Source organism: Burkholderia pyrrocinia (assembly GCF_003330765.1).
GTDB classification, from domain to species: domain Bacteria; phylum Pseudomonadota; class Gammaproteobacteria; order Burkholderiales; family Burkholderiaceae; genus Burkholderia; species Burkholderia pyrrocinia_B.
The window spans coordinates 1,087,382-1,318,067 of record NZ_CP024903.1 but is presented as its reverse complement, the minus strand read 5'-3'; the positions used below and the strand labels follow the sequence as shown (position 1 = coordinate 1,318,067).

Below are 230,686 nucleotides of genomic sequence, written 5' to 3'. Positions count from 1 at the left end.
CGTGCTGATCCGGCACTTCGGCTGGCGCAGCATCTTCTTCGTGGTCGTGCCGCTCAGCATCGCCGCGATGCTGCTCGCGATCCCGGCGGTGCCCGAGTCGTCCGACCCGCACGGCCGGCACGTCGACGGCGGCGCGCAAGTCACGGGCGCCCTCGCGCTCGGCGCGCTCGCCTATGCGGCAATCGTGTTCCGCGATTCGCCGGCCGCGTGCGCGCTCGCGGGCTGCATCGCGATCGCGTCGTTCGCCGCATTCGTCGCGATCGAGCGGCGCCACGGCGCGGCCGCGCTGGTACCGCTCGACCTCTTCCGGATCGGCGCGTTTCGCGGCACGATCGCCGCGACCACCGGCATGACGTTCGGGATGTACGGCGTGCTGTTCCTGCTGCCGCTGACGTGGCAGAGCATCGGCCGCCTCGACTCGACCGGCGCGGGCCTCGCGCTGCTGCCGATGGCGCTCGTGTTCGTCGTGGTGTCGCCGTGGTCGGGGCCGCTGTCCGAACGCGTCGGCACGCGCGCGACGACGGCCGGCGGCGTCGCGGTGATCGCGGGCGGGCTTGCCGCGATCGGTGCGTCGGCCGGTTCATCGAGCCTGATCGGCGCCGAAATCGGGCTCGCGCTGACGGGGCTCGGAATGGGGATCGCGACGGGCCCGTTGATGACCGTCGCCGTCGGCGCGGTCGAGGCCGCGCGCTCGGGCACCGCGAGCGCGCTCGTCAATGTCGCGCGGATGACCGGCGCGACGCTCGGGATCGCGGTGCTCGGCACGCTGTTCGCGGCCGCGCACGGCGGCGCGGCTGGCTTGCGCGCGGCGATGTTCGCCGGCGCGGCCGTTCAGTTGACGGGCGCCGCGGTGTCGGCGGTCAGCGTGCCGCGCGCGCGGCAGGCGGCGTGACGCGTCGCGGCCGCGCTCATGCAATGCAGGCACCGCTTCACGCCGCCCCAACCGCGCGCCGCACTGCCTGTCAGCGATGCTTCCCGCCGTGTCGACGGTGCCGATGCGCTGCGCGCGCCTGCTGCAGCGCCGGCATCAGTTCCTCGATGTATTGCCGCGCCTGCCCGCGCGTGACGATCTCGCTGAAGCGCTGATGGGCCTTGTCGTGGCCAACCAGCGCCGCATGCGCTTTCTTCAGGATGTGCAGATAGGCGATCAGGCTCGTGCCGTCGCGCACGGGCAGCGCATCGCGCGGGTCCGGGGCCGGGGTCGTACTCATGTGCCGATCCTTTGCGGGCAGTCGGTGCGGCACGTGGCCGTCACGAGCCCCAGCAGGTTATTGGCGAGACGATCGCGGTCGGTCAGCGGCGCCAGGCCGAACAGCCGGCCGAGCGTCGCGGCGACCGACGCATGATCGTACGGCGTGTGGTCGACCTGCCCGGCCGCGACCCACGGCGAAATCACGATCGCCGGCACGCGCACGCCGTACACGTCGAACCCGAAGCCGCTCGCATTCAGCGTCGCGGCCGCGCCATCGTTCGGCGGCGGCGCGGCGCCCGGCCTGACCGAGTCGTAGAAACCGCCGTGCTCGTCGTAGACGATTACGAGCAGGCTGCTGTTCCACACCGGCGAATTGCGGATCGCGTTGTACACGCGCGCGGCAAGCTGGTCGCCGCCGGCCAGCCCGTCCATCGGGTGCTGCGAGCTGCCGTTCCGGTAAGTGCCGTGCACGATGTCGCCGTAGCCGGGCTCGATGAACGTATAGCGCGCCGTGTAGCCGGCCGCGAGATCGGCTTCGAAATGCGCGAGGTCGTCGACGTCGAAGAAGCTGATGCCCTTCAGCGACGCGACCTGCGGCACGTGGCCAAGCGGATCGCCCGACTGGTCCTGGTAGATGCGCCAGTTGTCGTCGCCGAGTGCGCCGAAGATCGAGCCCTTCGGATAGGGGAAGCCGTCGAACGCGTCCCACCCGGCCATTTCTTCCTTGGTCGGCGAGTGCTCGAGCCCGGCCGACGACGCGCCGTGCAGGAAGAAGCGGTTCGGCCAGGTCGGCCCCGGCATCGACGCATGCCACGCGTCGCACAGCACGAACGCGTTCGCGAGCGCGTACAGCGACGGCGCCTGCGTCCGGACGTCGGCGCCCTGCATGATCTTGCCCGCGTCGGCCGGCTGCGGCGGCGTGCCTTCGGAATGCGACATCGCGTAGTTCGACACGAACCCCGAATTGCCGACGGGCGGATAGGCCTGCCCTTTCACGAACGGCACGCCCGCGCCGCAGAGCTGCTCGAGCACGTCGGTGAATTCGTGGCATGGATCGGTCGGCATCCGGTCAGGCGCGCCGCCGCCGAACGGATAGACCGCGCCACCGTAGGCGTTGCTGTCGCCCGGCGACGCGGCGACGATGTCGGCGATGCCCGACAGCGCGAACAGGTGATCGAACGAGCGGTTCTCGAGCATCAGCACGAACACGTGCTGGATGCGGTCCTGAACCGCAGGGGATGCGGGGGCTGCGTCTGCACTCATGGCGCCTCCTGGCGTCGCGAGACGAATGTCCGGCTGGCATGATCGGCGGGCGCCGGGCGGGTGCGCTGAAAGCGACTGAAGGGATTGAAAGCCACGCCCGCGGGCCGCGAATTGCCGACGAGTGTACGGCCGCGCCGGCCCGCGCGTAAAGCCATATGCGAACCGCGTCGCCGCGCGTGCGTTCAGCCGCCGGCCGGTGCGGTTTTCAGCGCGACGGCCTCGGCTACCTGCAGCACGGCACGGGCCCCGAATGCGTGATGGTCATGCACGACTGGCTCCGCGACCATACGAACTACGCGGCGCTGCTGCCGTATCTCGACGAAACCGCATTCACGTACGTCTTCGTCGACCTGCGCGGCTACGGTGCATCTCGCCTCGTGACGATGCCGAATTGCGGGCATTACCCGATGCAGGAATGTCCGCCGTATTTCGCGATGGTCGTCGAGGATTTCCTGCGGGACGCGGCCGCTCGAGCGTTGTGCACGCACGGCGACCGGGAAGATGGTCTTGGCCGCCGCGGCGCGATGATGCCGCCGGCGACCGACGAACGGCACGCAACGTGCCGTCCATCCGGTTGGTCCGGCCGCATGGCCGGACGGGATTCGATCGGCGCGTGCTGCGCGCCGATCGTTGCCGCTCAGCGGCGCGGGCCGCCGTTGCGCTGCGGACGCGGGGAATTCGCGTCCTTGTGGCGGAAGTTGATGCGCCCCTTGGTGAGGTCGTACATCGACAGTTCCAGCGTCACGCGGTCACCCGCGAGAATGCGGATGTGGTTCTTGCGCATGCGGCCCGATGCATACGCGCCCACCACCACGCCGTTTTCCAGCGTGACACGGTATTTGCTGTCCGGCAGCACTTCGTCGACGATTCCGTCGAGTTCCAGCAGTTCTTCTTTTGCCAAACCAATTCCTCCAGACAAGGTGATTGACCGCGGCCGCGGCGATCTGCCGGGCGCCGTTTCCCGCAACGGGACGGCGGCAGGCAGGCTGCCGGGTATCGGTTCGTTCAGACGGGCCACGGGCCTGTCTTGTGATCGGAGCCCGGCGCGTTGCGGCGTTCAGGCGGTCGGTGGCGGCGGCGCAATGGGCGCCGCGCAAGTCGGGACCGCGCCAGCTACGGCATGGCGGCGGTCTGCTCGGGTTGATGCGTTAAAGCGGTGATGCACTGGCGAAGCGGCGGGCGCTTCGCGAGGGCGTTGCGTCACGACCGATGCATCTCGAATGCCGCGATGCATCGGTCGTGCGCATCGGATCGCGCAGGCCGCCGGAACAGCGGCGCCCCACGCGAAAATCCGTTCGATACCGGCCGCCGATTGGCGGCCGATGCCGATGCGGCTTACTGCGGCGTGATGTTCGACGCTTGCAGACCCTTCGGGCCGCGCTTCACTTCGAAGCTGACCTTCTGGCCTTCGGCCAGGGTCTTGAAGCCCGTGCCGCGAATTTCCGAGAAATGGGCGAACAGATCATCGCCGCCGTTGTCCGGGGAGATGAAACCAAAGCCCTTGGTTTCGTTGAACCACTTGACGGTACCGGTATCCACAAATACTTCCTTAATACGAATAATTGAACATGCGCCCACGACAGGCACAGAAAGAATCAAAGAGGGAGAGACCAACGACTGCCGCACGGAGTGCGGCCAATGATGAGCAATCGAACTTCTTGAATACTTCGGTCACGGAAACTACGCTGTCGCGACCATTCCGTCAAGTTCTTTCGATACGACGCCGGCGCACGGTCGTCGCGCGCCTTATGCGGCGGGTGTTGCCGGCCGACGGGGCGAATTCCGATGCTCCCCCTTTTTTCGGCCGGCGCGCCGGTTTTTACTGGGGCTCGAACACGTGATGCAGCGCCGGCGGCGCGTCGCCGTCGCGAATCCGCATCTCGAACGCCTTGCGCGCGACGCTCGTCGGCCGCACGTCGGCCACGTCCAGATAGAACTGCGAATACCAGTCGCGCATCTGGTACAGCGGCCCGTCGCCTTCGCACAGCAGCGGGTTGTCGATCCGCGTCTTGCTGTGCCAGATGTCGACGTCCTCGTAGAACGCGCGCTGCGCTTCCTTCACGTAAGCGTTCGCGATCTCCAGGTTCTGCTCGTCGCTGAGCCCGGCCACCTTCTTCACGATCACGCCGTAACGCAGCTCGAAGCTGTTCATGTCGATCGGCACGTGGCAGTTCAGCAGCACCGAATGGATCGGCTGCCCGTTGCTCTGCCCCGTCATCTGCGTGATGTGCACGGCCGGCCCGAAATACGTCGACAGCGCGGCCAGGCTATCGCCGCCGAGCTTCTCGCTGCGACCGACCAACAGCTGCGTCGCCTTGTGGTCTTCGAACAGGTTCGCGAAATAGTCGATCGGCGCGCGGTGCACGGTCGCGAAGTGCGCGACGTCCGAGATGTTGTCGACCAGTTCGCGGCAATTGGCCTGGATCACCATCTTGTCGACGACCCAGTCCGACCATTCGTCGGAGAAGCACACGTCGAGGCGCGGAATCGCGACGTCCGCCGACGGCGCGTTGCCTTCCGGGTCGTTCCAGACGAACAGCAGGTTGTTTTCCTCGCAGGTCGGCCAGGCGCCGATGCGCGCCTTCGGCGGAATCCGCTTGCAGTACGGGATCGATGCGCACTGCCCTTCGCCGCTCCAGGCCCAGCCGTGGAACGGGCACACGAGGTTGTCGCCCTGCACCGTGCCGAGACTCAGGTCGGCGCCCATGTGCGGGCAGTACGCGTCGACGACGCTGACCTTGCCGGTCGAATCGGCGAACGCGGCGAGCTTGCGGCCGAAGACGTTCAGCGTGTGCGGCTTGCCGTCCTGGTAGTCGCGGGCGAGCCCGAGGCAGTGCCAGCCGCGCGCATAGCGCTGCGCGAGCGGCTGGGCTTCGATCTTGTAAGGGCGTGCGGACATGTGGGTTGACTCCTCTTGTGGAGAGCGCGCGGCGGCCAGCCACGCGCGGGGGAAATGGGGCGCGCCGTTCAGCGCATCGGATTGCCGTGTTCGAGCGCGCGCGACGGTTTCAGCGGCGGCGCGGCCGCCGGCGACGGCTGCGACTCCGGCATGCGGCGCTCGGCGCGCTCGACGCCGAGCCACGCGGCGAGCGCGGGCAGCAGGAACACCGCGCCGAACAGGTTCACGAGGAACATGAACGCGAGCAGCACGCCCATGTCGACCTGGAACTTCAACGCGGAGAATGCCCAGGTGCCGACACCGATGAACATCGTGACGGCCGTGAACAGCGCCGCCGTGCCGCGCTGGCGCATCGCATCGGCAAACGCGTCCGGCAGCGTCGCGCCGTGGCGGATGTCGTGCTGCAGGCGCTCGTACAGGTAGATCCCGTAGTCGACGCCGACACCGACGCCGAGCGTGATCACCGGCAGCGTCGCGACCTTCAGCCCGATGCCGAGGCGCGCCATCACCGCATTGCACAGGATCGACACGAGCGTGAGCGGCACGACGATGCACAGCACCGCGCGCCACGAGCGGAACGTGACCGCACAGAGCAGCGCGATCGCGCCGAAGATCGACAGCAGCATCGCGATCTCCGCATCGCCGACGGCCTCGTTGGTCGCGGCCATCACGCCGACGTTGCCGCCCGCGAGCCGGAACGCGACGTTCGGCGTCGGGTTTTCGGCCGCGAAGCGCTTGATCTCGTCGACGATGTGCGCGATGGTCGTGCCCTCGTGGTTCTTCGTGTAGATCAGCACCTGGATCGCCTTGCAGTTCGCGGTATTCATCCCGTTGTCGGGGTCGAACGCGTTGGAACCCTGCGTGAGCCCGTCGCTGGAGCGCGGCAGCGCGGCCCAGCGCGGGTTGCCTTCGTTGAACGCGGCGATGAACACCTTGCCCTGCGACGACACGCTCGTCACCGACTGCACGCCGGCCACGCCGCGCATGTTCATCTCGAACTTCTCGATCGCGCTCATCACCGGGTAATGCAGGCACGCGTCGTCGAAGCCGGTCGTCTCGACGATCACCGACAGCACGTCCACGCCGATGTTGTACTGGTGCGTGATCGCCGCGTTGTCGATGTTGTAGCGCGAGTTCGTGCGCAGCTCCGGCGCGCCGGTGCCGATGTCGCCGATCTCGAGCTTGCGCGATTCGAGCGTGCCGTACGCGAGCAGCGCGAGCGCCACCGCGAACACGCCGAGCGCGGGCGCCGGCCGCGCGAAGGTCGCGAAGCGCGACCACATCCGGCCGCCGCCGGCCGCCGCCGTGCGCTGCGCGCGCGCCAGCGTGCCGCGTTCGAGACGCGTGTACGACAGCAGGATCGGCAGGAACACCTTGTTCGTGACAATCATCAGCAGCACGCCGAGGCAGGCGGTGATGCCGAGTTCGCGCACGATGTCGATCCTGATCCGCATGATCACCATGAACCCGAGCGCGTTGGTCAGCAGCGCGACGGTGCCCGGCACGAACAGCTTGCGGAACGCGTCGCGCGCGGCGTCGACCGACGACGCGCCGCGCACCAGCGCCTGCTTCCACGCATTGGTCATCTGCACCGCATGCGACACGCCGATCGAGAAGATCAGGAACGGCACGAGGATCGACATCGGGTCGATGCCGAGCCCGAGCAGCGGCAGCGCGCCGAGCAGCCAGACGACCGGCAGCAGCGCGACGACCAGCGCCAGCACGGCGGTCTTCAGCGAGCGCGTATAGCCGAACAGCAGCGCGGCCGTCACGACGAACGCAAGCGCGAAGAACGCCATCACGCCCGCGATGCCGTTCTCGACGTCGCCGACCAGCTTCGCGAAGCCGATGATGTTCACGTCGATGCCCTGCTTCGCGTACCTCGCGCGGATCTCCTCGAGCTGGCGCGCGACCGCGCTGTAGTCGAGCCGCTTGCCGGTCGCGGGATCGGTCTCGCGCAGCTCCGCGCGGATCAGCGCCGACTTCAGGTCGTTGCCGACGAGGCGGCCGATCTGCCCCGAGCGCGCGACGTTGCGGCGCACCTTCGCGAGATCGTCCGGGCTCGCGCTCGAGAACTGGCCGGGCACCACCACGTCGCCGCGAAAACCAGCCTCGGTCACCTCGGTGTAGTGGACGTTCGGCGTGAACAGCGAGAACACGCGCGAACGGTTCACGCCGGGGATGAAGAACACGTCGTCGGTCGCATGGCGCAGCGCGTCCATGAACGCCTGGTTGTAGATGTCGCCGTCACCCTTCCAGCGCAGGCTCACGAGGATCGTGTTCGCGCCGGGGAACGCACCCGCATAGCGCTCGAACACCTGCATGTACGGGTGCTGCATCGGGATCATCTTGTTGAAGCCCGGATCGAGCTTCAGGCGCGTCGCAGACAAGCCGAGCGCCAGCGTCACCGCGACGCAGAGCAGCATCAGCAGCCGGCGCTGGCGAATGATCGTGTTGGCGCAGCGCTCGACGAAGGTGGCGAGGCGCGACGCGGGAACGGCTTCAGGGGGGCGTGACAGGTCGTTCATGGAATTCTCTATCGGTACGGACGAGCGAAGCGAAACGAACGGAAGCGGACGGAAGCCGGCGGCCGACGCCGTTGCATCAGGACGGCGACGCAACGAGCGGCGCGACGCCCGCCTCGCCGCCGAGCAGCAGCGCGCCGTGGCCCATGTCGAGCACGGCCGCGAGGCTCTGCACACCGCCGAGCTTGCGCACGTCGAAGGTCAGCCCGCCGTCGCGCGACGCGACGATCGCGCCGCCCTGGCCGACCAGCACGAGTTCGCCGTCGGTGAGCTGGGTCGCGCCGAAGTACGACACCGGCACGCGGCTGTCGACATGCGTCCAGGTCGCGCCGCGATCGATGCTGCGCACCACGTTGCCGCGCATCCCGTACGCGACCCAGTCGCCGTTCGCGAGCATCAGCGCGCCAAACAGCGAGCCGGCGTACGGCGAAGGTAGCTTGTCCCACGTGGCGCCGTTGTCGGGCGAGCGCAGCAGCGTGCCGCTCTCGCCCGCGATCAGCAAGTTGCCGTGGCCGTCGCCGACGATCGCGTTCAGGTGACGGTCGCCCGCCGGCGTCTTCACAGCCTGCCAGTGGATGCCGGCGTCGTCCGAGCGCAGCAACTGGCCGAAGCTGCCGGCCGCGAACAGCGGGCCGTCCGCGGTGCCCCACACGGACAGCAGCGGATCCGAATGCGCGTGGTCCATGTGAACCTCGCGCCAGTGCACGCCGGCGTCGTCGCTGCGGACGATCCGGCCGTCATGGCCGACCGCGATCCCGAGCGTCGGCGTGATGAAGCGCACCTGCGTGAGCGTCGACGCCTCGTCGGGCGCGACCGACGCCGGCCGCCAGTGGCTACCCGCGTCGTCGCTCAGCAGGATCACGCCGCGTTCGCCGACCGCGACGATGCGCGCGCCGGCCCTGGCGAGCCCGTTGATCTGCAGCCGGTCCGCGTGGATCGCTGTGACCGGGAACGCCGGCAGCGGGCGCGGCGAAAACGCGAACAGCGCGGCGCCGAGCACGAGCGCCGACATCGCGAGTCCGGGCAAAGTTCGTTTCATTGCTTGTCTCCTGTGTCTGCGTTCGACGGCGGTTCGCGCCGAAGCGCCAATATCCGTCGCCTGCAAATCTCCGGGCCATCGGTCGTTGCCGCGGCCTCGAATGGTCCTGAATGGCTGGCCGCCGTCGCCGGCAGCCGATCCGGCGCCTGCTACGCGCCGACCTCGAACAGCGCGGCGGCACCCATCCCGCCGCCGATGCACATCGTCACGACCGCGTGCCGCACGCCGCGCCGCGCGCCTTCGAGCAGCGCGTGCATCGTCATCCGCGTGCCCGACATCCCGAACGGATGGCCGAGCGCGATCGCGCCGCCGTCCACGTTCAGGCGGTCGTCGGGGATGCCGAGCGTGTCGCGGCAGTACAGCGCCTGGCACGCGAACGCTTCGTTCAGCTCCCACAGCCCGACGTCGGCCACGGTCATCCCGAAGCGCTCCAGCAGCTTCGGAATCGCGAACACCGGGCCGATGCCCATCTCGTCCGGCTCGCAGCCGGCCACCGCGAGGCCGCGGAACGCGCCGAGCGGCGTCAGCCCGCGGCGCTTCGCCTCGCTGCGCGACATCACGACCACCGCCGCCGCGCCATCTGACAGTTGCGACGCGTTGCCGGCCGTCACGAACTCGCCCTGCTCGACGACCTTGCCGCCGCTCCACGACGGCTTCAACCCCGCGAGCCGCTCGGCCGTCGTGTCGGCGCGCACGCCTTCGTCGCGTGCCGCGCGCAGGTCCTCGTGGCCGGCCGGGTTGCCTTCCTTGTCGAACAGCGCGCGCCGCACGTCGAGCGGCGCGATTTCCGCGTCGAAGCGGCCGGCCGCCTGCGCGTCGGCCGTGCGCTGATGGCTCTGCAGCGCGAAGGCGTCCTGCGCCGCGCGCGAGATCCCGTAGCGGCGCGACACGATCTCGGCCGTTTCCATCATCGCGATGTACGCGGCCGGCTGGTGGTCGAGCACGGCCTGCGAACGCGCGCGATACGCGTTCTTGTGCTTGTTCTGCGTCAGCGAGATCGACTCGACGCCGCCCGCGACGACGATCCGCGCATCGCCCGCGCCGATGCTGCGTGCGGCACTCGCGATCGACATCAGGCCCGACGAGCACATGCGGTCGATCGCCATGCCCGGCACCGACGCCGGCAGCCCGGCCGCCGCGGCCGACAGGCGGCCGATGTTGTAGCCCTGCGTGCCTTGCTGCGCGGCGCAGCCGATCAGCACGTCGTCGACGTCGGCCGGCGCGACGCCCGCGCGTTCGAGCGCCGTGCGCACGACGTGGCCGCCCAGCGCGGGCGCCTCGGTGTCGTTGAAGATGCCGCGAAACGCCTTGCCGATCGGCGTGCGGGCGACGGAAACGATGACTGCGTCTTCCATGGGCTGGCTCTATCTAAAAGTAGTAACGGCTGATCGTGTCGGCAACGCAGCCGGGCTTGCCTTCGCCGTCGATCTCGACGGTCACGCGAATCCACGCCTGCACGCCGCCTTCGAGCGGCTCGACGCGCAGCAGCTCGCCGACGCCGCGTACGCGCGCGCCGACCTTCACCGGCGCGGGAAAGCGGATCTTGTCGCAGCCGTAGTTGACACCGAGCCGCGCGCCGTCGATGCGCACGATCTGCGGCAGGAAATGGTTGACGAGCGACAGCGTCAGGTAGCCGTGCGCGATGCACGCGCCGAACGGGCCGTCCTTCGCGCGCACCGGATCGACGTGCACCCACTGGTGGTCGCCCGTCGCATCGGCGAAGCCGTCGATGCGGATCTGGTCGATCGCGAGCCACGCGCTCGCGCCGAACGTGTCGCCGACGGCCGCCGCGAGTTCGCCGGGATGCGCGAACACGCGGGGCGTCGCGCGGGTGGGGTCGACGGTCGTGTCCATCATGCGTGCTGGCTGCTGACCGACAGCACTTCACCCGTCATGTACGACGCGTAATCGCTTGCAAGAAACACCATCACGTTCGCGACCTCCCAGACTTCGGCGGCGCGCCCGAAAGCTTCGCGCGACGCCAGTTGATTCAGCAAGTCGGCCGGCGCCGACTTCTTCAGAAAATCGTGCATCGCAATGCTCGGTGCGACCGCGTTGATGCGCACGCCGTACGGCGACGCCTCGAGCGCCGCGCAGCGCGTGAGCGCCATCACGCCGGCCTTCGCCGCCGCGTAGTGCGCCTGTTCCGCCTGCGCGCGCCAGCCGAGCACCGATGCGTTGTTGACGATCGCGCCGCGGCCGCGGGCCTGCATGTGCGGCAGCATCGCGCGCGTCATCCGGAACGTCCCGGTCAGGCTAATGTCGATCACGCGCGACCATTCGGCATCGTCCATATCGACGATGCGGGTCGACCCGCCGAGCCCGGCGTTGTTGATCAGCACGTCGACGCCGTCGAGCTTGTCCTGCGCATCGGCGACGAGCGCCTGCACGTCGGCCTCGACCGCGACGTTGCACAGGCGGCCGTAGATCCGTTGCAGCCCCGTTTCGGCGCGCAGTGTCTCCACGGCCTGTTCGAGACGCTTCTCGTGGATGTCGGAGATGAACAGCGCGCGGCAGCCTTCTTCGGCGCAGCGGCGCGCGGCCGCGAAGCCGATGCCGGCGCCGGCGGCGGCCGTGATCAGCACCGATTTGCCGGCGAGCAACTGGTGGCCCGGCACGTAGGTGGGCGCTTTGGCGATCTGGAATTCGGTCATGCGTTACCTCGAGGTTCCCTGGGCATGCCGAGCCCGCGCTCGGCCATGATGTTGAGCTGGATTTCGTTGGTGCCGGCGTAGATCGTGTCCGCACGGGAGAACAGGAATACGCGCTGCAGATGGGTGAGCTTTTCGTCGGCCGGATCGATCACGTTCGCGCGGGCCCCGAGCGCGTCCATCGCGAGCTGGCCGAGGTCGCGGTGCCAGTTCGACCAGTAGTACTTGTAGATCAGCGCCTCGCGGCGCAGCGGCGCGCCGGCCCCGCCGTCGGCCGCGTCCGCGCCCGACAGCATCCGCAGCGCGTTGTAGCGCATCACGCGCAGCCCGGCCCATGCGCGACCGATCCGCTGGCGCAGCACGGGGTCGCGGTCCGCGCCCGATTCGCGCGCGGCGTCGATCACCCATTCGAGCTCGCGGACGAACTGCATCTGTTGGCCGAGCGTCGACATCCCGCGTTCGAAGCCGAGCAGCGTCATCGCGATCCGCCAGCCATCACCGGGCGCACCGACGAGGTCGCGCGCTTGCGCACGCGCGCCGTCGAAGAACACCTCGTTGAATTCCGCGCCGCCGTTGAGCTGTCTGATCGGGCGAATCTCGATGCCCGGCTGGGCGAGCGGCATCAGCAGGAACGACAGCCCCTTGTTGCCCTTCGACGCCGGATCGGTGCGCGCGAGCACGAAGATCCAGTCGGAATCGTGCGCGAGCGAGGTCCAGACCTTCTGGCCAACCACGCGCCACGTGCCGTCCGCATCCGGTTCGGCGCGCGTGCGCACGTTGGCCAGATCCGAACCCGCACCCGGCTCCGAATAACCCTGGCACCAGAACTGCGTGCCGGCGAGGATGCCGGGCAGGAAGCGCGCGCGCTGGTCGTCGGTGCCGCACGCGACGAGCGTGGGCCCGAGCAGCCCTTCGCCGATATGGCCCATCCGCCCCGGGCCGCCCGCGCGCGCATATTCCTCGTGGAAGATCACCTGCTCGGCGACCGAGAAACCGCGCCCGCCGACGCCGCTCGGCCAGCCGAGCCCGGTCCAGCCGCCCCGGGCCAGTTCCCGTTCCCACGCCTTGCGCAGTTCGGGCCACGCTTCCTCGTCGCCGGGGCCGCCGCGGTATTTCAGGCAGGCGAATTCACCGGTCAGGTGCGACTGCACCCAGTCGGCCACTTCGTGCCGCAATTGCTGTTCGCGCGTTTCGCTGTTCATTGGAGTGCTCCTGCGCGCGCGGCCGACGGGCGGGCTGCGGCCGCAACCGGCACAACCCGGGCCGCGGGCGCTTCGTCGCGATACGCCGCGCCGCCGTCGATCGCATGGCATGCGATCCATTCGAGCAGTTGCGGCGTGCTGCCGAACTGCGCGCCCGATGCCTGTGCGCGCTTGAAGTAGAGATGCGGGTCGTATTCCCACGTGAAGCCGACGCCGCCGTGCAACTGGATCGCCTCCTGCGCGCAGAACGCATACGCGTCGTTCGCGGCGGCTTTCGCGGCCGCGATGTCCGCACGCAGCGCGGCACCCGGCGTTGCGCCGGCTTCCGCGTCCCATGCATGCGCCGCGCCGAGCACGGCCGAGCGTGCCGATTCGATCAGCACCATCATCTGTGCGCAGCGGTGCTTGACGGCCTGGAACGACGCGATCGCACGGCCGAACTGCACGCGCTGGCTCGTGTAGTCGAGCGTCAGGTCGAGGCATTGCTGGGCGCCGCCGAGCTGTTCGGCGGCCAGCGCGAGCGCCGCGAACCACGCGGCGCGCGCCAGCACCGGTGCGGCATTGCGGCCGGCCAGCAGCGCGTCGCGGCTCACGCGCGTGTCGTCGAACACCACCCGCGCGATCGGCCGCGTCGCATCGAGCGTGTCGAGCGGCGTGGCGGTCAGCCCCGACGCCGTTGCAACGTCGATCGCGAACAGGCCGATCGACTGCCCTTCGTTCGCGATCCGCGCGGGCATCAGCAACAGGTCGGCGCGCGCGCCGTCGATCACCTGCCCGATCGCGCCCGACAGCGCATAGCCGCCCGCCGTTTCCTCCACGACGACCGGCAGCGGCCAGGAACCTGCCCCCGCGCCGGCCGGCAGGTCGAGCGGCAGCGCCAGCGTCGCGCTGCACGCACCTTCGGCGATCTTCGCGAGCCAGCCGGTCGCCAGCGGCGTGTCGCAGCCGGACAGCGCGGTCGCCGCCAGGCACGCGGTCGAAAAATACGGCACGCACGCGATGCGCCGGCCAAGCTGTTCCATCAGCACCGTCTGCTCGACCGCGCCGAGCCCGAGCCCGCCCGCCGCCTCGGGCAGCGCCAGCGCATTCCAGCCGAGCTCGCCCGCGAGCGAGGCCCACAGCGCGTCGTCTCGGCCGGCCGACTGTTCGATTGCGCGGCGCACGTCGGCGGACGCGCTGCGCTCGGCGAGCACGTCGGCCGCCGCGTCGCGGATCATCGCCTGTTCGTCGGTGAGCGCCAGATCCATGGTTCAGCTCCCGTACACGCGCTGCGCGGGGCGCGCATCGGTGAGCAGTTGCGCGACTGCCGGGCCGACCTCGGCCGCCGCCCAGCGCGCGCCGCGATCGACGCGCGGGCCCGTGCGCCAGCCTTCCGCGACCGCGATCATCCCGCCCGCGACCTCGAACACCTGGCCCGTCACGTCGGCCGACAGCGCGCTGCCGAGCCACACGACCAGCGGCGCGACGTTGGCCGGATCGAAATAGTCGAAGCCGCCGTCCTCGGGCTTCTTCATCATGTCGGCGAACACGCCTTCGGTCATCGACGTGCGCGCGGCCGGCGCGAGCGCGTTCACGCGCACGCCGTAGCGCTGCAGCTCGGCCGACTGCATCAGCGTGAGCGCGGCAATCCCGGCCTTCGCCGCGCCGTAGTTCGACTGGCCGATCGAGCCTTGCAGCCCGGCCCCCGAACTCGTGTTGACGATCCGCGCGTCCACCGGCTGGCCGGCCTTTGCCGCATCGCGCCACACGCGCGCCAGCACGCTCGACAGGCAGAAGTGGCCGCGCAGGTGCACGCGCATCACGTCGTCCCAGTCGGCTTCGGTCATGCTGGTGAACATCTTGTCGCGGCAGATGCCCGCGTTGTTGACGAGCACGTGCACGTCGCCGAACGCTTCGCGCGCCGCATCGACGATCCGCTGTGCGGTGTCGCTCTGCGTGATGTCGTCCGAATTCGCGAGCGCGCGGCCGCCGCCGCTTCCACCTCGTTTGGCGATCTCGTCGCACACGGCCTGTGCCGCTTCGTGCCGGATGTCGTTGACGACGACCGCCGCGCCTTCGGCCGCGAACGCGAGCGCGTATTCGCGCCCGAGCCCGCCGCCCGCGCCAGTGATGATGACGGTGCGTCCGTTACAGATTCCCATGCTCATGCCTCGTGGATCGTGAAAGATGACGCGCTCACAGGCGCTCGATGATCGTGACGTTCGCGAGGCCGCCGCCTTCGCACATCGTCTGCAGCCCGTAACGGCCGCCCGTGCGTTCCAGCTCGTGCAGCAGCGTCGTCATCAGCCGCGCGCCGGTCGCGCCGAGCGGATGGCCGAGCGCGATGCCGCCGCCGTTCGGATTGGTCTTTTCGTGCGGGAAGCGCGTGTCGGCAAGCCACGCGAGCGCGACCGACGCGAACGCCTCGTTCATTTCGACGACGTCGATCTGCGACCCGTCGAGCCCGCTCTTCGCGAGCGCAGCCTTCGTCGCCGGAATCGGCGCGGTCAGCATCCACAGCGGATCGTCGCCGAGCACGCTCAGGTGGTGAATGCGCGCGCGCGGCGTGAGGCCGTAGCGCTTCAGCGCGTCCTCCGACACGATCAGCAACGCGGCTGCCGCGTCGCAGGTCTGGCTCGCGACGGCGGCCGTCAGCGAGCCGCCCGGCGCGAGCGGTTCGAGCGTCGCCATCTTTTCCAGCGACGTGTCGGGGCGCGGCGTCTCGTCGTGCATCACGCCTTCGAGCGGCACGATTTCCCGCTTGAAATGGCCGGCCTCGATCGCCGCGACCGCGCGGCGGTGGCTTTCGAGCGCATAACGCTCCATCGCATCGCGCGACAGGTTCCAGTGATCGGCGATCCGCTGCGCGGCGACGAATTGCGACACCGGCGCATCGCCGAAGCGCGCGCGCCAGCCGGTGCTGCCCGAGAACGGATCGGTGAAGCCGAGCGGCGTCGCGCAGGTCATCGCGGACGAGATCGGAATCTGCGTCATCGTCTGCACGCCGCCGGCGACGACGACATCCTGCACGCCGCTCATCACGGCCTGCGCGGCGAAGTGCACGGCCTGCTGCGACGAGCCGCACTGGCGGTCGACCGTCACGCCCGGCACCTGCAGCGGCAGCCCGGCCGCGAGCCAGCAGGTGCGCGCGATGTTGCCCGCGAGCGGGCCGATCGTGTCGACGCAGCCGAACACCACGTCGTCGTATTCGTCGGCCGGGATCGCATTGCGTTCGACGAGCGTCTTCAGCACGAAGCCGCCGAGGTCCGCCGCATGCACGTGCGCGAGCCCGCCCTTGCGGCGGCCGGTCGGCGTGCGCAGCGCGTCGACGATATAGGCTTGTTTCATCAGCATTCCTCGGTGAAATCGAAAGTCTGCGCGGGGCCGATCGGCAATGCGTCGCCGAGGATCGCGTCGGCCACGCGGGCCTTGTGGAACGCGCTGTCGCCCCAACTGCCGGAGAGCGCCCAGATGCGCTTCATGAAGATCTGCAGATCGAGCTCCCACGTGTAGCCGATCGCGCCGTGCACCTGCATCGTGTGGCGCGCGGCAAGCTGTGCGGCGGCCGTCGCCGCGAGCTTCGCGTGCGACACGAACACCGCGCGCTGCGGATGATCGTCGGCGATCGCCTGCGCGGCGCGCGCGACGACCGGCCGCGCGAACTCGTAGCGGATCGCGACATCCGCGAGCAGATGCTTGAGCGCCTGGTACGAGCCGATCGCCTTGCCGAACTGCTTGCGCTGAGCGCTGTAGTCGAGCGCGACGTCGAGCACGCGCTGCGTGAGGCCGAGCAACTGCGCGGCGACCGCGAACGCGCCGTGGTCGAGCGCGCGATCCAGCAGCGGCGCGGCCTCGGCGGCGCCCGCGATGCGCGTGGCCGGCGACGGCTCCCAGTCGAGCGTGAACAGGCGCCGCGACGGGTCGACGCTGTCGACCGCGCGCCACGCGCACTGCGCGGGATCGACGCGGTGCAGCTCGCCGTGGTGTTCGCACAGGAGCGTCTGCGCGACGTGCACGTCGGCCGCATACGGGTTCACCGGATGCATGAGCGCGACGCGCGCGCGCCCTTCGGCGATGTCGCGCAACAGCGCGTCGCGCCAGTCGCTCGCGGGCAGCCGCGCCAATACGCCGGCCGACACGAGCGCCGTGTCGAGCAGCGGCTCGGGGCTGCCGAAGTAGCCGTAGGTCTGCGCGAGCAGCGCCCATTCCGCTTCGGTCAGGCCGAGGCCGCCGTGCGCCTCGGGCACCGACACGGCGGTCAGCCCCTGCGACGCGAACAGCGCCCACAGCGCATCCGAGCGCCCGGTCGGCGTGGCCCAGAGCTCGCGGATCAGCTCGGGCGTCATCTCGGTCATCAGCAGGCGCTTCACGCTGTCCGCGAGCGCTTCCTGGTCTTCATCGAATACGAAATCCATACGATGTCCGTTCAGTGAGGGGGTCGCCGGCGCCGTTACGCGCGCGGCATGCCGAGCATCCGTTCGGCGACGATGTTGCGCTGGATCTCGTTGGTGCCCGCGTAGATCGTGCCGGCCTGTGCGAACAGGAAGCCGTCGAGCCAGTGGCCGAGCGTCGCGTGCTGCGCAGCCGTCTGCGGGACGACCTCGCCATGCGCGCCGAGGATGTCGAGCGCCGTCTGGTGCATGCGCAGGTCGAGCTCCGACCAGAACACCTTGTTGGTGCTCGACTCCGCGCCGATGTGGCCGCCCTTCAGCAGTCGGCTCGCGGTCGCGTAGGTCGACAGTGCATAGGCCTGCGCATCCATCCACGCCGACACCACGCGCTCGCGCAGCGTCGGGTCGCGGTCCGCGCTGTCGCGGTGCGCGAGATACAGGTCGCGCAGCGCCTGCGCGGTGCGCTGGAACCGCGCGGGCGAGCGCAGCATCAGCCCGCGCTCGAAGCCGGCCGTCGCCATCGCGACCTGCCAGCCCGCGCCTTCGGCCGCGAGCCGGTTCTCGACCGGCACGCGCACGTCGTCGAAGAAGATTTCCGCGAAGCCGGTCTGCCCGTTCAGTTGCCGGATCGGCCGGACCGTGATGCCCGGCGCGGACAGCGGCACCATCAGGAACGTGAGCCCGTGGTGGCGCGACGATTCGGGATCGCTGCGGAACAGCCCGAACAGCCAGTCGGCCCACACCGCGCGGGTCGACCAGATCTTCTGCCCGTTCAGCACGTACTCGTCGCCGATGCGGATCGCCGTCGTGCGGATCGCGGCCATGTCCGAGCCCGCGTTCGGCTCCGACCAGCCTTGCGCCCACACGTGCTCGCCGGCCGCCATCGCGGGCAGGAAGCGCGCCTTCTGCGCATCGGTGCCGAAATCCATCAGCGTCGGGCCGAGCAGGAAGATGCCGTTCTGGTTCACGCGCATCGGCGCGTCGGCACGCCAGTACTCTTCCTCGAAGATCAGCCACTCGATCAGGTCGCACCCGCGCCCGCCCAGTTCGCGCGGCCACGTGACCATGCTCCAGCGGCCCGAGTGCAGCGTGCGCTCCCATTCGCGGTGCGCGGCGAAGCCTTCCTCGGTGTCGAAGCTCGGCAGCCGCTCGCGCGGCACGTGCGCGGCGAGCCATTCGCGGATTTCCGCGCGGAACGCCTGCTGCTGCGGCGTATAGGTCAGTTTCATGCGCGCGCCTCCTCGTCCGGTGCGTCGAAGCGTGCGTCGCGCTTCTCGACGAATGCGGCGCGCGCTTCCGTCGAGTCGTTCGTCATGTACGCCTGCAGCGTGAAGCCCTGCTCCCAGCGGTACTTGTCCTCGAGATCGCCGTCCTCGACGCCGTTCAGCGCCTCCTTCGCGAGCCGCACCATCGCCGGGCTCTTCGCCGCGATCTTGCGGGCGATCGCGAGCGCCGCGTCACGCAGCGCGTCGCGCGCGACGACCTGCTCGACCGCGCCGAGCCGGTACGCCTCGACCGCGTCGATCATGTCGCCCGTGAAGTACATCGTGCGCACCTTCTGCACGCCGAACAGCCGCTGCAGGTGAGCGCCGCCGCCCATCGCGCCGCGGTCGATCTCGGGCACGCCGAAGCGCGCGCAGTCGGCCGCGACGACGATGTCCGCCGCGCCGCAGATGCCGATCCCGCCGCCGAGCACGAAACCGTGCACGGCCGCGATCACCGGCTTCGGGTTGCGGTGCACCGCGCGGAACGTCTCGTAGTTGCCCGCGTTGACGGACACGATCCGCTCCGGATGCGCGGCCAGTTCCTTGATGTCGACCCCCGCGCAGAAGCCGCGACCCTCGCCGCGCACGACGATCACGCGCACGTCGTCGTCCTCGCCGAGCGCGTCGAGCGCGCGGGCGAGCGCATGCCAGCCCTGCGCGTCGAGCGCGTTCACGGGCGGCTGGGCGATCACCAGTTCGGCGATGCCGTCGGCGCGGTCGATCCGGAACGGCATCGCGCCGGCCGGTTGATTGGATGCTGTCATCTCGATTGCCTCCCTGTGATGTTGTTCACGCGGCCTGCGCCGCTGCCGCGCCGCGCAGTGCGGCCAGCGCGTCGAGCCGCTCGCCGGCTTCCGCGACGATCCGCGCGATCAGCGCGTCGCACGATTCGATCGCGCCGATCATCGCCGCCGCCTGGCCGCTCGGCAGCACGCCTTCGTCGGGACGGCCCTCGACGATCGCGCGCTGGATCAGGAACGGCGCGTTCGCGGCCATCAGCGTCTGGCTAGCCGTGTAGTCGTGCTCGCGCAGCGCCTTGAACGCGAGGCCGAGCATCTGGCCCGCGCGCAGCCCGTTCTGGCGCCGCCATGCCTCGGCCGTCTTCAGCGCGAACAGCGTGCGGCGCAGCGGGCCGAAGCGTTCGAGCTTCAGCAGATATGGGTTGTCGATCATCCGTTGCGGCAGCCCGTCGAGTGCGTCCGACACGCGGATGCGCGCCGGGTCGCCGACCGCGACGTAGCGATCGAGCGTCTCCCGCGGCACCGGCGATTCGGCGCTCATCAGGAAGCGCGTGCCCATCGCGATGCCGGCCGCGCCATAGGCCAGCGCGGCAGCCAGCCCGCGCCCGTCGAAGAACCCGCCGGCCGCGACGACCGGCACCCGCACCGCGTCGAGCACCTTCGGCAGCAGCAGCGTGGTCGGCACCGAGCCCGTGTGGCCGCCGCCTTCCGCGCCCTGCACCGTCACGATGTCCGCGCCGAGCTCGACGGCCTTCGCCGCATGCTTCGGCGCGCCGACGGTCGGCATGCAGACGATGCCGGCATCCTTGAAGCGGCGGATCGTCTTCGCGTCGGGCCCGCGGCCGTAGCTCACCGCGCGCAGCCGGTGCTCGATCGCGAGATCGACCACCTGCGCGGCGTTCTTCTGGAACATGTGGAAGTTGATGCCGAACGGCTTGTCCGTCAGCGACTTCACCTTCAGGATCTCGGCCTCGACCTGCTCGGGCTCGAGCGTCGCGCCGGCCAGGAAGCCGAAACCGCCCGCGTTCGCGGTCGCCGCGACGAGCCGCGCGTCGGCCACCCAGCCCATCGCGGTCTGCACGATCGGGTAGCGGCAGCCGAGCAGGTCGCACAGCGGCGTATGCAGCGGGCTTTGCAGCGTCGTGCTCATGCGGCGGCTCCGTTGACGGCGGCCGGCGCCGCCGCGTCGCCGCGCTCCGCGCCGTTCGGCTGGCGCTGCGAGCTGGCCATGCTGCGCGCGTCGTAACCGCCGAGGCGGTCGCCGCTGACGAGCTCGTTGTGCGCATGCGCGAAGTGATGCCATGCGAACGCCGCGTCCATCGCCGCGCGCTTGCCCTGCAGCTCCTCGACGTGGTTCAGCGCCTGCTTGGTCAGTGTGAGCCCGAGGCGCGGCATCGTCGCGATCTTTGCGGCGATCGCGTAGGTCGCGTCGCGCAGCCGCTCGCGCGGCACCACGCGGTTGACCATCCCCATCTGGTACGCGCGCTCGGCCGGCATCCGCTCGCCGAGGAACAGGAATTCCTTCGCGATGCGCGGGTTCAGCTCGTACGCATGCGCGAAATACTCGACGCCCGGAATCCCCATCCGCACGACCGGATCGGCAAAGAACGCATCCTCCGACGCGACGATCAGGTCGCACACCCACGCGAGCATCAGCCCGCCCGCGATGCAGGCGCCCTGCACCATCGCGATCGTCGGCTTCGGCAAGTCGCGCCAGCGCCGGCACATCCCCAGGTACACCTCCTGCTCGCGGGCATAGAGGAATTCACCGCCTTCCTTGTCGACGTGGTCGTACCACAGCGACGCGCGATCGAACGACTCGTGGATGTCGCGGCCCGGCGTGCCGATGTCGTGGCCCGCCGAGAAATGCTTGCCGGCGCCCGCGAGCACGATCGCCTTCACCGTGTCGTCGTGCGCCGCGCGCCGGAACGCCGCGTCGAGCGCATAGGTCATCTTCGAGTTCTGCGCGTTGTGATACTCGGGGCGGTTCATCGTGATCGTCGCGATGCCGTCCTCGACCGCGTAGTCGACGACACCGTCGCCGAACGTCACCTGGGTCGCTTCCATGTCGGACCTCATCCCCGGCGCGGCGCCGGATTGTTGCGCACGATCGTCGCGCGCAGGTTGTGCGGATCGAGCGCGCGCACGATGCGCAAGTCTTCCGCATTCGGCGCGGCCGTCGTGCCGAGTTCCGGATGCGCGATCAGCGGGAAGCCCGTCGCGTCCTGCACCTCGTCGAAGCTCACGCCGGGATGCAGCGAGCGCACGCGGATCGCGTGGTCGGGCCCGCCGAAATCCATCACGCACAGGTCGGTGACGATGCTGCGCAGGTCGACGAAGGTCTTCATCCCGGGCAGCCGGCGCGCCGGGTTGTAGCCGACCGTGCACACCATGTCGACCTCGCCGGCAACGAACGTGCGCTTGCCGTGGCCGCTGACGAAGAACGAGTTCGCGTGGTTCGTCGAGTTGCCGGGGAAGCCGCGCGCGCCAAGCAGTTGAGTTTTCGGGCGCGCGTAGTCGTCGCCGAGCCACGAGATGTTGGCCTGACCGAAGCGGTCGATCTGCGTCGGCATCACGAGCGCGTGGCGGCGGCCGTGCCACAGACAGTCGAACACGCGTTCGTAGGTCATCCAGCCGCTCGCCTTCACGCGATAGCCGTCGGGACGCGGGCCGAGCGGCACCGGCTCCTCGACGAGATACGCTTCGCCGTCGGTCAGCATCAGCCCGTTGTTGTACGCGAGCCGCGCGAGGCCGGCCGCGAGCCGCGGGCCCGTGCCGATGCCGGTCGCCAGCACTTCGCCGTCGTCGCGCCAGAGTCGCGCGGACGCGACGATCATCAGTTCCGCGAGGGAATGGTCGAGAGATTCGCTCACAGGCGCTCCTTTACAGAATCGGCAACGGCAGCGTCGACACATGCGACAGGCCGCCGACGCTTTCTAGATACTGGCGTTCGTCCTGGCCGACCACGTCGCGCAGGTACGCCGCCGTCTTCGCGTCGTCTTCCGCGCTTGCGCAATACGCGCGCAGGTGCGGCAGGTCCCAGCCGTAGGCTGGCCCGCACGACGTCGGATGCGCACCGCCCGGCACGTGCACGACGCCGGTGACGAGCGAACGCTCGAACGGGTTGCGTCGCGCGGCGTCGAGGTCTTCGCTCGCGAGTGACGCGTCGACCGTTTCCGCCGACACGTAGCAGCGCTGCGCGGCGCGCGCCATCCAGGCGTCGAAGAACGGATCGGGGCCGTCGATGCGTGTGTTGCCCATCCGGTCGGCCGCGTTCACGTGCAGCAGCGCGACGTCGAGCTCGATCGCCGGCATCGCCAGCAGCGTCTCGCCGTCGTCGTACGGCGAGCGCACCGTGCGCAGTTCCGGCGCGTGATCGAGCAGCGCGGTGCCGAGCCCGGCGCGCGTCGGCAGGAACGGCAGGCGCGCGGCGGCCGCGCGCAGGCCGAGCTGCAGCATCCCTTCGTCGAGTTCGAGCACGTCGATGCGACCCTGCTCGCGCGCCCGGCGGAAATGCGGTTCGAGCGGAATCACGTCGAGCGACACGAAGCCGAACACCACCTTGCGCACCTTGCCCGCCGCGCACAGCAGGCCGACATCGGCGCCGCCATACGCAACGACCGTCAGGTCCTTCAGGTTCGAGCGCGCGATCTCGCGCACCAGCGCCATCGGCTTGCGCCGCGGCCCCCATCCGCCGACGCCGATCGTCATGCCGTCGGCGAGTTGCGCGACCACGTCGCGCGCGGACATCGTTTTATCGAGAGGTTTCATCGTCATCGTTGCTTGCTTACCGGTATCCGATGCTGAAATCGTGGCCCCACTGGCTCACCTTGGTGGCCTCGAACACCGCATGCTTCGACCAGTCGACCGTGAGGCCGCCGAAGCCGTATTCGAGATCGAAGCCGCCGGGGGTCTTCATGTAGAACGAGATCATCTGGTCGTTGCAGTGCCGGCCGAGCGTCGCGGACATCTTCACGTCGTGCGCGGCCACGCGATCCAGCGCGCGGCCGACCTCGTCCATCGAGTCGACTTCGGCCATCACGTGCACGCAGCCCGACGGCACGGCCATCTCGAACAGCGCGAGGCTGTGATGGCGCGCGTTGCGGCAGTGCATGAAATGGATGCGCTTCTCGGGTTCGGCCGGATCGGGCGTGAACTTCACGCGGAAGATGTCGGACAGCTCGAAGCCGAGCACGTCGCGCACGAACGCGTCGGTGGCATCGAACTGCGGCGCGGGCAGCACCGCGTGGCCGAGGCCCATGTCGCCCGTGACAAAGCGCGGCACGCCGAGCGGCGACACGAAGCGGCGGAAATCGCAGCGCGCGCCCCAATACAGCTCGTGGCGGTTGCCGGACGGGTCGGTGCACCACGCCATCGCCTGCACGCGACGCAGCCCGGCTTCGTCGCGGCTTGCACGTACCGGCTCGACGCCTGCGCGTTGCAGCGCCGCAAGCGCGGCGTCGAACGCGGCGCCGTCGGGCAGTTCCCAGCCCGACGCGAAATAGCGGTCGGTCGCACCGGGGACGATCACGTAACGGAAATCGCGCTCGTCCATCTTCAGGTACAACGCGCCGTCGGGCGCGTCGAGCGCCTGCATGCCCAGCACGTCTTCCGCGTAGCGGCGCCACGCATCGACGCGCGTCGCCTCGACGACGAGATAGCCAAGCGCACGGACATCGATCATGTCGGCCTCCTCCTGGTTCAGAATCCGTTGTTCGTGAAAGGATTCTGGCCGGTCGGGGGTGGTGTTACATCGTCTGTTGGGACGAGAGGCGGCGGGGAATCGTGACGGCGCGGGGAAGCACGGAAGCCCGGCGGAACGGGCTACGTGTGCCGGGAAAGACGGGAAGCGGGAGCAGGTTGCCGCGGTGCGGCAACCCGAATCAATCGAACGGGTTCAGAAGCCGGGCGCCGGTGCGAGCGAAATCGTCGACGTTGCGCGTGACGACCGTGAGATCGTTGATCAGCGCGGTGGCCGCGATCAGTTTGTCGAGTTCGTTCGCCGGATCGGGCACGCGCAAATGCCCCCACATCTGGCTGATCTCGATATCGACCGGCAGGATGTTCGGCGCATAGCCGGACAGGATCGTCGCCATCCATGCTTCGAGCGCCGATGCCTGCGGGTGATCGCCGCGATGACGGATCAGATCGACGCCGCGCCGAAGTTCTGCCACCGTCACGACGGACAGATAAAGCGGGCTTGCGTCGGCCTCTGCCTGCCTGAAGAACGCCCGCACGCCGCGGTTGGTTCGCTTGCCCTTCCTGATTTCGCTGATGACGTTCGTATCAATCAAAAACACGCCTGACCTCGCCGGAATCCTGAACACGTTGGAAATCCGTGTCTTCGCCAACATCGGGCATGCTCATCAGCACTTGCGCAAATGTCCTTCGCTTCGGCCGGCCGAGCGCATCGGCCAGAATGGCCCGATGTTCGGCCTCGGCACTCCTGCCGTTTGCCGCAGCCTGCTCGCGCAGGCTCTGAACGATACTGTCATCCACGTTACGCACCAGTAGATTTGCCATAGGTCCCTCCATCCAGATTGCTATCAATGATAGCGCCATGAGCGTGAAATGCAAGCATTGCTATCATCGTCATGAATGGACAGAAGACGGTGTGGTTGGCGTCGGCGAACGGCAACGGCCGGCATGAATCCATCCGGCTTCCGCCGCTCGCCCGACACGTCGAACTGCTGTCCGCAAGGTAAGCCGGATCGGAACGACGGAAAAGTCGGCTGACCGGCTATTCGCTGATGTGCGGCGCGCACAACGACAGCGCATCCGTCAGAACCGATACGAAATCCCGATCTGCAAAACCGGGTACCACCGATAGCGCGACATCACCTGCCGCAATTCGTCCAGCCCGCTGGCCACCAGAACCTGGCTCTTCGCCGGTCCGGCCGCGGCCGCCAGTTCCGGCGACAGCGTGTACGAACATTTCGGTATCCCGTACGCGACGCCGATGTCAGCGACGAATCCCAGCCCTTTCGACGCCGGGCGGTGCCCGTAGCCGATCCCGACATACGGCATCACGGTCGGATAGCGCGCGTCCGCCACCGCGTACATCCCCGGCATCGCCGGAAAGCGCTTGCCGCCGAATACATAGGTGCCGTTGGTCGGCACCGATACGCCGCGGAGTTCGTCGTCGTTGAAGCGCAGCCCGATCGTCGCCCGGAATCCGCTGCCTCGCCACGGAAAGATGTCCGCGTACAAGCCGCCCTGGCGCAGCTTCAGGTCGTCCTGATAGCGATTGCCGGCCACCGTGAAGTCATGCGAAAGATCGATCGCATTGAAATCCGCGTGCGCACCCAGCATCGAATTGAAGCTCACGGCGGCACCGATGCCGACGCCCTGCGTGCCGCCCTGCAGGTAGATCTCCTGCGCGTGCGCGCTCGCGGCGAACATCACCGCAACCGCAGCCCATTGGTTCACTGTCGTTTTCACGGGCGCCTCCCCCGACATGTGCCGGGCGCACCGCCCCGCCGCATGTGGCCTCCGTCGCCACGCGTGGTGCGAACCCCGGCACGACACCTTGCAAGCACGCTTGCTGTTCGACGGACCGGGAACGCGCTGCCCCGTGCGCATGGCCGATACGACATGCGCGGCGCGGACGCTGCAACAGGCGGCACCCGCGACCCGATCCGATTCCCCGTTTGTTTCGATGTCGTTGCATGCCGCCGATGCGCTCATCGTTCTGGCCAATTTCGTTTGCACCAGCGGCACCGGGTCAATCGCAAAGCGCGTGCCATGCGGCGCAAACCAAAGCGGGACAAGCGTCACCGCCGGACACGGGCGGTCACGCAGGGCGAAATCGGGGGAAATGTTTCAGGAACGTATCGATATTCGGCGGCCATGCCGGAACACGGGATTTGCCGTATCGCGCGTCGATGCCGCAATGCGTGCTGAACAAGGCCGGACGGCCGTCAGCGCACGCGAGTCGTCACTGCCGTCAATCGCGTGCGGCGGAATGCATCGAAGAAGCGTTGCAAAGATGTGACCTCGCACCGGGGGCAAGCGATGCGGACGCGCGATCGCGCATGGCGACGCAGGGTGAATACCGATGCGGACGCAAGCATCTCGTCCGTTAAAGGATCAATACACGAGTCGAAACGACGGCAGCGAGCTGATCGGTACTCCGCACTGCGTGGCGGTCGGAAGAAGGTGAATGACAATTTCATGTTCCACAACGCGCCCCACCGTCAATATCGTGCATACCGACGCGCCTGTCCGTGAAGTGAACACATTCACGATATGCTGATTTATTGGCTTGCTATAACGACACCCGAGCCAGACGTCTTGGTACAATCCGTCGACCAAGAGCAAGCCGATTTGGCAATCGACCCGGCCACCAGAAAATCACTGGTGGGGCAGCGCGTCTCTAATAATCCGGGCTAGCCATCGGCAATTAATAAGACCAATCGACTAGCGGGGGAATTGTGAATCGCATCGCACTTCTTTTATTGGCTGCAGCCGTGATGGCGGGTTGTAATTCAAAACAATCCGACAACGGTACTCAATCATCGGCGACGAGCTCCAGTGCGTCCAGCGATACCACCACGCCACAACAACCGCCACCGCCGGTAGTTACTGCGCCCCCGCCCCCTTCACACAGTTACGCGATGAGCCAGGATGGCACGTATGGTTACGAGCCAGCGCTCAGTGAAGACGACGTGAGAGCAGGAAAGGCAACGAAGGCGCTTGTCATGATGCGCTACGTTGGCTTGAGGGATGGTAGCTATATTCTGCTATTGGTCGACGAGGACAATCCGAATATTTCAAATCGCATCACTTGCCAGGCTCCGTGCAATTTTGCCAAGTCTCAAACCATGGCCGGCGACTCGATTCTAAAAACCGAAACAATCCGGGTTGTACCTAATTCACTAATCGGCGCGATGATCGAAGACGCGATGTCCGGGCAACTGACTCCCTATGGTCAACGCACGGCAGCGCTGAATCAATCGCAGCCGTCAGTGAACATCCCGCCCTCGACACAATCGAACTTACCTGTCGCTCAACCGATTGCCAACCAACCCGCAAGCGATGCGATGGCTTCCCCTTTGCAACAAACGAGCTTCGACTGTGCTAAAGCCAAGTCCATTCCTGAATTTCTGATCTGTCACGATGCGGATCTTGCAGCCGCCGACCGGGATCTCGCCGCGACATACCAACAAGCGAAAGATGCCGTCATCGACAAAACCGCGTTTGTTGAGCGGACACGCAAACAGTGGAATTTCCGAGAGAAAAATTGTCGCGACAAGGAATGCCTGACATCGTGGTACGCATACCAAAAGCGCATACTGACAAAGATTGCACAAACGGGTGATGTCACTGCCCAAGACAACTGATAGCGCCTCAAGCGACTCCGAAGCCCGCTCGTCCAAGCGGGCTTCTTCACACCCGCTACAACCCGTACCCGCCGGAAACATTCAACTGCTGCCCCGTCACGTAGTCAGCGCGGTCCGACGCCAGAAACACCGCCGCCCGCCCCACGTCGTGCGCCTTCCCCCAGCGCTTGAGCGCGAGCATCTTCTGCGTCTCGTCGATCCACGCCTGGTCGAACTGCCCCTGTTCGAGCAGCACCGGAAACATCCCGGCCTCGATCACGCCGACCAGGATCGAATTCGCGCGAATGTTGTAACGCCCCTCTTCGCGCGCGAGCCCCTTGACCAGCGCCTCGTTCGCCGCCTTCGGCGCGACCGACAGCCCGTCGCGATCGGGCCAGCGCAGGTGTCCGGCCGAGCCGAGCGTCACGAACGACCCGCCGCCCGATGCGCGGAAATGCGGCAGCGCGGCTTTCGCCGCCACGAAGAACCCGATCGTCTCGACCTCGATCGCACGGCGCCAGTCGTCGTGCGTCATGTCGCCGATATGGCGCTGGTTCACGAACGGCCCGGCCGCCCAGACGACCGTGTGCACGCGGCCATGCGCGTCGATCGCGGCCGCGAGCGCGGCGTCGACCTGCGCGGGATCGGTCACGTCCACGCAGTGCGTGGTGGCCGCGACGCCTTCGACACGAATGTCGCGCGCGACCCGCCCGGCCACGTCGGCTTTGCTGCGGTAGCCCACCGCGACCGGCACGCCGGCACGCGCAAACTCGAGCGCGACGCCCTGCCCGATCCCGCCGCTGCCGCCGAACACCAGCACCGCGCCCTGCGGAAATCCGTTGTCGTTCATGCATCCATCCTGTTCGTGTGTCGCGGCGGCAATCAAGCCGCCGCCTCGGTCCCCGCGCGCAGCCGGTACTTCAGCACCTTCCCCGCCGCGCTCGTCGGCAGTTGCTCGACGAACGTGAAATGCCGCGGCACCTTGTAGTTCGCCATGTTGCGGCGCGCCCAGTCGTTCAGTTCATCGGCGTCGGCATGCGCGCCCGGACGCAGCACGACATACGCGTGCCCGACCTCGCCCAGCCGCGTATCGGGCACGCCGACCAGCGCGACCTGCGCGATCGCAGGATGCGCCGCAAGCAGCCGCTCGATCTCCGCCGGATAGCAGTTGAAGCCGCCGACGATGAACATGTCCTTGATGCGATCGGTGATCTTCAGGTTGCCGTTTTCATCGACGCAGCCGAGATCGCCCGTATGCAACCAGCCCTCCGCATCGACGGTATCGCGCGTCGCGTCCGGCTGGTTGAAGTAGCCGCGCATCACGTTGTAGCCGCGCACCCAGATCTCGCCGGTCTCGTCCGGCCCGAGCGGCTCGCCGCCCGGCCCCGCGATGCGCAGCTCGACATCCGGCATCGGCCGGCCCGACGTATAGGCGACGGTCTCGGCATCGTCGCCGTGCCGGCACAGCGTCGCGAAGCCGCACGATTCGGTCAGCCCGTAGCCGGTCAGCACCGTCTCGAAGCCGAGCTCCGCGCGCATCCGCTCGATCAGGCTCGGCGCGATCGCCGCCGCGCCCGTCACCGCGATCCGCAGCGACGACAGGTCGCGCGTCGCGCGATCGGGCGCGTCGAGCAGCGCGTAGTACAGCGTCGGCGGGCCGGGCAGCACCGACACGCACTCGTCGGCGACACGCCGCAGCACGTCGGCCGGCTGGAACACGAGCTGCGGCAGCACGGTCGCGCCGCTCGACAGCGCGGCAAGCCAGCCGGCCTTGTAGCCGAACGTATGGAAGAACGGATTGACGATCAGGTAGCGGTCGTCGTGGCGCACGCCCGCGATCGTCGCCCACGCCTGCGCGGCGCGCAGGTTCTGGCCGTGCGCGGTCATCACGCCCTTCGGGCGGCCCGTCGTGCCGGACGTGAACATCAGGTCCATCACGGTGTCGGGCGTCACCCGCGCCTCGCGCTCGCGCACCGCGGACAGCGGCACCGCCGCGCCGCGCGCGAGGAACGCGTTCCAGGTCTCGTCGCGCGCGCCGGGCGGCGGTTCGCCGTCGAACACGACGACGCGCTCGAGCGTCGCGGGCCGGTGCGGCGCGAGCATCGCCGGATAGGATTCGCCGAGGAACGTGCCGGAGCAGAACAGCAGCCGCGCGCCGCCGTCGTGCAGGATGCCGCCGACCTCCATCCCCTTCATCCGTGTATTGACCGGCACGAGGATCGCGCCGACGGTGTGGATCGCAAGCGCCGCGACGATCCATTGCGGCAGGTTCGGCGCCCAGACCGCGATGCGGTCGCCGGCATCGATGCCGCTTGCCAGCAGCGCGCGGGCCGCGTCGAGACGCGCCGCGTCGAGTTCCGCGTAGGTCAGCCGGCCATGCTCCGACTCGATCGCCGGATGCGCGCCGTGGCGCGCAGCAGCCCGCGCGATCAGCGCGGGCGTGGTCAGGATTTCATTGTCCATCGTCGTATAGGCATCAGGGTTGCCGTGCGCGCCGGCGGCGCGGCACGGCTCAATCGGGAAACACCACGCGCAGCGCATCGCTCGCGGGCCGCGCGCAACAGGCGAGCGTCCAGCCGGCCGCGATCTCGTCGTCGTCGAGCACATGGTTGCTGTCGAGCGCGACCTCGCCGCGTTCGATCCGGCACATGCACGCGCCGCATTGCCCCATCCGGCAGGAATTCGGTGCGGGCACGCCCGCGCGCAGCATCGCGTCGAGCAGCGTTTCGCCGGGCGCGCTGTCGAACGCGAACGCGTCGCCGTCGAGCACCGTCTCGATCGCCGCGCCGTCGCCGGGCGCCGCCGTTGCCGCGGCTGACGCCGAAGCATCGGCCTGCGCCGGTGCATCGGGCAGCGACGCGAACCGCTCGACATGCACGCGCGCACGCGGCAGCCCGAGGCCGAGCATCGCGGCCAGCGCGTTCTCCATGAACAGCGCAGGCCCGCAGATGAATGTCTCCTGCTGGCTGAACGGCCGCGCGAGCTCCTCGAGATGGCGCTGGTGCGGTATGCCCTGCACGCTGTCGAGCCAGTGGATCACGCGCATGCGGCCCGGATGGCGCTGCGCGAGCTGCTGCAGCTCGTCGCGAAAAATCACCGAGCGCTCGTCGCGGTTCGCATAGATCAGCGTCAGCATTCCGCGCCCGTGCACGAGCGCCGATTTCAGGATCGACAGCACGGGCGTGATGCCGCTGCCGCCCGCGAACAGCAGCAGGTCGCCGTCGAGCGTGCGCGGCGTAAACACGCCTGCCGGCGGCAGCACGTCGAGCGCGTCGCCTGCCTGCACGCGGTCGCACAGCCAGTTCGACGCGCGGCCGTCGCGCACGCGCTTGACGGTGATCTTCGGTGCGGCGTCGATGCCGGGGGCGCTCGACAGCGAATAGCAGCGCGCGACGGTCGCGTCCGCGCACGGTACGTTCAGCGTCAGGAACTGCCCGGGCCGGTACGCGAATGCGTCACGCAACGCGGCGGGCACGTCGAACACGAACGAGAACGCGTCGTCGCTTTCGAAAATCACTTCCGCAACGGTCAGCCGGTGGAAGCGCGAATCGCTCATGGCCGGTTCCTCACGCTGTGCCGGCGATGTGCCGGGCACCCTCGCCGCGGCCGGCTTCACGGCCGGCGACGACCAGCGCTGCGTTCGACGCAAGCGCCGGCGCGACGCACGCGAACGCGTTCAGCACATGCGCTGCCGCACCGCCGAGCGTGCGCACGAACTCGCGCGCGGCCGACGCGCCGGCACCGGGCCGGGCATCGTCAACGTTCGCGGTGTTGCCGTTCAGTCTGCGTGTCATGAATCGTCTCTTGCGGATGCTGGAAAACCCGTGCGGCCGTCACGCGGCCACGCGGCTCACGGGCGCGCCGGGCGTCGTATAGGCGCCGTCGAGATAGACGAGCGGATCGACATCGCCGCTCATCAGCACCTCGTGGATACGCCCGATGAACACCGTATGCGTGCCGTATTCGAAGCGGCCGTCCTGCTCGCACACGAGGCTCGCCTGCGAGTCGCGCAGATACGGCACGCCGTGCGGCGACGTATGCCAGTCGCCGGTCGTGAAGCGCGCTTCGCCCTTCAGGCGGCCGCTGCAGTCGATAGCGATGCCTTCGTGGCGCGCCGACAGCACGTTCACGCAGAACGGCGCGCCCGCATCGAGCGGCGGATACAGCGACGATGTGCGGTTGATGCAGATCAGCAGCGAAGGCGGATCGGTCGACAGCGAATCGACCGCGGTCGCGGACATCGAGTAGCGCCGGCCGTCGTGCGCGCTGCTGATGACCGTGACGGAGCGCGCGAGGCGGCGCATCGCGAGCAGCATGTCGGTGCGCAGCGGATGGGTGGTGAGATCGCTCATGGTCGGACTCCGTCAAGTTCAGTCGTGGATGGCCGGGCTGGCCGGTCGCCGGCGTCGGCCGCCTGCGCGGCCAGGTGGTCGGCGGCGATATACCCGAAGGTCATCGCCGGACCGAGCGTCGAGCCCGCGCCGGGGTAGCTCGCGCCCATCATCGATGCGCTGGTGTTGCCGATCGCGTAGAGGCCGTCGATCGGCTCGCCGTCGGCGCGCAGCACGCGGGCCAGCGCGTCGGTGACGAGCCCGCCCTTCGTGCCGATGTCGCCCGCGTCGATCCGCACCGCGTAGAACGGCGCCTGGTCGACCGGCCCGAGGCACGGGTTCGGCGTGTTCTGCGGATCGCCGTAGTACGTATCGAACGCGTTGTCGCCCTTGCCGAACGCTTCGTCGATGCCGGTGACCGCGTAGCGCGCCATGTCGCGCAGCGTGTCGCGCAGGCCGGCCGCGTCGACGCCGATCCGCGCGGCGAGCGCGTCGATCGTGTCGGCCTTCACGAGCACGTCGCGAAACGCTGCCGGAATCCGCGAATCGGGCATCATCGACGCCGGCATGATCGGCCCGCACGGATACTTGCGGCGAAAGCGCGCGTCGAACACCATCCACGCGGGCACGCTCGCGCCGGTGCGCGCATGGTCGCGGTACATCGCCGGCACGAATTCGGAATACGGCGCGGCCTCGTTGACGAAACGCTTGCCGAGACGGTTGACGATCACGCAGCCCGGCAGGTTGCGTTCGACGAACAGCGCGCGCTGCTTCTCCTCGCCCGCCACACTAACCGTCGGCGCGCCCCACACGTGCTCCATCAGCGCGAGCGCGCCGCCGAGCCGGTGGCCTTCGGCGATCGCGTCGCCGGTGTTGGACGGCGGCGTCGCGCTCCACTGCGCCTGTGTCGGCTGCGGCAGGTAGCGCTCGCGCATCGGCTGGTTGCGCTCGAAGCCGCCCGCGCCGAGGATCACGCCGCACCGTGCGGCGATCGTCACGGGCTGCCCGAAGCGCTGCGCGCGCACGCCCGTCACGCGGCCGTCCGCCTCGAGCAGGTCGCGCATCGGCGTGTCGAGCCACACGGGCACGTTGCGGTCGAGCAGCGCGCGGCGCAGCCCGCCGATCAGCGCGTTGCCGAGCGTCAGGCGCCGGTCGCGCCGCGTGCGGCGGCGCATCCCGATGTCGAGCCAGTAGCGGCCGAACTGCGCGATCGCGAGCTTCATGAAGCCGGGCCCGCGCGAGAACAGCGTATGCGCTTCCTTCGACGTCACCGCGACGCGTCCGCCGATCAGCGTGCCGGGCGACGGTGGCCGCAGCCGGTCGAATTCGTCGCCGAGCAGCCCGCCGTCGAACGGCAGCGGATCGAGCGCGCGATAGCCCGGCATCGCGCCCGGCACTTTCTGGAAATAGTCCGCGTACTTCGGCAGCGACTGGTAACGCACGGGCGTCTTCGATTCCAGGTAGCGCAGCATCTCCGGTGCGCGGTCGAGATACGCGTCGATCTTGTCGGGCGTCGACGCACCGGCCACGCACACGTCGATATAGCGGCGCGCGGCCTCGCGCGAATCGGTCGCGCCCAGCTCCGCGATATGGTGGTTGCACGGCACCCAGATGCCGCCGCCCGACACGGCCGACGTACCGCCGTATAGCGCCGTCTTCTCGATCACGACGACGGACAGGCCGCGGTCGGCCGCGCGGCACGCGGCGAGCAGCGCGCCCGCGCCCGAACCCACGACCACCACGTCGAACACGTATTGCTGCGCTTGCGGGTCGTTCATCGCGGCCTCGTCAGATGAAGAAGTCGGTGTTCTCGCGGCCGAGCATCACGGCGCCGAGGTTCTGGCCGAAACGGTCCACGTTGTTCGCGTAGTGCGCGCGGGCCGCGTGCAGGTCGAGGAAACGGCGCACCAGCGGATTGCGGTGATAGATGCCGTTGCCGCCCGCGTAGCGCAGCAGCGCGTTCGCGGCCTGCGCGCAGCGCTCGGCGACCTGCGCGGACTGGTAGCGGAAATGCACGCGGCGCTCGATCGACACGGCCGGGCCGCCGGTGACCGACGCCATCAGTTCCGCGAAATTGCGCTTGAGCAGCACCTTCATCTCGTCGATCGCGACGGCCGCGTTCGCGCATGCGTTCTGCGCGCCCGGATCGTCGGTCGTCTTCGCGCCGCTGTTCGCGGACACCCGCGTCGTCGCATAGCCGGTGAAATCGTCGAGCGCGCCCTGCAGCGCGCCGATGCACGACGTGCACACCGCGCGCACGAAGATCTGCGCGAACGGCAGCTTGAACAGCGGCGCATCGTTCACGGCGAGGCCGGGACTCGTGCCCATCATCCCGTCGATCGCCTTGTGCGTGCGGTACGCCGGCACGAACACGTCATCGACGACGATGTCGTGGCTGCCCGTCGCGCGCAGGCCGAGCACGTCCCAGTCCTGCTGGATCCGGTAGTCGGATTTCGGCAGCAGGAAGGTCCGGTATTCGGGCGGCTGGCCGGCTTCGGCCGGCGGCACCAGCGCGCCGAGGAACACCCATTCGCACAGTTCGCTGCCGCTCGAGAATTTCCAGTGGCCCGACAGGCGGAAGCCGCCGTCGACCGGCGTCACGCGGCCGACCGGCATGTAGGTCGACGCGATCAGGGTCGCCGGGTCGTTGCCCCACACGTCCTGCTGCGCACGTTCGTCGAACAGCGCGAGCTGCCAGTTGTGCACGCCGACGACGCCGTACACCCACGCGGTCGACATGCAGCCGCGCGCGAGCGCCATCTGGATGTCGAAGAAGGCCTGCGGATCGAGCTCGTAGCCGCCGTAGCGCTTCGGCTGCAGCACCTTGAAGAAGCCGGCGGCCTGCATGTCGGCGATCGTCTCGGCCGGGATGCGGCCCTGCGCTTCCGCCTGCGCGGCGCGGCCGGCGAGCGTCTGCGCAAGCGCCTCGGCCCGGGCGATCAGCGTGGCGGCCAGTGCGTTCGAATCGTTGTCGCGATGCACGAATGTCTCCTGTGGAACGGAGCGCGCGCGGCGGCGCCTGCTCCCGTCTCTCTCAAAGTGGTTCGTCGCGGCGCGCGCCGCGAGCGATGGGTCCTGCTGCCGATGGTCGGCGTCGCACGGCCGCGCCGCATCGTCCGAAGGGACGACGGGCGCGGCCCGGCCCGCATTACGCGCAGGCGCGCTCCTGCTCCTTGTTGAAGAACGGGATCACGTGCTCGCCGATGTTGCGGATCGTCTCCATCTGCGCTTCATGCGGCACCGTGCCCATCTGGCACAGGAACAGCACTTCGTCGACGCCGGCTTCCTGCAGGCGGCCGACATAGCCGATGCAGTCGTCCACCGTGCCGTACGCGTGGTTCGGGTTCATCATCGCGAGCGCCGGATCGGCGAAGTTCACGACGACTTCCTCCGACGCGAAGCGCGAGCGGATCACCATCTCGCCCGTGTCGGCCTGCACGAGATCGTCGCCCCACTTCGCCGGATCCGGACGCTCGCCGCCCGTGTACCAGTACGCGAGCGATTCCATGAAATAGCGCTGGCCGCGGATGCCGATCTTGCGGGCGGCCTGGCCGTCGGCCATCACGACCGTCGGGCACAGCGCCGCGAGGTGCTGGGTCGGACGGAAGCCGACCTGGTCTTCCGGCTTGCGGTTCGCCCACGCTTCGCGGTACACCGCGTTCTTCTTCGCGACTTCGTCCGGGCCGCCGAAGCCGAGCACCAGCGCGCCCATCCCGCGCTGGCCGGCGCGCAGCAGCGCGTCGGTGTTCGTGCACGCGAGGTACATCGGCGGGTGCGGATCCTGGAACGGCTTCGGGTGGATCGGGCGCTTCGGGATCTTGATGTACGTGCCGTCGTGCTCGATCTCGTCCTGCACGAACATCTTCGGTACGAGGTACATCGATTCGTCGATCATCGGCTGCAGTTCGTTGAGGTCGTAGCCGAACGCGCCCGCTTCCTGCTGGCTGCCGCCCTTGCCGACGCCGAAATGCACGCGGCCGCCCGACAGGATGTCGAGCAGCGCGACGCGCTCGGCGACCTTGATCGGGTGGTTCATCGCCGGCGGCAGGCACACGACGCCGTGGCCGAGGCCGATGCGCGTCGTGCGGCCGGCCAGGTACGCAAGGAAGGTTTCCGGCGCGCTCATGTGCGCATAGTTGGTCAGCGACGTGTGCTCCACACACCAGATCGTGTCGAAGCCGACCTGCTCGGCGAGCAGCGCCTGTTCGACCGTCTCCTTGAACACCCGGTGGTCGCCCTCGCGCGTCGCGTCGGTGGTCTGGGCTTCATAGATAAGGGAAAACTTCATTGCGTGCGTCTCCATGTATGTTGGACGAGTCGGGGTCGTGCGGCCCGCCCGCACGATACGGACGAATAGCGACGGTCCACGAATGGGAGTGTCGGCGCGCGGGCGGGCGCGGGCATCGTCTGTTTGGAGTAACGGCACGCACACGGGGACAGAGGGGTTTCACGGTCATCCGATCGGACTGCGTGACGGCGCGAACGGCGCGCTAGCATCGAACGGCGGCGCGTTGCACGCCGCCCACATCAAGACAAGGAAGAGCCGGGATGAAGGTATCGATGCTGCTGTATCCGGTCGACAACATCGACACGGCGTTGCCGCTGTTCGTCGACGGACTGGGCCTGAACGTGAAATTCCGCGATGGCGACCGTTATTGCGCGCTCGACGGCGGCCCACTGACGATCGCGCTGGTCGCGGGCGACGAGCAGATCGTCGAGCGCGCGGCGCTCACGCTGCGCATCGACGAGGACGACGACCTGTATGCGGCGATGGCGCGGGTCGTGAAGGCCGGCGCGTCGGTGCGCGTGCCCGTGCAGGCCGGGCCGCACGAATACCGCGCGGTGCTGGAGGACAAGAACGGCGCGCTGCTCGTGATTTCGCAGAAGCGGTCTGCATGACGATGCGCGGCGCGGGCGCCGGATGCGGGCGCATCACGCGTATCGCGTGCGCTACGCGTCCGTGCCCGATGCGCGCAGGTCGCTGGTTTCCAGCAGTTCGAGCAGCGTGCCGGCCGGCTGGCTGAGCCGCTTCGCGGCCAGCGCGATGAATTCGATATCCGGCAGCGCAGGCAGCGCAGCGCCGTTGACGAGCGGCGCGAGCCCGCGCGTGGACAGGTAGTGCGACGTCGCGGTGAGGCCGAGCCCCGCGCGGGCGGCCGCGATGCAACCTGGCTGGCTGCTGCTCGAACACACGACTTCCCAGCCGATCCCCTTCTCCGCAAGCGCGTTCAGCACCACCGCGCGCGTGACGCTCGGCTCCGCGACCAGCACCAGCGGTAGCGGCCGTTCCAGGTCGACGACCGTGCCGGGTCGCGCAACCCATTCGAGCCGCGCGCGCAGCAGCGGCGTGCCGCGCCGCTCGCCGAGCCGCCGCTTGCCGATCATCAGGTCGAGCGCGCCCGCATCCAGCAGTTCGTAAAGCTGGCTCGTCATGCCGGTCGTGATCTCCAGCGCGACGTCGGGGTGCGCGGCGCGGAACCCGGCCAGCACGTCCGGCAACGCGACGAGCGCGAGGTCGTCGGGCGCGCCGAGCCGCACGCGGCCTTGCAGCCGCGGCTTGCGGAACTGCGATTCCGCGCGGTTCAGCGCCTGCAGGATCACGTTGGCATGCACGAGCAGCGCCTCGCCGTCGGCCGTCATCGCGATCGAATGCGTGTCGCGGACGAACAGCCGCCGGCCGACGCTCTCCTCGAGACGACGGATGTGTTCGCTGACGCTCGACTGGTTGAGCCCGAGCTGCCGCCCCGCTTCGGTGAAGCTGCGGCAGTTCGTGACGGTCGCGAACGTCTTGAGCCAGACGGGATTGAGCATGGCGCATTGTCATCGGCAATACCGATGGCAGTCAACGTCTTGAGGCAGCTTCCCGATGACCACCGGAATCGGTACCATCGAGCGCTTGAAGACCGGCAGGTGCCGGTCCGGCTGTCGCACCACGTATTTCGTCATGTCCCGGGAACCCACACACTCCGCGCTGCTCTGGATCGTCGCCGCTGCGTTCTTCATGCAGTCGCTCGACACGACGATCGTCAACACCGCGCTGCCTTCGATCGCGCAAAGCCTGCACGCGTCGCCGCTCGCGATGCAACCCGTCGTGGTCGTCTATACGCTGACGATGGCGATGCTCACGCCGGCGTCCGGCTGGCTCGCCGACCGGTTCGGCACGCGCCGCGTGTTCTCGGTCGCGATCCTCGTGTTCGTGCTCGCGTCGATCGGCTGCGCGGCGTCGCATACGCTCGGCCAGCTCGTCGTCGCGCGCGCCGTGCAGGGTATCGGCGGCTCGATGCTGCTGCCGATCGGGCGGCTCGCCGTGCTGCGCCGCGTGCCGGGCGAACAGTACGTGGCCGCGATCGCATTCGTGTCGATCGCCGGCCAACTCGGCCCGATCGTCGGGCCGACGCTCGGCGGCTGGCTCACGCAGGCGATTTCCTGGCACTGGGTGTTCATCGTCAACGTGCCGGTCGGCGTGGTCGGCTTCGTCGCCGTGCAGCGCTACCTGCCGCACGACCAGGCGACGCAGCCGCCGCCGTTCGACTTCGTCGGCTGTGCGCTGCTGTCGGTCGCGATGATCGCGCTGTCGCTCGCGATCGACCCGCCGATGCCCGCGCATCGCGCCGCCTGGGCGGCCGGGCTCGCCGCGCTCGGGCTGGCGAGCGCGCTCGCGTACCTGCCGCATGCGCGGCGGCGCGCGCAGCCGCTGTTCCGGCTCGGGCTGTTCCGCGAGCCCAACTTCGGTTCGGGGCTGCTCGGCAACCTGCTGTGCCGGATCGGCACAAGTTCGGTGCCGTTCATGCTGCCGCTGCTGATGCAGGTGCAGCTCGGCTATACGCCGCTGCAATCGGGGCTGATGATGCTGCCGGCCGCGATCGCGGGCGTGATCGCGAAACGCTGGATCGCGCCGCTCGTGAAGCGCTTCGGCTATGCGGCGTTTCTCGTCGTGAATACGGCGATCGTCGGTTGCGCGATCGCGGGGTTCGCGCTGGTGTCGGTGCGACCCGCGCCGGTGCTGGAGATCGTGCTGCTGATCGTGTTCGGCACCGCGAACTCGATGCAGTTCGCCGCGATGAACGGCGTGACGCTCAAGGGGCTGTCGCATGCCGACGCCGGCAGCGGCAACAGCCTGTTCACGATGATGCAGATGCTGGCGATGGGGCTCGGCGTGTCGATCGGCGGCGGCCTCGTCAACGTGTTCGCCGCCTATCAGGGCTCGATGGCGCACGGTTTCATGCTGTCGTTCGCGTGCATGGGCGCGGTCACGCTGATGTCGTCCGTCGTGTTCCGGCGGATCGATGCGGCTGCGCCGCCGCGTGCGGTGGCGTCGCGGCCGACCGCGTAAGCGCGGCCGTCAGTTCGCCTGGCGGCGCTCGACGACACGCTTGAGCACCCAGCGGATCGACGAACCGTCGGCCGGCGGCTGCGCGACGTGGTATTCGTCGACTTCGAGCGTATACAGATAACCGGGCTGGTACGCGAAACCCTCGATGCCCGCGTACCACAGGCTCCACGGCTCGCTGGGGCTGCTGCGCACCTGCAGGCATTCCATCGGCGCGACGCCCGTGCAGCGCGCGGATTGCGGCGCGACATAGACGGTCCTGGTCATCGGCCGGCCCTCGGCCGGGCGCGCTGCGTTCGGCGCCGTGGCGGCCGCGTCGGCCTGGCATCCGGCGAGGAGCGCGCTGCCGGCAATGATGGCCGCGCCGAGCAGCGTTCTGGATTGGCGAATCATCTGGGGTGCCTCTGGGAGCGTTGGAGGGCCAGTTAGACGACCGGTACGGCGAGAAAGTTCACAAATAGCTTACAGAAGGCGATCCGCCACCCTCATTCGGGCGATGTGGCACGCACGCCGACACGTTACCGTGTTCCGGTTCAGCCGCGCGCCTCGCCGCCGGCGGTCCGCACGTGCACGCCGGGCGCCTTGCGACCCGCCGGCCGCAACAGGAGACAACCCCAATGACCACGGCGCCCGCGGTCCTTCCGCCGCACCTTGCCCAATCGAAACTGACGCTCGAGCAGTTCGACGCGCTGCTTACGAAGATCTACGAAGGCCCGCTGGAAGACGTGCCGTGGGGCGGCGCGCTGGAGCAGATTCGCGCGCACCTGCACGCCAACTACGCGACGATGATCCTGCGCTGGCCCGCCAGCGGCCATGCGGGGCTGATGATCAATGCGTCCGACCACAGTGCGCCGCTGCCGGGTGTCGCGTCGTACAACAACTACTACTACGCGCTCGATCCGTTCGTAAACCTGCCGACCGATCGCGTCGTCACCGTCGACGAGCTGCTCGGCGTCGGCGTCTGGCGCAACAGCGCGATGTATGCGGAATTCCTGAAACCGCTCGACGTCGGCTATCTGATGGGTGCCGACCTGCGCACGCACGACGGCATCGAGTGCCGTTTCCGCGTGTGCCGTTCGCATCGCGGCGATGCGTTCTCGGCGACCGACAAGGCCGTCTGCAACGCGCTGCTGCCGCACCTGAAGCGCGCGGTGCGGCTGCACGCGAAGTTCGGGATGGTCGAATCCGAGCGCACGCTGTATGCGAGCACGATCGACCGCATGCTTGTCGGCACCGCGATTCTCGACGAGCGCGGCACGATCATGAAGACCAATTCCGTCGCGGATGAGATCTTCGCCGAATGCGACGGCCTGCGCGTGCGCGGCGGCACGCTCGAAGCGTCGTATCCGCTGGAGGACCGCAAGCTGCAGAAGCTGATCCGCCAGGTGCTCGCGGAACGCGCGGGCGGCGTGCCATCGGTCGTGCAGGCGATCGCGGTGCCGCGCCCGTCCGGCAAGCCGCGGCTCGGCGTGCTGATCCGCGCGGTCCCGCTCAGCGAATGGTCGGAGGACAATCCGCGCCGGCCGGCGTGCGCGGTGTTCATCCGCGATGCCGAACGCAAGTCGCAGGCGTCGCACGACATCGTGCGCAAGCTGTTCGACCTCACGCCAGCGGAAACCGCGCTGGCGCTCGCGCTCGTCAACGGGCAAACGCTCGAGGAAGCGGCCGACGAACTCGCGATCAGCAAGAACACCGCGCGCTCGCACCTGCGCGCGATCTTTTCGAAGACCGGCGTCACGCGGCAGGCAACGCTGGTGCGCACGCTGCTGAACAGCGTGCTGTCGCTGGGGTGATGCGTTCGTTGCGTGCGCATCACGCCCGATACCTTTGGACGTGTCGCGATACAGGACACGCTTCGGCATCGGGCTCGCCTTGCACGACTACTTCGCGCGTTTCGCGTCGTTCGGCAACACAAACTCGACACGGCGGTTCAGCGCACGGCCGTCCGGATTGTCCGCACCATTCTTGAGCGTATTGGACGCGACCGGCCGGCTATCCCCCAGCCCCTTGACCGACAGACGCGCCTTCTTCATGCCGTGCGACGTGAGCCAGTCGGCCACGGCATTCGCACGACGGAAAGACAGCGTCTTGTTATATGCGGCAGATCCTTTCGAATCGGTATGCCCCTCGATCACGATCGTCCCGGATGGAACGGACGCGGCGAGCCGCAAAATGTCGTCGAGTGTCGGCTCGGCAGACGGCCGGATGCTGGCCTTGTCGAAGTCGAACAGGATGTCGCCCAGCATCGCCACCCGCACCGTTGCCTTGTCCTCGCGCACGGACAGGCCGTCGTGCCGTGCCGCGAGCCCCGATGCCTTGGCCGACAGATCCGATACGGTGCTGTTCAGGTCGGACGAGAAGCCCTTCACGTCCAGCACGGTCGCCTTGAGATCCCGAATCTCGCGATGCGCCGGCGGTGCTTGCGCGAAGGCGCTGCCGACGGTGGTCGCCGACAGGATCAGCGCCAGAATCGATGTGATCGCTCCGGCCATGGTCAGCGATCGGTAATCTTGATGCCGTCGAGCGCCTCCACACCCGGAATCGCCAACGACACCTTGGTGACGTTCTTCGGCGGGGCAGGGAATCTTCCGTACCATGTGCCCGCGCTCGGCGAATCCTTCGATGTGCTAAGAACGACGCGGGGACTGGCCAGCGGCTGATTGTTGCTGTCGGTCAGCAGCAAGTGCTTCTTGTTGCCTGCGAGCACGTAGATGCCGTTCTCGTAGTCGCTCTTGCTGATCGAGCTATAGAGCACTTCCACCTTGTTTGCGACAAGCGGCTTGAACCGCAGCTTGATCGTCAGGATATCGCCTTCGCGGATCGCCTCGATTGCCTGCGCTTCAGCTACGCCGCTCGAAACGAGCCCGACAGCGAGCGGAGTAACGGAGGAAGCCCCCGCGGGCGTCTGTGCCGACGCGGTATCGGCAAGTGCCGCGGTTGCCAGGAGCGCACCTACGACGGTGCAAATGGTTGCTGCGTTTCTAATTGGTGTCACGGGAACCGTCCTTTTTTTAAGGTTATGGGTAGCGTGCGTCAATTACGAAACGAGTTCTCTCATTGCCATTCCGGCGCCGGAACCCTGACTGTGTCTCGGATTTGAATTTATGAATTTGTAGGGAGAATACACGTATTTAGTAAGGATCGACAACCAGCGTCAACGGACCCTGGTCCCGTTTCAACGTCGAAGCGCCGGCGTACGCCGCGTGACGATCGTGTACCATCGCCGCTTCCCGATACGCTTTGTCGCGCTGCGCGCCCCGCTTCGCATGACCTCACCCGTTCCGTCCGACACCGCGCTGCGCCCGCTGCCGATCGATGCGCTGACCGTGCCGGCCTCGCTCGACGGACGCGCGGGCACCAACCGCTCGGGCAGCGCGCATCCGCAGATCGCCGCGACCAACGATCTCGACGCCGTGCGCGCATGGCTCGCGCGCTTCGTCGATACGCCGACCACGTTCCAGAACTACCGCAAGGAAGCCGAGCGCCTGCTGCTGTGGGCCGTGATCGCATGCGGCAAGCCGCTGTCGTCGCTCACGCACGAGGATCTCGTCGTCTACCGGCAGTTCCTGCTCGCGCCCGCGCCGGCCGACCTGTGGTGCGCGAACGGCGGCCGCAAGCATCCGCGCGACGATCCGCGCTGGCGGCCGTTCTACGGGCCGCTGTCGGTGGCCAGCCAGCGGCAGGCGCTGGTGATCCTGAACGTGATGTTCTCGTGGCTCGTGCAGGCCGGCTATCTGGCCGGCAATCCGCTCGCGTTGTCGCGGCAGCGGCAGCGCCGGCCCGCACCGCGCGTCACGCGCCATCTCGGGCAACCGCTGTGGCAGTCGGTCAAGGACGCCATCGCGGCGATGCCGCGCGACGACGCGCGTGCGTGCTTCCATGCGGATCGCGCGCGCTGGCTGTTCACGCTGCTGTATCTCGGCGGGCTGCGCATCACCGAGGCGGCCGACACGACGATGGGCCAGTTCTTCAGCCGGCGCGATGCGAACGGACACGACCGCTGGTGGCTCGACGTGACGGGCAAAGGCGGCCGGCAGCGGCTCGTGCCGGCCACCGACGAGATGATGGCCGAACTGTCGCGCTACCGGCGCGCACACGGCCTGCCCGCGCTGCCGTCCGACCGCGAGCCCACGCCGCTCGTGCTGCCGGTCGGCCAGGCACGCAGGCCGCTCACGCGCGCGGCGCTGCACCGGATCGTGAAGCAGGTGTTCCGGCACGCGGCCGACCGGCTGCGCGCGAACGGCGCGGCCGGCGACGAACAGGCGCACGTGCTCGAACAGGCGTCCGCGCACTGGTTGCGCCACAGCGCGGGCTCGCACATGGCCGACGGTCGCGTCGACCTGCGGCTCGTGCGCGACAACCTCGGCCACGCGTCGCTCACGACGACGAGCCAGTATCTGCACGCGGACGACGACTGGCGGCATCGCGAGACGGAGGAGAAGCACCGGATCGGGTGGTAGACGCTCAGCGCGCCGCGGCGTGCCGCCGGTGTCGACATCGGCTTGCGCGTCGCACCGGCGCTCAGTGATCGAGTTCGAGCCCGCCGAGGCCACCGTTGCTGCGGCACTTCGCGCGGTCGCGCTGACGCGACAACGCCGGATTGCCGCAGATTTCGCGCTCCACGAACGTGGACACCTTCGCGCAGTCGAACCACACGGCACGTCTCGCCCGATCAATACACGGCCACCCAGTGCCCGGGCACCCACGCCCAGTGATTGCCGGCCCACCGGTAGTGCCCCTTCGCCCAGCGATAGCCGGGCGCCGGCGGCGGCGGCGCCACTTCGGCGACCGGCGCCGGCTGCGGCGGTCGCACGGGTTCGACCACGCAGGCGGACATCAGCACGGCACTCGCGCACACCAGCACGGCAAGCGAAACGGATCGGATCTTCATTGTCGATTCTCCCTGTTGTGTAATCGGTTGGCGGGGGCGAACGCGGCAACGCGCCGCGTCACGCGGCCCCGCGAATCAGGCCGGTCATCGGCCGCGTCACACCGCTTTCCGCGAACAGTGCGGATGCGGTGCGGCGGGGATCGAGCCGCAGACTTTCGGCAGCCGCGCCCGAGATCAGCGCGTCCAGCGACGCGGTCGGCTTCAGGTCGCGCCCTTCGTACAGGTCGCCCGGCCGCAGCCCCGGCCAGTCGGCGATCACGCGACCACCGGCGACCGCGCCGCCCGCGAGCATCGCGACCGACGCCTGTCCGTGATCGGTGCCGCCCGTGCCGTTCACGGCGGCCGTGCGGCCGAACTCGGTCGCAACCAGCACCGTGGTCTGCTGCCACGCGGGCCCGAGGCCGTCGCGCAGCGCGGCGAGCATCGTGTCGAGCGCTTTCAGCTGATTCGCGAGCCGTGCGTTCTGCGCGCTGTGCGTGTCCCAGCCGCCCGTCTCGATCATCGCGATCCGCGGGCCGTCGTCGCGTGCGAGGAACGTCGCGGCGAGTTTGCCGACGCCCGCCGGATCCTGCCGCGCATGCGCATCGCCGGCGAGGCCGCGCGCGGCCATCGCCGACTGCCACAACGGGCCGAGCTGCGCGTCGGCCTCGTAGAGCGCCGACACGCGCGCGAGCAGGTCGTCCGGCGCGGCCGGCAAACCGGACGGCGCATACGACGCGGCCTGCACGGTACCGCGCAACGCGAGCGGCACGGTCGGCGCGAACGCGATCGCGCTTTCGCGCGTCGCCGGCAGCAGCGCGGCGAGCCGGTTCAGCCACCCGTCCTTCACCTGGTACGGCGCGCGGCCGCCGGTCTCGAGCACGTTCTGGCCGTCGAAATGCGAGCGGTCGCGATACGGCGACGCGATCGCATGAACGAACAGCGCCTGCCCGTCGCGGTACAGCTGCGCGGTCTGCGCGAGCGACGGATGCAGCGCGAACGTGCCGTCGAGCCGCGTCGAGGCCGCCGTGTCGATCGCGAGCGCGCCGCGCAGCGACGCATACGCGGGTTCCGCATACGGGACGACGATGTTCAGGCCGTCGGCCGCACCGCGCTGGATCACGAACACGAAGCGCCGGTCGGTCTCGACATTCGCGAACACGATCCGCGGCGCGACAAGGATCGCGCCTGCGCCGGCAGCGGCAACGCTCAGGAATTGTCGGCGGGACAGTGCCATGGTCATCTCCGTTGGAAATCGGGCGATACGAGCAGCAGCGCGAGCGACGTGGTCGCGCTTTCGGCGCGCGACAGCGCGATCGCGGTCGGCGCGCTCATCGAACCGGCGAGCAGCGTGTTGCCGAGCGTGCGCGGGTCGAGCCGGTCGCCCGTGCGCGCGGCCAGGCGCTGCGCGATCTCGACGCGGCGCACGAGCGCGTCGGGCGCGGCCCAGCTCGCGGCGACGTCGTCATAGCCGGCCGGCGAGCCCGGCCGCCACACCGGCTGGCCGAGCTGCGCGAGCAGCGGCGCGGCCTTCAGGTCGCCGGTGTCGCGCCAACCGAGCCCGCGCAGCGACGACACGGCCCACTCCCATGGCGTCTTGAACTTGCGGTTGACCGGCGACCACGCATCGGGCGCATCGACGAGCGCGCGATAGACGGTCGGCAGGTCGCCGCCGCTGTCGTCGAACGCGCGGGCCAGCCGGTCGGTCAGCGCGGGCGGCGGATTGTCGGCGACGAAATGTCGGGCGAGCTGAAACGCGATGTGCCGACCGGTCGCATCCGAATGCGCGAGGTCGTGCAGGATCGCGCGCGCCTGCACTTCGCCCGGCTGATCGTAGGTGCGCCCCATCACCCTGCGCGTGCCCGGCTCGTGCAGCTTCGGGCGGAACACGAATGCACCGGGCGCGGCGTCGCCCGGCTGCGGCCCGCGTCCGCCGGCGATGCTCCAGCCGGTCAGCGCGCGTGCGAATTCCGTCACGTCGGCTTGCGTGTAGCCCGTGCGCACGCCGAGCGTGTGCAGCTCCATGATTTCGCGCGCGAGGTTCTCGTTGAGCCCGCGCTTCGCTGACGGGTTGCGCGCTTCAGCGCGCAGCGCGGCCGGGCTGTCGGGGCCGACCGAGCGCGCCTGGTCGAGAAAGACCTGCATCGCCGGATGCTGTTCGACGGCGACGAGCATGTCCTCGAAGCGGCCGAGCACGTGCGGGCGGATCGCATCGCGTTCGAACGCGCCCGCGTATGCGGCCACCTGCCCCTTGTCGACCGATACCGCGAAATGGTTCGCCCAGAAATGCACGAGACGCTCGACGAACGGCGCGGGCGTGTTCAGCGCGCTGTTCAGCCGTGCGGCGACGGCGCTGCGATACGCGTCGTAGCCGTCGCGCCGGATCGACTGCGCGGTCGCGCGTTTCGCGGCCGCGTCGTCGCCGGTCATCGCGTTGCGCGCGTTCGCGAAGCGCGTCGCAAGCGCCACCGCGTCCGGTTCGCCGGCCCACGCGGCAGGCCGCGCGTCGTAACGGTCGAATTGCGCGACGAGCGCCGCCTTCGGGTCGGCAGGCACCGCTTCGTCGGCGCGCGCGCCGAGACCGAAGCGGTTCAGCGCGATGGCGGCCGGCGTGGCGTCGTTCGGGTGGTCCATGACAGGCTCTCTTGCGATGCGTACCCACGTTTAACGCGAGCGCACCGGGAAATCCGTCGCGAGGATGGCAAATATTTTTTGGATCGCGGATTTCCTGGGAAGGCGCTTGCCGACCCGGAGCGGTCTTTTAGCATCTCGAAGCGTGAACGGCTCTTCACAAAGCGAAGCGGACCATCGGCGGGTGAAGTCCACGGACAAGCTATTGGCCTGAGTGGTCATGCACACTTCAACGTCGGTATGCCGGCTCTTCGCCTCAGACCAGCCGGTCGCAGGGGGTACTTGTCCCGGTCATCAGGCGAACTAGACTTAGGGCGAGTATGGCTGCCTCCCCGGGGAGAAACCATGAAACACGTGATGAAGGGTTTCCTGCTTGCCGTTGCCCTACTGACAGTGGTTGGCGGCACCGTCGGCACCTATGCGATCCTCTCCGCACCGTCGGCTCATGCTGAGCCGTGCGGTGGCCGTGGGTATCCGCAGGACAGTGGCGGCAATCCGCCCTAACCCAAGTACGGAGCGCGCCTCAGCACCACCGAGTGGGGCAAAAGTGGCGGACTAGGCGCAGCGATGGTCCGATGTCTGGTGCGGATTCAACCGGTCAAATGCCCATCACGGCGCGCGAGCGAATGGCAGGAGATGGCCGACCCAGTCCGACACCGAATCGCCTATGTAGCCGCCGTTGATCGTTCTGCATCCGGCAGAAGTCGACCCTGAGGCGACAGTCGCGATTTCCGACAAGCGACACTCAATTCTCCAAGAAGCGGTCATATGCCACGCGATCTGGGCAACGGTTCGGCGCGTGAAGCGACACAAGCCACTGGTCAGCGCGACGAGAATGACAAAGCCAATCAGCAATCAGGTATAACGGCCTAACCGATGGTTGAGGGCCGGTCTCAGCATGATGAGGCGCTTGCTGAGACCGGCGCGCTGCTTGGAGGAGTGTCAAACCTGCGGCGTCGATCTGCCTCGCAGGCGTTACGCACCCTAGTCAATTTGCTGGATCAAGGCGTTCTCCTTCGCGTCTCGGAGGACTTGAGGCACATAGCCTGCGCACACGACGTTAAGGGACTTTGTTGCGCGGCTACACGCGAGATAGACCGCCGTTAGCTCCCTCAGCCTTCCGAAAGCCGTCTGTGCGGACTGAAGGCCCGTCGCAACGACGATGACGTGACTAAATTGCGTCCCTCCGATGAACTGCCATGGTGCAACAATCACAGAGCGCTTGCGATAGGCAAGTTGCTCGACGTCATCAAAACTTGCCAAACGCGTGGCCGCTATCTTTTTAGCGTCTAGGCGACCGCAAATCTCTTCGTCCACATCACCAAGCGTTGCCACACAAATTCGATTGTTTGAGGAACCGGCACTCGACAGTTGTTCAATCAGCTTGACTGCCAAATCCACTGATTTATGGTCACCCTCACATAGATGCAACCGCGGGGCATCAGAGTCGTTCGATTTTGCTGTGTCAATCTTTAACGGCAATGAATTGAGTGGAAATTTTTGATAAATAAATCTTATTAAATCAAATATCTTTTTATCGAATCGATGCACAGTCTCCAGATAAACAGAAGTTTGACCTCCTAGCAAACCGCGACTGGAATGGAGGCTGGAGAAAACCCCCTGCGACGGATCTTCCGCCGTTACAAATGGAACGCCTTTTCGTGATCGCCCCAAAAGCTCCAATGCCGCGCGCTCTTGCGAATCGAATAATTGAAGCTCATCCACCAAGATGTAGTCGTACCCATCCGTTTCCTTTCGCATCCTCCACGTGAAGGTCTCAAGAACTCTGATCGAATCCAAAACGAACTGATCTGTCGTTATGGAAGAGCGATCTACAAGGGCACGAATAAACTCTCTATATACTCCAATTACAAAAACTCTATCTGCGAAAGCAACAAACGGCGGCATCCAATCTTCGCGTACGCCCTTCAAGTAGCTACGAACCGATTCCGGGTCGTCGAGAGCAACCGCCGAGGCAGTCAGCACGCCAGAGATCTCTTCGTAGATATTAAACAACAACTCCAATCTTGCCTTACTGTTTTCCGGCGCAGCCAATCCATCCTCAATCCACTTTGAGACATTCTTTGCCTCGATACGCCCCGCAGAAACGATGTCCTTTATAATGTCTATTGCCTTTATTCGCCCGCTTGTCGAGTCATCTCCGATTACCTCAATTCGCTGTTGACCGATATTTCCTGCATGCATCTGTAGCAACGAGAGCAGCGGAAATACCGTTATCCCTTCGACTGCGACTCCACCGTTGAGAATGGCGAGCACACCATCGATGCGTTCGGCCATCGCCCAACTGTGAGTCGCGATGAGGACTCGCTTTCCCGTCGACTGCACATCCACGTTACGTGCAATTTGTACAGCACGCAGGCAGAGCGCGAGCGTTTTACCTGACCCTGCCGGTCCAACAATTCGAACCGACGCATTAAGCTGCTGATCGAGAACCTTTTTCTGTGATTCTGAGAGGAACGTCGTCCATTCTTCATACGTACGGTTCCTCACTACGGATCCGCTTCCGATCGCTTGAAGGTCCACTTCCTCCGCCAGAACGCTCCGCCTCGTGCTTTCGTTGGAGGAGGGCACTTCGATGGCAGCAAGTTTCTCGATGGCAGTGGTAAATTCAGCAGGCCATGGTTTCGGGCGAAAATCCACTAAGTCCACCTGCGAAGATCGAGAACTCAGATCTTCGAATCTGATGCAGCGGTTTTCTCCGTCCGCTTCCGCGATCCATCGGTAGTCAGACGCGCTTTTGGGCAGCGCAAAAAATGCAATGAGGTTCTTGTGATGATACTCGGACCATTGGCGCGGCAAATGAATGGGCGGATTCTTCAACCCCTTAACAACACGCGCGATTCGTCTGTAAGCGTCCATGCGGTCGCCAGTCGCTTCGCCCAAAAGCGTATGCAGGGCGACTATATCGATCAGCGCCGAATATGAATTCTCAGTGTCGGACGCAGTGAAAAAGCCGCAAATAGTATCTCCGAGCGCAGCGGAAGCGATCCCTACGGTCACGTCGACCTTTGGCATACCGTCTTCGTCCTTGACGTTATGTATTAGCATCAAGTCCAGCGCGGCCTCGGTAATCAAAATTTGGGAAAAATTATTCATTGCCAATCACCCCATCAATGTCTTCTTTGAAGTTTCTCTGAATATCCGGCAGACCGATATCCGAGAATACCTGCGCCATGATTTGAGTAAGTCGATAGCGAAAAGGTGAATCCAGCCTCGCAACACGCTCGCCCGGATTATTTTTCACATCCGACGTCTTAATTGCAATTTTACCCAAGGGAATCTGCCAAATATGCCTGACCCAGGCGATATCACCCTCGACACCGAGCCTACTGGGGCTAGGTAAAATCATAATATCGCCCTTACCTTTTAGCTGGGATTCGAGAGCCGAAGCACCCTTTTCACCACCTTTTATGGCAATCATCAAAGCCTTATAATTCGACCACGTTAGAACCTCAAGCTGATTCAAAATAAAATCCGCCGCTATCTTTTTTATTTCGTCGGGGCCGACCTTCTCTTGGGTCTCGACTTTGTCGCGCAACTCCGCCGCCGCAAAATTCTCGTCGTCACGAAATTCGATCGAAAATTCATCGCATACATAGCGGAATATGTTTGCACGCTGCTTCTCACACGCCTCAATAAGCAGGTAGCGCTCCAAAATCACTCTTACAGGAACCACTGGTACCAGTGTAATGAGAAGACCATGCTTGCGCTTTTCGAGATCACAATCCGCAGTAACAACCAAGCCTGCTTTCCGGAGAGGATTCTCTTCCGCCGCGAACACTATCAAGTCGCCCTGATTAAGATTTTGCCCCGGCTTGACCTTTTCGTCGAGAATCCAACCAATAATTTCTTCCGCCATTCGCTCCATCCTTTTCTTTTATTGACGAAATGACGTTTTCCGTTCGCTTCAAAATAAGCCTCAGATCACGACACCCGCGGAAATTCGGCCCTTCACTTCCTCACAAGACAAGAGACTCTCCACAGAGTCAGATGGATAATACTTTGAAGAACGAAAATGAACACCCCTTCAGCCTACATAAACATACGACGTACACCGTTTCGTTCAGCACAGCGATCAGGACGAGGTGCTTGGGAACTTCGTTGCCCAAGAGGGACACTCGAACTTGCCCGTCCTGAGAATCCGTGAGCCGATAAATCGCCCTTTCCACCCAATTTGAGGGCGCTCATAGGGTATCACTGGTGAAAGCCACCTGACGGGGCTACGCAGCGTCTTGAAAGCAAGGGTGGCGTTATCAAGGAGGACTGTTCCGGTTGACTCGCCCGGCCCGCCCCGACGATCTTGATCTTTTGTTCGACAGTCCGTTCATGGCCGACTACGGCCTGTCCGCAAGTGGTCTCCCCGGAAATCCGCGAAGATCCAATATTTTTTTGATCGGGGAAACGCGGGGCAGGACGATCGGCGAGGGTCAAGCACGGCGACGACGCACGTCATCGACACGCAACGGCCCCGCGATTGGTCCGGCGCACGCATTGCGCGTGACCGAAGGCGAGTGTCGGCGACACGCGTACCGCGTGTCGCCCCGCCCGATGCTTACTGGCTCGCCGGCGCGTCCGGCTTCTTCTGCAGCTTCGGCGGCAAACGCCAGTTGCCGCTGTGCTGCAATCCGTCGACGAACTTCGCGCGCTCTTCGGGCGTCAGCGTCGCCGCGAAATCGACGACGCTGCGCTCGACCTGCGCACGCATCGCCGTGTCGGCCGCGCGCGTACGGTCGAGCGCGGCGTCGATCGCCGCGCGATCGAGTTGCGGCGCGGCAAGCAGGTCCAGCACGGTGATCCGGCCGTCACGCCCTTCCCGCGCAAAATCGCGGCCGTCCTTGCGCGCCGCCTTCAGCGCGGCGGCAAACTCGCGCTGGCGCGCATCGGGCAATTCGTCCGCCGCGAAACGCAACGCGGTGCGCTGCGCGGGCGCGCCCGCCGCGTGCAGGTCGCCATGCGTCGAGAACCACTGATACGCGCCGCCGCCGATCGCGCCGAGCATGAACACGTTCAGCACGACCGAGCCAACGAGGATGAATTTCCAGCCGCGTTCACTCATTGCTCACTCCAGTCGACGCTCGGGCCACCGAACGTCGTCGTCAGATAGCCCGGTTCGTACTGCGACGGCGGCGCGCTGCCGAGCATCAGTATCGACACGGCCACCGCGCCCGCGAGCGCGCCGGCGAGGCCAACGCCCGCGAACGCCGCGCCCGACCACCACACGGTACCGCGCCGGCGCGCGCGTTGCGGCGCCGGCGCGGGCGCCGTCGCGACGATGCGCTCGACGAGCGCCGGTGCGGGCGGCGCGACCATGTCGTACGCGAGCCATGCATCGAGGTCAGCGGCATCGTCCAGTGCCAGCAGCGCGTCGCGCGGGTTCGCGCGCGCCCACGCCTCGGCGGCCGCGCGCTCGCCGTCCGGCCAGCGCCGCGCGTCCGAGCCGTACGCGGCGACGATGGTACGAAATCGTTCGGGTGTCATCGCTTGTCCTCGCTAGGTGGGTCGCCGGCCAGTTGCGCGCGCAGGTTGCGCCGCGCCCGCGCGAGCAGGCTTTCCAGCGCATCGACGGTGATGCCCATCAGGTTGGCCGCTTCCACATTCGACATGTCCTGATAGTACTGGAGCACGAGCGCTTCCCGCTGCCGGGGCGGCAACGCGGCAAGCGCCTGCCGCACGCGCGCATCGCGCGAGCGCAGTTCCGCTTGCGCGGCCGGCTCCGGCTGCGTGTCCGGCACGTCGGGCAACGTATCGACGGGCTCCTCGCGCCGGCCGCGCAGCCGGTCGTAGCACAGGTTCAGCACGACGCGATGCAGCCACGTGTCGAAGCGCGCCTCGCCTTCGCGCCAGCGCGGCGCCTGGTTCCAGATTCGCAAGAACGTCTCCTGCGCGACGTCCTCGGCTTCGTTCCGGTCGCCGAGCATGCGCGTCGCCAATGCGAGCAGCCGCGGCAGCTTGCGCGCGACGAGCACGCGCACCGCCGACGAGTCGCGCGCGCCGACGCGCGCAACGAGTTCCGCGTCCGGATCGCGGTCGCCGCGATCGCTCAACGCCGCCTGCTCCGCAGCGAGGCGCGTGTGCGCCGCGGTGTGTCGGCAGGTGTGCCCGCCGCCCGGCTGAAGCTCATCGTCGTGCTCTCCTTGCATGCGTCGGGTCATCACCGGACGGCGCCACGCCGACCGTTCGACGGCGCCGTGCGCAACGCGCCCGGCGTCGCATACGGCGTCGGCCAGGTCCGTATCAACGACATCCGGTTCGCGCGACATATCGATCCTGTCGGCCGGACGCGCGACCGTCGGCCGGCGCGCTCAATATACGACGACCGGCGCCGGCCGGTAATACGCCGGACGCGCCGGCACCACGACGCAGCCGGCCAGCACGATGGCGGCCGCCGCCAGTATCACGATGGTTCGAAAAGGCATGGCTTCGACTCATGACGTTGCGTGAAGGGTCCGCCGCGCCGGCACCGCGTGCCGCGCGGCGGCGTGCGCGTCAGGCCCAGTGGCCCGGCACCCAGCGCCAGGCCGGGCCGCGCGCGGCCCAGTGCCCGGGCACCCAGTGGTAACCGACGCGAACCACTTGCCAGTGCCCCGGGATCCATACGTAGCGGCCCTGCCGCCAGTGCCAGTGGCCCTGGTCCCACACATAGCCCGCGCGCGGCGCCGGCATCACTTCGACGCGCGGCGCCGGCGGCGCGTAAGGCGCGACGATGACGGCCTGCGCGAATGCGGCGGACGCCGCCAGCGCGGCCACGCATCCGGCGGCAAACCGCAATAGAACAGAAAGTTTCATGAAAGACTCCGAGGTAACGGGCATCGACCGGAAGTGGCCGTTCATGCGTTAAACGGCGCGGGCGTAAAAAATCCGTCGCAGTACCGGCAAATAAATTTCGGTCGGGCCGAACGCGCTTCGGAGCGGGCTGGATGCCGCGATGCGCAAGCCCGCGCATGTCCCGCCGCTCACGCAGGGTTGCCGTGCTGTCACAACCCGGCAAAACTGCCCTTCGACAATGCGTGTCACCGGGATCCCGCTCGTTTCCGGCCCACGCCCCGGCCGCGCTCGCGCAAGGCCTGGCGGTTCCACATCTCGCGTCTCCATCAACGAAAACCACGACCATGTCGAACCAGGACAATCTCCCTGACCTGCCGAACGAGCCCGCCGCGTCCGTATCGCGTCGCGGCTTCCTGAAACTCGCCGGCGTGTCCGGCCTCGCCACCGCCGCCGGCGGCCTCGCGGCCGCCCGGGCCGCCGCGTCGAATCCGGACGGCACGCCCGAACAGGTCCACCTGACGTGGGGCAACGACCCGACGTCCGAGGTCGTGATCTCGTGGGCATCGCTCGCGCCGGCCGTCAATCCGCGCGCACGCATCGTCGCCGACGGCGAGCCGCCGCGCACCGTGCACGGCGTACAGCGCCTGTACACGGACGGCCTGAACGGCGAGACCGTGTTCGCCTACCACGCGCACGTGCACGGGCTGAAGCCGAATACGCACTATCGCTACGAACTCACGGCCGACAACGACAGCAACGCCGCGCAACCGTTCTCCGCGAATTTCTCGACCGCGCCGCGCGGCCGTGCGCCGTTCCGCTTCACCAGCTACGGCGATCTCGCGACGCCGAACGGCGCATGGGTGCTGTCGTCGCCGCAGAGCCGCTTTGCGGTGCAGGCCGTCGAGCAGTTCCAGCCGCTGTTCCACCTGCTGAACGGCGACCTCTGCTACGCGAACCTGAACCCCGCGCACCAGCCCGAGGTGTGGCGCGACTTCGGCAACAACAACCAGACGTCGGCCGCGAATCGTCCGTGGATGCCATGCCCCGGCAATCACGAGATCGAGTTCAACAACGGCCCGCAGGGGCTCGACTCGTATCTCGCGCGCTATACGCTGCCGGAGAACGGCACGCATTTCCCGGGCCGCTGGTACAGCTTCCGCGTGAGCTCGGTGCTGTTCGTGTCGCTCGACGCCGACGACGTCGTGTACCAGGACGCCGCCGCGTTCGTCGGCGGCCCCGCTCCGCTCGTGCCGGCCGCGAGCACCGGCCGCCCGCCGATCGAACCCGGCACGTCGTTCTACGTGCGCGGCTACAGCAACGGCGAGCAGACGCGCTGGCTCGAACACACGCTGCGTCACGCCGCACATGACGACGACATCGACTGGATCGTCGTGCAGATGCACCAGGACGCGCTCAGTTCGTCGAAGACGGGCAACGGTTCCGATAAAGGCATCCGCGAGGCATGGCTGCCGCTGTTCGACCGGTACGGTGTCGACCTCGTGCTGTGCGGCCACGATCACGACTACGAGCGCAGCTACCCGGTGCGCGGCTGCAATCACCGCGCGGGCGTCGACGCGTCGACCGGCGAAACCGTCGAGACGCTGCAGCCGCGTCCGGTCGGATCGAACGACCCGGACCGCATGAAGTTCGACACGAGCCACGGCACGATCCACCTGATCCTCGGCGGCGGCGGCACCAGCGCGCCGCTCGACGTGTACGGCGAGAATCCGGCGACCGGCTATGCGCGGGCGAAGGTGTTCACGAAGCCGAACCGGCCGGTGCCGGGCACGGCGCCGAACACGTTCGTGCGCCAGCCGGCCGATGCGCTCGAGGATGCGATCTGGTCCGCGCGCCGCGATACGGGCACCGGGTACGGGATTGCCGTGTTCGACCACGACCCGGGCAAGCCGGGCGGTCACACGACGATCACGATGCGGTACTACCACGCGCCGGGCGCCGACCAGCACCCGACCGCAGAGTACGAACTGTTCGAGACGATTGAGCTGAGCAAGCAGCGGCACGCGCGCTGATTGGGTAGGCGCCCGCTGCGGCGGGCGCCTGTTGCTTCGTCCGCACGGCTCGTTGCGTGCACTACGTTACGGGGCGATCAGGATGCCGCGGTTCGCGAAGTATCGATCGGCCCGTCGCTCGCGGCGGGCGGCTCCATCGTCGTGAAGCCGGCGAAGGAAACCACGCTCACTGCGCTGCGGGTGGCGGAACTCGCGCACGAAGCCGACGCAGTGCCAAGGCGACGCCCGTCCGGATCGGCAAGGATGCGCGGGGCAATTGCCCCGGGTGACGATGCCGGGTGCTTTCGACGGGATGCGGGGGCGCTGCCGGCCGTACTGCAAACCGTCAACCACCCGCTCTAGCTGCGCGATTCCAGCGCGATACGCACGGCCAGTCCGGCCAGCACCGTCCCCATCAACCAGCGCTGGACCGACGCCCAGACCGGCCGGCCCGCGAGAAAACCCGCGATGGAACCGGCCATGCAGGCAATCAGCGCGTTGACGCTGACGCTCACCGCGATCTGCACGCAGCCGAGCGCCAGCGATTGCGCGAGCACGCTGCCGTGTCCCGGCGAAATGAACTGCGGCAGCAGCGACAGATACATCACCGCGATCTTCGGATTCGCGAGGTTCGTGACGAAACCCATCGTGAAGAGCCTGACGCGGCTGTCGTGCGGCAACTGCCGGACCTGAAATGCCGAGCGACCGCCCGGCTTGAGCGCCTGCCACGCAAGGTACGACAGATACAGCGCACCGGAAAAGCGCAACGCGTCGTACGCATATGGCACGGTCAACAATAGCGCGGTGATGCCCAGCGCCGCGCAGACCATGTAGAAAACGAACCCCAGCGCGACGCCGCCGAGCGACACCAGCCCGGCACCGAGGCCCTGGCAGATCGAACGCGAAACCAGGTAGATCATGTTCGGTCCGGGCGTCAGCACCATGCCGAGCGACACGAGTCCGAAAGCAAACAGGGTAGGCATGGCCGGCACGGCGGTCTCCTTCGGGCAGACAAATCAGTGGGACGAGGTCCGAACAATGTATTGCATCCCGGTCGTCACCATCATGAATAAACTGCAAGCCGGCCATGAGCGCTTTTCATCGCACCTGCCGCTCGTTACCTGCCCTTTTTCGCGCGCGCCTGAATCGCCTTCGCTGCCTTGGCGCGTTGTGCGTCGACGAGCCTCACAAACTCGTCGGTGATCGCGTTGCCGGCCGCGTTCCACGACAAACGCACCGAACGATGCAGCCTGGGCGACAGTTCCAGCACGCGGCCGCCGAACGGCGTGTACGTGAGCGTGATGCGCGGAACGATCGATACGCCCATGCCGGCCTCCGCCATCGAAAGAATGGTGCGCATCTCGACCACGTTGAACGCGGCCCGAAGCGGCGCGCCGCCACGCGCGAAGTAATCCGCGATCACCGGCCCGCACCCTGCCTTCGAAAAAATGAACGGAGCAGCGGACAATTGCTTTGCCGACACGCGCTTGCGGCCGTCGAACATGCCGTCCGCCGCCACCGCGACAAAATCCTCGTCGAGCAGCGGCAGATTGTTCGCGAACGTCTTCGTGCCCGCCACCACGCCGACGTCGGCGGTACCATCGTCGATCCACCCTTCGACTTCGCTGTCCGTGCCTTCGAGCAGCACTGCCGACACGCCCTGGTGGCGCTCCTTCAACGCCTCGAGCGCGGGGACGACGAACGCCAGCGATACGCTCGGCAGCGACGCGACCACCAGTTTCCCTTCGAGCTTGCCGCGCGACAGGCTGAACTGCTGGCGCAGCATCTGCGCTTCCCGGACCACGTTCTGGACATACGGCCACAGGCGTTCGCCCGCCGCCGTCAAGACGACCGGTTGCCGGTCACGCCAGAGCAGCTTGACCTGGGTGATGTCCTCCAGTTCGGTCAACGCATGACTGATCGCGGATTGACTGCGGCTGAGCCGGTCGGCCGCGGCCGTGAGCGAGCCGAGTTCGACTACGGCAGCCAGTGCCTGCAACTGGGCAAGCGTCATCGGGTCTCCTTGTTCATGGGTATGTATGCCGCGCATGAGACGGCCGGTGATCGTGAATTATATTGAACCGAAGCGACGGTACGGCAAACGGCACCGCACCCGGCACCCGCGCTGCGCGGCGGTCGGGCCCAATGGCCTCGGCAACGCTCAGGTAAGATGCATCCCGGAACCGCCGCGTCGATTGCATGCGCACCCGACCGCTCAACAGTGCGGTGCCATGCGATCGAAAGACCGATTCCAGCCGATCCAGAACGAATGCGTGCAAAACGCACGCGACCGCAACAGGCTCCGTCGACAGCACTCGCTGCCGGCTATGCCGCGACATGCCACTCCATGATGCATTTCAATCTGACTGAAGGTGTGCTGGTCTCCAGCCTGCAGGGGCTCACCCCGTTCGATCTGGCCGGCATCGCCGTCGCGCTGCTGCTGGGCGGCATGGCCAAGGGGATCACGGGCATTGGCGTACCGCTGATCGCGATGCCGATACTCAGCCAGTTCCTGCCGATCCGGCACGCGGTGCTCCTGCTGTCGATGCCGATCATCCTCGGCAATATTCCGCAGGCGCTGGAAGGCGGCCAGGTGCTGGCGACGGCACGGAAGATCGCCGCGCCGATCGCGGGCACCGTGATCGGCAATATCGTCGGTGTGGCGATCCTGCTCTCCCTCAATCCGGGTCATGCACAGGCGGCATCCGGCGCACTGCTGATCGTTGCCGCGACGCTGATGCTCGCCGCGCCGAAGCTCAACCTGCCGCACGCATGGCAGAAGCCCGTCGGTTTCGCGCTCGGATTCGGCGCGGCGCTGATGGAAAGCATCGCGTCGGTTCCGGGCCCGCTGCTTGCCACCTACCTGATTTCGTCGGGCGCGACCGGACGCGTATTCACGAAGCAGATCGCGATCATCCTGGTGGTGTCGATCGTCACGCTGATCACGACGTTCAGCGGCACCGCACACGCCAGCGCCGCCGACCTGGCGATCTCGGCGGCAGCCAGCCTGCCGGCCATTGCCGGCATGTGGCTCGTTCGCCCGCTGCGCGACAAGATGTCGCCCAGGATCTTCAGGATGGTCGTCCTGCTGTTCGTGCTCGTCGCGGCATCGCAGATGATCTGGAAATCGGGCGTGTTCAGGCACGGCGAATCGCACGTGCCCCGGACGGACATCGGGCACGCAGCCACGAAGTAACGGTCGGCCGCGTCGCCATCGATCGCGCATGCGTTCTGAAAGCTGCCAAGCGTAGTATTCGCGAACCCGGCGTATCGCCCGGCCCGCCGGCACGGCACATCGTGAAACGGCGCGGACGATACGTTGCCGACTTTGCTGTTCGCACGCTGACGCCGACGTCAGCGCTGCCACGTTTTCAGAGGCACGAAATGGAAACCTATGTGTTGCTGGGCTGCGGATTCGGCCTTGGCCTGTTGATCGCCATGTGGGGTATCTGGTCGCTCAGGTAAGCCGCGCAAGCTCCGTCCATGCGCAAGCAATCCGTATGGCGACGGACGGGCAGTTGTAGTTTTCGGCGACACCTTCCACCCCATTGCTTCGCACTCCGATTCAGCCGGGTAGAAACGATACTTCCACGAAGAAAATACCGGGCGAATCCGGCAGGCAACATCGGTCACTTGTGCCGGCCCACGTTCGAAAGCAAGCGCGACCGAGCTTCATCGAAGCGCGCGCACTCCGCCTTGAGCCAGCCCGAAAAGGCCGCGGTACGAGGATCGTCCGGGTTGCGGGAAAGCAGCATGTAGCGTGCCGGCGCACGCACGTGCGTTCCGAAGACGTCGACAAGCCGTCCGCTCGCAATCTCGTCATGCACCAGCGCCGCGCGCCCCATCGCGACACCCTGATGGTTCAACGCCGCCGTGATCGCAAGGCTGGAGAAATTGAACTGGGGCCCGTCCAGATGCGTGATCCACGCCGGACTAACTTCTTCCAGCCACGTGCGCCACTCCACGAACTCGGGCGCGCCGACCCACGGCGCGGCATCGTGCAACAACACGACGCCGTCCAGCGATTCCCCGCTGGCGAAGGACGGATGCTGCGCCAGATATGCAGGCGTGGCGACCGGAAACAGGGTTTCGTCGAGGATGACATCGGCATGCAGCCGACTGTATTGCCCCGGGTCGTAGCGCACCGCCACGTCGATGTCGTCGGTATCCATGGCCTGGCGGTCCAGCACCTGAAACTCGGCTTTCACGCGGACCGACACGCTCGGCAGTTGCCGGTGAAATTCGGACAGGCGCGGCATCAGCCATTGCAGCGCAAGCGACGGCAGACAACTGACCTGCAGCGGCGCATCCGACATGCCGAGCGCCTGAAGCGTGCGATTGATGTCGCCGAACGCGCCCGACATCGTCCCGAGCAGGATCCCGCCCTTCCCGGTCAACTTCAGCCCGCGCGCCTGACGCACGAACAGCGGATAACCCAGCCGGTCCTCCAGGTGCCGAATCTGCTGGCTCACTGCGCTTTGCGTCAGGTTGAACGCGTGGGCCGTTTTCGTGAAGCTCAGCAACCGGCCGGCGGTTTCAAAGCAGAGCAACGCACCAAGGATCGAACCGTCCAGTCGCATAGATATAAATCAAGCTAATGCATTCATTAGAAATCGGCGCTTTTGCGCAGTCGTCGGGAATCGTAGCATTTCCATCCAGTACCCTGCTCAACGAACACAAGGCCGATCCGTGACCACCACGCTCCAACCTGCCGATCTATTAGCCAAACTGCAATCCCGCGATCCGCTGCTGTGGCTGAATCCCCATGCCGGCAGCCCGTTGCCGCAGGACGCGCCATCGTTCGACGCCATTGCGATGGCGGAAGCGAGGCTGGCGCGATGCGAGCCGCTGATGGCCGAGCTGTTTCCCGAGCTCGCGGCCAGTGCGGGAAAAATCGAGTCGCCGCTGATGCCGGCGGATAACCTGCAGCGCGCGCTGTCGCACCCGGCCGACGCGCACGGCGCCTGGTTCATCAAGCGCGACGACGCATTGCCGGTCGCCGGTTCGATCAAGGCGCGCGGCGGCTTTCATGAAGTGCTGGCGCTCGCGGAGTCGATCGCGATCGAACACGGGTTGCTCGACCCTGCGGGAGACCGGCGGATTCTCGCGTCGACCGCCGCACGTGCGCTGTTTGCCGGGCACACCGTCATCGTGGGCAGCACCGGCAATCTCGGCCTGAGCGTCGGTGTGATGGCCGCCGCGCTGGGCTTCGAGTCGGTCGTTCACATGTCGACCGACGCGAAGCCCTGGAAGAAGGCACGCCTGAGAAAACGCGGCGTTCGCGTGGTCGAGCACGACGGCGACTATGCGCAGGCCGTCGCGGCCGGACGATCGCAGGCGCGCAATCAACCGCGCTGCCATTTCGTCGACGACGAAGGCTCGCTGATGCTGTTCCTGGGCTACGCCGCAAGCGCCCGACATCTCGCCGCGCAACTCGCCGAATCGGGCCGCAGCGTGGACGCGGCACATCCGCTCTTCGTCCATATTCCCTGCGGGGTCGGCGGCGCGCCCGGCGGCATCACGTATGGCCTCAAGGCGCTTTTCGGCGAGCACGTGCATTGCTTTTTTGCCGAGCCCGTCGCTTCGCCATGCATGCTGGTCCAGCTTGCCGCCGGTCACCGCCAGCCGGTGTCCGTCTACGACGTGGGGCTCGACAACCGGACCGAGGCCGACGGCCTGGCGGTCGCGCAGGCGTCGCATCTTGTCAGCCCGCTGATGGCGTCGCTGCTGTCGGGCGTCTTCACCGTCAGCGACGAGCAGCTCTACGCGCAGTTGCTCGCGGTTCAGCACGCCACGGGGGTGGAACTGGAGCCGTCGGCCGCCGCTGCCGTCGGCGGGCCTGGCTGGCTGATACGGTCGGCGGCGGGCCGGGATTACGTGCGTCGCCACGCACTCGACATGCGCCGGTCGACGCACGTCATCTGGGCGACGGGCGGCTCGCTGGTCCCGCCGGAAGAACACCGCCGCTTCCAGTCGCATGCGCAAGCGCTCGCCGGTGCCGCGCCCGGCTCGTGATGCGTTCGGCCCCGCGGCCTGCCCCGTTCCCGAAGACGCGTTAGACTGTCCGGATGGAACAATGCCGTTATTGCCAGAGAATCCGCGATGAATGGGATTGCCACGGGGACGAATGCCGCCGGGCAATCGCAAAGGCGCTGCGCCGGCAGCGCGCGGGCCTGCCGATGGTGCCCGATCGCATCCGCAACGAGCTGCCGTCCGACGCGCCGACCCAGCAGGTGATCGCCGTCCTGTCGCGCCAGCGCCTGCGCGCGCGGCGCGGCAACGAGGAACGCCGCGAACGCAAGGAAATCGACGACGACGGCGTCTGATCCGGCAGCACCGCCACCCATCCGCGTCATCTCTGCCGGCCCCTTCGCCGCCGGGCGCCCGCCCGTGCGCGACATCCGCCGTCACCCGCCTCGCCGTTCCCTTGCAATCCCCGCAACACCGAATGGGGACGGACGACATTTATCGCGAAATTATTGCCTTGGTCGCAACGATCTTTCGCCAAAATCCACGTTTACCCTAGGTCGACCGAAGCCTACGATGTAATCAACCGCTTACGACATGGTGTCGAACGCGGAAAGCCAAATCAAACATCGGAGGTCATCATGAAGTCGCTCGTTTCCGCAGTCGTTGCCGCTGTCGCCCTGTCCGCCTCGTTCAGCGCATTCGCACAAAGCACCGTAACCCGCGCCCAAGTGCGCAACGAACTGGTCCAGCTCGAAAACGCCGGCTACAAGCCGGGCCTGTCGAGCCCGTACTACCCGGCCGACATCCAGGCCGCTCAAGCCCGCGTGCACGGCGCCGACAACAGCGGCTACGGTGCGCAACCGGCCGCGACCGTCCAGGGTGGCGCACCCGCCGCCAAGGCGCAGAGCCCGCGCGACTCGGTTTACTTCGGCCACTAAGCCTGCCGCGGCGCGCCCCGCGCGCGCAGTCCGCACATGCAACGAGCCCGTCCGTGACGGGTTCGTCGTGTTTGCATCGCGCGCTTACCGGCCGTCACCGGCGGCCGCCCGATGCGACACGGCCGGCCTCGTCCGTCCCGGTACCGCCGCCGACCAGTTCCTGATAGCGGACGCACACGCACTGCGCGGACGCCTTCGCCGCGTACATCGCCGCGTCGGCCTTGACGAGCAGTTCCTCGGCCGACGCGCCGTCGGCCGGAAACTCGCTGACGCCGATGCTCGCACCAACGGCCGCGCGCCGGTCGCCGAATTCCAGCTCCTCGGCCATCACGATCTGGATGCGCGACGCGACATCGTCGATCACCGTCGATGAACGTACGTCCGCAATCAGCACGATGAATTCGTCGCCGCCGAGCCGCGCGACCATGTCGCCGTTGCGCAGCACGAGGCTCAGGCGCTTCGCGACCGCGACCAGCGTGCGGTCGCCGGCCGAGTGCCCGTGCTGGTCGTTGATCTGCTTGAAGCGGTCGAGATCGACGAACATCACGGCCAGCCCTTCGCGCACCGCGGCCGCATGCCGGATCGCGGCATCGAGATGCTCCATGAACAGCAGGCGGTTCGGCAGCGCGGTCAGCGGATCGTGGCCGGCGAGGTGCGTCAGCTCCTGCTGCTTTGCGCGCAGCATCGCGACCTGCGTGCGGATCTCGACGCGCATGCTATCGAAACAGCGCGCGAGCACGCCGATCTCGTCGGCGCGCCCGATCGGCAGCCGTTCGGCAGCCGGATCGTCGAACACGTGCGTCGCGGCGCGCGCGAGCGTCTGCAGCGGCCGCGTGATCGCGCGCGCGAACAGGATCGCGAGGATCACCGCCATCAAGCTCGACACGAGCACCATCCTGACGATCCGTTCGCCGAGCATGGCGGCCGGCGCCAGCACGTCCGCGAGCGGACGCCCCATCCCGAGCACGACAAAGCGGTTGCCCTCGTCGTGCCCGAACGGCGTACGCACGAACGCGAACATCTGCCCCGGCGCCGCGCCGGGCTGCGCAAGGCCATTGAGCGTCACGTTCGTGCGCGCGCTGTCGAACAATTCCCGTGTGACGGCAAAGCGGTCCTGCATCAGCACGCGCCGGCCACGATCGAAGCCGAACGTCTGCGCCGGATCGGGATGCACGAGGAAATCGCCCCACTCGTTCGCGAGATACACCGCATAGTCTTCCGGCAGATCGCGTTCGAGCCGGTCGAATACGCGCGACAGCTCGACGTCGACGACGAGCGCACCGACCGTCCGGCCCGACGTGTCGACGACCGGCGTGCCCACGCGCAGGATCGGCAGCCCTTCCGCCGCGTTCGAGCCCGTCTCGTGATTGATCACGATCGGCGACAGGTAGATATGACCGGGCGCCGTCGCAAGCGTATCGAATACGTAGGAAAACTGTCCTTTCTCCTGAAACGCGCTTTCCGGCAGCACGACGATGCCGCTCGCATCGCGATCGACCCGGATGTGCTCGAGCCCGAAATGCCCGCTCGCGATCAGGCGGACCTGCAGGTATTCCGGATGATTTTTCATGAAGCTGTAATACACCTGCTCGAGCCGCGTGCGTCGCTCGCGGTCGGGGTTGTCGCTGCCCGCGACGAGCGCGGACGACGGCAACTGCGCGAGCACGAGTGCATCGTCGGCGACGTCGGACAGCACGGTCGTGAAGCGCTGCCCGAGCAGTTGCGTCGACATCAGCAGGCTGTGCTGCGCTTCCTGCACGAGCATCTCGCGGTTCGCGCGATACGTGTAGTAGCCGGTCGTGCCGGACGCGATCACGCCGATGCACGCGAACAGCACGGACAGCTTCGACGTAAGCCCGAGCCGGATCATTTTCCGAACCGCTCCGGCCGGTCGCCCGACACGATGCGGCTCCACAGCGATTCACGCCGCGCGATGTCCTCGACGGGCTGGAGCCACACGAGGTGCTGGTGCCCGGTGTCGAGGCCCGGCGGCGGCTCGAGCGTGTTCGCGAGCCCCTGGCGCTCGGTCAGCAGCGCGCCAATCGCCGGTTCGAGCATGTAGTTGATCCACGCGAATGCGAGTTCGGGATGTTGCGTGCCGCGCGTGACGGCCCAGCAGTCGAGCCACGCGAGCGCGCCTTCGTCCGGGATCACGTAGCCGACGTCCGCGCCGGCGCGACGCAACAGCTCGACCTGCTGCGTGCCGTAGTTGCCGAACATCAGCGCCGCGCGATGCTGGACGAACAGCGCGGTCGCTTCCTCGGGCAGCGTGTAATACGTCAGAAGATTGCGGCGCAGCTCGACCAGCTTGTGCGCGACGGCGAGCGTCTGCGCGGGCGACAGGCGAAACGGATCGGGGTAGCCGAGCGCCAGCGCCGTGAACGAGAAATTGTGCTGCGCGCTGTTGAAGTCGAGCACCTTGCCGCGGTAGCGCGGGTTCCACAGCTCCCGCATCGAGCGCGGCGCGGCCGGAACCTGCTTGCGGTCGTAGATCAGCCCCATCGACGAATACGTGAACGGAATCGCGTAGGTCGCGCCGTCCTGCACGAGCCCGCCGATCGTCGCGAGCTGCTGGAAGTTCGGCAACTGCCGTCGCCGGTTCGGGATGCGCGACAGGTCGATCGGCGCGAGCAAACGTTCGTGCACATAGCGCTGGATCTCGGCCGTGTTCGCGGCCAGTATGTCGAACGGCGGCGGCGCCGCGCTGTGCATGCGCGTCCACAGCGCTTCGTCGGAATCGACGAACGTCACTTCGACACGGGCATGGAATCGCGCTTCGAACGCGCTGACGACATCGCGATCCGCATAGCCGGGCCATGCGAGCACGCGCAGCACGTTGTCGTTGACGGTTTCGGGAGCGGCGGCGAAAGCCGCCAGACCGGGCGCAAGCAAGCCCAGTGTCAATATGATGAACAGCCGACGCACGGCGCCGCGTGCGCGCGCACGTGCGCCGATTCTTCCGATCAATCGGACCCCGTATGAATCGCCCGGCTGCATTCGACTTTCCTTTTTCGAGTCGATGCGATATCCCGCAACGAGACCATAAAACGTACGGTCGCGCAATCAGAAGAAGCCGCACTCGGCCGCACGCACGACGTGCCGGCGGGCGGCCCGCCTATGTTCAGTCGAAAGCGTGTCGTTGCCGCTTTACCGCGCCGCATCGCGACGAACCGGCGGGATGACGCAAGCCGCCCCGCCGCCGCCCATGCAACGCCTGCGACTGTCACACACGCGCGTCGCGCTGCCCGTCGATGCTGCGCGGCACGTTCAGCGGATTCGCGTCGCGCAACGCATCGGGCAGCAGCGCGTCGGGCAGGTCCTGATAACAAACCGGGCGCAGGAAACGGCCGATCGCGAGACTGCCCACCGACGTCGAGCGGCCGTCCGACGTCGCCGGATACGGGCCGCCGTGCACCATCGCATGCGCGACCTCGACACCCGTGCCGAAACCGTTCACGAGAATGCGTCCCGCGCGCCGCTCGAGCAGCGGCATGAACGCGCGCGCCGCGCCGTGATCGCCGTCGTCGACATGCAGCGCCGTCGTCAACTGTCCGTCGAGCCGCTCGACGAGCGCATGCATCGCGTCGAGATCTGGGCAGCGCACGACGAGCGCCGCGGGGCCGAACACTTCGTCGTGCAGTTCGGCCTGTCGCGCGAACGTGTCGGCGTGCGTCGCGAACAACGCCGCCCGGCCCGCGTGACGAATCTCGTCACCGGGCGCCGCGCCGCGCGCGAGCCGTTCGACGCCACCCTGCCCGCCGAGCCGCGCGAGCGCCGCGTCGTACGCGTGGTGAATGCCGGGCGTCAGCATCGCGGCCGCCGGCAGATCGGCCAGCGCGGCCGCCGCCGCGGCCTCGAAGCGCCGCAGCGCAGGGCCGTCGACACCGAGTATCAGGCCCGGATTCGTGCAGAACTGGCCGACGCCGAGCGTCAGCGACGCCGCGAACGCGCGACCGATCGCTTCCGCCCGTGCGTCGAGCGCATGCGGAAACAGCAGCACGGGATTCACGCTGCTCATTTCCGCGTAGACGGGAATCGGCTGCGGCCGCGCGGCCGCAAGCGCCATCAACGCGACGCCGCCGCTGCGCGACCCCGTGAATCCGGCCGCCTGGATGCGCGGATCGCGCACGAGCGCGGCGCCCACGTCATGACCGTCGTCGAATAGCAGCGAGAATGTGCCGTCCGGCATCCCGCATGCGTGCACGGCCTCCTGAATCGCGCGGCCGACGAGTGCGGACGTGCCGGGATGCGCGGGATGCGCCTTCACGATCACGGGGCAGCCGGCCGCCAGCGCCGACGCCGTGTCGCCGCCCGCGACAGAAAACGCCAGCGGGAAATTGCTCGCGCCGAATACGGCGACCGGGCCGAGCGCGACGTGCTGCAGGCGCAGGTCGGCGCGCGGCAGCGGCTGGCGCGCCGGCTGCGCGGGATCGATGCGCACACCGAGGAACGCGCCGTCCCGCACGACCTGCGCGAACATCCGAAGCTGCGCGACCGTACGCGCGCGCTCGCCTTCGATGCGTGCGCGCGGCAAACCGCTTTCCGCGACACAACGCTCGACCAGCACGTCGCCGAGTGCGAGCAGCCGCTCGGCAATCGTGTCGAGAAACGCTGCACGCGCGTGCAGCGGTGCATGTCGATAAGCGTCGAATGCGTGCGCGGCCAGCGCGCACGCGTCGTCGACGTCCCGCGCCGACGCGCGGGCGAACACGGGGTCGAGCGCCGCGCCGGTCGTCGGATCGATCGCCCGGAATCCCGCGGCGCCGGCAGCGCTGCGTTGGCCGATCAGGGAAGCACCGGAAATCTGCATGAATCGTCCTTGTCGAATCGTTGAATCGTTGAATCGTGTCGCAGCGTGCGAAGCTCAGCGGCCCCAGCGCAGCACGAGCGGATCGAGCGGCCGCGCGATCCGCAGCAGGCTCGCCCGCGTGTCCGGGTGCATCGACGGCAGCGGATGACGCACGGCGTCGGATGCGATCACGCCACCCGCCTTCATCAGCACCTTCGCGGTCGCGATGCCGCCCTGGCGGTTCTCGTGATTGATGAGCGGCAGCCAGCGCTGATACTCGCGCTCCGCTTCGCCGGCATGGCCGGCCGCCCACGCGTCGACGATCCGGCGGATGCCGTCCGGATACGCGCCGCCCGTCATCGCGCCCGTCGCGCCCGCTTCGAGATCGGCCATCAGCGTGATCGCTTCCTCGCCGTCCCACGGGCCGACGATCGCATCGCCGCCGAGCGCGATCAGCTCGCGCAGCTTCGCGGCCGCCTGCGGCACCTCGATCTTGAAGTACGACACGTTCGGAATCTCGATCGCCATTCGCGCGAGCAGCACGGCGGACAGGTGCGTGCCGCTCGCCGGCGCGTCCTGGATCATGATCGGGATGTCGATCGCGTCGGACACGGTGCGGAAGAACTCGACGATCGCCGCCTCGCCCGCGCGAAACGTCGCGCCGTGATACGGCGGCATCACCATCACCATCGAGGCGCCCGCGTCCTGCGCGCGTCGGCTGCGTTGCGCGCATACGGTCGTGCCGAAATGCGACGTCGTGACGATCACCGGCACGCGGCCCGCGACGTGCTCGAGCACGCAATGCATCACCGCATCGCGCTCGTCGTCGGCGAGCGAGAACTGCTCGGAGAAATTCGCGAGCACGCACAGCCCGTTCGATCCTGCGTCGATCATGAAATCGACGCAGCGACGCTGCCCGTCGAGGTCGAGACGGCCGTCATCGGTGAAAATCGTCGGCACGACGGGAAACACGCCGCGATAGCGTGGGGATGAAATGCTCGATTGCATCAGCAGGATTCCTTGTCGATTGAAGAAATATCAGGTGATCGCGCCGATCTGCCAGGGCACGAATTCGTTCTGCCCGTAGCCGTGCAGCTCGCTGCGCGTCGCATGGCCGGACGCTGCGTCGAGCATCATGCGGAACAGCGTCGCGCCGAGCGCGTCGATGCGCGCGCCGCTGTCGAGCACGTCGCCGCAGTTCAGGTCGATGTCGTCGGCCTGCCGGCGCCACAGCGCGCTGTTGGTCGCCAGCTTCAGCGACGGCGTCGGCGCGCAGCCATACGCGGAGCCGCGCCCCGTCGTAAAGCAGATCAGGTTCGCGCCGCCCGCGACCTGCCCGGTCGCGGAGATCGGATCGTAGCCGGGCGTGTCCATGAACACGAGCCCTGTCGCGCGAACCGGCATCGCGTATTCGTAGACGTCGACGAGATTCGTGCTGCCGGCCTTCGCAATGCCGCCGAGCGATTTCTCCAGCACGGTCGTGAGGCCGCCCGCCTTGTTGCCGGCCGACGGATTGTTGTTGATCGCCGCGTTGTGGCGTGCGCAATAGTCCTCCCACCAACGGATCCGCGCGACGAGTTTCTCGCCCACTTCGCGCGAGACCGCGCGCCGCGTGAGCAGGTGCTCGGCGCCGTAGATCTCGGGCGTCTCGGAGAGAATCGCCGTGCCGCCGTGCTTCACGAGCAGGTCGACCGCCGCGCCGAGCACGGGGTTCGCGGTGATGCCCGAATAACCGTCGGAGCCGCCGCATTGCAGGCCGACCGTCAGGTGGCTCGCGCTGACGGGTTCGCGCCGCACGTCGTTCGCGGCGGCCAGCATCGACTCGACGATCGCAATGCCCTTCTCGATCGTCTTGCGCGTGCCGCCGCTATCCTGGATCGTGAACGTGCGCAGCCGCGCGTGCTCCTTCAGCCCCTGGGTTTCGAGCAGGCGCGGAATCTGGTTGGTTTCGCAGCCGAGCCCGATCACGAGCACCGCCGCGAAATTCGGATGGCACGCATAGCCGCCGAGCGTGCGCTGCAGGATCGCGAGCCCGTCGCCGTCGGGGTCGACCGCGCAGCCGACACCGTGCGTCAGCGCGACCACACCGTCGACGTTCGGATACGCGCCGAGCGCGTCGGGATGGATGTCGCGACGGAAATGATCGGCGATCGCGCGTGCGACCGTCGCCGAGCAGTTCACCGACGTCAGGATGCCGATGTAGTTGCGCGTCGCGACGCGGCCGTCCTCGCGCACGATGCCGTCGAAGGTCGCGCGCTGCGCATCCGGCACGAAATCGGTGTCGTGCGTGCCTTCGCCGAACGCGTAATCGCGCGCGAACTCGCCCATGTCGAGGTTGTGCGTGTGAACGTGCTGGCCCGGACGGATCGGCTGGCTCGCGAAGCCGATGATCTGGCCGTAGCGGCGCACGGCCGCGCCGGCGTCGATCGCGCGCGTCGCGACCTTGTGGCCGGGCGGGATCAGCCCCGCGACGCTCACGCCTTCGTCGTCGAGGCGCATGCCGCTGACGAGCTGTTCGACGGCGACGACGACATCGTCGGAGGGATTGAGCCGGATCGTGCGGGCACGCGGCCCGGCCGGCGCCTGCGGGTTTTCGATGGAAAGTGACGACATGGTTCGGTTCCGGTTGAATCGGGCGACGGGCTTCAGTCGAGGCCCCGGTCGCGGTAATCGACGAGGCTCGCGCAGACCGCCAGGCCGAATGCCGCCACGACGAAGAACATCAGCGCGAGGAAATAGGTGCCCGTGAACTGCACGATGAGGCCGATCAGGATCGGCACGATCACGCCGACGATGTTGCCGGCGAAGTTCATCGAGCCTGCGAGCAGGCCCGCGCGCGACTGGCCGCCGAGCGTCGCCGGCACGCCCCAGAACATGCCGCACCAGCGGATGAAGAACAGCGCGACCGACAGCAGCACGACCACGCTGACGAGCCCCGTCGCGAAGCTCACCGCGAGGATCGCCGCGGCGGACGCGAGGCCCGCGACCGAGAACATCGAGCGCATCACGAGATTCGGCGCACCGCCGGCCGCGCGCCACTTGTCGGCGAGCCAGCCGCCGAACAGCTCGCCGACGAAGCCGCACATGAAGATGATGAAGGTCGCGCCGCCCATCTGCTTCAGGTCGAAGCCGTGCGCCTTGTGCAGGTAGCTCGGCATCCACGTCATCAACCCGTAGAACACGCTGTTGTAGCAGGCCCAGCTTGCGAACATGCACAGCACCGAGCGGTCGCGCAGCAGCTCGCGAAACGGCACGCTTGCCTTGGGTTCGCCGGCGCGGGCCGCGGCCGCATGCACGGTCACGTGCTCCAGCTCGGCTGCGTTCACGCCCGCATGCTCGGACGGATGGTTGCGGATGTAGCGCCACGCCAGGATGCCGACGACGATCGTGCCCACGCCCGCGACGACAAACGCGAGCCGCCACGAGCCGAGGCCCGTGATCAGCGCGGTGATGATGATCGCGCCGCACGCCGAGCCGAGCGGCGCACCGCCGTCGAGCAGCGCGGCACCACGGCCGCGCTCGGCCGGCGTAAGCCACGTGCCCGCGAGTTTCGCGCCGGCCGGCATGATCGGCGATTCGGCAATGCCGAGCCCGAGCCGCGTCAGCAGCAGCGGCACCCAGCTGAAGCACGCGGCCGCGACGGCCTGGCATGCGCCCCAGCCGATCGTCGCGAGGCCGACGATCGTGCGCGCCTTGAAGCGGTCGACCAGCAGCCCGCTCGGGATCTGCATCAGTGCGTACGTCCAGAAGAACGCGCTGAGCAGCACGCCTTCCATCGCGGGCGACAGGCTGAATTCGGTCGAGATGATCGGCAGCGCGACGGACAGCGACGCGCGGTCGATGTAATTGATCGACGACAACAACAGCAACAGCCAGAAAATCCGCCAGCGCACGGCGGTTGGCGCGGCGGTCGTGGCATGGGCCGTCTGGCGGGGCCTGGCTGAGTCTTCGAGGTGCATGCGTGTCTCCAGTGGGGATGAGCCGCCGGCCGCGTTTTCTTCGAGCGCTTGCCAACTAATATATTAGTTGGTGATTATAGAGATCCTTCCTGCTGCCGATACCGGCGTAAACCCGAGGCCGATCGCTCGCAAGCCGGCCGGATCCGCCGCCGATCCGCCGAATCGATACGCGTACTAATATACTGATCGCCCCGCGCCCGCTGGCGGACGCCGGCAGCCTGCAACCCCTCCAGCCCGATTTATGAAGTCAGAACGCACCGCCCAGGACACCTTCATCGCCCGCCTGATCCCCGCCGATTTCACGCTGGACCGCTCGCAGGCGCTGTCCGCGCAGGTTCACGCGCTGCTGCGCGACGCGATCGTGACGATGACGCTGCAGCCGAACGACGTGATCTACGAACGCGCGATCGCGGACGCGCTCGGCGTGTCGCGCACGCCGGTGCGCGAGGCGCTGCTGCAACTCGCGCGCGAGGAACTCGTGCTGATCGCCGCGCAGTCGGGCACCTTCGTCGCGCCCGTGAAGCGCGAGCAGTTCGTCGAAAGCGCGCTGATCCGCAAGGTGCTGGAAACGGCCGCGATCCGGCGCGCGGCCGAAGTCATCAGCCCGCGCGAGCTCGAGCAGCTTCACGACATCCAGGAAGCGCACCGGCGCGCGATCGCGCGCGGCAACGCGGTCGCGGCGATCGCATGCGACAACGCGTTTCATGCGACCGTCAGCGCGGCCGCGCGGCTGCCGCGCGTGCAGCAGCTGGTCGAGATCGTGCGTGCGCCGATCGACCGCGTGCGGCACGTGACCGTGCGCGATCCGATCGTCGGCGAGGTCACGCTCGCGCAACACCAGAAAGTGCTCGACGCGCTCGAGCGGCACGACGCGGACGCCGCCGAACGCGCGCTGCACGAGCATCTCGACGATGCGTACGCGCGGCAGCAGCGCGCGTACGACGAGCACGTCGCGTTGTTCGAAGGGCTTTGACGACGGGATGAAACGCTACGAAACCCTCGCCAACACGATCGCCGCCGACATCCGCAACGGCAACCTCGCGGTCGGCACGCGCCTGCCGTCGCTGCGGCAGATCATCGCGCAGCACGGCGTGAGCCAGTCGACGGTGTTTCGCGCGTATTACCTGCTCGAACAGTGGGGGCTGATCCGCGCACGCGAACGCTCGGGCTACTACGTCGCACCGGGCGCAAAACCGGAGGCATGCCCGGCCGCGAAGCGCCGCGCGAGCCGTGCCGGCGCATCACGCAAGGTCGACATCAGCAGCCTCGTGTTCTCCGTCCTCGACGCGGCCACGCAGCCCGGCATCGTGCCGCTCGGTTCCGCGTTCCCGTCGCCGCAACTGTTTCCGCTGCCGCGCCTCGCGAAGTCGCTCGCGCAGGCCACGCGGCTCGTCAGCCCGTGGAGCACGGTCGTCGACCTGCCGCCCGGCAACGAGGCGCTGCGCCAGCAGATCGCGCGGCGCTATCTCGCGACGGGCATATCGCAGCCCATCGACGAGATCGTCGTCACGAACGGCGCGCTCGAAGCGCTGAACCTGTGCCTGATGGCCGTCACGCGGCCCGGCGACGTCGTCGCCGTCGAAGCGCCCGGCTTCTATGCGGCGCTGCAGGCGATCGAGCGGCTCGACCTGCGCGCGGTGGAAATTCCTGTCGATCCGCGCACGGGCCTCGATCTCGATGCGCTCGCGAACGCGCTCGACCGGCACGATATCCGCGCGTGCTGGTTCATGACCAATTTCCAGAATCCGACCGGCGTCACGCTGTCCGCCGAAAAAAAGCACGCGCTCGTCGACTTGCTCGCGGCGCGCGAGGTACCGCTGATCGAGGACGACGTCTACGGCGAACTGCACTTCGGCCCCGACTATCCGCTGCCCGCGCGCGCGTTCGACCGGCACGGGCTCGTGATGCACTGCAGTTCATTTTCGAAGACGCTCGCGCCCGGCTACCGGATCGGCTGGGCCGCCGCCGGCCGGTTCGCGGAGAAGGTGCAGCGGCTCAAGCTGATGACGACGCTGTCGGCCAGCATTCCCGCGCAGGCCGGCATCGCGAACTATCTCGAGCACGGCGGCTACGACCGTCACCTGCGCAAGCTGCGCAGCGCGCTGCACACGCAGCTCGACCGGATGGACGACGCGCTGCGGCGCTGGCTGCCGGCCGGCGTCGAGTGGGTGCGGCCCGAAGGCGGGTATTTCCTGTGGCTCGCGTTTCCCGATGCGATCGACGCGATGGAACTGCATCGCCAGGCGATCGCACGCGGGATCAGTTTCGCGCCGGGGCCGCTGTTTTCGGCCGCGCACGGCTTCGAGCGCTGCGTACGGGTGAACTTCGGCCATCCGTGGAGCCGCGACATCGAGCACGCGATTCGCGTGCTCGGCGAACTCGTCACGCAGCCGCCGGTCCGCAAGGCAGGTTGATCGAACCCGGTGTGCACGGCCATGCAGGCAATCCGTGCGCGGGTTACATTGCGGGTCTCGTCGCCTCTTCACGATTGCTCATGAGCCCATTGCCCTATCTCGATCACGACGCGCTGTTGAAATTGACGGCCGAAGCAGCGAACGTCACGCAGCCATGCACGTGCACGAAGACGCCGCTTGCCGGATGGACGAGCCTGCCGCTGTCGCTGCAGGACGCGCAACTGACCGAAGTGGCCACGCTCGCACCGCCCGGCGACTCGGAACCGACCTACGACGAATATCATCCGGCCGGCACGCGCTACTGGTCGGACGACGCCCCGATCGCGCTGCGCCATTTCCCGTACAACCGCTGCAACGTCAGCCGCTGCCGCTCGTGCGGCCGCCTGTTCCTGCGCTATCAGGAAGGCGGCGGCTACTTCGTCGATCAGCGCATCCGCGCGCTCGATCCGGCGCTCGTCGTGGACGCCAGCGCGTAAATCCGCCACGGGCATGCACGCATGCCCGGCCTGCGCCGGCGTTCAGCGCGCCGCCACCGGCTTGCCGAACCCGTCGAGAATCTTCTTCTCGAGCGCGATGTAGTCGCGGCCGAAGTGATGATCGCCCTGCGTCTTGATCACGTCGGCACCCGTGTTCACGAGCGCCGGGCACATCGTGTCCTTCTCTTCAGCACCATAGAAGCACTGCACGAGCTGCGGCGGCACCTTCGCCATTTCCGGCGCAACCTTCATCGCGTTGTCGCTCGCGGGCATGCCGAGCCAGCCCGTCACGCGGATCTGGAAATCGGCGGCCGGCGCGAAGCCGAGCAGCGACATCACCGCGACCTTGTCGCGCAGGTCGGCCGGCAGCCGGTTATACGCGAACGGCATCACGTCGGCGCCGAACGAGTAGCCGACCAGCGCCACGCGGTTCGCATGCCAGCGCGCCATGTACGTGCGCATCACGCGCGCGAGGTCGCGGCTCACCTGCGCGGGCGGCTTCTCGCTCCAGAAATAGCGCAGGCTGTCGATGCCGACCACCGACACGCCGTCGCGCTGCAGCGCCTCGGCGATCGTCTTGTCGAGATCGCGCCAGCCGCCGTCGCCCGAGATCACGATCGCGAGCCGGTCGCTGCCGCCCTTGGCCGGCAGTTCGACGAGCGGCAGGTCCGACACGTCGAGCGCGTCGCTGCTGGTGGTGTCACGCAGGTGCGACGTGACGAGCGACACGAGCTTCGTGGAGTCGCCCGCGGCAGCCGTTTCGACAAAGCCCGGCATCGCGCGACGCACGATCGTCGGGTCGGGCGGGCACGGCTTGAAGCGCGGATCGAGCTTCGGCGCCGGATCGACCGAGACGACGCCGGCGATCGTGTTCTCCGGCGCCATCGACAGGATCTGCTTCGCGATCGCGCCGCCCTGGCCCACGCCCGCGACGATCGGCGTGAAATAGCGCGACGACTGCGCGAGGCGTTCGAGCTGGTGGCTGACCGCCTCGGCGTCGCCGTCGAGGTGGTGGCAGGTCTCCTGCTTCGCGGCGAGATTCGTCGCATAACGCTCCGAATCGACGCCGACCGTCATCGCACCGGCCTTCGCGAGCGCATCGGCGGCCTGTTGATCGGCGGCATGCCAGCCGGCCCCGCGCGAGAACAGCACGACGAAGCCGCGCAGCGGGCCGCCGGGTTTGGTCACGGTGACGGGCCCATAGCGGCCGCCCGACACGGTTTCGGCCTTAGCTGCGGCCGGCTGCGCGGCGCACGCAGCGCCGGCCAGCATCATTCCCGCGCAGGCGGCTGCCGCCCGCGCGAATCCCTTCTTCGACATCATGAACGCCGACCTCCAGCCAGCAATGACAGATCCGCAAGCGTGACGAACACGCCGACCGAGCCCGAGGCCGCGAGGTAACGCGGCTCCCAGTGCGGTTCGAACTTGCTCTTGAATGCGCGCAAGCCGCGGAAGTTGTAGAAGCGGCCGCCGAAGCGCCAGACCATCAATCCGAGCCGGTGCCACGGCGACGGCATTTTCGCCGCCCCCATGCCCGAGAACGGCGCGATGCCCAGGCTCAGCTTGCGGAAGCCCGCCTCCTTCAGATGCAGCGCGAGCTGCGTGAACAGATACTCCATCGCGTACGGCGATGCCTCCGGCAGATGGCGCATCACGCCGACCGTCGCCTCGGTGTTGAGATCGGTCGTCATGAACGTGACGAACGCGATCGGCTTGTCGGCCTGCCGCACGAGCATCACCGACTGCGTCGCGAGATAGCCGTCGTGGAACGCGGCAACCGAGAAGCTCTTCTCGCGTGCATCGCGGCTGTCGAGCCAGCCGTCGGAGATGTCGCGCAGCGCCGGCAGCGCGACCGGCACGTCGCACGGCGCGATCACCTCGACCGTCAGCGCGTCTTTGTCGCCGCGCCGCAGCGCGTAGCGCAGGTGCGACCGGTTCGAACCCTTCAGGTCGAACTGGTCGAGCGCGATATGCGCTTCCTCGCCGAGCTTCATCAGCGTGAGCCCCGCATCGAGATACAGCGGCAGCGCGTTCGCGCGCACCTGGTAGAACGCCGCGCGGCCGCTGTGTGCGTGCGCGAGCGCGATGAACTTGCCGATCAGCGCCGGCCATTCGTCGCGCGGCCCGACCGGATCGTGCAGCGCGGCCCACGTGCGCCCGTACTTCGCGTACATCAGGAACGCCTGGCGCGACTCGGAGAACAGGAACGACTTGTCGCCCATCAGCGCGAGGCCCGCATCGCTGCACTCCTGCGCGCGGATGATCCGTTCGGCGTCGAACAGATCCTGCGGCACGGGCTTCACGAAACGGCCGGGCGCCGGGCGCAGCAGTTGCCACAGCGCGAACATCGCGACGAACACGCCGGCCGCGAGCGTCGCGCGCAGCGCACGCGGCGCACGCGCGTCGAACGAGAAATGCGACCACAGGTCGCGCGTGTACGGCACGTCGCGGAACGCGAAGAACAGCACCCACACGGCCAGCATCAGCACCATCGTCACCGACACGAACCAGCTCACCGTGAAGCGCTCGGCGAGCAGCGACGAATGACGGTTGAAGCGGCGGCGGCTGACGAGCAGCAGCACGAGCAGCGTGCCGAGCACGCCGGCCTCGACGAACGCGAGGCCCTTCGCCAGCGACAGCGCGAGGCTCGCGAGCGTCAGCGCGAAGGTCATCCACCAGGCGCCGTCGAGGCGGCGCAGCAGCCCGCGCGCGACGAACAGCAGCGCGACGCCGAGCACGCTGCAGATCACCTGCGAGCCTTCGAGCACCCACAACGGCACGATGTGGCGCAGGATCGCGATCCGGTGCCAGAACGCGGGCGTCGCGCTCGAGATCACCAGCATGCCGCCGACCAGGAACGTCACGAGACTCAGGAACAGCGGCGCGAGCTGCGACACGCGCGCGGCCTGCCGCGACACCAGCCGGCGGCGCAGCGCGCGGCCCTCGAAGCCCGCCAGCAGGCCGGCCGACAGCACGAGCGGGACGCCGAAATAGATCGCGCGATACGCGATCAGCGCGGCGACCATCGCGTGCGCGGGCACTTCGCGGCCGAGCGTGAAGACCATCGCGGCTTCGAACACGCCGATCCCGCCCGGCGTATGACCGATCATCCCGAGCAGCAGCGCGGCCGCGTAGATGGTGATGAAAGTCGGGAAACCGACCGGCGCGGCCGGCAGCAGCACCCACAGCGTCAGGCCCGCGGCGACCACATCGAGCACCGCATAGGCGACCTGCGCGACGAGGTCGCGCCGCGCGGGCACATCGAACGCGAGCCACTTGAAGCGCGTGACGACCGGGCGAGCGGTCTTGCCGCACATCGCGACCAGCACGGCCAGCACCGCGAGCAGCGCAGCGCCGGCCCACGTGAGCACGCCGGGCGCGACGTGCAGCATCGCGGCGAGCGCCTGCGGCACGCAGACCATGCCGACCGCCGTCATCAGCACCATCGCGAGCGCCAGCGTGCCGCTCGTGAACACCGTCATCCGGCCGATCTGCGCGGGCGTCACGCCCGACACGCCGTAGACGCGCGCGCGGACCGCCCCGCCCGTCAGCGCGCCGAAGCCCGTCGCGTTGCCGAGGGCCGAGCCCGCGATCGCGCCGATCCACAACGCGACGCGCGGCACCTTCGCGGCAACGTAGCGCAGGCCGACCGCATCGCGGGCGACCAGCGCGAGATAGCTGAGCGCCGTCGCGGCCAGCGACGCGCCCCACTCGCCGAGCGACATGTGGCGCAACTGGCGGATCACCGACCGGTAGTCGACAGATTCCGACAAGTGCTGGAAAACCACGATCAGCAGCAGGCCGATGCCGAGCGCAAGCAGCGGCGACAGCACGCGCTCGTTGCGGATCAGCGCCCGGACACGGGCGATCACCGCCGCGGCACGGCCGGGCGAACCAGAGTGGCGGGAAGACATAGGTTATTCAGTGGCGGTGCATAGCGTGTCGCGGCGCAAGGTGGTCACGCGGCGACGAATCGGGTTGTTCTGCGTGGGCGGTCGGCCGAAGGAAAAGGCAGGCAGCGCCTGGATCAGAACTTACGAGTATACGAAATTTATATTACAGAATCTTTCAGGTTCGCACCGGGCGGTTGGGGAGCGCCAGGCGCGCCAAAATCGCATCGAAATCATGCGGCCGACGAACGCAAGCTGCGCATCATACCGGGAACCGGCGGGGATTTTTCATCGGGTGAATGGCGGGTGGTGTATTTGGGTGAAATTCCCCGGTCGGGCCGTGCGGAGGAGGACAAAAGCACAAGGTCGCCGGGCAATTCTGGAATGGGGACAGATGTGCCGTCGGGTCAGGCAGCACTGATGCGCGTTGCGTTTCGCCTGCTCCCGTCACCGGACCCTGACGGCACGCGCTCACAGCCGGACGTCGCCCCGCCCCTCATTTTCACCCGCTCATGCTCGGCCAGCCCGATCGCCTTATAGTCGTCAGTCGGATAGAACGCCGTCCGATAAGCGCCCCACGCCGTATGCAGGCGGCGAGACGAGGCCAGGCTAGGCCGACCCGGCCCGCTCGCGCAGCACGTCGATGAACGCCCGCAGCTTGGCCGGCACATGCTTGCGGTTTACGTAGTACAGCCACATCGGCGGCAGCGTCCGGCACGCGCCGGGCAACACCTCGACGAGCGTCCCGTCGCGCAGGTCCTGCTCGATTCGTTCGCGCATGATAGCGAACGCGATGCCGACGCCCTCGCGCGCCGCATCGATCACGGCATCCGCGTCGTTCGTCACGAACACGCCGTCCAGATCGAGATCGACATCGCGGCGCCCATCGCGCAGCAGCCACTTGTGCAGGCGCCCGCTTTCCGAAAAGCGGAAGCGGATGCAGGGATAATCGCCGAGGTCCGCCACCGCCCCGGGCACACCGTGCCGCGCCAGGTAATCCGGCGACGCGACGAGCGCGCACGACAACGCAGGGGCGATCCGCACGCCGATCATGCCCGGCTGCAGCCGGTCGGCGAGACGAATCCCCGCATCGAATCCGTCCTTCGCGATATCGACGAGTTCGTTCTCGTAACGGATCTCGAGCCGGACTTTCGGGTAGCGCCGGCGGAATTCCGCGAGCATCGGCGCGATCGCCAGCGTGCGCGCCAGCGGCAGCGCCGTGATGCGCAACAGGCCGCTCGGCTCGCTACGCGCGTCCTTCAGTTCGTCCCGCGCCTGCATGACCTGCCGGTACGCGGGCTCCGTCTGCCGCCGGTAACGCTGCCCCGCTTCCGTCAGGCTCACGCCGCGCGTGCTCCGGTTGAACAGCTTCACGTTCAGCTCGCCTTCGAGTTGCCCGATCGCCAGGCTGATGGCGGCGGGCGTCAGGCCGAGCGCAGCGGCCGCCCGGGTGAAGTTGCCGGACGTCGCGACACTCATGAAGACGTGCAGCCCGGCCATCGGATCGCGTCGGCTCATCATTAGAAAAACTTGAAACTCTTTCGAGCGGAATGGTGATTCTCCCATATACCCGGACTGCCTAAACTGGCCATGTCGTCCTACCGGAGCCCAGCATGAACCCGTTCAGCACCGCACTGCCGCTTGCAGCCGCCCAACGCACGATCGACGCAGGACTCGCGCATGCCGCTGCATCGCAGATCGCGGGTGTCGCCATCGCGGTCGTCGACGCCGGCGCCAACCTGCTCGCCTTCGCGCGCACCGACGACTGCTTTCTCGGCGCGATCGACCTCGCGCAGCGCAAGGCGTTGACCGCGATCCGCTTTCGCGCGTCGACCGCATCGCTCGGCGCGATGTCCGGCGTCGACGGACCGTTGCGCGGCATCGAGCACAGTCACGGCGGGCTCGTCACGTTCGGCGGCGGCGAGCCGCTCATCGACGGCGACTGGCGCTGCGTCGGCGCAATCGGCGTGTCGGGCGGCAGCGTCGAACAAGACGAAGCGATCGCGCGGGCCTGCAGCGACCATTTCCAGGCCACCCTCAACAGCAAGGAGTAAGCACATGGCACAGAAACGCATCCTCATCACCGGCGCAGGCTCGGGCTTCGGCCTCGAAGTCGCGCTGCGGCTCGCCGAACGCGGCCACGACGTGACGGCCGGCGTCCGCGCCGCCGCCGAGATCGACGTCGTGACGGCCGCCGCGGCCCAACGCGGCGCCTCGCTGCGCGTCGTCAAGCTCGACGTCACGTCCGCCTACGACCGCGCCCGCGCGGCCGAGCTCGACGTCGACGTGCTCGTCAACAACGCAGGCGTCGGCGAAGCCGGCGCGCTCGTCGACCTGCCGATCGAGATCGTGCGCGAACTGTTCGACGTCAACGTGCTCGGGCCGCTCGAGCTCACGCAACAGATCGCGCGCGGGATGCTTGCGCGCCGGCACGGCAAGATCGTGTTCGTATCGTCGATTGCCGGGCTGATCACCGGCCCGTTCACGGGCGCGTACTGTGCGTCGAAGCATGCGGTCGAATCGATCGCCGAGGCGATGCATGCGGAACTGGCGCCGCACGGCATCCGCGTCGCCGTCGTGAACCCCGGCCCGTACAGCACCGGCTTCAACGACCGGATGATGGAGACGCCGCAACGCTGGCGCGATCCGGCCGTCCACACCGTGACGCCCGAAAAGCTGACGTTCCCGCTCGAACAGCACGATCCCGAGGAAATGATCGCGAAGATGGTGGACGTGATCGACAGCGACGGCGGCGCGTTCCGCAACCTGCTGCCGGAGTCGGCCGAGGAATTCGTCCGCGCCGAGCAGGAGCATGCGTGGAGCCGGCAACAGTAACGCAAACCGGCGGCGGCAAGCGGTTCACGTGGGAACGCCACGTCCGCCGCCCGGCCCGTCACGCGCAGAGCGTTCGCCATCGACGGCTCCCGACGGCCCGGACCGTCGCGGGCCAACTCGCCGCCGAAGCCGGGCCCGCGTGCCGGCGCGGCCCCGTCACGCCGATCCGCACGCGATCAATACACGTCCCGCACGTACCGCCGCGCCTTCGCGAGCCGCGCGACGTAATCGTTCGCGTCGTCGTCCGACATCCCGCCGTGTTCGGCGACGACCGCCTTCAGCGCGGTGTCGACGTCCTTCGCCATCCGTGACGCGTCGCCGCACACGTAGAAGTGCGCGCCTTCCTCCAGCCAAGCGAACAGCTCGGCGCCCTGCTCGCGCATCCGGTCCTGCACGTAGATCTTGTCGGCCTGGTCGCGCGAGAACGCGAGATCGAGCCGCGTCAGGAAGCCGCTGTCGTGCATCGCGCCCAGCTCGTCGCCATAGTAGAAGTCGGTCTGCGCGTGCTGCTCGCCGAAGAACAGCCAGTTGCGCCCGCGCGCGCCGCGCGCCTGCCGCTCGTGCAGGAAGCCGCGGAACGGCGCGACGCCGGTGCCGGGGCCGACCATCACGATCGGCACGTCGCCGTTCACCGGCGGCCGGAAATGTGCGGACTTCTGCACGAACACGGGCACGCGGCCGTCGTCCGCGCGATCGGCGAGGAACGTCGACGCGACGCCTTTGCGCGCGCGCCGGCCGTTGTGATAGCGCACGGCCGACACGGTCAGGTGGATCTCGCCCTGGTGCGCGCTCGGGCTCGACGCGATCGAATAGAGGCGCGGCTGCAGCCGTTTCAGCATGCCGACCAGATCCGCGCCCGACAGATCGACCGGAAATTCGTGCAGCACGTCCGCGAGCTGCTGGCCCCACAGCCATTGCTTCAGGTCGGCCTTGCGATCGTCGCCGAGCAGCGCCTTCAGCGCGCCGTTCGCACTGCGCGACGCGATGAACGCCAGCGTATCGGGATGCGGACGCGTGATGTCGAGGTGGTGCGCCAGCGCGTCGCGAAGGCGCAGGTCACCGACGCCCGCCACCGCCACCGGCGCATCGGCCTTCAGCGCGGTGACGGCGAGCAGCTCGTCGACCAGCTCCGGGCAGTTGGCCGGCCACACGCCGAGCGCGTCGCCGGATTCGTATTCGAGGTTCGCGCCTTCGGTCGACAGCGACACATAGCGCGTGTCCTTCGCGGCGCCCGGACGGTTGAGCCGCAGGTTCGCGACGAGCTTCGACGGCGCCGGATGCGCCTTCGTCGGCAGCAGCCCCGACGGGCTCAACCCGCCGGACGGCACCGCATGCAGCGCGGCGTCCGCCTCCTTGATCCGCGCGACGACGCGCTCGAGCCACTGGTCGGCGTCGCGCTGGAATTCGACGTCGCAATCGACACGTGGGCACAGCCGCGCCGCGCCGAGTTCCGCGAGGCGCGCGTCGAGCCGGCGGCCGTGGCCGCAGAACTGGTCGTAGTTGCGATCGCCGAACGCGAGCACCGCGAAGTGCACGCCGTCGAGGCGCGCGGCGCTGCCGGCCTGCAGCGCGTCCCAGAATTCGCTGCCGTTGTCGGGCGCATCGCCGTCACCGAACGTGCTCGTCATCAGCAGCACGTATTGCGCGCCGGCGAGCGACGCGACCGGATAGTCGGACATGCACGTGGTGCGGATCTCGAAACCCGCATTCATCAACTGCGTCGCGTAATCCTCGGTCAGCGATTCGATGTTGCCGGTCTGCGATGCCCACAGCAGCACGACCTTCGGGCGCGTACGCACGATCCGCACGCCGCCGGACGCGGCGGCGGCGGCCGGCAGCGCCAGAGCCGGCGCCGCGCCATCCTGCGTGCGCGCGGGCGCCGAGCGGCTGAAGAGGCCCGCGAGCATCCCGTCGAGCCAGAACCGCACCGGCGGCGCGAGCGGCGCGCCGGCCGGCAACACGGGCACGCTGCCCTCGCGTCGGCCGGCGCTCGCCTTCAGCCCGCTGACGAGGCCGGCCACGTACAGCCGCTCCGTGTCGGTCAGCGGCGGCGGCGCGAGGTCGGCGATGCCGAACGCGGCCGCGAAAGTGTCGATGTCTGCCATGTCGGATTCCTGTGAAGCGGTGGCCTGCACCATCGCCGGCGCGGGCCGCGCGTCGTCGGCGCATGCATCGGCTTGCGCCGCCCCGTCGTCGGCGGACGCGAACGCATCCGTCTCGACGCGCCGCAGCGCGACCGCGCAATATTTCAGTTCGGGTTGCTGCGATTCGGGATCGATCGCGTCGTTCGTCACCGCGTTGATGCACAGGTCGTCGCCGTACACGTCGTTCCAGTGCATAGGCGCGAAGCAGTTGCCGCGCTGCACGCGCTCGGTCACGACGGCCGGCAGCACCGCGCGGCCACGCGCCGAACGGATCTCGACGCTGTCCTTCGCGGCGATGCCGAGCGCGCTCGCATCGTCCGGGTGAAGCTCGACGAACGGGCGCGGGTTGAGCTTGTTGAGCATCGCGACCTTGCCCGTCTTCGTCATCGTGTGCCATTGATGCTGCAGCCGCCCGGTGTTCAGCACGATCGGGAACGTGTCGTCGGGCAGCTCGGCCGGATCGACGTGCGGCCGCGCGAAGAAGCGTGCCTTGCCCGACGGCGTCGGGAACGCAATGCGCGGTGCATCGTTCGCGTCGGCGGCCGTGCGCAGCGTCTGGCTCACGCCGTCGTTCAGGTAGCGGATCGGGTGCCGCGCGCGCGCGGTGCCCGGTGCGACCGGCCACTGCACGGGCCCGTCGCGCAGCACCGCATGGCTCGCGCCGCGCAGGTCATAGCCCGTCGCCGGATTCGAGAAACGGACGATCTCGTCGAACACGTCGGCCGCCGACGCATAGTCGAACGCGTCGCCGAAGCCCATCGCGCGCGCGACTTCCGCAACGATGCGCCAGTCGGGCAGCGCGTCGCCGGGCGGCGCGACCGCGGCGCGCATCAGCGTCATGTTGCGCTCGGAGTTGATCATCACGCCGTCGCCCTCGGCCCACAGCGCGCCGGGCAGCAGGATATCCGCGTAGCGGTTGGTCTCGGTATCGAGGAACGCGTCCTGTGCGATCACGAGCTCCGCGGCCTGCAACCCGGCGATCACGTTCTGTCGGTTCGGCACGGTCGCGACCGGGTTCGTGCAGACGATCCAGCATGCCTTGATGTCGCCCGCCGCCATCCGCGAGAACAGGTCGACGGTGCCCTGGCCGGTTTCCTTGCGCAGCGTGCCGGCCGGCACGCGCCACAGGTTCTCGACGAAATGGCGGTCGTCGTCGGACAGCACCGAGCGCTGGCCCGGCAGCCCGGGCCCCATGTAGCCCATCTCGCGCCCGCCCATCGCGTTCGGCTGGCCCGTCAGCGAGAACGGCCCGCTGCCGGGGCGGCAGATGCGGCCGGTCGCGAGGTGCAGGTTGCAGATCGCGTTGGTGTTCCACACGCCGTGCGTGCTCTGGTTGAGCCCCATCGTCCAGCAGCTCATCCACTCCTGCGCGTCGCCGATCCATTGCGCGGCCGTGCGGAGATCGGCTTCCGCGAGCCCCGTGATTTGGGCGACACGCTCGGGCGTGTAGTCGGCGAGGAACGCGGGCATCGCGTCCCAGCCTTCGGTGTACGCGTCGATGAACGCGCCGTCGGTGCGGCCGTTCGCATGCAGCAGATGCAGCAGCCCGTTCGTCAGCGCGAGATCGGTGCCCGGCCGGATCTGCAGGAACAGGTCGGCCTTGTCGGCCGTGCCGGTACGGCGCGGATCGACGACGATCAGCTTCGCGCCGGCCTTCACGCGATCCATCATCCGCAGGAACAGGATCGGGTGGCAATCGGCCATGTTCGCGCCGATCACGAAGAACAGGTTCGCACGATCGAAATCCTGGTACGACCCGGGCGGCCCGTCCGCGCCGAGCGACTGCTTGTAGCCGGTGCTCGCGCTCGCCATGCAGAGGCGCGAGTTCGACTCGATGTTGTTGGTGCCGACAAAGCCCTTCGCGAGCTTGTTGACGAGGTATTGCGCCTCGATCGACATCTGCCCGGACACATAGAACGACAACGCATCGGGGCCGTGCGCATCGAGCACCGCGCGCAGGCGGCGCGCGGTCTCGGCGATCGCATCGCGGGCCGGCAGCGGCACGAGGTCGTCCTCGCGCGCACGGCGCACGAACGCGCGGTCGAGCCGCCCCGAGCGGCGCAGCGCGACGTGCGCCGACGAACCCTTGGTGCACAGCCGCCCGAAGTTGGTCGGATGGTCGGCGTCGCCGGATACCTTGACGACCTCGCCATCCTCGACGTGCAGCACCATCCCGCAGCCGACGCCGCAGTACGGGCACACACTCTTGACGGGGGTGGCGGTCATGCGCGCTCCGGGACGGTCAGGCCGCGATCCACACGAAGCCGTCCTTGACCCGCGACGGATACGCGCTCACCGACTGCTCGGGCGATTCGAGGCATTCGCCAGTGCGCAGGTCGAAATGCTGCTTGTACAGCGGCGACGCGACGACGACGCGCTCGCCGAGGCTGCCGATCAGCCCGCGCGACATCACGGCCGCCTGCGACACGGGGTCGACGTTGTCGATCGCGAACACGCCGCCGTCGGCATGCGCAACGTGAAACACCGCGACCTGCTCGCCGTTGACGAGCGCGCACACGCCGGTGTTCGGCACGATGTCGTCGAGCGGGCACACGCGGGTCCAGGACAGGGGAAGACGATCGTTCATGATGTTCTCCAATCAAGCGGTTGCGGATTCGGTGACGGCTTGCGTCGCGCCTTCGGCGACGACCGGGATCGATACGGGCTTGCCGCCCGCGCGTTCGCCGGGCGTCGCGGGCCGGATCTGGCCGCGCGTCTCGACGAATTCGATGGTCGCGTCCGACGCATCGCTGTTCACGAAGTGACGGAAGCGCTTGCGCGTGTCGGGATCGGTGACGGCCTTCTTCCATTCGCATTCGTAGGTGTCGACCACGTGCTGCATGTCGCCTTCGAGTTCGGCCGCGATCGCGAGCTTGTCGTGCACGACGACGTCGATCAGGTAGTCGAGCCCGCCTTCGAGGTTGTCGCGCCACACGCTCGTGCGCTGCAGCCGGTCGGCGGTGCGCACGTAGAACATCAGGAAGCGGTCGATGTAGCGGATCAGCGTGTCGCGGTCGAGATCGGCCGCGAGCAGCTCCGCATGGCGCGGCTTCATCCCGCCGTTGCCGCACACGTACAGGTTCCAGCCCTTCTCGGTCGCGATGATGCCGACGTCCTTGCCCTGCGCTTCCGCGCATTCGCGCGTGCAACCCGACACGCCGAACTTGATCTTGTGCGGCGCGCGCAGCCCCTTGTAGCGGTTCTCGATGTCGATCGCGAGGCCGACCGAATCGTCGACGCCGTAGCGGCACCACGTCGAGCCGACGCACGACTTCACGGTGCGCACCGACTTGCCGTACGCATGCCCCGACTCGAAGCCGGCCGCGATCAGCTCCTCCCAGATCGACGGCAATTGCTCGACGCGCGCGCCGAACAGGTCGACGCGCTGGCCGCCCGTGATCTTCGTATAGAGCCCGTATTTCTTCGCGACCTGGCCGACCGCGATCAGCCCTTCCGGCGTGACCTCGCCGCCCGCCATGCGCGGCACGACCGAATACGTGCCGTCGCGCTGGATGTTCGCGAGGTAGTAGTCGTTCGAATCCTGCAGCCCCGCATGCTCCTTCTTCAGCACGAACTCGTTGAAGCACGACGCGAGGATGCCCGCGACGGCCGGCTTGCACACGTCGCAGCCGAGCCCGTGGCCGTGCTTCGCGAGCAGTTCGTCGAAGGTCGTGATGCCCTCGACGCGGATCAGGTGGAACAGCTCCTGGCGCGAATGCGGGAAGTGCTCGCACAGATGGTTGTTGACCGCGAGGCCCTGCTTCTTCATCTCGGCCTTCATGATCTGCGTGACGAGCGGCACGCAGCCGCCGCACGACGTGCCGGCGCCCGTGCACGACTTCAGCGCGCCGAGGCTCGCCGCGCCATCCGCGACCGCCGCGCAGATCTGCGACTTCGACACGTTGTTGCACGAGCAGATCTGCGCGGCCGCAGGCAGCGCGTCGACGCCGATCGCCGGCTTCGCGACACCGTCCGACGACGGCAGGATCAGGAATTCGGGCGACTCGGGCAGCTCGATGCGGTTCAGCATCATCTGCAGCAGCGTGCCGTATTCGGCCGCGTCGCCGACCATTACCGCGCCGTGCAGGAACTTGCCGCAGTCTGACACCACGAGCTTCTTGTAGACCTGGCGGCGCTCGTCCGCGTACTGGTAGGTGCGGCTGCCGGCCGTCGCGCCGTGCGCGTCGCCGATGCTCGCGACATCGACGCCCATCAGCTTCAGCTTGGTGCTCATGTCGGCGCCCGCGAATGCGGCCTCGGCCGTGCCGTTCGCGTCGCCGCCGAGCTGCTTCGCGACCACGCGCGCCATGTCGTAGCCGGGTGCGACGAGGCCGTACACCATGCCGTTCCATGCCGCGCATTCGCCGATCGCGTAGATGTCGGCGTCGCTCGTCCGGCATGCGTCGTCGATCGCCACGCCGCCGCGCGGGCCGGTCTCGAGCCCGCAGGCGCGCGCCAGTTCGTCGCGCGCGCGGATGCCGGCGGAAAACACGATCATGTCGGCGTCGAGGTGCGTACCGTCGGCAAACGCCATCCGGTGCGTACCGTCTTCGCCGTCGACGATCTCGAGCGTGTTCTTGCCCGTATGCACGGTCACGCCGAGCGCCTCGATCTTCGCGCGCAGCATCCGGCCGCCGCCGTCGTCAACCTGCACGGCCATCAGCCGCGGCGCGAATTCGACGACGTGCGTGTCGAGCCCCATGTCGCGCAGCGCCTTCGCGCATTCGAGGCCGAGCAGCCCGCCGCCGATCACGACACCGCGCTTCGCGTGCGTGCCGCACGCCTGCATCGCTTCGAGATCCTCGATCGTGCGATACACGAAGCAGCCGGCGCGATCGCGGCCCGGCAGCGGCGGCACGAACGGGCGCGAGCCCGTCGCGAGCACCAGCTTGTCGTATCCGAGCGTTTCGCCCGACGCGAGCGTGACCGTATGCGCGGCGCGGTCGATCGACGCGACGCACGCGTTCAGGCGCAGGTCGAACTGCGGATGACGCTCGAAGAAGCCGGGTTCGACGAGCGACAGGTCGTCCGCCGACTTGCCCGCGAAGAATTCGGACAGGTGCACGCGATCGTAGGCCGGGCGCGGTTCCTCGCCGAGCACGGTGACCTGCAGCGCGCCCGTCGTGCCGGCTTCGGCCGCGACGCATTCGAGGAGCTTGTGGCCGACCATGCCGTGGCCGATGACGATGAGTTTCATAATGTGACGTTTCCTTCGGTCGATCAGTTGGCGGCGTTGCCGGCAGCCAGCGCGCGGTCGCGCAGCTCGGCCTCGCGTGCCTTGTGTTCTTCGCTGAAGCGCACGGCCATCGCGCACAGCGCGGTCGCGGTGACGGCGAGGCCGAGCAGGCTCAGCGTGTGCTGCACGTCGCCGACACCCTTCAGCAGGAAAGCCGCGGCGACCGCGCCGACGTTGCCGCCCGCGCCGATGATCCCCGCGACGCCGCCGAGCGCCTTGCGGTCGATGAACGGCACGAGCGCGTAGGTTGCACCGCAGGCCATGTGCGTGAAGAGGCCGAAGGTCAGCATCGCGACGAGCGCGATGCCGATGCTTTGCGCATGCGAGAACCAGATCAGCCCGAGCCCTTCGCCGATGATCAGCGCGCACAGCAGCGCAGCGCGCACGTCGAGGCTGCGGCGCGCAGCGATCTTGTCGGACAGCCAGCCGCCGAGCGCGCGGGCGAACAGCGCGAGCAGCCCGAACAGGCCGACCGCGAAGCCCGCGTCCTTCAGCGACAGGCTGAAGTGATCGACGTAGTACAGCGCGGCGATGTTGTGGATGAACACCTCGACGCCGAAGCACGCGCCATACGTAACGAACAGCATCCACACGCGATAGTTGCCGCATGCGGCGACGAAGCTCGCCCAGCCGCCCTTCTTGCCGCTGTCGACCGTCACGCCTTCCTTGCGCAGCGCGACGAAGTCGCCTTGCGGGCAATCCTGCGTGAAGCGCCAGTACGCCCAGGCCATCACGAGCATCGCGACGCCCGGCACGACGAGCGCGATGCGCCACGACGAGTCGTCACCGAAACCGAGCATCAGGCCGGCGGCGACGATCAGCGGCATCAGCGCCTGCGTCGCGCCCGCGCCGGCATTGCCCCAGCCAGCCGTCGTCGCGTTCGCGGTGCCGACCACGTTCGGCGCGAACATCACCGACGTGTGGTATTGCGTGATCACGAAGCCCGCGCCGATCGCACCGATGCCGAGCCGGCAGATCAGGAACGACAGGTAGTCGTGCGTGAACGACACGGCGAACACGGGGATCGCGCCGAGCAGCAGCAAGCCGACGTACACGCGGCGCGGGCCGAAGCGGTCGCACATCGGGCCGACGAGCAGCCGCACGGCGATCGTCGCGGCCACCGCGGCGATGTTGATGTTGGCGACCTGTGCCGCGGTCAGGTGGAATTCGCGCGCGATGAGCGGCATCAGCGGCGCGCAGGCGAACCACGCGAAGAAGCACACGAAGAACGCCATCCACGTCATGTGGAACGCGCGCATTGGCGCGGTGCGGAAGCTGAAGAGATCGATACGGGTAGCTTTGTCGGTCATGTCATCCGCCAAACGAAAAACGGCGTCCTGCGCACCCGGTCTCGTCGAGACCCGATGCGTAGGACGCCGTTGCCCATGAAGCCCGTTGCCGGGCACGTCTGTAATCGGTACTGCGGACGAATCGCCGTTGATTCGCCCGAACCAGCTTACGCAAGCACCGTGCCATGTCGGACCGAATCGGGACCGCAGCCCCGCCGCGCAAGGCTCGCCGGCCAGCGCAAGAGGCGGTCCGGCACGCGGTGCGCGATGCGCCACGATGCGGCGAAGCACAGATGTGGTGCGCTGCAGCACTGTCGCCATGCGACATCGCGGTGCGCGCTGGTGGGGCGCGATGCACGCCGATGCGGCATTGCGGCCGTGCGCAGTGCGTCGCGCCGCGCGAACGCCACGCGTCATGCCGGTTGGCCCGGATATTGCTCAACCTCATGCATCACACCGGCAACGGCGCCGGTGGGCAGTCCCCGCAAACCATGCCCGTCGTTCACGGCGGGCCGATCAGGACAACGGTGTCCCTCCGTGCGCGGCACGGCCGGATGCCGGTGCGGTTCGACCGCCCGCCACCGCCGCGCAGACCACGCGTACTCGACCGCCGCACGCACGCACGCGGCAAGGAACACGACATGACGACTGGCAAAGTCACGCTGCTGGGCGCCGGCCCCGGCGATCCCGATCTCCTCACGCTGAAGGCCGTGAAGGCGCTGGCCGCCGCCGACGTGCTGCTGCTCGACGATCTCGTCGCGCCCGGCATCGTCGAACTCGCGCCGCAGGCCCGCGTCATCCGCGTCGGCAAGCGCGGCGGCTGCCGTTCCACGCCGCAGGCGTTCATCGAGCGGCTGATGCGCCGCTACGCGCTGCGCGGCGCGCACGTGGTGCGCGTGAAAGGCGGCGACGCGCTGCTGTTCGGGCGCGCCGGCGAAGAACTCGCGACGCTGCGCGCCGCCGCGATTCCGGTCGAGATCGTCAACGGCATCTCGTCGGGATTCGCGGCCGCCGCGAGCCTCGGCATCTCGCTGACCCACCGCGAGCATTGCCAGGGCGTCACGTTCATCACCGCGCACCGCCAGGACCACGGCGAACCCGACTGGTCGCGACTCGCGGCGACCGGCACCACGCTCGCGATCTACATGGGGATGAGCCGCGTCGACAGCATTGCGGCGGGCCTGCTCGCCGCGCTGCCGGCGTCGACGCCGGCAGCGGCCGTACAATGGGCTGGCACGCCCGACGAACGCCGCTGGACCGGCACGCTAGGCGGTCTCGCGCGCGGCATCGACGCAGCGCGGCTCGGCAGCCCGGCCGTGATCCTCGTCGGCGGGGCGATCGGCGAAGCGTCCGTGCAGTGCGCGGACGCCGCCAGCGAAGCGGCGCTTTCCCGGGCCGCCTAGCATGCGCGGCATCGCGCGGCTTCGGCCGCACTCCCTTCCCGACAACGCGGGCTGCGCTTGCCGTCCGCATCCATCGTTCGCGCCTTGCACCACAGTTCCGCCGCCCCTGTTGCCCGCATCATGAGTTCGCCTCCCCCTTCCACCCGCCTGCGCGTGCTGCTCGTCACCGACACCGACAAGCCGATCGGCGAACTCGGCGACGCGCTCGCACGCCTCGGCTACGAGATGCTCAACGACGTGGCGACGCCCGCGCGCCTGCCGGCGGCCGTCGAGGAGCAGCGCCCCGACGTCGTGATCATCGATACCGATTCGCCGTCGCGCGACACGCTCGAGCAGCTCGCGGTGATGCACGCGACCGCGCCGCGCCCCGTGCTGATGTTCAGCCACGACGCCGACCAGTCGCTGATCCGCGCGGCGGTCGGCGCGGGCGTCAGCGCGTATCTCGTCGAAGGGCTGTCGGCCGAGCGCCTCGCGCCGATTCTCGAAGTCGCGCTCGCGCGCTTCTCGCACGACGATGCGCTGCGCCGCCGGCTTGCCGACGTCGAGCGCGAACTCACGGAGCGCAAGCTGATCGATCGCGCGAAACGCGTGCTGATGGACCAGCGCAAGCTGTCCGAACACGACGCGTATGCGGCGCTGCGCAAGCGCGCGATGGATCAGGGCCTGCGCATCGTCGACGTCGCACGGCAACTGCTCGACGCGTCACCCAAATGAACGCCATGAATACTTCCCCTCCCGCCGCGCCGGAACGCGCACATCTTCGCCTCGGGTTCGTCGCGCTGAGCGACGCGGCCCCGCTGATCGTCGCGCAGCGCCTGAACCTCGGCGCGCGGCACGGCCTCACGCTCGAATTGAGCCGCCAGCCGTCGTGGGCCGCCGTGCGCGACAAGCTGCTGAGCGGCGAGCTCGACGCCGCGCATGCGCTGTACGGGCTCGTCTGCGGGCTGCAGCTCGGCATCGGCGGCCCGCAGGCCGACATGGCCGCGCTGATGGTGCTGAACCGCAACGGCCAGGCGATCACGTTGTCGCGCGGCCTCGCCGACGCGTATCGCGACAACGGCAGCGTGCGCGCCACGTTCGCGACGCTCGGCCGCAAGCCGCTCCTCGCGCAGACATTCCCGACCGGCACGCACGCGATGTGGCTGAACCACTGGCTCGCGTCGCACGGCGTCGATCCGCTGCGCGACGTGCGCAGCGTCGTGATCCCGCCGCCCGAGATGGTCGCCGCGCTCGCGAACGGCGAGCTCGACGGCTTCTGCGCAGGCGAGCCGTGGCACGCGGTAGCCGACGCCTGCGGCGCGGGCCGGACCGTCGCCGTCACGAGCGAGATCTGGCCCGATCATCCGGAAAAGGTGCTCGCGGCCCGGCGCGACTTCGTCGCGCTGTATCCGGCCACCGCGCGCGCGCTGATCCGCACGCTCGTCGATGCGTGCGCGTGGCTCGACAGCGCCGCGCACCGCCGCGAGGCGGCCGACTGGCTCGCGTCGCCCGACGCGCTCGGCGTGCCGGCCCGGCTGATCGCGCCGCGCCTGCTCGGCGACTACGGCGCGGGGCCGTTCGCCGCGCCGCCGCTGCCGATCCGCTTCCACGACGACGGCGCCGTGAACCGGCCCGATCCGCGCGAAGGCGAGTGGTTCCTGTCCCAGTACCGGCGCTGGGGCATGCTCGACGGTCCGCGCGACGACGCGGGGATCGCCGCGGCGATCGCGCAAACCGCGTTGTATGATGCTGCGGTCGCCGAAGGCGGCGCACCGGGCCCGTCGCAGGCGTGATGCGCGCCGCGTGATGCATGCAGCGCGCGCTCCGGCGGCGCGCCACGCCGATCGGTCCATTCGGCGGCATCCGGCATGCGCCACCCGGACGACGCTGCCTGGCCACTCCGTCCCCGATCCGAATCGATGCCGAAACGAACGCGCGCGCCGCTCGACGTGCTGCTCACCGAAATCCGCGCGTGCCGTGCATGCGAAGCCGATCTGCCGCTCGGCCCGCGCCCCGTCGTGCGCGCCCATCGCGACGCGCGCATCCTGATCGTCGGGCAGGCGCCCGGCGCGCGCGTCCATGCGAGCGGTATCCCGTGGGACGACGCGAGCGGCAAGCGGCTGCGCGACTGGCTCGACGTCGACGCCGATACCTTTTACGACGAGACGCGCTTCGCGATCGTGCCGATGGGTTTCTGCTACCCGGGCCGCGGCGCGAGCGGCGACAATCCGCCGCGCCCCGAATGCGCGCAACTGTGGATCGACCGGCTGATCGCCGAGTTGCCGTCGATCCGGCTGACGCTGCTGATCGGCCAGTATGCGCAGCGGCATTTCCTGCGCGACACGCGCAAGCCGACGCTGACCGACACCGTGCACGCGTGGCGCGACTACGGCCCCGACGTGCTGCCGCTGCCGCATCCGTCGCCGCGCAACCAGGCGTGGTTCAAGCATCATCCGTGGTTCGACGCCGAAGTCGTGCCCGAGCTGCGCCGCCGGGTCGCGCCGCTGCTCGTCCGTTGAACGAAACCGCCGGCGGCGTCGCGATGCTTCGCGGCACGCCCGATACCCCAGCACACTACAAATGAACGATACCGCCGCTGCTACCCCCGCCGACATCGACTTCGCCTGCACCGGCTGCGGCGGATGCTGCCGCGACCTGCGCATTCCACTGACGATCGGCGAGGCGATCGCGTGGCTGCGGCGCGGCGGTCACGTGGAGCTCCTGTGCGACGCGATGCCATGGCTCGTCGAACCCGAGCCCGACAACGCGTTCGCCGCATACAAGCGCGCCCGTTCGACACCCGCGCTCAGTGGCTCGCTGCCCGTGCGCATCACGGTGGTGCTCACCGCCTCCCACGCCGGGCCATGCCCGAACCTGCAAGACGACCTGCGCTGCAGGATCTACGATGAACGCCCGCTCGTGTGCCGGATCTACCCGGCCGAGATCAATCCGTTCGTGCCGCTGACGCCCGGCGACAAGCAATGCCCGTCCGACGCGTGGCAGCAGGCGCCGCTCATCCGCGGCGGCGCGATCGTCGACGCGGTCACGCGCGAGAACATCGCGCGCTCTCGAGCGGCGAGCGAAGCCGAGACGCCGCTGCGCGCGCGGCTGTGCGCGGTCCTGGGGATCGACACGGCGGCCGTGGCCAATGAAGGGTTCGTGATTCATGCGCCACCCGCGCCCGCGCTGCTCGCCGCCTTGACGGATCTGCTCACGACGTCGACGGTTGCCGCCGGCGACGCCATCGCCTGGACGCTGGTATCGAACCGCGCGGCGACAACGGATGCGCTTGCATCGGTCGACGCGTCGAGCCGGCTTGCCGGTAGCGTTACTGACCCGCACGCCCGCTATCTCGGCTTCCATCCGGACGCTTGATCGCCACCGCGCGCCGCCGCCACACATTCCGGCCTCGCGCGGTTCGCTGTACCATCGCGGCTCCACCGCGTCACGAACCGCACAATCCTTCATGCCCTCCATCGCCCCGCCGCGCCTGTACGGGATGCCCGAACGCAGCGACCGGCTCGATTTCTACATCCGCGACCAAGCGTCGCGCCAGGCGATCACCGAGCCGCACCGGCACGCGTATTTCCAGATCCAGTTCAATCTCGGCGGCGATACGGAGCAGCGGATCGGCGGCGTCACGCGGCCGTTTCCGCGCGGCGCGCTCGCGTTCGTGCTGCCGCACCGCGAGCACCTGATCCCGCATCCGGAAGGCGCGCACTTCATCGTGATCAACTTCAGCCAGGCGTTCCTGCGCGCCGATCTCGACGTCGACCCGCTCGATCTCGAGGACGTGCCCGCGCACCGCTTTCCCGAGCTGACGCCGTTCCGCTTCCAGGAGCATCTCGACTTCATCCTGACCGGCGACACGTACGACGAAGCGCGCCGCCTCGCGCTGTGCATGCTCGACACCGATCGCGTGCGCACCTTCGGCTCGACCACGTTGCTGCGCGGCTACCTGCTGCAACTGATCGGGCTCGTCTGCACGCAGTACGCGGGCGCGCTCGACAAGCTCGCGCAGCGCGGCGCCCAGCGCGCGGGCCGGCGCGACGCGCTCGCGCGCGTGCTGCGGCACGTGCGCGCGAACCTGACCCGCGAGGACCTGACGCTCGCCGCGACCGCCGAGGCCGCGTTCCTGTCGCCCAACTACCTCGCGCACCTGGTCCGCAAGGAAACCGGCAGCACGTTCACCGATCTCGTGACCGAGCGCCGGATCGCGCTCGCGCAATCGCTGCTGGCCCATACGAGCCGGCGCATCGCGGACATCGCGCGCTCGGTCGGCTTTCGCGACGAAGGGTATTTCGCGCGGCGCTTCCGCGCGCGGGTCGGCGTGTCGCCGAAGGCCTACCGCGACGCGAACGCCGCGTTGCCGGACGGCGACGATGCGCCGGCGGCCGCCGACGCGTAGTTTTGTCCCGGTAAAACGCAATTGCGTCGCATCCGGCCGCACGCGCGTCGGGTATCGTTGCACGCATGCCGGCCCGTGCGCCGCACGGGCGCCGGCATCCGTCTATCTACCGAACGAGGCCATCCGATGTCCGCCTATGTCATCGACGCTGCCGAGCGTCCTTCCGTCGAAGTCGAACAGTCGTCCGCGCGCTTTCCGGTGCGCCGCGTATTCTGCGTCGGCCGCAACTACGCCGACCACGCACGCGAAATGGGCGCCGATCCCGACCGCGAGCCGCCGTTCTTCTTCACGAAGCCGGCCGATGCGATCGTCCCGGCAAGCGGCACCGTCCCCTATCCGCCGCTGACGAACGATCTCCATCATGAAATCGAGCTGGTCGTCGCGATCGGCAAGGACGGCCGGTCGATCGACCCGGCCGACGCGCTGTCGCACGTGTGGGGCTACGGCGTCGGCGTCGACCTCACGCGCCGCGACCTGCAGGCCGAAGCGAAGAAGCTGAGCCGTCCGTGGGACTGGGCGAAGGGCTTCGACGCGTCGGGCCCGGTGACCGCGCTGCGCGCGGCGACGGCCACCGGCCACCCGGCGACGGGCCGCATCTGGCTCGCGGTCAACGGCGAAACGCGCCAGCAAGGCGATCTGGCCGACATGATCTGGGCCGTGCCCGACGTCATCGCGTATGTGTCGCGCTCGGTCGAGCTGAAGGCCGGCGACCTGATCTTCACCGGCACGCCAGCCGGCGTCGGCGCGCTGCAGCCGGGCGACCGCGTGACGGGCGGCGTCGACGGCGTCGCGACGTTCGAGTTCGTGGTGGGCGCGAAGCCGTAACGAAGCAGGCAGGGCGGCCGCCCGTGCGGTGGCCGCAGCCGCTTCCGGTCAGTCGTAGCGGTGCAGGAAGGCTTCGACGACGGCCGGCGGATTCAGCGCTTTCGCCGAGTCGTTTTCCAGCGCCTCGGCCGCATCGTCGTCGCTGATCGACACGAACAGCGTGATGGCCGCCCTTGCTTCGCCCGTGCCGAACAGGCCGTCGCGATCGAGCAGCCGCAACGCCTCGATCATGTCGGCGTGAAGTTGCCGGGAAAATTCCGCGAATCTCGACCGGACAAACTGTGGGCTCAGCACTTCATCGGCCAGCTTGCCGCAGATCTCGTTGAACGGCGACGCTTCCGCCGCTGCATATGCCCATTCGGAAAAACCCCACGCACACCACGGGGCCCGATCGTCGTCTGCGATCGCCTGTTGCGCGCGGATCCGGCTCAGCCCTTCGACCGAATTGGCCGCCGGCACCACCGTCATCGCGCCGCTGTCCGTATAAAGCGCGAACGCGTAGAAATGTTCGTCCGGATGCAACGCCCGCAACGCCCTGAATGTCGCCCTCGCGGCATCGGCAATTTCCCGCTGGAAATCAGAAAAGTCGTTCATCGCGTCCTCGCCCATTCGCCCTTCGCGTTTGTCGGGGAATACGGCTCGCGGATGGTCCGTCGTCTCCCGGCATTCAACGGATTGTCCGCCAATCGCACACGACACGGTAGCGGGTCGCACCCGCGTTCACCGCCCGGCATCCCGCGCATCAAGCACCCGCACGCAGACGGCGGCCGCCAGCGCGATCGCAGCCGACAGCAACGTCATCGCGAGCGGCGCATAGCCCGCGTTGCCGGCGGTCAGCACCGCGCCCGTCAGCGACGAAAGCGCGGCGCCGCCGGCGATCGCCATCGCGCCGGCCAGCCCCGACGCGCTGCCCGCCAGTTCCGGCCGCACCGACACTGCGCCGGCATGCGCGCCGGGATGGGTCAGCCCGTTGCCGATGCCGACCAGCACGCCCGGCCCGAACCACGCGATCGCATGCGTCGCGCCGCCGAACCTCAGCGCGAGGCCGATCAGCGGCCCCGCGCACGCGACGACCCGCCCGCACAGGATCGTCGTGGCCAGCGCGTAGCGGCGCGCGTAACGCGCAGCCAGAAAGCTGCCGCACACGAAACCGGCCGTGATCGTTCCCATGTAGAAGCCGATCTCCGCCGGCGCGATGCCGAACACCGTTTTCGCGGCGAGCGGCGCGCCGGCCAGGAACGCGTAGAACGAGCCCGTCGAAAACGCCATGCAAAGCGCGTAGGCCCAGAAGCGGCGCGCGCGGAGCAGCGCCGGATACGCGCGAAGCTGCCGCCCGAGGCTCGACGACCGGTTCGTGTGCGTTTCGACGAGATCGAACGCGCACCAGCCGAACAGCGCGATGCCGGCTGCGCCGAGCAACCAGAAGCTTGCGCGCCAGCCCACCGTCTGATCGAGCACGCCGCCGAGCGTCGGGCCGAGCATCGGCGCGAACGCGGCCGCCATCGCCGCATAGCCGATCCGGCTCGCCGCGCGCGCGCCGCCGCCGGTGTCGCGGATCGTCGCCATCGACACCGGATAGACCGACGTGATCGCCGCCTGCCGCCGCCCGCGTCAACGCCCTAACGCGCGCGCACCGACACGAACTTCCGCGCGTTGTTGCGCTGGATCAGCACGGCGATCACGCTGCCGCCGTTCGCTTCGAGCGACTGCACGTCGTCCGGCGTCTCGAGCAGCGTGTCGTTGAGCTCCAGCACGACATCGCCCGGCTGAATGCCCGCGCGCGCTGCCGGGCCGTGCACTGCGTCCACCATCATCCCGACCGCGAGCCCCGTCGAGCGGCGCTCGTCGTCGCTCAGCGCGTGCATCGTCAGCCCGAGCCGGTCGCCGCCGTCGCCCGCCCCCGGCCCCGGCCCTGGCCTTGGCCTTGGCCGGACAGCGACCTTCGGCGCGGCCATGCCTGCCGCCGCGCCGGCGTTGCCGGCCGCCTCGTCGGCGGCGCCCGTGATCGTCAGCATCACCGGCGCGCGATTGCGGATCACCCGCAGCGACGCCTTCTCGCCGGGCGACAGCGCGGCGGCCAGGTCGTTCAGTTCAGCCGAGCGGCCGATCGCCTTGTCGCCCAGCTTCACGATCACGTCGCCGGGCTTCAGGCCGGCCACGGCGGCCGGCGAGCCGGGCGCGACGCCGTTGACGAGCGCGCCCGCCGGACGCGGCAGCCCGAACGCCGCGGCCAGCCCGGCGCCGACGTCCTGCACGTCGACACCGAACGCGTTGCCGGACGGCGCACCCTGCGCTTGAGCTTGAGCTTGAGCTTGAGCTTGAGCTTGAGCTTGAGCCTGCGCCTGCGCCTGCGCCTGAGCCTGAGCCTGAGCCTGAGCCTGCATCTGCGTCTGTAGCTGCGCGCGCACCTTTGCCGCGAACGCGATCGGGATCGCGAACGTCATGCTCGCGTAGCGGTCGGCGCCCGTATAGACCTGCACCGCAATGCCGATCACGTCGCCCGCGCGATTGAACACGGGGCCGCCGGAGTTGTCGGGATTCGGCGCGATGTCGGTCTCGAAGAACGGAAACGCGCTGCCGTCCGGCAGCCGGTGCGACGTCGCGCTGACGATGCCGGCCGTGACCGTATTGCCCGATCCGTCCGGCGCGCCGATCGTCATCACCGGTTCGCCCGCGCGTACCTTCGACGAATCGCCGACGCGCACGAACGGCAGTTTCTTTCCGTCGATTCGCAGCACGGCGACGTCGCTTTGCGGATCGACGACCAGCACCGTCGCCTTGAATTCGCGGCGATCGGTGAGCCGCACCGTCACGTCGGTCGCATCGTCGACCACATGCGCGGACGTGAGGATCAGGCCGTCGGCGCTGACAATGAAGCCCGAGCCGCTGCCCGACACCGCGCGCGGCGACGTATCGGGCGCCGGCGCCTGCGGGCCCTGCGCGGGCGACGGCGCGCCACGCCGGAAGAACGCGGCGAGCGGATCGTCGGGATCGAGGATCGCAAGGGACGGGCCGCCGGCCTGCTGGTCGGGCCCGGCGGTCATGATGGTCACGACCGCCGGGCCGTAGCGGTCGACGATCGCCGGAAAGTCGACCGGCATCGCGTAAGGCGCGGCATGTGGCCTTTCCTTCATGGCGGGTGGTGCAGCGGGCGGCGCGAGCGTCGCCGCAATGACGGCCGGCGACGGCAAAAATCCGGCAAATACCCCCCCGATCAACGCGGTGCGAAGCACGGCGCGAGCAAGCGTCTGGCGAACCAAGGTGCACCTCCCCCGGCAGTCGCGGCGCCGACATGCGCGAGACGCGCAGGCGCCCGACAAGCACCGGTACACCCATCCATTTATAGTCCACGCGGCCCGTCGGAACCTACGAATCGAAACCCGTACGCCAGGGGGTGTCGCGGCTGCGGAGCCGCGACGGCGTTCGTTTCGAACAAAGAGCGCGGTTCGTCAATCCGCACAAGTCCGGCGACCGTTCACTTCCCGCCGACCCGCTGCGCAATCGCCGATACCGTCCGCAACATCGGCTCGAACGCATCGGCCGATGTATTGCCGAAGCCGAGCACGAGCCCGTTGGCCGCCGATGCCGCATCGATCGAAAACCCCGACAGCGGGAACGGCCCGATGCCGCGCGCGCGCGCCGCGTCGACGATCGCGCGGTCGCGGTAGCGCGCCGGCAGCCGCAGCGCGAGATGCAATCCGCACGGCCCACCCTCGACCTGGTGCGGCACGCTCAGGCTGGCGTCGAGCGCCGCGAGCAGCAAACGCCGCCGGTCGCGATACAGCCGGCGCATCCGCCCGAGATGCCGGCCGTATTCGCCCGTCTCGATGAAATCGGCCAGCGCGAGCTGCACATGGCGCGTCCCGCCGCGCAGCATCTCCGGCAGTACCGTCCGCACGGCGGCCAGCAGCGCCTCGGGCAGCACGAGAAAGCCGATCCGCAGCGCCGGAAACATCGTCTTGCTGAACGAGCCGAGATACACGACGGGCGAATCGGGCGCGAGCCCGTGCATCGCGCCGATCGGCTCGCCGGTGTGACGGAATTCGCTGTCGTAGTCGTCCTCGATGATCCATGCGCGATGCCGGCGCGCGGCGTCGATCAGCGCGAGCCGGCGCGAGATCGACAGCACGGCGCCGGTCGGGAACTGGTTCGACGGCGTCGTATAGACGAGGCGCGGCGGCCGCTCGCGCCAGTCGCCCTCTTCCGCGCGCAACCCTTCTGCGTCGACCGGCATCGGCACGACGTCGAGGTCGGCCGCCTGCATCGCGGTGCGCGCGCCGCGATAGCCGGGCTCCTCGACCCACACCGTATCACCCGGGTTCGTCAGCAACTGCGCGCACAGCGAGATCGCGCCCTGTGCGCCTTCCGTGATCACGATCTGCTCGGGATCGCAGCGCACGCCGCGCGTCACTGCCAGGTGGCGCGCGATCGATTCGCGCAACGTGCGCTCGCCGAGCGGATCGCCATACGCGAGCAGGTCGCGGCCGGCGCGGCGCAGCGCGCGGTCGATCGCGTGCCGCCACGCGTCCACCGGGAAATGCGACAGCGCGGGCACGCCCGGCCGAAAACCCTCCGATTCGCCGGTGCCGACGAGGCTCGGGCGAATCCGGCCGAGCCGCTGCGCGACTGCCGGCGGCGCGGCACGCCGGCGCGGTGGCGCCGGCCGCGACAGCCCGACGACGCGCGTACCGCGGCGGTCGGACTGCAGGAAGCCTTCGGCGACCAGCTGCTCGTAGACGGCGGCCGTCGTGTTGCGCGACACGCCGAGCGTCTCGGCCAGCGCGCGCGTGCCGGGCAGCCGCGTGCCGGCCGGCATCGCGCCACCAAGGATCGCGTCGCGGACGCGGCGCAGCAACTGGCGCTGCAGCGAAGGCGCGCCCGGCGCGCGCGCCAGCGGCGCATCGAGCGGCAGCAACGGCGCGTCGCCGGCAGGAAAGACAGTCGTCATCGGAGCATCGCAGCGTGAAAGTGTCGGAACGTGACGCACGGTTAGTGGCGCACGGCTGGCGTGCGGATCGTGGCACCATAAATTTGTCTAACTCTGGCGCTTCTCATGGTACCTCGCCAGGACTACGATCGTCTGCATGCCGGCATGTCGCCGGCCGCCAACCGAAGCGAGATCGACCTTGTCCACGCTCACCAACGCCTTCCAACAGCCCATCGGCCACCCCGTTCCCGACTGGTCCGCGCGCCCGCGCCCGGAGCGCATCGTGCTTGAAGGCCGCTACTGCCGGCTCGAACCGCTCGACGCCGAGCGCCACGCGTCCGACCTGTACGCCGCCTACGCCCAAGCGCCCGACGGCAGCGACTGGACCTATCTCGCGCACGGCCCGTACACCGACGAGTCGAGCTACCGCGACTACGCACGCGGTGCGGCGGCGAGCGCCGATCCGCTGCACTACACGGTGATCGACCGCGCGACGGGTCGCGCGGTCGGCACGCTCGCGCTGATGCGCATCGATCCGGCCAACGGCGTGATCGAGGTCGGCTCCGTCACGTTCTCGCCGCTGCTCAAGCGCACGCCCGTGTCGACCGAAGCGCAGTACCTGCTGATGAAGTACGCGTTCGACACGCTCGGCTACCGGCGCTACGAATGGAAGTGCGACGACCTGAACGCGCCGTCGCGCAAGGCGGCCGCACGGCTCGGCTTCCGCTACGAAGGCACGTTCCGGCAGGCGATCATCTACCGGGGCCGCAATCGCGACACCGCGTGGTTCTCGATCATCGACGGCGAATGGCCGGCCGTGCGCGCCGCGTTCGACGCCTGGCTCGCGCCCGAGAACTTCGACGCGCAGGGCGAGCAGCGCCAGTCGCTCACCGCGATCCGCCACGCGCACGCGAGTGCGCGCGACGCGGCCAGCCGCGCGAACGACGCGACGCGCGTCACGGTGCGCGCGCTCGTCGCCACCGATGAAGCCGCTTGGCGCCCGCTGTGGCAGGGTTACCAGAAGTTCTACGACACCGCGCTGAGCGACGCGGTGTTCGCGACGACGTGGGCCCGCCTGATGGATCCCGCCGAACCGATGTTCGTGCTCGGCGCATTCGACGCGTCGGGCGCGCTGGTCGGGATCGTGCATTCGATCTACCACCGCTCGTGCTGGACCGAAGGGCCGTACTGCTACCTGCAGGACCTGTACACCTCACCCGACGCACGCGGGCAAGGCGCGGGCGGCGCGCTGATCGAGGCCGTGTACGAACGTGCCCGTGAAGCCGGCGCGAGCCGCGTGTACTGGCTCACGCACGAAACCAACACGACCGCGCGCGCGCTGTACGACAAGCTCGCGAACAACGCAGGGTTCATCCAGTACCGGAACGATCTGAAGAAGTAGTGCCGTGCGCGGCCGGCCGATGTTCAGTCGAGAACGTCGGCCGGATTCCGTGCATCGTCGTCCTCGGGCGCGACGTCCGCCCGCGTCGCGCCGGCCGCGCACGGCACCGACGCCGGGCAGATCATCTCGTCGCCGTTGGCGGGCAGGGGCCGCCGCACCGGCCGGAACACCGGCTCGCCCGGCTCGATCGGCCGCCCCGAGATCGCGCAGCGGCCCGGCTGCAACGCGACGCGCAAACGCCAGCGTTGCTCGCCGTAATGGCAACGGCCGCTCTCGACCCATCGAATCAGCAGGCCGTCGTCGCCAGCCTCCAGCACCGTGACGAACAGTTGCGGGCGCAACGGCGAGACCGCGGCCGCGGCGTGTTCCGAAACCGGCGCGCGGCCGATCGTCACGCGCGGATGCGTGATGCCGCCAACGCGCGGCGGCATCGCTTCGTATTCGCCCAATGCCGGCGCGTCGGACGACACGTCTTCTTCGCAGATCAGGCTGTCCATGGTGTTGAGCATGCTTGACGGACTTCCGTGCAGGTTGAACGGCACCGGCGCCGCGCTCAGCGCCGGCCCATCGGTTCGCGCAGCAGCAACAGGCCGATCGCCGCGCCGGCGACAGCGGCCGCGAGCATCAGCCCGATGCCGCCCGACCAGCCGAACGCGCCGACGATCGCGCCGATCGTCAGCGGCCCGATCACTTGCCCAAGGTAGTTGCCCTGCACGACCCAGCCGATGCTGAGCGGCGCCAGCGACGGCGACGGAGCGGAGCCCGGCGCGCAAGCAAGGATCGTCGCGGGCAGCATCCCCGCGATCGCCGAGAACGCGAAACCCAGCGCGACCGCGAGCGGCGCGGGCGTGGCCGCGCTGAAGAGCCCTGCGCCGGCCACGCCGATCGCCACCGACGTCGCGGCCATCACGATCCCCGGCCGCGCGCCGCGCGACAGCAGCCAGCCGGCGGTCAGGTTGCCGATCACGCACGCGGCGACGATCGCCGCGCTGATCAGCCCCGCCGCGCCGACCGCGACGCCGAGACGCTGCATCAGGAAGACCGGCAGGAACGTCATCACCGCGAAGAACTGCACGTTGTAGGTCGCGAAGCCCAGCGCGAGCAGCGTGGTCGAGCGCGACGCGAGCACGTCGCGCAGCGCGGGCCCGATGCGCGGCGCGGCGGCCTGCCGCGACGGAGCATCGGCGGATGTCGTGACGGGCACCGCAGCCGCCGCGACGAGCGTCAGCGCCGCGGCCGCGAGCCAGCCGTTGCGCCAGCCGCCGAGCAGCGGCCCGACGAGCATCGACAGCGCCATGCCGGCCGGCATGAACGTGCTCCACAGGCCGAATACGAGATTGCGCCGCTCGGGCGGCGTCACGCGATTCAGCACGGCCGGCGCAGCGACGACCACGATCACGAAACCGAGCCCTTCGGCGAAGCGCGTGGCCAGCAGCAGCGCGAAACTGCCTGCCCACGCACCGGCGACACTCGACAGGCCGAGGATGACGAGCCCCGTCATCAGCAGCAGCCGGTCGCCCCAGCGGCGCACCAGCAGGCCGGCCGCGATCCCGCCGAACACGCCGACGAACGGAAACACCGACATGATCCCGCTCAGCGATGCGAGCGAGCCGCCGAACTCGTGCTGGAGCGACGGCAATGCGATCGTCGCCTTGCCGACGTGCAACGCCGACACGATGCTCGCCAGCACGACGTTCGCGACGGCGGCCCGGTAACTGCGTGACGGCAGCGCGGCGGCATCGGCCGCGACAGGCGATTCGGTCATCTCCACCTCCGTTGAGGCCGCCGCGTGCAACGGGATGTTTCATGCGGCCGCGATCGGACTGGCGCACATGATACAAATTGAAGTTCACTTCAAGTAAAGGGGTAACGTGCGCAACGATCCGTTTCGCCGATCGCTGCAATGGGCCGGATTCACGTCGCGCGCACCGGTCGCGGTGGACGAAGTCGTCGCCCGAGCGCGCGATGAACCGCGCCGGCCGTCGCCGTTCGTCTCGCGATTCGTCTCATTGCACTGAGACGAACGTCCCAACGTCTCACCCGGTCCGCAACTTCGCAATCGCAGCAAAAACCACGCGCGACTCCCAGTGCATCACCATCTGTCAATGGATATCGCAATGGTGCATCGCACACCGAGCACCCTGTCCGATCGCCGCGTACCGCATCGATTCGCGCTGGCCCCGTTCCTGCATATCGGTCGATCGCGCAATCGCGCGACGGGCGCACCGGCAGCCACGCCTCCCGCCCGACGACAACCTGACGGAGACAGCAACGTGAGTACACCGGCACCGACCACCGCCCCCAGCATGAAGGCCGCCGTCTGGCGCGGCCGCCACGACATCCGCGTCGAAGAGGTTCCCGTTCCGGCGCGCCCGCCGGCAGGCTGGGTCACGATTCGCGTGCACTGGTGCGGGATCTGCGGCTCCGACCTGCACGAATACGTCGCGGGGCCCGTGTTCATCCCGGTCGATGCGCCGCATCCGCTGACGGGCCTGAAGGGCCAGTGCATCCTCGGCCACGAATTCAGCGGCGAGATCGCCGAACTCGGCGCGGACGTGACGGGATTCGCGGTCGGCGACCGCGTGACGGCCGACGCATGCCAGCATTGCGGCACCTGCTGGTATTGCAAGCACGGGCTGTACAACATCTGCGAGAACCTCGCGTTCACCGGGCTGATGAACAACGGCGCGTTCGCCGAATACGTGAACGTGCCGGCCGAACTGCTGTACAAGCTGCCCGACCACTTCCCGACCGAGGCCGGCGCACTGATCGAGCCGCTCGCGGTCGGGCTGCACGCGGTGAAGAAGGCCGGCAACATCGTCGGGCAGACCGTCGTCGTGGTCGGCGCGGGCACGATCGGCCTGTGCACGATCATGTGCGCGAAGGCCGCGGGCGCCGGGCGCGTGATCGCGCTGGAGATGTCGGCCGCGCGCAAGCAGAAGGCGCTGGAGGTCGGCGCGAGCGTCGTCATCGATCCGAAGACGTCCGACGCGATCGCGGAAGTCAAGGCGCTGACCGGCGGCTACGGCGCCGACGTGTCGTTCGAGTGCATCGGGCACACGACCACCGCGAAGCTCGCGATCGACGTGATCCGCAAGGCCGGCAAGTCGGTGATGGTCGGCATCTTCGAGGAACCCACGCCGTTCAACTTCTTCGACATCGTGTCGACCGAGAAGGAAGTGATCGGCTCGCTCGCGTACAACGGCGAATTCGCGGACGTGATCCGCTTCATCGCGGACGGTCGCATCGACGTGCAGCCGCTCATCACCGGACGCATCGCGCTCGGCGACATCGTCGCGCACGGCTTCGAGGAACTGGTCAACCACAAGGACCGCAACGTGAAGATCATCGTCCGGCCCGTCGTCTCCTGACGGCGCACGCGGCCGCGGCAACGATTCGTGCCGCGGCCGCGTGCTGCTTGCCTCCGTCAAGCGTCGCCCGTGCACGGGCGACATCCACGTGCATAGCGTCGTGCCGCAAGGCACCGCGGTCACGATCACGCTGCCGGCGGCGGCGAATGCGTGACGAACGCGCCGGCGGCCGGCCGCCGATGCGACGCCGCAACCCCGCGCGATTCTTCGATATACTGGACCGAACCCTTTTCGGGGCAACGCGGGGCAACCACGCCCGTCGCGCGTTCGCCCCAACCTGCGTGGAATTGCGCACCGTGAAACCGCGAGCCGGACTGATTCTCGAGCTGTTCGTCAACCTGCTGCTGCCCTGGGTTGCCTACCGGGTCGCACATCCGTATTTCGGCGAAACCGGCGCGCTGTACGCGTCGGCGGTTCCGCCCATCGTCTGGTCGATCGTCGAATTCGTCCGCTCGCGCCGCGTCGACGCGGTGGCGGCCGTCGTGCTGCTCGGCATCGCGCTGTCGATCATCGGGATGGCGCTCGGCGGCAGCCCGCGCACGCTGCTGATGCGCGAATCGCTCGCGTCGGGCACGATCGGCGTCGTGTTCCTGCTGTCGCTGTTCCGCGAACGCCCGCTGATCTTCTATCTCGCTCGCGCCACCGTGGCCCGCGAGATGGACGGCGGCGCCGCGCACTTCGAATCGGTCTGGGACGTGCAGCCGGGGCTGCGGCAGATGCTCCGGCGGATGACCTTCGTCTGGGGCGCCTTCATGACGCTGGAAATGCTGCTGCGGTGCTGGATGGTCATCACCTGGCCGGTCGAGCGCGTGCTGGTCGTGTCGCCGATCATCGGCTATACCGTGTTCGGCTGCCTGCTGACGTGGACGTTCTGGTACCGGCGGCGGATGCGCATGCGCAACAGCGTCGACATCCCGGGCCGCGACGGCGTCACCGAAACCGCCGGCCGCTGACGGTCGGCCCGCCACTACCGGCCTCAGCCGGCCCCGGAGCGGCGCGCCAGGACGGCTGCTGTATGATGCGCGGCGTATCGTCCGACCCATCCCCTCCTGTCATGTCCCTTTCGCTCCTTCCGTGCGCCACGATCTGGCTCGCCCTGTTCGCGGCCGCCGCATTCGCGTGGCATCGCCCGCTGCACGGCCTGAGCGTCGGCCTCGCCGCGCTCGGCTATGCAGGCGCACTGGCGTTCGGCCAGCTCGCGCCGGTCACGCTGGCGCCGCTCGCGCTGCTGGCCGCGGCCGCCTGGGGCGTGCTGCCCGAGCGCCCGCTCGCGGTGCGAATCACCGCGCACACCGTCTTTGCCGCACTCGCGATCGCACTGAGCCTGCACCTGATTCCCGGCTTCCACAATCCGCGCGTGATCGCCCCGACGCGCTTCACGCCGGACGCCGTGCCGTTCACGATGTACCTGAATTTCGACAAGCCGCTGGTCGGCCTGTGGCTGTTGTGGGCGCTGCCGTGGGTCGCCCCCGACGTCGCACTGTCGCGCGCGCTGCGCACCGGCGCGGTGGCGGCCGTCGCGACGGCCGCCGCGTGCCTGGCCGGCGCGCTCGTGTTCGGGATGGTCGGCTGGGCGCCCAAATGGCCGCCGTCGGGCTGGCTGTGGCTCGTGAACAACCTGCTGCTCGTGACGCTCGCCGAGGAGGCGCTGTTCCGCGGCTACGTGCAAGGCGGGCTGACGCGCGCGCTCCGCGCGTTCGCATGGGGCCCGTGGGCCGCACTGGCAATCGGCGCAGCGCTGTTCGGCGCCGCGCACGCGGCCGGCGGCTGGCAATGGATCGTGCTCGGCACGGTGGCCGGCGTCGGCTACGGCCTCGCGTGGCGGCGCGGCGGACTGCTCGCGTCCGCGCTCGCGCATGCGGGGCTGAACGTCGTCCACTTCGGCCTGTTCACCTACCCGATGCTCGCCGCCGCGCGCTGAGTGCGGCGCGCGGCGCCGCCCGGCGATGCCGCGCTCAGTTGAACCCGGCGACCGCGTGCGGCACGTACGGGCCTTCGAGCGTGGCGATTTCCTCGTCCGTCAGCGTCAGCTGGAGCGCGCCGAGCGCATCGTCCAGTTGATGCGGCTTCGAGATGCCGACGATCGGCGCGGTGACGCCGCGCTTTTGCGCAACCCACGCGAGCGCGACCTGCGCCCGCGGCACGTTGCGCGCGGCGGCGATCGCCGCGACAGCCTCGACGACCGCCTTGTCGGCATCGGCCGTCGCGTCGTACAGCCGCTGGCCGACGTCGTCCTTCTGCTGCCGTTCCGACGATGCGTCCCAGCTGCGCGTCAGGCGGCCGCGCGCGAGCGGGCTCCACGGAATCACCGCGATGCCCTCGGCTTCGCACAGCGGCAGCATTTCCCGCTCCTCCTCGCGATACAGCAGGTTCAGGTGGTCCTGCATGCTGACGAAACGGGTCCAGCCGTTCTGCTTCGACGTGTACAGCGCCTTCGCGAACTGCCACGCGAACATCGACGATGCGCCGATATAACGCGCCTTGCCGGCCTTCACGACGTCGTGCAGCGCCTCGAGCGTCTCCTCGATCGGCGTACCATAATCCCAGCGGTGAATCTGGTAGAGGTCGACGTAATCGGTGCCGAGCCGCTTCAGGCTCTGGTCGATGTCGGTCATGATCGCCTTGCGCGACAGGCCGGCGCCGTTCGGCCCCGGCCGCATCCGGTAGAACACCTTGGTGGCGATCACGACGTCGTCACGCATCGTGAAATCGCGCAGCGCGCGGCCGACGATCTCCTCCGACGTGCCGTCCGAATACATGTTCGCGGTATCGAAGAAGTTGATGCCGGCTTCGACCGCCCGCTGGATGATCGGGCGGCTCTCCGCTTCCGGCAGCGTCCACGGGTGCGTGCCGCGCGACGGCTCGCCGAACGTCATGCAACCCAGCACCAGCTTCGACACCTCCAGCCCGGTCGACCCGAATTTCACGTATTCCATCGCACGCCTCGTCATTGAAGTTGAGCTTGCGGCCGGATGCACGCCGCCGTTCGGCGCGCCAGGCGCGAACGGTGCGCTGCGCATCCGCCGGACGTCGCATGTTATCCCGCGCGGCGCAAACGCGTATGGCCGCGCGCGCCGGCACGCCGTGCGCATCGGCGCGCACAATCTGCCATTCGGAAGGATCGCCGCGGCGGCGCAGGCCGCGCTCGCGCGCTTCGGCCGCATCGACGTGTTCGTGAACAACGCGGGAATCGGCTATTTCGGTTCGTTCGACGAAAGCAAGCGCGACGAACGGCGGGCCGCTTACTTGATCTGGTCGGCGATCGGCTGCAGGAACGCGGAGAAGCCGGTCAGCATGATCTGCACGCCGATGCACAGCAGCAGGAACGCCGACACGCGCATCGCCACCTTGGTGCCTTCGGTGCCGAGGTAGCGCGACAGCAGCGCGGCGCGGCTGTAGGTCTGCCAGATCACGACCGCGACCAGCACGGAGACGGCGATCGACACGATGCTCGACAGCATGAACTCCGACAGCTTGTGCGTGCGGTTCGCGTTCAGCGCGATCGCGGTCGAGATCGAGCCGGGGCCGACCGTCAGCGGCACGGTCAGCGGGAAGAACGCGCGCGTCATGATCGCGTTCGCGTCGATCGGCTTGACCGGCGTGTCGCCGCCGCCCGGCACGTCGGGCTCGTTCAGCATCTGCCAGCCCGCCACCGCGACCGCGAAGCCGCCGCCGATCCGCAGCGCCTCCATCGAGATCCCGAAGAAATGCAGCACGGGCGTGCCGACGAAGAACGCGACCAGCAGCACGATGAACGCGTTGAACGCGACCTTCCTCGCAAGCAGGTCCCGCTCGTGCTCGGTGAGCGCCTCGGTCCGCTCGAGAAACAGGAACGCAATGCCGATCGGATTGATGATGCCGATCAGGCCGGTGAAGCCGAACAGGATCTCGGAGATAAGGCGGTTGACGATCATCGGGCGAAGAATCGGTCGGGGCTGGGCCGGCAGCGCGCCGGAGGTCACGCATTGTAGAGCAAGCGCCCGCGCGCGAAACGCAAAATGCGGCCGGGCCCGCTTCGCCGTCGAAGGTCGTCGTTGGTCTCGTCGTTTGCCCTTACTCGGCGCCCGCCTCCCACGCCGGCGGCCGCTTCGCGAAGAACGCGGCGAAGCCTTCCTTCGCTTCCGGCGTCGCCCGCACGCGGGAGATCGTCTGTGCGGTGAACGCCGCGCGCTCGTCCGACGGCGGATACTCGCCGATCCCGTCGAAAAAGCGCTTGATCTCCATCAGCGCGTTCGGGCCGTTGCGGCCCAGCTCGGCGAGCGTCCGGCCGAGCGCTTCGTCGAGCGCGTCGAGCGGCACGGCCTGGTGGATCAGGCCGATCGCGACGGCTTCGCCGGCGGCGAGCTGCGTCGCGGTCAGCGCGAGCCGGCGCGCCTGGCGCTGGCCGACCGCCTCGACCAGATACGGGCCGATCACGGACGGCAGGATCCCGAAGCGCGCCTCGCTGACCGAAAAACGCGCGTGCTCGCTCGCGATCACGATGTCGCAGGCCGCGCACAGGCCGACGCCGCCACCGAACGCGTGGCCCTGCACACGCGCCACCGTCGGCTTCGGACACTGCCGGATCGCGCGCATCATCGCGGCGAACCGTTCGGCGTCGCGCAGGTTCGCAGCCGCGTCGTTCGCGCTGGCGCGCTGCATCCACTGCAAGTCGGCGCCCGCGCAGAATGCACGTCCGTCCGAGCGCAGCACGATTGCCCGCACGTCGTCGCGCCGGCCGAGCGCCGTGAACGCATCGGTCAGCTCGGCGATCATCGTCTCGTCGAATGCGTTGAGCACGTCGCCGCGCTGCAGCGCGACGGTCGCGATACCGCGCGCATCGACCGCAACGGCCAGGGTCTTCAATCCATCCATCGAACAGGTTTCCTCGAATAAAACAGCCAACATCGGAATCAGGCAGCCTGGCGGCGGTCGATCACGCGCCGGGCCTTGCCGGTCGCGGTCGCGGGAATGCCGCCGGGCCCGAGCACCGTCACGCCGGACGACACGCCGACCAGCGTCTTGATCCGGTGCTGCAGCTCGCGAGCGAGCGCCGCGCGATCGCTTTCGGTGACGGACGCGGCAGCCTCGGAGCGCAGCTCGACCGCGAGGTCGAGCCGGTCCATGTGGCCGTCGCGCGACAGCGTGATCTGAAACTGGCCCGACAGCTGCGGCAGCGCGACGACGATCTCCTCGATCTGGCTCGGGAACACGTTCACGCCGCGCACGATCAGCATGTCGTCGGAGCGGCCCGTGATCTTCGCGAGACGGCGCATCGCGCGCGCGGTCGGCGGCAGCAGCGCGGTGAGGTCGCGCGTGCGGTAGCGGATCACCGGCATCGCCTCCTTGGTCAGCGACGTGAACACGAGCTCGCCCGGGCTGCCGTCCGGCAGCACTTCACCCGTGACGGGATCGATGATCTCCGGATAGAAATGGTCTTCCCAGATCACGGGGCCGTCCTTCGTCTCGACGCATTCGCACGCGACACCGGGGCCCATCACTTCCGACAACCCGTAGATGTCGAGCGCGTCGATGCCCACGCGCGTCTCGACTTCCTCGCGCAACGCCTGCGTCCACGGCTCGGCGCCGAAGATGCCGATCTTCAGCGACGACTCGGCCGGGTCCATCCCCTGCCGCACCATCTCGTCGATCAGGTTCAGCATGTACGACGGCGTGACCAGAATGATCTTCGGCTCGAAATCGCGGATCAGTTGCACCTGCTTCTCGGTCTGCCCGCCCGACATCGGCACGACCATGCAGCCGAGCCGCTCCGCGCCATAGTGAATCCCGAGGCCACCCGTGAAGAGCCCGTAGCCGAACGCGTTGTGCAGCGTGTCGCCCGGGCGGCCGCCGGCCGCGCGGATCGAGCGCGCGGTCACGTTCGCCCACGTGTCGATGTCGCGCGCCGTGTAGCCGACCACGGTCGGCTTGCCCGTCGTGCCGCTCGACGCGTGCACGCGCACGACCTGCTCGCGCGGCACCGCGAAGAGCCCGAACGGATAGTTGTCGCGCAGGTCGTTCTTCGTCGAGAACGGGAATCGGGCGAGATCGGCGAGCGTCGTGAGATCGTCCGGGTGCACGCCCGCCGCATCGAACGTGCGGCGATAGTGCGGGACGTTGTCGTACGCGTGGCGCAGCGACCACTTGAGGCGCTCGAGCTGCAGCGCCTGCAGTTCGTCGCGGCTGGCGGTCTCGATCGGCTCGAGAGTGGCGGCGGGATGCGTCGGGTGAGTCATCGGGGTGCTCCTCCAATGGAGTGATGTCGTTATCGTGATCGAAGTAACGGGGCCGGCGGCTACGACCGGAACGTGCGGCCGGCCGCATGCAGCGCGGCGATGCGCGGCGACACGCGATAGCGGTCCTCGCCGTAGCTCGCCGCCAGGTTCGACAGCACGCGATGCACGCGGCCGATGCCGATCGCATCGGCCCACGCGAGCGGGCCGCACGGGTAGTTCACGCCCTTCTCCATCGCGAGATCGAGATCGGCGGGCGAGCACACGCCCTGGTTCACCGTGTCGGCCGCCTCGTTCGCGAGCATCGCGACGGTGCGCATCGCGACCATCCCCGGCACGTCCGCGACGCCGACGACGCGAAAGCCCGCCTGCTGGAACAGGCCGACCGCGTCCGCATAGGCCGCATCGCCGCACTGGAGCGCGCGCGTCAGCGCGACGAGCCCGGCCTGCGCGTAATCGCGCGCGAGGTCGACGAGCACGAGATCGGCCACGCCCGTTTGCGCGGCGCGCGCGGTTGCCGTGCGGCCGTCGGTCAGCGCGATCGATGCGCGGCCGGCCGTCGCGAGCAGGTCGTCCGGATGCGCGCCGGCCTGCCGGGCGAGCGCGATGCGTTCGGCGAAGCGCGCGTGCAGCGCGGCGGCCGGGCCGTCCTGCGCATACAGCGCGACGTCGGACGGCGCGTCGCGCGGCGGTTCGAGATCGGGCGCGGGCGGCGTCGCGCCGTCCGTATACGAATAGAAGCCGCGCCCCGACTTGCGCCCGAGGAAGCCCGCGTTCACGAGTTCCTGCTGGATCAGCGACGGCGTGTAGCGCGGGTCGTTGAAGTACGCGCGGAACACCGACTCGGTCACCGCGAAATTCACGTCCTGACCGATCAGGTCCATCAGCTCGAACGGCCCCATCCGGAAACCGCCGGCCTCGCGCATCACCGCGTCGATCGACGCCGGCGCACCGCCCTGCTCGTTCAGCACGCGCAGCGCCTCCGCGTAATACGGACGCGCGACGCGGTTCACGATGAAGCCCGGCGTCGATTTCGCCATCACGGGTTTCTTGCCCCACGCGGCGGCAGTCGCATAGAGCACCTGCGCGACATCAGGCGCGGTCGCGAGCCCGCTGACCACCTCGACGAGCGCCATCAGCGGCGCCGGGTTGAAGAAATGCAGGCCGGCGACGCGCTGCGGCACGCGCAGCCCGGCCGCGATCGACGTGATCGAGATCGACGACGTGTTGGTCGTCAGCATGCATGCGTCGTCGACATGGCGTTCGAGGGTCGCGAAGATCTCGCGCTTCACGTCGAGCCGCTCGGCCGCCGCCTCGACGATCAGCGCGGCGCCCGCGAAGTCGGCCAGCGCGCGCACCGCGCGGATCCGGTTGCCGGCTGCGTCGGCCTGTGCCGGTTCGAGCCGGCCTTTCTCCGCGAGCCGCGCGAACTGCGCGCGGATGCCGGCCAGCGCCTTGTCGCAGGCTGCTTCGTTCAGGTCGTACAGCAGCACCGTATGGCCGGCCGCCGCCGCAACCTGCGCAATGCCCGCGCCCATCGCGCCGGCGCCGATCACGCCGACGACGGCCGACGGCGCCAGCGCGCCCGGGTTCACCGAATGTCCAGAGGAAACAGCCATCGCTTGCGATCCGTCATGAAGTGGAAGTGCGAGCGATTATAAACCGACCGGTCGGTAGATTTATGTCAGGGCGAGCCCGAATTTGTCGGGCAAGAGGCCGTTACGGAAACTGCAAAGACAAATAATTGAAAGATTGGGGCACTTTTTGTAAACCGAAAGGTCAACGTAAGCGTTCGAATATGGGATAGTGGCCCCCAAACGCCTGATAAAATTCGACAAACCGCCGGATTTCAGGGGGAAACCGCGTGTCGCGCCGCTACCGCTGTCCATCGCCGGCCGCCCTTCAGGGGTCGGAACCGAGCCTCCGGCCCGCGCGTCGTCACGTGTGCTCGCCTCGCCGTCGGCGGCCAACCGCATCGAACCGTTTCATCCAGCGACGGGCCTCGGCCCGCCCGCGCCCCTCGCCGCCCCGCCGCGGCGAACTCGAGGCAGCGCCTTTGCGCGCGGCCACCCTTCGGTTTCATCGTCCTCGTTCGGCGGATTGCCCGGCCGGGCTTCGTCAATCCGTGATGGCGCGTCGCGCGCCGCCACTCGCATAAGGAAACCCTTCATGCCGCTCTCGTCCAACCAGCTCCCGCGCTGGACCCTCTGGGCCCCGCTTGCCGCATGGCTGGTACTCGCGCTGTCGCGCGCCGTGCCGGCCGAAGGCCTCGTCATCGCGGTGTTCGCCGCCGCGCTCGCCGGCGCGGTGTTCGCCGCCGTCCACCATGCGGAAGTCGTCGCCCACCGGGTCGGCGAGCCGTTCGGCACGCTCGTGCTCGCGGTCGCCGTGACCGTCATCGAGGTCGCGCTGATCGTGTCGGTGATGCTCGGCGCGGGCCCCGAGAAATCGGGCCTCGCGCGCGACACCGTGTTCGCCGCCGTGATGATCATCTGCAACGGCATCGTCGGCATCTGCCTGCTGGTCGGCGCGTGGAAGCACGGCGAACAGGACTTCCAGGGGCGCGGCGCGAGCAAGGCGCTCGCGGTGCTCGCGTCGCTGTCGGTGCTATCGCTCGTGATGCCGAACTACCTGAGCGCCGTGCCGGGCCCGCAGTTCTCGAAATCGCAGCTCGCGTTCGCCGGCGTGTCGTCGCTCGTGCTGTACGGCGTGTTCGTGTTCGTGCAGACCGTGCGCCACCGCGACTACTTCCTCGCCGATCACGGCAGCGAGAACGAAGCAGTGCACGCGGCGCCGCCGAGCGGCCGCACCGCGCTGATCAGCCTGCTGCTGCTGTTCGTGAGCCTCATCGCGGTCGTGCTGCTCGCGAAGCTGCTGTCACCGGCCGTCGAGCACGCGGTGATGAAGCTCGGCGCACCCGAAGCCGCGGTCGGCATCGTGATTGCGGCGCTCGTGCTGCTGCCCGAAGCGCTCGCGGCCGTCACGGCTGCGCGCGCGAACCGGCTGCAGACCAGCATGAACCTCGCGCTCGGTTCGGCGCTCGCGAGCATCGGGCTCACGATCCCGACCGTCGCCGCAGTGTTCATCTGGGTCGGCCAGCCGCTCACGCTCGGCATCGGCGCGATGGAAACCGTGCTGCTGGCGCTGACGCTGCTCGTCAGCACGCTGACGCTCAGCCAGGGGCGCACGACGGTGCTGCACGGCGTCGTGCACCTGTCGCTGTTCGCCGCGTACCTGTTCCTGTCGTTTACCCACTGACCACTGACGCCCATACGCGCACGGCACGGCGAATCACCGCCGTGCCGCGCGCTTCCTTTCACGTCCCTTCACACGCCTTCACTTCACGCGACCGCTACCGCACCGGAATCACCAGATGCTGGCCGGCCAGGATCAGGTTCGGATTGGCAAGGTTGTTGCGGCGCTGGATCTCGCGATAGCGCTGGCCGCTGCCGAGCTTGCTGGCCGCGATCATGTTCAGCGTGTCGCCCGTCTTCACCACATACGTGTGTTCGCCCGACGCGGCCGCGGTCGTCACCGCCTGGTCGCTGACGAAGTACTTGCGCAGCAGGTCGAGATACTGCGGCGACTGCTTGAGCTTTGCGATCGCGGCGTTCAGGTAGATCAGCAGATCCTGGTCGTCGGCGCGCACGCCGATCTTGTACGCGATGTTCGAGCCGTCGAGCTTGGTCACCGCGAACTTCAGGTCGGTGTCCTTGATCGAGCTGACCGCGAACGGATAGTCGTAGATGAACGCGTCGACCGTATGGCCGTCGATGCTCTTCGCGATGAACGCCGGATCGGAATCGTCGACCTCGACGAACCGCACGTTCGGATACTGGCGCGTGACGAACGCGCGCACGTCGGGGTCGCCCTTCAGGATGCCGACCGTCTTGCCTGCGAGATCGTCGGTCGAGCGGATCGCGGACCCTTGCCGCACGATCAGCGAATAGCCGAAATCGTCGACATACGGCACCGAATAGACAACCCCCGCCGGCGTGTTGTCCGGGAACGTCAGCCCGTCCATCGCCACATCGACGACGTGGTTCCCCTTTGCGTCCGTATCGAGCAGTTGCTTCGGCACGCCCGGGTACGTGTCGACCTCGTGACGCGTATCGACGGCGACCGGCTTGCCGCCGTGCGAGAACGACGGATCCGCGAACAGCAGCCGCGCGAATTCGACGTTGAAGCCGTGCGGTGCGCCCTTGGCCTCGCCGAAGAACGGTTCGCTCGGGTTCTGCACCGAGATCCGCACGATGCCGTTTTCGGCAATCGATTTCAGCGCGCTGGCCTGCGGCGTGAAGCCGGCCGGCAGCACGTTGGCCGACGGCGACGGCTGCGCGGGCTGGCCCGTGTCGCCCGCCTGCGCGGACGTCGCGGCCGGGGCCGGGGCCGGGGCCGCGTCATGCGCGGGAATCAGCGTCGACAGGCCGCCCTGATGCACGATCCATACGCCGACGAGCACCACCAGAAACGCGACTGCGCCGAGAAGTTTTTTCATGGTTGCGTGCCTGCGGGAAGTTATTGTTGTTTCGACGGCAACACAGCGGGATTCGCCGCATCGGGCCCGGGCACATGGCTGCCGTTCATCACCGCCTGCTGCTGCGCCTGCTTGACCTCGGGGTTATCCATCAGCGACGTCTCCATTTCGGAGAACGCCTTGTTGACCGAGCGCATCACCGAATCGACGGCCACGTCGGTCTTGATCTGCTCGAACGTGTCGGCCGCCTGCCGGCCCGCGAGCTTGTTCATCTGCTGCGCCGCCTGCGACATGTCCCACATCGCCTTCGCGCGGTCGATCGCCAGGGCGAAATTCTTCAGTTCGGCCTGCACCTGCTTGTAGCGGCCCTCGCGAAACGCGAGGAGCTGCTTCATCGTATCGAGCTGCGACCGGAAACGCGGCGCATCGTCCGGATACTGCTTCTCGAACAGTTCCGTCTTGCCCTCGAAGTTCTTCACCTCGGTGCGGAACGCGGTGATGCTGTCCGCGAATTTCTGTGCCGCCTGGCGCTTTTCCGCGAGCTGGTTGATCAGCGTCTCGATCGGATTCGCCTGCGCCTCCTCGACGATCATCTTCACCTTCTGGTTCGCGAACTTCATCGCGACGACCGGCGCGAAATAGATCGCGCCGAGGCCGATGACGCCCGCCGTGACCAGCGCGATCATCCCCTTCAGGATGAACAGCGCGGCCGGCGCCGCGATGGCGACGCCGGCGATGATGATCGCCCACTTGATCAGCTTTACCTTGCCATTCCCCGAACTGCCGTTTGCTTCATTCGAAAGCTGCGACATGAGTTTTTCTCCTTGAACCTCGAACCGAACTGCGTGCGTTTGCTGCGTCAAGCTCAATCGAAATGCTTCGGACTCCGGTGCCGCCGGACGGTCGGGAAAGCCGGCGGCGCAATACAAAGGACGGGCGCCGGCGGGCGTCACGAGACGCCGGTGTAGGCGCCGTTCGGGATGCGGAAATCGGGGGCGGCAGGCTGCGGCGCGATGCGGCGGCGCAGAACAACGCCGGACATCGTCGCGACCTTCGCGCGGACGGGAAAGTGTACCGATGCACGGTACGAAACGGGATGACGGATACGTGACGCGACGGGCGTCGGGAGAATCGTTGCTCCGGCAGGCCGACAGATGCGGGGCCGGGATTCCGGTACGAGTGCGTAAAGGCTCATCGTTGTTCTTTTGCGTATCGCGGGTGCAGGAACCGCGCGGCCGGCGCGTCCCGCTCCAAATGCACGGACGTATCGTGCGCCGACCGGCATGCAGCGTCAAGCGGTTGTCGCAGTGCAGCGAACCGCCGCGTTCCGCCGTTGAAACGCAGGCATCTCGGCAGCTTTCATGACGGTAAGGATTCGCACGACGCCCGGCTGCCGCGCTCGATCAGGATTGCTTGTCATTGCATGCGGCAAGCTTCCGGATTGAAAGCTTGTCACACGACATGGGCGCATTACGCCGCCGCGTCATCCGGCTCCTGCGCGAGAAACCGCTCGACCATCGCGTTGAACACCGGCAGCGCCGGATTGTCGTTGTCCGCGCGCCACGCGAGATACAGCTCGGCCGCCACGTTGACGCTCGTCAGCGGCCGGAACACCACGCCGTCCACATGCAGCTCGCGCGCCGAAGCCGGCACGAGCGCCGCGCCGAGCCCTGCGCGCACGAGGCCAAGGATCGTATGCGTCTGCCCGACGTAATGCAGGTAGTTCGGCAGCCGCCCGGCGCCAGCGAACATCCCCGAGATCATGTCGTGGAAGTACTTCCCCTCGTTCGGCGAATACGCGATGAACGGCTGCCGGTCGAGCTCGTCGGGGCCGATCCGCGCGTACGCGGCGAGCGGCGCGCCTTCCGCGACCGCGACCAGCATCGGTTCGCGCTGCACGAGCCGGTATTCGAGCGGCTGACGCGCGGCGCGCTGGCGCACGAAACCCGCGTCGAGCATCCGCGATGCGAGCGCGTCGATCTGCACGGTCGACACCATCTCGCGCAATTCGACATCGACGTCCGGCAGCGCATGCGCCGCATGCGCGAGCAACACCGGAATCATCCGGTACGCGCTGACGGCCGTGAAGCCAAGCGTGATGCGGCCGGCCCCGCCGTGCGCGACGCGCTGCGCGGCCTGTTCGGCCCGTGCGGAGAATTCGAGGATGTGCCGCGCGTCGCGCAGGAAGCGCTCGCCGGCCGCGGTCAGCCTGACCTGCCGGCTGCTGCGCTCGAGCAGCGCGATGCCGAGCGCGTGCTCGAGCAGCTGTATCTGCCGGCTGAGCGGCGGCTGGGTCATGAAAAGCCGCCTGGCCGCGCGGCCGAAATGCAGTTCCTCGGCGACCGCGACGAAGCAGCGAAGCTGGTGCAGTTCAATCATCCAAATCTTGAATCAATCGATAGTCTTTTGATGTTAGACCGATATCGATACGATTTCTATACTCGGTTGCACCTGATGCGCGGCCCACGCCGCGCACGACGACCGAGACCTTCATGACCATCGACATCCTGCTCACCCAGCCGCTTCCCGACGCCATCGACGCCGAACTGTCCGCCCGCTACGCGGTGCACCGGCTGTATGCGGCCGAGCAACCGGACGCGCTGCTCGATCGCGTTGCGTCGCGCATTCGCGGTGTCGTGACCGGCGGTGCGAACGGCCTGTCCGCCACGCTGATGGACCGGCTGAGCGCGCTCGAGATCGTCGCGATCAGCGGCATCGGCACCGACGCCGTCGATCTCGACCGCGCCCGGGCGCGCGGCATCCACGTGACGACCACGCCCGACGTGCTGACCGACGACGTCGCCGACATGGCGCTGGGGCTGATCCTGATGACCCTGCGCGACCTCGGGGCCGGCGAGCGGATCGTGCGCGCCGGCCGCTGGGGCAAGGCGGCGCAGCCGCTCGCGACGCAGGTGACGGGCAAGCGGCTCGGCATCGTCGGGCTCGGCCGCGTCGGACGCGCGATCGCGCAGCGCGCGCAGGCGTTCCGGATGCCCGTCAGCTACTTCGGCCCGCGCGAGCATCGCGACAGCGGCTATCGCTTCGTGCCCGACCTCGCCGCGCTCGCGCGCGACAGCGACGTGCTCGTGATCGCGGCATCGGCCGATCACGGCAACGTGCTCGTGACGGCCGACGTGCTCGCCGCGCTCGGTCCAGCAGGATTCCTGATCAATGTCGCGCGCGGCAAGCTGATCGACGAAGCGGCGCTCGTGCGCGCGCTTGCCGACGGCACGATCGCCGGCGCGGGCCTCGACGTGTTCGCGAACGAGCCGCACGTGCCGGCCGCGCTGCTCGAGCTCGACCGCGTCGTCGTGCAGCCGCACCGTGCGAGCGCAACGCGCGAAACGCGCGACGAAATGGGCCGGATCGTGCTCGCCAACCTTGCCGCGTGCTTCGCGGGCCAGCGCCCGCCGACCAGCATCACGAGTTGACCGCCGCACGGCCGCCGCCCCCGTTACAACACCAGATGGCTCCGCACGACGGAGCCCAGGAGACACGCATGTCCAATCGATCCAGCGGCGCCGCCCTCGCCGCGTCGCCCGCCGCCTCCCGCGCGATCGGCCGCGTCCGCTATGCGGTCCTCGCGCTGATTTTCGCGGTCACCGTCATCAACTATGCGGACCGCGCGACGATGTCGATCGCCGGCACCGGCGTCGCGCACGACCTCGGGCTGACGCCCGTGCAGCTCGGCATCGTCTTTTCGGCATTCGCATGGGCCTATGCGATCGGCCAGATCTCGGGCGGCTGGCTGCTCGACCGCTTCGGCGCGCGGCGCGTATACGGCCTGAGCCTGCTGCTGTGGTCGGTATTCACGATGCTGCAGGGTACGGTCGGCTGGCTCGCCGTGCAGGGCGCGGCCGCGACGCTCACGCTGTTCGCGATGCGCTTCATGCTCGGCCTCGTCGAATCGCCGGCGTTCCCGGCCAATTCGCGGATCGTCGCGTGCTGGTTCCCGACCGCCGAACGCGGTACGGCGTCGGCCTTGTTCAATTCCGCGCAATACATGGCGGTCGTGCTGTTCACGCCCGCGATGGCATGGCTCACGCATGCGCTCGGCTGGGCGCACGTGTTCCTGTGGATGGGGATGCTCGGCATCGCGCTCGCGGCGCTGTGGTTCGCGTGGTATCGCGAGCCGCATGGCCATCCGCGCGTGAGCGACGCGGAGCGCGACTACCTGCGCGCACACGGCGCGCTCGTCGACCTCGAGGCGAACCGCGTGCGCCATCGGGCGCGCGTGTCGTGGCACGACGTATCGCAACTGTTCCGCCACCGGAACCTGTGGGCGATCTACATCGGCCAGTACTGCATCACGGCGCTCACCTACTTCTTCATCACGTGGTTTCCGATCTACCTGATCAAGGGGCGCGGGATGACGATCATGGAGGCCGGCTGGGTCGCCGCACTGCCGGCGATCTGCGGGTTCACGGGCGGCGTGCTCGGCGGCGTGCTGTCGGACTGGCTGATCCGGCGCGGCATGCATCCGTCAAGGGCGCGCAAGACGCCGTTCGTCGTGGGGATGGCGATGGCGACGCTGCTGGTGCTCGCGAACGGCGCATCGTCGAACGCGGTCGTGATCGCGCTGATGACGATCGCGTTCTTCGGCAAGGGGCTCGCGGCAGTCGGCTGGGCCGTGCTCGCCGACACGGCGCCGGAAGGGATGGTCGGCCTGAGCGGCGGCGTGTTCAACGGCCTCGGCAACATCGCCGGGATCGTCACGCCGCTCGTGATCGGCTATTTCGTCGCCAGCACGGGCTCGTTCGCCGGCGCCTTGTGGTTCGTCGCCGCACACGGGTTGATCGGCATCGTCGCGTACGCATGGCTCGCGGGCCGCTTCGAGCGGATTCGCATCACGCCGGGCGCATGAACATCGCCGCGGCGCCCGCCCGCAGGTGCGCTCAAGCGCGCTTGCGGCCGCCCGGCGTCTGCTCGGTCGTCAGCCGGTCGAGTTCGCGCAGGTCGTTCTCCAGCGCGGGCGTAAGCGTCGTGCGCAGGTGGTCGAGGAACGTGCGGATCTTCGCGTCGAGATAGCGTCGCGTCGCGTAGACGGCATACACGCTCACCGTCTGCAGACGGTACTCGGGCAGCACGCGGATCAGCCTTCCTTCGCGGATGTCGTCGAGCACCGTATACAGCGCGACGCACGCGATCCCGCGCCCGGCGCGCACCGCGACGCACAGCGCGTCCGGCACGTTGACCTGGAACGGCGCCGGCTGCAGCGCGTAGATGGCCTCCTCGCCGTCGCTGCGCTCGAGCCGCCATTCGCTGGCCGGCGATGCGGGCGTGTCGAGGCGCAGGCACACATGGTTCGGCAATGCGTCGGGCGACTGCGGCGTGCCGTGTCGCGCCAGGTATTCGCGCGACGCGACGAGCACGCTGCAGCTCGTGCCGCAGGTCTGCGCGACGTAGCCCGAGTCGGGTAGCTGCGACGCCGTCACGATCGACACGTCGTAGCCCTCCTCGACCAGATTCGGCATCCGCTGCGCAAGTGTCAGCTCGACCGACACATCGGGGTTGTCCTCCTGGTAACGGACGATCGACGACACGACATGACTCTGCCCGAGCCCCGTCATCGCGTGGATGCGCATCTTGCCGCTCGGCCGCAGCAGCGCGTTGCGCGCCTCCGCGTTCGCATAGTCGATTTCCGCGAGGATCGATTTCGCGCGCTCGAAATAGCGTTCACCGCTTTCGGTCAGGCCGAGATGGCGCGTCGTGCGATGCAGCAGGCGCGTCTGTACGTGCGCTTCGAGGTTCGATACCGCGCGCGACACCTGCGCGGTGGTCGCGTCGATTTCCTTCGCGACCGCAGTAAAACTGCCGGCTTCGACAACGCGCACGAACAGGCGCATGTTTTCGAGCATGTCCATTGAATTGGCTTGGGGAGAGTCAGTGGGGAGGCGTCGGCAGCGCTCGCGTCAGGGGGAACGGAACGCAGCCGCGAACCACGTCGAATCGATCACCGTGCCGGGGGAAAGGCGGGAGAGCGGGCATCGCGTACGTGGTTCTGGCATAACGGGGAGATTCAGTGGCCGGAATTGTACGCCGCTGCAGACAAATTTGCGCTATTGCCCGGCGTCCGGGTTCTCATCAGACGAAAGGTTTTTGCAAGGCTCGCGCGTCGCGCGCGTGCAACGGCATGATGCGATGCGGCAATTTGTATCACAACGCGATATAATTCCGCTTTTGTCGCTGCGCGCCCGCGCCGTCATCCTTACCGCTTACCGTCCATGTCGTCAGGCTCCTCTTCGTCGCGCCGCACGTTGCGGCAATGGCTGCACAGCTTCATTCCCCATCCGATGTCGCTTGGCTGGCGCGAGCGCCTGCGTTCGTGCACGGGCGCGCTCGTCGGCATCGCGACGGTCGGCGCCACGATGCGGCTGCTGCCCGGCGTGCCGGGCCTCGTGCCGCTGCTCGTCGCGCCGATGGGGGCGTCGGCCGTGCTGCTGTTCGCGGTGCCGGCGAGTCCGCTCGCGCAGCCGTGGTCGATCATCGGCGGCAATCTCGTCGCGGCGACGGTCGGTGTCGCGTGCGCGCAATGGATCGCCGATCCGATTACGGCCGCCGCGGTCGCGATCGCCTGTGCGATCGGCGGCATGTTCGTGCTGCGCTGCGTGCACCCGCCATCGGGCGCCGTCGCGCTCACGGCCGTGGTCGGCGGCCCGGCGATCCATGCGCTCGGGTTCAGTTTCGTGCTGGAGCCGATCGCGCTGCAATCGGCGATCCTGCTGTCGGCCGCGCTCGCGTATCACGCGCTGACCGGGCACCGCTACCCGCACGGCGGCGTGCGCCCCGAAGCGAAACCACACGCCGGCGGCGCCGCACCGGCGCGCGGCGGCTTCACGCGCAGCGACCTCGACGCGGTGCTGAAGCGCCGCAGCGAATGGCTCGACGTCGATCCGGACGATCTCGAAACGCTGCTGCGCGAAACCGAGATGCAGGCCTATACGCGCACGTTCGGCCAGCTCACGTGCGCCGACCTGATGACGAAGAATGCGATCGAGGCCGCGCCGTCGACGTCGGTCACGGCCGCGCTCACGCTGCTCGACCGCCACCGCGTGAAAGCGCTGCCCGTCGTCGACGGCGACGGCCGCCTGACCGGCATCGTCACGCGCGCCGACCTCACGCGCCAGTTGCGCCGCCCGACCCCGCTGTGGCAACGCCTGTCCGCACGGCTGCCGCAATCGTTCGGCGGCCAGCCGGCCAGCGTCGCGTCCGTGATGACGCGCGACGTCGCGTTCGTGCCGGAAACGATGCCGATCACGGCGCTCGTGCCGCTATTCACGCATTCGGGCCACCACCACATTCCGGTCGTCGATGCATCGCGCCGGCTCGTCGGGATCATTACGCAGACGGATCTCGTCACGGGCCTTTACCAGCAGACGCAGATGCTCGAGGCCGCTTAACGCCGGCGTCGCATCGACGTCACGCCGACGCAACGAAGAATGCATTCATTCCGCGAAAACCCGGTCATTTATATCATATTGTGATATATTTCCCGCTACCGAAACCGACTGCCCGACCGACCTCGATGAACGATACCCGACGCGCGCTGGCCAAAAGCGATTTCCAGCAACTGTCCGAGTTCCGCTACCAGATGCGCTGCTTCGAGCGCTTCTCCGAACGCGCCGCGCAAAGCGAAGGCGTGACGCCGCTGCAATACCTGCTGCTGCTGCACATCAAGGGTTATCCGCATCGCGAATGGGCGACCATCGGCGAAATCGCGGAACGCCTGCAGGCGCAGCATCACGGCGTCGTCGCATTGGTGACGCGCTGCGAAGCGCTCGGGCTCGTGAAGCGCAAGACCAGCGAAGCGGACCGCCGGCAGGTCGAGGTCCACCTCGAGCAAGCCGGCGAGACGCTGCTCGCACGCCTCGCGGCCATGCATCGCGCCGAGCTGAAGTCGCTCAAGGACGCGTTCCAGGTTCCGCAGATCGATTACTGACCCTTGTCTTTTCCACTCAGATGAACGCACCACACAAACGCGATTTCTCGACCAACGAACGCCTGCCCAGGATCGCGTTGCTTGCCGCCGGGATCGGCCTGCTCAGCACGCTTGGCGCGTTCGTGCTGTTGAGCCTGATCCACCTGTTCACGAACCTGTTCTTCTTCCAGCAGTTCTCGTTCGCCGACCACTCTCCCGCGAACAACACGCTCGGCGCGTGGGTGATCGCCGTGCCGGTGATCGGCGGGCTGATCGTCGGGATGATGGCGCGCTTCGGTTCGGAAAAGATCCGCGGCCACGGCATTCCGGAAGCGATCGAGGCGATCCTGTTCGGCAAGAGCCGCATGTCGCCGAAGGTCGCGATCCTCAAGCCGCTGTCGTCCGGCGTCGTGATCGGCAGCGGCGGCCCGTTCGGCGCCGAAGGCCCGATCATCATGACGGGCGGCGCGCTCGGCTCGCTGATCGCGCAATGCGTGCACGTGACCGCCGCCGAGCGCAAGACGCTGCTCGTCGCGGGTGCGGCCGCCGGCATGACGGCCGTGTTCGGCACGCCGGTCGCCGCCGTGCTGCTCGCGGTCGAACTGTTGCTGTTCGAATGGCGTCCGCGCAGTTTCCTGCCGGTCGCGCTCTCATGCGCGGTGGCAGGTTTTGCACGCGCGCTGTTCTTCGGCGTCGATCCGCTGTTTCCGCTGACCACGGCCGCGCCGACCCCCGTCGCGCTGCTGTCGTGCATCGTCGCGGGCCTGCTGTCGGGCATGCTCGCATGCGGGCTGTCGGCTGCGCTGTACCGCGTCGAGGACACCTTCGCGAAGCTGCCGGTGCACTGGATGTGGTGGCCCGCGCTCGGCGCGATCGTGATCGGCATCGGCGGCTGGCTCGAACCGCGCGCGCTCGGCGTCGGCTACGACGTGATCGGCGACCTGCTGCACCAGCACATCGCGCTGAAGATCGCGCTCGCGCTGCTGATCGTGAAGGCCGTGATGTGGGTGATCGCGCTCGGCTCGGGCACGTCGGGCGGTGTGCTCGCCCCGCTGCTGATGCTCGGCGCCGGCCTCGGCACCGTGCTGTCGCCGATGCTGCCGGGCGGCGATCCGGCGCTGTGGCCGCTCGTGTGCATGGCCGCGACGCTCGGCGCGACGCTCGGCGCCCCGCTGACCGCGATCGTGTTCGCGTTCGGCCTCACGCACGACGCCAACGCGCTGCTGCCGCTGCTCGCGGCGACGCTCGTCGCGCACGGCTTCGCGACCATCGTGATGAAGCGCTCGATCATGACGGAAAAGATCGCGCGCCGCGGCTATCACATCTATCGCGAATACGGCGTCGATCCGCTCGAGCGGCATGACATCGGCGAAGTGATGACGTCCGCCGATCGGCTCGTCGCGATCGACGGCGCATCGACGCTCGATACCGTCGATTCGCAGTACTTCGGCGCGAAGCAGACGCACCGCGCGTACCCGGTCGTGCAGAACGGCCGCCTGCTCGGTCTCGTCGATCGCGCGACGCTCGACGCGCAGCGCGCGCAAGCCGCGGCCGACACGCCCATCTCCGGCGCGTTCGCCAACCGCGCGCCGGCCGTCGCGCTTGCGCACGAAACGTGCCGCGTCGTCGCGTCGCGACTCGCGATGCTCGGCCTCGAACGCCTGCCGGTCGTCGACGACGAGCAATCGCTGCGCATCACGGGCATCGTGTCGCGCAGCGACCTCATCAAGCCCGCGCTCCAGCACTTCGACGACGAACAGAAGCGCGAGCGCTTCCGCCCGGTCGTGCCGGTCAACCTGCGCGACGCCGGCACGCGCAAGGTCGGCTGACGCAACCAGCCGGCGCGGCACCCCGGCCGCGCACGGCGCCCTCACCTCGCTGCACGATGCGGCGCGCCCCTCGCGCGCCGCATCGCATTTCGGCGCTCCGGGTTTAAAGTTGGTTAACAATTCGACCGGCGAAAGTTTGTCATCATGGTGCTCATGCGACGGGGCCACCAATCAGCCATTCCACTTCGCCATCAGATAAAGAGTCGCGGCGCGGCATGCACACACATGCCGCTCGCCGTGGCCGTCACCTCACCACACGACCGGGCAGCGCGCCGACCGGGCAACGCATGACGTCGTTGCCGCGTCACCCGTCCACGGACGGGCCGCACACGATGCATGCCGCGCCGCAGCAGAACTGCAAAGCACCGGAGCCGCCGTTTGGCAAGCGCGTTAACAACTTGTTTCGGAATAGCCGGAACCGTGCTTGTCCGATGCGATCTCACTTGTACGCAGTACTGCTGCGCATCCCACTCAATCAATCACGACTCGAGGGAGATAACGTGAACGCGAAATACTTACCGCTCATCGCATTGACCGTGGCATTTTCTGCTCATGCAGCCGATCCTGCCGTGCAAAACGTGGGACAAAGCCAGAAACCGGCCGACCAAGTGGCGCAGTGCATCGCCAAGACCTGGGCCGACAAGTCGCAGCAACAGGTGACGTCACAGTATGAAATGGCGAACGGCCTCGCAATGGCCGTTTATGCGCCGGGCCAGCAGCCGCCGAATGGGGCCGCCGCCGTAGTGCGCCCGGCCAACACCGCGAACGCGAAGACCTGGGTCGGTTTCCGCGGCGGCAACGCCGCTTCCGCCGGCGACATCAACGCCTGCCTGTAACGAGAACAGGCGCTCCGGATGGCCTTGCGCCATCCGCTTGCTATAAGCCCCGCTTCGGCGGGGCTTTTCTTTTGTTGCGCGAGCGGGTCTTACAGGTAGCTACAGACGTAATCGAGCGTCTCGAGCACTTCGATGTCGAAGCGGCTCTTGCCCGGCACCGAGAACGATTCGCCAGCGCCGTAGGCCTGCCATTCGCTGCTGCCGTCGAGCTTCACGCGGCACTTGCCGGCTTGCACTTCCATCAATTCGGGCGCGTCCGTGCCGAAGTTGAGCGCGCACGGCAGAATCACGCCGAGCGTCTTGCGCGTGCCGTCCGGGAAGAGCACGGTATGCGACACGCACTTGCCGTCGAAATAGACGTTCGCGCGCTTGACGACCGATACGTTGTCGAATTGGGTTGCACTGGTCATGTGATGCCTCTGCTTGCTGGATGCCGGATGGCGATGTTGTTGGAAGCCGGCCGGAGCGGCGGGCCGGCCGCTATGATACCGGCTCGCGCGACGTGCGCCGGAACTGCATGCCGCAGCCCGGATGTCGAGCCTGCAATCTTCAGGATGACTACGTGACTATTGCAGGGCGGCACCGGCTCACCGCAGCCCCTTGCGTCGCGCGGAATCGCGCAGGCAATCGAGCAGCATCGCCGCGGCCGGCGTCAACGGGCTGTCGCGACGTGTGATGACCTGCACCGACACGCCCGGCAGCCGCTCGCGGATCGGCAGCACCGCCAGCTGATCGCGCGCCCACTCGCCCTGGAGCAGTTGCTCGGGCATCGACGCGACCAGGTCGCAGCCCGTCATCAGGCTGTGCGCGAGCCCGAAGCTCGGACATTCGACAACGCGCGCCGGCACCGGCAGCCCGTACGCGACGAATGAATTGAACAGCACCTGCGTCGAGCTTTCCGGTGACGGGTTCATCAGCCAGTCGGCTTCGACGAGATCCGCAAGCGACGTAGCCGACGCGAGCGGATGCCCCTTGCGCGCGACGATCAGCGAGCGGCTCGCATAGAGTTCCGCATGATCGAACTCGGCCGCCAGCAATTCGGGCACGACGACGACCACCGCGAAATCGAGCGAGCCGTCGTGCAGACGCGGCAGCGCGACGCCCGGAAATCCTTCGATCAGATTGACGCGCGCCACCGGAAAGCGGCGCCGGAACGCGCGAAACGCATCGGGCAGGATCGTCACCGCGGCGGCCGGCGTAATCGCCGCCGCGACGGAGCCCGTCATCGCGCCCTGCGCCTGCTCGATGTCGTCGCGGGCGCGCTGCATTTCGGCGACGATCAGCCGTGCGCGCACCTGCAACTGCTGGCCGAACGCGGTGAGCTGCACGCCGCGCGCGGTGCGTACGACGAGCGACACGCCGAGCGCGATCTCCAGCTCCTTGACCGCCTTCGTCAGCGCCGCCGGCGACACGTTCAGGCGCCGTGCGGCCGCGCGAATGCTCCCTTCTTCCGCGACGGTGACGAACGCTTTCAGCTGATGGTATTTCATGGCGGCAATGCGTGATCCGTGGAAACCCTGCGCCCGGCCACGCACGCCGGATCAGGGTATTCCCGGGCGGCAACCGGTGGTGTGCACCAAAGCAATTTATCAGCTTATGGTGCACAAAAGAAATTTATATCCTTGCTCGTCATATGCGCGTCAAACGCCCTATCGGCCCCACAGGAGACACCATGCTGCAAGCCGTGAACCCCGTCATCCCCGGCATCGCCGCGATCGCCCCCGAGCTGGTCGAGGTGCGCCGCCGCATCCACGCTCATCCCGAACTCGCGTTCGAAGAAACGCTCACCAGCGATCTCGTCGCCGAGCTGCTCGCCGGCTGGGGTTATGAAGTGCATCGCGGCATCGGCAAGACGGGCGTCGTGGGCGTGTTGCGCGAAGGGCAAGGCACGCGCACGGTCGGGCTGCGCGCCGACATGGACGCGCTGCCGCTCGCGGAAGCCACGGGCCTGCCGTACGCGAGCCGCCATGCGAACAAGATGCATGCGTGCGGCCACGACGGCCACACGGCGATGCTGCTGTGCGCGGCGCGCCACCTCGCGGCGACGCGCCAGTTCTCCGGCACGCTGAACCTGATCTTCCAGCCGGCCGAGGAAAACTTCGGCGGCGCGAAGGCGATGATGGACGACGGCCTGTTCGACCGCTTCCCGTGCGACGCGATCTTCGCGATTCACAACATGCCGGGCCGCGCGGCCGGCGACATGGCCTTCCGCACCGGCGCCGCGATGGCGTCGGCCGACCGCGTGACGATCACGTTGCGCGGCGTCGGTGGCCACGGCGCGATGCCGCACTTCGCGCGCGATCCGATGTCGGCCGCGGGCAGCATCATGGTCGCACTGCAGACGATCGTCGCGCGCGAGGTCGATGCGCAGCATGCGGCCGTCATCACGGTCGGCAGCGTGCAGGCCGGCGAGACCTTCAACATCATTCCTGAAACCGTCGTGATGAAGCTGTCGGTGCGCGCGCTGAACGCCGACGTGCGAGCGCTGCTCGCGCGCCGCATCGAAGCGCTCGTGAAAGGCCAGGCGGAAAGCTTCGGCATCACGGCGGAAGTCGATTACGACTACGGCTACCCGGTACTCGTCAATCACGCGGAACCGACCGCATTCGCGGCCGACATCGCGCGCCAGATGCTCGGCGGCGAGCGGGTCGAAACAGAAGCCGCGCCGTTGATGGGCAGCGAGGATTTCGCGTTCATGCTGGAAGCGCGCCCCGGCTGCTATGCATTCATCGGCAACGGGATCGGCAGCAAGGGCGGCTGCATGGTGCACAACCCCGGCTACGACTTCAACGACGACATCCTCGCGATCGGCGCGAGCTACTGGGTTCGCGTCGCCGAAGCCTGGCTCGCGGCCTGAAGGCCCTTCACCACGCAGTTTCGCGCTTACCGGGGAATCCCATGGAAACGTCTGCCCTTTCGTTCGCCGGCACGCCGGCCGATTCACGCGCCGCCGCGAAGAAACGCCGGCTGATCGCGGCCGCCGCCGTCGGCAACGCGCTCGAGTTCTACGACTTCACGGTCTACAGTTTCTTCGCAATCCTGATCGGCAAGCTGTTCTTTCCCGTGCATTCGTCGTTCGGGCAGCTGATGCTCGCGGTCGCGAGCTTCGGCGTCGGCTTCGTCACGCGCCCGCTCGGCGGGCTCGTGATCGGCATGTACGCCGACCGCGCCGGCCGCAAGAAGGCCATGATCCTGACGCTGCTGCTGATGGCGCTCGGCACCGCGACGATCGCGGTCGCGCCGACCTTCGCGCAGGTCGGTCTCGCCGCCCCGCTGCTGCTCGTGCTCGCGCGCCTGCTGCAGGGGTTCGCGTCGGGCGGCGAAGTGGGTGCATCGACGACGCTGCTGCTCGAACAGGCGCCGCAGCATCGTCGCGGCTTCTACGCATCGTTCCAGTTCTCGAGCCAGGGGCTCGCCGCGCTGGCCGGCGCGCTCACCGGCGTCGCGCTGACCTCGACGCTGAGCGCGGCGCAGCTCGAAAGCTGGGGCTGGCGCGTGCCGTTCATCATCGGCACGCTGTTCGTGCCGATCGGCTACTGGCTGCGCCGCACCGTCGAGGAAGTGCCGGTCGCCGCGCCCGTGCACGACGAACCGGTCGCATCGCTGCCGCTCGCCGACGTGCTGCGCCATCACGGCAAGGCCGTGTTCGCGGGCCTCGGCGTGACGATCGGCGGCACGTCGATCCACTACATCATCGTGTTCTACATGGCGATCTACGGCGTGCAGGTGCTGCACCTGCCGACCTGGCTGTCGATGACGGCCGGCTGCGTCGCCGGCGCGATCCTGATGCTCGTGACGCCGATCGGCGGCCACCTGTCCGACGTCTACGGGCGCAACCGGATCGTCTGGTGGACGCGCATCGCGCTGATGGTGGCGATCTATCCGGCCTTCATCGCGCTGAACCGCTGGCCGGGCGCCGTGTCGCTGCTGTCGATCATCGCCGGGTTGTCGATCGTGCACGCGATCAACATCGGCGCGACGGGCGCGATGCTCGGAGAACTGTTCCCGCGTGCGGTGCGCGCGACCGGCGGTGCGCTCGTGTACAGCGTCGGCGTCGCGATCTTCGGCGGCTTCGCGCAGTTCTTCGTCACCTGGCTGATCGCGGCGACCGGCAATCCGAACGCGCCCGCGTGGTATGCGATCGGCTGCGGCGTGTTCACGCTGCTCGCCGTGCGCTGCATGGATGAAAAGGCGGGGAAGTCGCTCGACTGAGCCGGATTCGACACGGCCGCGCGCCGCAAACGAAAAGGCACGGGTTCAATCACCCGTGCCTTTCGCGCATCCGGCGTCGCCCCCCTCAGAACGTATGCATCATCCCCACATACGCGCCCGTCTGCGACTCGCCCGTCAGCGGGCTCGTACCCGACGTCGCGTCGCGCGGCGTCGCGAGCAGCGAGAAGTTCGAGTTACCGCCGTTGCGCACATACGCGACCGTGCCGTACAGGAACGTACGCTTCGACAGGTTGTACGTGGTGCCGAGCACGTACATCATCGCGTGGCCCGACGGATCGTGCGACGCATCGCCGCCGCCGTCGCCCACCTTCACGTAGTACCCGCCGCCCGTCACGGCCCACTGCGGCGTCGCGGTGTAGGTCGCGCCGAGCCAGTAGTGATCGGCGCGGTCGGCGACGCCGGCCGGGCTGTCCGGCGCCTGGTAGTGCGTATAGGCGCCCTGGATCTTGAACTTCGACACCTTCACGTTCGCGCCGACGAAGTACTCGCGCGACGCGGTGAAGATGTTGCTGAACTTGCCGTTGTTGTCGCGCAGTTCGTCGTAGATGCCGCGCACGTCGAGCACCGGCGAGTGGTACGAGATCATGATCCCGTCCGAGCGGCCGAAATCGTCGGCCGCGCCGTAGTTGAAGCCGCGCGACTGGTTGCCGAACGCGTATTGCGCCTGCACGTCGAAGCCGCCGATCACCGGGCTGTGATATTCGATGTTGTTGCTGCTCTGCTGCCAGTTGCGGCCGCGCACGAGCGACGCCGACGAAAACGCCTGCTGGACGAACGGATCGAATTCCCACACGCCGTCGCTGTCGATGAAGAGGTTGCGGCCGGCCTGCAGTTGGCCCCACGTGTCGCTTTTCAGGCCGACATACGCGCGCCGCGACCACATGCGCCCGCCGCCCGTCTGGCCGTTCATCACCTGGAACGCGGTTTCCAGGTTGAAGACCGTCGACATCCCGCCGCCGAGATCCTCGAAGCCCTTCAGGCCGAACATGCTGGTGCCCCAGTCGCCGCCTTCCGCGCTCCAGCGCGACTTGCTGCCGTTCGGCGTCGCGATGTGGTTCAGGTATTCGATGCCGCCGTCGATCCGGCCGTACAGCGTCACGCTCGTCTGTGCAAAGGCAGCCGCCGGTGTCGCGGCCGCGATCAGCCATGCGAAGTGTTTGAGTCGCAAAGTCATGCCCCCTCGGAGTCTCGACCATCCGACGCGCGCCCCATGCGCGCGCCCGGTCATCCGCGATCGATCGAAAAACGCCCGGGGCCGGCCGCGCAGAGCGCGAGCAAGCCGCCCGAGATCGCGATGTTCTTGTAGAAATGAATCATGTTGTTGATCTGCTCGCCGCCCGTCATCGTCCAGTAGTGGTGGCCGATGATGCCGGTGCCGATCGTATACAGCGCAAGCAATAGCGCGAGCGGCCGCGTCTGGAAGCCGACGAGGATCGCAATCCCGACGAACAGCTCCATCACGACCGAGATCGCGGCGGACACGATCGGCGCGGGCGCGCCTTCCGAGCCCATGAACGCGATGGTACCGGGGAAGTCGACGATCTTCTTCCAGCCGAACATCACGAACAGGATCACGAGCAGGATTCGGGAAAGCAGCAGCAGCACATCGCGCTGGGACGCGAGAAACGGTTGATTCGGTGTCATGGTGTCGATCAACGAAAACGATGCGCGGCCGGCGCGCACCGGATTGCCTACGAACCGGGGCGCGCGGCCGCCTGCGCCGCCCGCCCCGCTCTGCAACAACCGGCATCGGGGCCCGCCCGATGTGCTGTGCTCCTCCTCTTGTCAGTTATTGCCCTGCTTCGTCGCGCGCCGCATCAGCGCAGCTTCGCGACGTCCTGCTCGGTCACCTTCGCGGCCGGATTGCCGAACTGCCCGGTCAGGTAGTTCGCCAGCGCGGCGATCTGCGCGTCCGACAGTTCGTGGCGGAACGCCGGCATCCCGACGTCCTCGCTGCCGGCCTTGCGCTCCACGCCGTCCAGGATCACCTGCACAAGGTTGGTCGGATTCGACGCGCCGACCGTCGAGTTGTGGAACAGCGGCGGGTAATAGCCGTCCGGCGTGCCCTTGCCCTGCATCTGGTGGCAGGTCGCGCAGTTGCCGAGATACAGCCGCGCGGGATCGATGCCCGACGACGCGAGCGCGACGCCGCGCAGTTTCAGGCCATCCTCGGCCGGCTTGCCCCACGACGAGCGCGACTGCTTCGCGTCGCCGCTGGCGACGGCCGGCACCGTGCGGATGTACGTCGAGATCGCGCCGATGTCGGCTTCCGTCATCTTCGAGAAGCTGTGCTCGATCGCCTCGGCCATCGGGCCGGCCGCCTGTGCGAGGCCCGGCACGCTGCCGGTGCGCAGGTACTGGACGAGTTGCTGCTGCGTCCAGCCGCCGATCCCCGCGTTCGGGTCGGACGTGATGTTGTAGCCGTCCCAGCCCGCCAGCACCGAGCCCGACAGGAAGCTGCCGCCGGTTTCGTCGAGCGACTTCTCCTGCATCGCGATGCCGCGCGGCGTGTGGCACGTGCTGCAGTGCGCGAGGCCCTGCACGAGATACGCGCCGCGATTCCACTCGGCGCTCTGCGCCGGCTTCGGCTGGTACACGCCGTCCGTCAGGAACAGCCAGTTCCAGATCTTCAGCGGCCAGCGCATGCTCAGCAGCGCGGGGATCTCGTTCTTCGGCGGCGCCTGCTTGACCGGTTCGACGCCGTGCATGAAGTACGCGTACAGCGCCTGCACGTCGCCGTCGTTGATCTTCGCGTACGACACGTACGGCATCGCCGGGTACAGGTTGTCGCCGTTCTTCGAGACGCCATGGCGCACCGCGCGTTCGAAGTCGTCGGACGTCCAGTTGCCGATGCCCGTCTCGGGATCGGGCGTGATGTTGCTCGAGTAGATCTTGCCGAGCATCGGCACCGGCATCCCGAGGCCGCCCGCGAACGGCTTGCCGCCCTTCGCGGTGTGGCACGCCATGCAGTCGCCCGCGACCGCGAGGTATTCGCCGCGCTTGACCAGCGCCGGATCGGCCGCGTCGGCCGCGCGCGCGAGACCCGGCAGCGCGAGGCAGCCGGCGAGGAGGAAGGTGAGAGTAGATTTCCGCACGGTCAGACTTCCTTCTTCAGCGTGTCCGACATCCGCAGCGCGAGCGCCGCGATCGTCAGCGTCACGTTTACCGTACCGACGGTCGGCATCGTCGAGCTGCTCGAGATGAACAGGTTCGGATGGTCGAACGTGCGGCAGTCCTTGTCGACGACCGAGTCGCGTGCATCCGCGCCCATGATCGTCGCGCCCGTGATGTGGTTGTTCGGCGCGAACTCGTCGTTGAAGACGACTTCGGTGCCGCCCAGCACCTTCGCGGCCGTTGCGTAGACCTCGCGCGTGTGCACGGCGCCGCGCTTCACGTAATCGTCGATCGCATACGTGATCTCGGGGCGCGGGATGCCGATCGCGTCGGTGGCCGTCTTGCTCGGCACGATGCGGTTCTCGGGTTGCGGCAGGATTTCGTGGAAGCAGTCGAACTGCACGTAGCGCGCGGAACGGTCGCGGATCTGCGCGTCGAGGTCCGCCGGCTTCACCAGCTTGCCGCCCTTGAAGATCTTCTGCGTCTCCTGGGTGATGCGCGACATGTTCGACAGGTGGATCTTCTTCGCGGCTTCGGTCGCGCGGAACGGGCCGTCGCGGAAACCGATCAGCGACGTCATCTCCTGCGGGCCGCGGCCCGGCCACAGCTTGTCGCTCGCGTAGAACGACACGCCGGTGCCCGGGTGGTCCATCAGGTTGCGGCCGACCATGTCGGAGCTGTTCGCGACGCCGTTCGGGAAATCGCGGTTCGCCGACATCAGCAGGATCTTCGGCGTCTCGATGCCGTTCGCTGCGAGCACGAAGTACTTGCCTTCGACACGATGGTCGGCGCCCGTCTTGTCCTTGTAGACCGCGGCGACAATGCGCTTGTTCGGCCCGGTCTCGAGCTTGTAGACGACCGCGTTCTCGATCAGCTTCGCGCCGGCCTGCTCGGCCTTCTCGACGTGCACGATGCCGTTGTACATCGCGCCGATCGGGCAGATCGGCATGCAATTGTTGTTCCCGCAACAGGTCGGCCGGCCGTCGTACGGGCGGCTGTTGCGCGCGACGGGCTCGGTCACCACGTGGAACTTCGGGTCATAGCCGTTGAGCGCGTGCTTGATCGTCTGCTCGTTGAACGACAACGGCAGCGGCGGCATCGGGTACGCCTCCTTGCGCGGCGAGTACAGGTCTTCCTCGGGGCCCGGGCCCCACACGCCGAGTTCCTCTTCGGCGCGCTGGTAGTAGTGCTCGATGTCGTCGTACTGGATCGGCCAGTCGCGGCCGACGCCGTACACGGTCTTCATCTTGAAGTCGTTCGGGATGAAGCGCCACGCCGACGCGGCCCAGTGCCACGTCGTGCCGCCCACCGCGCGGATGTACTGCGAGTTGAACTTGTGCTCGCCCTTCAGGATCAGGTAGTCGTTCGGCGGGCCGTATTCGGGATGCGGCGCCCACGCGCTCGACGGGTACGGCGCCATGAAATCCGTCTTGTCGGGCTGGTTGCGAAAGCGCTCGACGATTTCCCAGCGCGGCATGCGCGGTCCGGCTTCCAGCAGGATCACCGACTTGCCCGCCATCGCGAGCTGGTGTGCAACGATCGCGCCTGCGACACCCGATCCGACGACGACGACGTCGGCTTTTTGCGTACCGGTATCGGCCATCAGGCTTGCCTCTCGATCGGTTTTTCGGCCCAGAAGCCGGGTTTGTTGGGGCAATACGATGGGATCACGAGCGTATCCGACACGACGCCGAACATTAATGCCTCTTCGTAGGTAATCACGACGTTGTCGACAACGCCGAGATACCACGCTTCGAGAATCTTCAGCGCGAGCGCTTCCTGATCGGGATTCAGCGAGCCGGACGCGAGTGCGCCGGCAAGTTGCGGCAGGCTGTCGGCCGTCTTGAACGAGCCCTTCTGCAATGCCTGCAGGAAGCGTTCGCCGAGCACGCGGCTCAGCCCCTTCTTGCCGGTCAATGCTTCGGAAAGCGTCATGAACGTATCGAGCGGCGCGGTGCCGGGATTATCGGCCAGGGCCCGCAACGCCAGCGAGCCCGTGAGGCCCGCCGCCGTCAGCGCCAGTGCGCCCTGCAGCCATTGCCGCCGCGTGATGCCTGTTGCTGCTGCGGTTGCGTCGCCATTGCGACGCGAGTGGGGAGTGTTGTCGTTGTGCATGTTTCCTTCTCTCGAACACCGGATTCGGGAAAACCACGCTTGATATTTCTCAAACATTGGCGCGGACCTGAAATGTACGCGCACAAATCGGATCGAACAATCTTTTTATAGTCCATTAAATGTTCCGCAATCCGAGACAATCGACATTTCGCTGCATTTTTGTGTCGTCGGCGCGACAAATCTGCGACGCGCACACCCGTGTCGCATGCCGGCGACACATGACGACTACGCGCCGCGATGTGCGCGCATGGCCGTCGGTTAGAATCGCGTGCAATCAAACAGAAAGCTTCCCTCCGAGGGCAATCGAGCGATGAAGCAGCACGACAAACACAACAAAGCGAATCGAACCAACCACACCACACGACTGCTCTGGCGCATCGGCGCCGTCGCCGTGCTCGGCGGTGCCGCCGCCCTGTCGCTGCACGCGGGCGCGGCGCGCACGGTGAGCGTATCGCCGCAAGGCACCGTCACCGAGGTCCGGCAGACCGTCGTCAAGTTCGACGAACCGATGGTCGCATTCGGCTCGGCCTCCGCGCCGAATCCCGCGCGCATGACCTGCAACGATTCCACCGCCGCGCGCGGCCAGGGTCACTGGCTCGACGACAAGACCTGGGTTTACGATTTCGAAAACGACCTGCCGCCCGGCGTGCGCTGCTCGGTCGCGCTCAACGACACGCTGCGCTCGGTCGCCGGCAATGCGGCCAGCGGCCCGCGCCGCTTCACGTTCCAGACGGGCGGCCCGTTCCCCGTGACAGTCCGCCCCGGCTCGCGCGAAATCGAGGAACGGCAGGTATTCGTGCTGAAGCTGAACGGCCCGGCCGAACCGCGCTCGGCGCTCGCGAACATCTGGTGCGAAGCGGCCGGCATCGGCAACCGCATTCCCGTCACGGCCGCCGACGACGATGCGCGCAACGCGCTGCTCGACCACTTCGGGCTGAAGAAGGACGCCGCGCGCGTGCTGACGCTGTCGTGCGCACAGGCGCTGCCGGCGAGCGCGAAGATGCAGCTCGTGTACGGCAAGGGCGTCACGAGCCCGAGCGGCATCCCGAACGAAACGGAACGGCGCTTCGATTTCACCGTGCGTGCGCCGTTCGCCGCGAGCTTCTCGTGCGAACGCGAGAACGCGAAGGCGCCCTGCACGCCGCTGCGCCCGCTCACGCTGTCGTTCAACGCGCCGATCTCGCGCAAGAACGCCGAGGCGATCAAGTTGCGTGGCCCCGACGGTTCGCTGTCGCCGACCTTCGCGGCCGACGATCACAGCGAGGAAGTGACGACCGTCGCGTTCAACCCGCCGCTGCCCGCGCAGGTCGGCCTGACGATCGAGCTGCCGTCGGGCCTGCGCGACGTGACCGACCGCTCGCTGTCCAACGCCGACCTGTTCCCGCTGACAACGCGCACCGCGCCGATGCCGCCGCTCGCGAAATTCTCGTCGGGCACCTTCGGGATCGTCGAGCGCTTCGCCGAACCCGATACGCCCGCGCTCGTGCCCGTCACGCTGCGCAACGTCGAGGCCGACCTGCATATCGCGGGCCTCAATGCGGGCGGCGCGCAGTTCGCGAACCTGAAGGTCGAGAACGACACCGCGATCCGCCAGTGGATGCGCACCGTCGACCGCTTCGACAACTGGTCGATGACGGCCGGCTCGATCGACAGCCAGATTCCCGGCCTGCTGGCGCGCAAGGGCCAGCACCCCGTCTACGTGCCGCTCGAGGCCGGCGAAAAACAGCCCGCGCCGAAGAACCGCCGCATCGACGTGCGCTCGCTGTCGCTGCTCAAGGGCGAGCCCGGCGCGCAGGCGCTGACGCTGCCGCAGGCCGACCCGAAGACGCTGCGCCCGTTCGAGACCGTCGGCGTGCCGATCGACAAGCCCGGCTTCTACGTGCTCGAACTCGCATCGCCCGCGCTCGGCCGCTCGCTGCTCGCGAAGCCGTCGAGCATGTATGTGCGCACCACCGTGCTCGTCACCAACCTCGGCGTGCACCTGAAACAGGGGCGCGAGAACAACCTCGTGTGGGTCACGACGCTCGACAAGGGCAAGCCCGTGCCGAACGCGCAGATCCGCGTATCGGACTGCAACGGCGACGAGATCGCGGCCGGCAAGACCGATGCGCAAGGCCTGCTGAAGATCGACGGGCCGTTCGAGCCGAAGCGCGCATGCAGTTCGACGGAGCGCTTCGACGACTACTTCGTGTCGGCACGCGTCAACGATCCGAAGACGGGCCCCGACATGGCGTTCGTCAGCTCGGGCTGGAACCGCGGGATCGAATCGTGGCGCTTCAACGTGCCGACCGACACCGACAGCGCACCGACCGTGCGTGCGCATACGGTGTTCGACCGCACGCTGCTGCGCGCCGGCGAAACCGTGTCGATGAAGCATTTCATCCGTAGCGAGACGCTGCAGAGCCTCGCGTTCCCGTCGCAATACCCGACGCGCGTGACGATCCGCCATCTCGGCACCGGCCAGACGTACAAGCTGCCGCTCACGTGGGCCGCCGACCACAGCGCGGACACGCAGTTCACGCTGCCGCCCGCCGCGAAGCTCGGCGAATACAGCGTCGAGCTCGAAGGCGGCCCGGAAGACGCGCCGACCGCCACCTATTACAGCGGCAGCTTCCGCGTCGAAGCGTTCCGCCTGCCGGTGCTGAAAGGCTCGATCGGCGCGCGCGACGCGCAGAAGAGCCCGCTCGTCGCGGTGAAGGAAGCGCCGCTCGCGGTGCAGATCGACTACGTGTCGGGAGGCGGCGCATCGAACCTGCCCGTGCAGGTATCGGCGCTGATGAAGTGGGCATCGCCACCGTTCGCGGATCGCTTCGAGGACTTCAGCTTCACGCCGTATCGTCCCGACACAAGCGACGGCAACGCCGACGACGATTCGCAGGACGGCGACAACGCAGCGTCTTCGAACAACGATCCCGACGCGACGAAGCTGATCGCCGACAAGCTGCCGCTGACGCTCGACCGCAACGGCGCAGGCACCGTCACGCTCAAGGGCCTGCCCGCCGTCGACGCGCCGAAGCGCATCGCGCTCGAAGCGACGTTCGCCGACCCGAACGGCGAAGTGCAGACGATCCGCGGCGACACGATCCTGTGGCCGGCCGCGGTGGTGGCCGGCATCAAGGCCGGCCACTGGGTGTCGGTCGGCCAGCGCGTGCCCGTGCAGGCGCTGGCGGTCGACCTGCAGGGCAAGCCGCGCGCGTCGGTGCCGATCGAGATCAAGGGCGTCGCTCGCATCACGACGTCGTCGCGCAAGCGAATGGTCGGCGGCTTCTATGCGTACGACAACAAGAGCGACACGCGCGACCTCGGCGTGCTGTGCTCGGGCAAGACCGACGACAAGGGCCGCATGGCCTGCGACGCGACGCTCGAACAGGCCGGCAACGTGCAGCTGATCGCAGTCGCGAAGGACGGCGACGGCCGCACGTCGAACGCATCGACGTCGGTCTGGGTCACGCGCGAGGATCAACTCTGGTTCGGCGGCGACAACACCGACCGGATCGACGTGATCCCGGAGAAGACTTCGTACGAGCCGGGCGAAACGGCCCGCTTCCAGGTGCGCATGCCGTTCCGCTATGCGACCGCGCTGGTCGCGGTCGAGCGCGGCGGCGTGATGGAAACGCACATCGTCGAACTGAACGGCAAGAACCCGACCGTCGACCTGAAGGTCGGCGAATCGTGGGGGCCGAACGTCTACGTGTCGGTGCTCGCGCTGCGCGGCCGGATTCGCGAAGTGCCGTGGTACTCGTTCTTCACGTGGGGCTGGAAAGCGCCGGTCGAATGGGCCCGCGCGTTCTGGCGCGAAGGCCGCCACTATGAAGCGCCGACCGCGTTCGTCGACCTGTCGAAGCCCGCGTTCCGCTACGGCCTCGGCGAAATCAAGGTCGGCACGGGCGTCCACCGCCTCGGCGTGACCGTGACGACCGACGCGACGCGCTATACGGTGCGCAGCAAGGCGCAGGCGCACGTGAAGGTCACGCTGCCGAACGGCCAGCCCGCGCCGGCCGGCACGCAGATCGCGGTCGCGGCCGTCGACGAGGCGCTGCTCGAACTGATGCCGAACAACAGCTGGGACCTGCTCGACGCGATGCTGCGACGGCGTGCGTACGGCGTCGAGACGGCTACCGCGCAGATGGAAATCGTCGGTCGCCGCCACTTCGGCCGCAAGGCCGTGCCGGCCGGCGGCGGCGGCGGCAGTGCGCCGACGCGCGAGCTGTTCGACACGCTGCTGCTGTGGAATCCGCGCGTGACGCTCGACGCGAACGGCAGCGCGACCGTCGAGGTGCCGCTGAACGACGCGCTTACACGCTTCCGGATCGTCGCGATCGCGGCGGTCGGCCCCGACCGTTTCGGCACGGGCAGCACGTCGATCCGCAGCACGCAGGATCTGCAGCTGATCTCGGGCCTGCCGCCGCTCGTGCGCGAAGGCGACGCGTTCCGCGCGCAGGTCACGCTGCGCAACACGACCGACCGCGCGATGCAGGTCGTCGTGACGCCGCGCGTGACGGGCCTCGACGTCGCGCCTCAAACCGTGTCGCTCGCGGCCAATACGGCGACCGAGGTCGCATGGACGATCACCGTGCCCGAGCAGGCGCTCGACACGGCCGGGGCGCTGAACTGGCGCATCGAAGCGGCCGAGCAAGGCGGCAAGCGCGCGTCTGACGCGCTGGCGGTCGCGCAGAAGGTGGTGCCCGCGCTGCCGGTAACGGTGCAGCAGGCGACGCTCGCGCAGGTCGACGGCACGCTGACGGTGCCCGTGTCGGCACCGGCCGGCGCCGCGAGCAATGCCCACGGCGCACCGCGCGGCGGCATCGCCGTGTCGCTGCAATCGAAGCTTGCCGACGGCCTGCCCGGCGTGCGGCGCTGGTTCGAGCGCTATCCGTACCGCTGTCTCGAACAGCAGGCGTCGCGTGCGATCGGCCTGCGCGACCCCGCGCAATGGCAGGCGCTGGTCGCACGCATGCCCGTCTACCTCGACAGCGACGGGCTCGCGAGCTACTTCCCGCCGTCGTCCGACGATTCGCACTACGGCAGCCCGACGCTGTCGTCGTACCTGCTCGTGGTGTCCGACGAGGCAAGCCGTCTCGACCCGCGCTTCGCGCTGCCGGAAGACCTGCGCACGCAGCTCGAAGCCGGGCTCGCGCGCTTCGTCGACGGCCGCATCGAGCGCAACGCGTGGGCGCCGCGCCAGGATCGCGACCTGCGCAAGCTCGCCGCGATCGAGGCGCTGTCTCGCTACGGCGCCGCGCAGGGCCGCATGCTCGGCTCGATCGAGATCGCGCCGAACCAGTGGCCGACCTCGGCGGTGATCGACTATCACGCGATCCTGACGCGCGTGAAGGACATCCCGCAACGCGACGAGAAACGCGCGCAGGTCGAACAGATCCTGCGCGCGCGCCTCACGTACGCGGGCACGCAGCTCGTGTTCTCGACCGCGCGCGACGACGACCTGTGGTGGCTGATGACCAGCAACGAGACCAACGCCGCGCGTCTCGCGCTGGAATTCGCGGGCGACCCGGCGTGGAAGGACGAGATGCCGCGCGTCACAGCCGGCCTGCTCGCACTGCAGCGCCAGGGCGCATGGCAAACGACGACGTCGAATGCGCTCGGGCTGCTCGCGGTCGAACGCTTCTCGCGCACCTACGAGAGCACGCCCGTTTCCGGCGCGACCAAGGTCGCGCTCGGCGGCGACGAGCGCTCGATCTCGTGGTCGCTGGCATCGGCGCCCGCCGACACGCCGGCGTCGGCCACCGCCGCCACCCGCGCCGCCGCGGCCCGCAGCGTGATGCTGCCGTGGCCGCGCGCGTCGCAGGCGCCGGCCACGCTGTCCGTCACGCAGGACGGCACGGGGCGCCCGTGGGCAACGGTCGAAAGCCTCGCGGCCGTGCCGCTGCGCGCGCCGTTCGCGGCCGGCTACCGGATCACGAAGACCGTCACGCCGGTGTCGCCCGCCGTCAAGGGCGTGCTGACGCGCGGCGACGTCGTGCGCGTGCATCTCGACATCGATGCGCAAAGCGACATGACGTGGGTCGTCGTCAACGATCCGATCCCGTCCGGCGCGACGATCCTCGGCTCGGGCCTCGGCCGCGACTCCGAAGCCGCGACGCAGGGCGAGAAGACGCCGAACGGCGCGTGGCCGGCGTTCATCGAGCGCGATTTCGACGGTTATCGCGCGTACTACGACTATTTGCCGAAGGGCAAATTCTCGGTCGAGTACACGGTGCGGCTGAACAACGTCGGCACGTTCGGGCTGCCGCCGACGCGCGTCGAGGCGCTGTACGCGCCGTCCGTGTACGGCCTGTGGCCGAACCCGCCGATGACCGTGAAGCCGGCCGACGCGGGCAAGTCGTGAGCAAGCGATGATCGATCTGGTTTTGCCGCGGCCGGCGCGTTTCGCCGGCCGCGTATTCGTCGCCGTCGTGCTGGCCGCGCCGCTCGTCGCGCATGCGCTGCCGGGCTACGACGACGTGCGCCGCGACTGGCGCAGTTCCGACTGGGTGCTGCTCGCGCGCGACGGCACGCCGCTGCAGCGCACGCGCGTCGACCTCACCGAACGGCGCGGCGACTGGGTGTCGCTCGCGGACGTCTCGCCCGCGTTTCGCGAGGCGATCGTCGTCTCCGAGGACAGGCGTTTCTACGAACACAGCGGCGTCGACTGGCGCGGGATCGCCGGCGCCGCGTGGGGCAACCTGTGGAACGAGCGCACGCGCGGCGCGTCGACCGTCACGATGCAGCTCGCCGGGCTGCTCAGCGATTCGCCGCGCCGCTCGGGCCAGCGCTCGCTGCCGCAGAAGGCCACGCAGGCAGTGAACGCGCTGCGGCTCGAACGCGGCTGGCGCAAGGACCAGATCCTCGAGGCGTATCTGAATCTGGTGCCGTTCCGCGGCGAAACGGTCGGGCTCGGCGCGCTGTCGCAGGTGCTGTTCGGCAAGGCGCCGTCGGGCCTCGACGCGCGCGAAGCCGCGATCGCGGCCGCACTCGTGCGCGCACCCAACGCGGCGCCCACGAAGATCGCCGAGCGCGCGTGCCGCATCCTGCGCGACATGCATGCCGAACAGGCATGCGCGTCGCTCGACGGTTATGTGCAGCTCGTCACCGCGCGTCCGGCCAACGCCGTACACGACGATGGCGCCGCCCTCGCCCCACACTTCGCGCGACGTATCGCGGCCGAGGTCAGGCCAGCGGCCGGCGCACAGGTTCGCACGACGCTCGATGCACCGCTGCAGCGCTTCGTGCGCGACACGCTGATGCGCGCGCTGACCGAACTCAACGCGCCCGCGCACCGGCGCAACGTGCAGGACGGTGCGGTCGTCGTGATCGACAACGCGACCGGCGAGATTCGCGCATGGGTCGGATCGTCGGGCGCGTTGTCCAGCGCGCGCGACGTGGACGCCGTGCTCGCGCCGCGCCAGGCCGGCTCGACGCTCAAGCCGTTCCTCTATGCGCAGGCGCTCGACGAAAAGCGGCTGACGGCCGCGTCGCTGCTCGACGACGCACCGATCAACCTCGCCGCCGGCGGCGGCCTGTACATTCCGCAGAACTACGACAAGGACTTCAAGGGCTGGGTGAGCGTGCGCAGCGCGCTCGGCGGCTCGCTGAACGTGCCGGCCGTGCGCACGCTCGTGCTCGTCACGCCGCACCGCTTCGCGCGCACGCTGACCGCGCTCGGCCTGCCGCTCGCGCAGGAAGGCGACTACTACGGCTTCAGCCTCGCGCTCGGCAGCGCGGACGTCACGCTGCTGTCGCTGACCAACGCGTATCGCGCGCTCGCGAACGGCGGCGTCGCGCGCAAGGTCGTCGACCTGCCGGCACCGGCACCCGCGCATGCGGACGGCGGCACGCACGTGTTCAGCGAGGCGGCCAGCTTCGTCGTTACCGATATCCTCTCCGACAACAACGCGCGCGTGCGCACGTTCGGCTTCGACAACCCGCTCGCGACGCGCTTCTTCTCGGCGGTCAAGACCGGCACCAGCAAGGACATGCGCGACAACTGGACCGTCGGCTTCACGTCGCGCTATACGGTCGGCGTGTGGGTCGGCAATGCGGACGGCTCGCCGATGTGGGACGTGTCGGGCGTCACGGGCGCGTCGCCCGTGTGGTCGGCCGTCGTCGGCTACCTGCACCGCGACCTGCCGAGCCGCGCGCCGCGCGCGCCGGCTGGCGTCGAGGCGCGCCGCATCACGTTCGAGCGCGACCTCGAGCCGGCGCGCAACGAGTGGTTCATCGCGGGGACCGCGGTCGACACGATCCGGCTCGCCGCACCCGTCACGCCGGGCAAGGACCGCGCACGCGCGCCGCTGACGATCGGCGCGCCGACCGACGGCACGATCTTCGCGATCGACCCGGACATTCCGCCGAAGAACCAGCGGATCTGGTTCGAGCGCTCGGCCGGGCACGCCGCGCGGTTCGCGTGGCGGCTCGACGACAAGGTAATCGGGCATGCCGACCGCGTCGCGTGGATGCCGTGGCCGGGCCGGCACCGGCTCGAACTCGTCGACGCGCGCGGCAACGTCGCGGATGCGATCAGCTTCGAGGTGCGCGGCGCGTTCGCGAAAACGGCCGCGCGCAAGCCCTGAGCGCCTGAGCCGGCCGCTTACTGGCCGGCCGCGTTCGGCTTCGGCGGCTGGGCAGAGAAGTCGAGTGCCGGCGCGGTCGAGATCGCCGCTTCGTTCACGACGCTGAAGTTCGGGCGCGGCTGGTAGCCGAAGATCTTCGCGATCACGACGCCCGGGAACTGGCGGATCTGCACGTTGTAGTGCTGCACCGTCTTGATGTAGCGGCCGCGCGCGACCGCGATGCGGTTTTCCGTGCCTTCGAGCTGCGTCTGCAGGTCGCGGAACGCTTCGTTCGCCTTCAGCTCCGGGTAGCGCTCGGACACCACCATCAGCCGGCTCAGCGCGCCCGACAGTTCCCCCTGCCGCTGATCGAACGCCGCGAGCGCGGCCGGATCCTTCGCCATTTCCGGCGTCATCTGCACGCTGCCCACGCGCGCACGAGCCGACGCCACCTCGGTCAGCACGCGCTCCTCGTGCGACGCATAGCCCTGCACCGACGCGGCGAGGTTCGGCACGAGATCGGCGCGGCGCTGATACTGGTTCAGCACTTCGGACCACGCGGCATTGATGTCCTCGTCGGACGACTGGATCGCGTTATAGCCGCACCCCGCGAGCGGAGCCAGCACGCAGCACACGAGCAGGATTCGAAACCATTTCATCGTTCGTTGTTTCCGGTTGAACGCTCCGGGCGGAGCGGTAGGTAAAAAATATTCTTTGCGCAGGCACGTTGCGCGCGGCGGCTACCAGCGGCCCGACGCGCCGCCACCACCGCTCGAACCGTCGCCGCCGCGAAACGAATCGGAGCTCGAACCCGACGAACCCGACCGGGAGCCGGACGATGAAGACGACGAAGACGAGCCGCCGCCCGTCAACTTCGCCCAGATCGCGGCGAGCACGCACAGCACGCCGAAGATCCCGGACAGGACTTCCCCGATCGAATAGTGCATCTCGCGCCCGATTGCGATCAGCATGAACAGCGTCCCGCCCACGATCGCCGTGTACTTGCGCACGCGCGCCGAAATGACGAGGTTGATGCCGAGCAGGCACGGCCCGACGCCGGCCGCCGCCGGGACGAGCAGCGCGGCGCCCAGGATCGCTTCGAGATTGCCGTTGAAGATCGCGCCGACCGGCAGCATCACGATCGGCACGACGGCCGCGACGAGACCGGCGGCCGACAGCGCAAGCTTGCGGCGCAGCTTGCGCCACGCGGCGACCACGCCAAGCACGACGTTGGCGAGCCCGAGCAGGAACCAGAACCGCACGCCGCCCGTATTCGCGGATTTCCGCTCCGGCAAGCCGTTCGACACCCGCCTTTCGCCGCCGGTCCGTGCGTCGCGAGGCGTCGCGTTCGTCGCATCCTTGGTCTCCGTCGCGGACGCATCGTCGCGCCCGCGCGTCGCCACTTCCGGGGTTGCCTGCGCTGGCGTTGCCATGCCGAGTGGCGTCATTTCGCGCGTCAGCACATCGACCGCATCGCTGATGCCGGCTTCGATGCGGTTCTCGCGAAACGCCGGCACGATCCGCTCGCGAATGATCCGGCCCGCGACGATGTCCGGAATCGTGCCTTCGAGCCCGTAGCCGACCTCGATCCGCACGGTATGGTCATTGAGCGCGGCGACGAGCAGCAGGCCGTTGTCGACCTTGCGCTGGCCGAGCTTCCATCGGTCGAATACGGTGGTCGCGAATTGTTCGATCGTCGACTGCCCGGTCGAACCGACCAGCAGGACCGCGATCTGGACGCCGAGCCGCTGCTCGAGCCCGGCGAGGCGGTCGGTCAACTCGGCTGCGCATGCGGTGCTCAGCACGCCTGTCATGTCCGTCACGCGGCCTTTCAGCGGCGGCGCTGCTTCGGGCTTGCTGGCGACGGGATAGGCCGCTGCGGCGGCCACGTGCGTGCAGGACGACGAGGACGGGACGGGAGGCGCGCCGGCTGACGATGCCGCGATGGCCGTGCTGCCGTCGTCGGCTGGTGCTGCAATGGCCGCGCTGCCGAACAGCAAGGCCGCGGCTGCCAGTACGGCCACCGGCACGGCCTTCCATGCGCCGGATTGGCCGGTCGCGCCACACGCGCGTGCAGGCTGAATGTCGTTTCGGGTCGCGCCTGCCGGCGATGCCGGATCGCCCTCGCCACCCGGCGGGCACGGCCGGCCCGTCTGTCGTTTCAAGTTCATGTCGGAAACGGCGCGCCGACTCCATCGGGAACGGCGCGTTCTCTCATCGTTTTTAATCGTCCCGCAGCATAACCAATTGCGAAGGGAACTGAAAGGTTTCCGTCGGGAAGGGCAAACGGACAAGCAGCCCGCGAATCCGGAATCTAGAATGTGAACAGCGCCGCTTCCCCGGGCGCGCATCGGCGGCCCCCTTCTCCCGGACACCCGCGACCATGAACGTTCGCCCTACGCGCTTCACCCGCCCCGCGCTGGGCGCCTTTTGCGTCGCAACGCTCGCGATGCTTCAGGCATGCAACGGCGACGCCTGCTTCGGCGTGGATGTCTGCTTCAACGACAACACGCAAACCGTCGCGCTGTCGGGCACGGCCGCCACGGGCGTCGCGCTCGCGAGCGCGTCGGTGGCGGTCAGTTGTGCGACGGGCTCGGCGACGACGCTGACGGACGGCGGCGGCAACTACCGTGTGACGGTCAACGCCGCGCTGCCGTGCGTGATCACCGTGACGTCCGGCGGCACGAGCCTGCATTCGCTCGCCTATGCGGGCGGCACCTTCAATACGACGCCCGAGACCGAGCTGATGCTGGTCTATCTCGCGGCACAGCTCGGCACGAACACGGCCGGGCTGATCGGCAATTTCCAGGGCAACCTGCACTTCCAGCAGGCGATGGGCAGCCCGAACGCCGTGCAGGCCGCGCAATCGGCCGTGGTGACCAACCTGCAGCAGCGCTATTCGGTCACGCTCGCGACGCCGGCGTTCCTGACCACGTCGTTCGTGGTCGGGCAACCGGGCGTCGACAGCGATCTCGACGCGCTCGCGAAGGCCGGTGCGATCGACTCGAACGGGATGCCGGATCCGGCGGCCATTTCGCTATTGACGCAGGCCGGCGCGGCGCATCCGCTGTGAGGGGTCTATTGCGGGAATGGAATCGGCCGGTATCGAGCGTCAGGCGCCCGCTTCGTTCTCGCTGTCGGCCAGCAGCGCCCACCGTTCGTGGTCGCGCCATTCACCGCAGATGCGCAGATAGCACGGCGAAAACCCCTCTTTACTGAAACCGAGCCGCCGCACCAGCGCGATCGATGCGTGGTTGCCGGGCTGGACCCATCTGGTCGGTGAACGAGTCGACCCATGGCAGATCGTGGCGCCGGCTCGCGCGGTTAGCGGCGTCGGATCGGGCGACGCGGTTCAGCAGGATCAGGCTCATGAGCGGGTCGACAGGCGGCGCTTACGCGGCTTCCCCGCTCCCGCACACGACGGTCGCGGCCTGCTGCTGCGACAGGTACCGCAGCAGCTTCGTCACCATCCACACGACGATGAACGACAGCGCGACGAAGAACACCGCGAGCGGCGTCAGCACATGGATCGACACGAAACCGGCGAGCCCCATCATCGCTGACGACACGAGCAGCAGCGCGCATCCGAGGATCGCGCTCGTCAGGCCCGCGATATGCGGAAACAGCGAATTGCCCTTCGCCATCAGCGTCGGGTACATCGCGCCCGCGCAGAAGCCCATCACGAGCACCGGCGTGGCAAGCGTCCACACGCGCAGGCCGACGGTCAGCGCCAGCACCAGCATCGCGACCGACGCGCCCGCCATCACGCGCGCGCCGATCCGCAGCCGCTGCTCGGCGCTCGGCAGCCCCGGCCCGTGAATCCGGTTCGACAGGCCGCCGAGGAAATACATCAGGCCGATTCCGAGCGCGAGATAACCGAAGAAGGTCGGCGGCTGGTGCAGCGTGGTCTGCACCATGAACGGCCCGACGATGTTAAACACGAGCAGGATGCTGTAGCACAGCCCCTGCGCGAGGAAGCAGCTCTGAAATACCGGGCTTGCCAGCACCTTCCCGGCATTCGCGATCAACGTGCGCGGCTCGAGATGCACGGGCTTCGGCAAGGTTTCCTTGTAACGCCACAGCAGCGCCCACATCACCAGCGAGTACACGAGCAGGAACACCAGGCAGGACCGCCAGCCGAACCACGTCTGCAGGTGCGCGCCGATCACGGGCGCGACGATCGGCGCGAGCCCCCATGCGATCGACATGTACGTGAACGCATGCATCAGCGCCTGGCCCGAGAACGAATCGGTGATGATCGCCTTCGCGAGCAGGTTGGTCGTCGCGATGCCGAAGCCCTGCAGGCAGCGCGCGAGCAAGAATGTCTCAAGGTTCGTCGCGCCGAGCGACAGCAGGCAGCCGATCGTATAGATCACGAGCCCGAACGCGAGCACGCGCTTGCGACCGTACGCGTCGGCGATCGGGCCGAAGATGAGCTGGCCGAGTGCATAGGCCGCCATGTAGCCGGACACGCTCGACTGGATCGCCTGCGGCGTCGTCGCGAACGAACGTGCCATGTCGGGCAGCGCGGGCACGTAAATGTCGATCGCGAGCTGGCCGGCGGACGCGAACAGGCAGATCAGGAACAGCAGGAAGCGCGGCGAGTTCGACTCGCGCGCGGGAGCGAGTGTGGCGTTCATGACGACTGGGAAGGATGTCGGGCAGCGGTGACGCAGTCGCGCGATGTTCGAATTGCGAACATGCGTGCGGCCGTGGCGAATTCCGTATTGTGCCTGTTGTTGCGTCAGGCGACCGGATTCCCCTGGCGCAGGCGAGGTTGAATGCCGATTGCGGCACGCCCGGAAATGCGCTAGCTGAGAAGCTTCAACGGTTGTATCGATGGTTCATCCGGGCTGAGTCCGGGAGACGGGAAGTCGCCAAGCGCCCGATCTTCCAGAAACCCGGCCGGACGAGCACCCACCGGAGCCCGACTCACCTTTGCCCGTCGGCACGAGAGGGTTCAGAAGATCACTGGATTGGGGTCAAGCGTGCCGCCGGCGGCAATTGTTCACGGCGTGACGGCACCGCCGGCACACGCCAGCGGTTTTTCATTTCGGCATCGAGATCAATACTGCGCCTGATCCGTCGGATTCCTGAACAACTGCTTCATCTCCGCCGACAGCGGATAGTTGAGACTCACGCCCTTCGGCGGAATCGGTTGCGTAAACCACTGGTTGTAGAGCTTCTCGGCCGCGCCCGACGTCTGCATCTTCGCGATCACGCCGTCGACGACATGCTTGAATGCCGGATCGTCCCTGCGCATCATGCACGCGTAGTTTTCGTGGACGAGCGGCGTGCCCGTCACCGAGTACGCGCCCGGGTTGCGGTCCTTCGCGATCTCGCCATACAGCAGCGGCTCGTCCATCACGAACGCAACCGCGCGCCCGGTCGTGACGTTCATGAACGCTTCGGCGTGATCCTTCGCGCTGATGATCGTCATGTTCATCGCCTTCTCTTCGTTGAGCTTGCGCAGCAGGCGCTCGTCCGACGTGCCGGCCGTCGTCGCAACCGTCTTGCCGGCCAGGTCCGCGAAGTCCTTCACGCCCGAATCCTTGCGCGTGCTGAAGCGGATGCCGTACAGAAAGATGCTGTTCGAGAACGCGGCCTGCTTCTGCCGTTCGAGCGTGTTCGTCGTCGATCCGCATTCGAAATCGATCGTTCCGTTCTGCAACAGCGGAATCCGGTTCTGCGACGTGATCGGAATTTCCTTCACCGTGAGGTTCGGCTGGTTCAGTTCCGTCTTCAACTGGTCGATGATGCGCGACGCGATGTCCCGCGAGTAGCCGATATTCTTCTGCTGATTGTCCGAATACGAGAACGGCACCGACGATTCGCGAATGCCCAGCGACACGATGCCCGTGTCCTTGATCTTCTTCAGCGTACCGGTGAGGGCCTGCGCGTGCGCGGTGCCCGCCAGCGCACAGGACAGCGCGACAGCCAGCCAACGGAAGCGGCGATCCATGCTTTTCTCCTGATGAAACGTTGATCGAATCGCGATCGTACGCCTGACAAAATTTGCGTCGCATCAGGGAAAGCGTAAACAACCTTCCACCGCCGCCGGGCCGCGCGACACGTTTTCCGTGCCGCGCAAACCGGCCCGCGTCGCCCATTTCGCCCGACCGGCCGCGCGCGGACTCGACCCCACCTTCTGTACATTCGTTCCAAACGCGCGTTCATGCCGCAACGCGGCAACGTAATCGTTTGCGCCCGCACCTGTTTTTCTCGCGAAACCTACTCAAGAAGCCGCCGCGCCGGCCGTTACCCAGTGCATGGCGCGTCGCAGCAACCTCGCCGCAACCGTCAGACAAAAACGACAAGGTCCGGCTCAGCCGGACCAGCGCCACCGCCGGCACGACGGTTATCTAGAGGATCGAGTTTCAACATGAGAGCCAAACGTTTCAATTTCGCGCTGGCGCGCTCCGCTCATGCGCGCATGCTCGCCGGCATGCTGTCCGCCGCCGCCCTCCTGCCCCTCGCCGGCTGCGGCGGCGGAGGCGGCGACGGCAGCACCCCGTCTTCATCCACCGCGGCACCGGCTCCGACGCCCGCACCCGCCCCGACGCCTCCCACGACCCCGCCCGCCACGACCGGCAGCAACGCATGCGCGACGCAACAGGCCGCCGTGCAGATGGTCGCGCAGAGCGCGCCGGTCGAGCCGCCGGTCGATCACCTGATCGTCAAGCTGAAGACGCTGACGGCCGCGCGTGCGATGGCGTCCATCGACAACGGGACGCGGCTCGACGCGGTGATCCAGCGCTCGATGACGCGCTGGACGGCGCCGGTGACCGGCAGCGCGCGCGCGTATGCGAGCACGGTCGCGCAAACGCCGCTGACCGTGCAGGTCGAGCGGACGATCTCGAACGGCGCGGCCGTGCTGTCGCTCGGCCAGCGCATCGCGGCCACCGACGCGACCGCCCTCGCGCAGGCCTTCGCGGCCGATGCCGACGTCGACTACGCGGAACCGGATCACCCGATGACGATCCGCGACACGCCGAGTGACCCGCTCTACAACCAGCAGTGGTACCTGTCCGACCCGACCGCCGGCATCGACCTGCCGCCCGCCTGGAACACGACCAAGGGTTCGCCGGCCGTCGTCACGGCCGTGCTCGACACCGGCTATCGGCCGCATGGCGACATCGTCGGCAACCTGCTGCCCGGCTACAGCTTCATCACCAACGTCAATACCAGCAACAACGGGCTGTCGCGCGGCCCTGACGCAACCGATCCGGGCGACTGGGTCACGCAGCAGGACCTCGACAACGCAAGCGGCCCGTACTATCACTGCGCGAGCGAACCGAGCGACAGCAGCTGGCACGGCACGCGCGTGATGGGCGTGATCGGCGCGACCGCCAACAACGGCGCCGGCATCGCCGGCGTGTCGTGGCTCGGCCGGATCCTGCCGGTGCGCGTGCTCGGCAAGTGCGGCGGCGTGACGAGCGACATCGCCGACGCGATGCGCTGGGCGGCCGGCATCTCCGTGAGCGGCGCACCGACGAACCCGACACCCGCGAAGGTCATCAACCTGAGCCTCGGCGGCATCGGCGCGTGCAGCACGACGTTCCAGCAGGCGATCGACGACGTGACCGCGAAGGGCGTGACCGTGGTCGTCGCCGCCGGCAACGACGGCCTGTCGACCGGGCTCGACCAGCCCGCGAACTGCCGCGGCGTGATCAGCGTCGGCGCAACCGACGCAACGGGCCGCCGCGCATCGTTCAGCAACTTCGGCGCCGATGTCGCGCTGAGCGCGCCGGGCGTCAACATCCTGTCGACGTCGAACACCGGCACGACGACGCCGGGCTCGGACACCTACGGCCTCGCGAGCGGCACCAGCCTCGCGACGCCGCAGGTGACGGGTGTCGCCGCGCTGATGCTGGCGGTGAACGGCAACCTCACGCCCGCGCAGATCCAGCAGAAGCTGCAAGGCGGCACGCGCGCGGCGAAGCTGGCGGCCGGCACGTCGTGCACCGCGATGCCGGCGGGCTCGGGCATCCTCGATGCAGGGGCCGCCGTCGCGACAGCCAACCATTAACTTGCCCCCTGCTTCGACGCGGCCGCGCGCATGCCGACATGGCGTGCGCGCGGCCGTTTCGTTGCGGGCAATCCGGCGATCCGGCGAGCGCGCATCGACCCGCTTACGTTTCTCAAAATAACGCCTGACAAAAGGGTTGACGCTTCGCACAGCGAGCCATTACCATCGCTCCCGTCTAATTACATGGAGTGTTCTGTGAACACCGATGCGAGTTGTAGTTGGTGCTTGACCAACTTGACTGCTGCCTGAGGAAAACGCGCAGAGCCTCGTCTTCTGCCGCATCCCGGGAAGCAGGATGCGGCGTCCTTCCGGCCTGACTGGCCAGATTCCCCGCCGAATTTTCGATGTTGTCGAATGCACGCGACGCGCCGTCGCGCGCGTGCGTTCGTGTTGCGCGCAGCGCCAGCCGCGTGCATTTTCCATTCGCGTGCCATCCGGCCGCGCGCCTTCGTGCGTGCGCGGCTGCCGATCGCCCGTGCCGATTGTCCGCAACCGACAGGAGTGCAGATGAACTCAGACGACAGTAGTCGATTACCGCTCGCCGGTGCGTCGCTGCGCATCGACAGTCCGACCGCACCCCGCGCGCCGGCGAGCGTTCCCCCCTTCACCGATCCACATCCGATCGCGCCTGACGCGACGCGGCGGGGAGCGTTCGTGCGTCGATAACGTCACGGCCGCTCCCCGCCCGCCGCCTCGTGCGCAAGGAGCGACTCATGACACGACGCAACACATCGCAAAAGAAACAGCGCGGCTTCATCAAGGCCGGCGCCGGCCAGCAGAACGACCCGCGCATCATGCGCGCCGCTCAGGAAGCGGCCCGCCCGCTCGAAGACACGCTGAAGTCGCTGCGCACCAGCACGCGCGGCCTCACCTACGATCAGGCCGCCGACCGCCTGCAGCGCTACGGCCCGAACGAAATCGCGCACGACAAGCCGCCGCACTGGGCCCGCCAGTTGCTGCACTCGTTCCACAACCCGTTCGTCTACGTGCTGCTGGTGCTGGCCACCATCAGCTTCTTCACCGACGTCTACTTCTCGGCACCCGACGATCGCGACTATGTCGGCATGACGATCCTGCTGACGATGGTCACGATCAGCGCGCTGCTGCGCTTCGTGCAGGAGTTCCGTTCGCTGCGCGCGGCCGAGAAGCTCAAGGCGATGGTCCGCACGACGGCCACCGTGCAGCGCGCGGTGACCGACACTTCCGAGCCGGCGCGCCGCGAGGTGCCGATGCGCGAAGTCGTGACCGGCGACATCGTGCACCTGTCGGCCGGCGACATGATCCCGGCGGACGTGCGCCTGCTCGCGTCGCGCGACCTGTTCATCAGCCAGGCCGTGCTGACCGGCGAGGCGCTGCCCGTCGAGAAGTACGACACGCTCGGCGCGGTGTCCGGCAAATCCGCCGGCACGCCCGCGGCCGGCGCGGCGAACGATGCATCGGCGTCGCTCCTCGATCTCGAGAACGTCTGCTTCATGGGCACCAACGTCGTCAGCGGCACGGCGACGGCCGTCGTCGTCGCGACCGGCGAAGACACGTACTTCGGTTCGCTCGCGCGCAACGTCGTGAGCCACAAGCGCATCGAGACGAGCTTCGACCGCGGCGTCGCCAGCGTGAGCTGGCTGCTGATCAAGTTCATGTTCGTGATGGTGCCGATCGTGTTCATGATCAACGGCCTGACCAAGGGCGACTGGCTGAGCGCGCTCACGTTCGCACTCGCGGTGGCCGTCGGCCTGACGCCCGAGATGCTGCCGATGATCGTCAGCGCGAACCTCGCGCGCGGCGCGATCGCAATGGCGCGCCGCAAGGTCGTCGTCAAGCGGCTGAACTCGGTGCAGAACTTCGGCGCGATGGATGTGCTGTGCACCGACAAAACCGGCACGCTCACGCAGGACAAGATCATCCTCGAACACCACCTCGACCTGTCCGGCTACAAGAACGAGGAGATCCTGCGGCTCGGCTGGCTGAACAGCTTCCACCAGAGCGGCCAGAAGAACCTGATCGACATCGCGGTCGTCGCGCGCGCCGACGAGATCGGCGAACGCGTGAAGCCGCGGGGCTACAAGAAGATCGACGAGCTGCCGTTCGACTTCGTGCGGCGCCGCCTGTCGGTCGTCGTCGAGGATACGCACGGCACTCACCAGCTGATCTGCAAGGGCGCGGTCGAGGAAATGCTGGCAGTATCGACCCACGTGCAGGATGAAGACGGCATTCGCCCGCTCGACTTCGTCGCCCGCAAGCGGCTGCTCGAACAGGCCAACGCGTACAACGAGGACGGCTTCCGCGTGCTCGTGCTCGCGACGCGGACGATCCCGCGCGGCGAGGAGCGCGCGCAGTACCGCACCGCCGACGAACACGACCTCGTCGTGCGCGGCTTCCTGACCTTCCTCGATCCGCCGAAGGAATCGGCCGCGCCGGCACTCGCCGCGCTGCGCGAAAACGGCGTCGCGGTGAAGGTGCTGACGGGCGACAACCCGACCGTTACGATGAAGGTGTGCCGCCAGGTCGGCCTCGAACCCGGCAAGCCGATCCTCGGCGCGGAAATCGAAGCGCTCGACGACGCGACGCTCGCGCAGGTCGTCGAACGCACGACCGTGTTCGCAAAGCTCACGCCGCTGCAGAAGGCGCGCATCGTCAAGGCGCTGCAGGCGAACGGCCACACGGTCGGCTTCCTCGGCGACGGCATCAACGATGCGCCCGCGCTGCGCGATGCCGACGTCGGCATCTCGGTCGACAGCGGCGCCGACATCGCGAAGGAAACCGCCGACATCATCCTGCTCGAAAAGAGCCTGATGGTGCTCGAGGAAGGCGTGATCAAGGGCCGCGAGACGTTCGGCAACATCCTGAAGTATCTGAACATGACTGCGAGCTCGAACTTCGGCAACGTGTTCTCGGTGCTCGTCGCCAGCGCGTTCCTGCCGTGGGAGCCGATGCTCGCGACGCAGCTGCTCGTGCTGAACCTGATCTACGACACGTCGCAGATGCTGCTGCCTTGGGACAAGATGGATCCCGAGTTCCTGAAGAAGCCGCGCAAGTGGGAAGCCGGCAACATCAGCCGCTTCATGCTGTGGATCGGGCCGACGTCGTCGGTGTTCGACATCACGACGTACATCCTGATGTGGACCGTGTTCGGCGCGGGTGCGATGTATCACCTGCAAGGCGGATCGGGCGGCCAGATCGTGATGAACTCGGGCTGGTTCATCGAGAGCCTCGTGTCGCAGACGCTCGTCGTGCACCTGCTGCGCACGCAGAAGATCCCGTTCCTGCAGAGCACGGCCGCGCTGCCGGTGCTGCTGTCGACGTTCACCGCGATCGCGATCGGCTGCTGGCTGCCGTTCTCGCCGTTCGCGGACGCGATCGGCTTCATGCACCTGCCGGGCACCTACTGGCTGTGGCTCGCCGCGACGATGGTCGGCTACATCCTGCTCGCGCAGATCGTCAAGACGATCTATGTGCGCCGCTACAAGCAGTGGTTCTGATTTCGTTCGAATGACGGCGTGCCGGCCCGCGCAACGCGCGCGGGCCGGTCGCTCAAGATGCTCTAAGGGTAATGTGATGAAAAGAATCCTTCCGCTCGCAGCCGCGAGCGCACTCCTCGCGCCGCTCGACGCTTATCCGGCCCATCCGCTCGTCAGCGACGATACGGGCACGCAGGGCAACGCGAACTGGCAATTCGAGCTCAATGCCGAGGAAACCTCGAAACAGGACGAAAACGGCCGCCACCAGTTGTGGAACGCGACGCTCACGCGCGGATTCGGCGAACACGTCGACCTCTACGTGAACGCGCCTTACACGCATCTGCAAACGCGGACCGACGAGAACGGCGCGGGCATCGGCGATGTCGAGATCGGCATGAAATGGCGATTCGTCGAACGCGGGCCGCTGTCGCTCGCGCTGAAACCGCAGGTGACGATGCCGACCGGCAACGACCGTCGCGGGCTCGGCACGGGCCGCGTCGGCACCGGCTCGACACTGCTCGCGCAGGTCGATGTCGCGCGGTTTTCATTTCTCGCGAATGCGGGCCTCGCCTATCAGCCGAACCGCCAGGGCGATCTGACGTCGATCTGGGCCGTGTCGGGTGCGGCGATCTACAAGGCGACCGATCGGCTGCAGCTCGTGGTCGACGTCGGCATGTCGCGCAACCCGGAAAGCACCGCCGGCGCGAACCCGGCGTTCGTACTCGCGGGCGCGATCTATTCGCCGAAGCCCTGGCTCGATCTCGACGTCGGCTACCGACACGGGCTGAACGACCAGACCTACCGTCATTCGCTGATGGGCGGCGTGACCGCGCGCTGGTAATACACGGCATGGCGTGGCGCACGCGTCGAGCCGCCGCACGACGGGCCGCATCAGCGGCCCGTTTTTTCATTCATCAGGCGTCGTTCGCGCCAAATAGTTGCGCGCACACCGAGCGCCCTTCTTCGGTCAGCGCGGCGCTGCCGGTGCCGTCCTCGTTCAGCGTCGTCGCGCTCAGGCCCGCGGCGTCGAGCTGCGTCAGCACACGGCGCAGCGTGCTCATCGGCAGTTGCGTGCGCTTCGCGATCTTCGGCAGCGACCATGTCTTGCCGGCCGGATCGTTCGCGGCCTCGTTCAGCGTCGCGAGCGTCGCAACGAGTGCGGGATCGAGCGGCGATTCGTCGGATTCTGAGGTCATCGGTTCGGGTTCGTGAGCCGGCGCTGGACCGGCATTCAGGATGCAATCGCGGACACTATACGCCCCGTCACGCGCCCTTGATCGCGGCGCGCATGAACGACACGAAATGCGTCGTGACGGGATCGTCGCGCCCCGACAGCCATGCAAGCCCCACGCGCCACTTCGCGTCCTTGCCGTCGAGCGGCAGCACCGTCGCGTCGCGCAGCAGGTACTGCGCGCGCGACGGGATGAACGCGACGCCGACGCCGGCCGCGACCGACGTCAGCACCGACTGCACATCCTCCGCCTGCTGCGTCACGTGCGGCACGAAGCGGCGCTCGACGCACCACCGGTCGATCTGCGCGGCAAGCCCCGGACCGCGTGCACGCTGCAGCGCGATGAAGCCGATCTCGTTGAGCACGTCGAGGTCGGCCGGCACGCGCTTGAAGCCGAGGTGCGGCGGCACCGCGAGCGCGAGCCCTTCGTCGATTACCTTGAACGACGACAGCCCGTCGTCGGACGGCAGGCGCAGGAAACCGGCGTCGAGCTTGCCCGCGCGCAGCCGGCGTGTCTGTTCGGACGACGACAGGTCGCTCAGTGTGACGGCGATGCCCGGATTGAGGCGACGAAATTCTGCGACGAGCTTCGGCACGAGCGTCAGCACGGACAGGCAGATGCCGAGCCGCAGATGCCCGCGCTGCCCGCTGGTCGCCTCCCGTGCCCGCGCGAGGATCTCGTCCGCATCGCGCACGAGCGCCTGCGCATCGGGCAGGAAGCGTTCGCCGAACGGCGTCAGCTCCGCGCCGTGCCGCCCGCGCTCGAACAACTTGCCGCCGAGGCTCGCCTCGAGCGCGCCGATCTGCTTGCTCAGTGCCGGCTGGCTCATGTGCAGCGCATCGGCCGCACGGCTGAAATGGCACAGCTCGGTGACCGTCAGGAACGTTCGCAGCAGTTTCAGTTCCATTCTTTAAAGGAATCGTAATGATCGAAATATTCATTTTACCGATCGAATGCGATGGCGTTCAATACGGACATGCCCTTCCCGGAATTTACTGTCATGTCTCTTGATCATGCGGCCGAATGCGTGGCCGACACATCGTGCGATGTCGCGGTCGCGAACGAACGCACCGCTGCGGCCGATGCGCGCGCACCGAAGCGTCGCGCCGAACGCACCGACGGACGCAGCCGCCGCTTTCGGTTCGGCGATGCGATAGAAGACACGCCGCCACGCGCCGTGACGGGTTCGATCGCGATCAGTTTTGCGGTCGTGTCGCGGCGGAACTGGCCGCGCTGAACGGCGGGACGAAACCGCCCCCATTCGCGAGCGTGCCGGCCCGGAACGGTACACCTGCCCGGTTTTCACCGCACGCGCACCACTGATCGACAGCACCGGAACGACCGGAATCCGTCCGCATCGCGCGTCATTGCGTCCGATCCAATCGTCATCTCCCCGCGATCGACCTTATAATTTCCCGCACCCACTGACCGCACATGCATTCCGCGCAGCCGCATCGCGCGTGAAAAGGAGACTTTCGCTTGACCGGCCTCATCGCGCGCCTGCCTCGCGCCCGGACCACCCTGATCCTCGCCCTCTCGTTCCTGCTGCTCGCGTTCGCCGCGAATGCGTCCGCGCAGCGCGTGCAGCCGCATCGCGCCGCGCATGCCCATGCGCATGCAAAGACGAAAGCCGTCAAGAAGAAGCCAGCTCACCGCAAGACCAAGGCCGTCAAGCATCGCCGCCCACATGCGAAGCATCATGCCGTCAAGCGTCACGCGGCGCCGGCCCCGCAGCAGCGTCGCGCGAAGCGCACGACCGCCGTACGCCCGCGCCCCGCCACTCAACCGCGCCTGATGGCGAACTGCGGCTACAACCCGCGCGCGGTCAACGCGCTGCATTCACGCGCGGCCTACGTGCTCGACGTCGATTCCGGCACGCCGCTGCTGGCCCGCAACGCACGCACCGTGCGGCCGATCGCGTCGATCTCGAAGCTGATGACGGCCGTCGTCGCACGCGACGCCGATCGTCCGCTGAACGGCGTGCTGCGCGTCACCGCGCGCGATCGCGACATGATCAAGTTCACCGGTTCGCGATTGCAGGTAGGCTCGGAACTGTCGCGCCGCGACATGTTCCATATCGCGCTGATGTCGTCGGAAAACCGCGCGGCCGCCGCGCTGAGCCGCGACTATCCGGGCGGGCGCGCCGCATTCGTCAAGGCGATGAACCGCGAAGCGCGCCGGCTCGGCATGCGCCATACGCACTTCCGGGAGCCGACCGGCCTGTCGCCGCACAACGTGTCGACGGCCGAGGATCTTGCGCGGCTCGTCGGCGCGGCGGCGCAGGATCCGCTGATCCGCTATTTCTCGACGGATACGTCGACCACCGTGCGCCCCGGCGACGGCGAGCTGGTGTACGTGAATTCCGACCCGCTCGTCCGCTACCGCCGCCTGCCGATCCGGTTGCAGAAGACCGGCTTCATCAACGAATCGGGGCACGGCGTCGTGATGCGCATGCGCGTGAAGGGCCGCCGCGAAACGGTCGTGCTGCTCGGCGCGCCGACGCGTGCCGGCGTGTCGAGCGATGCGCTCAAAATCCATCGCTGGCTGACCTGCTCGATCCAGTAAGCGCGCGCGGGCGGCCGGCGCGTTCACCCCGCGGGAGCAACGCCATGCAGGACGAATACCGCTTCAACGCATTCGGACGGTTGCTCGCCGTCGTGCGCGCGAACGGCCGCTGGGCCGTGTTCGATCTCGGCGCCGAAGGCAAGCGGCGCCCGGCCAACCTGCAGATTCCGTCCACGCTCGCCGCGGACGAACTCGCGCAATACCTCGGCGACCTGCTGCACGAGAACGCGACCCCGAAATATAGCGAAGTCGTACCGGTCACACCCCGCCGCGCGTAACCCTGCGCCAGACGGCGACGCGACCTGGCACACAATTAGACAGTTAAACTTGCAAGTTTAACTGTCGTATCCTATGATCCGTCGCATGAACCCTCCACGCAAAACCAGCGTTTCCGCCGACATCGTCGCCGCCGACCTGACCCTCGCCGTTGGCCAGTTGATCCGCCGGCTCCGCTCCGAAATCGAATCCGAAGGGCTCGGCATGTCCCAGACGAGCGCGCTCGCGCGACTCGAACGGCACGGGCCGATGACGACCGCCGATCTCGCGCGCGCCGAAGCGATGAAGCCACAGTCGATGAAGGCGATACTCGCGAGTCTCGAGGAAGACGGTCTCGTCGAGCGCGAACCGCATCCGACCGACGGCCGCCAGATCCTTTTCCAGCTGACCGCGGTCGGCCTCGAGGCGCGGCGCAAGCGCAACGTCGCGAAGCACCAGTGGCTCGGTGCCGCGATCGAGAAGCTCGATCCCGAAGAAATCCGCACGCTCGCCGCCGCCATCCCGCTGATCCGTCGCATCGGCGACCAATGAATCCGGCCCGCGCGCCACGCGGCATCCGCGCGCACGGCCCCCTTCGCCCTTTTCCACGGAGTCCCATCATGAGCGCAACCCGTCTCGACACGAACACGGCACTCGTCGTCATCGACCTGCAGAAAGGCATCGCCGCCCTCCCCACCGCACACCCGGTCGCACCGGTAATCGCGCGCACCCGCGAACTGCTCGACGCATTCCGTAGCCGCGGCCTGCCGGTCGTACTGGTCAACGTCGCCGGCGGCGCACCGGGCCGCACGCAGCAGCAGGTGCGCCTGGATGCCCTCCCCACCGACTGGACCGAACTCGTGCCCGAACTGAACCGGCAGCCGGGCGACCACGTCGTGACAAAGAAGACCTGGGGTGCGTTTACCGGTACGGATCTCGACACGCACCTGAAGGCGGCAGGCGTCACGCAGATCGTTCTGACCGGTATCGCGACGAGCATCGGCGTCGAATCGACCGCACGGCAGGCGCACGAACTCGGCTACAACGTGACGCTTGCCGTCGACGCAATGACCGACCTCAACGCGGACGCGCACGCGAACAGCGTCGAGCGTCTGTTCCCGCGCCTCGGCGAGACGGGCACGACGCAGGACATCGTCGCGCTGCTCGACCCGCGCGACGCGTGAACGACCAACCCGCGCAGCCGGCGCCGGGCCACGCGGCCGGCCGGCTCGATCCGTCGATCTGGAAAGTCAGCGCGGTTGCGACGCTCGGCTCGCTGCTGTCGCAACTCGATGCGACGATCGTCAACGTGTCGCTGTCGAGCCTCGCGACCGACCTGCATGCGAGCCTGTCGACGATCCAGTGGGTAACGAGCGGCTACCTGCTCGCGCTGACGCTGATGCTGCCGCTGAACGGCTGGCTGGTCGACCGCATCGGCGCGAAGGCGCTGTACCTGTGGTGCTTCTCGGCGTTCACGTTCACGTCGGCACTGTGCGGGCTCGCATGGTCCGCGCCGTCGCTGATCGCGTTCCGCGTGCTGCAAGGCGTCAGCGGCGGCCTGCTCGCGCCGATGGCGCAGATGATGATCGCGCGCGTCGCCGGCCAGCAGATGGCACGCGTGATCGGTTACGCGGCGGTGCCCGTGCTGCTGGCGCCGATCCTCGGCCCCGTCGTCGCCGGCGCGATCCTCCAGCACGCATCGTGGCGCTGGCTGTTTCTCGTGAACCTGCCCGTCGGGGTGCTGGCGCTCGCGCTGGCCGTGCGGTTCCTGCCGGGCGACCGGGACGACGCGCCACGACGCGAACTCGACTGGATCGGCCTCGCGCTGCTGTCGCCGAGCCTCGTGCTGTTCCTGTACGGCGCCGAGCGGATCGGCTCGGCGCTTGGCATCGCCGCGATCGCGTGCTCGGCACTGCTGCTCGCGGCGTTCCTGCGCTTCGAGCGACACAAGGGCGAGCATGCGTTGATCGATCTCGCGCTGTTTCGTGCCCGCGTGTTCGGCGCGGCGGCCGGCACCCAGTTCCTGTCGAACGGCGCGATGTACGCGGGCCAGATGCTGATCCCCGTGTTCCTGATCCAGGCGTGCGGGCGTTCGCCGGGCGAGATGGGCTGGCTGCTTGCGCCGCTCGGGCTCGGCATGCTCGTCACCTATCCGTCGATGGGCGCGCTGACGAGCCGGTTCGGCGTGCGCCGGCTGGCCGCCGCCGGCGCGCTGCTGGCATTGTTCGCAACGTTGCCGTTGGTGTTCCTCGCGCTGGCCGGCTACGATCCCTACGTGCTCGTGCCGGCGCTGTTTCTGCGGGGCATGGGCCAGAGCGCGATCGGCGTGCCGTCGATCTCCGCCGCGTATGCATCGGTCGAGCGCCGCAACCTGCCGATGGCGACGACGTCGCTCAATATTGTCCAGCGCCTCGGCGGCCCGACGTTCATGACGATGTGCACGCTGTTCCTCGCGTGGCGGCTGCAGGCCGAATCGGCATCGGGCGGCGGCACGCAAGCCCACGCATACGCGTGGGCGTTCGGCCTGCTTTGCGCGCTGCACGCAGCGAGCTTCGTCACGACGCTGTGGCTGCCGTTGTGGTCGGCCGGTGCGGGCGGGCGATCGGCTGGCGCCGCGCGCGCCGGTTCGCGTTGAAAGCGGACGCCGCGTCGCGATCCGCCTACGGCAGCCACATCGGCACGATCGACACCACGAGCAGCACGCCCAGCCCGGCATTCAGGCAGCGCCACTGCCGCTCCGTGCGCAACACGCGCGCAAACAGCAGCCCGGCGAAACACCACAGCGACAGCGACGCCATCGCGGCCACGCCGAACGCCAGCCCGAGCAATACACCGAGCCGCGCCGGCCCGGACGCGAGCGCGGCGAACGACGCGGCCGCGCCGAGCGTCATCGCCCAGCCTTTCGGGTTGTGCCAGAGCATCCATACGCCGCTGATGAACCCTTGCGGCCGGTGCACGGCGGCATCGAGCCGGGGCTTGCCGCCGCGCCCGATCCGCACGGCCAGCCACACGAGGTACAACGAACCGGCCGCCTTCATCGCGAGCTGCAACGCGGGCAGCGCGAGCAGCACGCCGCCGAGCCCGGCCGCGGCGGCCGCCGCCATCGACGCAAGGCCGGCCGCGATGCCCGCCATCAGCGGCAGCGAACGCCGATAGCCGAAATGGGCGCCCGATGCGGTTGCGAGCGTGGTCGCGCCGCCCGGCGTCACGGTGGACACGATCACGAACAGCATCAGCGGCAGGTAGTCGCGAAGCGGCACGGAAGCTCCTGGTTGTCGTCGTCGAAGCCCTGTTTTACCCGCGATCCTCCCATCACGACAGCGAAAGCTTTTTATGCCTGCCATTAGCATTCATAATGCGACGCATGGCACGCAATCTCGACATCGCGCTGCTGCGCGCATTCGTCACGGTCGCCGATCACCGCAGCATGACGGCGGCCAGCCGCGCGTTGCACCTGACGCAAGGCGCGATCAGCCAGCAGGTCGCGCGACTGGAAACGCTGTCCGGCCCGCTGTTCGTCCGCGAGCATCGCAACCTGCTGCTCACGGCGGCCGGCGAGCGGCTGCTCGGGCAAGCACGCCGGCTGCTCGCCGTGCACGATGCGCTGCTGACCGACATGACGGCAGGCGCGGTTGAAGGCGCGGTTCGTCTCGGCGCACCGCAGGATCTCGTCGGCACCTGTCTCGCACCGATCCTGAAAGGCTATGCGCAGGCGCATCCGCAGGTCGCGATCACGCTCGTGTGCGCGGCGTCGCCGGAACTGCGGCGGGGGCTCACGCAGGGCGATCTCGACGTCGCGCTGATCGAGGCGCCGGTCGGGCCATCGCGCGGCGAATGCATCGCCGTCGACCGCCTGGTCTGGGTCGGTGCGAAAGGCGGCACCGCGCACCGGAACACGCCGCTGCCCGTGTCGATGGTCGCGCAGACCTGCGCGTTCCGCCCGACGGTGCTCGACGCGCTGCGCGACTGCGATCGTGCGTGGCGCACCGTGTTCGAGAACGGCAGCATCGACGCGACGGCCGCGACCGTGCGCTCCGATCTCGCGGTGACCGTCTGGCTCGCGTCCACCGTGCCGACCGACCTCGACATCCTGCCGGCCGGCAGCGGCCTGCCCGCGCTGCCGAACTTCGCGATCAACCTTCATCTGCCGCGTGGCCAGCGCACGCCGGCCGCGACGGAACTGGCCCGTCACCTGCGCAACGGCTTCGCGCGCTTGCGCGCAGCCGCCTAGCGCCGCTTCGCGCTACACGGTGCCCGGCTCCTGCGGCGCCGGCGTCGTGCCCGCAGCCTCCAGCGCCTGATGCAGCGTCGGGAAGATGCACGACGCGCCGACGATCTCCGTGATCCGGTGACGATCCATGTCCGCGCGCAGGTAGCGATTGACGCGCCCGAACAGCACGCCGATCCCGCGCGCTTGCAGCGCCTTGACGAGATCGGTCAACGTCCGCGCGGCCGAATAGTCGACATCGGTGATCGCGCCCGCGTCGACGACGAACCAGCGCGGCGGCACCGGCGCCGCGTCCACGAGTTCGGTCACTTCGGCGGCGAACAGGTGGTCGTTCGCGAAGAACAGGTCGGAGCCGAACCGGTAGACGATCAGCCCCGGCGCCGTCATCGCGCCCCGCCGCGCGGGCACCGGCTGCCACCGCCCGTTGCCTTCGACGGGCTCGAGCACCATCGTGTGCGGCTGGTAGCTGTGGCGCACGTGCCGCATCAGCGACAGCGCGACGGCCAGCAGGATGCCCTGCTCGACGCCGACCGTCACGACGGCCGCGGCCGTCACCAGCGCGAGCGTGAATTCGCCGGGGCTTTCCTTGCGGATCGCCGCGAGGCTGCGCACGTTGATCAGCCCGAGCGCGATCGTAAACACGATGCCGGCCAGTACCGCATGCGGCAGATACTGCAGATACGTGCTGAAGAACAGCAGCACGACCACCACGACGGCGGCGAACGCAAGATGCCCGATCTGGCTGCGCACGCCCGCGCCATCGGCCATCGCCGTCTGCGTCGGGCTGCCGTTGACGACGAACGCGCCGCCGACCGCCGCCGCCGCGTTCGCGGCCGCGAGGCCGAGGATGTCGGCGTTGGTGTCGACGTCCTCGCCGTACTGCTGCGCGAACACGCGCGCGGCGGCCGCGCTCTGCGCGATGATCATCACGAAACACGACGCGGCGACCGGCACGAGATCGAGGAACTGCTGCCACGTGACGGATGGCCAGCGCAGCGGCGGCAGCCCGCCCGCGACGGGCCCGAGCACCGCGATGCCATGCGTGGAGAAGCCGAACGTGTAGCTCGCGGCGATGCTGCCCGCGACCGCGATCATCGGCATCGGTATGCGCGGCAGGAATCGCTTGCACGCAAGAATCGCGACGACGACGAGCACGGCAAGCGCGAACGTCGGCCGGTTCGTGTGGACGAGATGCGTGACGACATAGTCGAGTTGCGCAAGGCTGCGCGACGCCGGATACGGCACCGACAGGCCGAGCATGTCGCCGAGCATCGCGATCGACACCTGCATGCCGACGCCGGCAAGAAAGCCGACCAGCACCGTGCGCGACAGGAAATCGGCGAGAAAGCCGAGCTTGAAGATGCGCGCGAGCAGCAGCATCGCGGCGGTCAGCAGCGCGACCATGCCGGCCAGCGCCGCATATTCGGCGCTGCCGGCCGGCGCCATCGACGCAAGCCGGCTCGCGAAAATCGTCGCGGTCGCGGAATCGGCGGCGACCACGAGATGGCGCGACGCGCCGAAGCACGCGAACGCGACGAGCGGCAGAAAGACCGTGTAGAGGCCCGTGACGGCCGGCATGCCGGCGATGCGCGCGTAGCCGAGCACCTGCGGGATGTCCATCGACGCGAGCGAAATGCCCGCGAATACGTCGCGGATTGCCGTCGCGCGGCGGATCGGGAGGATGCCTTTCAGCCACCGCACGCGTGACGGGCGGCTTTCGTTGGAATCTTGCATGTGTGAAATGCGTGAATACGAAGTGACGGGGTTCGCGAAGTCGTTCGCGCATCGTGCCCCGAGCAGGCATCGCATGGCAAGTGCGTGAAGGAGGCGCGTGTCGCTCACCGTCGGCGAATTGGCCGCACGCGACGACGGGCGACACACCGGCAACGCATGCGACACCCGCATGATTGCATGGATCGCCGGTTCAGCTTTCTCCCCCGCGAAAGCCCGTCGTCACCGCTTCGAGCAGATCGCGGGCATGCATGTGGCGCATTCGCAGGCAAGCGTGCACACCAGCTTGCGGTGACGCAATTTCACCGCTCAACCTCACCCGATTGCAGAGGAACCCTACTCAATGGTGAGAAGATTCGGGAGCCGCTCGACACGCGTTCACGGCACGCGTCCGGAACCCGATGGCACAATCACGGTCCCTTTCATGTGCCCTTCACCGGGCGCGCGTCGCGTCGCGGCGCCGATTCAACACACAAGAAGGCCCCGTTTGCCCCTATGACCCTGAACGAATCCTGGTTTGCGCCGCTCGTCGGCATCCTCGTCCTGCTCGCCGCCGCCGGCGCGATCACCGCAACCGTCCATTTCCTGCTGTTTCGCGTGGTGGCGCGGCTCGCGCGGCTGTCCGCCACGCGCGTCGACGATGCGCTGTTCGAGTTCGGTGCATTCAAGTGGCTGAACCGCATCGTCCCGTTCGTCGTGATCAAGCTCGGGCTCGGCGCGGTACCCGGCATTCCGGACACGGCCGCGCAGGCCGCCGACAAGGTGCTGTTCGCGCTGATCGTATTGCTCGTGACGATCACCATCAGCGCGACGCTCTCCGCGCTCGAACACACGCACCGCACGCATCATCGCGACCAGCCGCGCCTGTCGCTGAAAGGCGCGATGCAGCTGGTCAAGCTCGTGATGTTCATCACGGCCGCGCTCGTCGTGATCGGCGATGCGACCGGCAAGCAGATCGGCCTGCTGCTGTCCGGCATCGGCGCGATGTCCGCGGTGCTGATGCTGATCTTCAAGGACACGCTGCTCGGCCTCGTCGCGGGCGTGCAACTGTCGTCGAACGACATGCTGCGGATCGGCGACTGGATCACGATGCCGTCGGCCGGCGCGGACGGCACGGTCATCGACATCACGCTGAACACCGTCAAGGTCGCGAACTTCGATCACACGATCATCACGGTGCCGACCTGGAAACTGATCACCGAGAGCTACCAGAACTGGCGCGGGATGACCGAAGCGGGCGGCCGCCGCATCAAGCGCGCGCTGTTCGTCGACGCGACGAGCGTGCGCTTTCTCGCCAACGACGAGATCGACCGGCTCGAACGCCTGACGCTGCTGAAGGACTATCTCGAGGACAAGGTCGACGCGATCGAGCAATGGAACGGCACGCTCGGCGCGGCCGGCGACTGCCCGGCGAACCGCCGCCAGTTGACGAATCTCGGCACGTTCCGCGCGTATGTCGCGAACTACCTGAAGGGCCATCCGCGCATCCGCCGCGACATGACCTGCATGGCGCGGCAGCTGCCGCTCACGGCCGAAGGCATTCCGCTCGAACTGTACTGCTTCACCGATACGACGTCGTGGGTCGACTACGAAACCATCCAGGCCGACCTGTTCGACCACCTGATCGCGGTGCTGCCGGAGTTCGGGCTGCGCGTATACCAGCACCCGTCGGGCTTCGACATGCGGCAGATGGCCAGCGCCGCACAAGCCGCGCAAGCCGGGCTGCAGGCGCCGCGCGCGGGTTGACGCACGCCACGGCGGCCGCCGGCCGGCCGCCGCCTGCCACCCGGCACGGCGCTCACCGCGCCGCGCACTCCGATGCGAGCCGCCCCAGCACCTTCAGCGCGTCCTCGATCTGCCGCGACCACGGATAGCTGTAGTTGAGCCGGATGAAATGCCGGTAATCGGTGCCCGCGGAGAACATGTGCCCGGGCCCGACCGTGATCCGCTGGGCGAGCGCGAGCGCGTACAGCTTCATCGCATCGACCTGCGGCGGCAGCTCGACCCACAGCACATACCCGCCCTGCGGCTGCGACAGCCGCGTGCCTTCCGGAAAGAAGCGCCGCACCATCGCGCTCATCAGGCTCGCCTGCTGCGCGTACTGCTTGCGCATGCGTCGCAGGTGGAAATCGTAGCCGTCGTATTTCAGGTACTCGGCGATCGCGAGTTGCTCGATCGCGGGCGTCGCGAGCGTGTTCAGGAATTTCAGCTTCTCGACCTGGTCGCGGTAGCGACCCGGCATCGCCCAGCCGATCCGGTAGCGCGGCGACAGGCTCTTCGTGAACGACGCGCAATGCAGCACGAGTCCGTCGCGGTCGAACGACTTCAGCGCGCTCGGCGTCGTGTCGCCGAAGTGCAGCTCGTGATAGACGTCGCTCTCGATCGCGGGCACGCCATGCTTCGCCAGCAGTTCGACGAGCGCGCGCTTGCGCGCGTCGGGCATCTGGAAACCGAGCGGATTCTGGAAATTAGGCATCACCATGCACGCGGCAATGCGCTCGCGCCCGAGGATCCGTTCGAGCGCGTCGAGATCGATGCCGTCGCCCGGGTGCGTCGCGACCTCCAGCGCACGCATGCCCATCCGCTCGATCGCGTGCAGCATCGCGTAGAACGTCGGCGACTCGACGGCGATCGTGTCGCCCGGCTTCGCGACGGCCTGCAGGCACAGGTTGATCGCCTCGGTCGCGCCGATCGTCATCACGATCTCGCCCGGCTCGACCGCGATCCCGCGCTCCGCATAGCGCCGCGCGATCTGGCGGATCAGCTCCTGGTTACCGGGCGGCAGGTCGTCGATCACGCCCCAGCGCGTGCGGCGACGCCCGATCGCCTGCGCGTAGCGCGCGAGGCGCTGCACCGGGAACTGCGATGCATCGGGATACGGCGAGCCGAGCGGCACCGCGTCGTCGCGCGCGATCGAGCGCAGCGTCGACAGCACGAGCCGGCTCACGTCCACGGCCGACGGCTCGGCGGCCGGCGCCGACATGTGCAGTTCGGCCTCGGCCGGCGCCGACGCGCGCGCCCGCACGAAATAGCCCGACTGCGGCCGGCTTTCGATCAGGCCGCGGCTTTCCAGCACGAGGTACGCGCGCAGCACGGTCGTGACGCTGAGCTGCTGCTGCCGGCTCGCCTGCCGCACCGACGGAATCCGCTCGCCGGGCCGGTACACGCCACGCTCGATCTGCGCCTGGAGATCGTCGGCCAGTTGTTCGTAACGCTTCACGCGCCTCCCTTTCAACTTCCCTTCAACAACACAGTTGCGATCCGCACTGTATGGATGGCCGAAACTGTACTCTTTTTTGAAGTGAACAGGTGTACACACAGCCGGTCGGGCACCCCGCGTACTCTGCACCCATCGACCCCGACACCCGCATCATGAAAAAGAAATCCGCCACCGCGCGCATCGAACCGTACACTCACCCGGCCGCCGGCTGGGGGGCGCTGAAAGCCGTCACGATCAACCTGATCAAGGAAAAGGTCGCCGGCGGCAACTACCGCACGCTGCTGCGCCAGAACCAGCCGGACGGCTTCGACTGCCCCGGCTGCGCGTGGCCCGACCGCCAGCACGCATCGACGTTCGAATTCTGCGAGAACGGCGTGAAGGCCGTGGCCGCCGAAGCGACGAGCAAGCGCGTGACGCCCGAATTCTTCGCCGCGCACACGGTCACCGAACTGCTCGAACAGTCGGACTTCGAACTCGAACAGCACGGCCGGCTCACCGACCCGATGGTGTACGACGCGCAGACCGACCGCTATGTGCCGATCGCGTGGGACGACGCGTTCGCACTGATCGCGCGCCACCTGCGCGCGCTGCCCGACCCGAACCAGGCCGCGTTCTACACGTCCGGCCGCGCGAGCAACGAAGCGGCGTTCCTGTACCAGTTGCTCGTGCGGCGGTACGGCACGAACAACTTCCCCGACTGCTCGAACATGTGCCACGAGGCGACGAGCCGCGGGCTGCCGGCGTCGGTCGGCGTCGGCAAGGGCACCGTCACGCTCGACGATTTCGAACATGCGGACATGCTGCTGATCTTCGGCCAGAACCCCGCGACCAACCACCCGCGGATGATGGGCGAACTGCGCGAGTGCGCGAAGCGCGGCGCGACGATCGTGTCGATCAACCCGTTGAAAGAGCGTGGCCTCGAGCGCTTCGCCGATCCGCAAAGCCCGCTCGAGATGCTGACGATGTCGGGCACGAAGATCGCATCGACGTTCATCCAGCCGACGATCGGCGGCGATTTCGCGCTGATCAAGGGGATGGCGAAGCGCGTGCTCGAACTCGACGACGCCGCGCGCGCCGCCGGTGCGCCGCGCGTGCTCGACACCGCGTTCATCGGCGAGCACACGGCCGGCTTCGACGCGTTCGCCGACGACCTGCGCAACGAAAGCTGGTCCGCGCTGACGGCCGAAAGCGGCGTGCCGTACGAGCAGATCGACGGCCTCGCGCAACGCTATGCGCGCAGCGAGCGCGTGATCGCGACGTGGGGCATGGGCATCACGCAGCACAAGCATTCGGTCGCGACCGTGCAGATGCTGACCAACCTGATGCTGATGCGCGGCAACATCGGCCGCCCCGGCGCCGGCCTGTGCCCCGTGCGCGGCCACTCGAACGTGCAGGGCAACCGCACGGTCGGCATCGAGGAAAAGCCGTCGCAGGCGTTCCTCGACCGGCTCGGCCACGTGTTCGACTTCGAACCGCCGCGCCACCACGGCTACGACGTCGTCGAGACGATCGAGGGGATGCTCGAAGGTCACGTGAAGGTGCTGATCGGCCTCGGCGGCAACTTCGCGATGGCGACGCCCGACACGCCGCGCACCTGGGAAGGCATGCGCCGCTGCGACCTCTCCGTGCACATCACGACGAAACTGAACCGCAGCCACCTGATCCACGGCCGCGACGCGCTGATCCTGCCGACGCTCGGCCGCACCGAGATCGACCTGCAGGACAACGTCGCGCAAGGCGTGACGGTCGAGGATTCGATGAGCATGGTTCACGTGTCGTACGGGATGAACAAGCCCGCGTCGCCGAACCTGATGTCGGAACCGGCGATCGTCGCGCACATGGGCCACGCGCTGTTCGGCAGCGGCAAGATCGACTGGCTCGCGTACAAGGACGACTACGCGAAGATCCGCGACGCGATCGAGGCGACGCTCGACGGCTTCTACGACTACAACACGCGCATCGCGCGACCGGGCGGCTTCCACCTGCGGGTCGCGTCGCGCGACCGCGAATGGCTCACGCCGACCGGCAAGGCGAACTTCATCGCGCACGCGCTGCCGACCGACACGCCGATCCAGCGCGCCCGCGCGCAGCACGGCGAACGCCTGATGACGCTGATGACGACGCGCTCGCACGACCAGTACAACACGACCGTCTACGGGCTCGACGACCGCTATCGCGGCGTGTTCGGCCAGCGCCGCGTGGTATTCGCGAACCGCGACGATCTCGCGATGCTCGGGCTGAAGGCCGGCGAATGGGTCGACATGGAAACCGTGTGGCACGACGGCATCGAGCGGCGCGCGGACGGCTTCCTGCTCGTCGAATACGACATCCCGCGCGGCTGCATCGGCGCGTACTACCCGGAAACGAACCCGCTCGTGCCGCTCGACAGCGTCGGCGACGTGTGCAACACGCCGACGTCGAAGTCGATTCCCGTGTTGCTGCATCGCGCCTCCGCGCCGGCATCGATCGCCGCCTGACGGAGCACGACGATGATCGTTCGTCCGCGCGAGCACTGGCTGCGGATGCTGCTCGTCTGGAACGGCTCGGTGCTGCCGACCATCCTGCCGCAGCTCCTGCTGACGCTCGCGATCAGCCTCGTCGCGGTGTGGGGCGGCGGCCGCGTGCTCGGCGAGAAGGTGCCGCTGAACCCGACGCCGTTCACGCTGATCGGGCTCACGCTGGCCATCTTCGCGGGGTTTCGCAACAACGCGAGCTACGACCGTTACCGCGAGGCGCGGCAGCTGTGGGGCGGCGTGCTGACCGCCACGCGCACGCTGGTGTCGCAGGCGCTCTGCTACGGCGCGATCGACCACGACGACAATGCGCGGCGCGCGTTGGTGCGGACGGTCGTCGCCTTCGTCTATGCGCTCAAGCATCAACTGCGCGACACCGATCCAGCCGACGACTTGCGCGCGCTGCTCGACGACGGTTGCTATGCGCGCATCGCTGCCGCCCGGTTCCGCCCGGTCGCGATCGTGCACGGGCTGCGCGAAGCGTTCGCCGCGCGCGCCGATGCGGGCCGCCTCACCGACACGCGACTGTGGATGCTCGACGCGCGCCTCGACGATCTGGTCTCGATGGTGAGCGGCTGCGAGCGCATCGCGTCGACGCCGATCCCGTTCTCGTACGACGTGCTGCTGCACCGGACCATCTATGCGTACTGCGTGCTGCTGCCGTTCGGCCTCGTCGATTCGATCGGCGCGGCGACGCCGTTCGTCACCGTGTTCGTCGCCTATACGCTGATCGCGCTCGACGCGATCGCGCATGCGATCGCCGAGCCGTTCGGCGACGGCCCGAACCATCTCGCGCTCGACGCGATGACGCGGCAGATCGAGCGCACGCTGCTCGAACTGAACCGCGAGCCGCTGCCGGCGGAAGTGACGCCTGGCAAGGCCTATCGCCTCAGCTAGGCCGCGCCCCGCCGCGCACGGTTCAATCCCGGGCGCCGCGCAGGAAGCCGTCGTGCGCGGCGGCCGCGTCCGCGATCGTCCGCAGCAGCACGACGCCGCGCAACAGCGCGCGGCCGGCTCGCGCGCCGCCAGCCCGGCCAGCGCCAGCAGGCTGTCGCCGATCGTCCAGACCGCAAGAAGATCGCGCAGGTCGTGCTCGATGCGGGCTTGCGGCAGGCTGCCCGCAAAGCCCAGTTCGCGCCCGAGACGGTCGGCCGTGCGGCTCAGCCACGCGCTCGCCGGCCACGCACGCGGGTCGCGGGCGATGCTCGCCAGATCGCGGCGCACCGCGCGATGCATGCGCTGCCGGCTGGTGCCGGGATCGCCGGGGAACACGAGCGCGAACACCAGTGCGCCGAACCCGATCCCGAGCAGCGTGGCGAGCGCCGAGTTGAGGAACGCCGCATCGGCGATGCGCACGGTATTGTCCGGCGACGTGAAATTCCAGAAGAAGATCGAGAAGCCGCTGCCGATGCCGGCCGTGCGCGGATTACGCATCACGATGCCCGTGCCGATCATGAACACGCCGATGATGTACGCCAGCATCTCGAAACCCGACACCGCGGGCAGCAGCACGAAATTGCAGAGGGCGCCTGCGACCGCTGCGCAGGCCGCGCCTTTCAGGAAACCGACTGTCGCGCCTATCGAGTTCGGGCGCGTCGAAAACAGCGCGCAGACCACGCCCGTGATCGCGACGAAACCGGCCCCCGACGGCCACGCGGTCAGGATCCAGATCGCCGATGCAGCCAGCACCGCGACGCACGCGCGGATGCCGTTGTGCCACGCGAGCACCGCATCCTGGTGGAACGCATAGCGCACGCGCGAAGGCGGCGGCTCCGGCCGGTCGAGCTGCGCCCGGCTCGCGAATGCGCGGTCGAACCCCGCGAGCAGCGCCGCCAGCCGGTCGAGCGTGAGCAGGCGCGACGCATCCGAACCGGTCGGCTCGACGGCCTCGGCGCGCCACGCGTCGTCCACGCGCGCGCGCAGCGCGGCCAGTGCGGGCCCCGCTTCGCCCGACGCGGTCACGCCGTCGAGCACGCGCGCAGCGTCGGCGACCAGCGGGTCCGGCGGTTCGCCGCCGCGCGCCGCGTGCTCGTGTAGCGCTTGGCCCGCAGCGTGCGCGGACAACACGCCCAGCACCGCCGCGCGCAGATGGCCGATCGCATTGCGCACCTGGGGCGCGCCGGCGGCCGCATATTCGGCTGCCGTGTCGAGTTCGAGCGCGTCCGCGAACAGCCGGTGCACCGCCGCGCCGTTCGGCTCGCGGCGCAGCGCGCCCGCGCCGACGGCGACCGCGCGGTCGAGATAGCGCGTGAGCCGCGTGCGGACGTCCGTCAGTGGTGCGCCCGGCGCGAAGACCGTGTCGAACAGCGCGCCGCACAGAATGCCGACCACCACGTAAAGGAACCGCGCGATCGCGATGTCGAACGCGTGCAGCGGCGCGGACACCGCGTCCATCGCGATGATCGCGGCCGTATAGCCCGCGAGCACCGCCGCATACGCGCGGAAATTCCGCTGGAACGTCGCGACGCCCGCGCACAGGCCGATCCACGCCGCGAGCGCCGGCAGGAACAGCTCGGGCGTCTGCGCGAACGCGCCGGTCAGCGCGAGCGCAACCGCCGCGCCGATCGCGGTACCGAGAATCCGGTACTGGCTCTTCGACAGCCCCATCCCGCGGCTACCCTGCGCGACGATCCACACGGTCGACGCGGCCCACTTCGGGTCGTCGAGATTCATCCGGAACGCGATATAGAGCGCAAGCAGCGACGCGGCGGTGTTGCGCAACGCGAAGCCGAGGACGCCGGGCGGCAGCGTCGGCCATGCATCGCGCAGCGCGGTACGCACCGCCGCGAACGGCGGCAGGCTGGGGAAAGCGAATTTCATCCGGCGAGCATACGGTTGCCTGGCCCCGTCGCTAAGCGGCCCCGACGGGATTGGTTATTTCACCGGGCAGGATAATCGGCGCGACACGAAAGGATGACGGAAGGAACGCTAAGATGCGCGAAGGTCAATCAATCAAGCACGCTTCATGGACTTCGAGAGCATCCGGATCTTCCTGCGGGTGGTGGAGCGCGGCAGCTTCACCGCCGCCGCCACGCAACTCGACACGCCGCTCAGCCGCGTGAGCCGCAAGGTCAGGCAGCTCGAGGACGACCTCGGCGTCCAGCTGCTGTACCGCACCACGCGCCGCGTGTCCGTCACCGAAGCCGGGCGCGACTACTACGAACGCTGCCTGCGCGCCGAGGACATCCTGCTCGACGCCGACCGCCAGGCCCGCGCGCTGCGCACGGAGCCGGAAGGGACGTTGCGCGTGCTGGTGCCCTACTCGATCGGCCTGTTCGAACTGGAGCCGGCGCTCGCCGAGTTTCGCCGGCGTTATCCGAAAGTCCAGCTCGTGCTGATCTACGACAACAGCGTGCTCGACCTCGTCGAGCACGGTTTCGACGTCGCGTTGCGCACGGGTGTGCTGACCGATTCCGGCTACGTCGCGCGTTCGCTCGGCTGGTCGCAGGCGAAACTCGCCGCGAACCCGGCCTACCTCGACCGCGTCGGGCGGCCGCGCACGCCGCAGGATCTCGCGCAGCACGACATCCTGTTCGTTGGCCGCGACACGCCGGGCCTGACGCTGCGGCTCACCAACACCACCGGCGAGGTGGTCGACGTGCCGGTGCGGCCCGTGCTGATCTCGAACGAATCGGCGACGGTGCTGCGCCAGGCCGCGAGCGGCGGCGGTATCGCGCTGATCTCGACGCACTACACGGCCCGCCGGCTCGCCCGGAACGAACTCGAAATCGTGCTGCCCGACTGGCACCGGGCCGACGACGTCGAACTCAACGTGCTGTACCCGCGGCGCGCGACGCTCGACAGCAAGGTGCGCGCGTTCGTCGATTTCCTCGCGGAACTGTTCACCGCATGGCGAAGCGCGCCGTAGACGACGCGGCTGGCCCGGCGCGCACCGAGCGCCGGGCGATTATTGCGGCTGGCGAAACCAATGAGCGTGCTGCAGACAAGCGTGAGCAACGGAACAGCTATTCTTTTTAGCAGTTTCACTACATTCCCCCTCAAGTCACGTCTTCGCAAAAATCACAGGGTGTGATTTCTACACCCTGCCCCAGCCTCACAGCATCGGCCAGTCTTCCGCGCCCTGGTTCACCCGCATGGATTCCGGCACGGGCTGCAGCCACCAGGGTGACCGTGTTCCCTGTACCACCGGTTGCGTCCCTTCCAGGTAAACGGTCTGTCCGTGCACAGGCCGTCTTCAATCGCTTCCATGTACATGATGGTTGAGACATAGGACCGCCAGCCGCGGAGTTTCGGCAGCGCTATTCCTCCTGCAAGATAGAGCCAGGCAAACACCGCTACGGCCACGGGATACCACCAGCCCGGTTCCCGGTCCCACCAGCCCCACAAGGCGATGGCCCCAAGCATCGCCGCACATGCCACGCTCAATAGCAGCCATTTGCTAACCCGGACCTTCGTGTAGACCTTGCGCCATCTTTCACGTGACTGCACACGTGATTCGAACGGTGCTGCATACCCGATGTATTTCGACATATCCGTGCACCCCTTACCAATATTTATCAATCAGGTCGACCACATAAAGGACCGGTGCGGGGTTGCGCAGAAGGAAAAGCACGACCATCACAGCCGCAACGCCCCATGTAAGAACGGTGTCCGACGTGCTCCAACCCGTGGGCGAAAGCAGCATGGCAACCACCCATAGTGACGCACACATGCCGAGGTCAGCACCCAGGATCGGGTTGTACTCGTATTCCTTCTTCCACGGCACCGCCACGCGATCCGGTTCTTTCGCCACCACATTAATCGCGACACCCTGCTCATGCGGCAACGCGATAAGCTGTGCGCCCTGGCCGAAATGCGCCATCTTCGCCGCCAGCGCCTGGAGCACCCAGCGTGCCACCGGAGCCTGCGGACCGATAGTCGAATCAAGCGCATGCTCATCCACTTTCAGGTCAGATTCCTTCACAGCTCCCAGGGTTGCGTGCTGTGCGAGACCCTTGAGGCGGCTGTACCAGAAATGGCGGATACGTGTACGCTGCACCTGTTCCGAACCCAGCAGCAACGCAAGTGCCTTGTCCGCCTCGTCGGCATCGGCAACGATCTGGCGCAACAGCCAGGCTTGCCTTTTCTGCTCCGGCTTTGCCTGCATGAGCGCTGGCGAGCCAAACAGCAACGCCACGGCGGCTTCCGAAACGTCCGGCTTGACGTCCGCGTTCTCGTCATTCAGATGCCACGCCAGCACGAGGCGATACTTCGGCATCCTCTCGTTGACATACGCATAGTAGGGCCTACGCTCGTTGTCGTTGAACCAGTCCTCCGCAAATCCGGGATCCCGCTCGTTGCCGATCCATCTGACGCGCGGCTTGCCTGGCAATCCGATCCGTTCCCAAACCGTGTGAAGGTCAAGCGATGATTCAGGCCGCTCGCACTGGATCACGATCTCGAATGAATTGCTTTTCGCCGCCAGGGCAAGCCGTGCGGCCAGCGGTGTCAGCAGCTTTTCAAACATCGCGTGTTCACGCAAAGCGGCATCGTCTCCCTCAACGCTGGCGAGACGCATCACCTTTCCGGGATTTTCGGGCGGGTCACCCTCCAGCTTCAGCATGCGCTCCGCAAGATCGGGTTCAGGCACGAGAAGCACGCTGTCGAGTACCGCCATGCCCGCACGGCTCTGTCGTTGCCAGCCGGTAATCTCGTGCCAGCGCGCCGTGTTATGGTCTGCGGCCTGCCTCGCAGGAATGTCATAGGCGAACAGCCACACCAGGCAACTGAGTGCGACCCAGCAGAAAAACGGCACTGCTACCGCATCATGGATAACTGTGTCCCAGGGTATCGAGCCAACCTTCGGCAGACCCGGCACAACCATGGCAAGCGCGAAGCCCTGGACAATCAGGTACAGCACGAGAAAGAACCAGATGGATGGCGGCTCCTGCGCCTCCCACTCGGAAGAAAAACGCGGATTCCAGCGAAAACCCATTCGACCTCCTGTCACGCCTCAACTGTCCACTCACGCTGCGACGCGCGCAGCCGTGGCGGCGGGTTGCACTTGCAGCGGCACAGATCGTTCTCCAGCGCGTGTTGCTTGCCGCCCAGGTCGCTGTCCAGTGGCCGGGGAGCGTCCGCCTCGATACGACCTATCGAGTTACATGCTGGGCATTGAAGCCGTGCACCCAGGTAGCTGACCTTCCGGCCGTCGAGGTCCATATCGTCCAGGCCATCGAGCACGACGCCATTCGCGGTCGTTTGATCTTGCTGGAATATGCAGGCACGTTCTCCCATGTCAGACTCCCACCCATTCCCAATCGGCCTTGTCGCCCGTCTCCTTCACGGTCGGCATCGTTTGTCCGTGCCGCACAGTCACAATGCCCGCGAGATCGTACCGATAGCCCCTGTCCCATCCCTCCCGGATGCGAGGCAGCCAGCGACCGCTGCGCGGGCACGCCGATCCCGGCTCGCAGAACTGTCGTGTCTCTTCTATGGTGTCGAATGAATACTGCTTCACAGGTGTGGGCGCGCTGCCTTCCCACAGCCACTGCACCGGGCCGTCGAGACTCATACCGTTGCCCCTCTCCATCAGCATCTTCACGGAATCGGTAGTCGCAACGGCCCTGGCCTTGAACGGCACGAGCTGGAGACTCCGATGGTTGCTGGAGTTCGTGCGCACAGCACGGTACAGACCGTCCTCTGCGAACGTCTCACCAGGTTTCACCGGCTGGGACGACATGCTTGCGCGGTGTGTTGCTTCCCACTGTTCGCGCTCCTGCGGCGTCGAGGGGTAATCATGATCCATCTTGATCGTTGAACGGTTGTCCTTGCCGGAAAAGAAGTCAGCGTGACTTCGTTGTTGCTCGTCGCCGTCTTTCCAGTTGATATACAGCCAAGCGCTCAAGGCGAACGCGTAGGTGCCTGCTTTGTACTGGTCTCTTGGAAGGGCCTTGAATATGAAATCCTGATGCGCCCCTCCCTCCAAAGTAATCATATCCCCCTTGAAATCGGCAACATTCACCAGTGGCTGTCCCGCAAGGTTGAATTTCCACCCACCCTTTTTCTTTGGATCAAGATTAATCGCCCCGACAGAAAGCGTTTCTTCGTTAAGGTCCCCAGACCAGAGATCAGGTCGCTTGAACGAGAATGCGTCACGCCCCGAATTGACAAAACGAACGATCACACTATAATAGCCATTCTTTGGCTCAATATTAATAACCGCAGCATTAATCCATAATTTTTTCCCACCAGAATTTTTTACATCCCGCCTAACGACTGCTACATTTTTTCCAAACTCATTAAAAAGTTTTTTTGGCAACTTCGCGATATTTCCCTGTACTGTTCTCAGCACACCATCTTGCATACAAGTCGCCGAGAAAAGTACCTGAGGATTATCGGTTGGCCGGACATCAAGCCCACGCCCCGCCTGACTCGATGGATCACACAACGTCGCTCTCACAGTTTCTGCGGCTTGGGAGCTATACGTCCCTTCCCTCGCCTCAAGGATGCCCGCACCCCCTAACTCGTCGTCATTAACTGTATCGAATAAAGTTAGCCAGGCTTTTCCTGACTCATCCACCGATACGCCATTTACACCAAAACGCCAATCGGCCCCAACAAAATAAGCCCATGCTTTGGGCTGCTGCCCATTACTTAAATTTTGCCCAGCCATTGCATTACCTCCAGCAACAAAAAGAATCACTAAAAAAATTGTCGAGATTATTCTTTTCATAACGGACTCGCATCGTCTTTCCTACATACGTTACTTGAGCCAACTCTCCACTTCTTGTTTGTGTACTTGGTCATCCATCGCCTCAGATATTCCATGTAATAAGGCGGGATAACAGGCTTCGCACCAGTTTCGACTTTGTTTCTGGCACCTAGCCCCATGAGATTACCCCGCGAGATCATCTGCCAGGTGAGCGTTCCATCAAGGGCATGCCCTTTGGCGAATTGAAGCTGCTCATTGTCTATATATTGCTCGTGCACGGCGCCACCGTCGCTGTAATACTCATCCGGAAAGTTAAAAAGATGGCCGCATTCGTGAGCCGGGGTGTAGTCCGTTCCGAACAAATCATACTCTCTCGCAGTCGGATCAAACGTTGCCCCAATTTCCCCCCAATTTCCAGAATCGTCACGAGCGGCGTAAGGATACAATTTAATAATTCTTGCGTATCCGGGCGCATTCTCTTCCGATGATTTCAGAACAACAAATTTGACATCAAACTTGATCTCAATGCGGCACCCACATGCAACGTCCTTGGAACAACCATCAAGAATCAACTTGTATGAATTCTGGTTAAGCGTATTCCTGATAAAATTCTCTTTTTCGGAGAATTTGAATGTCGTTGTCTCCCGGTCAACGAATTTTAAATTTACCTTAGCCGAGCTCGGCGCATTCGCACCATTATTGGTACTGTGGTAAGGAATGCTTTTACTAGTACCATTCGTCAGCTTTACATCCTTTGACACAGGATCAATTTCGTATATATCCTTCAGAATCACGCCGATCTTGACGAAAGCAGTCAGAGTCTTTGTTGTATCGTCATATTTCACGTCAAATTTTGCGTGCCCCTTTCCTCCCGATATGCTCCAGGGATCTCCTGGCCTCGGGATGTATTTCGTTTGTTCATTGGTCCAAGGGTAGTACGCCATCGTCTCCATATCCTGATCGTACTCGCCATTAAAATTCGACATCGTCCAGTTACAGGGTGCGGGATTAACGAGTTGGATCGGATCGGTGACATAGTTATTGCCATCTTTACCATCACTGTCACGCGGGAGCTTTATGTCCTTAGGGGCATTGGCCGGATCGTTTACATGTATCGTGCTCCGGTCGAACAGACGCGAAAAGAAACCACCGGTTGAAGATGACGAATTAGTACTGGTGCTGGGCGCGGTAGCGTCTTGTTGAACCTCGGTCGGCGTAACGGGGGTCGTGTTTGACGCTGCGGCAGGCGGTGCCGGTTGAACTGCTCCCGAGTTCGCCAACCCTTCCCACTGCGACGCGTCCGGTGCTGACGCTGGCGATGATGCGAAGTCCGGGTTGGTTCGCCACACTTCGCACTGCGTCGAGTACGGTACGAACACTGGTGCAAATGCCGCACCACCCAGGTTCATCTGCGCGGGGCCGGCCTTACTAAAGCTGCTGGTCTTGAACTTGGCCCCGCCTCGTGAGCCGAATTCGATGCCGTCCGGTGTCATGCGCAGGTACGAGCCACCGACGTTCAGCACGATCTCCTTGGACGACTTCACATGCAACACGCCGTCTACCGTCTCCATCGTCATGTCGCCCTGCGAGGCGAGCTGCATGCGGCCACGCTGAGCCTGAGCAACAAAATCCCCCGCCGACGTAATGAGGCTCATGCCCTTCTGCGAGAACATCGACAGCAGGTCGCCTGCTGCGGCGGTGAAACGCCTGAGCGTACTGAAATGCACACCCTTCTTTGCCGTGCCGACGATTGAACCGTCAGCGGCAACATGTACGCCATTGCCCGACGCGATACCGACCGGGCCGGGACCGGTCACAAGCACGCCCGGCTTTTTCAGTGCCTTCAGGCCGTCATGGATCGCCTGCTGCGCATCCAGATCGGCGGGCGATGCCTTCGACGCCCCCGCAGAATCGGCAAGTGACCTGGCGAACGCCTGGTGATCCGTCAACTGCGCGTCCGTTTCGTCCATGGCGAGCACCTTGCCGCTTCCGCCCGCCTGGTTATAGGCCGTCAGCATCGCGCCAGCACCGCCGCGCCCGACCAGATGTCCCGACGTGCGCAACTCCGCTCCCGAACCTCTTTCCTTCAGATCACCATCCGGTATGAAGCCCAGGTTGAGCTGGGAGCGGCCCGAGTGCTCGGTGCTGAGTTCAATCCCCTGCTGATTGTCCCAGTCATCCATCCACAGCTTGTTGCCGGACTGCGTGCGGATTTCGTTGCGCGACATGCGCCGCCGCGACGAATTGATAAGGTCGGGACGATGGCTGTTTGGCATGAAACCGACCAGGATCGGCTTGTTCGGGTTGCCTTCGCGAAAACCCACAAGCGCTTCGTCTCCATCCAGCGCGGGCATGTGCATGCCAGTATGGTTCGCGCCGGCAAAGGGCTTCGCCAGCCGCAGAGGAGCGCTCTCCACGCCTTTGGGCCAGATGCCGAAATCGCAATGAAAGCGCGCGATGTACTCGCCCTTGTCGGTAAGGTATGCAAATTTATATTTATCCGGTGAACAGATCGTTGCCCCGAGTGTGCCGTGTATCCGCGGCCACCGGCTCTCCTCGATTTTCATCCGGTACGGACGGTTGGCGGGAATGGCTGTGAATCGATTCATGTAGCTGGCATCGCGCGCGCCGCTATGCACGACCTTGGTCACAAACATGCCCGCTTTCGTGTCGTCAAGCACCCGGTCGGAACGCACGAGGCGACCCGGCCTGAGTTCGAGCACGGTCGATTTGACCTTGTATTGCACCTGCTGCGCGAGCGCCGCCTCATGCCGCAACTGTGCCTCATGCTTTGCTCCTGCGGCGTCTCCATGATGCGTGCCCCATACGTAGGGCTGGCCGATCATGGTGGGGTCATCCCAGTCTGGCTGGCTTTCGTCGCGAAGAATCTCCCAGGCACTCTCCGGGTTGTAATCCGCAACGACGAAGGATTCCGGCACGGTGCGGGTACGCATCTTGAACGAAAAGATGGACTCCTCGAACGTTGACAACCCGGCTGTGGGACGGTCAAGCACGGTGACGTGGGGCCGCTCGTAACCGTCGATATCATCGGCAATCACCAGCACTTCGCCATGCTCACCCATCGTCGTGAAGCAGAACAGGCCCGCCTGCTCCATTTCCAGCCTGATATAGGCCCAATCGCCCATGTTGTACTGGAAACGGAAGGCGTGCCGTGGGTGCTCATGTCTGAGGCGAAGTTCAACCTGCATCCAGAAGCGGATATCGTGGCGCTCAAGGATTGCTTTGATGATTTCCCACGATGCCATTCCCTGGTAAGTAACGCAGTTACTCGGACCGTCGAGCATGGCGAGTCGCTGGCGGACCACTATGCGATAGATGCAACCATCGCGCGATTCCGATATCAGATCGAAACGCGACACAAACCCGCTGAACTTGCGCCGCTCGCGCCCATCCTCGGGCTGAATCGTGAACTCTGCGAGCTGCCCGAGCACCTTCTTCCTGCTGACCGATCCCTCTGTTGAGACCACAGCCTTGATCCGGTACGGCTTGCAGATTTCCTCATGCACTTCCCACGATACGACCGACACCACGGGCATCGGTGGCGGCTTGCCGCTCTGGTCAGTCTTCTGCGGCTTGCGCGGCATCAGTTTCAGGTGCGCAGACTGCCGCCCCGTCAGGTATGTTCTTGTCCGATCAGCTTCAGCCATGGTCACCTACTTGATTGTGCTTCTCGATTCACAACGTACGGACCGGTGAAAACAGAAACGCTTCTCGCCCATCCGTCGCTCAATTCAAAAACCACAATCGTTTGACAGATTCACCCCTCACGCAATTGGACAAGTTCTAAAAAAGGTCGGAATCATGCGTGGCGGATAATTTTCACGAGAGCGAGCAGACGATCTACAACTGGCGCCAGCATTTCGGTGGCCTGGAAGCAGCCGACTCGAAATCGTGCTGCCCGACTGGCACCGGACCGACGACGTCGAACTCCACGTGCTTTACCCGCGACGCGCGACGCTCGACAGCAAGGTGCGCGCGTTCGTCGATTTCCTCGCGGAAGTGTTTACCGCGTGGCGCACCGCGCCGTGACCGGCATTGCGCGACCGGCAATCGGCGCGCGCAGGCCGGATTATTGCGGCACACGAAAGGATTTAATGAGCGCGCGAGCGTTGATCGTCGTTCGCCGCGTCGTTAGCCTGTGCCAATGAAAAACCACCACACACGCTACGGCAGCCACGTACCCGCTGCCCGCCGACGTATCACGCGCGTCGCGCCTTCCTGACCGGCGATATCCCGCCTCCCGAAGCCCGCCACGGCTTCGCCGATCCGATTGAACAACTGAACCGCACGCTGCGCGGGGCGGTCCCGCTTGCCGGCCACCCGCGCGCGCAGTGCGCACCGTCCGTTTCGCGGCCCGCCCGCGCATGCATCGCGCGCGCGACGAGCGATGCGCGCCGTCCGGCCCTCTCCATCACGCAGGAACACCATGTCATCTCCGTCCTCCCCGGGCCCGCTGTCGGGCGGCCGGCTCGCGATCGGCACGATCGCGGTATCGCTCGCGATGTTCATGAACGTGCTCGACTCGTCGATCGCGAACGTCGCCATTCCGACGATTTCGGGCGACCTCGGCGTATCGGTCGACGAAGGCACGTGGGTGATCACGATCTTCGCGGCCGCGAACGCGGTGTCGATTCCGCTGACGGGCTGGCTCACGCAGCGCTTCGGCCAGGTACGCCTGTTCGTCACGTCGATCCTGCTGTTCGTGTTCGCGTCGTGGCTGTGCGGGATCGCGCCGAACCTGCCGACGCTGCTCGCCGCGCGGATTCTCCAGGGCGCGGTCGCGGGGCCGCTCGCGCCGCTGTCGCAGGCGCTGCTGCTCGGCGCGTGGCCGCGGCAGAAATCGTCGAGCGCGCTGGCGCTGTGGTCGATGACGGCGCTCGTCGGGCCGATCGCGGGGCCATCGCTCGGCGGCTGGATCACGTACGACTACAACTGGTCGTGGATCTTCTACATCAACATTCCGGTCGGCTTCTTCGCGGCGGCGGTCACGTGGATCGTGTTCCGCGACCGCGAATCGGCCACGCGCCGCACGCCGATCGACACGGTCGGCCTGCTGCTGCTCGTGCTGTGGGTCGCATCGCTGCAGATCATGCTCGACAAGGGCAAGGACCTCGACTGGTTCAACTCGCCCGTCGTCGTCGCGCTGGGCATCGTCGCGCTGATCGGCTTCGCGTTCTTTCTCGTGTGGGAGCTCCACGAAGCCAATCCGATCGTCGACCTGCGGCTCTTCACGCAACGCAATTTCGCAGGCGGCACGATCGCGATCTCGGTCGCGTACGGGATGTTCTTCGGCACGCTCGTGTTGCTGCCGCAGTGGATGCAGGGTTATCTCGGCTACCGCGCGGTCGATTCGGGGCTCGCCACCGCGCCGCTCGGGATCTTCGCGATCGTGCTCACGCCGGTCATGGGGCGCCTGCTGACGCGCACCGACCCACGCTACATCGCGACGCTCGCGTTCGTCGGCTTCGCGGTCGTCTTCATGATGCGCACGACGTTCCATGCCGACGTGTCGCGCTGGGATCTCGTGCTGCCGACGCTGCTGCAGGGCATTCCGATGGCGATGTTCTTCGTGCCGCTGACGTCGATCATCCTGTCCGGGCTGCCGCCGGAAAAGATCCCGGCCGCGGCCGGCCTGTCGAATTTCGGCCGCACGTTCTGCGGCGCGGTGGGCACGTCGCTGATCAGCAATGCGTGGAACAACCGCACGATCCTGCATCACGTGCGGCTCACCGAACAGGCGAGCGTCAACAACCCGATCTTCGCGCAGCAGGTCGACACCACCCGTTCGCTGCTGCACCTGAGCCCCGATTCGGCGCTCGCGTTCTTCAACGCATCGGTCGATTCGCAGGCGGCCGTGATGGGGTTGAACGACATCTTCTACGTGTCGGCGATCATCTTCATCGCGATCATTCCGCTCATCTGGATCACGAAGCCGTCGCGCTCGGGCGGCGGCGATGCCGACGCGGCCGCCGCCGGCGCGCATTGATCCGCGGCGGTCGGGCCCCGCGCCCCAACCCGCAGACGTAATAAAGACTTGCAATCGATACAGCCCGAAACGTCAACAGCCGGTGTCCGCTCCGCGTTTTCTTGACATGCGCCCACGATCCGGACGCGCAACGACAGGAGAAAACACCATGCGAGCCTTTACCCGCCATCTCGCGATTGCCGCCACCCTGATGTCGGTGCTGACCGGCACCGCGTTTGCCGACACGCAGTGGCAACAGGCGCATCAGCGCCGCGAAGAGGTCAACCAGCGCCTCGCGAACCAGAATCGCCGCATCCATCACGAAGTGAAGGAGGGCGAGATGTCGCACGCACAGGCCGCGCGCCTGCACCGTGACGACCGCAAGATCCGCCAGGAAGAGCGGGACATGGCCGGGCAGGATCGCGGCCACATCACGAAGAGCGAAAGGCACGTGCTGAACCAGCAGGAAAATGCGGTCAGCCACAAGGTCGGCCAATAAGATCGACAACACCGGCAAGCGCCCATTCGCCATCGCCTGAAACGCCCGCTGCCGCCGCGCGGCAGCGGGTGCTTGTTGTATCGAATCGTTTCAACGCGCCATCCGCGTCAAACGCTGCGGGTATACTCCGTCGTCAGCTGCCTGCCGTATCGACCGTCAAAAACGGCCTCGATTCCGGGCGGTTTCGTCGCGAAGCTTCGCGTTTCGCCTACCCCGCGCCCCAGCCTCGATACGAGACACTCGACGACCGACCATGAAACGATTCCTGCTGCTCCTCCCCGCCGCCCTGCTCGCCGCCTGCGGTTCCGCTCCCTCGTCCGACTCGGCCGCATCCGGCGCAGCACCGATGATCTACGTGTCGTCGCAACGTCCGGCCCACGCGATCGCCAACTGCCTCGACAGCCGCCTGTCGGGTACCTCGCAATCGCAGCACAACGGCGTGACCGACATCGCCGTCGGATCGAACTCGTACTTCGTCACGCTGACGCCGTCGGGCAACGGCTCGGTCGTCAAGGTCGTGCGCGGCTCGGGCAGCGAGCCGCCCGAGGAAGCGATGCGCTTCGCGATCGCGCGCTGCGTGATCTGATCCGACGCCTGCCGGCGCCGGGCGCCCGCCCGGCCCACACCCGCGCGCCGCCGCGCGCACGCCGAATATTTTCATCCGGCCGCCGTCGATGAGAGAATCGCTCCACGATTCCTTTCCGACGGAGCCCACATGAAGCACCTGCTGTCCCGGCTGTTCATCAGCGCCGCGCTCGTCGCGCTTGTTCCGGCACTGCCGGCGCAGGCTGCCACGCCGCCCGGCATCTTCGTCGTCGCCACGCAGCTCGGCGAATTCACGACCCTCGACCCGAGCGGAATCTACGAACTCGTGCCGTCGGAGTACGTCGCGAACACCTATGAGCGGCTCGTGCGCGTCGACCTGAAGGATCCGACGCGCTTCGACGGACAGATCGCGCAATCGTGGACGGTCGGCGCCGACGGCGTGACCTACACGTTCAAGCTGCGCCCGGGCCTCACGTTCCATTCCGGCAACCCGGTGACCGCCGACGACGTCGCGTGGTCGCTGCAGCGCACCCTCCTGCTCGACAAGGGGCCGGCCGGCGTGCTCGCCGATCTTGGCCTCACGAAGGCGAACGTGATGCAGAAGGTGCGCGCGATCGATCCGCAGACGGTGGTGCTCGAAACCGACCGCAAATACGCACCGAGCTTCGTGCTCAACGTGCTGAGCGCGTGCCCGGCATCGGTCTTCGACAAGAAGCTGCTGCTGTCGCACCAGCAGGGCAACGATCTCGGCAGCGGCTGGCTCAGGACCAACGATGCGGGCTCCGGCCCGTACCAGCTCGTCAAGTGGACGCCGAACGAGAGCATCGTGCTGCAGCGTTTCGAGAAATACCGCACGCCGTACCCGATGAAGCGCGTCGTGCTGCGCCACGTGCCCGAAGCGTCCGCGCAACGGCTGCTGCTGGAGAACGGCGACGTCGACGCCGCGCGCAACCTGAGCCCCGACAGCCTCGCCGCGCTGACGAAGGCAGGCAAGATCAAGGTCGCGTCGTGGCCGGTGTCCGCGCTGCTGTACCTGAGCCTGAACACGAAGAACCCGAACCTCGCGAAACCCGACGTGCAGCAGGCGATGAAATGGCTGGTCGACTACGACGGCATCCAGCACAACATCGTCAGCACGACTTACAAGGTTCATGAAGCCTTCCTGCCCGAAGGCTTCCTCGGCACGCTGAACGCGCGCCCGTACAAGCAGGACGTCGCGAAGGCGAAGGCGCTGCTCGCGAAGGCCGGTTTGCCGAACGGCTTCGACGTGACGATGGACATGCCGAACGACTATCCGTACATCGAGATCGCGCAGGCGCTGCAGGCGAACTTCGCGCAGGGCGGCATCCGCGTGAAGCTGATCCCCGGCGACGCGAAGCAGGCGATCGGCAAGTACCGCGCGCGCCAGCACGACATCTTTATCGGCGAATGGTCGCCCGACTACATGGACCCGAACAGCAACGCGCGCGGCTTCGCGTGGAATCCGGACAACTCGGACCAGTCGCCGACGAAGATGCTCGCGTGGCGCAACAGCTGGGACATTCCGCAACTGACGAAGGACACCGAGGCCGCGCTCGTCGAGCCGTCGCCCGCGAAGCGCGCGCAGCGTTACGAAGCGCTGCAGAAGGCCGTGCTCGCGAACTCGCCGTTCATCATCATGTTCGAGAAGGTCGTGCAGGTTGCGACGCGCCCCGGCACGACCGGGCCGGAAATCGGGCCGATCAACGACCTCGTGTCATACCGCACGCTGGCGAAATAATCGCGGCGTCCCGCGCGGCCGGCCATGCCGGCGCGCGGGTAATCGCCGCAGCCCGCCGTGCCAGCGATCACGTCGTAGAGCGGCGTGAGACGGAAGCAGCCGCCCGGCAGCAGGCGCAGGCTGAAATTCTTCGCATGCCCGTCCGGCGCAGCGAACATCCAGAACACGATCTGGGCGGCGAACAGCGTGTCGAGATCCGTTTCCGCCGCTTCCGAGCGGGCAGGAAAATGCAAATTATTCGCCGGGGAAATAAACCCGACCCGGGATTGACCCTATCACCTTTCCTCACACCATAGTTTTTATCCGCTGGCGCGAATGATTTTGGCTTCGTTAGATGGATGACATTCGATCATCCGACGACAACGATCTAACAGCCGATGACCTGCGCGTTCGCCTGTACCGTCGAATCCCGCTATGCCGAGCTGACGCCGACCGCGAAGCGCATCGCGAGCTACATGCTCGCGAACCTCGACCGGCTCGGGCTCGAGACGGCCGACCAGATCGCCCGGCAGGCCGGCACGAGCGGCATCTCGGTCGGGCGCTTCCTGCGCAGCGTCGGCTATCGCAATCTCGACGACCTGAAACGCGAGTTGCGCGGCGGCGGCGATCGCCCATGGATGATCACCGACCGGCTCGACGAATACCGCCGTGTCGCCGGCACACAGCCGGCCGAAGGCAACGGCGGTGACGCCACGCTCGCGTCGTCGCTCGACCGCGAGCTCGATGCGATCCGCCACGTATACCGGCTCGCCGAAGGCCCCGTTTTCGCGCAGGTCGCCGACCGGATCGCGCATGCCGACGCGGTGTTCATCCTCGGCATCCAGTCGACGCGCGGGATCAGCAACGCATTCAGCAGCTACCTCGAATACCTGCGCCCGCGCGTGTTCTATTCCGACGGCCAGTCAGGCTCGTATGTCGATTCGCTGAACTCCGAATTCGAGCGGCCGTACTGCATCGTCACCGACACGCGCGCGTATTCGCGCAGCGCGCGCCGCTATTGCCAGGCGGCGGCCGAGCGCGGGCAGCCGTTCGCGCTGGTCACCGATCTCTCCTGCCCGTGGGCGCGCGAATGGCCGGCCGACCTGCTGCAGGTGAAGACCGACGTCGGCCAGTTCTGGGATTCGCTGGCGCCGCTCACCTGCCTGTTCAACCTGCTGATCACGGCCGTCGTCGACCGCCTCGGCCCCGCGATCGACCGGCGCGTCGCGCGCAACCGCGCACTGCAGCACACGTTCGACCAATTCGAATCTTGAGCGAGCCCTCTGAACCGCTGATGACCTTGCACCGCCTTGTCGAAATCACGCCCGCCACGCATCGCGTCGACCTCGATCTCGTCTACGCGACCGATCGCAACCTGACCGGCAAGCCGATCTACCGCCGCGCGCACTGCCTGCTGCTCGAACCGGCCGAAGCCGCGCTGCGCCGCGCGGTCGATGTCGCAGCACAAGCCGGCTTCACGCTGCGCATCTACGACGCCTACCGGCCGCCGCAGGCGCAGCAGGTGCTGTGGGATTTCCAGCCCGATCCGAATTTCATCGCCGATCTCGGCCGCGGCTCGAATCACAGCCGCGGCACCGCGCTCGACCTGACGCTCGTCGGCGCGGACGGCGAGCCGCTCGACATGGGCACGGGCTTCGACGAGATGGTCGCCGCGTCTGGTCACTTCCACGCGGGGCTGCCCGAAGCCGTGCAACGCAACCGCCTGCTGCTGCTCGGCGTGATGCACGCGGCCGGCTTCGCGCACATCGACAGCGAGTGGTGGCACTACGAACTGCCCGGTTCGCGCGCGTTGCCGCAGATCGACAACGCGGCGAGCGGCCCGTGGCGCCTGATGTGATGGCGATGCACGTCCCCCTCACCGTTCACGTTCAACGACTTCAACGACCGATGGAGCGCACATGAAATCCCTGACATCCCGGCTCGTCGCGGCGCTGGCCGCCGCGTCCGTTCTCGCCGCCGTTCCGCTTTCCGCCGCCCGCGCGGAAACGCCGAAGGACATGTTCGTGATGGCCACGCTGCTCGACGAATTCACGACGCTCGATCCGGGCGAGATCTACGAGCTGGTGCCGGAGGAATACGTCGCGAACACGTACGACCGGCTCGTGCGCGTCGACCTGCGCGATCCGTCTAAATTCAACGGCGATGTCGCGCAGTCGTGGACGGTGAGCGCCGACGGGCTGACCTATACGTTCAAGCTGCACCCCGGCCTCAAGTTCCATTCGGGCAACCCGCTGACGGCCGACGACGTCGCGTGGTCGATCCAGCGCGCGGTGCTGCTCGACAAGGGGCCGGCCGCCGTGCTGACCGGCATCGGACTCACCAAGTCGAACGTCGTGGCCAATGTGAAGAAGCTCGACGACCTGACGGTGTCGGTCACGACCGACCACAAGTACGCGCCGACCTTCGTGCTGAACGTGCTCGGCTCGTGGCCCGCGTCGGTGCTGGACAAGAAGCTGCTGCTGTCGCACCAGCAGGGCAACGACTTCGGCAATGCATGGCTGAAGACCAACGAGGCCGGCTCCGGCGCGTACAAGCTGGTCAAGTGGGCGGCCGGCGACAGCATCGTGCTGCAGCGCTTCGACGGCTACCGGCTGCCGCTCGCGATGAAGCGCATCGTGCTGCGCCACGTGCCCGAAGCCGCGAGCCAGCGCCTGCTGCTGGAAAATGGCGACGTCGATGCGGCGCGCGACCTGAGCCCCGACGATCTGGCTGCGGTCGTGAAATCCGGCAAGGCGAAGGTGTCGGCGTCGCCGCAGGCGACGCTGCTGTATCTCGGCCTGAACACGAAGAACCCGACGCTCGCGAAGCCCGACGTGCAGGAAGCACTGAAGTGGCTCGTCGACTATGCCGGCATCCAGGGCAATGTCGTGAAGACGACCTACAAGGTGCACCAGACCTTCCTGCCCGAAGGCTTCCTCGGCACGCTGAACACGAACCCGTACAAGCTCGACGTCGCGAAGGCGAAGGCGTTGCTCGCGAAGGCCGGCGTGCCCAACGGCTTTTCCGTGACGATGGACGTGCGCAACGATTATCCGTACACGGAGATCGCGCAGGCCGTGCAGGCAAACTTCGCGCAGGCGGGCATCAAGGTGCAGCTGATTCCCGGCGACAACAAGCAGACGCTCGCGAAATACCGCGCGCGCCAGCACGACATCTACATCGGCGAATGGTCGGCCGACTACATCGATCCGCACAGCAACGCGCAGGGTTTTGCGTGGAATCCGGACAATTCCGACAAGACGAGCTATAAAATGCTGGCCTGGCGCAATAGCTGGGACATTCCGCAACTGACGAAGGAAACCGACACCGCGCTTGCCGAACCGACCGCCGCGAAACGCGCGCAACGGTACCAGGCGATGCAGAAGGACATGCTCGCGCGCTCGCCGTTCGTGATCATGTTCGAGAAAGTCGCGCAGGTCGCGACGCGGCCCGGCGTGAGCGGGCTCGACGTCGGACCGATCAACGATCTCGTGTCGTACCGCAACCTGAAGAAGCAATAAGATTCGCCGCATGTCGACTCCCGCCTCCTCCCTCGAAGCACTGCGCACGCTGCCCGCGCGGCGCCCGGCCGTGCGCTGGGCGCTGCGCGTGCTGCGCTGGGCGCTCACGCTCGCCGTCACGTTCGCGGGGCTGCTCGCGCTGACGTTCGTGATCGGCCGCAAGGTGCCGATCGATCCCGTGCTGGCGATCCTCGGCGATCGTGCGTCGGCCGACGCGTACGCGGCCGAACGCATCGCGCTCGGGCTCGACAAGCCGCTCGTCACGCAATTCCTGATCTATGCGCGCGACGTGCTGCACGGCAATCTCGGCGTGTCGCTGCTGACGGCGAACCCGGTGCTCGACGACATCAAGCGCGTGTTCCCGGCCACGCTCGAGCTGGCGACGATCGCGACGCTGATCGGCATCGCGATCGGCGTGCCGCTCGGCGTCGCGGCCGCCGTGAAGCACAACCGGCCGATCGACCATATCGCGCGCTTCGTCGGGCTGATCGGCAATTCCGTGCCGGTATTCTGGCTCGGGCTGATGGGGCTGCTGCTGTTCTACGCGCGACTGCACTGGGTCGGCGGGCCCGGCCGGCTCGATCCCGTGTACGACGGGATGGTCGATACGCGCACGGGCAGCCTGCTGATCGACGCGGCGCTCGCGGGCGAATGGGACGTATTCCGCAACGCGGTGTCGCACATCGCGCTGCCGGCCGCGATCCTCGGCTACTACTCGGTTGCCTACCTGAGCCGCATGACGCGCTCGTTCATGCTCGACCAGTTGAGCCAGGAATACATCGTCACCGCGCGCGCGAAGGGCTTGTCCGAGCGTCGCGTGATCTGGCGGCACGCGTTCGGCAACATCGCGGTGCCGCTGCTCACCGTGATCGCGCTCACGTACAGCAACCTGCTCGAAGGCTCGGTGCTGACCGAGATCGTGTTCGCGTGGCCGGGGCTCGGCTCGTACCTGACGGGCGCGCTGCTGAACGCCGACATGAACGCGGTGCTCGGCGCGACGCTCGTGATCGGCGCGATGTTCATCACCGTCAACCTGCTGACCGACGCGCTGTACCGCGTGTTCGATCCGCGTGCGCGCTGAGGGCCGCCCCGACATGACCGCTTCCACCCCGCCTCTTTCATCGCCCATGCCCAAGGTCGTCCGATCATGAACGCCGAGCGCCTCACGCTGCGCGCGTGGCTGCTTTCCGACGCGCCCGCGTCGCGCTCGCAGGCCGCGCTCGGCCTCGCGTACCGACGCTGGCGCCGTTTCGCCACGAATCCGCTTAACCTGTTCGGGCTCGCGATCCTCGTCGCGCTGATCGTCGTCGCGATCGTCGGCCCGCTGATCATGCCGCACGATCCGCTGCGCCAGGTGCTGTCCGACCGCCTGCTGCCGCCCGGCTCGCCGTCGCACTGGCTCGGCACCGACCAGCTCGGCCGCGACATCCTCTCGCGGCTGATTGCCGGCTCGCGCCTCACGCTCGGCATCGCACTGCTCGTCGTCGTGATCGTCGTGCCGATCGGCCTGCTGATCGGCACGACGGCCGGCTATTGCGGCGGCTTCGTCGACAGCGTGCTGATGCGCATCACCGACGTCGCGCTCGCGTTCCCGAAGATCGTGCTCGCGCTCGCGTTCGCGGCCGCGCTCGGGCCCGGCGTGATCAACGCGGTCGTCGCGATCTCGATCACCGCCTGGCCCGCCTATGCGCGGCTCGCGCGCGCGGAGACGATCCGCATCGCGCAGGCCGACTACATCCATGCCGCGCGGCTGCAGGGCGCATCGGGCCCGCGCATCCTGCTGCGTTACATCATGCCGATGTGCATGTCGTCGGTGATCGTGCGCGCGACGCTCGACATGGCCGGCATCATCCTGACCGTCGCGGGGCTCGGTTTCCTCGGCCTCGGCGCTCAGCCGCCGAGCCCCGAGTGGGGCTTCATGGTCGCGTCGGGCCGCAACGTGCTGCTCGACGCGTGGTGGGTCGCGACGCTGCCCGGCATCGCGATCCTGCTCGTGAGCCTCGCGTTCAACCTGCTCGGCGACGGGCTGCGCGACGTCTTCGATCCCCGCCATGGAGCGTGACATGCCGTTGAATTCCGCCACCGCGCCTGCGCCGCTCTGCGAGATCGACGGCCTGAAGATCGGCTTTCGCGGGCACGACGGTGTCGTCTCCGATGCCGTGCGCGACCTGACGCTGACGCTCGCACCGGGCGAACGGCTCGGCATCGTCGGCGAATCGGGCTCCGGCAAGTCGCTGACAGGCCGCGCGCTGCTCGGCCTGCTGCCCGATGCCGCGCGCTGGTCCGCGCGCACGATGCGCTTCGCGGGTCACGACCTGCTCGCGATGTCGCCGCGCGAACGCCGGCGGCTGTGCGGCAGCCAGATGGGCATGATCCTGCAAGACCCGAAATATTCGCTGAACCCGGTGATGACGGTCGCGAAGCAGATGGGCGAAGCGTTCCGGCTGCACGAGCCCGGGCTGCGCGGCCGCGCGCTGCGCGAACGGATCGTCGACGCGCTCGCGGCCGTGCAGATCCGCGATCCGGCGCGCGTCGCCGATGCGTATCCGCACGAGTTGTCGGGCGGCATGGGCCAGCGCGTGATGATCGCGATGATGGTGTCGACCGGCCCGCGCCTGCTGATCGCCGACGAACCGACCTCCGCGCTCGATGTCGCAGTATCGATGCAGGTGCTCGCGGTGCTCGACGCGATGATCGCGCGGCACGGCACGGGCCTGATGTTCATCAGCCACGACCTGCCGCTCGTGATGTCGTTCTGCGATCGCGTCGCGGTGATGTACGCGGGCCGCGTGGTCGAAACCTGCGCCGCGCGCGACCTGCGCGACGCGACGCATCCGTACACGCGCGGGCTGCTCGCCGCGAACCCGCCGCTCGCGAACCCGCCGGACGAACTGCCCGTGCTGCGGCGCGATCCGGCCTGGCTCGACCCCGCATCGCCCGCCACCACGCCCGCCGATCGACAGGAGGCAACACGATGATCGACGTCGATCACGCATCGATCCGTTTTCCGACCCGCACGGGTCACGTCGACGCCGTGCGCGATGCCAGCTTCGCGGTGCGCGACGGCGAGGTGTTCGGGCTCGTCGGCGAGTCGGGGTCCGGCAAGTCGACGCTGCTGCGCGCGCTGACGGGCCTCGTGCCGCTCGCGTCCGGCAGCCTGTCGATCGACGGCCGGCCGGTCGGCGGCACGCCCGACCGCGCGTTCCGCCGCCACGTGCAGATGGTGTTCCAGGATCCGTACGCGTCGCTGCATCCGCGCTTCACGGTCGACCAGACGCTGCGCGAGCCGCTGTCGATCCACGGCATGGGCCGCCCCGCGATCGGCGGCGCCGATGCGCGCATCGCCCGCGCGCTGTCCGAGGTCGGCCTCGGCCCCGCGTTCCGCTTCCGCTATCCGCACCAGTTGTCGGGTGGTCAGCGGCAGCGCGTCGCGATCGCGCGCGCGCTGATCGTCGAGCCGCGCGTGCTGCTGCTCGACGAGCCGACCTCCGCGCTCGACGTGTCGGTGCAGGCCGAGATCCTGAACCTGTTGCGCCGCCTGCATCGCGAACGCAACCTGACGATGATCCTCGTCAGCCACAATCTCGCGGTGATCGGCTTCCTGTGCCAGCGCGTCGCCGTGATGCAGCAAGGCGAGATCGTCGAGCAGTTACGGGTCGAGGACGTGCGCGCGGGGCAAGTCGCGCGCGACTACACGCGCACGCTGCTGCGCGCGACCGAGGGTTATCGCCGCCTGGACCCGGCTGTCGGCACACCGTCGGCCTGACATCCGCGCGACGCGGCGGCATGCGATACTCGGCACGCCGCGCGCCGGTTTCCCGCCGCAAGGAACCCTGGCGCGCCGTGCGGGTCCATTACCTTTCGTCAACAGCTCAACAGCAATAGGGAGGCGTTCATGCTGCAATTCATCGAAACCCTGGTGGTCGGGCTCATCGTCGGCCTCCTCGCCCGCGCGCTCAAGCCCGGCGACGACAAGATGGGCATCCTGATGACGATCGTGCTCGGCGTCGTCGGCTCGCTGGTCGCGGGCTACGTCGGCCGCGCCGCCGGCTGGTATGCGCCGGGCCAGGGTGCGGGCTGGATCGCGTCGATCATCGGCGCGATCGTGCTGCTCGTGGTCGTCGGCGCGGTACGCAAGCGCGCGGGCTGAACACCGCCCCCTCCGCTCCAAAGCAAAACGGCCGCTCGAGACGAGCGGCCGTTTTGCTTTCCGGGCGGCGCAAGGACATTGCCCACGCAACGGTCGCGGCAACCGTTCGTCCTGCGACCCTATCCCACCCGGCATTTCCCTGACTTGCGGTTGCGCAGATTCGACCTACATTGGTTGAAGCAATCCGGCGTCATTTGCTTATTAGCTGTATTTCCGTTTTTTCATTCAAGAGGTCCGATGGTTTTGCCGTTTACGCATACAGCATCGCAGCGTTGACGGACTGCCACCCGAGCGGCCCCGCTGCGACGCGCTTCCTCTCTGGAGCCTGTCATGAAGCATCGCCTGTTCGCTGCCTCGTTCGCCCTGGCTGCCTCGCTTCTGGCCTCGTCCTCGTCCTTTGCCGGCGGCACGTCCGGCATCATTCACTTCTCCGGCATGATCGTCGAGCCACCCTGCTCGTTCGCGCTCGACACGGCCGATGTCGCCCACGCGCGTATGCGCGCCGACTGCCCGCGCCCGGCGAGCGGCCAGATCGCGTTCGTCGACGCGGCAACGCTGCGCTCGCTGAAGACCACGGCCTTTACGCAGGCCTCGCGCGCAATCGTTTTACCTGACCGTCCGGGCCACGATCATGCACCGGTGATCGCCGTCGTGACCTACCAGTAAAGCCCGCTGCCGGTGTCGCGCGTCAGTCGCGATGGCGCGCGATCCAGTCGCTGAACGCGCGGATCTTCTGCTGGCTGCCGAGGTTCTCGGGATACACGAAGAAGTAGCGCGCGCCGGTCTCGAGCACGATGTCGAACGGCCGTTCGAGCCGGTGCGCGCTGACGTCGTCGTCGACGAGCGTCACGTCGCCGATCGCGACGCCGAAGCCCTGCATCGCCGCGTTCGTCGCGAGATCGAGCGTGTCGAACGTCGGCCCGCGCGCGGGATCGACGCTGCGCTCGCCCGCATGATCGAGCCATGCACGCCAGTCGCGATGGTCGCGCGTCGGATGCAGCAGCGTATGGCGCGCGAGATCGCCAACCGCATCGAGCGGCGACGCCTGCCGCAACTCGGGTGCACACACGGGCGTCAGCCGCTCGTCGAACAGCGGCAGCGCGAATACGCCCGGACCGGGCGACGTGCCGTAGACGACCGCCGCGTCGAACGGCTCGCTCGAGAAATCGACGACGTGCTGCCACACCGTCGTGATCTGCACATGGAGATCGGGATGCTCGCCCTGGAAGCGCATGATGCGCGGCAGCATCCAGCGCATCACGCAGGTCGGCACCTTCAGCGCGAGATCGGTGCGCTGCCGCGTGAGCTTCATCGAGATGTCCTCGATCCGCGCGAAGCTCTCGTTGACGACCGGCAGCAACTGCTCACCCTCCGCCGTCAGCGTGAGGCCCTTCGCATGCCGCTTGAACAGCGGAAAGCCGTAATGCGCCTCGAGCGTCTGGATCTGCCGGCTCACCGCGCCCTGCGTGATGCACAGCTGCTCGGCCGCGCGCGTGAAGCTGCGGTGGCGAGCCACTGTCGAGAAAATCTGCAGCGCGTGCAGGGGCGGAAGTCGGCGCATGAAGAAGGGAACCGGAAAAACGGCGCGGAAGGACCGCACGCTGACCGACACGATAAGCCAAACGCCGGCTTTGCGCGAGGCGCAGGACGCTCAGGCCGTCGTGGTGAGCGCGCCCGCCACGATGCGCGCCGCCGATGCGACGACGTCCGCGCGGGCGGCCGCGTCGGCCTGCGGCTGCGTGAACGACACGGCCATCACGAGCGGCGCGCGCGACGGCGGCCACAGCACCGCGACATCGGTCGTCGTGCCGTAACCGCCCGTGCCGGCCTTGTCCGCGACGCGCCAGCCGGGCGGCACGCCCGCCGCGATGCCGGTCGCGCCACGCGCGCCGCCCACCAGCCATTCCGTCAGTTGCGCGCGCTGCGGCTCACGCAGCGCGTCGCCGAGCAGCAGCCGCTGCAGCATGTCGACCATCGCCACCGGCGTCGACGTGTCGCGTTCGTCGCCGGGCGCGGCCTTGTTCAGTTCGGGTTCCCAGTGATCGAGGCGGAACGTCGTGTCGCCGCTCTCGTGCGCGAACGACGTGACGGCCTGCGGGCCGCCGAGCACGCCCATCAGCAGGTTGCCCGCCCCCTTGTCGCCCGACTGCAGCATCGCCGCGCAGAGCTGCGCGATCGTCATGCCCGTGTCGACGTGGCTTTCCGTAATCGGCGAGCCCGACACGACGTCATAGCGGCGGTACAGGATGCGGCGCGGCAGCAGCGACGCGTCGAGCGAACCGCGCGCGAGTATCGCGGCGGCCGCGACGACCGCATACGTGCCGCACAGCGGGAAACGCTCGCGCGCATGGTGGGCGATGCGCACGCCGTTCGACGTATCGAGCGCGGCGACGCCGAGCCGGCCGTTCGATGCTTTTTCGAGCGCGGCGAGTTCGGCTTGTGCGGCATGGGCGCGCCCCTGGTCGGCGACCGGCGCGGACGTGCACGCGGCGACGAACGGCGCGGCAACGGCGGCAAGCAACAGCGAGCGGCGTGTCGGAGAGTGTTCCATGGATGAGTAGTGTTCTGTCGGAAACGATGGCACGAAGCAACGCAGGCGCACATCGGCGACGCGCGCCGGTTCACGCCGACGGCCGGCCCGCGACGGCATCCGCCGCGCATCCCCGAAAGACGACCGTCGGCCCCGCGCAAGCGGGACTCGCATGAACAGACCCTAGCGTAGCAGCGACCGCCGTTGCGTTCCAGCAGAACGGGGGGCTTCAGCCTTGCGGCGAAGGCAGGAACGGCATCGGATTCACCGGCTTGCCGTCGCGCCGCACCTCGAACAGCAGCGCGACGCGCGAGTTGTCGAGGTCGCCCATCTCGGCGATCTCGTCGCCCTGGCGCACGATGTCGCCCGTCTTCACGAGCAGCTTGCGGTTGTGCGCGTAGGCGGTCAGGAAATCCGCGTTGTGCTGGACGATGATCAGGCTGCCGTAATCGTTCAGGCCGGTGCCCGCGTACATCACGCGGCCGTCGGCCGCGGCGCGGACCGGATCGCCCGGCCGGCCGGCGATCTGGATGCCGCGGTTCTGCCCCGGCCGGAACCCGTCGACGATCTTGCCGCGTGCGGGCCACGTGAGCGCGACACCGCCCGAATGCCGCTTCGTTTCCTTGACGACCTGGCGGTCGCTCGTGGCCGATGCCGTCGCCTGCGCTGTTGCCTGGCTACCCGCCGCCGCATCGCTCGCGGCGGCCGGCGCGGCAGCCTGCGTGCCGGCCGCGCCCGACGGCGGCAGCGGCTGCTGCCGAACGATGCGCAGCACCTGCCCCATGCGCAGCTTGCCGTTCGCGCCCAGCTTGTTCCAGGTGCGCAGGTCGGCAATGCTGCAGTCGTTCGCGGACGCGATGCCCGTCAGCGTGTCGCCGCGCTTCACGACGTACTTCTGCGCAACGAGAATCGGCGCCGGCGGCGGTGCGGCGGACGTGGCGGCCGACGGCGCAGCGGCAGGCTGGCTCGACGGCGACGACTGTCCCGCCAGCGTGTCGCTCGGCGGAACGGACTGCGTGCTTGCACAACCGGCCATGACGAGCACGGCGGCCAGGCCCGACAGCCACGCCGCCTTGCGGTGAATCTCGCGCGTTTCCATGGACGATCCGACTCCGGTTTGACAATCTTTCAAGCATCTCAAAAACGGAACGGCCGACGTGTAACTGGATGCAAACAATGATGACAAACGATCACGACCGGGGCGCCGGCCGGTATGTGCTACCGGTAATACGGTCCGATTTGGAGAAACTTGATGGTCTTTTTGCGTGAAAGCGGAAGAATTTTCGTCCCGGTAAACTATGACAAATTTGTTTCGATAGGCGCGTGACGGCGACAGGCGGCCGCCACGCTCAACGCAACCATTCGACAAGTTCGGAGCAGGCCCACGCGATGCCGATGCACAGGAACAACAGGTGCAGCGCGATCTTGAACGACACGCCCCACGACGAATCGATCTGCATGACAGGCTCCCCGGTTGATGTGCGGTCATGATCGGCCATCGATCGTGCCCCGAAAATACGGAACCGGCGAATCGGGTCTCAGGCTGCGCCTGAGACCAAGGCTGCCGTTCCCTGCTAACTTATCGGCCATTCCAACGCTATCGCTCCCCGCCCATCATGCGTTTCGACCTGACCGACCTGCGGCTCTTCCTGAACATCTGCGAGGCCGGCACGATCACGAGCGGCGCCGAGCGGACGCACATCACGCTGCAGGCCGCGAGCGAGCGCATCCGCGGCATGGAGGACGAGCTCGGCGTGCCGTTGCTGCACCGGACCAAATCGGGCGCGCAGGCGACCGATGCGGGCCGCGCGCTCGAACACCACGCGCGCACCGTGCTGCAGCAGATCGACCACATGCGCGGCGAACTGCAGCAATACGGCCAGGGGCTGCGCGGGCATATCCGGCTGCTGTGCAATACGGCATCGCTGAGCGAATACCTGCCCGATGCGCTGGCCGCTTACCTGCCGCATCATCCGAAGCTGTCGATCAGCGTCGAGGAGCGCTCGAGCCAGGAGATCGTGCATGCGATCCGCAACAAGACGGCCGAGGTCGGCATCGTCGCCGATTCGGTCGGGCTCGGCGGGCTCGAACAAAAACCGTTCCGCGAAGACTGGCTGATCGTCGTCGTGCCGGCCGCGCATCCGCTCGCGTCGTACGACAAGGTCGCGTTCGACACGATCGCCGACGCGGACTTCATCGGCCTCACCGACGGCAGCGCGCTGCAGGTGCATCTCGCCGACCAGGCACGCGCGCTCGGCAAGCGGATCCGCTATCGCGTGCAACTGAAGAGCTTCGATGCGATCTGCCGCGTGATCGCCAGCGGCGTGGGCATCGGCATCGTGTCGCGGCATGCGGCCGAGCGCGCGATGCAGACGATGGACGTGCGGCTCGTCGAGCTGTCCGATCCGTGGAGCCACCGGAAGCTGACGCTCTGCGCGCGGTCGTTCGATGCGCTGCCGAAGTACACGCGGGAGTTCGTCGCGTTTTTATCCGGAGAAACAACGCCGCGGTGACGCGCGCCGCATTCGACTCACCCCACCGATACACGGGAGGCATGGCCATGACCGAAACCGATCTCGCAACCCGCTACCGCGCGTATATCGACTGCCTGAACCGCCGGGACTGGCCGGCGCTCGGCCAGTACGTCTCCGACGACGTGATCCACAACGACCGGCCGCTTGGCTTGTCCGGTTACCGCGCGATGCTGGAACAGGACTACCGCGACATTCCCGATCTCCGTTTCGACATCCGGCTGCTCGCGTGCGAGCCGCCGCGCGTCGCGTGCCGGCTTCGCTTCGCCTGTTCGCCGAAAGGGTCGTTCATGGGGCTCGCCGTCGACGGCAGGAAGGTCACGTTCGCCGAGAACGTGTTCTACGAGTTTCATAACGGCAAGATCCGCCAGGTCTGGTCGGTGATCGACAAGGCGGCGATCGAGGCACAGCTTTAGCTTCGCCGGAGCGGCCGGGCGCCGGACGCAATCGACGCGCCGGTGCCTGACCTGATTCACTTCGATCCTTATGGATAACGTTTTCTCTCTACTTCCATCGTTAACGCACCGCCAGGCAACCTTCCCGCCCGGCGCTTCCATGCCTGCACTCCACACCGCTCCCCAGCGATTTCAGAAAAAATCCCCGGCAATTTCAGCGTAATTCCGATCTCCCCGCCGCGCTTTTCATTCCCACTATTCGGGTTTCTACCGCTGCACCCGGCGTGAAAGTTCATTGACATCACGCCGATCGATGCCTAAATTTGGAAAACGTTTTCCACTGCATGAGCGCGACGCCGGCCACGGCCCGCGCAGGGAGAACGCTTGCCCGCTCGAGTTGTGATTCAGGCCATCCGTCTTCAGGGATCAGGGTTGCAAGGCGGAGGTCGGGTACGGGCGTCGAGCGCGGCAACGGCCACACCTGCCCGTCCTTCATCACTATTCAAACTGGAGACACAATGCATCCGCGCAGCAGATTCGCGCTCGGCGCCGCGCTCAGCGCCCTTTCCGTCCTGTTCGTCAGCGCATGCGGCGGCAACGACGTGACCGACACGCCGCCTTCGTCGCCCGCCCCGTCGACGCCCTCGCTCGCGTCGAACTCGCTGCAGGCGCTCGTCTACGGCGCGCCCGACACCAGCGTGCCGGCCGGCGCGAACATTCCCGTCACGATGATGGGCCAGATGCGCGCGCTGTTCGACCTGATCCGGAAATCGCCCGACTTCACGCAGGTCGTGATGGATCTCGGCGACGGCACGCCGGTCCACGTGCTCGACACCAACACCGGCGACAAATTCCTGCCCGGCAAGCTTGCGCTCGGCCTGTCGTACATCCTGATCGACATGAAGTCGAAGGGCGACCCGCGCTACGCGGACTACCTCTCTACGTACCGGACGATCACGACCGCGATGATGGCGCAGTCGGGCAGCAACTACACGTATGCGAATACGTCGTGGGGCGAGTACTACTACCTCGTCGCGCTGAACAACCTGAAGGCGCACGGGATGCTCAACGAAGTCTTCAGCGATGCGATGCTCGCGACGCTGCAGCAGCGGCTCACCTTCTGCGACATGTTCGGCCCCGACGCGAGCGGCAAGACCAATACGTGCCCGGCGGCCGGCACGCCGATCGACATCGCGTCGCTCAACACCGCGCAGAACTACTATGCGGTGTCCTACGGAATTGCCGGGCTGCGGCAGAAGCTCGGCTGGAGCAGCCCGTCGTTCGCATCGGCGACCGACCCGTCCGTCGCGACGATGGGTGCGCGCGACGCGCTGCTGTACACGCTCACGAACCACATCCGCAAGGACTCGTCGGGCGGGTTCTCCGACGAAGCGTCGAACACGCACACGACCTATTACGACCAGGCGCGCTTCGACCGCTACAGCACGCTGCTGATCGGCGAAGTGACCGAGCGCACCTTCGAGATGGGCAACGAGGCGAATCTCACGCCCGAACTGAAGGGCTATCTGCGCAAGTCGGTCGACCTCATCCTGCCGCAGCTGAACGCCGACGGCCAGGGCTTCAACTACGGCCGCTCAATCGGCCCGTACGGCGATTCCGCGTTCATGGAAGTGCTGACGGCGGCGGCCAACGCCGGCGTGCTGACCGACCAGGAGAAGCAGGTCGCGTATGCGTTCATCTACCAGGCCGCGCATCGCTTCGACACGTACTGGTACGACCCGTCGCTGCCGACGCCGTCGGTGAACATGTGGGTCAAGGGCCGCGGCACCGACGCGTATCGCGGCAAGCCGCGCGTGATGGGCGAGAACTTCAGCCTGCTGCACCAGTACCTGTACGTGAATGCGTGGTGGAACAAGCTCGGCTTCGGCGGCAAGGCGCCGATGGCCGATTCGGACTACGCTGCGTGGCTCGACGCGCTGCCGCGCTACACGCTCACCTGGTACAACCAGCCCGGCGACACCGCGCATCCGTACAGCGCGGCGCTGCTCACCGTGCGCGACGGGCGGCGCGTGATCAACCTGAACCTCAGCCAGGCGCCCGACTACAACTCGTACACGCCGTACTACCCGGTGCCGTTCTCCGACAAGCTGATCTACGGCACGACCGATCTCGGCTACGCGCTGCTGGTACCTCAGGTGTCGTACAACGGGAAGACCTACATCCCCGTCACGTACTACCAGAACCTGAACGTACAGCAAAGCAACGGGCAGGTGATCGTGTCGTTCGATACGGCGAAGTTCCGTCTCGCGTCGAAGAATGCGGCGTACACAACGGATCTCGACTTGCAGGTGCATACGGTGCTGACGTTCGCGCACGGCACGGTTGCGCGCAGCGATACGCTGAGCTCGGGCACGCTCGCCGGCAACCTGTCGGTCGAGACGGACTTCACGTCGTTCGCGGATTTCGCGTCGACGCAGGCCAACGGCGACGGCGTTTCGGTGACCTACGCGAACAGCGCCGCGACCGGCTATGCGGCGTCCGGGTTCGACAACTGCGCGCTGTCCGCCTTCGACACGGCGAACGGCGCGACGAATCCGCTGTCGACGACGCCGGTCGGCCAGTTGCATTCGAACTTCGCGTGCACGACGAAGCCGTTTGCGCTCGGCGCGGGCGCGACCCGCACGTTCGGGTGGACGCTGAAGTACGCCGATCCGGCCTGAGCCGGAGCGGCGCGATCACCGCCCGGTGACCGCTCCCGAAGCCGGCATCGACAGCCGGCTTCGGGATGTTTCGGGACGGCGGTCATCACGCGCGTCGGCGATGCCCGCTCACAGCCACCTCGAAGCGGCCATATACGCGCCGAGCGCAATCATCCCGACGAAGAAGCAGCGCTTGAACGCCTTCTCGCTCATCACGCGCCGCGCATATTGGCCGCCGGCCATCCCCGCCAGCGCCGGTACGAGCGCGAGCGCCGACACGCCGAGATCGACCGTCTGCAGCGCGCCCGTCACGCGCAACTGCAAGCCGAGCGCGATCGTCGACGCGGTGAATGACAGTCCGAGCGCCTGGATCAGGTCGTCCTTCGACAACCGCAGCGCCTGCAGGTACGGCACGGCCGGCACGACGAACACGCCGGTCGCGGCCGTCATGACCCCCGTCAGGTAGCCGACCACGGCCGACAGCCATTTTTCGCAACGACCCGGCGCGGGCAGCCGCGCGGCGGCCAGCCCCCACAACCCGTAGGCGATCAGCACGACGCCGAGTGCCGCATGCGTCCACGTGCTGCCGGCCGCGAGCGCGGGCAGCCCGCCCGTCAGCGTACCGATCGCGAGACCGGCAAGCAGCGGCCACAGTCGACGCAGCAGCGGCCCGAACGACGGACCGAGCCACAACTGCCACACATTGGTGATGAACGACGGCACGAGCAGCAGGCTCGCCGCGGCCGACGGCGGCATCGCGAGCGTGAGCAGCCCCATCGCGATCGTCGGCAGCCCGAGCCCGATCATCCCCTTGACCGCGCCGGCCAGCAGGAAAACCAGCACGATGATCGTCAGCGTATGGAGTTGCATGGCAGGCGTTCCGTCCGGTTGAATACGGCGCCGATGGTGCCCCGCCGCCACGCCGCCCGCCATCTGGTTTTGCCTGAGGCTGGCTAGGGCCTGTCGGGCGGACCTGTCAGGCCCGCTGGTCAGGCCCCATGGACTACCCCCGCCCCTGCTCGCTGTCGAGGTGCGCCATCTGTGCGGCCGGATAACGCTCACCGGCAGCCGCCCCGGCGGGAACCGCCGCTTCGATGCGCGTGATGTCGTTGACCGTTAGTTGCATATTAGGAGCCAGCAACCCGTCCTGAAGCTGCGTGCGCTCGCGCGCGCCGATCAGCGGCACGATGTCGCCGCCGCGCGACAGCACCCAGGCGATCGCGACTTGAGCCGGATTGCTGCCCTTCTCGTCGGCGATCGCGCGCAGCGCGTCGACGAGCGCGAGGTTGTGTGCGAGGTTCTCGCCCTGGAAGCGCGGGCTCGCCGCGCGGAAATCGCGCTCGCCCTGCCGCGCCGTGCTCCAGCGCCCGCCCAGCAGCCCGCGCGACAACACGCCGTAGGCCGTCACGCCGATCCCGAGCTCACGGCACGTGGGCAGGATCTCGGCCTCGATCCCGCGCGACAGCAGCGAGTATTCGATCTGCAGGTCGGAGATCGGCGCGACGGCCGCCGCGCGGCGGATCGTGTCGGCGCTGGCTTCCGACAGGCCGATATGGCGCACGTACCCGGCCTTCACGAGATCGGCGATCGCGCCGACCGTCTCCTCGATCGGCACCGCCGGATCGACGCGCGACGGCCGGTAGATGTCGATGTAGTCGGTGCCGAGCCGCTTCAGCGAATACGCGACGAAGTTCCGGATCGCGTCGGGCCGCGCGTCGTAGCCGGCAAACCCGCCGGCCGGATCGCGCAGCGCGCCGAACTTCACGCTGATCAGCACCTGGTCGCGCGCCCGGCCGCGCAGCGCGTCGCGAATCAGCATCTCGTTGTCGCCCATCCCGTAGAAATCGCCGGTGTCGAGCATCGTGATGCCGTTGTCGAGCGCCGCGTGCAGCGTCGCGATGCTTTCGTCGCGGTCGGCCGGCCCGTAGAAATCCGACATCCCCATGCAGCCGAGCGCGATCGCCGACACCTGCGGGCCCGTGCGGCCCAGTTGACGCGTGTCCATGTCCGTTTCCTTCAAGTGGTGAGTGGATGGACCGGATTCTGGGCGCATCGCGGTGCGCGATAAACGCGAAAGGCTCCACCAAACCATTCGACGCTGATTAACAATGGAGCCTGTTCCCCTCCGCCAACGCTCCCGCCCCGCATGGACCATCTGCAAGCAATGCGCATCTTCGCGCGCGTCGCCCATCTCGGCAGCTTCACGAAAGCGGCCGAGCAGCTGCAACTGCCGCGCCCGACGGTCAGCAACGCCGTCCAGTATCTGGAAAAACACCTGAAGATCCGCCTGCTGCAGCGCACGACGCGGCGCGTTGCGCTGACCGCCGAGGGCGCGACCTATTACGAGCGCTGCGTGCAGTTGCTGGCTGATCTCGACGATGTGGAAACGCTGTTCGAGGACGCCGGCGCGTCGCCGCGCGGCGTGATCCGCGTCGACCTGCCCGAGCGCTTCGCGCTGAACCAGGTGATTCCCGCGCTGCCGGATTTCCACGCGCGCTACCCCGACCTGCGCGTCGTGATCAGCACGACCGACCGCTTCGTCGATCTCGTTGCCGACGGCATCGACTGCGCGGTGCGGGTCGGCGTGCTGTCCGACACGTCGCTCGTCGCGCGGCGCATCGGCGAGATGGCGCAGATCAACTGCGCGTCGCCCGCCTATCTCGCGCGCCACGGCACGCCGCGCTCGCCGGACGAGCTGCCGGACCACGTCGCGGTCGGTTATTTCTCGAGCCGCACGGGCCGCGAGCTGGACTGGGAATATGCGGACATGGATTCGGGCGAGGTGCACACGGTGAAGATGCACAGCGTCGTGTCGGTCAACAGCTCGCAGGCGTATCTCGCGTGCTGTCTGGCGGGCCTCGGGCTGATCCAGGCGCCGCGCGACGGGCTCGCGCCGCTGCTCGCCGACGGCTCGCTCATCGAGGTGCTGCCGGAATGGAATGCCGGGCCGCTGCCCGTGTCGGTAGTGTTTCCGTACGGCCGGCATCTCGCGCCGCGCGTGCGGATCTTCGTCGACTGGCTCGCGGAAACGCTCGGCGGCACGCGCCGGGCGGACTGACAACGGCCGGTGCCGGGGCGGTCGGCCCCGGCCACCGTCCGGTCAGAACTTGTGGCGGATCGCGGCGCGCACCGCGAACTGGTTCGACGACGACGACGGGCCATCCGTCCCGACGACGTAGCCGCCGTCGGCCGCCGTGCCGGTCTTGTCGCCGGCCACCTTCTGCCAGGCGCCCTGCAGATAGACGTCGGTGCGCTTCGACAGGCTGTAGTCGGCCATCAGGCCGACCGTATGGTACTTCGGCTTGAACGAGCCGGCCGCGGCATCGAACTTGCCGTCCGTGTACACGTACTGTGCGCCGAGATAGAAATCGGGCGTGAGCTGGTACTTGCCGTTGATCTCGAAGTTCTGGAACTTCGTCGCGGTCAGCCCGAGGCCGGCGAACGTCGTTGCCGGCAGGTAGACGGTCGACACCGGGTTCTTCACGTCCGTCTTCGTGTAGACGAAGCCGACCGTTGCCGGGCCGAACGTGTAATTGATGCCGCCGCCGAAGATGCGCAGGCGATCGGCGACGAAGTTCGCGTCGTCGGCCGCGATCGCGCCCGCGCTGCCGACGCCCGGATTGTTCGCCTGCAGGAAGGCGGCCGCGACCTGCAGCCCGGCCAGCGAATACTGCGCGCCGATGCTGTACTGGCGGTTGTTCGAGAAGCCCGTGCTGTTGCTGAAGCTGTACGTGCCGCCGAACGTCAGGCCGTTCCAGTCGGGGCTCGCATACTTGACCGTGTTGTTGACGCGGAACGAGTTGTCCGTGTTGTCGTTGTCGAACGGGTGCGAGAACAGCGTGCCGCCCCAGTTGCCGTTCGCGGTCAGCGGCGCGAGATAGTCGACGACCGAGTCGTACTGGCGGCCGAAGGTCAGCGTGCCGAAACGCGACTGGCTCAGCCCGACGAACGCCTGGCGGCCGAACATGCGGCCGCCCTGGCCCAGCCGGCCGTTGTTCACGTCAAACCCGTTTTCCAGCGTGAAGATCGCCTTGAGCCCGCCGCCGAGATCTTCGCTGCCTTTCAGGCCCCAGCGGCTGCCCTGCGCGAAACCGCTCGCGAGCTGGTAATTCGTTTTTCCGACCCCATTGACGTTCACGTTGTTCGTGTAATTGAAGCCTTCGTCGATCAGGCCGTACAGCGTCACGCTGTTCTGGGCGAAGGCCGGCGCGGCGAATGCAGCGAGCGCGGCGGCAAAAATGACGTGCTTCTTCATGACGGATCTCCGGAGCCGGGGGCCGGGCGGGCCGAGCGCCCGGCGAATGTTTGATCTGTTATAGGTGTGGCCCGCAGTGCGGACGACGCGGTGTGCGGCCGCGTGAGGACAAAATGGTGTCACGTCGCAAACCGTCCGTCCATTGGGGTATCGAAACCGCGCGCAAAGCGTTGCGCGCTCCCAACTGCCCCGTTGCGCAGACAGCCTGACCCGGCTTATCGGCAGCGGCAGGCCGGCCCGTCATCCGTGTTAACCCGGCAGGCGCCGCATCGGTGGCACAATGCGCATCCGTTCGCCATTTCCTCACGAAGTCATGCTTCACCCCGATTCATGCGCGGCATGTGCCGGCCGCGCGCGCGGCCCGCGCCGGGCGGCGGTCCGATGACCGCGCCCGCCAGGGCCGGCCGCTACGCCGAGCTCGATTTCTTCCGCGGCCTCGTGCTGCTCGTCATCGTCATCGACCACATCGGCGGCAGCATCCTGTCGCGCGTGACGCTGCACGCGTACGCACTATGCGACGCGGCCGAGGTATTCGTGTTCCTCGGCGGCTTCGCTACCGCGATCGCGTACAACTCGCTCGCCGAGCGGCACGACGAGGCCGCCGCGCGCCAGCGCTTCATCCGGCGCGCGTTCGAGATCTACCGCGCGTTCCTCGTGACGGCCGGCCTGATGCTGCTGATCACGGCCGCGCTGAACGCGTTCGCGATCGACGGCCCGAACATGCCGACCAACGACCTCGACGGCCTGCTCCACAAGCCGCTCGCCGCGCTGCGCGACATCCTGCTGTTCCGCCGCCAGCCGTACCTCGCATCGGTGTTGCCGATGTACGCGTTCTTCGCGCTGCTCGTCCCGCTCGCGCTGCCGCTCGCGCGCACGCAGCCGTGGCTGATGCTCGCGTTCAGCGGGTCGCTGTGGTACGCGGCACCGCACATCGCGCGCTTCTTACCGACCGTCGAAGGTGCGCCGTGGGACTTCAATCCGTTCGCGTGGCAGTTCCTGTTCGTGCTCGGCGTGATCGCGCGCTGCCAGCCCGTCTACCAGACGCTCGCGCCCAAGCCGCAGGGCTGGTTGCTGACGGCCGTGTCGCTCGCGATCGTCGCCGCCGGCGCTTACTACCGGCTGCGCATCGAGCCGTTCCCGACCGATCCGTCGATCAAGCAGAACCTCGGCGCACTGCGGCTCGTGAACTTCCTCGCGATCGCGTGGCTCGCGGCCAAGCTCGTGCACCTCGGCTGGATGAAGAGGGTTGCGCACGCGATGCCGTGGATCGGCACGATCGGCCGGCAGGGGCTGCTGTGCTTCGTCGCGGGCACCGGCATCTCGCTCGCGGTCGATTCGCTGCTTTACCAGGCGACCGAAGGCTATCTCGACGTGCCGCTCGGCCTGACCGCCGACGCCGTCGCGATGGGCCTGCTGTATCTCGTTGCAAAACTCTACGGGCCGTTCGTTGCGCGGCTGCCGTTCCGTTCGCGGCGATGACGCGCCGCGCCGTCATGTGCCGCTGCTACGATAGCCGGCGCCTCTCCTGAAACGATTCGCCATGCGCCGACTCGCCCTTCCGTTCGCCGTCGCCCTGATCGCCGGCTCCATCGCCACCGCCCGCGCCACGCCGGCCGCGCCCGCGCTGTCGCCCGCATCGCCGTCGGCAGCCGTCCAGGCCGCGCCGGCCGTTCAGGAGCCCGCGGTCAATCCCGGCAGCAGCGTCGTGCTGCGCACGTTCCGGTCCGCGTCCCTGAAGCGCGACTGGTCGTACACGGTTTACCTGCCGCCCGGCTACAACCCGGAAGGCACGCGCTACCCGGTGATGTACCTGCTGCACGGCAATGCCGGCAACGCGAACGACTGGGTCACGCAGGGCCGGCTGCAGGCCACCGCCGATACGCTGATCGAGCACCGCGAGATTCCGCCCGTCGTGATCGTGATGCCGCAGGGCGGCACCGACTGGTACGTCGACCGCAAGGAGAAGATGCAGAGCGCGTTCCTCAACGACCTGCTGCCCGAAGTCGAAGCGCACTTCGCGGTGTCGAACCAGCGCGCGGGCCGCGCGATCGGCGGCGTGTCGATGGGCGGCTTCGGCGCGCTGCGCTTCTCGCTGCTCGAACCCGGGCTGTTCTGCGGCGCGATGCTGCTGAGCCCCGCGATCTATGCGAACGAGCCGCCGCTCAATTCCGCCGCGCGCTACGTCGGCGTGTTCGGCGATCGGCAGTTCGACTCGCGCGTGTGGCACGAGCTCAACTACCCGGCGCTGATGCGCGGCTATTTCGCGCGCAGCTGGCGCGTGCCGATGTTCATCGCAGCCGGCGACGACGACCTGACGATCCAGGCGGAATCGAGCGTGCTGTACACGCACCTGCGCCGTGCGCAGAACCCGGCCGAGCTACGCATCGTCGACGGCGGCCATACGTGGGACGTGTGGCGCGGGGTGCTCGGGCAGGGGTTGAAGTACGCGCTCGAATGCGTGAAGTAGCGGTCGGTCTGATCGGGCTCGCGATTGCGTCCCTCTCCCGGAGGGAACCGGCCTTTCGGCAGGGACGCGCGGAACCGGCGGCCTGACTTCACGCCGCGAAGCGTGCGCGGCGCCCGGCCGCCCCCGTCCGGCCCGGTCGATTCAAAGCCACGTGCCGCCCTGCCGTTCGCTCGGCTCCTCGGCAAGCGCGTCGAAATCGTGAATCCAGTCCAGGTGATGCAGCACGCTGTCGCGCCCGGCAAGACGCGCGTTGCGCGCCTGCGCGGCCGGCCCGTCGGGCAGGTGCAGCACGTCGGCCGCGGAAATCGACGCGTACTGCACCTTGCGCGTACGGCCGCGACGCAGGCGCTCGTACGCTTCCTGCGCTTCGCGCCAGTTGCCCGGGCCTGCCTTCGCCAGTTGCGCCGCCAGCACCACCGCATCCTCGATCGATTGATTCGCGCCCTGCCCGTGGTGCGGCACCAGCGCATGCGCGGCGTCGCCGATCAGCGTCACGCGCCCGCGGCTCCAGCGGCCGAGCGGCGGACGATGAAACAGCCCCCAGCGCTGGCTGATCGGCACGGCGGTAATCATCTGCACCACCGCCGGGTGCCAGTCCCTGAACACGCGCAATTGCTCGCCCTCTTCCGACGGCATGACCCAGTCGCGCGACGGCCACGGTGACGGATGACGTTCGACCAGCAGGAAATTCTGGTCGCCGTTGTCGCCGATCGGATAGTGCAGCAGATGCCCGTGCGGCCCGACCCAGAACTGGATCGTGTCGGGATCGGGCAGCAGGTCCATGCGCGCGGCCGGCACCACGCCGCGAAAGCCCGAGCAGCCCGAATACAGCACATCGTCGTAGCCGAGCATCCAGCGCCGCGTGATCGAGCGCGCGCCGTCGGCGCCAATCACGAGATCGGCTTCGACTGGCTCACCATTATCGAAGCTCAGGACGACGCGATCCGGATGCTGCGCGAGATCGACCAGCCGATGGCCGAGGTGGATGCGATCGACGCCGACCGCCTTCGACAGCACGGCCTGCAGATCCGCGCGATGCACGCCCCAGTACGCGCCGCCGAATTGCCGGCGATAGTCGGGGTCGCCGCGATGATGGCCGATCACCGCGCCGCTGCGCCCGTCGCGATAAACGAGGCCCGGGATGTCCGCGCACACCGCGTCGAAGGCCTCGCGCAATCCCATGCGTTCGTAGAAGCGCGTCGCATTGGCCGACAGCGCGACGGCCGCGCCGACTTCGCGCAGTGCGTCGGTCTGCTCGTAGAGTTGCGCGTCGATGCCGTGCTCGCGCAAGGCGAGCGCAAGCGTCAGGCCGCCGATGCCGGCGCCGACGATCGCAATCTTCAGGTTCGTCTGCATGATGAAGGTGTCTCCGATATTCATTCAGATGGTGGGTCTGCGGGCTGCGCAGCGGTCATGTCGAATGCACGCGCCGTATCGGTATTTTCAGGAGTGGACTTTCATCCCGCAATAAAATGAAATGAATCTGCTTCATCACTGGATGGAATGAACCGGACAATGCGAACCCCATGGAACTGAGCGATATCGACCTCAACCTGCTGCTGCTTTTCCAGCGGCTGATGCAGGAGCGGCGCGTGTCGAGCGTCGCCGAGCAGATGAACATGAGCCAGCCGGGCGTCAGCAACGCGCTCGCGAAACTGCGCCGCCGGCTCGGCGATCCGCTGTTCGTGCGCGGGCCGGGCGGCGTGGTGCCGACGCCGTTCGCGCTGCGTCTGGCGGAACCCGTTTCGCACGCGCTCGCGACGCTGCATGCCGCGCTCAATCCCGAGACCGGGTTCGATCCGCTGCGCGCCACGCGCACGCTGACGATCGGCATGACCGATATCGGCGAAGTCGTGTTCCTGCCCGCGCTGCTCGAACACCTGTCGCAAGCGGCGCCGGGCATCGCGCTCAATACCGTCCGCAACACGAGCGTCAACCTCGGCGACGAAATGGCCGACGGCCGCGTCGATCTCGCGATCGGCCTGCTGCCGCAACTCAAGGGCGGGTTCTATCAGCGCCGGCTGTTCGATCAGCGCTATGTGTGCCTGTTCCGGCGCGGGCATCCGCTCGAGGATGCGCAGTTGACGGTCGATGCGTGGTGCGACGCCGGGCATCTGGTCGTGGTGTCGGCCGGCACCGGCCACGGGCAGGTGGACGAATGGCTGAGGCGGCGCCGCGTGAAGCGCCAGGTGCGGCTGACGTTGCCGCATTTCATGAGCGTGGGCTATATCCTGCAGCGCACCGACCTGATCGCGACGGTGCCGGAGCATCTCGCGCTGCAGCTCGCCGCGCCGTTCTCGCTGGGCTGGCGCGCGTTGCCCGTGACGCTTCCGGGCGCACCGATTCATATGCTCTGGCATGCGCGGGTCAATCAGGACGAGGGCAACCGGTGGCTGCGCGGCGTGGTGGTCGATCTGTTCGCGGAGACGGGTTCGCGGGCGCGGAAGGTTGCGCCCGGGCGGAAGACATAGCCGCGGTCATCGCGAAACCGGGCGCGCTGTACGATGTCGCCTTGAACAGGCGCACGGTGCGCTTCGAAACCATCGCAGGCGACGACATCGGTCACCCGCCGCCTCTTTCCTCAATCAACCAGCAGGAAATCAAGCCATGTCTGTCTCGAAGAAATTCGCCGCCGTCACGGGCGCCGGATCCGGCATCGGTCGCGCAGCGGCCATCGCGCTCGCCCAAGCGGGATTCACCGTCGCGCTGCTCGGACGCAACGAAGCATCGTTGCGCGAAACGCAGGAGGCAATCCGTAGCGCCGACGGCGACGCGCATGTGTTTCCCGCCGACGTCACCGACGAGGTGTCGGTCGAACATGCGTTTGCGCAGATCGCGCAGCAGTTCGGCCGGCTGGACGTGCTGTTCAACAATGCCGGACGCAACGCCCCTGCCGTTGCGCTCGACGAATACGAATTCGATGTGTGGAACGCCGTCGTCGCGACGAACCTGACCGGCGTCTTTCTTTGTGCGCGGGCCGCCTGGCGCCTGATGAAAGCGCAAACGCCGCAGGGCGGCAGGATCATCAACAACGGCTCGATCTCGGCACACGCGCCGCGCCCCGATACGATCGCGTACACGGCCACCAAGCATGCGGTCACCGGGATCACCAGGTCGCTGGCGCTGGACGGTCGTGCGTACAACATCGCCTGCGGCCAGATCGACATCGGCAACGCGGCGACATCGCTCACGGAACGGATGACGCAAGGGGTCCCGCAGGCCGATGGAAGCCTGGCACCCGAGGCACGCATGGACGTTACGCATGTCGCGAACGCGATTGTCCAGATGGCGGTGCTGCCGCTGGACACGAACATCCTGAACATGACGATCATGGCGACGGCCATGCCTTTCGTGGGTCGCGGATAAACACACGCTGCGGCCCGCCACGGGAGACGTCAACCGCGACAGCGGGCCGCCGTCCGAGCGTCGGGTCGTCGACCTGGCAGTGGCGCGGCGCCCGTTTCAACCGGTTCGAACAGCTGGGGAGGCGCGTCGACGCCATGCGCCTTCGCGTAGTCGTACGTGTCAGCCGCCGGGCGGCGCTCCCATCACGCTCCGTCAACGTGCCTTGGCTTTCTTGCCCGTGGACGAAGGCTTACATATGACGAACCGACGGCGGTCCTTGCCCCTGATCCAGAGCGGCGCATTGCCGCGCCCGCTCCACTCCTTCCCGCTCGCCGGGTCGCGATACCGCGCCGGCAGCACTGTCACGACGTACGCGCCTCGGCGGCCGTTGCGGCCGACCAGATCGCGATGCTTGATCGCATAGGTGTCCATCAGCGAGTGAACCTTCTCGATCGCATCGATGCGTTCACGCGCGCGTGCCCGCTCGATTTCTTCGTCCAGTTTCGCCAGCTCGGCAACGAGCTGCGCATAGGTCTTGCTCACGCTCATTTTCTGCTTCCTGCCCCGCATCCGTATCCGCATGTGAATCGACTTGATTCGCATGACTAACAGACTGTTTTACAACGCCCCGTTAGGGCGGCGTTCACTTGATCGCCAAGCGGCTCACCTCGGCACACCGGATAACGGGACGTGAGGAGATCGACAATCGCAGCGACGGTCTCATGCCGAAACGATCGTTCGCCCGAGGCGAGCCCCACTACGGACATTCGGCGGCACAATCACGCCCCGCGCTTCACATATCAAGTGATATATGAAACGCAATCGTAATGGTATCCATCTCAAATATCAACTGATATCCTTCCCGCCATGAACATGGCGCCCCTTCCCCCGCGGCTGAGCCGCGAAGAAAGTCGATTGCAGACCCGCGCACATTTGCTTGCCGCCGCGAAGCGGCTGTTTGTCGACCGGGGTTTCGGCGCCACGTCGCTCAGGGATATCGCAGCCGAGGCCGGCTACACGCAGGGCGCGTTCTATTCGAATTTCGCCAGCAAGGAGGCACTGTTCGTCGAGCTGATGCGGGAGCGCTCGACGACGCAAGTGGCCGACATCGCCCGGACGCTGAACGACCCGTCCGCGTCCGGGGAAGACATATTGAATGCGCTGGAAATCTGGTCGCAGACGGTCGATGCCGAGCCCGAGTGGTCGGTGCTGGGCGTCGAGTTCAAGCTTCAGGGGCGACGCAACCCTGCTTTTGCAACGGCGTCGCAGGCGTTGCTGGACGCCCACCGCGATGGCCTGGCCTATTGCATCGAACAGATTTTCGCCAGGCTGAAGAAAGTGCCGCCCGAATCACCGGCCGTCCTGGCCGTGTCGTTCATGGGGCTCTCGCAAGGCCTGTCACTGCAGCAGTCGATTTTGTCCGAGGTGCCGATCGGGCACATGATCATGGTGTTCCTGCGCAGCTTGCTGGCTGCGGCGGCGCCCGTGCGTTGACCTGCGAGGTTGCGGGCGACAAGGGGATGACCGGCTCCGCGACGGAGCCGGAACGCGAGTCGTAAGTTCGCACCCGCTGACGTGAATCTATCGCGCAGCACTTATGAGACGACCGTCAAGCATCCTGATCCGGAATCCGAGCGTTTTGAGATTCCTTGATGTGGATCGACATTCACGCATGCGCTTACTATTGACCTTTGACCCTGGAAATCTCCACTTCCGACCGGGACTAATTCTGGTTCAGGGTCACGCCTCTCCGTATCGAACGGATATTCGTACGAACCGTCCTCATCGGCCTCGAACGGAGAATCATCGCCACTGAGGAGTCTCTTTAAACGACGGCAACGCCGCAGCGCCGCATCGAAGCTATAGGATTCTCGAAAAAGAGTCATCTGCAACGATCGGCGACTCACGCCGAGTTGCACCGCTACCACTCCGATCTCCCACTCGTATGTTGGATATCTGAACATGCTCTGCGTGAGTGCCAATCCAAATCCAGATCTGGATCGCTGCAGAAAATCAGCCAGACGACTCCAATCGGGCTCAGTCGATATCGGCTGAATCGGCATCTGAACTTCGAGCCACCCAGTCGCGGCTCCCGTATGATCCGGAACCACCTCGACATCGAAAAGGTGTTCTGCAGGGACGAAAGTACAGCGGCTCCAATTACGCGCCCCTGCACTTTCGCCTCCAGCGATGACGTGGGACCCTCGCTCTGTCCTCCAGACCAGTGGAAACGGAAAACGCAGGGCTCCGAAGCGGAACCCGCGCGTAGAAGCAAACCGGTACACCTGCACGTCTCACCTGCACTGAACATGACTTCGGCAACATCTACAAGACAACGTCACCAATCGGAAACTGCGAGCGAGCATCCTTCGCTTAACCCGCTGCGGAACGCTCTCATTCTCTCGAACGTCTACTGCTCGTCAGACGCGATAGCCGCCGCCGTCTCGCTCAAGAAGTCGCAGCAGCGCCGTCCACTCCCGGTCGAGGTGAACCGTGTCCAGGTACGCGTAATCGTCGTGTTGCTTTGCTGCGTACTCGCACACTTCCGGCGAAGGAATCGTCACCTTCTGCCCCGCCGACAGGGTCGCGACTTGAATCTCGCACGCTTTGTTCAAGTAGTACATCCGAGTGAAGGCTTCAGCAACCGAACGACCGGTCGTCAACAGGCCGTGATTTCGGAGAATCAGATAGTCTTTTTCATCAATCGATTTAACGATGCGTTGGCGCTCGTCGAGATCAAGCGAGATACCTTCGTAGTCGTGGTACGCGACACGATTGTAGAACTGCATGCTGATCTGGTTGAGCGGCAGCAAACCGCACTCCATCGCAGCGACTGCCATGCCGAATGTCGTGTGAAGATGCACGACACACTCCACATCGTGCCGCGCCTGATGGAGCGCGCTGTGGATCGTGAAGCCCGCGGCATTGACTTCGAAGCGATCGTCACCGATCGGATTCCCGTTCACATCAATCTTGACGAGCGACGATGCCGTAATTTCGTCGAAGAACCACCCATGCGGATTGATGAGGAACTGATCGTCGGTGCCCGGCACGCGTGCCGAGATATGTGTGTAGATGAGGTCTGTCAGCTCAAACTTCGCCGCCAGACGATACGCGGCCGCGAGTTGCACACGCGTCTCCCATTCCACCTGGGAAATATTGCGCGGCTTGCGATTGATGTGCGGATCGGTAGTGGAAATCATGAGAATTACTCTCCGTTAAAGACCGCGATTGCAGGTAACAATCGGAAGTCGATGGGTAAGCGCGAATTCCGAATACATCCAGGATTGGAATTCGCTAGAAATTGAATAACTGCCTTAAAGGGTGTCGACCAACACAGGGACGACTTCAAACAGATCGCCGACGAGGCCATAGTCGGCCACGCTGAAGATCGGCGCTTCCGGATCCTTGTTGATCGCCACGATCACCTTCGAATCCTTCATGCCGGCCAGATGCTGGATCGCACCTGAAATACCGACCGCGATGTACAACTGCGGCGCGACGATCTTGCCGGTCTGGCCGACCTGGTAGTCGTTCGGTACATAGCCGGCGTCGACCGCCGCGCGCGACGCGCCGAGTGCCGCGTTCAGCTTGTCGGCCAGCGGCTCCAGCACCGTCGTGTAGTTCTCGCCGCTGCCCAGACCGCGGCCGCCCGACACGATGATGCTTGCGCTGGTGAGTTCCGGACGGTCCAGCTTCGTCACTTCACGGCTCACGAACTGCGACTTGCCTGCGTCCGCTGCCGCTTCGATCTTCTCGACCGCCGCGCTGCCGCCAACGGCCGCCACCGGATCGAAGCCCGTCGCGCGCACCGTGATCACCTTGATCGGGTCGCTCGACTGCACCGTCGCGATCGCGTTGCCCGCGTAGATCGGGCGCTCGAACGTGTCGGCCGAATCGACCGCCGTGATGTCCGAGATCTGCGCGACATCCAGCTTCGCCGCGATGCGCGGCGCGATATTCTTGCCGTAGGCCGTCGCCGGCGCGAGGATGTGCGAGTAGTCCTTCGCGATGTTCAGCGCGGTCGCCTCGACGTTTTCCGCGAGGCCCGCTTCGAGTTGCGGCGCATCGGCCAGCAGCACCTTCGAAACACCTGCAATCTTCGCTGCGGCATCAGCTGCGCCTTGCGCGTTGTGACCCGCAACCAGCACGTGAATGTCGCCGCCGATCTTCGCTGCCGCCGCCACCGTGTTCAGCGTCGCGGCCTTGATCGACGCGTTGTCGTGTTCCGCAATCACCAGAATCGTCATTTCTTTCCGCTCCCTTTACAGCACCTTGGCTTCGGTCTTCAGCTTCTCGACCAGCGTCTTCACATCCGGCACCTTCACGCCGGCTGCGCGCTTCGGCGGCTCGACCACCTTCAGCGTCTTCAGACGCGGCGCGACGTCCACGCCCAGGTCTTCCGGCTTCACGATTTCCAGCGGCTTCTTCTTCGCCTTCATGATGTTCGGCAGCGTCACGTAGCGCGGCTCGTTCAGGCGCAGGTCGGTCGTGATCACCGCCGGCAGCGTCAGCGACAGCGTTTCCGCGCCACCGTCCACTTCGCGCGCAACCGTGGCCTTGCCGTCGGCGACCGTCACTTTCGACGCGAACGTCGCTTGCGGCAGGCCGGCCAGCGCAGCCAGCATCTGGCCGGTCTGGTTCGAATCGTCGTCGATCGCCTGCTTGCCGAGGATCACGAGCGAAGGCTGTTCCTTGTCGACCAGCGCCTTCAGGATCTTCGCGACGGCCAGCGGCTCGACGCCGTCGTTCGACTCGACGAGGATCGCGCGATCCGCGCCGATCGCCAGCGCCGTGCGCAGCGTTTCCTGCGCCTGCGTGACGCCAACCGACACGGCGATCACTTCGGTCGCCACGCCCGCTTCCCTCAGGCGCACGGCTTCTTCAACGGCGATTTCGTCGAACGGGTTCATCGACATCTTTACGTTCGCGATGTCGACACCCGTTTGATCCGACTTCACGCGGACCTTCACGTTGTAATCGACCACTCTTTTCACTGGCACCAAAATCTTCATCTCTGTTTCCTTACGTAAAACTGAAATCGACTATTCACCCAGATACGCGGCCCGCACCTTCGGATCGTCGAGCATCTGCTTCGCGTCGCCTTCCATCGTGACCGTGCCCGAATCCATCACGTAGCCGCGGTCGGCCGCCTGCAGCGCGAGGCGCGCGTTCTGCTCGACCAGCAGCACCGTGATGCCTTCCTTCGAGATCTCGCGCACCACTTCGAAGATCTTCTCGACCATGATCGGCGACAGCCCCATCGACGGCTCGTCGAGCAGCAGCAGCTTCGGCTTGCTCAGGATCGCGCGCGACATCGCCAGCATCTGCTGCTCGCCGCCCGACAGCGTGCCCGCGAGCTGCGTCGCCCGTTCCTTCAGGCGCGGGAAGAAGCCGAACATCCGCTCGACGTCCTTCTTGATCTGCTCGTTGTCGTTGCGCAGGTACGCGCCCATCTGCATGTTCTCGAGGATCGACATCCGCGCGAAGATCCCGCGGCCTTCCGGCACCATCGCGAGGCCGCGCTTGAGCAACTCGTGCGACGGCACGCCCTTGATCGACTTGCCGTCGTACTCGATGTCGCCCGCCGAATACGGCTTCAGACCCGTGATCGCCTTCATCGTCGTGGTCTTGCCCGCACCGTTCGCGCCGATCAGCGTCACCAGCTCGCCCTGCTGGACTTCCATGTCAACGCCCTTGACGGCCTGGATGCCGCCGTAGTTGACCTGCAAGCCCTTGATTTTCAACATCGCTGCCATCAGTGCACCCCTGCGCCGAGATATGCCTCAATCACCTTCGGATTCTTCTGCACGTCCTGCGGCAGACCCTCGGCGATCACCTTGCCGTAATCGAGCACCGTCATCCGGTTGCACAAGTGCATCACCAGCTTCACGTCGTGCTCGATCAGCAGGATCGTGCGGCCGTCCGAGCGGATCTTGTCGAGCAGGCGCGTGAGTTCGACCTTCTCGGTCGCGTTCATCCCGGCCGCCGGCTCGTCGAGCGCGAGCAGCTTCGGGTCGGTGGCCAGCGCGCGCGCGATTTCCAGCCGGCGCTGGTGGCCGTACGACAGGTTGCGCGACGTGTAGTCCGCGTACTGCAGCACGCCGACGTATTCGAGCAGCTCGATCGCGCGTTCCTTGATCTCGCGCTCTTCCTTGCGTTCGGCCGGCGTCTGGAACACCGCGCCGAGCAGGCCATGCTTGGTGCGCACGTGGCGGCCCACCATCACGTTCTCGAGTGCCGTCATCCCGCCGAACAGGCGGATGTTCTGGAACGTGCGCGCGATGCCGGCCTTCGCGACCTGGTGCACGGCCGTCGGCGTGTAGTTCTGGCCGTCCAGCTTGAAGTCGCCGGAGTCCGGCGTGTAGAGGCCCGTGATCACGTTGAAGAACGTCGTCTTGCCGGCGCCGTTCGGGCCGATCAGCCCGTAGATCTCGCCTTCCTTGATCTGCAGGCCGACGTCGGACAATGCCTGCAGCCCGCCGAAGCGTTTGTTCACGCCCTGCACGGACAGTCGGATTTGCTTGTCGCTCATGTGTATATCCCCTGTGTCCGTAGGTTAAGCGCGCACCGGCTTCTTGCTGGCGCGCTTCGCCAGTTTCGCGATCCTGTCCTCATGCTTCGGCGCGGGCCACAGGCCTTCCGAGCGGTACAGCATGATGACCACCATCGCGAGGCCGTACAGCGCCTGACGGATCACTTCCGTATCGACGATGTCATGACCGAACAACGCATGCTGCAGCGGGCTCATCGTCGAGCGCAGGAATTCCGGGAAGATCGCGAGCAGCACCGCGCCGAGGATCACGCCGGGGATGTGGCCCATGCCGCCGAGCACCACGCACGCGAGCACCACGATCGATTCCCAGAACGTGAACGATTCGGGCGACACGAAGCCCTGGAACGAGCCGAACATCGCGCCCGACAGGCCGCCGAACGACGCGCCCATCGCGAACGCGAGCAGCTTCACGTTACGCGTATTGATGCCCATCGCCTTCGCCGCGATCTCGTCCTCGCGGATTGCCGCCCATGCGCGGCCGATACGCGAGTGCTGCAGGCGCGTACACACCCAGATCACCAGCAGCGAGCACAGCACGAACAGGTAGTAGTACAGGTAGACCGACGGCAACTGGATGCCGAACAGCGAGTGCGTCTGCGCGAGACTGAAATCGCCGACGTGCACCGGATCGATGCCGGTGATCCCCTTCGGGCCGTTGGTGATGTTCACCGGACGGTCGAGGTTGTTCATGAAGATCCGGACGATTTCACCGAAGCCGAGCGTCACGATCGCCAGGTAATCGCCGCGCAGGCGCAGCGTCGGCGCACCGAGCAGCACGCCGAAGGTGGCCGCGACCGCCATCGCGATCGGCACGATGAAGTAGATCGGCACGTGCAGGCCGCCGGGCGCGAGGTTCGCGATCCACTCGAACTGCGAGGTCAGGTGCGGCGAGCTCAACAACGCCGCCGTGTACGCGCCCACCGCGTAGAACGCGATGTAGCCGAGGTCGAGCAGGCCGGCAAAGCCGACCACCACGTTCAGGCCCAGCGCGAGCATCACGTACAGCATCGCGAAGTCGAGCACGCGGACCCAGTAGTTGCCGCCGGCCGAGCCGATGATGATCGGTGCCGCGATCACGAAGGCCGCGGTCAGGATGCCGATGATGACGGTCTTCGCGGTGTTGCGCTCTTCGACGAGCGACGTCGAGGATTCGATCGGTTGAATGGATGTCATGTTGTTTGCTCCCTTCCGTTACGCGCGATCCGCGACACGTTCGCCCAGCAGGCCCGACGGACGGAACACCAGCACGATGATCAGCACGATGAAGGCGAACACGTCCTGGTAGTTACTGCCGAATACGCCGCCCGTGAGGTTGCCGATGTAGCCGGCACCGAGCTGCTCGATCAGGCCGAGCAGCACGCCGCCGACCATTGCGCCGCCAAGGTTGCCGATCCCGCCCAGCACCGCTGCCGTGAACGCCTTCATGCCGGGGATGAAGCCCATGTAGAAGTGCACGTTGCCGTATTCGGACGCGATCATCACGCCGGCCAGCGCGGCGAGCGCGGAGCCGATCATGAACGTCGCGGAAATCACGAAGTTCGGGTTCACACCCATCAGGCTCGCGGTATTCGGGCTTTCGGCGATCGCGCGCATCGCGCGGCCGAGCTTGGTCTTGTGCACGAGCAGCAGCAGGCCGCCCATCACGATGAACGCCACCGCGATGATCACGATTTCGGTCACCGAGATCACGGCGCCGGGCGTCGTGTCGGTCGCCTTGATCACGTTGATCGGGTCGGTCGGCAGCAATTGCGGGAACGGCAGCGGGTTGCGCGACCAGATGATCATCGCGGCGGTCTGCAGCAGGATCGACACGCCGATCGCGGTGATCAGCGGCGCGAGGCGCGGCGCGCGGCGCAGCGGCCGGTACGCGACCCGCTCGATCGTGAAGCCGACGAACGCACAGACGACCGCGGCGATACCCAGGCCGATCGTCAGCGTCGCGACGTTGCCGAGTCCGGGGAAATGGTTCTGCAGCACGGTAATGGCCGACAGGGCGACCATCGCGCCGATCATCAGCACGTCGCCGTGCGCGAAGTTGATGATGCCGAGAATGCCGTACACCATCGTGTAACCCAACGCGATGATGGCGTAGACACTGCCGAGCACCAGCCCGTTGAGAACCTGCTGAATGAAAATATCCACCGACGCTCCATAGCGCCCCTTTTAACGGGGCCAAATTGAACGAACCCGCCAGCGCCAATCGCTGACACAACGACGCAAGACAGGCCCCTTCAGGGAAGCATTCCAACAGGGCCACCTCTCCCTTCCCGCTCCCCGGCCGCGACGCTTCTTCGTCGCCCTCAAAAATCTCCGAAAAAAATAGTTTTTGCAAATTTTACGTGTCGCGTATAGTTGCGAACAGGGTTGACGCGGCTTACCACTCACGACGCCACACCCAAAATAAATACTTATAAAACAGTACGTTACTATAAAAATGGAGAGCGAAACGGGGATCCGGAGGCGAAAATTAATTTATCTATGTTGACATCAATGTAAGACGTCACTCATCATATGTCAACGAGCAAAAACAGCAACTCAGCACTCGTCGGAGACCGGTGTGCCGGGTCGGCAAGGATCGCGATGGGCAGCCTCCACTGCTCACCACAATCCGGTGTTCGTAATTTGCGAATCTGCCTGGCAGACGTCAGGCGCATGAATGGGTTTAAACAGGAGAGTCATGGTGGCCAGTCACGACAAGGCGCGAGTCGGTGTTGATATCGGCGGGACCTTTACCGATGTTGCGCTCGAGCTCGGCGGGAAGCTCTTTTCCACCAAGGTCCTTACGGACTACACAGCGCCCGAGCGCGCGATCATCAAAGGCGTCAGCATCGTCGCAAGCAAGGCTGGCATCGAGCTGAAGGACATCGGCGTCATCATTCACGGGACGACGCTCGCCACGAACGCCCTCATCGAGCGACGAGGTGCAAAAACGGCCTTCATCACGACGGAAGGATTCCGCGACACCATCGAGATGCGGACCGAAAACCGGTTCGAGCAATACGATCTGAACATCAAGCTTCCGCCACCGCTTATCGAGCGCTGTGACCGCTTCACGCTGAGCGAGCGCGTCGATGCACAAGGCGGCGTTCTGCTCGCCCCGACAGAAGCACAAATCGATCGCGTCGTGGATCGCATCGAGCAAGGCGGATACGAGAGCGTCGCGATCGGCTTCATTCACGCATACGTCAACGGTGTGCACGAACGCATGATGCGCGACGCAATCGAGAAGCGACTGCCGCATGTATCGGTTTCGATTTCGAGTGAAGTCTCGCCGCAGATCCGCGAGTTCGAGCGCTTCAATACGGTCTGCGCGAACGCCTATGTCCGCCCGATCATGAAGTCGTATCTGGACCGTCTGCTCGACCAGGTCCGTGCGGCCGGCGCCGTGTGCCCCATCTTCATCATCCACTCCGGCGGCGGTATCGTGTCGGTCGAAAGCGCATCGGAATTCCCGGTGCGCCTCGTCGAATCGGGGCCGGCTGGCGGTGCAATCTTCGCTGCACACATCGCCGCGCGATACAGCCTGGACACCGTCCTGTCGTTCGACATGGGTGGCACGACGGCCAAGATCTGCCTGATCGACGATTTCACGCCCAAGACCGCCAACACGTTCGAAGTCGCGCGCACCTATCGCTTCAAGAAAGGCAGCGGCATGCCGATTTCGATCCCGGTCGTCGAGATGGTCGAAATCGGTGCGGGCGGCGGCTCCATCGCATCGCTCGACGTGATGCGACAGATCCGTGTCGGCCCCCACAGCGCCGCGTCGGAACCGGGCCCCGCGTGTTACCAGCGCGGCGGCATGCAGCCGACCGTGACGGACGCCGACCTTCTGCTCGGCCGCCTCGACCCGAACAACTTCGCCGGCGGCTCCATTCCCTTGTCGACCGACGACGCGTCCCGCGCCATGCTCGGCGACGTTGGCACCGCACTGTCGCTCAACCCGGAAGAAGCGGCCTACGGTGTCGCGGAAGTCGTCGACGAGAACATGAGCAATGCTGCCCGCGTGCACGCAGTCGAGAGCGGCAAGGACATCGGCGATTACACGATGATCACGTTTGGCGGAGCCGGCCCGTTGCATGCGGCACGGCTGTGCGAGAAAAGCGGCATCAGGAAGTTCATCGTGCCGCCCGGCGCCGGCGTGGGTTCGGCGATCGGTTTCCTGCGTGCTCCGTTCGGCTATGAAAGCGTCCGCAGCGTCAGCATGCGCTTCAATGATTTCGACGCGAACGTACTCAACGAGATCGTCGAGCAACTCGGCACCGAGGCAGACCATTTTGCGCGCCAGGGATCGGGCGATGTCGAGCCCGTGGTCGAGGTGAAAGCATTCATGCGGTACGTCGGTCAGGGATGGGAAATCCCCATCGCGATTCCCTATCGCCGGTTCGGCGCAGAGGATCGCGCCGCCTTCTCAGAACTGTTCACGAAGGCCTATACCCAGTTCTTCGGTCGACCGATTGACGGGCTGGATATCGAGATCGTGAGTTGGGCGGTCAAGGCAAGCTCGCCCCTCCCGCCGGTGGAACGCCTGCAATGGGTCGATGGCCTCGACCCGGTCAGCGCATCGAAGACCCGCAAGATCTTCGATGCGGCACTGCATCGCTTCGTCGAAGCAGCCATCGTCGAGCGCGGCACGCTGGGCGTGGGCGAAACCGTCGTCGGACCGGCCATCATCGTCGAGCCCGAGACCTCGACCCTCGTCACGTCCTCGTTCAACGCCACCGTACAGCCCGACGGTTGCCTGCTCGTGACGTCCAAAGCATTGACCGCTGCTACCGCGAATCAGGAGTAATCATGCCTCTCAACAATATCGACACCATCCACATGCAGGTCATGTGGAACCGCCTGATCTCCGTCGTCGAGGAACAGGCGATGGCATTGATCCGCACCGCGTTCAGCACCAGTGTGCGCGAAGCGGGCGACCTGTCCGCCGGTATCTTCGACAAGCGCGGACGCATGCTCGCACAGGCGGTCACCGGCACGCCGGGTCACGTCAATACGATGGCGGAAGCCGTCGAGCACTTCATGAACGAGATCGGCGTCGACCGGATGTACGAAGGCGACGTCTACCTGACCAACGACCCCTGGCGGGGAACGGGCCACCTGCACGACTTCACGGTCGTGTCCCCGTCGTTTCTCGATGGCGAATTGATTGGCTACTTCGCGAGCACCGCACACGTGGTGGACATCGGCGGACGCGGGTTCGGCCCGGATTCGCGAGAAGTCTACGAGGAAGGTCTCTTCGTCCCGATCATGAAGCTGATCGAGCGCGGCGAAGTCAATCGCGATCTCATCAACATCCTGCGCAACAACGTTCGCGAAGCGGACAAGGTCGTCGGCGATCTCTACGCGCTCGCGTCGTGCAACGAGACGGGCCACAAGCGCCTGCTGGAGATGCTGCGGGAATTCGACCTCAAGGATGTCGAGGGCATTGGCGAATTCATTCTCGCTCGCAGCCGCGAAGCGACTCTCGAACGAATCGCCGCGCTACCGAAGGGCACGCAAGTCAACGAAATGACGCTCGACGGCTACGACTCGCCGGTCAAGCTGAACGTCACGTTGACGGTCGCCGACGACCACCTGCTGGCCGACTTCGCCGGAACGTCGCCAGCGAGCCCGTTCGGGATCAATGTCCCGTTGCTGTACGCGAAGGCGTACGCGTGCTACGGGCTGAAATGCATCATTGCCCCCGAAGTGCCCAACAACGCGGCTTCGCTCGAGCCGTTTCGCGTACAGGCGCCAGCGGGCTGCATCCTGAACGCGCAGCGCCCGAGCCCTGTCGCCGTTCGGCACGTGCTTGGACATTTCGTTCCGGATCTGGTCCTGGGCGCACTCGACAAGATCCTGCCGAATCGCGTCCCGACCGAAGGTGCTGGCGCACTGTGGAATCTGCACGTGAGCGCCCGGCCGGTTCGCGAGGGCTCGGGGCTCAAGGGCGCCGAGATCCTGATGTTCAACAGCGGCGGTACCGGTGCGCGCGCCGAGCTCGATGGTCTGTCGGCGACGGCATTTCCGAGCGGTGTTCATGCGATGTCGGTGGAGGCGACCGAACAGGTCGGACCGATCGTCGTGTGGCGCAAGGAAATGCGTTCCGGCTCGGGTGGCGCAGGCAAGCACCGCGGCGGTCTCGGCCAGATCGTCGAGATCGGGCCGCGGGCCGGCTATCAATTCCGCTTCAACGCGATGTTCGACCGCATCGACCATCCCGCACGCGGCCACGCCGGCGGCAAGCCCGGCGCAGCCGGACGGGTTGAGCTGTCCGACGGTACGAAGATGAAGGGGAAAGGCACGCAGGCGGTCGGCGAGTATCAGCGCGTCGTCCTGTCGCTGCCCGGTGGCGGTGGCGTCGGTTCGCCGGAACAACGCAGCAAGGAAGAACTGCTGCGCGATATCCGCAACGAATACATCTCCGAAGCGCAACTGCGCGACGACTACGGCCTCACGCTCGACGCGCTGAATGCGTCGGTCAACCAATAAGGAGCATCCCCATGACTGACATCACCAAACCGCCGTTCAAAAACATCCTGATCACGGGCGCCGGCGGTGCGCTGGGCTCCGTCCTGCGTGAATCGCTGCGCCCCTATGCCGAGACGCTCAGCCTGAACGGTCGCCAGTCGCTCGGCGAAGTGCGGGAAAACGAACAGCACTTCATTTGCGACCTCGCCGATCGCGACGCGGTATTCGAGATGCTGAAAGGCGTCGACATGGTCATCCACATGGGTGGCGCACCGCGCGAGAACACGTTCCAGGTCATTCTCGACTCGAACATCGTCGGTAGCTACAACATCTACGAAGGCGCTCGCCAGGCTGGCGTAAAGCGCGTCATCTACGCGAGCTCCGTGCATGCGATCGGCTTCTACGAATGCACCCAGACGATCGACTCGAACGCCCCGCAGCGCCCCGACAGCCTGTACGGCGTCAGCAAGACGTTCGTCGAGAATCTGTCGCGCTATTACTTCGACAAGTTCGGCATCGAATCCGTCTGCCTGCGGATCGGTTCGTGCTTCCCCAAGCCCGTCGACCGCCGCATGCTGGCCACCTGGCTTTCATATGATGATTTTTCGCATCTGTGCATCCAGTCGCTGATGACGCCGAGTGTCGGCCATATGATCGTGTACGGTAACTCGAACAACAGCGCCAACTTCTGGGACAACACGCAGGCCGCCTACCTCGGCTATCGCCCGAAGGACACTGCTGACGTCTATCGCGCCGAGGTCTACGCGAACACGGGCGCGCCCGATCCGCGCCATCCGGCAGTCCGTTTTCAAGGCGGCCAGTTCGCAGCCGACGGACACTTCGAAGATCCGAAGGTCGATTGAGCATCCCTACCCGGCACGCTATTTTTGGAAGGCAAAGAGATGGCACAGCAAGTAACAAAGACTCACTATGACGTGATCATCGTGGGTGGCGCCGTAGTCGGGAGCGCAACGGCGTATTTCCTCGCGAAGAATCCCGACTTCAATGGCTCGGTGCTCGTCGTCGAACGCGATTGGACCTACGCCCAGTCCGCGACGGCTTTGTCGAGTGCATCGATTCGGCAGCAGTTTTCGAATCCGCTGAATATCAGGATCTCGCAGTTCGGGACGGAGTTCATTCGCAATTTCCATGAACTCGTCGAGGTCGACGGCGATGCGCCGGAACTCGGCTTCAAGGAAAACGGCTACCTGTATCTCGGCGATGCGGCCGGTGCGCCGATGTTCGAGCGCAACTATCAGACGCAGCGGGAAAACAGTGCCGATGTCGTGCTGCTCGATCCGGAACAGCTCAAACAGCGCTTCCCGTGGCTCAACACGGATCAACTGGTTAACGGCGTTTACGGGCAAAGCGGCGAAGGCTGGTTCGACAGCTACGGCCTGCTCCAGGGCATGCGCCGCAAGGCGCGTTCGCTCGGCATCGAGTACATCGAGAACGAGGTGGTCGAACTCGTCCGCGAGGGATCGCGCATCACCGGCGTGAAACTCAAGAGCGGCGAGACGATCGGATGCGGCCTGATAGTCAATGCCGCCGGCACGCGCGGGCCGGCGATGGCCCGACTCGCGGGCCTGGACATTCCCGTCGAACCGCGCAAACGGTGCCTCTTCGTGTTCGACTGCCGCACGCCGCTCACGGGTACGGTGCCGCTCACGATCGACACGACGGGGATCTTCTTTCGACCGGAAGGCAAATACTATCTGACGGGTTGCTATCCGGATCCGGATCCGCTCGCGGACGTCAACGACTTCGACGTCATTCACTCGGAATTCGAGGAAATGATCTGGCCCGCGCTCGCTGAACGCATCCCGGCATTCGAAGCCATCAAGGTCGTCAACGCCTGGGCGGGGCACTACGATTTTTGCGTGCTAGACCACAACGCCATCATCGGACCGCACCCCGAGGTCACGAATTTCCTGTTCGCCAACGGCTTCAGCGGCCATGGACTGCAGCAATCGCCTGCGATCGGCCGCGGCCTCAGCGAGCTGATCACCTATGGCGAATACCGGTCGCTCGATCTCGGGCCGCTGGGCTATGAGCGCGTCGTCGAGAATCGGCCGTTCCTCGAGGAAGGCGTGATTTGAATTCGCCCGGATATACGGAACAACGAAAGGCAAGACCATGAATGCTCAACCGTACAAAGTTGCGCTCGTCACCGGCGCATCGAGTGGCATCGGACGTGCGATCGCACACCGGCTGGCCAAGGAAGGTTTGAAAGTCTATGCGCTCGGGCGTGACGCCGTTGCGCTCGACGCGCTGGCGAAAGAATGCGGCGCAACGCCTATTGCGGTGGATTTGCAGGACACGTCACCGCTGCAGGAGTTGTTCAACCGCGTCGAGATCGACGTGGTCGTCAACAACGCCGGGCTTCTGCCGGCAATCGCGAAATTCGGCGAATGTTCGCCGAACGACATCGACCGCATGATCGACGTCAATCTGCGGGCACCGCTGCGCATCGCGCAAATGTCCCTCGACGGCATGCTGAAGCGAAAGCGCGGCCACCTGTTCTTCATCGGCTCCAGCGCCGGCCGTTTTCCGCATCCGAACACCGCGGTGTACGGCGCCACGAAGGCCGCGATCAGCATGTTCTGCGACTCGCTGCGCTGCGACCTGCTCGGCAGCAAGGTTCGCGTGACCGAGATCGCGCCGGGCCGGGTGCAGACGAGCCTGTATCGCACCGCACTCGGCGAGGCCGGCGCGAACGAGAAATTGTACGACGCGTATCGCTCGATTCAGCCGGAACACATCGCCGAGCTGATCGCAACCGCCATCGCGCTTCCCGACTACGTCGACGTATCGAGGATGGAAGTGTTCCCGACGGACCAGGCGGCGGGCGGTTCGCAAATCGTGTCGGTCAGCTAGTCACCGTCTTTCGGAATGGAGAAATCTGAATCATGAAGAATCAACGCGTTGTAATCGTCGGGGGCGCATCCGGCCTCGGTCTGTCCGTCGCAAAATTGATGCTGGCCGACGGCGCCGAGCGTATCGCACTCGTCGACAAGAACGGTCCCCTGCTCGAAGAAACCGTCCGTAACCTGACGGCAGAAGGCCACCGGGTCTTCGGTGCCGAAGGCGACATCACGCGCCGGGATTCCGCCCATGCCGTGTTCAAGCAGGCGCTCGAAGCCCTCGGCCGCGTGGACTGCCTCGTTAACAGCGCGGCAATCTATCCGCGTCGGCCGCTGCTGGAAATTT

General features: G+C 67.2%; 200 protein-coding genes and 6 pseudogenes (2 of these 206 cut by a window edge). 86 read left to right on the top strand and 120 right to left on the bottom strand.

Annotated features, from left to right (window positions below; all coding sequences use genetic code 11):
- Positions 1-892 carry the 3' portion of an MFS transporter gene (locus CUJ89_RS23400; protein WP_114179782.1) on the top strand. Its footprint begins 488 nt before the window's first position, so only the last 892 of its 1,380 coding nucleotides appear in the window; the start codon falls outside the window, past its left edge; it ends in the stop codon at positions 890-892.
- 70 nt (positions 893-962) lie between these two features.
- On the opposite strand, the gene CUJ89_RS23395 is transcribed toward CUJ89_RS23400, so the two are convergent.
- The 26 genes from CUJ89_RS23395 to CUJ89_RS23265 all read right to left on the bottom strand — a co-directional run bounded on the left by CUJ89_RS23395 (position 963) and on the right by CUJ89_RS23265 (position 25,587).
- On the bottom strand, positions 963-1,211 hold the full coding sequence (locus CUJ89_RS23395) for a hypothetical protein (RefSeq protein ID WP_114179781.1): 249 nt from the start codon (positions 1,209-1,211) through the stop codon (positions 963-965).
- Complete coding sequence (locus tag CUJ89_RS23390; RefSeq protein ID WP_114179780.1) at positions 1,208-2,455, bottom strand: alkaline phosphatase family protein; 1,248 nt, start codon at positions 2,453-2,455, stop codon at positions 1,208-1,210. Before CUJ89_RS23390 ends, CUJ89_RS23395 begins: the two co-directional genes overlap by 4 nt.
- 182 nt (positions 2,456-2,637) lie before the next feature.
- On the bottom strand, positions 2,638-3,009 hold the full coding sequence (locus tag CUJ89_RS38050) for a hypothetical protein (RefSeq protein ID WP_161556554.1): 372 nt from the start codon (positions 3,007-3,009) through the stop codon (positions 2,638-2,640).
- 83 nt (positions 3,010-3,092) lie between these two features.
- Positions 3,093-3,356 carry a translation initiation factor IF-1 gene (gene infA, locus CUJ89_RS23375; protein ID WP_114179779.1) on the bottom strand — a complete coding sequence of 88 codons (264 nt, stop codon included), beginning with the start codon at positions 3,354-3,356 and terminating at the stop codon, positions 3,093-3,095.
- A 434-nt stretch (positions 3,357-3,790) separates the two neighbouring features.
- Positions 3,791-3,994, bottom strand: coding sequence for a cold-shock protein (locus CUJ89_RS23370; protein WP_006483056.1), 204 nt, complete (start codon positions 3,992-3,994; stop codon positions 3,791-3,793).
- A gap of 280 nt (positions 3,995-4,274) precedes the next feature.
- Positions 4,275-5,354: a Rieske 2Fe-2S domain-containing protein gene (locus CUJ89_RS23365; protein WP_114179778.1), complete on the bottom strand. Its 1,080-nt coding sequence runs from the start codon at positions 5,352-5,354 to the stop codon at positions 4,275-4,277.
- 68 nt (positions 5,355-5,422) lie between these two features.
- Positions 5,423-7,882 (bottom strand): efflux RND transporter permease subunit, encoded by a 2,460-nt coding sequence (locus CUJ89_RS23360; protein ID WP_114179777.1) that lies wholly within the window; start codon positions 7,880-7,882, stop codon positions 5,423-5,425.
- Positions 7,883-7,958: 76 nt separating this feature from the next.
- A complete protein-coding gene (locus CUJ89_RS23355; RefSeq protein WP_114179776.1) occupies positions 7,959-8,918 on the bottom strand; it encodes a WD40/YVTN/BNR-like repeat-containing protein in 960 nt (319 codons plus the stop codon).
- Between the two features lie 149 nt (positions 8,919-9,067).
- Positions 9,068-10,273 carry an acetyl-CoA C-acyltransferase gene (locus tag CUJ89_RS23350; RefSeq protein ID WP_114179775.1) on the bottom strand — a complete coding sequence of 402 codons (1,206 nt, stop codon included), beginning with the start codon at positions 10,271-10,273 and terminating at the stop codon, positions 9,068-9,070.
- A 13-nt stretch (positions 10,274-10,286) separates the two neighbouring features.
- Entirely contained in the window at positions 10,287-10,772 is a 486-nt protein-coding gene (locus CUJ89_RS23345) for a MaoC family dehydratase (RefSeq protein ID WP_114179774.1), read from the bottom strand.
- Positions 10,772-11,572, bottom strand: a complete 801-nt coding sequence (locus CUJ89_RS23340; RefSeq protein WP_114179773.1) for an SDR family oxidoreductase — start codon at positions 11,570-11,572, stop codon at positions 10,772-10,774. Before CUJ89_RS23340 ends, CUJ89_RS23345 begins: the two co-directional genes overlap by 1 nt.
- On the bottom strand, positions 11,569-12,771 hold the full coding sequence (locus tag CUJ89_RS23335) for an acyl-CoA dehydrogenase family protein (RefSeq protein WP_114179772.1): 1,203 nt from the start codon (positions 12,769-12,771) through the stop codon (positions 11,569-11,571). The genes CUJ89_RS23340 and CUJ89_RS23335 overlap by 4 nt, the downstream gene beginning before the upstream one ends.
- Positions 12,768-14,018, bottom strand: coding sequence for an acyl-CoA dehydrogenase family protein (locus CUJ89_RS23330; protein ID WP_114179771.1), 1,251 nt, complete (start codon positions 14,016-14,018; stop codon positions 12,768-12,770). The genes CUJ89_RS23335 and CUJ89_RS23330 overlap by 4 nt, the downstream gene beginning before the upstream one ends.
- Positions 14,019-14,021: 3 nt before the next feature.
- Positions 14,022-14,912 carry an SDR family oxidoreductase gene (locus tag CUJ89_RS23325; protein WP_114181526.1) on the bottom strand — a complete coding sequence of 297 codons (891 nt, stop codon included), beginning with the start codon at positions 14,910-14,912 and terminating at the stop codon, positions 14,022-14,024.
- A 34-nt stretch (positions 14,913-14,946) separates the two neighbouring features.
- Positions 14,947-16,098, bottom strand: a complete 1,152-nt coding sequence (locus tag CUJ89_RS23320; RefSeq protein ID WP_114181525.1) for an acetyl-CoA C-acetyltransferase — start codon at positions 16,096-16,098, stop codon at positions 14,947-14,949.
- Positions 16,098-17,165, bottom strand: a complete 1,068-nt coding sequence (locus CUJ89_RS23315) for an acyl-CoA dehydrogenase family protein (protein WP_114179770.1) — start codon at positions 17,163-17,165, stop codon at positions 16,098-16,100. Before CUJ89_RS23315 ends, CUJ89_RS23320 begins: the two co-directional genes overlap by 1 nt.
- 35 nt (positions 17,166-17,200) lie before the next feature.
- Positions 17,201-18,370, bottom strand: coding sequence for an acyl-CoA dehydrogenase family protein (locus CUJ89_RS23310; RefSeq protein WP_114179769.1), 1,170 nt, complete (start codon positions 18,368-18,370; stop codon positions 17,201-17,203).
- Positions 18,367-19,170, bottom strand: a complete 804-nt coding sequence (locus CUJ89_RS23305; protein WP_114179768.1) for an enoyl-CoA hydratase family protein — start codon at positions 19,168-19,170, stop codon at positions 18,367-18,369. Before CUJ89_RS23305 ends, CUJ89_RS23310 begins: the two co-directional genes overlap by 4 nt.
- A 25-nt stretch (positions 19,171-19,195) precedes the next feature.
- Positions 19,196-20,296, bottom strand: a complete 1,101-nt coding sequence (locus tag CUJ89_RS23300) for an NAD(P)H-dependent flavin oxidoreductase (protein WP_114179767.1) — start codon at positions 20,294-20,296, stop codon at positions 19,196-19,198.
- On the bottom strand, positions 20,293-21,213 hold the full coding sequence (locus CUJ89_RS23295; RefSeq protein WP_114179766.1) for an enoyl-CoA hydratase: 921 nt from the start codon (positions 21,211-21,213) through the stop codon (positions 20,293-20,295). Before CUJ89_RS23295 ends, CUJ89_RS23300 begins: the two co-directional genes overlap by 4 nt.
- Before the next feature lie 8 nt (positions 21,214-21,221).
- Entirely contained in the window at positions 21,222-22,019 is a 798-nt protein-coding gene (locus tag CUJ89_RS23290; protein WP_114179765.1) for a CoA-transferase subunit beta, read from the bottom strand.
- Positions 22,020-22,029: 10 nt separating this feature from the next.
- Entirely contained in the window at positions 22,030-22,923 is an 894-nt protein-coding gene (locus CUJ89_RS23285) for a CoA transferase subunit A (protein ID WP_114179764.1), read from the bottom strand.
- Between the two features lie 10 nt (positions 22,924-22,933).
- On the bottom strand, positions 22,934-23,830 hold the full coding sequence (locus CUJ89_RS23280) for a VOC family protein (protein ID WP_114179763.1): 897 nt from the start codon (positions 23,828-23,830) through the stop codon (positions 22,934-22,936).
- 199 nt (positions 23,831-24,029) lie between these two features.
- A complete protein-coding gene (locus CUJ89_RS23275; RefSeq protein ID WP_236655064.1) occupies positions 24,030-24,446 on the bottom strand; it encodes a type II toxin-antitoxin system VapC family toxin in 417 nt (138 codons plus the stop codon).
- Positions 24,433-24,669, bottom strand: a complete 237-nt coding sequence (locus tag CUJ89_RS23270) for a FitA-like ribbon-helix-helix domain-containing protein (protein WP_114181524.1) — start codon at positions 24,667-24,669, stop codon at positions 24,433-24,435. The genes CUJ89_RS23275 and CUJ89_RS23270 overlap by 14 nt, the downstream gene beginning before the upstream one ends.
- A 258-nt stretch (positions 24,670-24,927) precedes the next feature.
- The gene (locus CUJ89_RS23265; protein WP_236655063.1) at positions 24,928-25,587 is read right to left on the bottom strand and encodes a hypothetical protein; all 660 of its coding nucleotides are present in this window, start codon (positions 25,585-25,587) and stop codon (positions 24,928-24,930) included.
- Positions 25,588-26,762: 1,175 nt separating this feature from the next.
- On the opposite strand from CUJ89_RS23265, the gene CUJ89_RS23260 reads away from it, so the two are divergent.
- Positions 26,763-27,488, top strand: coding sequence for a hypothetical protein (locus CUJ89_RS23260; RefSeq protein WP_201752404.1), 726 nt, complete (start codon positions 26,763-26,765; stop codon positions 27,486-27,488).
- 55 nt (positions 27,489-27,543) lie between these two features.
- On the opposite strand, the gene CUJ89_RS23255 is transcribed toward CUJ89_RS23260, so the two are convergent.
- The 8 genes from CUJ89_RS23255 to CUJ89_RS23220 form a co-directional block, all read right to left on the bottom strand.
- A complete protein-coding gene (locus CUJ89_RS23255; protein WP_114179759.1) occupies positions 27,544-28,317 on the bottom strand; it encodes an SDR family NAD(P)-dependent oxidoreductase in 774 nt (257 codons plus the stop codon).
- 32 nt (positions 28,318-28,349) lie between these two features.
- Positions 28,350-29,930 carry a FadD3 family acyl-CoA ligase gene (locus tag CUJ89_RS23250; RefSeq protein ID WP_114181523.1) on the bottom strand — a complete coding sequence of 527 codons (1,581 nt, stop codon included), beginning with the start codon at positions 29,928-29,930 and terminating at the stop codon, positions 28,350-28,352.
- A gap of 49 nt (positions 29,931-29,979) precedes the next feature.
- Positions 29,980-31,023, bottom strand: coding sequence for a ferredoxin--NADP reductase (locus CUJ89_RS23245; protein WP_114179758.1), 1,044 nt, complete (start codon positions 31,021-31,023; stop codon positions 29,980-29,982).
- 10 nt (positions 31,024-31,033) lie between these two features.
- Complete coding sequence (locus CUJ89_RS23240) at positions 31,034-31,261, bottom strand: hypothetical protein (RefSeq protein WP_114179757.1); 228 nt, start codon at positions 31,259-31,261, stop codon at positions 31,034-31,036.
- A gap of 39 nt (positions 31,262-31,300) precedes the next feature.
- Positions 31,301-31,819: a flavin reductase family protein gene (locus CUJ89_RS23235; RefSeq protein WP_114179756.1), complete on the bottom strand. Its 519-nt coding sequence runs from the start codon at positions 31,817-31,819 to the stop codon at positions 31,301-31,303.
- Positions 31,816-33,576 (bottom strand): FAD-dependent oxidoreductase, encoded by a 1,761-nt coding sequence (locus CUJ89_RS23230; protein WP_114179755.1) that lies wholly within the window; start codon positions 33,574-33,576, stop codon positions 31,816-31,818. Before CUJ89_RS23230 ends, CUJ89_RS23235 begins: the two co-directional genes overlap by 4 nt.
- A gap of 10 nt (positions 33,577-33,586) precedes the next feature.
- Entirely contained in the window at positions 33,587-34,780 is a 1,194-nt protein-coding gene (locus CUJ89_RS23225; protein WP_114179754.1) for an acyl-CoA dehydrogenase family protein, read from the bottom strand.
- 166 nt (positions 34,781-34,946) lie between these two features.
- Positions 34,947-36,086: an LLM class flavin-dependent oxidoreductase gene (locus tag CUJ89_RS23220; RefSeq protein ID WP_114179753.1), complete on the bottom strand. Its 1,140-nt coding sequence runs from the start codon at positions 36,084-36,086 to the stop codon at positions 34,947-34,949.
- Between the two features lie 260 nt (positions 36,087-36,346).
- Between CUJ89_RS23220 and CUJ89_RS23215 the strand changes: the two genes are divergently transcribed.
- Positions 36,347-36,697 carry a VOC family protein gene (locus CUJ89_RS23215; protein WP_114179752.1) on the top strand — a complete coding sequence of 117 codons (351 nt, stop codon included), beginning with the start codon at positions 36,347-36,349 and terminating at the stop codon, positions 36,695-36,697.
- A gap of 51 nt (positions 36,698-36,748) precedes the next feature.
- On the opposite strand, the gene CUJ89_RS23210 is transcribed toward CUJ89_RS23215, so the two are convergent.
- Positions 36,749-37,609 carry a LysR family transcriptional regulator gene (locus tag CUJ89_RS23210; protein ID WP_114179751.1) on the bottom strand — a complete coding sequence of 287 codons (861 nt, stop codon included), beginning with the start codon at positions 37,607-37,609 and terminating at the stop codon, positions 36,749-36,751.
- A 133-nt stretch (positions 37,610-37,742) separates the two neighbouring features.
- On the opposite strand from CUJ89_RS23210, the gene mdtD reads away from it, so the two are divergent.
- Positions 37,743-39,131, top strand: a complete 1,389-nt coding sequence (gene mdtD / locus CUJ89_RS23205) for a multidrug transporter subunit MdtD (RefSeq protein WP_114179750.1) — start codon at positions 37,743-37,745, stop codon at positions 39,129-39,131.
- 9 nt (positions 39,132-39,140) lie between these two features.
- Here the strand turns inward: mdtD and CUJ89_RS23200 are convergent, their stop codons facing one another.
- Entirely contained in the window at positions 39,141-39,521 is a 381-nt protein-coding gene (locus tag CUJ89_RS23200) for a DUF4377 domain-containing protein (protein WP_114179749.1), read from the bottom strand.
- A gap of 224 nt (positions 39,522-39,745) precedes the next feature.
- On the opposite strand from CUJ89_RS23200, the gene CUJ89_RS23195 reads away from it, so the two are divergent.
- A complete protein-coding gene (locus tag CUJ89_RS23195) occupies positions 39,746-40,921 on the top strand; it encodes a helix-turn-helix transcriptional regulator (RefSeq protein ID WP_114179748.1) in 1,176 nt (391 codons plus the stop codon).
- Between the two features lie 87 nt (positions 40,922-41,008).
- Here the strand turns inward: CUJ89_RS23195 and CUJ89_RS23190 are convergent, their stop codons facing one another.
- A complete protein-coding gene (locus CUJ89_RS23190; protein WP_114179747.1) occupies positions 41,009-41,620 on the bottom strand; it encodes an OmpA family protein in 612 nt (203 codons plus the stop codon).
- Positions 41,621-41,622: 2 nt separating this feature from the next.
- Entirely contained in the window at positions 41,623-42,123 is a 501-nt protein-coding gene (locus CUJ89_RS23185) for a hypothetical protein (protein ID WP_236655062.1), read from the bottom strand.
- A gap of 271 nt (positions 42,124-42,394) precedes the next feature.
- Here CUJ89_RS23185 and CUJ89_RS23180 point away from each other — a divergent pair, with 271 nt between their 5' ends.
- Complete coding sequence (locus tag CUJ89_RS23180) at positions 42,395-43,588, top strand: tyrosine-type recombinase/integrase (RefSeq protein WP_114181521.1); 1,194 nt, start codon at positions 42,395-42,397, stop codon at positions 43,586-43,588.
- 61 nt (positions 43,589-43,649) lie between these two features.
- Here CUJ89_RS23180 and CUJ89_RS38880 read toward each other — a convergent pair whose 3' ends face one another.
- Genes CUJ89_RS38880 through CUJ89_RS23165 form a run of 4 tightly spaced genes read right to left on the bottom strand, consistent with a single transcriptional unit; the run spans position 43,650 to position 46,632 of the window.
- Positions 43,650-43,784 carry a hypothetical protein gene (locus tag CUJ89_RS38880; RefSeq protein WP_265341774.1) on the bottom strand — a complete coding sequence of 45 codons (135 nt, stop codon included), beginning with the start codon at positions 43,782-43,784 and terminating at the stop codon, positions 43,650-43,652.
- A gap of 16 nt (positions 43,785-43,800) precedes the next feature.
- Entirely contained in the window at positions 43,801-44,019 is a 219-nt protein-coding gene (locus CUJ89_RS23175; protein ID WP_114179746.1) for a YXWGXW repeat-containing protein, read from the bottom strand.
- Positions 44,020-44,077: 58 nt separating this feature from the next.
- Positions 44,078-45,235 carry a DUF1501 domain-containing protein gene (locus tag CUJ89_RS23170; RefSeq protein ID WP_114179745.1) on the bottom strand — a complete coding sequence of 386 codons (1,158 nt, stop codon included), beginning with the start codon at positions 45,233-45,235 and terminating at the stop codon, positions 44,078-44,080.
- A gap of 2 nt (positions 45,236-45,237) precedes the next feature.
- Positions 45,238-46,632: a DUF1800 domain-containing protein gene (locus CUJ89_RS23165; RefSeq protein ID WP_114179744.1), complete on the bottom strand. Its 1,395-nt coding sequence runs from the start codon at positions 46,630-46,632 to the stop codon at positions 45,238-45,240.
- Positions 46,633-46,974: 342 nt separating this feature from the next.
- On the opposite strand from CUJ89_RS23165, the gene CUJ89_RS38340 reads away from it, so the two are divergent.
- Complete coding sequence (locus CUJ89_RS38340; RefSeq protein ID WP_201752388.1) at positions 46,975-47,133, top strand: hypothetical protein; 159 nt, start codon at positions 46,975-46,977, stop codon at positions 47,131-47,133.
- Positions 47,134-47,613: 480 nt separating this feature from the next.
- On the opposite strand, the gene CUJ89_RS23160 is transcribed toward CUJ89_RS38340, so the two are convergent.
- The 6 genes from CUJ89_RS23160 to CUJ89_RS23135 all read right to left on the bottom strand — a co-directional run bounded on the left by CUJ89_RS23160 (position 47,614) and on the right by CUJ89_RS23135 (position 53,436).
- Positions 47,614-49,746 carry a UvrD-helicase domain-containing protein gene (locus tag CUJ89_RS23160; protein ID WP_114179743.1) on the bottom strand — a complete coding sequence of 711 codons (2,133 nt, stop codon included), beginning with the start codon at positions 49,744-49,746 and terminating at the stop codon, positions 47,614-47,616.
- A complete protein-coding gene (locus CUJ89_RS23155; RefSeq protein WP_152036657.1) occupies positions 49,739-50,509 on the bottom strand; it encodes a hypothetical protein in 771 nt (256 codons plus the stop codon). Before CUJ89_RS23155 ends, CUJ89_RS23160 begins: the two co-directional genes overlap by 8 nt.
- Positions 50,510-51,202: 693 nt before the next feature.
- The gene (locus CUJ89_RS23150; protein WP_114179741.1) at positions 51,203-51,706 is read right to left on the bottom strand and encodes a periplasmic heavy metal sensor; all 504 of its coding nucleotides are present in this window, start codon (positions 51,704-51,706) and stop codon (positions 51,203-51,205) included.
- Positions 51,703-52,128, bottom strand: a complete 426-nt coding sequence (locus CUJ89_RS23145) for a hypothetical protein (protein ID WP_114179740.1) — start codon at positions 52,126-52,128, stop codon at positions 51,703-51,705. Before CUJ89_RS23145 ends, CUJ89_RS23150 begins: the two co-directional genes overlap by 4 nt.
- A complete protein-coding gene (locus tag CUJ89_RS23140; RefSeq protein WP_114179739.1) occupies positions 52,125-52,910 on the bottom strand; it encodes an RNA polymerase sigma factor in 786 nt (261 codons plus the stop codon). Before CUJ89_RS23140 ends, CUJ89_RS23145 begins: the two co-directional genes overlap by 4 nt.
- A gap of 226 nt (positions 52,911-53,136) precedes the next feature.
- Positions 53,137-53,436, bottom strand: coding sequence for a YXWGXW repeat-containing protein (locus CUJ89_RS23135; protein WP_114181520.1), 300 nt, complete (start codon positions 53,434-53,436; stop codon positions 53,137-53,139).
- 323 nt (positions 53,437-53,759) lie between these two features.
- On the opposite strand from CUJ89_RS23135, the gene CUJ89_RS23130 reads away from it, so the two are divergent.
- The gene (locus CUJ89_RS23130; protein WP_114179738.1) at positions 53,760-55,445 is read left to right on the top strand and encodes a purple acid phosphatase family protein; all 1,686 of its coding nucleotides are present in this window, start codon (positions 53,760-53,762) and stop codon (positions 55,443-55,445) included.
- Positions 55,446-55,550: 105 nt separating this feature from the next.
- Positions 55,551-55,649: pseudogene (locus CUJ89_RS23125) on the top strand (aldehyde dehydrogenase family protein); the annotation flags it as partial.
- A gap of 134 nt (positions 55,650-55,783) precedes the next feature.
- Here CUJ89_RS23125 and CUJ89_RS23120 read toward each other — a convergent pair.
- Positions 55,784-56,416, bottom strand: a complete 633-nt coding sequence (locus CUJ89_RS23120; RefSeq protein ID WP_114179737.1) for a LysE family translocator — start codon at positions 56,414-56,416, stop codon at positions 55,784-55,786.
- A gap of 125 nt (positions 56,417-56,541) precedes the next feature.
- Positions 56,542-57,438, bottom strand: a complete 897-nt coding sequence (locus CUJ89_RS23115; RefSeq protein ID WP_114179736.1) for a LysR family transcriptional regulator — start codon at positions 57,436-57,438, stop codon at positions 56,542-56,544.
- A 333-nt stretch (positions 57,439-57,771) separates the two neighbouring features.
- Between CUJ89_RS23115 and CUJ89_RS23110 the strand changes: the two genes are divergently transcribed.
- Positions 57,772-58,620: a sulfite exporter TauE/SafE family protein gene (locus CUJ89_RS23110; protein ID WP_114179735.1), complete on the top strand. Its 849-nt coding sequence runs from the start codon at positions 57,772-57,774 to the stop codon at positions 58,618-58,620.
- A gap of 433 nt (positions 58,621-59,053) precedes the next feature.
- Here CUJ89_RS23110 and CUJ89_RS23105 read toward each other — a convergent pair whose 3' ends face one another.
- Positions 59,054-60,010: a LysR substrate-binding domain-containing protein gene (locus CUJ89_RS23105; protein ID WP_201752403.1), complete on the bottom strand. Its 957-nt coding sequence runs from the start codon at positions 60,008-60,010 to the stop codon at positions 59,054-59,056.
- 142 nt (positions 60,011-60,152) lie between these two features.
- On the opposite strand from CUJ89_RS23105, the gene CUJ89_RS23100 reads away from it, so the two are divergent.
- The 3 genes from CUJ89_RS23100 (at position 60,153) to CUJ89_RS23090 (ending at position 62,332) form a co-directional block, all read left to right on the top strand.
- A complete protein-coding gene (locus CUJ89_RS23100) occupies positions 60,153-61,439 on the top strand; it encodes a D-serine ammonia-lyase (protein WP_236655087.1) in 1,287 nt (428 codons plus the stop codon).
- Positions 61,440-61,492: 53 nt separating this feature from the next.
- On the top strand, positions 61,493-61,750 hold the full coding sequence (locus CUJ89_RS23095) for a hypothetical protein (RefSeq protein WP_114179732.1): 258 nt from the start codon (positions 61,493-61,495) through the stop codon (positions 61,748-61,750).
- A gap of 282 nt (positions 61,751-62,032) precedes the next feature.
- Positions 62,033-62,332, top strand: coding sequence for a DUF4148 domain-containing protein (locus CUJ89_RS23090; protein WP_114179731.1), 300 nt, complete (start codon positions 62,033-62,035; stop codon positions 62,330-62,332).
- Positions 62,333-62,426: 94 nt separating this feature from the next.
- On the opposite strand, the gene CUJ89_RS23085 is transcribed toward CUJ89_RS23090, so the two are convergent.
- The 6 genes from CUJ89_RS23085 to CUJ89_RS23060 form a co-directional block, all read right to left on the bottom strand.
- Entirely contained in the window at positions 62,427-64,202 is a 1,776-nt protein-coding gene (locus tag CUJ89_RS23085; protein WP_114179730.1) for a diguanylate cyclase domain-containing protein, read from the bottom strand.
- The gene (locus CUJ89_RS23080; RefSeq protein WP_114179729.1) at positions 64,199-65,329 is read right to left on the bottom strand and encodes an extracellular solute-binding protein; all 1,131 of its coding nucleotides are present in this window, start codon (positions 65,327-65,329) and stop codon (positions 64,199-64,201) included. Before CUJ89_RS23080 ends, CUJ89_RS23085 begins: the two co-directional genes overlap by 4 nt.
- Positions 65,330-65,555: 226 nt before the next feature.
- A complete protein-coding gene (locus CUJ89_RS23075; RefSeq protein WP_114179728.1) occupies positions 65,556-67,142 on the bottom strand; it encodes an aldehyde dehydrogenase (NADP(+)) in 1,587 nt (528 codons plus the stop codon).
- Between the two features lie 54 nt (positions 67,143-67,196).
- Complete coding sequence (locus CUJ89_RS23070; RefSeq protein ID WP_114179727.1) at positions 67,197-68,129, bottom strand: dihydrodipicolinate synthase family protein; 933 nt, start codon at positions 68,127-68,129, stop codon at positions 67,197-67,199.
- A gap of 30 nt (positions 68,130-68,159) precedes the next feature.
- Positions 68,160-69,734: a UxaA family hydrolase gene (locus CUJ89_RS23065; protein ID WP_114179726.1), complete on the bottom strand. Its 1,575-nt coding sequence runs from the start codon at positions 69,732-69,734 to the stop codon at positions 68,160-68,162.
- A 32-nt stretch (positions 69,735-69,766) separates the two neighbouring features.
- Positions 69,767-71,080 (bottom strand): MFS transporter, encoded by a 1,314-nt coding sequence (locus CUJ89_RS23060; protein WP_114179725.1) that lies wholly within the window; start codon positions 71,078-71,080, stop codon positions 69,767-69,769.
- A gap of 241 nt (positions 71,081-71,321) precedes the next feature.
- On the opposite strand from CUJ89_RS23060, the gene CUJ89_RS23055 reads away from it, so the two are divergent.
- The 3 genes from CUJ89_RS23055 (at position 71,322) to CUJ89_RS23045 (ending at position 73,970) form a co-directional block, all read left to right on the top strand.
- Positions 71,322-72,053 carry a GntR family transcriptional regulator gene (locus CUJ89_RS23055; RefSeq protein WP_114179724.1) on the top strand — a complete coding sequence of 244 codons (732 nt, stop codon included), beginning with the start codon at positions 71,322-71,324 and terminating at the stop codon, positions 72,051-72,053.
- Positions 72,054-72,060: 7 nt separating this feature from the next.
- Positions 72,061-73,494 carry a PLP-dependent aminotransferase family protein gene (locus tag CUJ89_RS23050; protein ID WP_114181519.1) on the top strand — a complete coding sequence of 478 codons (1,434 nt, stop codon included), beginning with the start codon at positions 72,061-72,063 and terminating at the stop codon, positions 73,492-73,494.
- A gap of 80 nt (positions 73,495-73,574) precedes the next feature.
- Positions 73,575-73,970, top strand: coding sequence for a hypothetical protein (locus tag CUJ89_RS23045; RefSeq protein ID WP_114179723.1), 396 nt, complete (start codon positions 73,575-73,577; stop codon positions 73,968-73,970).
- A 42-nt stretch (positions 73,971-74,012) separates the two neighbouring features.
- On the opposite strand, the gene CUJ89_RS23040 is transcribed toward CUJ89_RS23045, so the two are convergent.
- The 3 genes from CUJ89_RS23040 to CUJ89_RS23025 form a co-directional block, all read right to left on the bottom strand.
- A complete protein-coding gene (locus CUJ89_RS23040) occupies positions 74,013-75,293 on the bottom strand; it encodes a virulence factor family protein (protein ID WP_114179722.1) in 1,281 nt (426 codons plus the stop codon).
- On the bottom strand, positions 75,290-77,884 hold the full coding sequence (gene mprF, locus CUJ89_RS23035) for a bifunctional lysylphosphatidylglycerol flippase/synthetase MprF (RefSeq protein ID WP_114179721.1): 2,595 nt from the start codon (positions 77,882-77,884) through the stop codon (positions 75,290-75,292). The genes CUJ89_RS23040 and mprF overlap by 4 nt, the downstream gene beginning before the upstream one ends.
- A 585-nt stretch (positions 77,885-78,469) precedes the next feature.
- Positions 78,470-79,378, bottom strand: a complete 909-nt coding sequence (locus CUJ89_RS23025; RefSeq protein WP_114181518.1) for a LysR family transcriptional regulator — start codon at positions 79,376-79,378, stop codon at positions 78,470-78,472.
- A 95-nt stretch (positions 79,379-79,473) separates the two neighbouring features.
- Here CUJ89_RS23025 and CUJ89_RS23020 point away from each other — a divergent pair, with 95 nt between their 5' ends.
- Positions 79,474-79,914: a GlcG/HbpS family heme-binding protein gene (locus CUJ89_RS23020; RefSeq protein WP_114179719.1), complete on the top strand. Its 441-nt coding sequence runs from the start codon at positions 79,474-79,476 to the stop codon at positions 79,912-79,914.
- Between the two features lie 4 nt (positions 79,915-79,918).
- A complete protein-coding gene (locus tag CUJ89_RS23015; RefSeq protein ID WP_114179718.1) occupies positions 79,919-80,695 on the top strand; it encodes an SDR family oxidoreductase in 777 nt (258 codons plus the stop codon).
- Between the two features lie 176 nt (positions 80,696-80,871).
- Here CUJ89_RS23015 and CUJ89_RS23010 read toward each other — a convergent pair whose 3' ends face one another.
- From CUJ89_RS23010 to CUJ89_RS22995, 4 genes are read right to left on the bottom strand one after another with little or no spacing between them, the layout of a single operon-like run.
- Complete coding sequence (locus CUJ89_RS23010; protein WP_114179717.1) at positions 80,872-85,065, bottom strand: bifunctional nitrate reductase/sulfite reductase flavoprotein subunit alpha; 4,194 nt, start codon at positions 85,063-85,065, stop codon at positions 80,872-80,874.
- A 16-nt stretch (positions 85,066-85,081) separates the two neighbouring features.
- Complete coding sequence (gene nirD / locus CUJ89_RS23005; RefSeq protein WP_114181517.1) at positions 85,082-85,426, bottom strand: nitrite reductase small subunit NirD; 345 nt, start codon at positions 85,424-85,426, stop codon at positions 85,082-85,084.
- Positions 85,427-85,438: 12 nt separating this feature from the next.
- Positions 85,439-88,036, bottom strand: a complete 2,598-nt coding sequence (nirB, locus tag CUJ89_RS23000) for a nitrite reductase large subunit NirB (RefSeq protein WP_114179716.1) — start codon at positions 88,034-88,036, stop codon at positions 85,439-85,441.
- A gap of 23 nt (positions 88,037-88,059) precedes the next feature.
- Complete coding sequence (locus tag CUJ89_RS22995; protein ID WP_114179715.1) at positions 88,060-89,385, bottom strand: MFS transporter; 1,326 nt, start codon at positions 89,383-89,385, stop codon at positions 88,060-88,062.
- 620 nt (positions 89,386-90,005) lie between these two features.
- Between CUJ89_RS22995 and cobA the strand changes: the two genes are divergently transcribed.
- From cobA to CUJ89_RS22955, 7 genes are all read left to right on the top strand, one after another.
- The gene (gene cobA / locus CUJ89_RS22985) at positions 90,006-90,767 is read left to right on the top strand and encodes a uroporphyrinogen-III C-methyltransferase (RefSeq protein WP_114181516.1); all 762 of its coding nucleotides are present in this window, start codon (positions 90,006-90,008) and stop codon (positions 90,765-90,767) included.
- 120 nt (positions 90,768-90,887) lie between these two features.
- Entirely contained in the window at positions 90,888-91,481 is a 594-nt protein-coding gene (locus CUJ89_RS22980) for an ANTAR domain-containing response regulator (RefSeq protein WP_114179714.1), read from the top strand.
- 5 nt (positions 91,482-91,486) lie between these two features.
- Complete coding sequence (locus CUJ89_RS22975) at positions 91,487-92,539, top strand: CmpA/NrtA family ABC transporter substrate-binding protein (RefSeq protein ID WP_114181515.1); 1,053 nt, start codon at positions 91,487-91,489, stop codon at positions 92,537-92,539.
- A gap of 126 nt (positions 92,540-92,665) precedes the next feature.
- On the top strand, positions 92,666-93,265 hold the full coding sequence (locus tag CUJ89_RS22970; RefSeq protein ID WP_114179713.1) for a uracil-DNA glycosylase family protein: 600 nt from the start codon (positions 92,666-92,668) through the stop codon (positions 93,263-93,265).
- A gap of 61 nt (positions 93,266-93,326) precedes the next feature.
- Entirely contained in the window at positions 93,327-94,121 is a 795-nt protein-coding gene (locus CUJ89_RS22965) for a YkgJ family cysteine cluster protein (RefSeq protein ID WP_114179712.1), read from the top strand.
- A gap of 91 nt (positions 94,122-94,212) precedes the next feature.
- Entirely contained in the window at positions 94,213-95,154 is a 942-nt protein-coding gene (locus CUJ89_RS22960) for a helix-turn-helix transcriptional regulator (protein WP_114179711.1), read from the top strand.
- Between the two features lie 126 nt (positions 95,155-95,280).
- Positions 95,281-95,979, top strand: coding sequence for a fumarylacetoacetate hydrolase family protein (locus CUJ89_RS22955; RefSeq protein WP_114179710.1), 699 nt, complete (start codon positions 95,281-95,283; stop codon positions 95,977-95,979).
- Between the two features lie 48 nt (positions 95,980-96,027).
- On the opposite strand, the gene CUJ89_RS22950 is transcribed toward CUJ89_RS22955, so the two are convergent.
- The 4 genes and pseudogenes from CUJ89_RS22950 to CUJ89_RS22935 all read right to left on the bottom strand — a co-directional run bounded on the left by CUJ89_RS22950 (position 96,028) and on the right by CUJ89_RS22935 (position 100,927).
- Complete coding sequence (locus CUJ89_RS22950) at positions 96,028-96,573, bottom strand: DUF4303 domain-containing protein (protein ID WP_114181514.1); 546 nt, start codon at positions 96,571-96,573, stop codon at positions 96,028-96,030.
- Positions 96,574-96,699: 126 nt separating this feature from the next.
- Positions 96,700-97,578 (bottom strand): annotated as a pseudogene (locus tag CUJ89_RS22945) (MFS transporter); the annotation flags it as partial.
- Between the two features lie 20 nt (positions 97,579-97,598).
- A complete protein-coding gene (locus tag CUJ89_RS22940; protein WP_114179709.1) occupies positions 97,599-99,239 on the bottom strand; it encodes a trypsin-like peptidase domain-containing protein in 1,641 nt (546 codons plus the stop codon).
- A 215-nt stretch (positions 99,240-99,454) separates the two neighbouring features.
- Complete coding sequence (locus CUJ89_RS22935; protein WP_114179708.1) at positions 99,455-100,927, bottom strand: PLP-dependent aminotransferase family protein; 1,473 nt, start codon at positions 100,925-100,927, stop codon at positions 99,455-99,457.
- Positions 100,928-101,105: 178 nt separating this feature from the next.
- Here CUJ89_RS22935 and CUJ89_RS22930 point away from each other — a divergent pair, with 178 nt between their 5' ends.
- Complete coding sequence (locus CUJ89_RS22930) at positions 101,106-102,308, top strand: GNAT family N-acetyltransferase (protein WP_114179707.1); 1,203 nt, start codon at positions 101,106-101,108, stop codon at positions 102,306-102,308.
- A 23-nt stretch (positions 102,309-102,331) separates the two neighbouring features.
- Here the strand turns inward: CUJ89_RS22930 and CUJ89_RS22925 are convergent, their stop codons facing one another.
- A complete protein-coding gene (locus tag CUJ89_RS22925; protein ID WP_114179706.1) occupies positions 102,332-102,817 on the bottom strand; it encodes a DUF3331 domain-containing protein in 486 nt (161 codons plus the stop codon).
- A 44-nt stretch (positions 102,818-102,861) separates the two neighbouring features.
- Positions 102,862-104,073 (bottom strand): CynX/NimT family MFS transporter, encoded by a 1,212-nt coding sequence (locus CUJ89_RS22920; RefSeq protein ID WP_114179705.1) that lies wholly within the window; start codon positions 104,071-104,073, stop codon positions 102,862-102,864.
- 541 nt (positions 104,074-104,614) lie between these two features.
- Here CUJ89_RS22920 and CUJ89_RS22910 point away from each other — a divergent pair.
- The 4 genes from CUJ89_RS22910 to CUJ89_RS22895 all read left to right on the top strand — a co-directional run bounded on the left by CUJ89_RS22910 (position 104,615) and on the right by CUJ89_RS22895 (position 107,600).
- Entirely contained in the window at positions 104,615-105,679 is a 1,065-nt protein-coding gene (locus CUJ89_RS22910; protein ID WP_114179704.1) for a 2,3-butanediol dehydrogenase, read from the top strand.
- A 40-nt stretch (positions 105,680-105,719) separates the two neighbouring features.
- Positions 105,720-105,833, top strand: coding sequence for a HAMP domain-containing histidine kinase (locus CUJ89_RS38045; RefSeq protein ID WP_114179703.1), 114 nt, complete (start codon positions 105,720-105,722; stop codon positions 105,831-105,833).
- Positions 105,834-105,975: 142 nt separating this feature from the next.
- Positions 105,976-106,632 (top strand): VC0807 family protein, encoded by a 657-nt coding sequence (locus CUJ89_RS22900; RefSeq protein WP_114181513.1) that lies wholly within the window; start codon positions 105,976-105,978, stop codon positions 106,630-106,632.
- Between the two features lie 101 nt (positions 106,633-106,733).
- Positions 106,734-107,600 carry a CPBP family intramembrane glutamic endopeptidase gene (locus CUJ89_RS22895; RefSeq protein ID WP_114179702.1) on the top strand — a complete coding sequence of 289 codons (867 nt, stop codon included), beginning with the start codon at positions 106,734-106,736 and terminating at the stop codon, positions 107,598-107,600.
- Positions 107,601-107,634: 34 nt separating this feature from the next.
- Here the strand turns inward: CUJ89_RS22895 and CUJ89_RS22890 are convergent, their stop codons facing one another.
- The 5 genes from CUJ89_RS22890 to CUJ89_RS22865 form a co-directional block, all read right to left on the bottom strand.
- Entirely contained in the window at positions 107,635-108,615 is a 981-nt protein-coding gene (locus tag CUJ89_RS22890) for an aldo/keto reductase (RefSeq protein WP_114179701.1), read from the bottom strand.
- Positions 108,616-108,921: 306 nt separating this feature from the next.
- Positions 108,922-109,593 carry a MarC family protein gene (locus tag CUJ89_RS22880; RefSeq protein ID WP_114179700.1) on the bottom strand — a complete coding sequence of 224 codons (672 nt, stop codon included), beginning with the start codon at positions 109,591-109,593 and terminating at the stop codon, positions 108,922-108,924.
- Between the two features lie 139 nt (positions 109,594-109,732).
- Positions 109,733-110,533, bottom strand: a complete 801-nt coding sequence (locus CUJ89_RS22875) for an enoyl-CoA hydratase-related protein (RefSeq protein ID WP_114179699.1) — start codon at positions 110,531-110,533, stop codon at positions 109,733-109,735.
- Positions 110,534-110,571: 38 nt separating this feature from the next.
- The gene (paaK, locus tag CUJ89_RS22870) at positions 110,572-111,894 is read right to left on the bottom strand and encodes a phenylacetate--CoA ligase PaaK (RefSeq protein ID WP_114179698.1); all 1,323 of its coding nucleotides are present in this window, start codon (positions 111,892-111,894) and stop codon (positions 110,572-110,574) included.
- A gap of 59 nt (positions 111,895-111,953) precedes the next feature.
- A complete protein-coding gene (locus tag CUJ89_RS22865) occupies positions 111,954-113,510 on the bottom strand; it encodes a 3-hydroxyacyl-CoA dehydrogenase (protein ID WP_114179697.1) in 1,557 nt (518 codons plus the stop codon).
- A 550-nt stretch (positions 113,511-114,060) separates the two neighbouring features.
- On the opposite strand from CUJ89_RS22865, the gene CUJ89_RS22860 reads away from it, so the two are divergent.
- Positions 114,061-115,149 (top strand): calcium:proton antiporter, encoded by a 1,089-nt coding sequence (locus CUJ89_RS22860; protein ID WP_114179696.1) that lies wholly within the window; start codon positions 114,061-114,063, stop codon positions 115,147-115,149.
- 94 nt (positions 115,150-115,243) lie between these two features.
- Here CUJ89_RS22860 and CUJ89_RS22855 read toward each other — a convergent pair whose 3' ends face one another.
- The 4 genes from CUJ89_RS22855 to CUJ89_RS38875 all read right to left on the bottom strand — a co-directional run bounded on the left by CUJ89_RS22855 (position 115,244) and on the right by CUJ89_RS38875 (position 118,862).
- Complete coding sequence (locus CUJ89_RS22855; RefSeq protein WP_114179695.1) at positions 115,244-116,389, bottom strand: LysM peptidoglycan-binding domain-containing protein; 1,146 nt, start codon at positions 116,387-116,389, stop codon at positions 115,244-115,246.
- A 20-nt stretch (positions 116,390-116,409) separates the two neighbouring features.
- The gene (locus tag CUJ89_RS38590) at positions 116,410-117,663 is read right to left on the bottom strand and encodes a hypothetical protein (protein ID WP_236655061.1); all 1,254 of its coding nucleotides are present in this window, start codon (positions 117,661-117,663) and stop codon (positions 116,410-116,412) included.
- A gap of 175 nt (positions 117,664-117,838) precedes the next feature.
- Positions 117,839-118,747: a LysR substrate-binding domain-containing protein gene (locus CUJ89_RS22845; RefSeq protein WP_114179693.1), complete on the bottom strand. Its 909-nt coding sequence runs from the start codon at positions 118,745-118,747 to the stop codon at positions 117,839-117,841.
- Positions 118,740-118,862 (bottom strand): hypothetical protein, encoded by a 123-nt coding sequence (locus CUJ89_RS38875; RefSeq protein WP_265341773.1) that lies wholly within the window; start codon positions 118,860-118,862, stop codon positions 118,740-118,742. The genes CUJ89_RS22845 and CUJ89_RS38875 overlap by 8 nt, the downstream gene beginning before the upstream one ends.
- Here CUJ89_RS38875 and CUJ89_RS22840 point away from each other — a divergent pair.
- Both CUJ89_RS22840 and CUJ89_RS22835 read left to right on the top strand, forming a co-directional pair.
- On the top strand, positions 118,861-119,799 hold the full coding sequence (locus CUJ89_RS22840; protein WP_114179692.1) for a 2-hydroxyacid dehydrogenase: 939 nt from the start codon (positions 118,861-118,863) through the stop codon (positions 119,797-119,799). The genes CUJ89_RS38875 and CUJ89_RS22840 overlap by 2 nt on opposite strands.
- 68 nt (positions 119,800-119,867) lie before the next feature.
- Positions 119,868-121,232 (top strand): MFS transporter, encoded by a 1,365-nt coding sequence (locus CUJ89_RS22835; RefSeq protein WP_114179691.1) that lies wholly within the window; start codon positions 119,868-119,870, stop codon positions 121,230-121,232.
- A 31-nt stretch (positions 121,233-121,263) separates the two neighbouring features.
- Here CUJ89_RS22835 and CUJ89_RS22830 read toward each other — a convergent pair whose 3' ends face one another.
- Positions 121,264-122,232 (bottom strand): LysR family transcriptional regulator, encoded by a 969-nt coding sequence (locus CUJ89_RS22830; protein WP_114179690.1) that lies wholly within the window; start codon positions 122,230-122,232, stop codon positions 121,264-121,266.
- A gap of 360 nt (positions 122,233-122,592) precedes the next feature.
- Between CUJ89_RS22830 and CUJ89_RS22825 the strand changes: the two genes are divergently transcribed.
- From CUJ89_RS22825 to CUJ89_RS22810, 4 genes are all read left to right on the top strand, one after another.
- Positions 122,593-123,768: an HPP family protein gene (locus CUJ89_RS22825; protein WP_114179689.1), complete on the top strand. Its 1,176-nt coding sequence runs from the start codon at positions 122,593-122,595 to the stop codon at positions 123,766-123,768.
- Between the two features lie 125 nt (positions 123,769-123,893).
- Entirely contained in the window at positions 123,894-124,307 is a 414-nt protein-coding gene (locus tag CUJ89_RS22820; protein WP_114179688.1) for a MarR family winged helix-turn-helix transcriptional regulator, read from the top strand.
- A gap of 20 nt (positions 124,308-124,327) precedes the next feature.
- Complete coding sequence (locus tag CUJ89_RS22815) at positions 124,328-126,115, top strand: chloride channel protein (RefSeq protein ID WP_114179687.1); 1,788 nt, start codon at positions 124,328-124,330, stop codon at positions 126,113-126,115.
- A 500-nt stretch (positions 126,116-126,615) separates the two neighbouring features.
- Positions 126,616-126,951 (top strand): hypothetical protein, encoded by a 336-nt coding sequence (locus CUJ89_RS22810; RefSeq protein WP_114179686.1) that lies wholly within the window; start codon positions 126,616-126,618, stop codon positions 126,949-126,951.
- A gap of 89 nt (positions 126,952-127,040) precedes the next feature.
- Here the strand turns inward: CUJ89_RS22810 and CUJ89_RS22805 are convergent, their stop codons facing one another.
- Together CUJ89_RS22805 and CUJ89_RS22800 are read right to left on the bottom strand one after the other, a co-directional pair.
- Positions 127,041-127,361 (bottom strand): pyrimidine/purine nucleoside phosphorylase, encoded by a 321-nt coding sequence (locus CUJ89_RS22805; protein WP_069617951.1) that lies wholly within the window; start codon positions 127,359-127,361, stop codon positions 127,041-127,043.
- 177 nt (positions 127,362-127,538) lie between these two features.
- Complete coding sequence (locus CUJ89_RS22800; protein ID WP_114179685.1) at positions 127,539-128,441, bottom strand: LysR substrate-binding domain-containing protein; 903 nt, start codon at positions 128,439-128,441, stop codon at positions 127,539-127,541.
- Positions 128,442-128,623: 182 nt separating this feature from the next.
- On the opposite strand from CUJ89_RS22800, the gene CUJ89_RS22795 reads away from it, so the two are divergent.
- Together CUJ89_RS22795 and CUJ89_RS22790 are read left to right on the top strand one after the other, a co-directional pair.
- Complete coding sequence (locus CUJ89_RS22795; protein ID WP_114179684.1) at positions 128,624-129,808, top strand: M20 aminoacylase family protein; 1,185 nt, start codon at positions 128,624-128,626, stop codon at positions 129,806-129,808.
- Positions 129,809-129,849: 41 nt separating this feature from the next.
- Positions 129,850-131,163, top strand: coding sequence for an MFS transporter (locus CUJ89_RS22790; RefSeq protein WP_114179683.1), 1,314 nt, complete (start codon positions 129,850-129,852; stop codon positions 131,161-131,163).
- 85 nt (positions 131,164-131,248) lie between these two features.
- Here CUJ89_RS22790 and CUJ89_RS22785 read toward each other — a convergent pair whose 3' ends face one another.
- The 5 genes from CUJ89_RS22785 to CUJ89_RS22765 all read right to left on the bottom strand — a co-directional run bounded on the left by CUJ89_RS22785 (position 131,249) and on the right by CUJ89_RS22765 (position 136,413).
- Positions 131,249-132,358: a porin gene (locus tag CUJ89_RS22785; protein ID WP_201752387.1), complete on the bottom strand. Its 1,110-nt coding sequence runs from the start codon at positions 132,356-132,358 to the stop codon at positions 131,249-131,251.
- 50 nt (positions 132,359-132,408) lie between these two features.
- A complete protein-coding gene (locus CUJ89_RS22780) occupies positions 132,409-132,828 on the bottom strand; it encodes a DoxX family protein (RefSeq protein ID WP_114181511.1) in 420 nt (139 codons plus the stop codon).
- 173 nt (positions 132,829-133,001) lie between these two features.
- The gene (locus CUJ89_RS22775) at positions 133,002-134,279 is read right to left on the bottom strand and encodes a c-type cytochrome (protein ID WP_114179682.1); all 1,278 of its coding nucleotides are present in this window, start codon (positions 134,277-134,279) and stop codon (positions 133,002-133,004) included.
- Between the two features lie 2 nt (positions 134,280-134,281).
- Complete coding sequence (locus tag CUJ89_RS22770) at positions 134,282-135,901, bottom strand: GMC family oxidoreductase (protein WP_114179681.1); 1,620 nt, start codon at positions 135,899-135,901, stop codon at positions 134,282-134,284.
- Positions 135,901-136,413 carry a sugar dehydrogenase complex small subunit gene (locus CUJ89_RS22765; protein WP_114179680.1) on the bottom strand — a complete coding sequence of 171 codons (513 nt, stop codon included), beginning with the start codon at positions 136,411-136,413 and terminating at the stop codon, positions 135,901-135,903. Before CUJ89_RS22765 ends, CUJ89_RS22770 begins: the two co-directional genes overlap by 1 nt.
- Before the next feature lie 310 nt (positions 136,414-136,723).
- Here CUJ89_RS22765 and CUJ89_RS22755 point away from each other — a divergent pair, with 310 nt between their 5' ends.
- Positions 136,724-142,759, top strand: coding sequence for an alpha-2-macroglobulin family protein (locus tag CUJ89_RS22755; RefSeq protein ID WP_114179679.1), 6,036 nt, complete (start codon positions 136,724-136,726; stop codon positions 142,757-142,759).
- 7 nt (positions 142,760-142,766) lie between these two features.
- A complete protein-coding gene (gene pbpC, locus CUJ89_RS22750; RefSeq protein ID WP_114179678.1) occupies positions 142,767-144,983 on the top strand; it encodes a penicillin-binding protein 1C in 2,217 nt (738 codons plus the stop codon).
- Between the two features lie 17 nt (positions 144,984-145,000).
- On the opposite strand, the gene CUJ89_RS22745 is transcribed toward pbpC, so the two are convergent.
- Positions 145,001-145,621 (bottom strand): LemA family protein, encoded by a 621-nt coding sequence (locus CUJ89_RS22745; protein WP_114179677.1) that lies wholly within the window; start codon positions 145,619-145,621, stop codon positions 145,001-145,003.
- An 81-nt stretch (positions 145,622-145,702) separates the two neighbouring features.
- Complete coding sequence (locus CUJ89_RS22740; RefSeq protein WP_161556553.1) at positions 145,703-147,133, bottom strand: TPM domain-containing protein; 1,431 nt, start codon at positions 147,131-147,133, stop codon at positions 145,703-145,705.
- 212 nt (positions 147,134-147,345) lie between these two features.
- Here CUJ89_RS22740 and CUJ89_RS22735 point away from each other — a divergent pair, with 212 nt between their 5' ends.
- Positions 147,346-148,035: a hypothetical protein gene (locus tag CUJ89_RS22735; RefSeq protein ID WP_114179675.1), complete on the top strand. Its 690-nt coding sequence runs from the start codon at positions 147,346-147,348 to the stop codon at positions 148,033-148,035.
- A gap of 39 nt (positions 148,036-148,074) precedes the next feature.
- Here the strand turns inward: CUJ89_RS22735 and CUJ89_RS39100 are convergent.
- From CUJ89_RS39100 to CUJ89_RS22715, 4 genes and pseudogenes are all read right to left on the bottom strand, one after another.
- A pseudogene (locus CUJ89_RS39100) lies at positions 148,075-148,230 on the bottom strand (GNAT family N-acetyltransferase); the annotation flags it as partial.
- Positions 148,175-148,333, bottom strand: coding sequence for a hypothetical protein (locus tag CUJ89_RS39095; protein WP_161556552.1), 159 nt, complete (start codon positions 148,331-148,333; stop codon positions 148,175-148,177). The gene CUJ89_RS39095 and the pseudogene CUJ89_RS39100, both read right to left, overlap by 56 nt.
- 21 nt (positions 148,334-148,354) lie before the next feature.
- Positions 148,355-149,602: a multidrug effflux MFS transporter gene (locus CUJ89_RS22725; RefSeq protein WP_114179674.1), complete on the bottom strand. Its 1,248-nt coding sequence runs from the start codon at positions 149,600-149,602 to the stop codon at positions 148,355-148,357.
- Positions 149,603-150,027: 425 nt separating this feature from the next.
- Positions 150,028-150,924 carry a glutamate/aspartate ABC transporter substrate-binding protein gene (locus tag CUJ89_RS22715; RefSeq protein ID WP_114179673.1) on the bottom strand — a complete coding sequence of 299 codons (897 nt, stop codon included), beginning with the start codon at positions 150,922-150,924 and terminating at the stop codon, positions 150,028-150,030.
- 420 nt (positions 150,925-151,344) lie between these two features.
- Here CUJ89_RS22715 and CUJ89_RS22710 point away from each other — a divergent pair, with 420 nt between their 5' ends.
- The 3 genes from CUJ89_RS22710 (at position 151,345) to CUJ89_RS22690 (ending at position 157,287) form a co-directional block, all read left to right on the top strand.
- Positions 151,345-152,991, top strand: a complete 1,647-nt coding sequence (locus tag CUJ89_RS22710; RefSeq protein WP_114179672.1) for a S8 family peptidase — start codon at positions 151,345-151,347, stop codon at positions 152,989-152,991.
- Positions 152,992-153,704: 713 nt separating this feature from the next.
- Positions 153,705-156,467, top strand: coding sequence for a magnesium-translocating P-type ATPase (gene mgtA / locus CUJ89_RS22695; RefSeq protein ID WP_114179669.1), 2,763 nt, complete (start codon positions 153,705-153,707; stop codon positions 156,465-156,467).
- A 76-nt stretch (positions 156,468-156,543) separates the two neighbouring features.
- Entirely contained in the window at positions 156,544-157,287 is a 744-nt protein-coding gene (locus tag CUJ89_RS22690) for a transporter (RefSeq protein WP_114179668.1), read from the top strand.
- Positions 157,288-157,360: 73 nt separating this feature from the next.
- Here CUJ89_RS22690 and CUJ89_RS22685 read toward each other — a convergent pair whose 3' ends face one another.
- Both CUJ89_RS22685 and CUJ89_RS22680 read right to left on the bottom strand, forming a co-directional pair.
- Entirely contained in the window at positions 157,361-157,642 is a 282-nt protein-coding gene (locus CUJ89_RS22685) for a transcriptional regulator (protein WP_114179667.1), read from the bottom strand.
- 67 nt (positions 157,643-157,709) lie between these two features.
- Positions 157,710-158,585 (bottom strand): LysR family transcriptional regulator, encoded by an 876-nt coding sequence (locus CUJ89_RS22680; RefSeq protein WP_114179666.1) that lies wholly within the window; start codon positions 158,583-158,585, stop codon positions 157,710-157,712.
- Between the two features lie 51 nt (positions 158,586-158,636).
- Between CUJ89_RS22680 and CUJ89_RS22675 the strand changes: the two genes are divergently transcribed.
- The 6 genes from CUJ89_RS22675 (at position 158,637) to CUJ89_RS22650 (ending at position 163,133) form a co-directional block, all read left to right on the top strand.
- Positions 158,637-158,915: a hypothetical protein gene (locus tag CUJ89_RS22675; protein WP_114179665.1), complete on the top strand. Its 279-nt coding sequence runs from the start codon at positions 158,637-158,639 to the stop codon at positions 158,913-158,915.
- 242 nt (positions 158,916-159,157) lie between these two features.
- Positions 159,158-160,243 (top strand): serine hydrolase, encoded by a 1,086-nt coding sequence (locus CUJ89_RS22670; protein ID WP_114179664.1) that lies wholly within the window; start codon positions 159,158-159,160, stop codon positions 160,241-160,243.
- A 44-nt stretch (positions 160,244-160,287) separates the two neighbouring features.
- Entirely contained in the window at positions 160,288-160,521 is a 234-nt protein-coding gene (locus CUJ89_RS22665) for a hypothetical protein (protein WP_114179663.1), read from the top strand.
- A 73-nt stretch (positions 160,522-160,594) separates the two neighbouring features.
- A complete protein-coding gene (locus tag CUJ89_RS22660) occupies positions 160,595-161,050 on the top strand; it encodes a MarR family winged helix-turn-helix transcriptional regulator (RefSeq protein ID WP_114179662.1) in 456 nt (151 codons plus the stop codon).
- 68 nt (positions 161,051-161,118) lie between these two features.
- Positions 161,119-161,682: an isochorismatase family protein gene (locus CUJ89_RS22655; protein ID WP_114179661.1), complete on the top strand. Its 564-nt coding sequence runs from the start codon at positions 161,119-161,121 to the stop codon at positions 161,680-161,682.
- Positions 161,679-163,133: a DHA2 family efflux MFS transporter permease subunit gene (locus tag CUJ89_RS22650; protein WP_114179660.1), complete on the top strand. Its 1,455-nt coding sequence runs from the start codon at positions 161,679-161,681 to the stop codon at positions 163,131-163,133. Before CUJ89_RS22655 ends, CUJ89_RS22650 begins: the two co-directional genes overlap by 4 nt.
- Positions 163,134-163,158: 25 nt before the next feature.
- Here CUJ89_RS22650 and CUJ89_RS22645 read toward each other — a convergent pair whose 3' ends face one another.
- Positions 163,159-163,758, bottom strand: a complete 600-nt coding sequence (locus tag CUJ89_RS22645; protein WP_114179659.1) for a LysE family translocator — start codon at positions 163,756-163,758, stop codon at positions 163,159-163,161.
- 95 nt (positions 163,759-163,853) lie between these two features.
- Between CUJ89_RS22645 and CUJ89_RS22640 the strand changes: the two genes are divergently transcribed.
- The gene (locus CUJ89_RS22640) at positions 163,854-164,729 is read left to right on the top strand and encodes a LysR substrate-binding domain-containing protein (protein WP_114179658.1); all 876 of its coding nucleotides are present in this window, start codon (positions 163,854-163,856) and stop codon (positions 164,727-164,729) included.
- Positions 164,730-164,741: 12 nt separating this feature from the next.
- On the opposite strand, the gene CUJ89_RS22635 is transcribed toward CUJ89_RS22640, so the two are convergent.
- On the bottom strand, positions 164,742-166,460 hold the full coding sequence (locus CUJ89_RS22635) for a SulP family inorganic anion transporter (RefSeq protein ID WP_114179657.1): 1,719 nt from the start codon (positions 166,458-166,460) through the stop codon (positions 164,742-164,744).
- Between the two features lie 97 nt (positions 166,461-166,557).
- On the opposite strand from CUJ89_RS22635, the gene CUJ89_RS22630 reads away from it, so the two are divergent.
- Positions 166,558-166,752: a hypothetical protein gene (locus tag CUJ89_RS22630; protein WP_114179656.1), complete on the top strand. Its 195-nt coding sequence runs from the start codon at positions 166,558-166,560 to the stop codon at positions 166,750-166,752.
- Positions 166,753-166,952: 200 nt separating this feature from the next.
- Positions 166,953-168,203 (top strand): mechanosensitive ion channel family protein, encoded by a 1,251-nt coding sequence (locus CUJ89_RS22625; protein WP_114179655.1) that lies wholly within the window; start codon positions 166,953-166,955, stop codon positions 168,201-168,203.
- A 52-nt stretch (positions 168,204-168,255) separates the two neighbouring features.
- Here the strand turns inward: CUJ89_RS22625 and CUJ89_RS22620 are convergent, their stop codons facing one another.
- Complete coding sequence (locus CUJ89_RS22620; RefSeq protein WP_114179654.1) at positions 168,256-169,677, bottom strand: PLP-dependent aminotransferase family protein; 1,422 nt, start codon at positions 169,675-169,677, stop codon at positions 168,256-168,258.
- Positions 169,678-169,829: 152 nt separating this feature from the next.
- Here CUJ89_RS22620 and CUJ89_RS22615 point away from each other — a divergent pair, with 152 nt between their 5' ends.
- Complete coding sequence (locus CUJ89_RS22615) at positions 169,830-172,154, top strand: FdhF/YdeP family oxidoreductase (RefSeq protein ID WP_114179653.1); 2,325 nt, start codon at positions 169,830-169,832, stop codon at positions 172,152-172,154.
- A gap of 12 nt (positions 172,155-172,166) precedes the next feature.
- The gene (locus tag CUJ89_RS22610) at positions 172,167-173,087 is read left to right on the top strand and encodes a bestrophin family protein (protein WP_114179652.1); all 921 of its coding nucleotides are present in this window, start codon (positions 172,167-172,169) and stop codon (positions 173,085-173,087) included.
- 171 nt (positions 173,088-173,258) lie between these two features.
- Here CUJ89_RS22610 and CUJ89_RS22605 read toward each other — a convergent pair.
- Positions 173,259-174,863 (bottom strand): annotated as a pseudogene (locus CUJ89_RS22605) (FUSC family protein); the annotation flags it as partial.
- Between the two features lie 292 nt (positions 174,864-175,155).
- Between CUJ89_RS22605 and CUJ89_RS22600 the strand changes: the two are divergent.
- Complete coding sequence (locus CUJ89_RS22600; protein WP_114179651.1) at positions 175,156-176,058, top strand: LysR family transcriptional regulator; 903 nt, start codon at positions 175,156-175,158, stop codon at positions 176,056-176,058.
- A 636-nt stretch (positions 176,059-176,694) separates the two neighbouring features.
- Here CUJ89_RS22600 and CUJ89_RS22595 read toward each other — a convergent pair.
- Genes CUJ89_RS22595 through CUJ89_RS22580 form a run of 4 tightly spaced genes read right to left on the bottom strand, consistent with a single transcriptional unit; the run spans position 176,695 to position 183,512 of the window.
- Complete coding sequence (locus tag CUJ89_RS22595; RefSeq protein WP_114179650.1) at positions 176,695-178,125, bottom strand: hypothetical protein; 1,431 nt, start codon at positions 178,123-178,125, stop codon at positions 176,695-176,697.
- A gap of 11 nt (positions 178,126-178,136) precedes the next feature.
- Positions 178,137-178,427 carry a PAAR domain-containing protein gene (locus CUJ89_RS22590; RefSeq protein ID WP_114179649.1) on the bottom strand — a complete coding sequence of 97 codons (291 nt, stop codon included), beginning with the start codon at positions 178,425-178,427 and terminating at the stop codon, positions 178,137-178,139.
- Between the two features lies 1 nt (position 178,428).
- Positions 178,429-179,865: a hypothetical protein gene (locus tag CUJ89_RS37815; protein ID WP_152036656.1), complete on the bottom strand. Its 1,437-nt coding sequence runs from the start codon at positions 179,863-179,865 to the stop codon at positions 178,429-178,431.
- Positions 179,862-183,512, bottom strand: a complete 3,651-nt coding sequence (locus tag CUJ89_RS22580; RefSeq protein ID WP_114179647.1) for a type VI secretion system Vgr family protein — start codon at positions 183,510-183,512, stop codon at positions 179,862-179,864. Before CUJ89_RS22580 ends, CUJ89_RS37815 begins: the two co-directional genes overlap by 4 nt.
- A 229-nt stretch (positions 183,513-183,741) precedes the next feature.
- Here CUJ89_RS22580 and CUJ89_RS22575 point away from each other — a divergent pair.
- Positions 183,742-183,894 (top strand): annotated as a pseudogene (locus tag CUJ89_RS22575) (LysR family transcriptional regulator); the annotation flags it as partial.
- Positions 183,895-184,029: 135 nt separating this feature from the next.
- On the opposite strand, the gene CUJ89_RS37810 reads toward CUJ89_RS22575, so the two are convergent.
- Positions 184,030-184,293, bottom strand: a complete 264-nt coding sequence (locus tag CUJ89_RS37810) for a hypothetical protein (protein WP_152036655.1) — start codon at positions 184,291-184,293, stop codon at positions 184,030-184,032.
- Here CUJ89_RS37810 and CUJ89_RS22570 point away from each other — a divergent pair.
- The 4 genes from CUJ89_RS22570 (at position 184,292) to CUJ89_RS22555 (ending at position 188,634) form a co-directional block, all read left to right on the top strand.
- Positions 184,292-185,851, top strand: a complete 1,560-nt coding sequence (locus tag CUJ89_RS22570; RefSeq protein WP_114179646.1) for a DHA2 family efflux MFS transporter permease subunit — start codon at positions 184,292-184,294, stop codon at positions 185,849-185,851. The genes CUJ89_RS37810 and CUJ89_RS22570 overlap by 2 nt on opposite strands.
- Positions 185,852-185,999: 148 nt before the next feature.
- Positions 186,000-186,329 (top strand): hypothetical protein, encoded by a 330-nt coding sequence (locus CUJ89_RS22565; RefSeq protein WP_114179645.1) that lies wholly within the window; start codon positions 186,000-186,002, stop codon positions 186,327-186,329.
- Positions 186,330-186,582: 253 nt separating this feature from the next.
- Entirely contained in the window at positions 186,583-186,915 is a 333-nt protein-coding gene (locus CUJ89_RS22560) for a sugar ABC transporter ATPase (RefSeq protein WP_114179644.1), read from the top strand.
- A gap of 129 nt (positions 186,916-187,044) precedes the next feature.
- Entirely contained in the window at positions 187,045-188,634 is a 1,590-nt protein-coding gene (locus tag CUJ89_RS22555) for an ABC transporter substrate-binding protein (protein WP_114179643.1), read from the top strand.
- A 62-nt stretch (positions 188,635-188,696) separates the two neighbouring features.
- Here CUJ89_RS22555 and CUJ89_RS22550 read toward each other — a convergent pair.
- Positions 188,697-188,840: pseudogene (locus tag CUJ89_RS22550) on the bottom strand (HipA domain-containing protein); the annotation flags it as partial.
- A gap of 171 nt (positions 188,841-189,011) precedes the next feature.
- Here CUJ89_RS22550 and sapR point away from each other — a divergent pair.
- The 9 genes from sapR to CUJ89_RS22505 all read left to right on the top strand — a co-directional run bounded on the left by sapR (position 189,012) and on the right by CUJ89_RS22505 (position 196,950).
- Entirely contained in the window at positions 189,012-189,887 is an 876-nt protein-coding gene (gene sapR, locus CUJ89_RS22545; protein ID WP_114179642.1) for a sap1 transcriptional regulator SapR, read from the top strand.
- 20 nt (positions 189,888-189,907) lie between these two features.
- Positions 189,908-190,471 (top strand): D-alanyl-D-alanine dipeptidase, encoded by a 564-nt coding sequence (gene ddpX / locus CUJ89_RS22540; protein WP_114179641.1) that lies wholly within the window; start codon positions 189,908-189,910, stop codon positions 190,469-190,471.
- Positions 190,472-190,532: 61 nt separating this feature from the next.
- On the top strand, positions 190,533-192,134 hold the full coding sequence (locus CUJ89_RS22535; protein WP_114179640.1) for an ABC transporter substrate-binding protein: 1,602 nt from the start codon (positions 190,533-190,535) through the stop codon (positions 192,132-192,134).
- 10 nt (positions 192,135-192,144) lie between these two features.
- Complete coding sequence (locus CUJ89_RS22530; RefSeq protein WP_114179639.1) at positions 192,145-193,215, top strand: ABC transporter permease; 1,071 nt, start codon at positions 192,145-192,147, stop codon at positions 193,213-193,215.
- Positions 193,216-193,281: 66 nt separating this feature from the next.
- A complete protein-coding gene (gene nikC, locus CUJ89_RS22525) occupies positions 193,282-194,196 on the top strand; it encodes a nickel transporter permease (protein WP_114179638.1) in 915 nt (304 codons plus the stop codon).
- A gap of 1 nt (position 194,197) precedes the next feature.
- On the top strand, positions 194,198-195,112 hold the full coding sequence (locus tag CUJ89_RS22520; RefSeq protein WP_114179637.1) for an ABC transporter ATP-binding protein: 915 nt from the start codon (positions 194,198-194,200) through the stop codon (positions 195,110-195,112).
- Positions 195,109-195,900, top strand: coding sequence for an ABC transporter ATP-binding protein (locus CUJ89_RS22515; RefSeq protein ID WP_114179636.1), 792 nt, complete (start codon positions 195,109-195,111; stop codon positions 195,898-195,900). Before CUJ89_RS22520 ends, CUJ89_RS22515 begins: the two co-directional genes overlap by 4 nt.
- 129 nt (positions 195,901-196,029) lie before the next feature.
- Complete coding sequence (locus tag CUJ89_RS22510; RefSeq protein WP_114179635.1) at positions 196,030-196,284, top strand: GlsB/YeaQ/YmgE family stress response membrane protein; 255 nt, start codon at positions 196,030-196,032, stop codon at positions 196,282-196,284.
- Positions 196,285-196,614: 330 nt separating this feature from the next.
- On the top strand, positions 196,615-196,950 hold the full coding sequence (locus CUJ89_RS22505) for a type 1 fimbrial protein (RefSeq protein WP_114179634.1): 336 nt from the start codon (positions 196,615-196,617) through the stop codon (positions 196,948-196,950).
- Positions 196,951-196,972: 22 nt separating this feature from the next.
- Here the strand turns inward: CUJ89_RS22505 and CUJ89_RS22500 are convergent, their stop codons facing one another.
- The 3 genes from CUJ89_RS22500 to CUJ89_RS22490 form a co-directional block, all read right to left on the bottom strand.
- Positions 196,973-197,845 carry a LysR substrate-binding domain-containing protein gene (locus tag CUJ89_RS22500; RefSeq protein WP_114179633.1) on the bottom strand — a complete coding sequence of 291 codons (873 nt, stop codon included), beginning with the start codon at positions 197,843-197,845 and terminating at the stop codon, positions 196,973-196,975.
- A 90-nt stretch (positions 197,846-197,935) separates the two neighbouring features.
- Entirely contained in the window at positions 197,936-198,835 is a 900-nt protein-coding gene (bla, locus tag CUJ89_RS22495) for a class A beta-lactamase (protein ID WP_114179632.1), read from the bottom strand.
- 208 nt (positions 198,836-199,043) lie between these two features.
- Positions 199,044-199,913, bottom strand: a complete 870-nt coding sequence (locus CUJ89_RS22490) for a peptidoglycan DD-metalloendopeptidase family protein (protein WP_114179631.1) — start codon at positions 199,911-199,913, stop codon at positions 199,044-199,046.
- Between the two features lie 517 nt (positions 199,914-200,430).
- Here CUJ89_RS22490 and CUJ89_RS22485 point away from each other — a divergent pair.
- The 3 genes from CUJ89_RS22485 (at position 200,431) to CUJ89_RS22475 (ending at position 204,421) form a co-directional block, all read left to right on the top strand.
- A complete protein-coding gene (locus CUJ89_RS22485; protein WP_114179630.1) occupies positions 200,431-201,327 on the top strand; it encodes a LysR substrate-binding domain-containing protein in 897 nt (298 codons plus the stop codon).
- Between the two features lie 47 nt (positions 201,328-201,374).
- Complete coding sequence (locus tag CUJ89_RS22480) at positions 201,375-201,761, top strand: ester cyclase (RefSeq protein ID WP_114181510.1); 387 nt, start codon at positions 201,375-201,377, stop codon at positions 201,759-201,761.
- A gap of 497 nt (positions 201,762-202,258) precedes the next feature.
- On the top strand, positions 202,259-204,421 hold the full coding sequence (locus CUJ89_RS22475; RefSeq protein ID WP_114179629.1) for a hypothetical protein: 2,163 nt from the start codon (positions 202,259-202,261) through the stop codon (positions 204,419-204,421).
- Positions 204,422-204,529: 108 nt separating this feature from the next.
- Here CUJ89_RS22475 and CUJ89_RS22470 read toward each other — a convergent pair whose 3' ends face one another.
- Together CUJ89_RS22470 and CUJ89_RS22465 are read right to left on the bottom strand one after the other, a co-directional pair.
- A complete protein-coding gene (locus tag CUJ89_RS22470; RefSeq protein WP_114179628.1) occupies positions 204,530-205,270 on the bottom strand; it encodes a sulfite exporter TauE/SafE family protein in 741 nt (246 codons plus the stop codon).
- Positions 205,271-205,403: 133 nt separating this feature from the next.
- Positions 205,404-206,405, bottom strand: a complete 1,002-nt coding sequence (locus CUJ89_RS22465) for an aldo/keto reductase (RefSeq protein WP_114179627.1) — start codon at positions 206,403-206,405, stop codon at positions 205,404-205,406.
- A gap of 141 nt (positions 206,406-206,546) precedes the next feature.
- Here CUJ89_RS22465 and CUJ89_RS22460 point away from each other — a divergent pair, with 141 nt between their 5' ends.
- Complete coding sequence (locus tag CUJ89_RS22460; protein WP_114179626.1) at positions 206,547-207,458, top strand: LysR family transcriptional regulator; 912 nt, start codon at positions 206,547-206,549, stop codon at positions 207,456-207,458.
- 42 nt (positions 207,459-207,500) lie between these two features.
- Here the strand turns inward: CUJ89_RS22460 and CUJ89_RS22455 are convergent, their stop codons facing one another.
- Positions 207,501-208,655: a porin gene (locus CUJ89_RS22455; RefSeq protein WP_114179625.1), complete on the bottom strand. Its 1,155-nt coding sequence runs from the start codon at positions 208,653-208,655 to the stop codon at positions 207,501-207,503.
- 381 nt (positions 208,656-209,036) lie between these two features.
- Between CUJ89_RS22455 and CUJ89_RS22450 the strand changes: the two genes are divergently transcribed.
- Both CUJ89_RS22450 and CUJ89_RS22445 read left to right on the top strand, forming a co-directional pair.
- Entirely contained in the window at positions 209,037-210,134 is a 1,098-nt protein-coding gene (locus CUJ89_RS22450; RefSeq protein ID WP_114181509.1) for an OpgC domain-containing protein, read from the top strand.
- Positions 210,135-210,195: 61 nt separating this feature from the next.
- The gene (locus tag CUJ89_RS22445) at positions 210,196-211,122 is read left to right on the top strand and encodes an alpha/beta hydrolase (RefSeq protein ID WP_114179624.1); all 927 of its coding nucleotides are present in this window, start codon (positions 210,196-210,198) and stop codon (positions 211,120-211,122) included.
- 141 nt (positions 211,123-211,263) lie between these two features.
- Here CUJ89_RS22445 and CUJ89_RS22440 read toward each other — a convergent pair whose 3' ends face one another.
- Complete coding sequence (locus tag CUJ89_RS22440; RefSeq protein WP_114181508.1) at positions 211,264-212,478, bottom strand: FAD-dependent monooxygenase; 1,215 nt, start codon at positions 212,476-212,478, stop codon at positions 211,264-211,266.
- A gap of 170 nt (positions 212,479-212,648) precedes the next feature.
- Here CUJ89_RS22440 and CUJ89_RS22435 point away from each other — a divergent pair, with 170 nt between their 5' ends.
- Complete coding sequence (locus CUJ89_RS22435; RefSeq protein ID WP_114179623.1) at positions 212,649-213,593, top strand: LysR family transcriptional regulator; 945 nt, start codon at positions 212,649-212,651, stop codon at positions 213,591-213,593.
- A gap of 136 nt (positions 213,594-213,729) precedes the next feature.
- Positions 213,730-214,488: an SDR family oxidoreductase gene (locus CUJ89_RS22430; RefSeq protein ID WP_114179622.1), complete on the top strand. Its 759-nt coding sequence runs from the start codon at positions 213,730-213,732 to the stop codon at positions 214,486-214,488.
- A gap of 192 nt (positions 214,489-214,680) precedes the next feature.
- Here the strand turns inward: CUJ89_RS22430 and CUJ89_RS22425 are convergent, their stop codons facing one another.
- Entirely contained in the window at positions 214,681-215,016 is a 336-nt protein-coding gene (locus CUJ89_RS22425; protein WP_201752386.1) for an H-NS family nucleoid-associated regulatory protein, read from the bottom strand.
- A gap of 366 nt (positions 215,017-215,382) precedes the next feature.
- Between CUJ89_RS22425 and CUJ89_RS22420 the strand changes: the two genes are divergently transcribed.
- A complete protein-coding gene (locus CUJ89_RS22420; protein ID WP_236655060.1) occupies positions 215,383-215,961 on the top strand; it encodes a TetR/AcrR family transcriptional regulator in 579 nt (192 codons plus the stop codon).
- A 926-nt stretch (positions 215,962-216,887) separates the two neighbouring features.
- Here the strand turns inward: CUJ89_RS22420 and CUJ89_RS22415 are convergent.
- From CUJ89_RS22415 to CUJ89_RS22385, 7 genes are all read right to left on the bottom strand, one after another.
- The gene (locus CUJ89_RS22415) at positions 216,888-217,670 is read right to left on the bottom strand and encodes a class II aldolase/adducin family protein (RefSeq protein ID WP_114179619.1); all 783 of its coding nucleotides are present in this window, start codon (positions 217,668-217,670) and stop codon (positions 216,888-216,890) included.
- Positions 217,671-217,784: 114 nt separating this feature from the next.
- Positions 217,785-218,717 carry an electron transfer flavoprotein subunit alpha/FixB family protein gene (locus CUJ89_RS22410; protein ID WP_114179618.1) on the bottom strand — a complete coding sequence of 311 codons (933 nt, stop codon included), beginning with the start codon at positions 218,715-218,717 and terminating at the stop codon, positions 217,785-217,787.
- 15 nt (positions 218,718-218,732) lie between these two features.
- Positions 218,733-219,482 carry an electron transfer flavoprotein subunit beta/FixA family protein gene (locus CUJ89_RS22405; RefSeq protein WP_114179617.1) on the bottom strand — a complete coding sequence of 250 codons (750 nt, stop codon included), beginning with the start codon at positions 219,480-219,482 and terminating at the stop codon, positions 218,733-218,735.
- 30 nt (positions 219,483-219,512) lie between these two features.
- Entirely contained in the window at positions 219,513-220,217 is a 705-nt protein-coding gene (locus CUJ89_RS22400; protein WP_114178615.1) for an ABC transporter ATP-binding protein, read from the bottom strand.
- A gap of 8 nt (positions 220,218-220,225) precedes the next feature.
- Positions 220,226-221,002 (bottom strand): ABC transporter ATP-binding protein, encoded by a 777-nt coding sequence (locus CUJ89_RS22395; protein ID WP_114177825.1) that lies wholly within the window; start codon positions 221,000-221,002, stop codon positions 220,226-220,228.
- A gap of 24 nt (positions 221,003-221,026) precedes the next feature.
- Complete coding sequence (locus tag CUJ89_RS22390) at positions 221,027-222,196, bottom strand: ABC transporter permease subunit (protein WP_114177826.1); 1,170 nt, start codon at positions 222,194-222,196, stop codon at positions 221,027-221,029.
- An 18-nt stretch (positions 222,197-222,214) separates the two neighbouring features.
- Positions 222,215-223,165 (bottom strand): branched-chain amino acid ABC transporter permease, encoded by a 951-nt coding sequence (locus CUJ89_RS22385; RefSeq protein ID WP_114179616.1) that lies wholly within the window; start codon positions 223,163-223,165, stop codon positions 222,215-222,217.
- Between the two features lie 535 nt (positions 223,166-223,700).
- Between CUJ89_RS22385 and CUJ89_RS22380 the strand changes: the two genes are divergently transcribed.
- The 6 genes in view from CUJ89_RS22380 to CUJ89_RS22355 are tightly spaced (at most 39 nt apart) and all read left to right on the top strand, a layout consistent with a single transcriptional unit that may run on beyond the window.
- Positions 223,701-225,812, top strand: coding sequence for a hydantoinase/oxoprolinase family protein (locus CUJ89_RS22380; protein ID WP_114179615.1), 2,112 nt, complete (start codon positions 223,701-223,703; stop codon positions 225,810-225,812).
- Between the two features lie 2 nt (positions 225,813-225,814).
- On the top strand, positions 225,815-227,497 hold the full coding sequence (locus CUJ89_RS22375; RefSeq protein ID WP_114179614.1) for a hydantoinase B/oxoprolinase family protein: 1,683 nt from the start codon (positions 225,815-225,817) through the stop codon (positions 227,495-227,497).
- An 11-nt stretch (positions 227,498-227,508) separates the two neighbouring features.
- The gene (locus tag CUJ89_RS22370; RefSeq protein WP_114179613.1) at positions 227,509-228,339 is read left to right on the top strand and encodes an NAD-dependent epimerase/dehydratase family protein; all 831 of its coding nucleotides are present in this window, start codon (positions 227,509-227,511) and stop codon (positions 228,337-228,339) included.
- Positions 228,340-228,378: 39 nt separating this feature from the next.
- Positions 228,379-229,575 (top strand): NAD(P)/FAD-dependent oxidoreductase, encoded by a 1,197-nt coding sequence (locus CUJ89_RS22365; protein WP_114179612.1) that lies wholly within the window; start codon positions 228,379-228,381, stop codon positions 229,573-229,575.
- 37 nt (positions 229,576-229,612) lie between these two features.
- A complete protein-coding gene (locus tag CUJ89_RS22360; protein WP_114179611.1) occupies positions 229,613-230,353 on the top strand; it encodes an SDR family oxidoreductase in 741 nt (246 codons plus the stop codon).
- A 32-nt stretch (positions 230,354-230,385) separates the two neighbouring features.
- Positions 230,386-230,686, top strand: partial view of an SDR family NAD(P)-dependent oxidoreductase gene (locus CUJ89_RS22355; protein WP_114179610.1) — the beginning only. 452 nt of this gene lie beyond the right edge of the window; the window shows 301 of its 753 coding nt (coding positions 1-301); it begins with the start codon at positions 230,386-230,388; its stop codon lies off the right edge, out of view.

Bases quoted from the DNA above. Each gene is read 5' to 3' on its own strand.
- CUJ89_RS23395 (WP_114179781.1), bottom strand. From the start codon at position 1,211: ATGAGTACGACCCCGGCCCCGGACCCGCGCGATGCGCTGCCCGTGCGC.
- CUJ89_RS23390 (WP_114179780.1), bottom strand. From the start codon at position 2,455: ATGAGTGCAGACGCAGCCCCCGCATCCCCTGCGGTTCAGGACCGCATC.
- CUJ89_RS23365 (WP_114179778.1), bottom strand. From the start codon at position 5,354: ATGTCCGCACGCCCTTACAAGATCGAAGCCCAGCCGCTCGCGCAGCGC.
- CUJ89_RS23360 (WP_114179777.1), bottom strand. From the start codon at position 7,882: ATGAACGACCTGTCACGCCCCCCTGAAGCCGTTCCCGCGTCGCGCCTC.
- CUJ89_RS23355 (WP_114179776.1), bottom strand. From the start codon at position 8,918: ATGAAACGAACTTTGCCCGGACTCGCGATGTCGGCGCTCGTGCTCGGC.
- CUJ89_RS23350 (WP_114179775.1), bottom strand. From the start codon at position 10,273: ATGGAAGACGCAGTCATCGTTTCCGTCGCCCGCACGCCGATCGGCAAG.
- CUJ89_RS23345 (WP_114179774.1), bottom strand. From the start codon at position 10,772: ATGGACACGACCGTCGACCCCACCCGCGCGACGCCCCGCGTGTTCGCG.
- CUJ89_RS23340 (WP_114179773.1), bottom strand. From the start codon at position 11,572: ATGACCGAATTCCAGATCGCCAAAGCGCCCACCTACGTGCCGGGCCAC.
- CUJ89_RS23335 (WP_114179772.1), bottom strand. From the start codon at position 12,771: ATGAACAGCGAAACGCGCGAACAGCAATTGCGGCACGAAGTGGCCGAC.
- CUJ89_RS23330 (WP_114179771.1), bottom strand. From the start codon at position 14,018: ATGGATCTGGCGCTCACCGACGAACAGGCGATGATCCGCGACGCGGCG.
- CUJ89_RS23325 (WP_114181526.1), bottom strand. From the start codon at position 14,912: ATGGGAATCTGTAACGGACGCACCGTCATCATCACTGGCGCGGGCGGC.
- CUJ89_RS23320 (WP_114181525.1), bottom strand. From the start codon at position 16,098: ATGAAACAAGCCTATATCGTCGACGCGCTGCGCACGCCGACCGGCCGC.
- CUJ89_RS23315 (WP_114179770.1), bottom strand. From the start codon at position 17,165: ATGGATTTCGTATTCGATGAAGACCAGGAAGCGCTCGCGGACAGCGTG.
- CUJ89_RS23310 (WP_114179769.1), bottom strand. From the start codon at position 18,370: ATGAAACTGACCTATACGCCGCAGCAGCAGGCGTTCCGCGCGGAAATC.
- CUJ89_RS23305 (WP_114179768.1), bottom strand. From the start codon at position 19,170: ATGACAGCATCCAATCAACCGGCCGGCGCGATGCCGTTCCGGATCGAC.
- CUJ89_RS23300 (WP_114179767.1), bottom strand. From the start codon at position 20,296: ATGAGCACGACGCTGCAAAGCCCGCTGCATACGCCGCTGTGCGACCTG.
- CUJ89_RS23295 (WP_114179766.1), bottom strand. From the start codon at position 21,213: ATGGAAGCGACCCAGGTGACGTTCGGCGACGGTGTCGTCGACTACGCG.
- CUJ89_RS23285 (WP_114179764.1), bottom strand. From the start codon at position 22,923: ATGACGATGAAACCTCTCGATAAAACGATGTCCGCGCGCGACGTGGTC.
- CUJ89_RS23280 (WP_114179763.1), bottom strand. From the start codon at position 23,830: ATGATCGATGTCCGTGCGCTTGGCTATCTCGTCGTCGAGGCGACGCGC.
- CUJ89_RS23270 (WP_114181524.1), bottom strand. From the start codon at position 24,669: ATGGCAAATCTACTGGTGCGTAACGTGGATGACAGTATCGTTCAGAGC.
- CUJ89_RS23260 (WP_201752404.1), top strand. From the start codon at position 26,763: ATGAGCCAGGATGGCACGTATGGTTACGAGCCAGCGCTCAGTGAAGAC.
- CUJ89_RS23255 (WP_114179759.1), bottom strand. From the start codon at position 28,317: ATGAACGACAACGGATTTCCGCAGGGCGCGGTGCTGGTGTTCGGCGGC.
- CUJ89_RS23250 (WP_114181523.1), bottom strand. From the start codon at position 29,930: ATGGACAATGAAATCCTGACCACGCCCGCGCTGATCGCGCGGGCTGCT.
- CUJ89_RS23245 (WP_114179758.1), bottom strand. From the start codon at position 31,023: ATGAGCGATTCGCGCTTCCACCGGCTGACCGTTGCGGAAGTGATTTTC.
- CUJ89_RS23240 (WP_114179757.1), bottom strand. From the start codon at position 31,261: ATGACACGCAGACTGAACGGCAACACCGCGAACGTTGACGATGCCCGG.
- CUJ89_RS23235 (WP_114179756.1), bottom strand. From the start codon at position 31,819: ATGAGCGATCTCACCACCCATCCGCTGCGCACCGACATGCTGCTCGCG.
- CUJ89_RS23230 (WP_114179755.1), bottom strand. From the start codon at position 33,576: ATGAACGACCCGCAAGCGCAGCAATACGTGTTCGACGTGGTGGTCGTG.
- CUJ89_RS23220 (WP_114179753.1), bottom strand. From the start codon at position 36,086: ATGAAGTTTTCCCTTATCTATGAAGCCCAGACCACCGACGCGACGCGC.
- CUJ89_RS23215 (WP_114179752.1), top strand. From the start codon at position 36,347: ATGAAGGTATCGATGCTGCTGTATCCGGTCGACAACATCGACACGGCG.
- CUJ89_RS23210 (WP_114179751.1), bottom strand. From the start codon at position 37,609: ATGCTCAATCCCGTCTGGCTCAAGACGTTCGCGACCGTCACGAACTGC.
- mdtD (WP_114179750.1), top strand. From the start codon at position 37,743: ATGTCCCGGGAACCCACACACTCCGCGCTGCTCTGGATCGTCGCCGCT.
- CUJ89_RS23200 (WP_114179749.1), bottom strand. From the start codon at position 39,521: ATGATTCGCCAATCCAGAACGCTGCTCGGCGCGGCCATCATTGCCGGC.
- CUJ89_RS23195 (WP_114179748.1), top strand. From the start codon at position 39,746: ATGACCACGGCGCCCGCGGTCCTTCCGCCGCACCTTGCCCAATCGAAA.
- CUJ89_RS23190 (WP_114179747.1), bottom strand. From the start codon at position 41,620: ATGGCCGGAGCGATCACATCGATTCTGGCGCTGATCCTGTCGGCGACC.
- CUJ89_RS23180 (WP_114181521.1), top strand. From the start codon at position 42,395: ATGACCTCACCCGTTCCGTCCGACACCGCGCTGCGCCCGCTGCCGATC.
- CUJ89_RS23175 (WP_114179746.1), bottom strand. From the start codon at position 44,019: ATGAAGATCCGATCCGTTTCGCTTGCCGTGCTGGTGTGCGCGAGTGCC.
- CUJ89_RS23170 (WP_114179745.1), bottom strand. From the start codon at position 45,235: ATGGCACTGTCCCGCCGACAATTCCTGAGCGTTGCCGCTGCCGGCGCA.
- CUJ89_RS23165 (WP_114179744.1), bottom strand. From the start codon at position 46,632: ATGGACCACCCGAACGACGCCACGCCGGCCGCCATCGCGCTGAACCGC.
- CUJ89_RS38340 (WP_201752388.1), top strand. From the start codon at position 46,975: ATGAAACACGTGATGAAGGGTTTCCTGCTTGCCGTTGCCCTACTGACA.
- CUJ89_RS23160 (WP_114179743.1), bottom strand. From the start codon at position 49,746: ATGAATAATTTTTCCCAAATTTTGATTACCGAGGCCGCGCTGGACTTG.
- CUJ89_RS23155 (WP_152036657.1), bottom strand. From the start codon at position 50,509: ATGGCGGAAGAAATTATTGGTTGGATTCTCGACGAAAAGGTCAAGCCG.
- CUJ89_RS23150 (WP_114179741.1), bottom strand. From the start codon at position 51,706: ATGAGTGAACGCGGCTGGAAATTCATCCTCGTTGGCTCGGTCGTGCTG.
- CUJ89_RS23145 (WP_114179740.1), bottom strand. From the start codon at position 52,128: ATGACACCCGAACGATTTCGTACCATCGTCGCCGCGTACGGCTCGGAC.
- CUJ89_RS23140 (WP_114179739.1), bottom strand. From the start codon at position 52,910: ATGTCGCGCGAACCGGATGTCGTTGATACGGACCTGGCCGACGCCGTA.
- CUJ89_RS23135 (WP_114181520.1), bottom strand. From the start codon at position 53,436: ATGAAACTTTCTGTTCTATTGCGGTTTGCCGCCGGATGCGTGGCCGCG.
- CUJ89_RS23130 (WP_114179738.1), top strand. From the start codon at position 53,760: ATGTCGAACCAGGACAATCTCCCTGACCTGCCGAACGAGCCCGCCGCG.
- CUJ89_RS23115 (WP_114179736.1), bottom strand. From the start codon at position 57,438: ATGACGCTTGCCCAGTTGCAGGCACTGGCTGCCGTAGTCGAACTCGGC.
- CUJ89_RS23110 (WP_114179735.1), top strand. From the start codon at position 57,772: ATGATGCATTTCAATCTGACTGAAGGTGTGCTGGTCTCCAGCCTGCAG.
- CUJ89_RS23095 (WP_114179732.1), top strand. From the start codon at position 61,493: ATGGAACAATGCCGTTATTGCCAGAGAATCCGCGATGAATGGGATTGC.
- CUJ89_RS23090 (WP_114179731.1), top strand. From the start codon at position 62,033: ATGAAGTCGCTCGTTTCCGCAGTCGTTGCCGCTGTCGCCCTGTCCGCC.
- CUJ89_RS23085 (WP_114179730.1), bottom strand. From the start codon at position 64,202: ATGATCCGGCTCGGGCTTACGTCGAAGCTGTCCGTGCTGTTCGCGTGC.
- CUJ89_RS23080 (WP_114179729.1), bottom strand. From the start codon at position 65,329: ATGCAGCCGGGCGATTCATACGGGGTCCGATTGATCGGAAGAATCGGC.
- CUJ89_RS23075 (WP_114179728.1), bottom strand. From the start codon at position 67,142: ATGCAGATTTCCGGTGCTTCCCTGATCGGCCAACGCAGCGCTGCCGGC.
- CUJ89_RS23070 (WP_114179727.1), bottom strand. From the start codon at position 68,129: ATGCAATCGAGCATTTCATCCCCACGCTATCGCGGCGTGTTTCCCGTC.
- CUJ89_RS23065 (WP_114179726.1), bottom strand. From the start codon at position 69,734: ATGTCGTCACTTTCCATCGAAAACCCGCAGGCGCCGGCCGGGCCGCGT.
- CUJ89_RS23060 (WP_114179725.1), bottom strand. From the start codon at position 71,080: ATGCACCTCGAAGACTCAGCCAGGCCCCGCCAGACGGCCCATGCCACG.
- CUJ89_RS23055 (WP_114179724.1), top strand. From the start codon at position 71,322: ATGAAGTCAGAACGCACCGCCCAGGACACCTTCATCGCCCGCCTGATC.
- CUJ89_RS23050 (WP_114181519.1), top strand. From the start codon at position 72,061: ATGAAACGCTACGAAACCCTCGCCAACACGATCGCCGCCGACATCCGC.
- CUJ89_RS23045 (WP_114179723.1), top strand. From the start codon at position 73,575: ATGAGCCCATTGCCCTATCTCGATCACGACGCGCTGTTGAAATTGACG.
- CUJ89_RS23040 (WP_114179722.1), bottom strand. From the start codon at position 75,293: ATGATGTCGAAGAAGGGATTCGCGCGGGCGGCAGCCGCCTGCGCGGGA.
- mprF (WP_114179721.1), bottom strand. From the start codon at position 77,884: ATGTCTTCCCGCCACTCTGGTTCGCCCGGCCGTGCCGCGGCGGTGATC.
- CUJ89_RS23025 (WP_114181518.1), bottom strand. From the start codon at position 79,378: ATGAGCCGACGCGATCCGATGGCCGGGCTGCACGTCTTCATGAGTGTC.
- CUJ89_RS23020 (WP_114179719.1), top strand. From the start codon at position 79,474: ATGAACCCGTTCAGCACCGCACTGCCGCTTGCAGCCGCCCAACGCACG.
- CUJ89_RS23015 (WP_114179718.1), top strand. From the start codon at position 79,919: ATGGCACAGAAACGCATCCTCATCACCGGCGCAGGCTCGGGCTTCGGC.
- CUJ89_RS23010 (WP_114179717.1), bottom strand. From the start codon at position 85,065: ATGACCGCCACCCCCGTCAAGAGTGTGTGCCCGTACTGCGGCGTCGGC.
- nirD (WP_114181517.1), bottom strand. From the start codon at position 85,426: ATGAACGATCGTCTTCCCCTGTCCTGGACCCGCGTGTGCCCGCTCGAC.
- nirB (WP_114179716.1), bottom strand. From the start codon at position 88,036: ATGAAACTCATCGTCATCGGCCACGGCATGGTCGGCCACAAGCTCCTC.
- CUJ89_RS22995 (WP_114179715.1), bottom strand. From the start codon at position 89,385: ATGACCGACAAAGCTACCCGTATCGATCTCTTCAGCTTCCGCACCGCG.
- cobA (WP_114181516.1), top strand. From the start codon at position 90,006: ATGACGACTGGCAAAGTCACGCTGCTGGGCGCCGGCCCCGGCGATCCC.
- CUJ89_RS22980 (WP_114179714.1), top strand. From the start codon at position 90,888: ATGAGTTCGCCTCCCCCTTCCACCCGCCTGCGCGTGCTGCTCGTCACC.
- CUJ89_RS22975 (WP_114181515.1), top strand. From the start codon at position 91,487: ATGAATACTTCCCCTCCCGCCGCGCCGGAACGCGCACATCTTCGCCTC.
- CUJ89_RS22970 (WP_114179713.1), top strand. From the start codon at position 92,666: ATGCCGAAACGAACGCGCGCGCCGCTCGACGTGCTGCTCACCGAAATC.
- CUJ89_RS22965 (WP_114179712.1), top strand. From the start codon at position 93,327: ATGAACGATACCGCCGCTGCTACCCCCGCCGACATCGACTTCGCCTGC.
- CUJ89_RS22960 (WP_114179711.1), top strand. From the start codon at position 94,213: ATGCCCTCCATCGCCCCGCCGCGCCTGTACGGGATGCCCGAACGCAGC.
- CUJ89_RS22955 (WP_114179710.1), top strand. From the start codon at position 95,281: ATGTCCGCCTATGTCATCGACGCTGCCGAGCGTCCTTCCGTCGAAGTC.
- CUJ89_RS22950 (WP_114181514.1), bottom strand. From the start codon at position 96,573: ATGAACGACTTTTCTGATTTCCAGCGGGAAATTGCCGATGCCGCGAGG.
- CUJ89_RS22935 (WP_114179708.1), bottom strand. From the start codon at position 100,927: ATGACGACTGTCTTTCCTGCCGGCGACGCGCCGTTGCTGCCGCTCGAT.
- CUJ89_RS22925 (WP_114179706.1), bottom strand. From the start codon at position 102,817: ATGCTCAACACCATGGACAGCCTGATCTGCGAAGAAGACGTGTCGTCC.
- CUJ89_RS22920 (WP_114179705.1), bottom strand. From the start codon at position 104,073: ATGACCGAATCGCCTGTCGCGGCCGATGCCGCCGCGCTGCCGTCACGC.
- CUJ89_RS22910 (WP_114179704.1), top strand. From the start codon at position 104,615: ATGAAGGCCGCCGTCTGGCGCGGCCGCCACGACATCCGCGTCGAAGAG.
- CUJ89_RS22895 (WP_114179702.1), top strand. From the start codon at position 106,734: ATGTCCCTTTCGCTCCTTCCGTGCGCCACGATCTGGCTCGCCCTGTTC.
- CUJ89_RS22890 (WP_114179701.1), bottom strand. From the start codon at position 108,615: ATGGAATACGTGAAATTCGGGTCGACCGGGCTGGAGGTGTCGAAGCTG.
- CUJ89_RS22880 (WP_114179700.1), bottom strand. From the start codon at position 109,593: ATGATCGTCAACCGCCTTATCTCCGAGATCCTGTTCGGCTTCACCGGC.
- CUJ89_RS22875 (WP_114179699.1), bottom strand. From the start codon at position 110,533: ATGGATGGATTGAAGACCCTGGCCGTTGCGGTCGATGCGCGCGGTATC.
- paaK (WP_114179698.1), bottom strand. From the start codon at position 111,894: ATGACTCACCCGACGCATCCCGCCGCCACTCTCGAGCCGATCGAGACC.
- CUJ89_RS22865 (WP_114179697.1), bottom strand. From the start codon at position 113,510: ATGGCTGTTTCCTCTGGACATTCGGTGAACCCGGGCGCGCTGGCGCCG.
- CUJ89_RS22860 (WP_114179696.1), top strand. From the start codon at position 114,061: ATGCCGCTCTCGTCCAACCAGCTCCCGCGCTGGACCCTCTGGGCCCCG.
- CUJ89_RS22855 (WP_114179695.1), bottom strand. From the start codon at position 116,389: ATGAAAAAACTTCTCGGCGCAGTCGCGTTTCTGGTGGTGCTCGTCGGC.
- CUJ89_RS22845 (WP_114179693.1), bottom strand. From the start codon at position 118,747: ATGATTGAACTGCACCAGCTTCGCTGCTTCGTCGCGGTCGCCGAGGAA.
- CUJ89_RS22840 (WP_114179692.1), top strand. From the start codon at position 118,861: ATGACCATCGACATCCTGCTCACCCAGCCGCTTCCCGACGCCATCGAC.
- CUJ89_RS38875 (WP_265341773.1), bottom strand. From the start codon at position 118,862: ATGAAGGTCTCGGTCGTCGTGCGCGGCGTGGGCCGCGCATCAGGTGCA.
- CUJ89_RS22835 (WP_114179691.1), top strand. From the start codon at position 119,868: ATGTCCAATCGATCCAGCGGCGCCGCCCTCGCCGCGTCGCCCGCCGCC.
- CUJ89_RS22830 (WP_114179690.1), bottom strand. From the start codon at position 122,232: ATGGACATGCTCGAAAACATGCGCCTGTTCGTGCGCGTTGTCGAAGCC.
- CUJ89_RS22825 (WP_114179689.1), top strand. From the start codon at position 122,593: ATGTCGTCAGGCTCCTCTTCGTCGCGCCGCACGTTGCGGCAATGGCTG.
- CUJ89_RS22820 (WP_114179688.1), top strand. From the start codon at position 123,894: ATGAACGATACCCGACGCGCGCTGGCCAAAAGCGATTTCCAGCAACTG.
- CUJ89_RS22815 (WP_114179687.1), top strand. From the start codon at position 124,328: ATGAACGCACCACACAAACGCGATTTCTCGACCAACGAACGCCTGCCC.
- CUJ89_RS22805 (WP_069617951.1), bottom strand. From the start codon at position 127,361: ATGACCAGTGCAACCCAATTCGACAACGTATCGGTCGTCAAGCGCGCG.
- CUJ89_RS22800 (WP_114179685.1), bottom strand. From the start codon at position 128,441: ATGAAATACCATCAGCTGAAAGCGTTCGTCACCGTCGCGGAAGAAGGG.
- CUJ89_RS22795 (WP_114179684.1), top strand. From the start codon at position 128,624: ATGCTGCAAGCCGTGAACCCCGTCATCCCCGGCATCGCCGCGATCGCC.
- CUJ89_RS22790 (WP_114179683.1), top strand. From the start codon at position 129,850: ATGGAAACGTCTGCCCTTTCGTTCGCCGGCACGCCGGCCGATTCACGC.
- CUJ89_RS22785 (WP_201752387.1), bottom strand. From the start codon at position 132,358: ATGACTTTGCGACTCAAACACTTCGCATGGCTGATCGCGGCCGCGACA.
- CUJ89_RS22780 (WP_114181511.1), bottom strand. From the start codon at position 132,828: ATGACACCGAATCAACCGTTTCTCGCGTCCCAGCGCGATGTGCTGCTG.
- CUJ89_RS22770 (WP_114179681.1), bottom strand. From the start codon at position 135,901: ATGGCCGATACCGGTACGCAAAAAGCCGACGTCGTCGTCGTCGGATCG.
- CUJ89_RS22765 (WP_114179680.1), bottom strand. From the start codon at position 136,413: ATGCACAACGACAACACTCCCCACTCGCGTCGCAATGGCGACGCAACC.
- CUJ89_RS22755 (WP_114179679.1), top strand. From the start codon at position 136,724: ATGAAGCAGCACGACAAACACAACAAAGCGAATCGAACCAACCACACC.
- pbpC (WP_114179678.1), top strand. From the start codon at position 142,767: ATGATCGATCTGGTTTTGCCGCGGCCGGCGCGTTTCGCCGGCCGCGTA.
- CUJ89_RS22745 (WP_114179677.1), bottom strand. From the start codon at position 145,621: ATGAAATGGTTTCGAATCCTGCTCGTGTGCTGCGTGCTGGCTCCGCTC.
- CUJ89_RS22740 (WP_161556553.1), bottom strand. From the start codon at position 147,133: ATGAACTTGAAACGACAGACGGGCCGGCCGTGCCCGCCGGGTGGCGAG.
- CUJ89_RS22735 (WP_114179675.1), top strand. From the start codon at position 147,346: ATGAACGTTCGCCCTACGCGCTTCACCCGCCCCGCGCTGGGCGCCTTT.
- CUJ89_RS39095 (WP_161556552.1), bottom strand. From the start codon at position 148,333: ATGAGCCTGATCCTGCTGAACCGCGTCGCCCGATCCGACGCCGCTAAC.
- CUJ89_RS22725 (WP_114179674.1), bottom strand. From the start codon at position 149,602: ATGAACGCCACACTCGCTCCCGCGCGCGAGTCGAACTCGCCGCGCTTC.
- CUJ89_RS22715 (WP_114179673.1), bottom strand. From the start codon at position 150,924: ATGGATCGCCGCTTCCGTTGGCTGGCTGTCGCGCTGTCCTGTGCGCTG.
- CUJ89_RS22710 (WP_114179672.1), top strand. From the start codon at position 151,345: ATGAGAGCCAAACGTTTCAATTTCGCGCTGGCGCGCTCCGCTCATGCG.
- mgtA (WP_114179669.1), top strand. From the start codon at position 153,705: ATGACACGACGCAACACATCGCAAAAGAAACAGCGCGGCTTCATCAAG.
- CUJ89_RS22690 (WP_114179668.1), top strand. From the start codon at position 156,544: ATGAAAAGAATCCTTCCGCTCGCAGCCGCGAGCGCACTCCTCGCGCCG.
- CUJ89_RS22685 (WP_114179667.1), bottom strand. From the start codon at position 157,642: ATGACCTCAGAATCCGACGAATCGCCGCTCGATCCCGCACTCGTTGCG.
- CUJ89_RS22680 (WP_114179666.1), bottom strand. From the start codon at position 158,585: ATGGAACTGAAACTGCTGCGAACGTTCCTGACGGTCACCGAGCTGTGC.
- CUJ89_RS22675 (WP_114179665.1), top strand. From the start codon at position 158,637: ATGGCGTTCAATACGGACATGCCCTTCCCGGAATTTACTGTCATGTCT.
- CUJ89_RS22665 (WP_114179663.1), top strand. From the start codon at position 160,288: ATGCAGGACGAATACCGCTTCAACGCATTCGGACGGTTGCTCGCCGTC.
- CUJ89_RS22660 (WP_114179662.1), top strand. From the start codon at position 160,595: ATGATCCGTCGCATGAACCCTCCACGCAAAACCAGCGTTTCCGCCGAC.
- CUJ89_RS22655 (WP_114179661.1), top strand. From the start codon at position 161,119: ATGAGCGCAACCCGTCTCGACACGAACACGGCACTCGTCGTCATCGAC.
- CUJ89_RS22640 (WP_114179658.1), top strand. From the start codon at position 163,854: ATGCGACGCATGGCACGCAATCTCGACATCGCGCTGCTGCGCGCATTC.
- CUJ89_RS22635 (WP_114179657.1), bottom strand. From the start codon at position 166,460: ATGCAAGATTCCAACGAAAGCCGCCCGTCACGCGTGCGGTGGCTGAAA.
- CUJ89_RS22625 (WP_114179655.1), top strand. From the start codon at position 166,953: ATGACCCTGAACGAATCCTGGTTTGCGCCGCTCGTCGGCATCCTCGTC.
- CUJ89_RS22615 (WP_114179653.1), top strand. From the start codon at position 169,830: ATGAAAAAGAAATCCGCCACCGCGCGCATCGAACCGTACACTCACCCG.
- CUJ89_RS22610 (WP_114179652.1), top strand. From the start codon at position 172,167: ATGATCGTTCGTCCGCGCGAGCACTGGCTGCGGATGCTGCTCGTCTGG.
- CUJ89_RS22600 (WP_114179651.1), top strand. From the start codon at position 175,156: ATGGACTTCGAGAGCATCCGGATCTTCCTGCGGGTGGTGGAGCGCGGC.
- CUJ89_RS22595 (WP_114179650.1), bottom strand. From the start codon at position 178,125: ATGGGTTTTCGCTGGAATCCGCGTTTTTCTTCCGAGTGGGAGGCGCAG.
- CUJ89_RS22590 (WP_114179649.1), bottom strand. From the start codon at position 178,427: ATGGGAGAACGTGCCTGCATATTCCAGCAAGATCAAACGACCGCGAAT.
- CUJ89_RS37815 (WP_152036656.1), bottom strand. From the start codon at position 179,865: ATGAAAAGAATAATCTCGACAATTTTTTTAGTGATTCTTTTTGTTGCT.
- CUJ89_RS22580 (WP_114179647.1), bottom strand. From the start codon at position 183,512: ATGGCTGAAGCTGATCGGACAAGAACATACCTGACGGGGCGGCAGTCT.
- CUJ89_RS22570 (WP_114179646.1), top strand. From the start codon at position 184,292: ATGTCATCTCCGTCCTCCCCGGGCCCGCTGTCGGGCGGCCGGCTCGCG.
- CUJ89_RS37810 (WP_152036655.1), bottom strand. From the start codon at position 184,293: ATGGTGTTCCTGCGTGATGGAGAGGGCCGGACGGCGCGCATCGCTCGT.
- CUJ89_RS22565 (WP_114179645.1), top strand. From the start codon at position 186,000: ATGCGAGCCTTTACCCGCCATCTCGCGATTGCCGCCACCCTGATGTCG.
- CUJ89_RS22560 (WP_114179644.1), top strand. From the start codon at position 186,583: ATGAAACGATTCCTGCTGCTCCTCCCCGCCGCCCTGCTCGCCGCCTGC.
- CUJ89_RS22555 (WP_114179643.1), top strand. From the start codon at position 187,045: ATGAAGCACCTGCTGTCCCGGCTGTTCATCAGCGCCGCGCTCGTCGCG.
- sapR (WP_114179642.1), top strand. From the start codon at position 189,012: ATGACCTGCGCGTTCGCCTGTACCGTCGAATCCCGCTATGCCGAGCTG.
- ddpX (WP_114179641.1), top strand. From the start codon at position 189,908: ATGACCTTGCACCGCCTTGTCGAAATCACGCCCGCCACGCATCGCGTC.
- CUJ89_RS22535 (WP_114179640.1), top strand. From the start codon at position 190,533: ATGAAATCCCTGACATCCCGGCTCGTCGCGGCGCTGGCCGCCGCGTCC.
- CUJ89_RS22530 (WP_114179639.1), top strand. From the start codon at position 192,145: ATGTCGACTCCCGCCTCCTCCCTCGAAGCACTGCGCACGCTGCCCGCG.
- nikC (WP_114179638.1), top strand. From the start codon at position 193,282: ATGAACGCCGAGCGCCTCACGCTGCGCGCGTGGCTGCTTTCCGACGCG.
- CUJ89_RS22520 (WP_114179637.1), top strand. From the start codon at position 194,198: ATGCCGTTGAATTCCGCCACCGCGCCTGCGCCGCTCTGCGAGATCGAC.
- CUJ89_RS22515 (WP_114179636.1), top strand. From the start codon at position 195,109: ATGATCGACGTCGATCACGCATCGATCCGTTTTCCGACCCGCACGGGT.
- CUJ89_RS22510 (WP_114179635.1), top strand. From the start codon at position 196,030: ATGCTGCAATTCATCGAAACCCTGGTGGTCGGGCTCATCGTCGGCCTC.
- CUJ89_RS22505 (WP_114179634.1), top strand. From the start codon at position 196,615: ATGAAGCATCGCCTGTTCGCTGCCTCGTTCGCCCTGGCTGCCTCGCTT.
- CUJ89_RS22500 (WP_114179633.1), bottom strand. From the start codon at position 197,845: ATGCGCCGACTTCCGCCCCTGCACGCGCTGCAGATTTTCTCGACAGTG.
- bla (WP_114179632.1), bottom strand. From the start codon at position 198,835: ATGGAACACTCTCCGACACGCCGCTCGCTGTTGCTTGCCGCCGTTGCC.
- CUJ89_RS22490 (WP_114179631.1), bottom strand. From the start codon at position 199,913: ATGGAAACGCGCGAGATTCACCGCAAGGCGGCGTGGCTGTCGGGCCTG.
- CUJ89_RS22485 (WP_114179630.1), top strand. From the start codon at position 200,431: ATGCGTTTCGACCTGACCGACCTGCGGCTCTTCCTGAACATCTGCGAG.
- CUJ89_RS22480 (WP_114181510.1), top strand. From the start codon at position 201,375: ATGACCGAAACCGATCTCGCAACCCGCTACCGCGCGTATATCGACTGC.
- CUJ89_RS22475 (WP_114179629.1), top strand. From the start codon at position 202,259: ATGCATCCGCGCAGCAGATTCGCGCTCGGCGCCGCGCTCAGCGCCCTT.
- CUJ89_RS22470 (WP_114179628.1), bottom strand. From the start codon at position 205,270: ATGCAACTCCATACGCTGACGATCATCGTGCTGGTTTTCCTGCTGGCC.
- CUJ89_RS22465 (WP_114179627.1), bottom strand. From the start codon at position 206,405: ATGGACACGCGTCAACTGGGCCGCACGGGCCCGCAGGTGTCGGCGATC.
- CUJ89_RS22460 (WP_114179626.1), top strand. From the start codon at position 206,547: ATGGACCATCTGCAAGCAATGCGCATCTTCGCGCGCGTCGCCCATCTC.
- CUJ89_RS22455 (WP_114179625.1), bottom strand. From the start codon at position 208,655: ATGAAGAAGCACGTCATTTTTGCCGCCGCGCTCGCTGCATTCGCCGCG.
- CUJ89_RS22450 (WP_114181509.1), top strand. From the start codon at position 209,037: ATGACCGCGCCCGCCAGGGCCGGCCGCTACGCCGAGCTCGATTTCTTC.
- CUJ89_RS22445 (WP_114179624.1), top strand. From the start codon at position 210,196: ATGCGCCGACTCGCCCTTCCGTTCGCCGTCGCCCTGATCGCCGGCTCC.
- CUJ89_RS22440 (WP_114181508.1), bottom strand. From the start codon at position 212,478: ATGCAGACGAACCTGAAGATTGCGATCGTCGGCGCCGGCATCGGCGGC.
- CUJ89_RS22435 (WP_114179623.1), top strand. From the start codon at position 212,649: ATGGAACTGAGCGATATCGACCTCAACCTGCTGCTGCTTTTCCAGCGG.
- CUJ89_RS22430 (WP_114179622.1), top strand. From the start codon at position 213,730: ATGTCTGTCTCGAAGAAATTCGCCGCCGTCACGGGCGCCGGATCCGGC.
- CUJ89_RS22425 (WP_201752386.1), bottom strand. From the start codon at position 215,016: ATGAGCGTGAGCAAGACCTATGCGCAGCTCGTTGCCGAGCTGGCGAAA.
- CUJ89_RS22415 (WP_114179619.1), bottom strand. From the start codon at position 217,670: ATGATTTCCACTACCGATCCGCACATCAATCGCAAGCCGCGCAATATT.
- CUJ89_RS22410 (WP_114179618.1), bottom strand. From the start codon at position 218,717: ATGACGATTCTGGTGATTGCGGAACACGACAACGCGTCGATCAAGGCC.
- CUJ89_RS22405 (WP_114179617.1), bottom strand. From the start codon at position 219,482: ATGAAGATTTTGGTGCCAGTGAAAAGAGTGGTCGATTACAACGTGAAG.
- CUJ89_RS22400 (WP_114178615.1), bottom strand. From the start codon at position 220,217: ATGTTGAAAATCAAGGGCTTGCAGGTCAACTACGGCGGCATCCAGGCC.
- CUJ89_RS22395 (WP_114177825.1), bottom strand. From the start codon at position 221,002: ATGAGCGACAAGCAAATCCGACTGTCCGTGCAGGGCGTGAACAAACGC.
- CUJ89_RS22390 (WP_114177826.1), bottom strand. From the start codon at position 222,196: ATGACATCCATTCAACCGATCGAATCCTCGACGTCGCTCGTCGAAGAG.
- CUJ89_RS22380 (WP_114179615.1), top strand. From the start codon at position 223,701: ATGGTGGCCAGTCACGACAAGGCGCGAGTCGGTGTTGATATCGGCGGG.
- CUJ89_RS22375 (WP_114179614.1), top strand. From the start codon at position 225,815: ATGCCTCTCAACAATATCGACACCATCCACATGCAGGTCATGTGGAAC.
- CUJ89_RS22370 (WP_114179613.1), top strand. From the start codon at position 227,509: ATGACTGACATCACCAAACCGCCGTTCAAAAACATCCTGATCACGGGC.
- CUJ89_RS22365 (WP_114179612.1), top strand. From the start codon at position 228,379: ATGGCACAGCAAGTAACAAAGACTCACTATGACGTGATCATCGTGGGT.
- CUJ89_RS22360 (WP_114179611.1), top strand. From the start codon at position 229,613: ATGAATGCTCAACCGTACAAAGTTGCGCTCGTCACCGGCGCATCGAGT.